Raw genomic sequence first — 230,686 nt, 5'->3', positions numbered from 1 at the left:
CCAGCCCCCGAGCGCGGTGACCGTGTCGGTCTTGCGGGCCAGCGAGCGGCCGACGGTCTCCGTCCAGTCGGTGGCCACCTGGTCGAGGAACGGCGGCCACTGGAAGGCGGGATCGACCTGGGCGCTGACGTCGGCGAAGACCTGGTTGACCTTCTGGCCGCCGTAGAAGGCGGGGGTGGCGCCGCTGAAACTCGCGTCCGCGAGCAGCGCCTTGGTGGCCGGGAAGAAGAACTGCTTCGTCGCGAACATCTTCGCGCTCTCCGGGTCGCTGTTGAGGAACTTGGCGAACTCGGCGGCGGCGATGGGATTCTTGGTGGACCGGATCACGGCGGTCGTCGAGCCGCCCCAGTTGCCCGCACTCGGCTTGGCGGCGTCCCACTGCGGCATCGGCGCCGCCCGCCACTTGCCCGCGGTGTCCTTGGCCGAGCCGGAGAGGAAGGCCGGGCCCCAGGCGCCGACGAGCCAGGTGGCGTACTTGCCCTTGTTGAGCGCCGCGTACCAGGAGTCCGTGAAGTCCGGCTCGACGCCGATGACACCCTCCTGCGCGAGCCCGCCCCAGAACGCGCCGAGCTTCTTGGAGACCGCGTCGTCGACGCTGATGGCGATGTCGCTCTTGCCGGAGGTGACGTAGGGCTTGGCGCCCGCCTGCCACAGCAGCCCGTGCCAGGCGGCCACCTGGTTCGCGGCGAGGTTGGTCAGATAGACCTCCGGGTCGGCCTTGTGCAGTTTGCGCGCGGCCTCGGCGAACTCGTCCCAGGTCTTGGGCACTTCGATGCCGTGCTTGTCGAAGATGTCCTGCCGGTACAGCATGCCCATCGGGCCGGTGTCCTGCGGGACCGCCCACACCTCGCCGTCGCTGCCGCTGACCTGGCTCCACGTCCAGTCGACGAACTGGGACTTGAGGGCGGAGGCGCCGTACGGCCGCAGGTCCAGCAGGCTGTCGGTGATCGTGAAGGTCGGGATGGCCTGGAACTCGATCTGCACCATGTCGGGGGCGCCACTGCCGGCCTTGAGGGCGGTGCGCAGCTTGGTGTACTGCGGGGTGCCCTGACCGGCGTTGACGGCCTTGACCTTGATCGCCGGGTACTTCTTCTCGAAGAGGGCGATCTCCTGGGCGATCTCCGGGACCCACGTCCAGAAGGTCAGCTCGGTCGGGGTCTTCATCGCCTTGTCGATGTCGGCCTGGCTGACCGGCTTCGACGAGGACGAGCCGCTGTCGGACCCGCCCCCGCCGCAGGCGGTGAGAGCCGCCCCGAGCGAGGCGGCGCCGGCCGCGGTGAGGAGGAGGCGACGGCTGATGGCAGAGGAGGAGACGTTGTTTCTGGGCATGGTGAACTCCGGCCGGGGCGAAAGGGAGTGGAGAGAAGGAGGCGATACGGGGGAGGGGGCCGCAGGTGGGGCTGACCGGCCTCTGATCGGTGCGGCTACCGGTGGGGCGGGGGTGCGGTGGAGGACCGTACGACGAGGTCGACCGGTGGGTCGCTCGGCGGCAGGGGCTCCGCGTCCGGGTTCTCGATGGCGTGCAGGAGCCGTTTGAGGCCTTCCTGCGCCACCGCGTCGAACGGCTGCCGCACTGTGGTGAGCGGCGGGGTGATGTACGCGGCGACCGGGATGTCGTCGAAGCCGACCACACTGACGTCGTCCGGCACGCGCCGGCCGGCCTCCGTCAGGGCCCGGATGAGCCCGATGGCCATGTCGTCGTTGGCGGCGAACACGGCGGTCACCGAGGGGTCGGCGGCCAGTTGACGGCCCGCCGCGTATCCGGAGGCGGCCGACCAGTCGCCCACGACGACGGGCGGCTCGGGCGCGCCATGGGCGGCGAGGGCGGCCCGCCAGGCGGTGAGCCGGTCCCTGGCCGCGAACCAGCGTGGCGGCCCGGAGAGGTGATGGACCGTCACATGGCCGAGATCCAGCAGGTGTTGGGTGGCGGCCCGGGTCAGCAGGTCCGCACCGCCGCCCGAGGTGACCGGGCGGGAGGTGGCGAAGGGGGACGGCGCGCCGATGACCAGGACCGGCACGTCGACGGACAGTTCCGCCAGGCCCGCACCCCCGCCCTGGCCTTCGTCGATCGGCTCGGAGACGACGATGCCGTCCACCCCTTGTTCGAGGAGCGAGCCGACGGCGCCGGCGACGCCCGAGGGGTCGCCCTCCATCGTGTTGACGACCCGCAGGGCGTATCCGGTGTCCCGGACTGCGCGCTCGATGCCCATGAGCAGCGACGCGGGCCCGTACAGGGCGGTGCCCAGCGTCACCACGCCGATGGATCTCGTCCGCCCGGAGGCGAGTGCGCGGGCGGCGTTGTTCATCCGGTAGCCGAGGTCCTCGGCGGCCTGGAGAACGCGGCGGCGTACGTCCTCGGAGACGTACGGCTCGCTGTTGAAGACCCTGGACACGGTCTTCTGCGAGACCCCCGCGAGGCGTGCCACGTCGACACTGCGCGGTGTCGACGAGGTCGCACCCCGTCCTGTCTGTCGTGTCACGGTGACTCCCGGTGGCCGGTGCCCACGGTAGCCGGAGGGTGACGCCGGCCGCCGTGGACATGACGTGGAACCGCGCTCGCCAGTTTTCTGACTGCGCTGTCATGACTGCGCAGTCATATCTACGCAGTCGGAGGGTGCGCGTCAAGGGTTCGCGCAATCCCGGCGTAACTTTCGAGGTCGGTGCGGCGGCCGGGAGGCGGCCTTGAGCGGCGGCCGGGGTGCGTGTGCGCGAGGGCTGTCCGCGGCGGCCGGTGCACGCGCCCGGCCCGTGCACCCGCCCCTGCCGAGCTCCTCTCGGGCCCGTTGACGGCCGGCCTTGAACAGCCGACGCTCACGTACGCTGGAGGAGTGGTCGGCTCAAGCGAACGGGGATTGAGATGACGTACGAAGCGAAGACCGAAGCCGCGAACGCAGCCACGATCGAAGCGACGGCTGAAGAGCGGGCCCCGGAATCCGCGGAGGCGGTGCGCCACGCCCGCTTCGGGCAGCTGCCGGAGCGGATCCGCGTGGAGGACATGGTGGCGGCGCAGCCGGCGTCGGTGCCTGACCCGGCGACGGGCGCGTACAACGAGGACGAGTGGCTGGTCCGGTACTGCCTGTGAGCTGACACCATGCTCCCGGCACACGTAGGCGGGCGGGCCGCCGGAGGAGTTCCGGTGGCCCGCCCGTGGGGATGTGCGAGGGGTCGTCAGCTGACGTCGGAGGCGTCCAGACGGTACAGACCGCTGCTGGTCGACGTCGAGGTCGAGGTGGACGTGGACGTGGTCGACGAACTGGAGCTGTACTCCGAGGAGTTGACCGCCGTGCCGTGTTCCTTCACCCAGGTTGCGATCTCCGAGTCGGTTCCCTGGCCGGTGTCGCTGCTCACGATGATGTAGTGCAACTTCCCTGATTTCACGAGGCTCTTGAGCTTGGCCAGGGTCATCGCGTTGTCGCTGCCCGACCAGCCGCCCATGGAGATCACGGGCTGGCCCGACTCCAGGATGATCGAGGACGCCGTCTGGTCGGTGGCCACCGCCAGCAGCCAGGTCGCCCCGTCCTGGTGCTTCTTGAGGTACGTGATCATGTCGGACGACACCTGGGTGCCGCCGCCCATCCCGCCACCGCCACCGGTGCCTCCGCCGTCGCCGCTCGGACGCGTGCCCGACTCGGCCGCCGCCTCCGACGAACTCCCGCTGGAGGACGAGGTGTTGCCGGACGGGGGCTGCCCCATGGACTGGCCGCCGCTGTTGCTCGTACCGCTGCTGCCGGTCGTCCCCGTGGAGCCCTGCGGAGCGCCGCCGCCGCCTCCCATGCCGCCTCCCATTCCGCCGCCCGTGCTGGGCCCGGCCGTCGGGTTCGTGCCGTTGGTGGAGCTGGTGGCCGCCGAGACGGAGTAGGCCGCCGGGCCCGCCAGGAGGGCGACGACCGCGGCCAGGGCCGCGATGCCCAGCAGGCGTCGGCGCTTCATGAACCGGCCGGTCAGCAGGCCGAGGACCGAGACGGTGCCCGCCACCGCCACCACGATCTCCGCGACCGTGTACAGCGTGCCGGAGCCCGAGACGCGCTGGAGCAGGACGACCGCCCAGACGGCGCTCGCCGCCACAGCGAGGGGGAGGACCCACGCCCACTTGGCCGCCGAGCCCTCACGGAAGGCGCGGTAGAGCATGACGCCGCCGGCGCCCGCCAGGGCCGCGATACCGGGGGCCATCGCCGTGACGTAGTACGGGTGGAAGGTGCCCTCGGCGAGGGCGAAGGTCAGGTAGTGCAGGACGAACCAGCCGCCCCACAGCATCAGCGCCGCCCGCTTGGCGTCCGTACGGGGGGCCCGGCCGCGCAGGACGAGGCCCGCGACCAGGGCGATCAGAGCGAACGGGATCAGCCAGGAGATCTGGCCGCCCATGATCTCGTTGAACATCCGGTAGAGGCCCGCCTCGCCGCCGAAGCTCGCGCCGTTGCCCTGCGAGCCCACCGACGAACTCGCCCCGAAGATACGGCCGAAGCCGTTGTAGCCGATGACCAGGTCCCACACCGTGTTGTCGGTCGAACCGCCGATGTAGGGGCGGGAGGAGGCCGGGATCAGGTCGACGACCACCATCCACCAGGCGGAGGAGACGACCAGTGCCATGGTGGCCACGGCCAGGTTCCGGACGCGCCTGCCCAGACCGGCGTTCGCCGCCCAGAGGTAGACCAGGAAGAAGACCGGCAGGACGACGTACGCCTGCATCATCTTGGTGTTGAACGCGAAGCCGATCGCGACCGCTGACCACACCAGCGGCATCAGCCGTCCGGTGCGCACGGCCTTCAGCAGGGCCGCCGCGCCCAGCAGCATCAGGAAGACCAGGATCGGGTCCGGGTTGGTGTCCCGGGTGATCGCCACCGTGATGGGCGTCAGGGTGAGCGCGAGGGCCGCGATCGTCGCCGCGACGGGACCGAAGTCACGCTTCACCATGCGGTGCAGCAACGCGACCGAGCCCGTGCCCACCGCGACCATGGGCAGCATCAACTGCCAGGTGCCGTAACCGAACACGCGGGCCGACAGGCCCATCACCCAGAGGGCGAAGGGGGGTTTGTCGACGGTGATGAAGCTGCCCGAGTCCAGCGCGCCGAAGAAGAACGCCTTCCAGCTCTTCGTGCCGCTGTACACGGCGGCGTCGTAGAAGGTGTTGCCGGTGATGGAGGAGAGGTTCCAGGCGTAGAGCGCCGTGGCCAGCAGGAGGATGCCCCAGAGAGTGGGGCGGGTCCAGCGCGGGTCTTCGGGGGCGCCGGTGAACAGACGCCGGGCGCGGCCCGCGAGACCGCCGTCGGAGGCCGGAGGTTCGGCCCGATGGCTGTGATGGGGCGCGCTGTCGCGGGTCGGCGGCGGGGCGAGGGTCGTCATGACGCGTACTCCAAGCTGGGGGCGGGGCTGCTGATGTGCTGAGGTGCGCCGATCGGACTCGATACGGGCATGCGCTGCGGGACGGCGATCCGGGAGCGGCCGGTGAGCCCGGCGCGCAGCATCCGGCGCATGCCCCTGAGGTCGTCCAGGGCGGTGCGGACGATGTCGACCCGGCTGTCGGGGTCGTCGACCCAGTCGACCGGTACTTCGTGGATGCGCAGGCGGTTGCGCTGGGCCAGGACCAGCAACTCGGTGTCGAAGAACCAGGAGTTGTCCTCGATGTGCGGGGCGAGGGCCCGGAAGACGTCGGTGCGGACCGCCTTGAAACCGCACTGGGCGTCCGAGAAGCGGGCCGCGAGGCCGAGCTTCAGCAGGGCGTTGTACGAGCGGGAGATGAACTCGCGCTTCGGGCCGCGCACCACGTCGGACTGGCGGTGCAGCCGGCTGCCGATGGCCACGTCGCTGTGGCCGGAGAGAAGGGGAGCCACGAGCGGGAGGAAACCCGCGAGGCCCGTGGACAGGTCGACGTCCATGTAGGCGACCACGTCGGCCGTCGAGCGGCTCCACACGTGCTTCAGGGCGCGGCCCCGGCCCTTGGCGTCCAGATGGACGGCGTGGACATGGGGGAGGCGGAGCGTCAGATCGGTCGCCGCCTGCCAGGTGGCATCAGTGCTGGCGTTGTCCGCGACCGTGATCCGGAACGGGAACGGGAAGGAGGCTTCGAGGTAGGCGTGGAGACGGCCGATGCTGTCGGCGAGTACGTGCGCCTCGTTGTACACCGGCACCACGATCTCGACCGAACGCTGCCGGACGCCCCTCGCGTTCGTTTCGTTCATGCAAGTGACGATCGGGGCCGTATCTGGGGCGACCCTGAGGCGACTCTGAGCGACGAATGAGAATCAGCGGACTCACAGGTTGCCCACAGAGTCGCACCGGCAGGCGCTGCCGGACCGCACCGCCACGTCCTGCCGGACCGCACCGGCACGTCGTGCCCAACCGCACTGACACGTGATACCGGGTCGTGCTGACACGTGATATCAGGCCGTGTGCGCGCTTCCGCCGCCCGAGGCCGCCGTCGCTATCAGCCGGTCGATCAGGGCTATCAGCACGTCCCGGCACGACTCCCGGTCCCGCGCGTCGCACAGCAGGACCGGCGTGTGCTCCGGCAGCGCCAGCGCCTCCCGGATCTCGTCCGGCTCGTACGGATGCTCCCCGTGGAAGCCGTTCACCCCGACGACGAACGGGATGTCCCGGCGCTCGAAGAAGTCGATCGCCGCGAAACTCGACTCCGGCCGGCGCACGTCGATGAGGACCACGGCCCCCAGCGCGCCGATCGCCAGGTCGTTCCACATGAACCAGAACCGCTGCTGACCCGGCGTACCGAAGAGGTACAGGATCAGTTCCCGGCTGAGGGTGATGCGGCCGAAGTCGAGGGCCACGGTGGTGGCCTTCTTCTGCTCGATGCCGTCGAGGTCGTCGATGCCGAGGCCGGCCGCGGTGAGCGGTTCCTCGGTGCGCAGGGGCACGATCTCGCTGACCGAGCCGACCAGCGTCGTCTTGCCGACGCCGAAGCCGCCCGCGATGAGGATCTTGACCGTGTCGGGCGCCGATGTCCCGTTCACGGTCTGGTCAGAGCCGGCCAAGGCCGTCCCTCACTTTCTGGAGCAGGTCCATGTCCGTGGTGCGCGAGATCTGGCGCGGGGACCGGGCGGTGATCCGGCCGGCCTCCAGCAGGTCGCACAGCATGATGACGACCACACTGACCGGGAGGTCCAGATGTGCCGCGAGCTCCGCCACCACGACGGGGCGTGCGCACAGCCGAAGGATCCGGGCGTGCTCGGGCTGCGGCCGTTTGCCCCCGTCCGGCTGCGGCTCCACCGCCGTCACCGACGTGATCAGTGTGAAGTCGGCGCGGCTGGGCCGGGTCCGCCCGCCGGTGAGCGTGAACGGCCGTACCAGACGGCCGGCCGCGTCGCTTCCGTTCACCTCACTCGCCGGCCGCGCCGACGACCCCGGCACGCGGCGCCGCGCTGAGGTGCTCACCGATCTTCTTCACCAGCATGTTCATCTGGTACGCCACCACGCCGACGTCCGCGCCCTGGCTGGTCAGCACCGCGAGGTGGGCGCCCGGGCCGGCCGCGGTGAGGATGAGGTACCCGTTGCGCATCTCGATCAGCGCCTGGCGCACCGGGCCGCCCCGGAAGTCCATGCTGACGCCCTTGCTGAGGCTCATCAGCCCGGACGCGGTCGCCGCGAGCCGCTCGGCGTCGTCACGCAGGAACGCCGTGGATCTGCTGACGACGAGTCCGTCCTCGGAAAGCACGACGGCGTGGTTGACCTCGGCTACCCGGTCCACGAGTCCGGTGAGCAACTGGTCGAGCTCGGTGTGCGTGGCGGGGGTGGGGCGTGTCATTTCTCTGTCCTTCATCAGCGGTCTGCGGGCGGAGTCGAGGTGACCGGAGTGCCTGCGGCGGGGAGCGGTGCGTCAGGTTCCCGAGGCGCGTCGTCCTTCCCATCGTCGTACTGCTCTTCGTCGTCGTCACGGGCCTGGAGGGTGCCTCGCTGGAAACCGGAGAGCGAGGAGGCCGCGCGCTCCGGCGAGAACTCGTCGAGCGCGTCGTCGGACGTGCCGTCGGGTCCGGTGTCGTCCAGCAGCTCGGCGGCCAGACTGGTCTGCGGCACCCGGCGCGGCAGCGGGGTGAGCCCGCCCTTGCCGGCGCCACCGCCCCGCTCGGACCTCTGCTCACCGCCCTGGCCGGCGCCCCGGTCCGCCCCGACGAGGGCGGCCGGCCGGGGAGCGGGACCGGCGTCGGCGGTCCGGGCGCGGGCCGCGGCGGGCTGCGGTTCCCGGATCCGCTCGTGGGCCGGGCGCTCCGCGGCGACCGGGCCGGGCACCCCGGCGGACGCCGACTCCGTGAACGAGGAGTCCGTGTCCGGCGCGGTGAGTTCCCGTACGACGACATCGTGCGGGATCAGTACGATCGCTGTCGTACCGCCGTACGGCGAGGAGCGCAGCGTGACCTGGATGCCGTGCCGCACGGCGAGACGCGCGATCACGAACATGCCGAGCCGCAGGTCGTCGGCGAGCGCCACCACGTCGAACTGCGGGGCCTTGGAGAGGTGTTCGTTGAAGGACGCGTAGTCCTCCTCGGACATGCCGAGTCCGCGGTCCTCGACCTCGATGGCCAGTCCCTTGGCGACCATCGCGGCCCGTACGCCCACCGGGCTGGGCGCGGGGGAGTAGGCGGTCGCGTTGTCGATCAGCTCGGCCAGCAGATGGATGACGTCGGCCACCGCGGGCGGGGCGAGGTACACGTCCTCCTCGGTCTGCACCTCCACCCGCTGGTACTCGGCGACCTCGCCGACGGCGCTGCGCAGGATGTCGATCAGCGCGACCGGCTCGGTCCAGCTGCGGCCGGGCCGCTCACCGCTGATGATGACGAGGTTCTCCTCGTAGCGGCGCAACTGGCTTGCCGTGGAGTCCAGTTCGTACAGGCCCTTGAGGATCTCCGGGTCCTGGTGGGCGCGTTCCAGCGCGTCCAGCTTGGTGAGCTGGAGGTTGACCAGGTTCTGGCTCTGCCGGGCGATGCCCAGGATGACCTTCTGGAAGCCGCGCCGGGTGTCGGCGAGTTCGACCGCGGTGTGCACGGCGGTCCGCTGGGCCGCGTTGAACGCGTGTGCCACCTGGCCGAGTTCGTCGTGGCCGTAGTCCAGCGGCGGGGTGGCCGACTCGACGTCGACCTTCTCGCCCCGGTTGAGCCGTGCGAGCACGTCCGGCAGCCGCTCCTCGGCCAGGCCCAGGGTGGCCATGCGCAGCCCGCGCAGCCGACGGGACAGGGACCGGGTGATGCGCCAGGACAGGGCGATGCACAGCAGCAGTCCGCCGAGGCCGCCGACGCTCAGGTTGGCGGCCTTGAACAGGAGCGACCGTGCCTCGTCGTGGCTGCGGCTGAGCAGCCCCTGGGTCTCGTCATGGATGAGCGAGCCGTACTGGACGCTCAGTTCGTCCATCGCCGCGATCCACTGCTTCTGCCTGTCCGGCAGGGTGATCTTCCGTTCGGCGCCGCCGCCGGGTGTGCCCGACGCGAGCACCTGGTCCTCGATGGAGGTCAGGGTCCGCCAGGCGGAACCCCGGAGAATCGCCTCGGTGCGGGCCTTCGCCGAGCCGGTCAGGGACTGGATCAGCTGGTCCTCGACGACCCAGCGCCGGGCGCTGACCAGCCGGACGTACAACTCCCACTCGTTCTGGTCGAAGTGCCCCGTGGGCCAGGCCAGCATCAGCTGCGAGTCCTCCTGGGCGACCAGTTCGGCCGCGTTCTCCAGAGTGATGAGCGGGCCGGCCTGCGAGGTGAGGTCGCCGTCGTCGACCTGGGAGAGCGCCTGGAAGGAGTGGATCTGGTTGCCGATCATCGACGAGTACTGGTCCAGCACCTGCTGGGCCGAGATGTCGGTGAGATGGTCGACCTGGCCGCGGTAGTACTCCAGGCTGCCCGTCGCCGCGATGACCGAGTACATCCGGTCCCCGATGCGGTCGGGGGCCTCCTGGATGGCCTTCGACTGGCCGACCAGTTTCGCGACCGCCGCGTCGGTCACCTTGCGCTGCTCGTCCAGGGCCTCGCGGTCGCCCCTGGGCGAGGCCAGCCACACGGCCGACAGGGTGCGTTCCTTCTGCAGTGCGAGCGTGGCGTCGGTGCCCATGGCACCGGTCGCCCTGCTGAGTTCCGTCTGGTCCCGCAGCCGCAGGCCCTCCGAGAACATCTGAATCGTCGTCACACCCCACATCGCGGCGAGGATGACGCTGGGAACCAGTGCGAGCAGGATCAGCGAGAGACGTATGGAGCCGAGACGGCGCCGGGCACCTTTGCGTGGAGGCATCGTCGTCCTAGGGCGATCAGCGGTGGGCGGGGGTGACAACTGGCATGTGACAGGCGGTGGATGACAGCGGAAACGGAACAGGTGGCGGAACACGCGTAGGTCCGCAGGATGCTATCCGTACAAGTGAGCGTACGCACCGTGAGCCCCCAAAGCTTGGTGCAGCCGTTGTACGACGGTGGTGGTGCCGGGGGATTCGGGAGCGCGCCGGAACGGGATACGGAATGTCCGCGGCAGGGGGCCGAAGAGGGACGGGAGGCGGTACGGGGTGACGCTCAGCGGGTGCCGTTCGCCGCGAACCTGGCGATGTCGGCGATGTTCTGCCTGGTGACGAAGGCCGGCCCGGTGAGCACGGGAGCCGATCCGCCGCCGCTGAAGTTGCCGTTCGTTTTGTACAGCCAGAGCGAGTCGACGGCGAGATAGCCTTGTAGGTACGGCTGCTGGTCCACGGCGAACTGCACGGCACCGCTCTTGATGGCACCGACGATGTCGTTGTCGAGGTCGAAGGTGGCGATCTTCGCCCGGCTGTTCGCCTGGTCCACCGACTTCACCGCCGAGAGCGCGAACTGCGCGCCCAGTGTGACGACTTCGTCGATGCTCGAGTCCTGGGTCAGCCGGGTCGCGACGACCTCGGTCACCGCGTCCAGGTCGGTGCCGTTCACGTACAGGTTCTCGGTCTGTCCGGTGAACGTCTTCTTCACACCGGCGCAGCGCGCCTCCAGGCCGACGTTGCCCTGCTCGTGGATGACGCAGAGCGCGTGCTTGGCCTTGAGCGCGTCCAGCTTGTCGCCGATCGCTCGGCCCGCGGTGCTCTCGTCCTGGCCGAAGAACTCCAGCAGGCCCGCCGAACGCCAGGCGTCGATACCGGAGTTGAGGCCGACCACGGGTATTCCCGCCGCCTTCGCCTGCGCGACCGCGCTCTTCATCGCGTCGGGCTTGGCGAGGGTCACGGCGATCCCGTCGACCTTGTCCCTGACCGCGTCGCGCACCAGATCGGCCTGGGCGGCGGCATCGGGATCACTCGCGTACGTCAGCTCGATGTTGTCCTTGGCGGCGGCGGCCCGCGCGCCCTTCTGCACCCGCTCCCAGAAGGTGTCGCCCTTCGCTCCGTGGGTGATCAGGACGACCCTGAGCCGTGCGGTGCCGGCGCCGGCCGAGCCCTGGCCGGAGTCCGAACCGTCGGAGCCGGAGCCGGAGCAGCCGACCGCGAGAAGACAGACGGCGGCCATGCCGGCGACAACGGCCTTGACACGGGCCGATGGTGCTGAACCGGGAAAAGCGGGGGGTGTGTTCATGGAAGTGCGGCACCTCGCTGCGCGGCCGAGGAGGAGAGGGGCATGGGACAGGAAGGGGAGGGGGGCAAGTGGGGTGTGGGTACGGCGGAATCTGCGCGATCGTCCGGTGACGTGCACCGACTGTCCGACTTTCGCTGGGGCGGAGCCAATCGGATGTGACGCCTGGTAGTCAAGTGAGCAACCATGTGGAACCAGGGTCGACGAGCCGGTACGGGGTCTGCCGCGCGCGGGTGATCCTCCTCGGTCGGTCCTGGGTAGTGTCAGAAGGATTGCCGGTGTGGAGGGGGATTGGAAGGGGAAATGGGACCTCCGGTTCCCTTTCGTGCCCTGGTGTTCGCCAACCCGTCGTACTCCGCCCCACCCGTCTCTTTCCCCGGTGATCAGGCAGCCCCGCCCGTCCTGCACCGAGGAGCGTGACGTGAACGAGTGGCTGATCTACCGAGGCACGGGACAACCGCACGACGGCGTGGACCGGCTCCCGGACCCGCCCCCCTGGCGCCGCTTCGACGGCGGCCCGCCGATCCCCCCGCCGGCGCCCGTCGACGAGGTCTCCGCCCGACGGCTCGGCCGGAGCCGTGCCTTCGCCGAGCACTACCGGCCCACCCCGGCCGAACTGGAGCTGGTCAACGCGGCGTTGTATCTGCGCCGCCCGCTGCTCGTCACCGGCGAACCGGGCAGCGGCAAGAGCACGCTCGCCCACGCCGTGGCACACGAACTGGGCCTGGGCCGGGTACTTCGCTGGCCCATCGTCAGCCGCACCCAACTCACCGACGGCCTCTACAGATACGACGCCCTGGGCCGCCTTCAGGACCTCCAGATCACGCGCCCGCGCGGGCGACCGGAGGGCACGGAGAGCCCGGCCGGGTCGCGGAGGCCCGGCCGGCAGCCGCCGGACGAGACGGACCTGCTCGCCCAGGGCATCGGCCGCTACCTCCGACTGGGCCCGCTCGGAACCGCGTTGCTCCCCACGGAACGCCCCCGGGTGCTCCTGGTGGACGAGCTCGACAAGAGCGACATCGACCTGCCCAACGACCTCCTCGGGGTCCTGGAGGAAGGCGAGTTCGGCATCCCCGAGCTGGAGCGGATCGCCGAACACCACCCGTCCGTACGGGTCCGTGACCACGACGGGCGCTCCGTGGAGGTCGACGAAGGCCGGATCCGCTGCCGCGCCTTCCCCTTCATCGTCCTCACCAGCAACGGTGAACGCGACTTCCCGGTACCGCTGTTGAGGCGTTGCGTCCATCTCCATCTGGAACCGCCGGACGAGGACCGGCTCGCCGCCATGGTCCGCGCCCACTTCGGCGAGGACGCGGCCGAGCAGCATGCCGACGTCATCGCCCGGTTCCTCGAACGCAGACCGGGCGAACAACGGGCGGCCGACCAGCTCCTCAACGCCGTCTACCTCACCCGCCACGCCCAGGACGAGGAACCGGGCACCCGCGCCCACCTGGCCGAACAGCTCATGCGGCCACTGAACCGGCCGCCGAGGTGAGCGAGGACGCGGGGTCCGCGGACCGGTCGGACCCCCTGGGCACGCTGATCCGGCGCCTCGCGGTGGCGGGCGCCCGGCCGGGCGCCACCGAACTCGCCGACGCGCTCTGGCTGGCCGGGCGGATGGCCGACGCGGAGACCGGTGCGGGGAGAGGTCCCGGCACCGAGACCGTGGACGGCCCACGGTCCGGAGAGGACGCCCTCCCGCCGGACCCGCCGGACCGTCCGAGGCCCCCGCAACTCCTCGCGGTGGTCCGGGAACAGCGGAAACAGCAGGAGCAGCAGGAGCTGCGGAATCAGCAGGCGCTGCGGGAACAGCGGGGGCAGCGGGAACAGCGGGCGGAGCCGGTCTGCGACGCGGCGGGCGCCGAGATCCTCGTACCGAGGGCGCCGGCCTTCCCGGACCTGCTGTCCCTGGGGCACGCCCTGCGCCCCCTCCAGGGCCTGCTGCCGCCGGCCGGACCGCCACGGCCCCGCGACGACGACGTGCTCGACGAGTCCCGCACGGCCCAGGCGAGTGCTGTCGCGGACTGTGCCCTGCCGGTCTTCCGGACCGACGGGCGCCGACAGGCCCGGATGCAACTGCTCGTGGACGACTCACCGTCGATGGGCGCCTGGGCGCGCACCCTGGAGGAGCTGCGCCTCGCCTGCGAACAGTCCGGCGCCTTTCGTTCGGTGACCGTCCACCGGCTTCGCCCGCACCCCGACGGCGGAGTCGGCGTGCTGTGCCGGGCGGGCGGAAGCGAATGGCTCGCCCCGGCGGACGGCCTGCGCGACCCGAGCGGCCGGACCGTCACCCTGCTGCTCAGCGACTGCTCGGGCCCGCTGTGGCGACACGGCGCCGCCCAGCGGCTGCTCCACCGGCGGCTGAGCGCGGGCCCGCTGGCCGTCGTACAGCCGCTGCCCACGCGTCTGTGGCCGCGGACCCTGCTGCCCACCGAGGCCGGCACCCTGCGGCGCGCCGCGAGCCCCGGCGGGATGCCAGGCTTCCGGCCGTTCCGTGACCCGGATCCCGGGGACGGCGGGGCGTCACCGGTCCCCGTGCTGCCGCCGACCCCCGCCGCGCTGGGCGCCTGGGCACGTTTGCTTGCGGAACGACCAGGGGGCGCGTCGGCGGCCTCAGTGGCCATGGTCGGGCCCACGGACAGCGGGACGGCCCCCGGCCGCCGCCCCGACCGCACCCCGGACCAACTGGTCGAGGACTTCCGCGCCGCCGCCTCTCCCGCCGCCCGCCGCCTCGCGGTCTGGCTCTCGGCGGCGCCGCTGTCCTACCCCGTGATGCAGCTGGTCCAGCGCGCCCTGCTGCCCGGGACCGGCCCGGTCGAACTGGCCGAGGTGCTGCTGAGCGACCTGCTGGTGGAGGTGGCGGACGAGAACGACGGTCCCGGCCCCTGGTACGAATTCGCCCCGGGGGTAAGGGACTTGCTGCTGAACGGACTGGCCCTGGACGAGGCGCTCGCGGTGCTGGAGCAGTGCTCGCGCTATCTGGAACGGGTGTGGGGAGGGCGGGCCCAGAACTTCCCGGCGGTGGTGATCGGCCACTTGTCGGGGACGGCGGTCCGGGCCGGTGCACGGACGGACGGGACCGAGGAGACATCCGGGCGGCCGGTCCCGCAGCCCTTCGCCGACGTACCCCGCAGAGTGCTGCGCAGATTCCAGCCGAGAGAGGTCGACGGCACCGCGAACCCCGCCGTCGACCCGCCGCACTCGCAATCACTGGCCCTCCGGCTGGCCCGTAGCCGCCTCGCCCGCTACGAACGGCTGGGCGGCATCCGCGACCTCTGGGACGCCGTACGCATGGTCCGCTCGACGGAGCCCTCCGCGGAGACGGCGGCCCTCCTCGCCGAATGCCTGCTCTGCCTCTGGGACATCCACCGGGATCGAGCGGTCCTGCGAGAGGCGGAGGAGACCGTCCGCGCGGCGGCGGACCCCGCGGGTGCGCCGCCGGCCCACGCGCATCTCGTCCTCGGCAAGGTGCTCCGGGCGAGGGCCACCACCGAGCCCGACGACGGGACGAGGACCCGTGCACTGGCCGAGGCCGCCGAGAGCCTGGAGCGCGCGTACGCCCTGGTGCGCTCCGAGCCGCACCCCCTGCTCGACGTACTGCTCTGCGTCGTCGAGGTGGTCCGCGCCCGCTACCGGCTCCTCGGCGACCGACGGCTGCTGTACGGGGCCCAGGTGCGGCTCGACGCCCTGCTGGAGGGCTGGCCGGGCGAACACCCTCTCCCCGGCTCGGCGTTGCTGGCCCGTGGCGGCCTGCTGATGGAACTGTGCGCCAACGCGCGCGAGCGCGACTCGGCCGACGAGGCGCGGGCCCTCGCCGTACAGGCCGCGGCGGACTTCGAGTCGGCGGCGGGGCCGGCGGAGCGGGCGGGGGAGGCGCGGGGGGTCGTCTGCCGGGCGTGGCTGGAACTTGCGGAGGCCAGAGGGGTGGTGGCGGGCGACCCGGGGGCCGAGAAGGTCGTCGCGGCGCTGGAAGAGGCGCTGCGGGCGGCCGGAACAGAGGCGAACACGGGCGAGTTGAGGCTGCGCGCCCTGTGGCGGCTGGCCGAGGCGCACACCGCCCGCTGGACGCGCACCGCCGAACCTGCCGAACTCGACACCGCGGATGCCTGCTTCGCCCGCGCGCAGGCGCAGTTGAGCACCGACGACCCGCGCCGCCCGGAACTGCTCGCGGCGCGTGGCAGCGCACTGCTCAGCAGGGCGGCCCACGACGGACACGTGGAGGTGGCCACGGAAGCCGTACGCACCCTGCGGGCCGCCCTCGCCCAGACCCCCGCCAGCGACCCACGGCTGCCGGCTCGCGGGCTCCTGTTCGGCCGGGCCCTGATCCGTCACCACGAGTCGGGCGGCTCGCTCACCGACCTCCACGAGGCCGAGTGGATCCTGGCCCGCGCGGCCAGGGGCGCCCAGAACGGGCGGGACACCCGCACGGAGGCGCTGGCCTGGCTGGCACGTGGCGACGCGCTGCTTGTCCTGGCCCGCCCGCCGAGCGCCACGACCGAGTACGAGGACCGCGCCGCCGAGTCCTACCGGCGAGCCGCGACCGCCGCCGAGGCGGCCGGTGAACTCCTCGTCCGCGCCCGCGCCCTGCACCGGCGCGGCACGGTCCTGGAACGCACGGCGGGCCCGGCCCACGCCCTCGACGCGTACCGGGCCGCATGGGCCGACTGGCAGGCCATGGGCGGGGACGCGCGGCACCCGGAGGGCCTCGCGACCCTCGGGCGGATGCGGGCGCTGACGGCCCGCGCGGGCGGCAATGGTTCGGCCTGATTCGATCGTTCTTTCGGCCAAGCTGGGCAGGAGGGCAGAAGAAAGGTTTCCGTGTGTTCCCCGCACGGGTAATTCCCGATGGCCGACGTGCCGGGGAGGAGCACAGCGTGTTGAGTCCTGCGACCGATGAGCCGACCGCGTGGGATGAACCACTTCAGGATCTCCGGGGCGTCATGTGGGGGGAACTGCCGAGGGCGGGCAGTTGTCCCGCGTTGAACGCCGTTCTCGCGGAACTGGAGCCGAGGTCCCGCGCAACCGAGTCGCCCGTGGCGTACTACGAGGACTCGCCCTGACGCGGGGCTGATTCCCGGCCGCGTCGGACGAGCGTGCGCTGCCCTGGGGAGGTGGTGCGATGTTCCCTGTTTCGTGCGAACAGAGCCATTCCGCCCTGGGCGGGTTCCTCGCTCCGTGGCCCCTGTCGGTGCTGGACGTCCAGGCACTGCGCCGTACCGGTCTGCGTTCGGTGCCGATGCGTCAGTTCACCCTCAAGGTGCACAGCAGATGCAACCTGACCTGCACGTACTGCTACATCTACCATGGTGAGGACGGCTCCTGGCGCGACCATCCGCCCAAGGTGTCCGCCGCCGTCATGCGACAGACGGCCCACCGGATCGCCGAACACGCGCGCACCCACGGACTGGGCGAGGTCCGAGTCGCTCTGCACGGGGGTGAGCCACTGCTGTCGGGCCCCGGCGTCCTGGTGGACTACGTCCGCACGGTCCGGGCCGCCCTGCCGGCCGACTGCGCACTGCGGGCGACCGTGCAGTCGAACGGCACCCTGCTCACCGAACGGGCCCTGGCCCTGCTGGCCCAGGAGGGCATCCGGGTCGGCCTGAGCCTCGACGGGGGCACCCCCGCGTTCAACAGACGCCGGGTGGACCATGCGGGGCGCCCGTCCTGGCGCCGGGCCCTGCGGGCGGCGCGCCTGCTCGCCCGCCACCCCCAGTCGTACGCCGGACTGCTCTGCACGATCGACGTCACGGCCGACCCGGGGGAGGTCTACCGCTCCCTCGCCGCCCTGCGGCCCCCGGTGCTCGACCTGCTGCTGCCGCACGGCAACTGGTCGAACCCGCCACCGGGACTGCCGGTGCGCGCTCCCGAGACGGCCCGGACCGGCAGCCGGGGCGCCACCCCCTACGGGGACTGGCTGGCCGCGGCCTTCGACCTGTGGTGGGGCAGCCGCTCGGGCGAGGGCCCGCCGCCACGGATCCGCATCTTCTCCGAGATCATCGCCCTGCTGCTGGGGCTGCCCAGCGCGCTGGAGGCCGTCGGGCTGTCGCCGACGGCGGCGATCGTGGTGGAGACCGACGGGCAGATCGAGCAATTGGATTCCCTCAAGCAAACATACGAGGGGGCTGTGGTCACTGGACTGGACGTCTTCCGCAACACCTTCGACGAGTCGCTGGACCATCCGGGCGTGGCAGCTCGGCAGATCGGCGTAGCGGCCCTGGGGGTCACCTGTCGGACCTGTCCCGTCATAGCTGTCTGCGGTGGCGGAAATTATGCCCATCGCTATCGTGAAGGAAGTGGTTTCAGGCATCCATCGGTGTACTGCCATGACCTGGAGCGGCTGATCCGGCATGTCGCGGCGGCACTGGGGCCGGCGATCGGAGGCGAACGTCCTGTTCCGGCCGTTTCGGCGCTGCCTCCCATGGCAATGCCTGACTAGCGGCGACGAGCCGACCAGATGACCGTGCCTGGTTCCGGGTGCGGCCGGACGGCACAGAGTTGGGAGACGATCTCATGGCGGACCGGGCCGGGGGAGCCGGGTCCCATGGCCATTACGTCATCAGCTACGCGGGGTTCAACCGGCCGTGGGCCACCTGGATCGCGCACCAGCTGGAGCAGTTGGGCCATCGGACGACACTGTTGCGCTGGGACCCGCCCGTCAGTGTGTCGCTGACCCGGGCGCTGCGCAGTCTGCTGGACGCGCCCGGGCGGATTCTGCTCGTTCTGGACGACTGGTACTTCAACCTGGGGCCGCGCAGCGACGAGGAGTGGATCACCGCCCTTCGCGAGGTGGTCCCGGAGAACGAGGACCGGTTCGCCGCGGTCAGTGTGGCCACCCGTGCCATCCCGCCCGGCGGCGAGCGCCTGCTCCCCGTCGACCTGCGGGACCTGGACTCCGGTGAGGCCAGGCGGCGCATTCTCGTCCGGCTGGGACTGCCGGCCGTGGAGACGCCGCTGGGCGGTGGCCCAGCCCCGCGATTCCCCAACGATCCGCCGGCCGTGGTCAACATCCCCCGGCGGAACCTTCGTTTCACCGGTCGTGACTGGGCGCTCGACGAACTGCACTCCCGGCTGAACCGGGACGGGGACGGCGTTTCCAGAGTCGCGCTGCGCGGAATCTCGGGCGTGGGCAAGAGCCAGATCGCGATCGAGTACGCACACAGGTTCGGAAACAACTACGACGTCGTCTGGTGGGTCAACGCCGGGTTCCGCGCCACCGCCCGCGAACAGTTCGCCGATCTGGCACCCCGGATGCAGCTGTGGGTGGGCTCGGAACCGGGTGAGCGGATCCGCGCCGTGCACGAGGCGCTGCGCACCGGGAAACCGCACGGACGCTGGCTGGTGATCTTCGACAGCGCGGACGACATGGCACAGGTCGAGGATCTGCTGCCGGAGGGCAACGGCCATGTTCTGGTGACGACACTGACCCAGGACTGGGCCACCTCGGGCCGCCTCTCGGAGATCCCCATCCTGCCGTTCATCCGGGAGGAGTCGATCGCGTACGTCCGCCGCCGCGCCCCCCGCCTGACCGAGCACGACGCCGACAGGCTCGCGGACGCCGTGCAGGACCTGCCGCTGCTGCTGGCCCAGACGGCCGCCTGGCTGGACGCGAACAGGATGCCCGCCAAGGACTACATCGAACTGATCAGCAAGGGCGGGGCCAACCAGATCGGCATCCGTATCTCGGACGACTACCCCATGGGGTTCCAGACCAGCTGGTCGATCACGCTCAACACCCTGGAGGCGAACTACCCGGAGGCTTCCGAGCTGCTCCGCCTGTTCGCGTTGTTCTCGCCGGACGCCATTCCGGTGCACCTCATCCAGACCGCCCACCCGTCCCACCTGCCCAGCCATCTCGCCTCTCTCGCGGCCGACCCGATCCGCTGGTACTCCGCGCTGCAGCGGTTGTCGGAGTCCACTGCGGTACAACTCGCCTACGAGAGTTCGTCGGAGGGCGAACCCCTAGTGGGAGGCGCGACCATGCACCGGCTGTACCACAGCTTCCTGACCAGCACCCTGCCGGAGGAGCGTCGGGAGACGATGTCCTTCGTGGCCTGCGAGGTGCTGGCCGGTGCCGACCCGCGGGATCCCGGCAACGCCGAGCAATGGCCCAGATACGCCGATCTGCTCGCACAGTTGGAGACCTCCGGGGCGCTCGACAGCACCAGGCCGGTAGTGCGCAGACTGGTCCTGAACTGCGTCGAGTACCTGAAATCACGTGAGGAGGGCCGGGACGGACTCGCGCTCTGCGAACAGACCCTGGCCCGCTGGCGGAGCCGTCTGGCACCGGACGACCCCGACATGCTCCAGCTGACCCACCAGCACGCCAACATGCTGCGTCGCGTCGGACGTCTCAACGAGGCCGAGGCCGTGGGGCGCGCCGTCGTGGACCGGCTGGCCGAGGTCAGGACGGCCGACGATCCCGAACTGCTCCGCGCGAAGAACGGGTTGGGCGGCACCCTGAACGTCCTGGGCCGATACCGGGAGGCACATCAGCTCTTCGAAGCAGCCGCGCAGATCGACAGCGTCGACCCCCAGAAGGACTTCCAGGAGAAGTCCAACCTCGCTCTGTCGCTGGTGCTGCTGGGCCAGTACCGGCAGGCGTCCGCACTGCACCGGAAGATCCTTGACGCGCGCCAGAAGGAACTGGGCGAGTCCCACCGCAAGACGCTGATCTCAGGGCTCTACTACGCCTGGACCCTCCGCCTCCTCGGCGACCACGCCGAGGCCACGTCCCGGCAGCGGCGCAACCACCGGCTGTTCTCCGAGGGCGTGGGCCAATGGCACCCGAACACCCTCCTCGCCGAGCACAACCTGGCACTGTGCCTTCGCCGGGGCGGGGACCTGGACAACGCCAAGCGCTCCATGCTGCGCGTCGTGGAACGCAGCCTCCGCAAGCGCGGCTCGCGCGACCCCGACACCCTGCACGCCCAGGCCGACTACGCCACCTTCCTGCGCGAACACGGAGATCTGCACGAGGCGCGAAAACTGGCCGACGTGGTGGCCAACGGCTACCACGACCTGGTCGGGCCCGAGCACCCCTTCTCGATCGGTACAACAGGCAATATCGGCCTCGTCCTGTGGAAGTACGGTGAGCGCGAGGAAGCCCTGAGGATCGCCGAGACCGCCTGGAGCGGGATGGCCGCAGGGGTCGGCGCCGACCACCCGTGGTCCCTCGGCTGCGCCCTCAACCTCTCCGGCGCCCGCAACTACGCCGGAGACGAGGAAGGTGCCGCGCAGCTCAGCGCCGCGACCCTGGAACGGGCCACAGCGGTCCTCGGCGAGAACCACCCTCTGAGCTTGTCCTGCAAGGCCGCGCTCTCCGCTGATCTGCGATCGCTGCGACGGGGTGACGAGGCGGCGAGGCTGGAACAGGAGGCCCTGCACGCCCTCACGGAGAAGTACGGTTCCGGCCATCCCCATACCAAGGCGGTGAGCCGCCGGGACCGCCCCTACTGGGACTTCGAACCGCAGCCGACATGACCGATTCACGTTACCGGTGCGTCATGTGACACACCGTCGACAGGCTGCTAGGGTCACGCCCGTCACACGCGCGATTTTCCATCTAACCTGGAGAAGGCTTGCCTGTTCCTCAGGGCGTGGCGTCTTCTCCGAGCGCCTCGTTTCGAACCAACCAGTCGTTGCCGGATTTCGACGGTCTGGATCTGGCCATCTTGGCTGCGGATACCGAGTATCCCGTCCTGGCCGAGGTGGCCGGGACTCTTCTGTGGCGGGTCGGCTCCCCGGCGCGCGGCGCGTTCTACGAGGACGCGCCCTACGTCCCGGTCGAGCGGCCGTCCCTGATCCGGTGACAGCGGCACCGGCCGTGTGGCCCGTCCAGGGGCTGGACGTCCAGGCGGTCAGGCTTGCCGTCGGCGCCGTCCCCACCCCCTTCCAGCAGTTCGTGCTGAAGGTCCACAGCCGCTGCAACCTCGCCTGCACCTACTGCTACGTCTACGAGGGCCCCGACCAGAGCTGGCGCGAGCGTCCGCGTGCCGTGCCGGCGAGGGTCATGGACGCCGCAGCCCGGCGCATCGGCGAGCATGCCGAGGCTCATCAACTGCACGACGTGCATGTCAATCTGCACGGCGGAGAACCTTTGCTGTCCGGAACCGGACTTCTCGTCCGGTACGTCGCCGCGGTGCGACGGGCCGTGGCCGAACGGGCCGGTGAGTCGTGCCGGGTGCATGTCACCATGCAGACGAACGGGACCCTGCTCACCGACGCGGTCGTCCGCGAACTCGCCGACGCGGGTATCAGGATCGGGGTCAGTCTCGACGGCGGGCTGGCCCGGCACAACAAGGGCCGTGTGGACCGCCGGGGGCGTCCCGCCTGGCCCGCCGCCACCCGCGGGTTACGCATCCTCCGGAGGCACCCGGACTCGTATGCCGGAATTCTCTGCACCATCGACCCCTCGACGGACGCCGTCGAGGTGTACGAGTCGCTGCTGACGTTCGCGCCGCCGAGCCTCGACCTGCTGCTGCCGCACGCCAACTGGACCGCGCCGCCGTCCGGCGCCGGTGACCCCGCGCTCTACGGCCGCTGGCTGGCCACCGTCTTCGACCAGTGGTTCGACGCCGGGCGGGTGCGTACGGCCATTCGGCTGTTCACCGAGATCATCGGGCTGCTCATGGGGCTGCCCAGTGCCACAGAGGCGGTCGGGACGTCGCCCGTGGTCGCGGTTGTCGTCGACACCGACGGGGCGATCGAGCAGGTCGACTCGCTCAAGACCACGTACGCGGGCGCTCCCGTCACCGGATTCGACGTCTTTCGGCACCCCTTCGACCTGGCGCTCGACCATCCCGGCATCGCCGCGCGGCAGCTCGGCCTCGCCGCGCTCTCGTCAACGTGCAGGGACTGTCCGCTTGTTGAGGTGTGCGGGGGCGGAAACTACGCCCACCGGTTCCGGGCCGACTCCGGATTCCTGAATCCGTCCGTCTACTGCCAGGACCTGGACCATCTGATCAGGCACATCGCCGGGCGGCTCAGCGCGGCCGTCGGTGACGCACGATTGCGGGAGCGCTGAGTCGCCGTCAGAATCCCCTTAGAACTGGGGGACTGGGGGCGGGGGATTGAACAAGGTGTTCATCAGCCACAGCACGCGCGGTGACTCCTACGCCACGGCGGTGCGCTCACAGGTCGTACACGGGCTGCGTGAGCGCGGATACGACGTCCTGGTCGACACCGACGGACTTCCGGCCGGGGAGAAATGGCATCCGCGGCTGTACGAGTGGCTGCTGGAGTGCCGGGCCGCTGTGGTCCTGCTCAACCGTTCGGCGCTCGGGTCGTTCTGGGTGCACCGGGAAGTCGACATCCTGATGTGGCGGCACCACTTCAACAGGTCGTTCTTCGTCCTTCCCGCTCCCGTCGGCGACGTGACCCCCGAGGACCTGGACGGAGCCGGGTTCGAGGATCTGATGTCCCTTCAGCTCGTGCAGCGGACCGGGGCGGGCGACGCCGAGAAGGAGCCGCCGGACCCGGCCGAGGCCGCGGCGGTCATCGTCCGGGCGTTCCCGCCGCTGCCGGCCATGCCCGAGGACGACGACCCCGTGCAGCGCTGGGCCGAGGACATCACCGCGCAGCTGAGCCAGGTACGTACGATGAGCCGGCTCGCGCGGATGGGACGTGCCCTCGGGATGCACGACCGGCATCTGGCCGGGGCTCCGGTCACGGATGTCAGCTGCGGCTTCCTCGCCGCGCAGATGCTCCACACGCACGACGCCGTGGCACTGCGCAACGCCATCGGGGAGGTCGCCCGGCACATGGACAGCACGGCTCTCGACCAGCTCGTCCATCTGGTGCTGCCGGTCTGGATCGACGCCACCTCCGCCCGGCACGTGCTGCCGGAGGACAACGGTTCCGGGCCCCGCACGGTCGTCCTCAGCGTGCGCAACCCGGACACCGGGGAGTACTACCTGGGCCGGGCCTTCTGCATGGACTACAGCCGCTACTGGCCCATCGTCGTGAACGCGCCGCCCCCGGGCGAGGAGGACCCGGAGGAGGAGCTCCGCTACCGGTGCGAGCGGACCATCAGGGCCCGGTTCGGGATGACCGACCGGGAACCGCTGTCGAGCGCCCCGCAGTTGCCGAACTGCGACACCTACGTCGTGATCTTCGCCGAACACTGTTCCCTGGACGAGGCGGAGCGCGTCGTCGACTGGCTGCACGGTCAGATTCCCTGGCTGCACGTCCTTCTGATTCCGCAGGACGAACTGACGGACGACGACCCCAGACCCGGACGGCTCGCGGACGCCCTGCTGCTGGTGCCGCCGTTCGGGGCCGACGACGAGCGCATCGCGATCAGGGTCGCCTCCGGGATGCTGAACGACTGGGGGCACGGCAGGGACGGCGACGACGGCAGGCCGGGGCGGTCCCGGGGGAGGGGATGAGCCCGATGGCGGAGCACCGGAGCCCGGAGGGAGCCTTCCTCAGCCCGGACCGGGGGGACGGCGAGATCTACGTGATGTCCCCGCGCATCGACGAGGCGGTGATGGTGGCCCTGGCCACCGGACGGCCATTGCTCCTGCGCGGCCGACCGGGGTCCGGCAAGTCGTCCCTGGCGCCCTTCATCGCCCGACAGCGCGGCTGGCGCTACTACGACCACGTCATCACCTACGCCACCCGGTCCACCGAACTGTTGTGGCGCTACGACAGTGTCCGCCGGCTCGCCGACGCGCAGGCACACCGGCAGGGGGCCGTCGGTCTCGACGACGCCTCGTACGTCGAACCCGGCGTGCTGTGGTGGGCCTTGGCGCCCCAGTCCGCGCGACGGCGGGGGCGGCCGGCCGGACAGGGGGTGGCCGGGACCGAGTGTCTGGACCCGGCCGCCGACGTCAACGCCGGCCGGAGTCCCGATCACGCCGTCGTCCTCATCGACGAGATCGACAAGGCCGATCCCGACGTACCCAACAGCCTTCTGGTGCCGCTGGGTTCGCACCGGTTCACCGTCATGGAGACCGGCACCGAGGTGAGGCTGGAGCGGCCCACCGGAGAGGTCGACCCGCGCTTCTCCCGGCATCTCGTCGTCATCACGACCAACGACGAGCGGGAGCTTCCGCAGGCCTTTCTCCGGCGGTGCGTCGTGGAGACACTTCCCGATCACGACGTGCCGAGTCTGGTCCGGATCGCCCAGGAGCACATGAAGACCTGGCCCGGGAGCGCCGGTGACGGTGAACTGCGGCTGGCCGAGGCGCTCGCCGTGGAACTGGGCAAGGTACGGGAACAGGCGATGACCATCGGGCTGCGCGAACCCAGCACCGCCGAGTTCCTGGACGCGCTGCGCGCCTGCCTCACCCTGGGCATCGGCCTCGGCAGCGAACGCTGGGAGTGGCTGAAGAACTGCGTCCTCATCAAGCGCCAGCAGATCGCGGGGGACGAGTGGTGAGGCCGCTGCCGCGCGAGATCTGGCTCGGCGATGTGGCCCGCGCCGCCACGACTCTCGGCATGACCGACAGGGCCGGCTGGGAACGCGTGGCCGCCCTCCTCGGCCTCGGCCCGGGCACCGGACCCGCACCGCCCGCCGAACCGCCGACGGACGTGGTGGTCCTGCCGCAGCCGGCTCCCGCGCCGGGCGGGAGCGGCCCCACCGACGGCGGGGACCCGCGGTCGTACGCCGAACCACCCGACGCCGCCAGGCCCGCGCGCGCCGACGAGGAGTCCACCCTGCTCGTCCCCGTCGGCCACCGGCCACCGCGCCGCACCGGGTGGGCCGTCGACCCGCTGCCCGCTCCCCGGTCCACCCCCATGGCCGAAGCCGCCGCGCCCCCGCACCTGCCGCTCCTCGCACCCCGCTCGACCGCGGCCGTGCTCCACGCGGCTCTCGCCCGCGTCACGTCCGAGGGCGACCTCGACGTCGAACGGGCCGCCGACCACCTGGCCCGCGGACTGCCGCTCGACGAGATCCCGCGCCGTCCCCTGCCCACCCTGCGCTACGGAGTGCAGATCCTCGCCGACATCTCCGCCTCGACGGAACCCTTCGCCCGGGACGTCGAGGACGTCATCGACCAGGTCCGCAGTCTGGTCGGTGTCGCCGGGACACGAGTACTGCGCTTCGCCGACTGCCCGTCGCGAGGCGTCGGCGCCGGCCCACGCGGCACCTGGCGGCCCTACCGGCCGCCCCAGCACGGCACCCGGGTACTGATCCTCTCCGGCCTCGGCAAGGTCGGCCCGGTGTTCGACCCGCATCGCAGCACCGAACGCGAATGGCGGGAGATCCTGCTCCGGATCAGACAGCACGGCTGCGACACGGTGGCTCTGGTGCCGCTTCCCGAACGGCTCTGGCCGTCGTGGTGGCAGTCCCTGATGCGGGTGGTGGTCTGGGACCGGGGGACCACTGTGGGACGGGTTGTCAGGGGGGCGCGATGAGGCTCCCCGCCCGGGTCCGGGCGCCGGTCCGGGCCGGTTCCCGATGAGCCCCCCGGCCCGGCAGGGTCATGAACTCGCCGTTCTGCTGAGCGTCGCGAGCCGTATCGAGCCCGATCTGATGCGCGCGGTGCGGATCACGGTGGCTCCCCTGCTCGACGTGTCCGCCGAGGTCGACCTGTGGTTCGGGAACCTCGTGGAGCGACGCGGGTACGGCTATGTCTCGCTCCGCGGCGACCTGTTGCCGTCGTTGCGTGCCGAACTCGCCGACCGGCTCGCCGGTTCACCGTCCGGGGCACCCGTGCACACCCTGTGGTCCGTGATCGAACGCCTGCACAAGGACCGCTCGCCGGCCCTGTTCGCCGAGGAGTGGGCCACCTGGCTCGCGGTCCGGGACGCCGCGGGTGCCGACCTGGCCATCGAACGCGCGTTGAAACCCGCGCTGCGGGCCCTGGTCGAGCAGGGCCGGGACGGGGTCGCCCGCTGGTTCGCCGGTGCCTGGCCAAGGCTGCCCGATCCGGTCCGCCGTACCACCACCGCCTGGCAGCTCGCCACGGTCACCAGCGCCCGGTTGTCCGGAGTGAGTCTTCGGCCCGACCTTCCGGAGCGCCTTTCGGTGACCGACATCGGGTTGATCGCGGCCCGACTGCCCCGGGTACCGCTCCGGGTGCGCCGGTACGGCCCGGATCTGCTGCTCGGCGAACGGGCCGACGGCGTGGGTGGCTTCACCATCGAGGTGCCGGACACCGACCCCAGAGTGCTGGACCTGCTCGACGAACCGTTGTCCCGGACCCTGCTGGTGAGCAGGGGAGCCACCGCCACCGAACGAGTCGGCTGGGGGCCGGTCCGACTGCTCGCGGCCGACGGCGCCGTCTACGAGTTGCCCGCCCCCAGCCCTCTGCCGGAACGCCCGGCAGGGTTGCAGCGGTCCGCCGCGCCCGACCGGCGGATCACCGTCGCCCACACCGGTGCCAGCCAGGCCTGGGGTGCCTGGGTCGCCGACCAGGCGCGGGACGCCGGGTTCGGTGTGACGGCGGTGGCGTGGCACCCGGATCCGGGTCGGGTGCTGTGGGACGAACTCGGGGAGCTGCTGCGCGGACCGGGGCGGACGCTCCTCGTCCTGGGCGACACCGACTGCCGGCTCGGCGGGCGCGGCGACGACGAGTGGAACGCAGCCCTGCCCGAGGCCGCCGCCGACTGGCCGGGGCAGCTGGCGGCGGTGCTTGTCGGCGCGGGCGAACGGCCTTCAGCCCTGCGGGCGTTGCCGCTCGCCGATCTGCGCGGAGTCGACGAACGCGAGGCCGTGCACCGCCTGTTCACCCTCCTCGGTGCTTCGCTGTCGGCCACCGGAACCGGAAACGGCGACCGTCGCACCGCCGACCTCCGGTTCCCCGGCACCGCACCCGCCGTCTCCAACGCCCCGCTTCGCAACCCTCGGTTCACCGGCCGCGAAGCCCTGCTCGCCCGGACCAGGCAGACGCTGCTCGCCCCGGGCCCGGAACCCGGTGCGGCGGACCACCACCGCTGTGTGCTGCTCGGACCGTCCGGTACGGGCAAGACCCAGACGGCCACCGAGTACGTGCACCGGTACGGCAACGTCTACGACGTGGTGTGGTGGATCAGCGCGGGATTCCAGGGCACGGCCCGGGAGCAACTCGCCGAACTGGCACCGAAGTTGGGCCTCACCGCCGGGCAGGGCATCGGTAACCGGATCCGTGCGGTCCAGGCCGCGCTGCGTATCGGGCAGCCGTACCACCGCTGGCTGCTGGTCCTGGACCGTGCCGACGACATGACCGAGATCGAGGACCTGCTGCCGGAGGGCGCCGGGCACGTCCTCATCACGTCCAACAGCCCGGCGTGGGCCGACAACGAACGCGTCCACCGCATCGACGTACCGCCCTTCTCCCGCGCGGAGTCGATCGCGTACACCAGGAGCCGTGCCTCCCGGCTGAATCTCGCCGAGGCCGATCTGCTCGCCGAAGCGGTGCAGGATCTGCCGCTGCTGTTGTCCCACACGGCGGCCTGGCTGGACGCCAACCCCATGCCGGTCGCCGAGTATCTGGACCTCGTCCACGACGCCCACCGCGGCCGGCTGGACCAACCCGTCACCGGTGGCGCGGCGGCCGGGTACCCGCGGGCGTTGGAGAGCAGTTGGTCGATCACCCTGGCCTCGCTCCAGGAACACCATCCCGCCGCCGCCGAACTCCTGAAGCTCTTCACCTGCTTCTCGCCGGACGCCGTCCCGGTGGGACTGCTGTGGAGGGAACGCCCGGCCAGTCTGCCGCCGCGCATCGCGGCACTGGCGGCCGACCGGCGGGCCTGGGACGAGGCCGTGCTGCGGCTGGCCGAGACGTCGGCCGTGCGGCTGGTCTTCGGGGAGGACGGGGTGGAGCGGGCGGAGGTGCACCGCCTCTACCACTCGCTGCTGCGGGAGGGCCTCGGCGAGGACGAGCGCGATCTGCTCTCCCGGGTCGCCTGCGACACCCTGGCGGCCGCGGACCCGGGCGACCCTCTCGACACCCGTACGTGGTCGCGCTACGGCGAGCTGATACCGCACCTGGAGATCTCCGGAGCGCTGGACAGCAGGCGCGAGCTGGTGTTCCAACTGGTGCTGAACTGCGTCAACTACCTCCGCGGCCGGGGTGAGGCACGTACCGGGTTGTGGCTGTGCGAGTTGACCATCGCACGGTGGCACAGCCGGATGGCGCCCGACAGCAGCGAGATGCTCATCCTCACCCATCAGCACGCGAACATGCTGCGCAGGACCGGACGTTACCGCGAGGCGGAAGCGGTGGGACGGGCGGTTGTCGAGCGGTTGTCCGTGCGGCGGCCGGACGACGACCCTGCTCTCCTGCGGGCCAAGAACGGGCTGGGGGGCACGCTGGTCGCGTTGGGTGTGTACCGCGAGGCGTACGAGTTGTTCCACGACGTGTACCGGTCGTCCGGCCCGGACGACGACGTGCCGAGCAGTCAGGCCCGTTCCAATCTCGCCAACGCCGCTGCCCTGCTCGGCCGGTACCAGGAGTCCTTCGACGGGTACACCGCGCTCACGTCGCGGCGGCGCGAGCAGATCGGCCGGCATCACCACCAGACGCTGTACACCGAGATGCGCTGCTGCTGGACCCTGCGGCTGCTCGGCCGCTACGCCGAGGCCCTGGACCGGCAGGTCGTCAATGTGCGGGACTACCACGCGGTCATGGGCCGGTACAGCGTCAATTCCATGATCGCCGAGCACAACCACGCACTGTGCCTGCGGCGATCGGGCCGGCTGTCCCGCGCGGACGAGCTGATGCGGGAGGTGGTGGAGCTGGCCCGTCAGCTCCACGGCCCACGTCATCCCGCGGCGCTCTTCGTGGTGGCCGACTACGCGTCCCTGCTGCGGGAGCAGAACGATGTGGAGCGCGCGTGGACCCTCGCGGACACCGTCGCGCGGGACTACGCGGACCTGCTCGGAGACGCCCATCCGTTCTCGGTGGGCACGGCCGGCAACGTCGGCCTCACCCTGTGGGAGTCGGGGGACCGGGACCAGGCGCTCCGCGTCGCCGAACAGGCACAGCGGGGCATGGTGGCCGCGATGGGCACCGATCACCCCTGGTCGTTGGGGTGTGCGTTGAACGTCTCGGGCGCCCGCAGCCTGGCCGGGGACCACGAAGGCGCCGCCCGCCGCAGCAAGGACGCCATGGAACGTACGGCGCGAGCCCTCGGCAGTACGCATCCGCTGACCCTGCTCTGCAAGGCCGCCCTCGCCGCCGACCTGCGCTCCCTGCGGCAGACCGACGCGGCCGACCGCCTGCGGCAGGAGACGCTCGGGCAGCTCGTCGAGGCGCTGGGGGCCGACAGCCCGTTCACCCTGGCGGTGCGCCAGGGTGAACGCCCGTGCTGGGACTTCGAACCGCAGCCGGAGTGACCTGTGCACTCCGGCCGCCGGGTCACCGCGCCCTACGGCTTCCGGGCCACCGCCCCGTACATGGCGATGTCCTCGTCCCTGATCCCCTCGCCGCTCGTGGCGTCCGGGTGCCACTTGTGCACCTGGACGATGCCCGGCTCGACCAGGTCGAGGCCCTCGAAGAACTCCTCCGCCTCCGGGAACGTACGCAGGCGCATCGGCATGTTGCGGGCCTTGTACTCGCGGGCGACCCGGCCCACCTCCTCCGGGGCGAACTCGGCGGTGCCGATGGTCATCGCCAGGTAGCTGCCCGAGGGGAGGGGTTCGAGGAGACGGCGGACGATGCCCACCGCGTCGTCCTCGTCCATGACGAAGTGGACGATGGCGATCACCGTGAGGGCGACCGGCTTGGTCAGGTCGAGGGTCTCGCGGAAGTCGGGGGAGTCGAGAATGGCCTCCGGGTGCTGGAAGTCGGCCTCGATGTACGCCGTCCGGCCCTCAGGCGTGCTGGCCAGCAGGCCCTGGGAGAGAGTGAGGACGATCGGGTCGTTGTCGACGTAGACCACCCGGGACTCGGGGGCCACCGACTGGGCGATCTCGTGCAGGTTGGGGGAGGTGGGGATGCCGGTGCCTATGTCGAGGAACTGGCGGATGCCCGCCTCCTTGGCGAGGTAGGCCACCGCACGGTTCATCCAGTCGCGGTTGGCCTTCATGTGGATCGGCAGGGCGGGCCACTCGTGCGACATGGCGTCGCCCGCTTCCTTGTCGGCGGGGTAGTAGTCCTTGCCGCCGAGGATGTAGTCGTAGATCCGCGCGGAGTGTGCGTTCTCCGTGTCGATTCGGTCGGCCGGCCATCCGTTGTCGGGCACGGGGCCCCTCCCATACAGGTCGTGAGTCTGAGCCGAGTCATTCAAGTCTCAGTAAAATCAAGCCAGTTCAGAGCAGAAAGTCTGCGACACCCGCCTTGACGCCGGCCAGGAAACTCGTCATCTCGTGCGGGGTGAAGACCAGGGCCGGACTGTCGGGGTCGGTCGACTGCCGGACGGCGACCCGGCCGTCGGCGAGCTTCTTCACTTCGACGCAGGCACCGCCCGCGTCGTCGCTCCACGGCTTGGACCAGCCCCGGGAACCGAGTTCACGGGCCGGCATGCCGTTGCGTACGGGGTGGGAGTGGCCGGAGTGGTTGGGGTGGGCGTGCGTGTGATGGGGGTGCGTGGGGTGGTGCATGTCAGAGCTCCTTGCGAATCGCACCGAGGAGGGCCTCGGTCTTTCTGGCGGGCGCCGACTGCGCGCCCAACCGGTCCAGAGCCTCTCGATAGACGACGACGTCGTCGCCCTTGTCGAGATACACCGCGCCGACCAGACCGCTCAGATAGACGATGTCCGGCAACTCGGGTGCCCTGAACCGGAAGAGATGGAACGCTCCGGCCCGCATCGCGGGATGCGGGCCGTTGCCGAACGGCATGATCTGCAGGGTCACATGGGGCAGCGCGTTCATCGCGATCAGATGGTCGATCTGCGCGCGCATCACCTCCGGACCGCCGACCGGCCACCGCAGCACGGTCTCGTCCATCACGATCCACACCCGCGGCGGCGCCGGGCGGGTGAGCAGTTCCTGGCGGCGCAGGCGCAGCGCCACCCGGCGGTCCGTCGCCTCCGACGAGCCGTGCGGATTGCCGGCGCCCAGCAGCGCCCGCGCGTAGTCCGCCGTCTGGAACAGACCCGGCACGAACTGCGCCTCGTACGCACGGATCTGCAACGCCGCCTGTTCCAGGCTCAGATACGCGGCGAACCAGTCGGGCAGTACGTCCCGGTAGTTGTGCCACCAGCCGCGCTTGTTGGCCTCGCGGACCGACTTCAGGAACGTGTCGATCTCCTGATGGTCCGTCACCCCGTACGTCTGCAGCAGCTTCTCGACGTCCGGCAGGCGGAGCCGGGCCACCTTGGCCGCTTCCATCCTGCGGATCGTGGAGTGGCTGACGCCGATCGCCACACCCGCGTCCTCGAACGTGAGACCGGCGCGCGTCCGCAGCTCCTCCAGCTGTCTGCCGAGGATCATGCGCAGGACGGAGGGGGCGCCGCCCCAGTCGGTCTCCGCGGTCACGCCTACCCCCTCACACCGGGCTCAGGGTTGCAGTCTGTCACGATCATCTTTCGACGGGAGCAGCATGCACCCCACAAATTGCAAATTTCAACTTGCTGGTTGCGAGCCGTTGTTGTCAGGTGTCACAGTGTTCGTACCTTCCCGGAAACGGTGAACGACGAGATTGAACGGCCCAGTTGGGGGAGAAGGGGCCGCAACCTGCGCTGTTTTGATGCGGGTTGACCTGCTCGCGGATCACATTCGGGGCGGTGTCGCACCGGCCAGGGTGCGCAGGCAACGAAAGGCGAACGGCGATGGCTCCGCCCTCCCTCCCCCAGCCACTCGGCCGAATGCCCAGCGGCCGGCTTGCCGGCCACGCGGCCCACCCCGATCACCCGGACCACCTTCCTCACTCTCCGCAGTCGGACATGTTCGGTCTGCCCGCGACTCCCGCCTCCGTGAGCGCCGCCCGCCGGAAGGTGCGCGAGCTGCTCGACACCTGGGGGGTCGACACCGACACCTCCGACAACGCCCTTCTGGTGACCTCCGAGCTCGTCACCAACGCCCTCACCCACACCGCCAGCGAGCGGATCGTGTGCCGGCTTCACCTCTCCGCCGGGCGGCTGCACCTCGAGGTCGAGGACGAGAACCGCGGCGGGACCCTGCCGGCCCAGCGCAGGCCCGGCCCCGACGAGCAGTGCGGACGCGGACTCCTGCTGGTCGGGATGCTGAGCAGCGACTGGGGCGTCCGCGACGCCCCGCACGGTTCCGGGCGTGTCGTCTGGGCCGAACTCCTCACGGAGCAGGCCAAGTCGGCCGACACCGTCCCGCCGGCGGCGCCGGCCACGGCATCGGCGCCGGCCACGGCATCGGCGCCGGCCACGGTGGCGACAACGGCCACGGCGGTGACAACGGCCGGGGCATCGGCAACGGCATCGGTACCGGTCACGGCATCGGCGCCGGCCGCAGCGACGGTTCCTGCCGAGATGCCGGCGCCGGTCGCGGGAGTGGCTCCCGCCGAGCGCGCGTCGGCCGCCGAGAGCGCCGTCGTCGAGCCGGACGCACCGGCCCCGGCCGGATCCACCGACGTCCTCCCCCCGACTCCTCCCCCCGCCCACGCCGCCGCACCCGTACCCGCCTTTCCCCCGACCGCACCCGCCCCCCACGCCATACAGGCCGCCGCACCCGCCTTCTGGCACCCGTCGGCCCTGCACCGCACCCGGCCCGTCCCCCACTCGGCCGAAGGACTCGCCTCACATGGACCGTATGGAACGCCAGCACCGCACCCCCCGTACTCCCGCTCCTGACCAGCGCCCGCACAGCACGTACAGCCCGCAGAGCCCACACACTCCGTACGGCCCGGTCGCGTATCCGTCCTGCGCGACCCACTCGTCCCACCCGCCCTACGCCTCCCTCATGCCTCGCCCCGTGCGGTCCGCCCCCCGCTTCACGTCCTCGCCGCTCGACGCGCCCCCCTCGACGAAGCCCCCGCGTGAGCACTCCGGCCGCTCCGGCCACGCCGGTCGCCCTGGCCACCTCGTCCTCCCCGCCCGGCTGACCGCCCGCCTCGGTTGCGACGCCGTGGGTACGCTCCCTGAGCACGGGCAGCGGATCATGGACGCCCTGCCCCGCGTCGGCTGCGTCTTCGCCGACGAGCAGCGCTGGTGGTGGATCGTCCCGTCCGGATCCGACCTCGGTGTCACCTGGCCGCCCGGCACCCGTTACGTCGTCGGTGCCCAGTCGGCCGACCCGTCCTGGACGCGCACCCGGCCGGCGTCCCCGTCCGCCCGGCCCCGGCTGATCCACAGCCCCGAGGGCGACTCCCCGTACACCCCGCCGATACCGCTGTACGTACTCGCCTGCCGCCTGGCCGGCCGTGTTCCCGGTTGGTCGCCCGGCGCGGGCGGCTGAGTCCGCCAACTCCCTTACGGATCCCCTGAGGCGAAAGGTCTCGGGGGATCTTGACGGCACAAATGTTACCGGTAACATTTGTGCCGTCCCCGCACCGGCGCGAGGGCGAGGGTCAGCCGCGTTCTCGACCACAGGCGACGGGAGTCCACGTGACCGATCAACCCACCGGACGACCGTCGGTCACCGGGCGACGGGCCTTCGCGGCGCCCCGTGCGACCCCGGCCGTTCCGGCCCTCGGCCCTGTCGTCCTGGCCGCCTCCCGCGTCGGCATCGTGCCGATCGGGGTCTCCCTGGCCCGGTGCGGTCCGTCGCGCCCCCGTCCGCACCTCCCGCGACCCCGGCGGGCAGGTGCTCGCCCGCAGCCCGGGCCCCCTACGCGGCGTCTTCGTCACCCTCCATGTCCTGCGCGTGTGCGTCGAGGCGGGCGTCGGCCTGACGCACACGCGCCGGTCCTCCGCACCGGGCTGCCCCGGCCGCATCGGGCCGCCCCACGGGCGAGGCGGGCCGATGCCGTGGTCGTCGGCGTGTCGATGGCCGGGGAGTGGCCGCGGGACCGGCGCTCGATGACGCCGTCGAGTGGCTCGGGGCCCGGGCCGTGCCGCTGGTGCGGTGCGGGAGTCCGGTGCCGTGCCCGGCGGCCACGCTCCGGCTCGTCCGGGCGAGGCGGGCCCGCGGAACGCCCTCCACCGAAGGCCCTCGACTGAACGCCCTCCGAACGTCTTCCACCGAACGACCGCTGCCGATCACCTCACCTCCAGCGACCCGGCTGGAGCCCGCGAACCGAAGGGAAACCCCCGCATGCCCGCTCTGACAACGACGTCCGACGGTTTCCTGCTGCACGGTGAACCGTTCCGGATCATCTCCGGCGCGATGCACTACTTCCGCGTCCACCCCGACCAGTGGGCCGACCGGCTGCGCAAGGCCCGCCTGATGGGCCTCAACACCGTCGAGACGTACGTCCCCTGGAACCTCCACCAGCCCGAGCCCGGCACCCTCGCCCTCGACGGCATCCTCGACCTGCCACGGTATCTGCGGCTGGCCAAGGCGGAGGGGCTGCACGTACTGCTGCGGCCCGGCCCCTTCATCTGCGCCGAGTGGGACGGCGGCGGGCTGCCCTCCTGGCTCACCACCGACCCCGGCATCCGGCTGCGCTCCAGCGACCCCCGGTTCACGGGCGCCATCGACCGCTACCTCGACCTGCTGCTGCCGCCCCTGCTGCCGTACCTCGCGGAGTCCGGCGGGCCCGTCATCGCCGTCCAGGTGGAGAACGAGTACGGGGCGTACGGCGACGACACCGCGTATCTCGAACACCTCGCGGAGGCCCTGCGTTCGCGTGGGATCAGGGAGTTGCTCTTCACCTGCGACCAGGCCAACCCCGAGCACCTCGCGGCGGGCAGCCTTCCCGGGGTGCTCACCACAGGCACCTTCGGCAGCAAAGTCGCCGCGTCTCTGGACCAGTTGAGGGCGCATCAGCCCGAAGGGCCCCTGATGTGCTCCGAGTTCTGGATCGGCTGGTTCGACCACTGGGGCGAGGAGCACCACACCCGGGACGCCGCCGACGCCGCCGCCGACCTGGACCGGCTGTTGGCTGCGGGCGCCTCCGTCAACATCTACATGTTCCACGGCGGAACCAACTTCGCCTTCACCAACGGCGCCAACCACGACCACGCCTACCAGCCCATGGTCACGTCCTACGACTACGACGCCGCCCTCACCGAGAACGGTGACCCCGGCCCGAAGTACCACGCCTTCCGTGACGTGATCGCCCGCCACGCCCCCGTCCCCGACGAGCCGGTCCCCGTGGCTAGCGTCAAACTGCCGCCCACCACTGTCGAGTTGGGGCAGCGGGCGCCCCTGCTGCCCAACGTGGGGCTCCTCGCCAAGCCCGTGCGCACCGAGGACCCGGTGACCATGGACGAACTGGGGCTGCGTGCCGGGTACGTGCTCTACAGCACCACCGCTCCCCTCGCGGGCGACGGGCTGCTCCACTTCGAGGGCGGTGTCGGCGACCGGGCTCAGGTCTTCGTCGATGGCGCCCCCGTCGGCGTACTCGAGCGCGAGCGGCACGACGAGTCCCTGCCGGTCCGGATTCCCTTTGCCGGGGCGGCGGTCGACGTGCTCGTGGAGAACATGGGCGGGGTCAACTACGGGCCCCGCATCGGTTCCCCCAAGGGGCTCCTCGGAGCGGTCGCCTTCAACGGCACCGCGCTGCACGGCTGGGACAGCCACCCTCTCACCCTCGACGACCTCAGCGCGCTGCCCTTCGCCCCCTCGGACGCGACCCCGGCTGCCCAACCCACCTTCTACAGAGGCACGTTCGAGGTCGTCACCGCCGCCGACACCTTCCTGTCGCTGCCCGGCTGGACCAAGGGCCAGGCCTGGATCAACGGCTTCCACCTGGGCCGCTACTGGAACCGCGGACCGCAGCGCACCCTCTACGTGCCCGCGCCCGTACTGCGCCCGGGCGCCAACGACCTGCTGCTCCTTGAGCTGACCGCGACCACCTCCGCGCAGGCCCTGCTCACCGACACCCCCGACCTCGGCCCGGTGAAGCCATGACCCGCCACTTCCTCCGGGTCCCCGCGAGCGCAGGGCCCCCGCTCACCGGCCATCTCCCCTTCTCCGACGCGCCGGGAGTCGCCGACCCGATCGGGGTGACCAGCCGCTGGTTCACCCGGGGCGGGCGTCCCTGGTTCCCCGTCTCCGGCGAGTTCCACTACACCCGCTACCCGGCGGGGGAGTGGGAGGAGGAGCTGCTGAAGATGAAGGCGGCCGGTGTGACGGCCGTCGCCAGCTACCTCATCTGGATCCACCACGAGGAGATCGAGGGCCGGGTCCGCTTCGACGGCGACCGCGACCTGCGCCGCTTCGCCGAACTCTGCGCCCGTCACGGCCTGGACTTCATCCCGCGCATCGGCCCCTGGAGCCACGCCGAGGTCCGCAACGGCGGACTGCCGGACTGGCTGCTAGCCCGCACCCGCGCACCCCGCACCGACGACCCCGCCTATCTGGAACCCGTACGCGGCTGGTTCACCGCGATCGCCGAGCAGTTGAAGGGGCTCGACCGGGCGCACGGCGGCCCGATCGTGGGCATCCAGATCGAGAACGAGCTGTACGACCAGCCGGGCCACCTCCTCACCCTGAAGCGGATGGCGCAGGAGGCCGGGCTGAGCGCCCCGCTCTGGACCTCGACGGCCTGGGGCGGGGTCCAACTCCCGCCCGACGAACTGCTTCCGCTCTACGGCGGCTACACCGAGACCTTCTGGACGGAGTGGGACGGCGGCTGGCCCGACACCTGCCGCAAGCACTTCTTCTTCACCCATCAGCGCGACGACGAGGGCATCGGCGCCGACCTGCGCCCGACACACGTACGGGGTGGTGAACCGGCGGCGACCGACCGATTCCCCTGGGCCACCTGTGAGTTGGGCGGCGGGATGGCCGTGGCCTACCATCGTCGGCCACGTGTCGACGCCGCCGACATCGGCGCCCTCGGGCTCACGAAGATCGGGTGCGGCTCGGTCTGGCAGGGCTACTACATGTTCCACGGCGGCACCAACCCGGCGGGCGAGCTGACCACCCTCCAGGAGTCCCACGCGACCGACTACCCGAACGACCTGCCCGTCCTGACGTACGACTTCCAGGCACCGCTCGGCGAGTACGGGCAGTACCGGCCCTCCTACGACGAACTGCGCCTCCAGCACCTGCTGTTGGCGGACTTCGGTGAGCGCGTCGCACCCATGGAGTCCGTGCTGCCCGCGCGGCAGCCGGCCGGGCAGGACGACCGGGAGACACTGCGGTGGGCCGTGCGGAGCGACGGCGGATCCGGTTTCCTCTTCGTCAACAACCACCAGCCGCACGAGCCGTTGCCGGACCACCCGGACACCTCGTTCACCGTGGAGTTCCCGGACGCGCCGGAACTGGCTTTTCCCAGCACACCGGTGACGGTTCCTCAGGGAGCCTATTTCTGCTGGCCGTTACGTCTCGACGTCGCCGGACTCCGGCTCGACTGGGCCACCGCCCAGCCGGTGTGCACGGTCGACGTCGGCGGACGCACCGTCCTGGTGCTGGCTGCCACGGACGGGATCCCCGTCGAACTCGCCCTGGACATCGGGACGTTGAGATACGTGCACACGCCCATGGGGCAGGTGGAGTCCGTCGACGGACGTTTCCTCGTCACCGGACTGCGGCCCGGGACGGACGCCCTCGTCGAGGTCGGGACGGTGGACGGCGGACAGGTCGGCCTGCTGGTGCTGGACGCGGCGACCGCCCGTACCGCATACCGGGGCGTGGCCTGGGGGGCCGAGCGGCTCGTCCTGTGCGGCGCCGGGGACGGCGTCGTCTTCGACGAGCCGGCCGGTGAGGTCCGGCTGCACAGCGCGGCGCCGCAGACGTCGTTCGCCGTGCTGCCCGCGCCCGAGCGGCCTCCCGGCGGGAACCCGGCGGTGGCCCCCGACGGGGTGTTCACCCGCTACACGCTCCCGGCCGGCGAAGACCGCGGCCCCGGCCGCTCCGGCACCCTCGGCGTGACCCTCGTCCGGCCCGCCGGGCCCGCGCCCGGCACCGTCACCGGTGTGCTGGACCGGGCCGGCGCCCCCGCCGACAAGTACTTCGACACGTCCGCCGCCGAGTACCTCATCGACGTACCGGAGGAACTCCCGCGCACCGGAACGCTGTTGCGCATCCACTGGACCGGGGACGTGGCCCGCGCCCATGTCGGGGACACGCTGGTCGCCGACCAGTTCTTCGCGGGGCGGGTCTGGGAGATCGGCCTCGACCGGCTGCCGGACGACGCGCTGCGCGCCGGCGGGCTGCGGGTGAGGGTGCTGCCGTTCCCCGCCGACGCACCCGTGCACCTGCCGGTGCCCCTGCCGGTGGGGGAGGCCGGGATCGCGCGGGTCGAGTGGGTCACGGTCCGGACTCACGTGCTCGGAGGGTAGGGCCTTTCCGGTGGTGACCTCCGTCCGGCGGCCTATCCTGTGGGCCAGCCGGGCGGGGCACGACCGCCACGAGACGAAGCCGAAGGATGCGACCCCCATGACCCGAAGTGCCGGTGGCGGCGCTGCCCCCAAGGGACGCAGCCGGCGCAACTTCGCGGGCGCGAGGCCGGTGATGGACGACGTGGCGCGGCTGGCCGGAGTCTCCAAGCAGACGGTGTCGCGGGTGCTCAACGACAATCCGGCCGTACGGGCCGAGACCCGCGAGTCGGTGCTGGAGGCCATGCGGTCGCTCGGGTACCGGCCGAGCCGCAGTGCGCGCTCGCTGGCCAGCGGACGGACCCGGATGCTCGGGGTGATCTCCTTCGACGCGGCCCGCTACGGGCCCGCCTCCACGCTCACCGCGATCAACACCGCCGCCCAGGACGCCGGGTACCTCGTCAGCTCCATCGCCCTCGACACCGCCGACCGGAACACCGTCGTCGAGGCCGTGGACCGGCTGTCGGCGGAGGGCGCCGACGGGGTCATCGCCATCGCCCCGCAGCGGCGCGTCGGCAGGGCGCTCGCCGAGGCCCACCTCGACATCCCTCTCGTGGTGATGGACAACGCCCTCGACGACGACACCCCCATGGTCACCGCCGACTCCCGGGGCGGGGCACGCCTGGCCACCGAACACCTCCTGGGCCTGGGCCACCGTACGGTCCGGCACATCGCCGGACCGACCGGCTGGACGTCCGCCGAGCGCCGGGCCGCGAGCTGGCGCGAGACCCTGGAGAAGGCCGGGGCACACGTGCCCGAGCCGCTCGTCGGCGACTGGAGCGCCGACTCCGGGTACGAGCTGGGCCGCCGGCTCGCCCGCGATCCGGCCGTCACCGCCGTCTTCGCCTCCAACGACCAGATGGCGCTCGGCGCGCTGCGTGCCTTCCACGAGGCCGGCCGCCGGGTCCCGCACGACGTCAGCGTCGTCGGCTACGACGACATCCCGGAAGCCGCCCATCTGCTGCCCCCGCTCACCACCATCCGTACCGACTTCCAGGAGATCGGCACCCGTTCCCTGCGGCTGCTCCTGGCGCGGATCGACGGCCGGGAGGAGACGGGCGCGGACGCCGGCGCCGTGGTCTCCGTCATCCCCGCCCACCTCATCGTGCGACGCAGCACGGGTCCCGCACCGGACCAGAACCCGCCGGGCAGGTCCTAAACTGGCGCGGTGGTGACAGGTACGGGCAACGCCGGGTTCGACGATCCGTCCGCCGAGGTGCTGGCTGAGGCCGCCGGGGCCTTCGGGCTGCTGGCCTCGCCCGCCCGGCTGCACATCGTGTGGGCGCTGGCGCAGGGCGAGAGCGATGTGACCGGGCTCGCCGAACGGGTCGGCGGCGCGCTGCCCGCCGTGAGCCAGCACCTCACCAAACTGAGACTCGCCGGGCTCGTGCGCTCGCGGCGCGAAGGGCGCCGGCAGGTGTACTTCGTCGACGACCCGGACATCGTCACCGTGGTACGGCTGCTGGTCGGGCGGCTGACCGACCGGGCCGACAGCGCCCCCGTACGGCATCTCCGTGGGGTCTGACCTCCGGACGCCGTACCGGCTCGCCGGTCTCGCGCGCGGTCTGACCGACAGCGAGGCCGAGGCGCGGCTCGCGGAGGTCGGGGAGAACGTCGTTCCGGCCGCCCGGCCGATCGGCCCGGCAGCCCGGTTCGTACGGAGCGCCCGCGACCCCTTCACCGCCGTACTGCTCTGTCTCGGGCTCGTCTGCGCGGCCGTCACGGCCTGGGGGACGGCCGCGGTGATCCTGTCCCTGGTCGCGGTCGGCTGTGTGCTGCGCGCCTCCGGCGAACATCAGGCGGAACGTTTCCTCAATGGGCTGGGCGAGCTGGTCGCCGCCACCGCTACGGTCCTGCGCCGACCGCCGGGGGGCGGGCCGCCGCTCACCCGGGAGATCCCGGTCGCCGAACTCGTCCCCGGCGATGTGATCCGGCTCGGGCCCGGCGACCTGGTCCCGGCGGACGTACGGCTGCTGCGCGCGACCGGGCTGACCGTGCACCAGGCGCCGCTGACGGGCGAGTCTGCGCCGGTCGCGAAGGACGTACGGCCGGGCACGGCGGACCGGGGCGGGTTCGAGCGGCCCGAGCTGTGCTTCCAGGGCAGTGCCGTCGCCTCCGGGAGCGCCACCGCCCTGGTGCTGGCCACGGGGGCGCGTACGCGCTTCGCGGGCGCGCACGAGGCCGTCGCACCCCGGGGCAGGAACGCCTTCGACCGGTCGCTGCACGGGATCTCCTGGGCGCTGATCCGGTTCATGCTGCTCGCCCCGCCGCTCGTGCTGGTGGTGAGCGGGGCGCTGCGCGGGCGGGGGCCCGAGACGCTCCCGTTCGCCGTCGCGGTGGCCGTCGGGCTGACGCCCGAGATGCTGCCCGTCGTCATCGCCGCATGTCTGGCGCGCGGGGCCTCGGGGCTCGCCCGGGCGCACGGAGTCGTGGTGAGGCGGCTGCCCGCCCTGCACGACCTGGGCGCGGTCGACGTCCTGTGCCTCGACAAGACCGGCACACTCACCCGGGACCGGCCCGTCGTCGAACGGTCCACCGACGCCGACGGCCGGGACGACCCCGAGGTGCTCACCCTGGCCGCCATGGCCGCCTGGTGGACCCTCCAGCTCGCCGACCCGCCCACCCCGGACGCCCTCGACGAGGCGCTGCTGACGGCGACCGGACCGGCCGACGAACGGTACGACGGCGTGGCCGCGCTGCCCTTCGACCCGGTGGGCCGGACGGCCACGGCGGTGGTTCGGGTACGGGGGATGCCGGGGACCCACCTCCTCGTCGTCAAGGGCGCCGTCGCCGACGTCGTCGAGCGGTGCGCACCGGACCCCGCCGCGCGGGCACGCCTTCTCGCGCACGCCGACGAGCAGGCGGCGAGCGGACTGCGGCTGCTCGCCGTCGCCACCGCCGAACGCGAACGGCCCGCGCGCGCCCGCGCGTGGACCCCCGCCGACGTACGCGGCCTGACCTTCCGGGGTTTCGTCGCCCTGCGGGACGACCTCGCGCCCACCGCCGCCGAGGCCCTGCGCGACCTCACCGCGCTCGGCGTGGACGTCAAGATCCTCACCGGCGACCGTCCGGGCACGGCCGCCCGCGCCTGCCACGACCTGGGCCTCGACTCGGGGGAGGTGGCGGACGGGGACACGGTGGTCGGCCTCGGTGACGCCGAACTGGCGGACCTGGTCCGGCGTACGACCGTCTTCGCGGGCTGCGCCCCCGCCCACAAGGCCCGGATCGTCGCCGCGCTGCGGGCCGCCGGACACACCGTCGGCTTCCTCGGGGACGGGGCGAACGACGTGCCCGCGCTGCTCGCCGCCGACGTCGGGATCGCGCCGCGCGCCGCCGTCGGCGCGGCCCGCGGGAGCGCGGACGTCGTCCTCGGGGAGAAGGACCTCGCCGCCGTCGCCCACGCCGTCACGGCCGGCCGGCACAGCAGCGGCAACATCGCCACGTATCTGCGCGTCACGCTCTCCTCGAACCTCGGCAACGTCGCCGCGATGCTCGCCGCCGGGCTCCTGCTGCCCTTCCTGCCGATGCTCCCGGCCCAGGTCCTCGCGCAGAACCTGTGCTTCGACACGGCCCAACTGGCGTACGCCCACGACCGTCCCGGGCCCGGCGCCCTGGCCCGGCCGACCGTTCTGCGCCCCCGGGACCTCCTGCGCCTCCTCGGCGGCTTCGGCGCGCTCAACGCCGTCGCCGACCTCGCGACCTTCGCCGTGCTCGCCCTCGTGCCGCGCGGGCCCGGCGCCCTGGACGACCGGACTGTCTTCCACTCGGCCTGGTTCACCGAGAACCTCCTCACCCAGGCCGTGGCGATGCTGCTGCTCCGCGGCGGCGGGGGCCGGGTCACGGGAGCCGTCGGGCGGGCGGCGGCCGGGCTCGCCGCCGCGGGGCTCCTGCTGCCCCTCTCCCCGCTCGGCCCGCCGCTGGGGCTGGCGGGGCTGCCGGGGCCGTACTACGCGCCTGTGGCGGTCGTGCTGGGCCTGTACGGGGGTGCCCTCGCCGTCGCCCGGCGGTGGCGGTCCTCGGCGCGGGGCGCCCCGGTCAGCCGTAGCTGAGGTTCGAGCAGAGGCTGTCGTCCGCCGAACGGGCCCCCTCGGTGACGTCCTTCGGGATGGCGGTGGGCTGCGGCGCGGCGGTGGAGCCGCCCTTGTACGACTCGCCGACGACGACGTTGACGCCCGCCGCCGTCACCGGCTGGACGGCCGCGCCCGGGAAGACGCGGGCCGCCGTCTGGGCAGCGGACTTGAGGCCGGGGCCGTACTCGATGACCGTCGTCGCGTGGTCCTGGCTGCTCGCGGTCGCCGTGCCGTTGACCGTGAAACCCTTGGAGGTCAGCTCGGCGGCGGCCTTCGCGGCCAGGCCCGTGACGGTGGTGCCGTTGTAGACGGTGACGGTGATTCCCCTGCCGGACACCGGAGTCGCGGAGGCTGTGGGACGGGCGCTCGGCGAGGCCTTCTTCTTGCCGCTCGCGTCCTTGCCGTCCAGGGTGCGGTCCGCCTTGAGAGCGGCCCAGAGGTCACTGGCGTCGGGTTCGACGATCGCGACACGCGAACCCTGGTACCGCCAGGGGATGGTGACGAACTTCGTGTTGTGCAGGTCGATGTCCTTCAGCGTCATCGCGAAGGAGATCAGCTTCTGGGCGGAGCCGAGTCCGGGGTCCACGGTCAGGGACTTGGTGGCCGCGTCGGCGAGCGGGAGCAGCTTGGTCGGGCTCAGACCGTTGCTCTTCACCTCCGTCAACAGGCTTGCCACGAAGGCCTGCTGGCGTTTGATGCGGCCGATGTCGGAGCCGTCGCCGATGCCGTGCCGGATCCGGACGTAGTCCAGCGCCTTCTGCCCCGAGACCGTCTGCTCGCCCTTGTCGAAGAGCAGCTTGCCGCGTGTGGTGCGCTTGGGGCTGAGATCACGTTCGTACAGCTTCTGGGGGAGGCACACCTTCACCCCGCCCACCACGTCGGTCAGCGCGGCGAAGCCCTTGAAGTCGACGACGACGGTGTGGTCGACGCGCAGACCCGTGATGCTCTCGACAGTGTTCTGGGTGCAGGCGGGGTTGCCCTTGGCGGTCTCGCCGACCGAGTAGGCCCTGTTGAACATGACGCCCCGCTGGGCGGTCGTCCACTTGCCGTCGGGCAGCCGGCAGGGCGGGATGGTGACCAGGGTGTCGCGGGGTATGGAGACGGCCACGGCGTTCTTGTGGTCGGCGTAGATGTGCAGCAGGAACGCGGTGTCGGAGCGGCCTATGTCGTTCACGTCGCCGCCGCCGAGCGCGGCGTTGCCGTCGTTGCGCGCGTCCGAGCCGATGACCAGGACGTTCTCGCCCTTGGACGAGCCCGCGGCCGGACGGTTGTCCGAGATGCCGCCCGCGTCGAAGGTCTTGATGTCACGGTCCAGCTTCAGATAGACCCAGCCGGCGCCGGCCGCGAGAAGCAGCAGGAGCGAGAGACAGATCGCCAGTGCCAGTCGTCCGCGCCGCCCCGGCCTGCGCCGCCGGGCGCCCGCGCCGGACCGATGTCGCGCGGGTACGGTCGGCCTGCTCGTGCTGGTGGTCATCGGCGCCCTTCTCACGTCTCACCCTGGTTGTACAGTTGCGCAAAGTGGCAACTGTTATGTGTGACGAAGGAAAGGGCTGTGAGGTTGTGCTCCGGAACGGACTGGAACCCTGGCACCTGCTCGTGGTGGCGATCGTGTTCATCGTGATGTTCGGCTCGAAGAAGCTGCCGGACACGGCACGCGCCCTGGGCCGCTCGATGCGCATCCTCAAGAGCGAGGCGCGGGCACTGAAGGAGGACGGGTCGGCGGGCGGCTCGGCGACGGAGGAATCTTCGCAGGTGAGCGGCGGTTCCTCAGCGGAACCGGTCGCCGACCGGACCGAGCCCGTTGGCGCCGGGACGACTGTCGCCGAGCCGGTTGCCGCCGAGTCGGCCGCCGGCCTGCGGGAGCCCGTCACCGATCGATAAGATCATCCGCATGGCCGCTTCCGAACCGACCATCCTCGCGACCTCCGGCGGACACCGCAGCGGCGGCCGGACCATGGTGGAGTTCGACGCCCTGGTGCACCACGCCGTCGACCTCTCCGGCGCCCACGGCCGCAGGCCGCGCGTCCTGTACGTCGGTACGGCCATCGGGGACGCCGAACACTTCACCGCCCGCATGGGCGAGGCCGCCCGGGTCGCGGGCTTCGACCTCACGCCCCTGCATCTCTTCCCCATGCCCAACCTGGACGACGTCGAGGGAACGGTGCTCGAACAGGACGTCGTCTGGGTCATGGGCGGCTCGGTGGCGAATCTGCTCGCGGTGTGGCGGGTGCACGGCCTCGACCGGATCATGCGGCGCGCCTGGGAGGCCGGCGTGGTGCTCAGCGGAGTCAGCGCGGGCTCCCTCTGCTGGTTCAGGGGCGGTACCACGGACTCCTTCGGCCCCGGACTCAGGCCGCTCACCGATGCGTTGGGCTTCCTCCCGTACGGCAACGGCGTGCACTACGACAGCGACGCGGGCCGCCGCCCGCTGGTCCACAGACTCGTCGCCGACGGCACCCTGCCCACCACGCACTGCACCGACGACGGGGTCGGTCTCGTCTACCGAGGAACCGAACTCGTCGAGGCAGTCGCGGAGTTGCCGGGCAGGGGTGCCTATGTCGTCAGATGCGAGGGTGATGTGGCGGTGGAGGAGCGGATCGAGCCGCGCAGGCTGCCGTCACCGTCTTCCTGACCGCCGTCCGCCGCCGTGGGTCCGGTGGATCCCGCAGCGTCCGGGGCCGCCATGTCGGCCTTGCCCTGTTGCTCCTTGTCCTTGCGCCGCTGGCTGCGGCTGACACGCGGTTCCTGGTCGGGAAGCCAGCCGAAGGCCATGCAGCTGCCCACGGCTCCCAGTGCGAGCCCCACGAAGAATCCGCCGAGGTTCGAGGTCACCCAGGTGCCCAGCGTCAGCATGATGCCGACGATCGAGTAGAACAGGCGTTGCGCGGGGTTGAAGAGGATCAGCAGACCGCACACGACCATCAGGGCCGGCAGCATGAAGCCCGCCAGACCCTGCATACCCAGGTGCACGACGATCTTCAGGGAGACCTTCATCGTGACGAGGATCTCCACCCCGCCCAGGGTGAGCAGCAGCCCGCCCAGGAACGGACGGTGGGCCCGCCACGTTCTGAAAGCGGGCCCCACCTCCTGTTGGCCGATGCCCAACATCAGCAACCCGACTCGCTGAAGCTGAGCTTCAGCCCGGGCAGCTTGAACACGGCTGCCGTGGTGGCGTAGTTGGTCGACCGCAGGTTGGCAATGCGGATGGTGTCCGCCTGCTGGCTGAAGACGCCGGCCGGACCCTTGACGCCCGCCTTGTCGAGCGTGCTGGCGTCGTTGCCGATCTCGATGTTGGTGAACGACGCGTCGCCCGACTGCTCGGTACCGTCGAGCGTCAGGTCGGTCGCGGACACCGGGGTGCCGTTGCCGCCCGCCTTGATCAGCAGGTTGATGCCGCCGAGGTCGACGCTCTGGCACAGCTTGGTGATCGTCGCGTTCTTGATCGCGGTGGTGATGACCAGGACCTGGCCGCCGGTGTCGCCCTCGTTCGGGCTGTTCTCGATCATGTGGTCGAGGCCGCCGAACTGCTCGAAACCGGTGCCGTTCATCTCGGTCGCGGTGACCGTGAACGGCATGCCCGAGATGGCGAACTGGACGCCGAGGGCGCCCTGTGCGGTGAGAACCGCGAGCGTGGCCGCGACCAGGGTGGCCGGCACCGCCATGACGGCGGCCCGGCGTGCGCGGACCCGCCCGCGTCGTTCGGCGCCCTTCCCGGCGCCTTCGAAGAATTCGGACACATTGTTGGATCCCGTGGCCCCGGCGCCCTCGGAAGCGATACCGCTTCCTGGCTGCTCGGGGTTGGATCCGGCGGACGACGAGGCGTCCGAGGACGAGGCCATGGCTGCTCCCAGTACATAGTCAACTGCGTCAATGCTGGTCACGCTTGTGTGGCACGTTGTCCTGGCGCGGACATCGGCTGCGGCGTACGTCTCCTCGCAACTCCCGGCGGTTGCAAGGGCTTTCACGGTTACGCCCCAGTAGCCGCCGAGGAAGTTACCCGTGGTTACTTTCGAGGGTCAAGAGAGTTGTGGAAAAAGGGTGGGGATTATGCGCCACCTGTGGCTTCACGGGGTGATCCGGGGTCGTTCGGGGGGTCCGAAGAGCCCTCGGAGGGGTGTCGCAGGAGTCGACGAGGCGCACGGAAGTCGAGGCGTCCACCGCGGGAGCAGATGACCGGAAGTTCGACGGAAGCATCAACTTCCGTCCGATGTCTTGACGTTGACGGTCCCTCAGGTCTAGAACTCGACCTGGTTTCCCCGGATCCGTGGCGCCGGATCCGCAGCGATGCGAGTCATCGCTCTTCCCGGACTCATTGTTCATTCCGTAGTCCGCCTCCGAGGCACCGGCATGGCCGTTTCCCCCCTGGGCCACCGCCGGTTCGCCCTGTCCCGCCCGGTCCGGCAGGAAGCCTCCCTCCAAGCCTTCCTGCCGGTCACCGGCCGGTTGTCGTTGCCGGTCCGTCACGTACGGAGAAGGCGTTACGGGCCGGCAAACGGCGTCATGCCCGCGTCCTTCATGCGTTCAGCACGCGAACTCTCGCGTGTCCTGACCTCTTCGACACCACCCCTCAACACCCCCAGTTCCAGAAAGAGGCACCCGCATCATGCGTACTCGTACCCGCTCCGCCCTCGCCCTCGCCGCCGCCGTCGCCGGACTCTCGGTCGCCGCGGTCACCCCCGCGTCCGCCGCCGACACCGTGCTCACCATCAACAGCGCGGCCGGCGACGCCGTCGCCGTCGGCGATGTCCTCAGCGCCTCCCTCGCCACCGGCACCGCCGCCACGCTCTACTCCAGCGCGACCGGCACCAGTGGTGTCTCGTGTGCGGCGTCGACCTTCACGGCCGAGGTCACCGACAACCCCGCGGCGCCGGGCACCGCCACCGAGTCGGTCACCGCGCACACCTTCGGCACTTGCACCAGCAATGTCCTCGGTGTCCTGGGCGTGACCAGCGTGACCGTCAACAACCTGCCCTACACCACCGTGGTGGGCTCCGACGGCACCGTCACCGTCACTCCGGCCGCCGGCTCCGTCATCCAGACGACCGTCGTGCTGCGCACCCTGCTGGGCAGCATCAACTGTGTCTACCAGGCGCCCAGCCTGACGGGTACGACCGGTACCGCCGACAACAGCATCAACTTCACCGCCCAGGCGTTCACCAAGTCGTCGGGTTCGTCGCTGTGCTTCAGCAGTGGCTACTTCACCGCCAAGTACGCTCCGGTGACGGACGTGACGCAGGGCAACGCCACGGTCTTCGTCAACTGACGAACCGTCAATGAACGTCTGCGCCCCCGGTGTTCACCGGCGGCGCAGACGCAGGGCGAGGGCGGCGACCACGGCGAGCAGTACCGCCGCGGCGCCGGCCGCGACCAGGTGCCGTGACCCGGTTCCGTCGGTGGCCGATGCCACCGGTGCGCCGGCCACGGTGCTCCCGGCCTGTGGGGCGGCGGAGTCGGCGGACTCCGCCGCCCGTCCCGTTCCCGCGGCCTGCTCCGGCTGCTCGGCCGGATCGGACGGGTCGGCCGAAGCGGTGGGCTCGGCGGCCCCGGACCGGGCGGCAGGCAGGGCGCCGGCGGTCGGCGTGGCGGAGCCGGAGCTGCCGGAGCCGCCCGTACCGCCCTTGCTGCCCTTCTCTTCCGGGAACACCACGTCCGAGCACGAGTAGTAGGTGTCCGGCGTGCTGGAGTTCTGCCAGATCGTGTACAGCACATGCCGCCCGGTCCGGTCGGACGGCAGCGTCATCCCGATGCGGTACGCGTCGCCCGTCATCGCGGGGTCCTTGACCTCGGCGAACGGCCGGTCCGGCAGGTCGGACCAGTTCAGCGGGCCGGTCGGGTCGTACCCGGGCTTCGTCAGGAACATCTTGAACGTGCCGGTGTGCGGGATCGTCGAGCGGTACGTCATCGTCAGCCGCGCGCCCGGCGTCAGTGTGGTCGACGGCCAGTCGGAGCGCGCGAGGTCGAGTCCCCGGTAGTCGCGCAGTCCGCCGCTGCACAGTCGGCCGTCGGGGATCACCGCTCGGTCCCGGCCGTTCACGTTCGCGACCCGGAGGTTGTCCCAGAAGGTGAAGGGTGCCCCGCCGTTCGCGGTGACCGCGGCCCGGCAGGCCGCCGTACCGGCCAGGCTGCCGCCGTCGGGGGAGCAGGCGTAGGCGCGGCTGACGGGCTGGGTCGGGGCGCCGTGCGCCTGGGCGGGACCCGCCGCCGACAGCATGAGCAGCAGCGGCGCCGCGAGGGCGGCGGTGCCGGCGAGCGCGGCGGCCGGGAGCGTACGGCGGTGGGTGGTCATCCGGGACGTCTCCTCGACCAGGGGGAACAGGCCTGCTTTCGGGCAGTACGGGAAGCGGGCGGGCCGCGTTCAATCGGCGGGCGGCGCCGGCAATTCCGCGCAACCCGCCCAATCCTTCCAACCCGGTCAACTGGCCTTCGCGCAAGGTCGGTTTCCGGCGCTCAAGGGTATGGATCCGGACCGATCGAGGGTTTCCCCTGTATCCGGATGACCTGCTCTTTGCCTACTGTTCCACCACAGCCGCCCCACAGGTAACCCCGGAACGGGCCGCTCGCGCTTGGCCGGCCGCCGCGCCGCTTTTCGAACCGCACCCCCCGCCGCTTCGACGAAGAAGCGATTCGCCCGCCACTCCCCGCTGCCCGCGCTGCCCGGAGTACGGCCCCGAAAGGCAAGCCCTTGCGTACTTCACCCACCCGTTCCACGGGGCGGAAGCTGATATCCGTCGCCGCGGTCTCCGCCGCCCTGGTGGCCGCGGCCACCACCTCGGTCGCCGTCGCCCAGGAGCCCGTCGCCCCCGGCGCCACTCTGGACGCAGCCGCGCAGACGGTCGCCGCCCCGGCAGAGCGGCTCATCGTCGGCTACAAGACCGGCGCCGCCGAGGCCACGTCGAACCAGGCCGCCGACGCCGACGCCGCCGCCAAGGGCAAGGAGGCCGGCGAGAGTCTGGACTTCCAGCGCCGCCTGGGTACCGGCGCCGCCCTCGTCGACCTCGGCGAGGAGCTCAGCAAGACGGACGTCGCCGACGTCATCGCCGAGTACAAGGCCGATCCGCAGGTCGCCTACGTCGTGCCGGACCGCCTCAACAAGCCGATGGCGGACCCGAACGACACCGAGTACGCCAAGCAGTGGGACCTCTTCGAGTCCACCGCGGGCATGCGTGTCCCGGGCGCCTGGACCACCGCGACCGGCACCGGTGTGACCGTCGCCGTCATCGACACCGGCTATGTCACGCACTCCGACCTCGCCGCGAACATCGTCGCCGGCTACGACTTCATCGCCGACACCGCGGTCTCCGTCGACGGCGACGGCCGCGACAGCAACCCGGCCGACCCCGGCGACTGGTACGCCGCCGGTGAGTGCGACCAGACCGAGGGCAGCAGCTCCTCCTGGCACGGCACGCACGTCGCGGGCACCATCGCCGCCGTCGCCAACAACAGCAAGGGTGTCGCGGGCATCGCGTACAACGCGAAGATCTCCCCGGTCCGCGCGCTCGGCAAGTGCGGCGGCTACGACTCCGACATCATCGACGCCATCACCTGGGCGTCGGGCGGCACCGTCTCCGGTGTCCCGGCCAACGCCAACGTCGCCAAGGTCATCAACATGAGCCTCGGCGGGGGCGGCGCCTGCTCGGCGGCGACCCAGAGCGCCATCACCGGCGCGGTGAACCGTGGCACCACGGTGGTCGTCGCGGCCGGCAACGAGAACGCGAACGCCTCCACCTCCAACCCGGCGAACTGCAACAACGTCATCACCGTCGCCGCGACCGGACGCACCGGCGCCCGGGCCTCCTACTCCAACTACGGCTCCGTCGTGGACATCTCGGCCCCCGGTGGCGAGATGAGCACCGGCACCGCCAACGGCATCCTCTCCACGCTGAACTCCGGCGCGAAGACCCCGTCCACCGAGTCGTACGCCTACTATCAGGGCACCAGCATGGCCACCCCGCACATCGCGGGCCTGGTCGCGCTGATGAAGTCGGCGAACTCCTCGCTCACCCCGGCCCAGATCGAGACGGCCATCAAGAACAACGCCCGTGCCCTGCCGGGCAGTTGCTCGGGCGGCTGCGGAGCGGGCCTCGCCGACGCGGCCAAGACCGTGCAGGCCGTGAGTGGCACCGGAGGCGGCACGACGGGGACCGTCTTCTCCTCCACCACCGCCGTCTCCGTCTCGGACAACGGCGCTGCCGTCGAGTCCTCGATCGCCGTCACCGGCCGGACCGGCAACGCCCCCTCGGCCCTCCAGGTCGGCGTCGACATCACCCACACCTACCGCGGTGACCTGGTCATCACCCTGGTCGCGCCCGACGGCACGACCTACCCGCTGAAGGCCTCCAGCACCTCGGACTCCGCGGACAACGTGAACACCACGTACACGGTGGACGCCTCCAGCGAGACGGCCAACGGCACCTGGAAGCTGCGCGTCCAGGACGTGGCGGCCTCGGACACGGGCAAGATCAACAGCTGGAAGCTCACGTTCTGATCTTGTGGCCCGGTGGCCCGGTGGCCCGGTGGCCCGGTGGTCGAGTGGTCCAGTGGACCACTGGACCACTGGGTGAGTGGCCGACTGGCCAACTGGGTGAGTGGGTGAACCACCTGTCGGTTCACATGAACCGACGGTGTGGCAGAAGCGGGCGGGTCGGTCGGCGTGGATGGACGCCGGCCGGCCCGCCGTCGTCTTCGCGAGCCGCCGCGCTCGTCACTCGGCCGCCGGGCCGCCGAACTCCGCCAGATGTTCCGCCGCCCACTCCCGGTACCCGCGCGCCGACCGGCCGAGCAGCTCCGCCACGGCCGGCTCCGCCTGCCCCTTCGATCCGTGCCGCCCCCGCGCGGCACTCTCCGCGAGGGCGTGGGCCACCGGCTCCGGATATCGCGCGATCAGCCCCCGCAGCACCTGGTCATCCGTCAGTTCCACGAACTTCAGGGGCCGTTGCAGCAACTCGCCCAGGATCTCCGTCTGTTCCACGGGGGTGACCCCCGCGGGCCCGGTGAGCGCGTACGCCCGACCCGCGTGCCCCTCCGGATCCGTGAGCGCGCGTACCGCCACATCCGCGATGTCCCGCGGGTCGATCGCCGCGGTGGCGACGGAACCGTTCGCGCTCCGCACCACGCCCTCCGCCCGGATCGAACGGGCCCAGCCCAGTGTGTTGGACATGAAGGCGCGCGGTCGCAGCAGGGTCCAGGACAGGCCCGAGGCGTGCAGCAGCCGCTCGTTCTCCCGCTGCCACTGGGTGACCAGGTCGGTGGCGTCGGGTTCGGTCACCGACAGGGTCGTCACCTTCACGGCGTGCCCGACTCCCGCCGCGCGGGCGGCTGCCAGGAAGTTCTCGTCGTGGGCGTGGGTCAGCGGATTCGCGGTGACGAGCAGCGCCGACCGTACGCCGGTCAGGGCCCGGCGCAGGCTCGCGGGATCCTCGAAGTCGCCGCCCACCACCTCGGCGTGCGCGCCCGCGAGGGCGGCGGCGCGTGCGGGATCGCGGGCCAGCAGCCGTACCGGCTCGGTGGCGGGCAGGCGCCGGGCCACCAGACGGCCGATGGTGCCGGTCGCGCCGGTCAGCAGGATCATGACGCCTTCAGGCCGAGCGAGTCCATGGAGGACAGGACCCGGGGACCGCGGTCCGCCCTGCTGTCGAGGCCGAGCAGCAGTCCCGGCACCGCGATGCTCGGCAGGATGTGCGCCCACAGCACGGACAGCCGGTGGCCGAGATCGGCCCGGTCGGTCATCGCGCGCGACATCAGCTGGATGCCGGTGAAGCCCCCGACCAGCAGGTCCACCGTCTCCGGCGGATCCACGGTGGGCAGCAACTCGCCCTGCTCCCGCGCCTGTTCCATCAGGGACGTCAGGCGTTCCGACCACTGCCGGAAGGGCTCCGCGTGGTCGATGTGGTTCGGCGTCTCCTGGTCCACCGCGAGCCGGACACTGCCCCGCAGCAGGGAGTTGGTCAGCAGCCGCTGGCCGACCACGAACGTCATGTCGATGATCTCCTGCAGCTTGCAGGGCTGCGCCGGCACACTGCCGAACGGCACCTGTTCGGAGAGCACCGCCTGCGCGAGCGACTCCTTGGAAGGGAAGTGGAAGTACAGGGCGCCCTTGGTGACCGCGGCCCGCTCCAGCACCATCGAGATGGTGGTGGAGGTGTAGCCGTGCTCGTCGAAAACCGCGCCCGCGGCTTCCAGGATCGCTCTTCGCGTCCTGATGGCGCGCTCCTGCTTCGCCATAAGAGCCCCTCCCTGGCGCCCAGTTGGCCGGTGTCCTTATCAGTGCCGATTTCGGTGCCGTGCTGTGCGTGACGGCGCGTCGTCAGGTGCGCCGGAACCGCCGATCATAGGGCCGGACCGACTGATCTCGTTGAAAACAAACCGGTCGCCTCGTACTCTATCGGTCACCGAAGCGGGCGCCTTTCTGTCTGCCACGCCACACGGGGGACCGAGGGAGAGACATTGCCTCCAGTGCCGCAGTCTGCCGAAATCCCAGTCATGACAGCCAGCGTTCCGCGTCAGCTCGTGCACCGCGCGTCGATCGCGGAGACGTTCCCCACCGGTTGGTCCCGGACGGGGGCCGACCGGTTCAGCGTCTCCGCGCAGTGGCCGCGTGTCCACTGTTTACACGTGTCGCCGGACCGGTCGGTGTACGATCCGCTGCTTGTCGTGGAGACCGTACGGCAGGCCGGAACCCTGCTCAACCACACCGAGTACAAGGTGCCGTTGGACCACCGGTTCGTGCTCCAGGAGTTCCGGATCACCACGTTCCCCGAGCACCTGGGCGTGGGGCCGACACCCGCCGAACCCACCGTCGACATCACCTTCTCCGACATCCGTCATCGGGGCAGACGCCTGGTCTCGGCCCGCTACGAGGCCGACGTACGGCTGGGCGGAGAACTGCTCGCACACGCCGACGTCGCCTTCACCTGCACCAGCGGCGCCGTCTTCAGCAGGCTGCGCGGCGGCCGTACGGCGGCCACCGTGTCCGCGCTGCCCGTTCCACCGGGTCTGCCCGCCGCTGACGTGGGCCGGGGCTCGGCGGCGGACGTGGTCCTGGCGCTGAATCAACAGGCTGAAGGTTACTGGCAGTTGCGAGTTGATACCGGTCATGCTGTTTTTTTTGACCACCCACTTGACCACATACCGGGCATGCTGCTCCTGGAGTCCGCCCAGCAGGCCGCGTGGGCGCGGACGGGCACCGGCAGAGGCCTGATGCCCGTCTCCTTCGACACGACCTTCCATCAGTTCGCCGAACTGGACCTCCCCACTTGGATCGAGTCGACGGACGAAGGCGACGGGACCCTGAAGGTGGTGGGAACGCAGGAGGGACGCACGGTTTTCGAGTGTGTGGTGGGCACTGCGGAACGGTCGGCTATCTTGTACGGGGAGTGAGAAACAAACGGCATATCCCGTTTTTCTCAGGGGAGTTCGGGGGCACCGGTACGGTGGGGAGGGGCAGCGCCGATGGCAAGGCAGTTACGCGCCGAGCAGACCCGCGCGACGATCATCACGGCCGCGGCCGACCTGTTCGACCGCCAGGGTTACGAGTCGACAAGTCTGAGCGACATAGTCGAGCACGCCCATGTCACCAAGGGCGCTCTCTACTTCCACTTCGCTGCGAAGGAGGACCTGGCCCACGCCATCCTGGAGATCCAGTCCAGAACGTCCCGGCGGATGGCCAGGGACATCGACGGCCGCGGCTACTCCTCGCTCGAAGCACTGATCCGTGTCACGTTCGGGATCACGAGGATGGCCGTCGAGGGTCCGATCGCCCGGGCGGGTCTGCGGCTGGCCGCCGGTGACGTCACCGTACGGCCGCCGTTGCGGCACCCGTTCCGCGAGTGGTCGGAAATGGCCTCGGGCAAACTCCTCGGCGCGGTCAAGGAGTCCGACGTGCATCCGGACGTCGACGTCGACGCGATGGCGCACTCCCTCGTCAGCTTCTTCGTCGGCAGCCGCGTAGTCAGCCGGGCGGTGGAACCGGTGGCACGCCAGCCCCGCCGGACGGCGGACATGTGGCGGCTCACCATCCGGGCGCTGGTGCCCACGCCGAGGCGGGCACGGTATCTGGGTCTGGTGGCGCAGCTGGAGCGGGAGATACGGGCGGTGGTGTGAGGCGGGCGGGGCGGGCGGCCCGAGCGGGTGGGAGTTCCGGGCGCCCTTCCTCCGCCCGACGGCATCCCGTGCGGGGTGTTTTCCGGACGGTACGGTGAGGCGCATGCCTGCCTCCGACTCCGCGTCCCCGCCCGTGATCCTCGGCAACGAGCCGGGCTCGTTCCCCTGGAGCGTGCTGGCCGAACGGCATCCCGCGCTCATCCAGAAGGTGCGGGACGCCTTCCCGTACGGCCCGGCGCAGCACCGCGCGCTCGACGCACTCCTCAAGAACTGCACCGAGGGCGTCGTCGAACCGCTCCCCGCCGGTGCCGAGGACCGGGAACAGTGGGAGGAGTGGGGGACCCGGGAGTACGCGGGCCGGTCCTGGTTCGAGGTGCCGTGGCTCTGGGCGGAGGGGTACTTCTACCGTCAACTCCTCGAAGCGGTCGGATACTTCGGGGGAAGTGGCGGCGCCTGGCACGGGATCGACCCCTTCCGCCCTTTCAAGCTCGCCGAACTGGACGCCCCCGAGACCGACGAGGAACTGGCCGCGCTCGACGACCTGGTGGGCGAGCCGGAGGAGGAGCAGGCGCGCGCCCTGCTCCACGGGTCGCTGTGGGGCAACCGGGCCGACCTCGGCTTCCGGCTCTCCGGCGCGGACGAGGGAGGGGAGGCGGCGGGGCTCGTCGCCGACGACAGCGAGGCCCTCTGGTCGCTGCTCCGGTCCGCCAGGTCCGGCGCCGGACCGGTGTGTCTGGTCGCGGACAACGCCGGCCGGGAACTCGTCCCCGACCTGCTGCTCCTGGACCACCTGCTGACCCGGGGGTACGCCGAACACGCGGTCCTGCACGTGAAACCGCACCCGTTCTTCGTGTCCGACGCGACCACCGCCGACGTGGTCGACGCCCTCCGCCGGTTGACCCGGGCGCCGGGGGCCGCCGCCGCGTACGGCAACCGCCTGTGGTCCGCGCTGGCCGAGGGCCGCCTCACCGTACGCGCCCACCCCTTCTCCTGCGCCCCGCTCCCGTACGCGGCGATGCCCGGCGGCCTTCGCGAGGACTTCGTCTCGGCCACGGTCACCCTGATGAAGGGCGACCTGAACTACCGCCGCCTGGTCGGTGACCGCCTCAGGCCCCCCACCACGCCGTTCGCGGACGTCACCGCCTACTTCCCCGGCCCGGTGGCGGCTCTGCGCACCCTGAAGTCGGAGGTGATCGTCGGCCTCGACGCCCGTACCGAGTCGGCGCTCGTCGCCGCGGAAGGGCAGCGCTGGCGGACGAGCGGTACGCGTGCGGTGATCCAGGTGTCGTCGACGCAGGCGCCGTCGTAGCCGTAGCCGTAGTTGTAGGCGTAAGTCGAGTCGTCGCATTCGTCGCAGTGTTCGCATGCCGAGTGAACTCACAACGCCCGTCCGGAATCCCGGAATCGGTCCTGATTCACGCGATGGTGTGATCATGTCCTGCCCCGCGGATGGCTCGTCCGGGGCACGGGTAGGGCCCCGCCCATGACACAGCCGTTCGTACTCCCGCACTTCTACATGCCGTATCCCGCGCGGCTGAACCCGCACCTGGACGAGGCGCGCGCCCATTCGACCGTCTGGGCACGGGAGATGGGAATGCTGGAGGGCTCAGGCGTCTGGGAACAGTCCGACCTCGACGCGCACGACTACGGGTTGTTGTGCGCGTACACGCACCCCGACTGCGACGGACCCGCCCTCTCGCTCATCACCGACTGGTACGTGTGGGTCTTCTTCTTCGACGACCACTTCCTGGAGGTCTTCAAACGCAGCCAGGACCGCGACGGCGGCAAGGCCTACCTGGACCGGCTGCCCCTCTTCATGCCGCTCGACCTCTCGACTCCCGTACCGGAGCCACGGAATCCGGTGGAGGCGGGCCTCGCCGACCTGTGGGCGCGCACGGTCCCGGCGATGTCCGTGGACTGGCGCAGGCGGTTCGCGGTCGCCACCGAGCATCTGCTGAACGAGTCGATGTGGGAACTGTCCAACATCAACGAGGCACGCGTCTCCAACCCCGTCGAGTACATCGAGATGCGCCGCAAGGTCGGCGGCGCGCCCTGGTCGGCCGGGCTCGTCGAGTACGCGACCGCCGAAGTGCCCGCGTCCGTCGCGGAGTCGAGGCCGCTCAGGGTGCTGATGGAGACCTTCTCGGACGGCGTCCACCTGCGCAACGACCTGTTCTCCTACCAGCGGGAGGTCGAGGACGAGGGCGAGCTCAGCAACGGCGTGCTCGTCCTGGAGACCTTCTTCGGGTGCACGACCCAGGAGGCCGCCGACACCGTCAACGACATCCTCACCTCACGGCTCCACCAGTTCGAGCACACCGCGCTCACCGAAGTGCCCGGGCTGGCCCTGGAGAAGGGCCTCACACCGGACCAGGTCGCCGCGGTGGCCGCGTACACGCGCGGGCTCCAGGACTGGCAGTCCGGCGGCCACGAGTGGCACCTGCGCTCCAGCCGGTACATGAACGAAGGAGCCCTGGAGGAGTCGAGGCCCTTCGGTGTCGGCGGTTTCGGCACGTCCGCCGCCAACATCGGCGCACTGCTCGCCTCGGCCGGCGCCGAACGTCTGCGCGCCTACACCCACGTGCCTTACCAGAAGGTCGGCCCGTCCCTGCTCCCGGACTTCTACATGCCGTTCGGGCTCACGCTGAGTCCGCACCTGGACGGTGCCCGCGCCCGCCTCGTCGACTGGTCGCACGGCATGGGCATCCTCCAGGAGGGCGTCTGGGACGAGGACAAGCTCGCGGCGGCCGACCTGCCGCTGTGCGCGGCCGGCATCCACCCGGACGCGACGGCCGACGCCCTCGACCTCAGCTCCGCCTGGCTGGCCTGGGGCACCTACGGCGACGACTACTACCCCCTCGTCTTCGGCCACCGCCGTGACCTGGCGGCGGCCCGCCTGTGCACCGAGCGGCTCTCCGCCTGCATGCCCGTCGAGGGCGACGGGTTCCCCGTTCCGGTCAACGGCATGGAACGCGGCCTGATCGACCTGTGGCGGCGCACCACGGTCGGGATGAACTCCGACCAGCGGCGCACGTTCCGTGCCGCTGTCGACGTGATGACCGAGAGCTGGGTGTGGGAGCTCGCCAACCAGATCCAGAACCGGGTCCCCGACCCGATCGACTACCTGGAGATGCGCCGCGCCACCTTCGGCGCCGACCTCACCATGAGCCTGTGCCGGATCGGTCACGGCAGGGCGGTCCCGCCGGAGGTCTACCGCAGCGGCCCCGTCCGGTCGCTGGAGAACGCGGCCGTCGACTACGCGTGCCTGATCAACGACGTGTTCTCCTACCAGAAGGAGATCGAGTACGAGGGCGAGATCCACAACGGCATCCTCGTCGTCCAGAACTTCTTCGGCTGCGACTACCCGACCGCGCTCGGCATCATCCACGACCTGATGACCCAGCGGATGCAGCAGTTCGAACATGTCGCCGCCCATGAATTCCCCGTCCTGTACGAGGACTTCAAACTCACGGAGGAGGCGCGCGAAACCATGGACGGTTATGTGGCCGAACTGCGGAACTGGCTGGCCGGCATCCTGAACTGGCACCGGGAGGTGCCCCGTTACCGGTCCGACCACCTGGCCGGCAGGGCCCACGGTTTCCTGCCGGACCGCAGCTCGCCCCTGCCCATCGGCTGAGGTCTTCCTGCCAACCGGGTCGCGGCCGGTCGGCGGCCGGCGGTGGGCAGGGAGCCGGGCCGGGTCCCGCGCGCGTGTGGCCCGGCCGCGCCCGGGGCGGGCCCCGCCGCTGTCCGTTGTTCGTCGGCCGAGATCGCGGACCCGCTCCCGTCGCCTCCGCGGCGAACTCCCGTACGCCCGTGGCGGCGTGCGCGGAGAGGTCGCCCGGAGGCCGCCGAATGTCGCGTCGGCGGAGGTCGGCAGCGCGCGGGTGTCCGCCGGGAGGTCCGCGTCGGACGGCGCGCGGGTCAGGCAGTGGTGCTCCGCGGCGACGGAACGGCCGAGGTCCACCCCGTGCCGGAGCCGCAGCGACGGGTCCGGGGGGCCGGTCGGTGTGGCGCGCGGGGTCCCTGCCGTGGGCGTGGCTCGCGGCGGCGGGCCCGGCTCACGTTCGAGGCGGGCCCGCGCCGGACGGGCAGACACCCGGCCCCGGGACGGCTTACGGCTACCCATGTCCGCCCCCGCGTCAGTCTCACTCGTTCGTGGCTCGTGGTGCGCCGGTGCGCCGGGTAGAGCACCTGGCGGAGGCGAACCATGGAACAGACTGCGCTGCGTCCCAAGCCGATGCCCGGTCGGGAACCGGTCGGCGGCACCACATCCCGCCCGGCCCGGCGCCCGCATGCCGCGCGCCGACGTGGACGACGGCTGACGACCCTCCTGTTCGGCCTGTTCATCGGGGCCGTCCTGGTTCTGGCGGGGGTCGGGCTCGGCACGCTCGGTGCCACGGTGATCGGCATGAGCAAGCTCGCGGACCTGCGGCGGCAGGCGGGGGAGGGCGAGCCGCACGGTCGGCCCGGAGAGACGCCGGGCACACGGGGCGGGGCGCCCGCCGGGGCCGGGACAGGGGCCGACTCCCGGTCCGAGTCCGAGTCCGAGTCCGAGTCCGTGTCCGGATCCGGGGCGACCCCTTCCGGGTCGTCCTCGGTCGGTGCGGGCTCGGCCCCCTCGCCCTCGGCCGTGACCGCGACGCTCGGTGTCGAGGCCGTGGACGCCGAGAGGGCGGGAGCACTCCTCGTCGGTGTCCACGTCCCGGGCCCCGGCTACACCGCGGGCCTCGTCCGGGGCGACGTACTCCTCGCGTTCGGCCGGAACCGGATCAACTCGGCGTCCGATCTCGCCCGTGCGGTCGCGCACGCCCGCCCGGGTACGGAGATCACCCTCACGGTTCTCCACCGCAGCGGCGGCTACCAGCAGCTGGTGGCGATTCCGGGCGTCGTCACCTGACCGCACCCCTCACGCGACGACCCTGAAGTGGCTGGTCAGCCGCCCGGTGTCGTCCAGCACGTGAAAGGCGAGGCCGACCGGCGCGTCCCGGTCCGCGGCCTCCGCGCCCTCCCAGGGCAGCCGGAGGGTCCAGGTCACCCCCGGGCCGACGAGCAGCGGCCGGCCGGCGAAGGTGGTGGCCGCGGGTGTGTGCGCGTGACCGGTGACGAGCCCGGCGATCCGGGGCTGTCGCTCCAGCAGGGCGGCCAGGCGGCCGGGTCGGTCCAGGCGGCAGGCGTCCGGCAGGGGATGGTGCAGGGAGACGGGCGGGTGGTGGAAGGCGAGCAGCGCCGGGACACCGTCGTCCAGTTCGTCGAGCGTCCCGTCGATCCAGTCATACGTCTCCTCGTCAAGGGCTCCTTCGTCGCTGCCGGGCACGCTGGAGTCGCACATCAGGACGGCGGCGTCGTCGAAGACGTGCGCGCTGTTCACCGGTCCCTCGGCGGCGGCCAGGCCGAGCAGGGCCTTGCGGTAGGGCGCGCGGCTGTCGTGGTTGCCCGGGCAGGTGAGCACCGGGAAGGGCGCGTCGCCCGTGCGCAGCCCGAGGATGCGTGCCGCCTCCTCGTACTCGGCCTCCGTGCCGTGGTCCGCGATGTCCCCGGTCACCAGCAGGGCGTCGACGTGCCCCGGCAGCTCCCACAGCCGGTCGCGCACCTGTTCGGCGCGTGCCGTGGACCGCGCGGTTCCGTCGAGGTGCAGATCGCTGATGTGGGCGAGTACGAGCATGGCCTTCCGCCTCCTTTAATGGTTCTAGTAGATCTAACCATTAGATCTAATGGTTGCTCAACTCCCATCCGTTAGCTGGCGGGGTCGGGGCGGGCGACGCGGACGGTGGGGCCGTCAATCGGCTCGCGCCGGCCCGCGCATCCGGGCAGGATGCTGCCCGTAGCTCCTCGCCCTTCCACGGAGGCCCGGATGACCGGCAGCACGCCCGCGCCCTTCACCGCCGACGACTACCGGGCCCGGATGCGGCGCGCCACGCGGGCGGCCGAGGACGCGGGGCTCGCCGGTCTCCTGGTGGCGCCGGGACCCGATCTCCTCTGGCTCACCGGCTACGCGCCCACCGCGGTCACCGAACGCCTCACCCTGCTGGTACTGGCCGCCGGACAGGACCCGGTCCTCGTGGTCCCCGCCCTCGAAGCCCCGGACGCGGCACAAGCGGCGGGCGCACCCGCCCTGACCCTGCGCGACTGGACCGACGGCAAGGACCCCTACGCGGCCACCGCGGCCCTTCTCGACGCGGTGGGCCGCTTCGGGGTCAGCGACAACCTGTGGGCACTGCATCTGCTGGCACTCCAGCGGGCGCTGCCCCGCAGCTCGCACGTCTCGCTCTCCGAGGGACTGCCGATGCTGCGCGCGGTGAAGGACGCGGCGGAACTGGCACGCCTGGCAGCCGCGGGCGCGGCTGCCGACGCAACGTACGAGGAGATCCGGAAGGTTCCCTTCGGCGGACGCCGGGAGAGGGACGTCGCGGGCGATCTCGCCGATCTGCTGCGGCGGTTCGGGCACTCCCAGGTCGACTTCACGATCGTCGCCTCCGGCCCCAACGGCGCCAGTCCGCACCACGAGGCCGGCGACCGCGTCATCGAGAACGGCGACATGGTCGTCCTCGACTTCGGCGGTCTTCTGCACGGCTACGGCTCCGACACCTCCCGCACGGTCCACGTCGGCGAACCGGACGACGAACAGCGCCGGGTCCACGACATCGTGCGCGAGGCCCAGGAGGCGGGCTTCCGGGCCGTGCGGCCCGGCGCCGCGTGCCAGGACGTCGACCGGGCGGCCCGCGCGGTCATCACCGGCGCCGGTTACGGCGAGTACTTCATCCACCGCACCGGCCACGGCATCGGCGTCACCACGCACGAGCCGCCGTACATGATCGAGGGCGAGGAACAGCCCCTCGTCCCCGGCATGTGCTTCTCCGTGGAGCCCGGGGTCTACCTGCCCGGACGCTTCGGCGTGCGCATCGAGGACATCGTCACGGTGACCGAGGACGGCGGTCGGCGCCTCAACAACACGACCCGCGAGATGGTCATAGTGGACTGACCGCACACCAGGAGCCCATCCCCGCCCTCACCCCCGGACGACAGCGGCGCGACCATGACCCAGGCACCGACACCCACCGCGGACACGGTCCGCCGACTGATCCGATCCCTGCTCACGGACGACACGACCGGTACCACCGGCCCCGACGTCCGGCCCGCCGACGAGGGCGGGGCGGACGTCGGGCACTCCACGTGGTGGGTAGGCTCCCGGCACGTACTGCGCCTTGCCCCCGACCGGGAGACGTCCGCGCGACTGCGCCGCGAACCGCGCCTGCGCGACCTCGTACGCCCGCACACCGGCATCGCCGTCCCCGTCGGCGTCGCGCAGGGCGAGTGGGCCGACGGACTGGCCTACACGCTGGACACCAGACTGCCCGGCGGCTCGGCCGAGGAGCACGACGTCTCCGCCGTCGGCGAGGCCGACCTGGCCGCGCTGCTCACGGGGCTGCGAGAGGTGCCCGTACGCCAGGCCGAGACACTCGGTGTGCCGAGGGTCGCGCCGCGCTCCCTGGAGGCGCTGCGCCGGGCTGCCGAAGGCGCGGCGCAACGCCTCGCCGCGGCCGACGAGTTCGACCCGGCGCGGCTCCATCAGCTGACCCCGTCCGCCACCACGCAGCTCGCCGCGCAGGCCGGTACGGCGGTCCTGGTCCATCACCGGCTCAGGGGCGAGCACCTGGTGGTGAGCGCCGACGGGCGGGTGCGCGGTGTCCTCGACTGGAGCGACGCGGTCGTCGGCGACCCGGCCGAGGACATCGCCGGCCTCGCCCTCGCGGTCGGTTCGCCCGCTGCCGTACGGGCCGCCACCCTCGCCGGCTACGGGGCCCGTCCCTGCCTGCGCGGCCTGTGGCTGGCCCGCTGCGACACGGTCGTGCGGCTGGCCGGGAGCCTCGCCGGCCGTGACGCCGGCCCGCTGCCCCTGCTGAGAGTCCAACTGCGGCGCGCCTGGGAGGCGATCCTGCTGGAGCGGGTCACGGAGCTTCGGGAAGAGGACGAGGAGGGGTGACTCCCGCCCCCGCGCTCACCCCTGCTCAAGCACCACGCAGGACTCCCCGGGAACGTGCAGCAACCCGTCCGCGCCCGGCAGTTCGACCGGTTCCCAGGCGGCCAGCACCCGCGCCCGCCGAGGGCCCAGGGGGATCGCCGCGGACTTCGGGGCGAGGTTCGCCACGACACGTACGTCGCCGCGCCGGAAGGCGAGCCAGCGGGCCTCCTCGTCGTACGCGACCTTGATGTCCGAGAGGTCCGGGTCGGTGAGGTCGGGCTGGGCGTGGCGCAGGGCGATCAGATCCCGGTACCAGGCCAGCACGCGCGCGTGCGGCCCGCGTTCGGGCTCCGACCAGTCGAGGCAGGAGCGGTCACGGGTCGCCGGGTCCTGGGGGTCCGGCACGTCCTCCTCGGCCCAGCCGTGCGACGTGAACTCCCGGCGCCGGCCCCGCCGTACGGCCTCCGCGAGGTCCGCGTCCGTGTGGTCGGTGAAGAACTGCCACGGGGTGCCCGCCGCCCACTCCTCGCCCATGAACAGCATCGGCGTGAACGGCCCGGTGAGCATCAGGGCGGCGCCGCAGGCGAGCAGCCCGGGGGAGAGGGAGGCCGAAAGGCGGTCCCCCTGGGCGCGGTTGCCGACCTGGTCGTGGGTCTGCGTGTAGCCGAGCAGCCGGTGCGCGGCGACCCCTGTGCGGTCGAGCGGGCGGCCGTGCGCGCGGCCCCGGAAGGTCGAGTACGTGCCGTCGTGGAAGTAGCCGCCCGAGAGCGTCTTGGCGAGCGCCGCGAACGGGGCCCGCGCGAAGTCCTCGTAGTAGCCCTGCGACTCACCGGTCAGTGCCGTGTGCAGGGCGTGGTGGAAGTCGTCGCTCCACTGCGCGTGCAGTCCGAGGCCGCCGCCCGTGCGCGGGGTGACGATCCGCGGGTCGTTGAGATCGGACTCGGCGATCAGCGACAGCGGACGGCCCAGGTCGGCGGCGAGGAGGTCCACCGCCTTCGACAGCTCCTCCAGGAAGTGGCACGCGCGCGTGTCCCGCAGCGCGTGCACCGCGTCCAGCCGCAGCCCGTCGATCCGGTAGTCGCGCAGCCAGGCCAGCGCGCTGCCGAGCAGATACGCGCGCACCTCGTCCGAGCCGGGCGCGTCCAGGTTCACCGCGGAGCCCCAGGGCGTCTGGTGTGTGTCCGTGAAGTACGGGCCGAAGGCGGGCAGATAGTTGCCGGACGGTCCCAGGTGGTTGTGCACGACGTCCAGGACCACACCGAGACCGACCGCGTGCGCCCGGTCGACAAAGCGCTTCAGCGCCTCGGGGCCGCCGTACGGCTCGTGCACGGCCCACAGCGAGACCCCCTCGTAGCCCCAGCCGTGCCGCCCGGGGAACGGGCACAGCGGCATCAACTCGACGTGCGTGACGCCCAGTTCCACGAGGTGGCCGAGCCGCTCGGCCGCCGCGTCCAGGGTGCCCTCCGGCGTGTATGTGCCGACGTGCAGCTCGTACAGGACCGCTCCCGGCAGCGCGCGGCCCGCCCACTCGGTGTGCCAGGTGTGGAGCCCGTGGTCGACGACGGCGCTCAGCCCGTCCGGGCCGTCCGGCTGGCGGCGCGAGCGCGGGTCGGGCAGCACGGGGCCGTCGTCCACGGCGAAGCCGTAACGCGACCCGTCCCGGGCGTCGGCCTCGCCGGACCACCAGCCCGTGCGCTCCGGATCGCGCTCCAGCGCGCGCGTGCCCGAGTCGCACTGGAGCGTCACGCGACTGGCCTGCGGTGCCCACACCTCGAAGTGCACGGACGGATCCCCTTACTCTGCCGAGCGGTGCTCACCGGGACGTAGCCCGTCCCATGGTGCTTCAAACGCCGGCGGTCCGCGCTCGAATCCCCACCTTTCCCGAGCGTGTCGTCAGGTCGGCCCGGCGGGCCGCCGTTTCAGCGTTTTGTGGACACCCCGCGCGCGCTGCCCGACAATCACGAACGTGACGTCGTCCTTCGAGTTCCACACGTACCCGCCGCGCCTCTCCGACGCGGAGCGCGACAGGGCGCTGAAGGCGCTCCGGGAAGGGGTCGCTCTGGGCCGGCTCTCGCACGACACGTTCATCCGTCGCATGGAACTGGCGCTGGCCGCCCGCCGGTCCGACGAACTGGCCGTCCTCACCGCGGATCTGCCCACCGAGAAGCGCCTCTCCCGCCTGGTGTTCGGGACGGTCGAGGCGGTCTCCGGGTTCACGGTACGGCTGCGCAGGGCCTGGCAGTCCGAGCGGCTCCCCAAGCTGCTGCTGCCCTTTCCCGGCAACGGCCACCCGCTGCGCATAGGGCGCGACCCCGCCAACGGCCTGCGGCTCACCCACGAGACGGTGTCGCGCGTCCACGCCGAACTCCGGCACCAGAGCGGTCTGTGGGTACTGCGTGACCTCGGTTCGACCAACGGCACGACGGTGAACGGGCGCCGTGTGATCGGCGCGGCCGTCGTCCGGGACGGCGACCAGATCGGCTTCGGGAACATGGCCTTCCGTCTCTCGGCGGAGTGAGACCACTGGCGGGGGGCTGCTCCCCGGGAGCAACTCTCCTCGCGTGCGGTGGTGTTGACGTAATCCCCGAGGCGTGACTGACTGTGCGTGCGCCGTGCACGCCAAGTGAACCGTAGGCCCCGCTGTGGAGGTTGTTCTGTCGCCGCTCCTCCGCTACCCGTCCGTGGACGAGCTGGCCGACCGGGCCGCCGCACTCGTCGCCCGTCACCCCGCCGACGCCCGGCTGCGCACCGTGGGCACCTCGCGCGCGGGCACGCCCCTGTGGCTGCTCTCGGTGGGCCACGGCAGCCGTCAGGCCCTCGTCGTCGCCGGCCCGCACGCCAACGAGCCGGTGGGCGGCGGGACCGCCCTGCGGCTGGCCGAACGGGTCCTCGCCGACCCGGGACCGACCGTCCGCGCGGACGCCACCTGGAACCTGCTGCTGTGCCTCGACCCCGACGGCTCCCGCCGCAACGAGGGCTGGCTCGGGGGTCCGTACAACCTCGGCCACTACTTCCGGAACTTCTTCCGGCCCGGCTTCCTGGAACAGCCCGAATGGCTGCCCGACGGCGCGGCCGGGGCCGCCCTGCCTGAGACCCGCGCGCTGCTCGCCCTCCAGGACGAACTGCGGCCGTTCTTCCAGTGCTCGCTGCACGGCGTCGACATCGGTGGCGGCTTCGTGGAACTCACCCGCGACCTCCCGGGCCTCCCGCAGCGCGTCGCCGAGACGGCGGCCCGGCTCGGCATCCCGCGCGAGCTGGGCCCGTACGACACCCTGTACTGGCCCCGTCTGGGACCCGCGGTGCACCGGATTCCGCCGCCGAGGCGTGGTGACCTGGCCGCCGCCATCAACGAGGCCGCGGTGGAGTCGACCTGGTTCCATCCGCACCGGTACGGCACGGTGACGGCGATCGTCGAGGCGCCCATGTGGGGTGTGGCCGCCGTGGAGGACGACACACCGCCCGCCGACGCCGACGCGGTGCTGCGCACGGTCAGCCACACGCTGCGGCACGACACGCGCTATCTGGAGGTGGCCCTCGGACGGCTGCGGCCCCACCTCGCCCGTGTGGCGGACGCGGACCGTCTCCTCGCCCCGGTCGACGACTACCTGCTGGTCTGCCCCGGTCTCGCCGACGCCTGGGACCCCGACACGGACGACGGCACCGCGTGCCGGCTGCCACCGCTCAGCAACGCCCACCTGGCGACTCTGCGCATCGCCGGGCGTCGGCTGGCACTGCGTACGGCGGGGCTGCTGCACCAACTGGCGCGCGGCGCGGGTCCGGTGGCCGCCGCCGTCCTGCGCGAGCTGGACCGGCTCATCGACGAGTGGTGCGCCGACTACCGCGACGGCTGCGGGGCACGCTGGATTCCGGTCGCCCGTCAGGTGGAGTACCAGTCGCGGGTGGCGTTCGCGGCGTTCGAACTGGCGGGCCGCTCCACGCGCGCGGGCTCCCGTTCGGGTGAGTCGGGCTGGGGTGCGGGGGCCGCGGTGCCGATGCACAGGGAATGACCCACACGATCAGCACCGGCAACAAGACCAGGCCCGTCCGGACCACCAGGCCCGTCGGCAGCGCGCGAGCGGTACGCGGTGCCCTGCTGGCCGTCGGCCTCCTCCTCGCGGGCTCCGGCCCGGCCGGGGCGGTCTCCCCGGAGGACGGCCGCGACAACTGGCTCTACGTCACCGTCAGCCGGGGCGAGCCGGGCACCGCTGACACCCGCGGCGCGCTGGTGCTGTGCGACCCGCCCCTGGGACACGCGCAGGCGGCCCGCGCCTGTGCGGAACTGGCCGCGGTGGACGGCGACATCGCAGGCATCCCGCCGCGGAAGACCCTCTGCCCGATGCTCTACTCGCCCGTCACCGTGCACGCGGAGGGCGAGTGGAACGGCCGCCCGCGGGAGTACGACAGGACCTTCTCCAACGGATGCGAACTCGGGGCGAGGACCGGGGCGGTGTTCGCCCTGTAAGGGCCCCGTGGCCCCTGGACGGCTGGGCGGCTGGACGAGGCAGCGGTCCCGCCTGCCTACCTCCGCGGAGCCCCCTCCCGCGCGTGCCGCGCCGCGGCCATCACCGTGCGGGCCTGGTGCTCGACCTGATGCTCCAGGGGCACCCAGCGGGCCCGGAAACGGTCCATGAAGGCCTCGCTCCAGGTCGCGACCAGGTGTTCGAGGCGCGGTGCCGCGCGGTCGTCGGTCTCCCGCAGGACCCGCAGTAGCATCGCGGCGGCCCGCAGCGGCAGCCGGCGGCCGAACGCGTCCACGCTGCCGACGTACGCCATCGTCGTGTCGGCGGGCGGCGTGTGCGTCCAGTCGGCGGCCAGCCCGGGCACCAGCTCCAGCGCCCACTGGGCGGCCCGCAGCAGGGGCCCCTCGGAGCCCGTCAGACGGGGCCGCGCGTCGGCGAGGACCTGGTCGACCTCCACCCCGTCCCGCAGCAGCCGGCCCGCCAGCCGCCGTATCGCCGCCGCCGGCGCGGGATGCGGGGCCGGGTCGTCCACCAGGTCGCTCGCCCACATCGGCACCTCGACGACCGCGGTCAGACCGCCGTACCGGTGGGCGTGGTACCAGGTGCTGTGCCGGGCGTCGTCCGGCATGCTCGGGTAGGCCACGTCCGAGCCCGGCGCCGGCATCACGTGCACGCCGGGCCCCGACGCGGGCCAGCCCGCCGCGTCCGAGGCGCCCGTCTCCACCGGGATGTGCAGCTCCGCCGCCGACTTGGCGAACGGCTCGGCGAGCCCGGGGACGTCCCTCGTCAGCTGCACCCAGCTGCCGCCCACGTCGGTGCCGTGCAGGGTGACCTGGAGATAGGGCCGCAGCTCGTCGATGACCCGGGTCAGGGCACGGGTCTCCGGTGGCAGCCGGTCGGGTGGCAGGACGGAGGGCGCCCACTCCGGCTGCTCGGGCCCGGCGGGCCGGTAGAAGCCGAGGTGGTAGTCGAGCAGGCTGCGTGGCGCCGGCGTCACGTGCAGGCTGGCACCGTCCGGGTCCGCGCACAGCAGGAAGTGCCAGGAGGTACCCGTCCGCAGCTCGCGGTCGTGCACGGCCCGTTCCGCGAGCGCGAGGAGCGTGGAGCCGCCCGTGGGTTCGTTGGCGTGGGCGCCCGCGACGACGAGCACGGCGCGCCGCGCGTGGCCCACGGACAGCAGGTGCAGGGGCCGTCCCGCGCGGGAGAGGCCGACCTGCCTGAAGGCACACAGGCCGGGCCGGTGAGCCGCCAGCGCCCGGGCGGACGAGACGAGTTCGTTCACACTGGGGTAGCGCTGCTCCGGCAGGAGACTCACCCCCGTCTGGTCCGCCCGGCGTCGCAATCCGCAGTACCCCATGGCGTCCGGGAACTGTCAAGAAGGTGGTGGGGCGGCGCCAGGGGGCGCCAGGGAGCATTCACCGCCGAGGGGGACCGTCGGCGGGGACATCCGCCGTTCCGGACGGCCGCACACCGCCCCGCCGACGGCGTGTACGCGTACCACAGGAGGGGCGCTAAGAGGCCGACGGCGCTCACCACCACGCGCCGGTTGTCCCGTACGAGCGCCAGGAGTGTGCGCCTCTGTGAGCCGGGCGCCAAGGCGCTCACAAAGGCGCACGGCGAAGTGTTCGCGCCCCCGGGTTCTCAGTCCTCGCCGACACGTTCGAGCAGCGCCACCGGCAGCCGCTCGAAAAGCTCCGCCACGCGTGCGTGCCCGGTGAACTCCCTTTCCGGAGCCAGCAGATCGGCCCACCGGCCCGGCGGCAGGGGCAACCGTGTGTCGTGCCAGCCGCCGCTGTCCGCCAGCCGCAGGGACAGCCGGGTGACCGCCGTGACCACCTCCCCGGAGCGCGCGAACGCCACACAGTGCGCCGCCCCCGGGCCCTCCGCGGCGAGTGGCGTGTACGTCGCCGTGTCGCCGAACACCGCCGGGCGCCGCGCGCGCAGCCGCAGTGCCGTCGCCGTCAGCTCGTCCTTCTCGCCGGGCGCCTCGGGCGGGAACGGGACGGGACGGCGGTTGTCCGGGTCCACCAGGGCCCGGTACTCGCTCTCCGTGCCCTGATACAGGTCGGGCACGCCAGGCATCGTCAGATGGACCAGGGCCGCGCCCAGGACGTTCGCCCGGATGTGCGGCTCCAGCGCGCTCCGCAGCGCGGCCACGTCTCCGCCGGGGGCCCCGCACGGCCCCGCCGCCACGAACGCCGCCACCGCCTCCTCGTACGCGGGCTCCTGCTCCGTCCACGCGGTGTGCAGGCCCGCCTCCCGGACGTGCTTCAGCAGGGCGCCCTGGAGACGCTCACCGTCCGCCGGGCCCAGGCCGAAGGCCGTCTGCCAGGCCGCCCACGCCAGCTGGGCGTCGGGCACCCCCGCACCGGCGCGGGTGACCTCCGCGAGGACGTCGGCCCAGCGCTGCGGGCACTCGGTGAGCACGGCCAGCGCCGCGCGTACGTCGGCGCTGCGCTTCGTGTCGTGCGTCGACAGCACCGTCCCCGTGGCCGGCCAGTCGCGCTGCACGCGCGCGCAGTAGGCGTGGAAGTCCTCCGGGGACACCGCGGGGCTCCCCGGACTGCCGCCGACCTCGGTCGCCGACAGCAGCGGCACATAGCGGTAGAACGCCGTGTCCTCCACGGACTTGGCCCGCAGCGCCGACGAGGTCTGCGCGAACCGGTCCCGGAACTCCGCCTGCTCGGGCCCGTCCCCGTGGCGCCCGAGCAGCAGGTCCCGTACGGCGTCCACGGCCCCGCCCTCCTCCGGGACGACGAACGCCTGCCGGGCCTCCGCGGCGGCCTCCTCGGTGACCACGGAGGCCGTGTCCCCGGGGGTGTAGGGGCGGTAGACCTCCATGCGGACCAGCAGCTCGCGCAGCGCGGTACGCAGGGCCCAGGGGGCGCGGTCGCGCAGCCCCGGGTCCGGTGAGGCGGCGCAGAGACGGTTCGCCACGCGGGTCAGCCGGTCCACCTCGGTGGCCAGCTCGTGCGTCACCACCTTGTACGCGGCCCGCCGTACCGTCGCCTCCCAGTGCCCGCCCCGGTCGGCCTGAGGGGCGGCGAACCGCCGGTACTGGCCGAGGAGCTCACCCGCCCCCGCCGGGTCCGTGAACAGGCCGTCCAGGTGCCGCAGGGCGTCGTAGCCGGTGGTCCCCGCGACCGGCCAGCCCGCCGGCAGGTGCTCCCCGTCGGCCAGGATCTTCTCGACCACCGTCCAGCGGCCCCCGCTCGCCCCGTGCAGCCGGCGCAGATAGCCGCCCGGGTCCGCGAGACCGTCCGGATGGTCGACCCGCAGGCCCTCCACCACCCCGTCGGCGACCAGCTCCAGCAGCTTCCCGTGCGTCGCGGCGAACACCTCGGGGTCCTCGACCCGCACCCCGATCAGCTCCGAGATGCTGAAGAAGCGCCGGTAGTTGAGCTCGGTGCGCGCCAGCCGCCACCACGCCGGCCGGTACCACTGGGCGTCGACGAGCTGCGGCAGCGGCAGCTCCTCGGTGCCCTCGCGCAGGGGGAGGACGTGGTCGTAGTAGCGCAGGACGTGGCCGTCGTACCCCAGGTGGGCGTCCTGCCACCGTTCGACCTTCAGCTGGTCCCACACCTCGCCGAGCGGCTGCCCGAGCACCGGCAGCAGCAGGCGCCCGCCCTGTGCCTCCCAGTCGATGTCGAACCAACGCGCGTACGGTGACCCGGGCCCTTCCCGGAGCACCTCCCACAGGGGGCGGTTGTGACGCGGGGACATGGCCATGTGGTTGGGCACGATGTCCGCGACCAGGCCGAGACCGTGCTCCCGCGCGGTGTGCGCCAGCGCGCGCAGCCCGTCCTCGCCGCCCAGCTCACCGCGTACGCGCGTGTGGTCCACGACGTCGTAGCCGTGCGTCGAACCCGGGACGGACTCCAGGAACGGCGACAGATGCAGATGCGAGACGCCGAGCGAGGCCAGATAGGGCACGGCCGCCGCCGCGGCGCCGAACGGGAACGCGGGCTGGAGTTGCAGCCGATAGGTCGCCGTGGGCACGGCCGGGTCAGGACGCTCAGGTGTCATGGGAACCTACGTACCCGCCCCGCCGCCTTTCGTGTCATCGACTCCCGCACACGGCCGCCAAAACGGCCCTCCACGCGCGTGGAGGGCCGCAGGACGGCCTAGGCCGGGCGTTGCAGCACCATCAGACTGTGGTCCACCAGGGTCAGGCGGTCGCCCGCCGCCACCTTCGCGCCCGTGCCCGTGGCCACGCCCTCGGGCCGGGCCGTGTCGATCACGACCTGCCACTGCCGGCCGTGGTTGACCGGCACCACGAACTCCAGAGTCTTCGGCGAGGCGTTGAACATCAGCAGGAACGAGTCGTCGGTGATGCGCTCCCCGCGGGAGTCCGGCTCCGAGATGGCGTTGCCGTTGAGGAACACGCTCAGCGCGCCCGACTGCGACGAGTCCCAGTCGCGCTGGACCATCTCCTCGCCCGCCGGGGTGAACCAGGCGATGTCCGACAGGTCGTCGTGGGTGCCCTCCACGGGGCGGCCGTGGAAGAAGCGCCGCCTGCGGAAGACCGGGTGGTCCTTGCGCAGCCACACCATCGCGCGCGTGAATTCCAGCAGTTCGGCGGAGCCGGGACCGGAAGCCGGTTCGCCGCCCTCGCCGTCGACCGGCCACGGGACCCAGGAGATCTCGTTGTCCTGGCAGTACGCGTTGTTGTTGCCGCCCTGGGTGCGCGCGAACTCGTCGCCGTGGCTGATCATCGGCACGCCCTGGGACAGCATCAGCGTCGCGATGAAGTTCCGCAGCTGGCGTGCCCGCAGAGCCAGGACGTCGGGGTCGTCGGTCTCGCCCTCCGCGCCGCAGTTCCAGGACCGGTTGTGGCTCTCGCCGTCCCGGTTGTCCTCGCCGTTGGCCTGGTTGCGTTTCTCGTGGTACGAGACCAGGTCGTTGAGCGTGAAACCGTCATGGCACGTCACGAAGTTGATCGAGGCCAGCGGACGGCGGCCGTCGTCCTGGTAGAGGTCCGAGGAGCCCGTCAGCCGGGACGCGAACTCCGCGAGCGTGCGCGGCTCGCCCCGCCACATGTCCCGCACGGTGTCGCGGTACATGCCGTTCCACTCGGTCCACAGCGGCGGGAAGTTGCCTACCTGGTAGCCGCCCTCGCCCACGTCCCACGGCTCGGCGATCAGCTTCACCTGGGACACCACCGGGTCCTGCTGGACCAGGTCGAAGAACGACGACAGCCGGTCCACCTCGTGGAACTGCCGGGCCAGCGTGGCCGCCAGGTCGAAACGGAAGCCGTCGACGTGCATCTCGGTGACCCAGTAGCGCAGCGAGTCCATGATCATCTGGAGCACGTGCGGGGACCGCATGAGCAGCGAGTTCCCGGTGCCCGTGGTGTCCATGTAGTAGCGCTGGTCCTCCATGAGCCGGTAGTACTGCGCGTTGTCGATGCCCTTGAAGGACAGCGTCGGGCCGAGGTGGTTGCCCTCCGCGGTGTGGTTGTAGACCACGTCCAGGATGACCTCGATACCGGCCTCGTGCAGCGCCCGCACCGCCGACTTGAACTCCAGGACCTGCTGGCCGCGGTCGCCCCAGGAGGCGTACGCGTTGTGCGGGGCGAAGAAGCCGATCGTGTTGTAGCCCCAGTAGTTGTTCAGGCCCATGTCCACCAGACGGTGGTCGTTCACGAACTGGTGCACCGGCATCAGTTCCAGGGCCGTGACGCCCAGCTTGGTCAGATGTTCGATGATGGCGGGGTGGGCGAGCGCCGCGTAGGTGCCGCGCAGCTCCTCGGGCAGCGCCGGGTGGCGCATCGTCAGGCCCTTCACATGGGCCTCGTAGATCACCGTGTGGTGGTACTCGGTGCGCGGGCGCCGGTCGTCGCCCCAGTCGAAGTACGGGTTGACCACCACGGACGACATGGTGTGCGGCGCCGAGTCGAGATCGTTGCGTCGATCGGGCTCGTCGAAGTGGTAGCCGTACACCTCCTCGCCCCAGGTGACCGAGCCGCTGATCGCCTTCGCGTACGGATCGAGCAGCAGCTTCGCCGAATTGGTCCGCTGACCGTGCTCGGGCGCGTACGGACCGTGCGCCCGGAATCCGTACCGCTGCCCCGGCATCACCCCTGGCAGATACGCGTGCCGGACGAACGCGTCGGTCTCCCGCAGCTCCACCGCGGTCTCCGAGCCGTCGTCGTGGAGCAGACACAGCTCGACCCGGTCGGCGGCCTCCGAGAAGACCGCGAAATTGGTGCCGGCGCCGTCGTACGTGGCACCGAGTGGGTACGCCTCTCCTGGCCAGACCTGCATGCGCTCGACTCTTTCAGTTCTGGTCCGCCGCCGGGGCGGACTCCACTGCGAGTCTGCCCGAAAGTGATGGAACCACGTACGACTTACGTCCCTCTTACCGGTCGACCAGTGCGTACCCGCGGATACGGGTACGCCAAAACTTCGCTTCTTCACGTACTCCCTGGGCTGCGAGGGGGAGTAAGGGGACAACGTGCGCAAGATCGTGCGCCGCCACCTGGGCAAGGTGGTGGCGGGTACGGGCATCGCGGTGGCCGGTACGGCCGTGATGGTCGCCGTGACACTGCCGGGGTCGGCGGGGGCCGACGAATCGGGAGGCACCGGGACCGCCGGGAGCTCGGCGGGTACGAGCGGCGGCGCGGGGCAGCAGCCCGCGCAGGAGCAGGCCGCGGTGCAGCCGGGTGTCGTCGAACAGCTGCCCGCCGAGGGCGAGAAGGGCAAGGGCCGTGATCCGCTGACCGACGGCGAGACGGCACGGGTCGAGCGGATCGTCCTGAACCGGCAGCTCCTCGACTCCAGCGAGAACGTCAAGGGCGGGCGCGGCCCGCAGCGGATAGGCATCGACCTCGCCGATCCGGAGGCCGCCGACGCGGACAACCCGAACGCGCCCCGGCGCGCGGACGTGTCGTACTACGACTACAAGGACGACACCCTGGTCACCAGGACCGTCAACCTCGACACCGGCAAGGTCGAGCGGACCGGCACCCAGCACGGCGTACAGCCGCCGCTGAGCCGCGCCGAGACGACCGAGGCGACCAGGCTCCTGATCGCCGACCCGCTGGGCGCGGGCCTCAAGGCCGACTACAAGGACGCCACCGGCACGGAACTCACCTCGCCGGACCAGCTGCTCGTCAGCAGCATGGTGTACCGGGCCACTCCGGGCGCCCAGCCCGCCGTACTCGGCACATGCGGCGACCACCGCTGTGTGCGGCTCTTCCCGAAGGTGAAGAACGGGCCGTGGATCGACGCCCGTTCACTCGTGATCGACCTGAGCGCCCGCAAGGTGGCCCAGCTCGGCTGACCCGGGTGCCCGCGGCACTCCCGCCACCCTCTTCCCCGCACCCTCTTCTCTCCTCCCAGGGAGTCACTTCGTCATGCGTGTCAACAGAAACAGCCGTGCCCGGGGACGGGCGACGGCCGGACTCGTCGGCCTCTCCGCGGTCGCGCTGTCCGCCGGCCTCACCACGGCGGCGGGACCGGCCGCCGCCCAGCCGAAGGCCGGACCCGTGCCGCCCGCCGAGTGCAGCGCGCCCTACCGCATCGAGCAGAAGCTCGCCACCGGCACCACCTGGCGCATGTGCTGGCGCTACGAGAGCGAGGCCGGACTCGTCCTGGAGAACGTCTCGTACCAGCCCCCGGGCGAGTCCCAGCCGATCAAGGTCCTCAACTCGGCGAAGCTCGGCCAGATACACGTCCCCTATGACGACGGGAAGGCCGAGTACAGCGACCTCACCCAGGCGGGCTTCGGCCAGGGCCTGATGAACCTGGCGCCCGGTGAATGTCCCGGCGGCACCATCAAGACCGTGAAGGTCCCCGAGGCCTGGGACCCGGACAACGCGAACGTCAAGGGCCTGTGCACCACGACCCGTTCGCGCGGCCACGCCTACCGCATGCAGAGCGACACCGGGAACAAGGTCTGGCAGACCCAGGGCAAGGACCTGCTCGTCTACACCGTCAACCAGGTCGGCTGGTACGAGTACATCACCGAGTGGCGCTTCCAGGACGACGGCACCGTCAACATGAACGTCGGCGCCACCGGCAGCCTCGCGCCCGACGACTACGACGCGGGGGACGGCCGCGGCTGGCCCATCGGCAAGGGCGCCAAGGCGTACGCCACCAGCCACAGCCACAACGTCTTCTGGCGGCTCGACTTCGGCCTCGACGGCTCCTCCAAGGGGAAGGTCGAGCAGTACGACTCCGTGGTCAGCCCGCCCGTGAGCGGCCAGGAGGGACCGACCAACAGGACGACCCGCACCCAGGTCAAGAAGGAACTCGCGGGCGACGCCAAGAACATGCGCTGGTGGCGTGTCGTCAGCGCCACCGGCAAGAACAAGGACGGCCACGCCCGGTCGTACGAGATCGTCCCCGCCGCCACCACCAAGTACCCGGGCCGCAGCTTCACCCGGCACGACGTCTACTTCACCGAGTACAACAAGTGCGAGCAGTTCGCCAGCGACAACCTGGGCGACTGCGGTGCCGGCGCCAAGAAGTCCGTCGACGGATGGGTCAACGGCCAGACCCTCACCCACCCGTTGGTCTGGGTGAACGTGGGCTTCCACCACATAGCCCGGGACGAGGACCAGCAGCCCATGCCCGTCCACTGGCAGGGCTTCGCCATCGCCCCGCGCGATGTCACCGCTATGAATCCGCTCACTCCCGCCGGGCTCGCCGACCAGAACGGGCATGTCGAAAGCGGTAGTTGAGAAACGACCCTGTCCATCCTGCTGCATCGCCGACCGCTCCCGGAGTACCCTTCCTTGATCGTCGGCCGGGCTCGGCCACGGGGAGAGCTCGGGGGAGCGGAAGGCGGTGCGCGGGTGGGCTCGGGAGGGTTGGAGCTGCCCCCTGGTGACGAGGGTCACGAGGGGAACTCCACAGAGGTCCCGCCCGGCGCGGTGTCCCTGGCACGGCCGATGGAGACGGGTTCCATCGGCCCGGAACTGGACTGGGACGCCGATGCCTGGCGCGAGGTGCGTACGCGCGCCCAGCGGGCCGGCCGGGCCTACATCTGGCTGAACCTGGTCGAACAGCGGCTGCGCGCGGTCGTGGCCGCCGTCCTGCGCCCCATCTACGAACCCGTCCACGGCGACGAGTGGGTGGTAGCCGCCGCCGGACCCGCCGGCCAGGAGTGGGTGCAGCGCGCGGTCGCCGTACGCGAAGTCAGCCGCCGCAAGGGCTACTTGCTCGACCCGGCCGACGACAACGTCCTCAGCTTCCTGACCCTCCCGCAGCTGCGGGAGCTGATGGTGCAGCACTGGCCGTGCTTCGAGCCGTACATCGACGAGCGCCGGGACGTCGAACTCGCCCTGGACGAGCTGGAGGTCACCCGCAACGTCGTCTCCCGCAACCGGGCCCTGTCCGAGGCGGTCCTGGGCCAGGCCGAGCGGGCCTCGGGCAAGCTCCTGGAGACCCTCGGCGCGGGCGGCGACGTGCCCTCCGCGCGCCGGCTGCCGGTGGACGCGGTCGAGGACCTGGTGGGCGAACGGTACGGGGACGTGGTCGCCGTGCACACCGACCGCGTACGGCTGATGCGCCAGTTCCCGGCCGAGGACATCTTCGGCGGCGCGCGTCGCCTCGACGCCATCGGCATCGGCCTCAACCTGCTCGTGCAGAACTTCTCCGGGCGGCGGCTGGTGCGGCTGGCGGAGTCGGGCTGCCGGGTGCGGCTGCTGTTCCTGAACCCCGCGTCCAGCGCGGTGAAGCGGCGCGAGCGGGAACTCGGCATCAAGCGGGGCGAGTTGAGCCGGGCCGTGGAGATGAACATCCTGCACATGCGCCGGGTGCGGTCCAAGCTGCGCGATCCGGGCGCCTTCGAGATCCAGGTCTTCGACGAGACGCCCCGTTTCACCGCCTACCTCGTCGACGGGGACGGCTCGGACGGGGTCGCGATCGTGCAGACCTATCTGCGCCGGACGCGGGGGATGGAGGCGCCGGTGCTGGTGCTGCGGGGCGGAACCCGGGTGGTCAAGCCGGGCGAGGTGGAGGAGAGCGGCCTTTTCCCGACATACCGCGAGGAGTTCGAGGTGGCCTGGGCGGATTCACGTCCGGTGTCCTGACTTGTTCGGCTTGTCCGCCCTGCTCGCCTTCCGTAAGCGGAACGCGGTCCTCTGGTTGTCAGTGCCTCGTGGGATCGTGGAGACCACTGGGGGAAAGCACCACCAAGAAGGCAAGAAGGGGGGTCAGGCATGGGCTGGCACCATGAGCTGCTCATCGGCTTCGACCTGGAGACGACAGGGACGGACCCGAGCGAGGCACGCATCGTCACCGGCGCGGTGATCGAGGTGAGGGACGGTGAGCCGCTCGGCCATCGGGAATGGCTGGCCGACCCGGGTGTGGAGATCCCGGCGGACGCGGTGGCGGTGCACGGCATCACCAATGAGCGCGCGACGAGCGAGGGCCGGCCGGCCGACCAGGTCGCGGACGCGATGGCGGACGTGCTGGCGACGTACTGGAAGACGGGCGTGCCGGTGGTCGCCTACAACGCGAACTTCGACCTCACGCTGCTCTCCGCCGAGTTGCGACGGCACGGCCTGCCGTCCCTGCGTGAGCGGCTCGGCGGCCTGGATCCCGCTCCGGTGATCGACCCGTACACGATCGACCGCTCCGTCGACCGCTACCGGCGCGGCAAGCGCAACCTCGAAGCGGTGTGCAGGGAGTACGGCGTCGCGCTGGAGGCGGCTCACGACGCGTCGGCGGACGCGCTGGCCGCGGCGCGGCTGGCGCGCGCGATAGCCGAGCGGCATCCCAAGGTCGCGGCGCTCGGGCCGGTGGAACTGCACCGGCGTCAGATCGAGTGGTACGCGGAGTGGGCGGCGGACTTTCAGAGCTTCCTGCGGCGCAAGGGGGAGGTCGACGCGGTGGTCGACGGGACGTGGCCCGTGCGAGAGGTTGTGGGCGAGGTGGTGTGAGGGGGAGTTCTCCCACCCGCCCGTTTCCAGACCGTTTGCAGGGCGCCCTCGAACCCAGGTCCGTTCAGCGCGTCCGGCGTCCGGCGTCCGGCGTCCGGCGTCCGGCAGGCGACGTCGCTGCGGCCCGGGCCGGGTTTCCCACCCGCTCACCCGTTTGCCGTATGTATCCAGCGTGGGCCTGCACGTCTCGGCCCGTCCGGCGTTTGAGGACGGGCGCGTTCAGCGCGCTGCGGGGTCTGCGGGCGCGGCCTCCAGGGAGAGGACGGGACGGGTCGGGGCGGCGGGGGCGAGAAACCTGGCCTGAGCCGCTCGGTGGGCGCGTTCCACGGACTGGCCCCAGTAGGTGCCCGTGACCATCAGCGTCGCACCCAGCGCCGTGAGCGGCGTCAGATGCTCGCCGCCCAGCGCGATCCCGATCGCGGCGGCCCAGATCGGCTCCGTACCCAGCAGGAGGCTGGCCCGGCTCGCCGAGGTGCGCTGCACGGCCCATGTCTGGGCGAGGAACGCGAACACGCTGCAGAACAGGGCGAGATAGAGCAACTGCAACCATGTCCCGGAGTCGGCGCGGGCCAGCTCCGGCAGCCCGGGTGCGGCGGCCGGCAGGAACAGAGCCGTGCCGATCACGGTCTGGAGTGTCGTGAGGTGGAGGGGGCGGATCGGCCGGCCCGTGGTGAGGCGTCCGACCAGGGCGACGTGGACGGCCCGTATCAGCGCCGCGCCCAGCATCAGCAGGTCACCGAGACGCGGGGCGTGGAACCCGTTGCCGGACATCAGCAGGCCGACGGCCAGGACGCAGACGCCGGCGGCGGCGTAGAAGGCCGGGGGCAGCCCGCCGGGGTGTCCGGCGCGGTCGAGGAGAGGGGTGAGCACGATGGTCAGGCTGATGATCAGGCCCGCGTTGGCGGCGGTGGTGTGGGCGACCCCGTACGTCTCCACGACGAGGACGGCGGCCTGTGTGACCCCGAGCGGCAGCCCGGCCCGCACCTCCTCCCGGGTCCACAGGCGAAAGCCGGTGCCCCGCTCACGTTCCTTGCCCCGCCCGGCGGCGACCAGGCCGAGGCAGGCGAGCGCGGAGAAGGCGTAGCGGGCGAACAGGACCACGAGAACGGGCAGGGCGGAGGTGGCCGTCTGGGCGGACAGATAACTGGAACCCCAGACGAGCGCCACCAGGAGGAGTACCGCGTCGGTACGGCGGGAGTCGGACATGCGACTACGGTGCACCGACGGCAACCATGAAGGCCAGGACCACCTTCTTAAACGATCTTTTAGTCTCGCTACATGGTCCGCCTACACTGGCCCCATGGACGAACGTCAGCTGCGGATCCTGCGCGAACTCGGTGAGCTCGGCAGCGTCACCGCGGTCGCCGACGCGCTGCTCGTCACACCCTCGGCGATCTCGCAGCAGCTCCGGCTCCTCCAGCGGGCCATCCCGGTCCCGCTCACCGAGCGACAGGGGCGCCGCCTGGTGCTGACCGACGCCGGGCAGGCGCTGGCGGGTGCGGCGATCGAGGTGGAGTCGGCGCTGGCGCGGGCCCGGCACACCGTCGAGGAGTTCCTGGACCGGCCGGACGGGGAGGTGTCGGTGGCGGCGTTCCACAGTGCGGGCGCCGCGTTCTTCCCGCTGTTGCTGCGGGCCCTCGCCGGGCCGGACGGGCCGGTGCTGGCGCTGGCCGACAAGGACGTGACGCAGGACGACTTCCCGCCGCTGACCAGGGAGTACGACATCGTCCTCGCCCACCGTCTGGACCACGCCGCGCCCTGGCCGCGCACGGTGACGGCGACCCCGCTGCTGCGCGAACCCCTCGACGTGGCCATGCCCGCCGGCCATCCGCTCGCCGCCAGAAGCCGGCTGACCCCGGGCGATGTGGCCGACCAGCCCTGGATCGCCGTGCACGACGGCTTCCCGGTGATGGCGACGATCGAGGCCATCGCCACCGCGGCGGGTCGCCGACCCCGTCTCGCCCATCGCATCAACGAGTTCTCGGTGGCGGCGGAGATGGTGGCCGCCGGGGGCGGCCTCGCGCTGATGCCGCGCTGGACCTCCCGCCCGCACCCCGCTCTCGTCCTCAGGCCCCTCAGCGGCGTCCGCGCCAGACGCCGCATCGACGCCCTCCACCGCCCGGAACGAACAGCCCGCCGGGCGGTACGAACCGTACTGACGGAACTGCGGCGAGCAGCACAGACAATCCAGGCCGAGGAGTAGCGCCCAGGTTTTTTTTGGGGGGCGGGAGGCGGGGAACTGCGCGACCAGCCACAGACAACCCGTAGACGCCCGACATCACCAAGCCCCCACTTGCCCAGCCCCCACTCACCAGGCGCTCAGAACGGATACCACCGCACAGTCGGATTCCCCTCCCGCAACGACCTCACCCGCCGCGAGAACTCCTCCGAAGCCTTCGGATTGACCGGCGCATGCTGCGCGACCCACGCACAGCTCGCCGTCTCCCGCGCTCCGCGCAGCGTCCCGCACCCCTCCCACTCCCGTACGTCCCACCCGTACGCCTCCGTGAACGCGTCGTAGGACTCGGCGGGGAGGGCGTAGCGGTCGTGGGACAGGGCCATGACCACCAGGTCGTGCTCGCGCAGGTCGGCGGAGAAGGTCTCCAGGTCGACCAGGACCGGGCCGCCGGGGCCGATGTGGACGTTGCGGGGGAGGGCGTCGCCGTGCATCGGGCCCGGCGGGAGGTGCGGGGTGAGCGCGGCGGCGGCCGTGGCGAAACCGTCGCGGCGCTCGCGGAGATAGTCCGCGTCCGCCGGGTCGATCGCGTCGCCCGCGAGCCGCAGCCAGCGTTCGACGCCGCCCAGGAGCTCGCGGGGCGGCAGCACGAAGGAGCGGGGGAGCGCCAGGGCGTGCACGATCCGCAGGAGTTCGGCCAAATCCCGGGGGCCGGCGGGGCGTACGGGATCGGGCAGCCGGTGCCACACCGTCACCGGGTGGCCCTCGACGAGGTGTGCCTTCGGGTCGGCCGCGCGTACCGCCGGGACGCCCTCCCCGGCGAGCCAGAGCGCGATGTCCAGTTCCCGCCGCGCACGGTCGAGGAGTTCGGCGTCGCGGCCCACCTTGACAACCAGGTCACCGGCGGCGAACACCGCGTTCTCGCCCAGTGCGAGGAGCCGTGCGTCCGGAGCCGCGCCGGGCAGCACGCCCGCCGTTGCCAGTACGTCCCGGGCCAGTGCCTCGTCCATTCGTCCGCCTCCCGCGCAGTCCCTCGCACCCGGCTGCTTTACAGATCCGTGTACGTCCGCGAACGGCGTCGGGTTCACGCCATCCGCCGGTCAGTGTCGCATTCGCACTGGTGGGGGCGTGTGCGCGGTCCCTTGGCCGGGTGCAGCGGCTTCACCTGATTCTCGCGAGGAGGCCCTGGCGTTCACGCCGGGGAGGAATCGCATCCGGTTCAGGCGCGGCGCGCCCGACCGTTGTCGGTATCGCGCCGAGGTGTAGCGGACGCGTGCGCCTGTGATCGCCGGTCGGGGTGACGGCTGGGGAATCGTGGGGCGCTTGTGCGGCTGTCGTACGTATGGTCCTTCGGAGGATCCGGGACGGCACGGTGTCCCGGCCGGGGCCCCTGAGGGGGTGAGGTGGCGCAGGTGAAGGCGACCGCGGCGGTAATGATCGCCGTACCGCAGGACGTCGACCAGTTCGGCAGCGCCGGCATGCCGCAGGGGCTCGGGGTCGCTCGCCATGTGCCCAGGGAGGAGGCGACCGCCAAGGCGCTGCGTGCCGCTGCCCTCGCACTCGTGGACGATCCGGATGTCGTCCGGCGGCTCACGGAGATCCGGGCCGGGACGGCGGGGGAGGGCGGCACCCGGCGGGCCGCCGACCTGATCGAGGCCGAGCTGTTGCGCCGTGTACGAACGGGAAGAGGGCCCGTCGGCTCCCCAGTGACCGACGGGCCCTCCCCGGAGGGAGACCGAGAGGGGATCAGGCCGGTCAGACCTTGATCCGCTCGTCGCCCTCCACCCTCGGCGCAATCGCCTCGGGAGCCTCGTCGTGCGTCAGGTCCGGCAGGCGGTTCAGCCACTTCGGGAAGTACCAGTTGCGCTCGCCGAGCAGTGCCATCACCGCGGGCAGCAGCACACCCCGGATGATCGTCGCGTCGATGAGCACCGCCGCCGCGAGGCCCACACCCATCTGCTTCATGGACTGCATCGACAGCGTCCCGAAGATGGCGAAGACGGCGACCATGATGACGGCGGCACTGGTGACTACCCCGGCCGTGGTGACCACCCCGTGCTGGATCGCGTCCTTCGTCGTACGGCCCCGCAGGTGCGCCTCGCGGATGCGGGAGACGACGAACACGTGGTAGTCCATCGACAGGCCGAACAGGATCACGAACAGGAACAGGGGCAGCCAGGTGATGATGGCGCCCACACCTTCAGCGCCCACCAGCGACGCGCCCCAGCCGTGCTGGAAGACGGCGACCAGGATGCCGTAGGCCGCCCCGACCGAGAGCAGGTTGAGCACGATCGAGGTGATCGCGATCGTCAGGGAGCGGAACGACAGCAGCATCAGCAGGAAGGCGAACACGACCACGAAGGCGAACACCGGGGCGACCGCGCCGCCCAGTTGGTCGTTGAAGTCCTTCGAGCCCGCGACCTGCCCGGTGATCGGCGCCTCGACGCCGTCGACCCTGCCGAGTGTGGCCGGTCGTACCTCGTCGCGCAGCTTGTCCAGGCTCTCGCCCGCCTTGTCCAGGTCGGAGCCGCCGACCAGCGGCACGTACACGAAGGCGATGTTCTCGGCGTCGTGCAGCTTGATGTCCACCGGGCCGCGCGAGGCGCCCGAACTGACCGCCAGCTGACGGAAGTCGGCGAGCGCGGACTTCACTTCGGCCGCGTTGATGTCCTTCGCCCTGACGATCACCTCGGCCGGCTCGGAGCCGCCGGGGAACGCGTCGTTGACCCGGTTGTAGGTGCCGACGATCGGCAGCGAGTCGCCGAACTCCTGGTCCAGGGTGAGGTTCTGGGTCTTCATGCCGAGCGCGGGCGCGGCCACGGCGAGCAGCGCACCGGCAGCGACCACCAGTGAGACGGCGGGCCTGGCGAGTACGACCTTCAGCACGGCCGTCCAGAAACGGCTCTCCCCGTTGCCCTTGCCGCGGTTGCCGTTCCCGCGCCGCTTGTCCGGGTGCAGGAACGGGATGCGGCCCTTCTCGACCCGCTCGCCGAGCAGCGACAGCAGCGCCGGAAGGACCGTCACCGAGCCGACCATGGCGACCGCCACGACCATCAGCGAGGCAAGTCCCATCGCCTCGAACGTGGCGAGCCCGGTGAACAGCATGCCCGCCATCGCCACGCACACCGTGACACCGGAGACGATGATCGCGCGGCCACTGGTCGCCGCGGCGATCTGCATCGCGGCCTCCGGGCTGCGGCCCGCCGCCCGCTCCTCGCGCTCCCGGCGCAGATAGAACAGGCAGTAGTCGACACCGACGGCGAGACCGACGAGCAGCATCACGGAACTCGCGGTGTCGTCCATCGGCTGGAGGTGGCTGACGATGCCCATCAGACCCATCGTCGCCATGATCGCGGTGACCGCCAGTGCCACCGGCAGCAGCGCCGCGACGAGCGCGCCGAACGCGATCAGCAGAATGCCGAGGGCCACCGGTACGGCGGACAGTTCGGCCTTCTTGAAGTCGTCACCGAAGGCGTCGTCGAACGTCTTGTTCATACTGGCGCCGCCGATCTCCTCGATCCGCAGCTCGGAGTGGTCCTTCTGGACGTCCGCGACGGCCTTCAGCACCGGCTCGACCCGGTCGCCCGCCGTCTCGGCGTCGCCCCGCATGTCGAACTGGACGAGCGCGCTGCGTCCGTCCTTCGAGACGGTGTCCGTGTCGTACGGCGACTGGACGTCCGTGACCTTGCCGGTCGCGTCGACCGCCTTCATGACGTCGGCGACGGCGGCCCGGAACGCGGCGTCCGTGGCGCTGACGCTCGCGCCCTTGGCCTGGATGAGGACGGTCTCGCTCGCGGGTTCGTCGATCCCGGCATCCTCGATGATCTTGGCGGCCGTGTGGGTCTCGCCCCCCAGCTGGTCGCTCTCCTTGACCTCGACGCTGCCGGCCGCGGAGCCGAGCCCCATCGCCAGGACGACGAACAGCACCCAGATCCCGACAGCCGCCCAGCGATGCTTGGCACTCCAGCCGCCGGCCCGGGCGGCTATGCCCCGTACCCGCGTTTCTCCGTTCCCCATGACGGGCTGCCCCCTCGTAAGCGGCGACAGCCCCTGCCATCACCTTTAGTTCGAAGGTATGGGCCGGATAAGACCATCTCCTCGTGCTCGCCGGTGAGGTGCGGTCGGCCGAAGTCCTCCCCGCGGGTACCGGCGTCTCCCCACTGGGTAGGACACCGGCCCCCTACATCTAAAAGACGATCTCGGGGTGGTTCATCAGGGGGGACTGTCGGTGGGCAGCCCTAAGGTGAGCGGATGACGACAGGCAAGCAGGCGACGACGACCTACGCGGCGCTGTTGCGCGGCATCAACGTGGGCGGCAACAAGAAGGTCCCCATGGCCGAGCTGCGCACCCTGATGGAGGGCCTCGGGTACGACGCCGTACGGACCTACCTCCAGAGCGGCAACGCCGTGTTCGCCGCCGGTCACGGGGACGAGGATTCCCTCGCCGGGGAGATCGCGAAAGCCATCGAGCAGCACTTCGGATTCACCGTGGACGTCATCGTGCGCGACCACGCCCACCTGCGGGCGATCAGGGACGACTGCCCTTTCCCCGCAGCCGAGTTGGAGGCCAAGCAACTCCACGTCACCTACTTCTCCGTCCCGGTCGACGAGACCCGCTTCGCGGACATCGACCAGGCCGCCCACCTCCCCGAGGAGTTCCGGCTCGGCGACCGTGCGCTGTACCTGTACGCACCCGACGGACTCGGCCGCTCCAAACTCGCCGAGATGCTCGCCAGGCCCCGGTACCTGAAGGGCCTGATCGCGACCAGCCGCAACTGGAACACCGTCCTGAAACTGGTGGAACTGACCGAGGACGAGACCCGGGGGAAGTGAGACCGATGCCCGACCTCCACCTCGACCCCGGCCTCAACCGTGACCGGGAGCGCGACCCCGCGGTGGAGGCCGCCATCGAGGCCGAGCTGCGGCTGCTCGACCCGGAGGTCCGTCGCTCGCCCGAGCTGACCGGCGCGCTGCTGCACCCCGGGTTCCACGAGTTCGGTGCCTCGGGTCGGCACTGGGACCGGGCGTCGATCATCGAGTCCCTCGCCGCGACCACCGAACCGGGCGCCCGCCCCATCGCCGTCTCGCGCATGAGGGGCGTACGGCTCGCACCGGACCTGGTCCACCTCACCTTCGACACGGAGAGCAACGGCCGCCGGGCCCACCGGAGTTCGCTGTGGCGGCGGAACACCGAAGGCGCCGGCTGGCTGCTGTACTTCCACCAGGCGACCCCGTTCGACGCCGACGGGTACAGCGGGGACGGGGACGGGGTCGGCTGACCTACCGGCGGTCCAGGCGTGCCAGTTCGTCCCCCGACAGTCGTACGGTGCCGGCGGCCAGGTTCTCCTCCAGGTGTACGGGGGAGCCGGTTCCCGGGGTCGGGCAGAGCACCGGGGAGCGGTGCAGCAGCCAGGCCAGCGCGACCTGGGCCGGGGTCGCTCCGTGCGCGGCGGCGATCTCCGCGCACACCGGGTCCGACGCCAACTCGCCGTTGCCCAGCGGAAACCACGGCAGGAACGCGATGCCGTGCGCCTCGCACAGCTTCAGCAGCGGCTCGGAGGAGCGGTCGAGGAGGTGGTAGCGGTTCTGGACGGACGCGATCGGTGCCAACTCCCGTGCCGCGCCCAGTTCGTCGACCGTCACCGAGTCGAGGCCGAGGTGCCGGATCTTGCCCTCCGCGCGCAACTCGTCGAGGGCGCCCAGTTGTTCGGCCATCGGGACGCGCGGGTCGAGCCGGTGCAGCTGGTACAGGTCGATCGTGTCGCGGCGCAGCCGACGCAGACTCGCCTCGCACATCGCGCGCAGCCGCTCCGGCCGGCCGTCGATGTGCCAGGCGTCGGGACCGGTGCGTACGACACCGCCCTTGGTCGCGACCAACACCCCGGCCGGGTACGGGTGCAGGGCCTCGGCGATCAGTTCCTCGGCGATCCAGGGGCCGTAGTTGTCGGCGGTGTCGACCAGTGTCACACCCCGGTCGACGGCCCGGCGCAGCACGGCCACCGCGTCGTCAGGGCCGCCGCGCGGGCCCCAGTAGCCGGGGCCGGTCAGCTGGGCCGTGCCGTAACCGAGGCGACGGACCGTGAACTCGCCGCCGATGGTGAAACTTTCCGAAGCCATGCGACGGACGCTACCTGTGCGGTGCACGCACCATGGCAGGCTGGCCGCCATGCGCTACGTCATCATCGGAGCAGGAGCGGTCGGCGGTGCCGTCGGCGGGCGGCTGGCCGGGGCGGGGCACGAGGTCGTGCTCGTCGCCCGGGGCGCCCAGTACGAGGCGCTGCGCGCGCACGGGCTGCGGCTGGTCACACCGGACGGGACGCACACGTACCGCCTGCCGACCGTCGACGGACCCGCCGGACTCGGAGAACTGCGCGCCGACGACGTACTCGTCCTCGCGGTCAAGACGCAGGACAGCGAGGCCGCTCTGGCGGCCTGGGGGCCGGTGCCCGTCGAGGGTGGCGGTACGGCGGCCGAACGGCTGCCGTTGCTGTGCGCGCAGAACGGCGTGGAGAGCCCGCGACTCGCGCTGCGCCGCTTCCGGCGGGTGTACGGCGTCTGCGTCTGGCTCCCCGCGGCCTACGAGGAACCCGGCATCGTCTCCGCCCCGGGCGCCCCCCTCACCGGCATCCTCTTCCTCGGCCGCTACCCGCACGGCACCGACGACACGGTCCGCCGGATCGGCGCCGACCTGGAGAAGGCGGAGTTCGAGGCCCCGGTCGTACCGGACGTGGCACGCTGGCAGTACGCCAAGCTGCTCACCAACCTGGGCAACGCCATCCGGGCGCTCAGCGGTGCGGCGGACAGCGAGGAGAGCGAGCGGCTGCGCCAACGGGTGTACGCCGAGGGCGAGTCGGTGCTCGCGGCGGCCGGGATCCCGTACGCGAGTGCCGCGGAGACGAAGGCCAGGCGCGGCGACAGGATCACTCTGCTGCCGCTGCCCGGCACCGAGCCCGGCGGCGGCTCCACCTGGCAGTCCCTGAGCCGGGGCACCGGCACGGTCGAGACCGACTACCTCAACGGCGAGATCGCGTTCCTGGGACGCCTGCACGGCGTACCGACACCCCTGAACGAACTGCTGCAACGACTGGCCGACACGTTCGCACGGGAACGGCGGCCGGCGGGGTCGCTGCCGTCGGCGGAACTCGTACGGCTCGCGGACGAGGCACTGTCCGACCGGCCGTCGGCGGCCGACGGGCGGGACCCGGAGGAGTGACCACCCGAACTCAGGCTGCCCGCACGGCGATTCGGGCGAGCCGGGACAACACCTACGCGCTCACCGGGGCCCGCCCCGGCAACGGCACCCGCGCCGCCGCCTCCGCGTAGCGCCGCAGCAGCAGCCGGGCCACCTCGGGTGCCGGTCCAAGGACGTCCGCGAGTACGTCCGCCCGGGCCGCGCCCCGCGCGATGCGGTCGGGGAGGAAGCCGGGGGCGAGGACGTAGGGCGCGACGGCGACCCGCTCGCAGCCCAGCTCCCGCAACTCCCGTACGGCGTCCTCGGTCCGGGGAAGGGACGCGGAGGCGAACGCAGGCCGCACGGCGCACCAACCGGTGTGCCGCCACTCCCGCGCGATGTCAGCGATCACTGCGATCGCCTCCGGGTCGGTGGACCCCGCCGAGGCCAGCACGACCCCGGTCGAGGACTTGTCGGCGGGCGTCAACCCCGCCTCGTACAGGCGCCGTTCGAGCGCCGAGAGGAGCAGCGGGGACGGGCCCAGCACATCCGCCTGACGGATGTTCAGCCGCCCCGGAGCCTCCCGCAGGACCGCCGGGATGTCCGCCTTGGCATGGAAGGCGCGGGTCAGGAGGAGGGGGAGGGCGACCACGTCACGGACGCCCTCCGCCGCCAGGGACTCCAGCACCCCTTGTACGGAAGGGATGTTGAAGTCCAGGAAGCCGGTCTCCACGCGCAGCCCCGGCCGCAGCGACCGTACGCGCCGCACGAGGGCGTGCACGGTCGCCGCGTGCCGCGGGTCGCGGCTGCCGTGGGCGACGACCACGAGGACGGGGCGGACCGGCTGCTTGTGCATGGGCTCAGCTCGCCACCAGGAGACCGCGGCTGCGCAGCACCCGTCGTTCCAGCGGGCTGAAGATGAGCAGGTCGACGGCGATACCGACGAAGAGGATCAGGAAGATCGCCTCGAAGATCATCGGCATGGAGCTGGCGTTGCGGCCGTTCTCCAGCAGCGCGCCCAGACCGATGCCCAGGTCGGGCGAGGAGGCGATGATCTCCGCCGCCATCAGCGAGCGCCAGGAGAACGCCCAGCCCTGCTTCAGACCGGCCAGATAGCCCGGCAGCGAGGCGGGCAGGACGATGTGCCAGGCGCCCTTCCAGCCGGTCGCGCCCATCGTGCGGCCCGCCCGCAGGAACAGCGGCGGCACCTGGTCGATGCCGGAGACCAGGCCGTTGGCGATGGACGGGACCGCGCCGAGCAGGATCACCGCGTACATCATCGAGTTGTTCAGACCCAGCCACAGGACCGCCGGCGGCACCCAGGCCACCGACGGCAGCGACTGGAGACCCGACAGGACCGGTCCGATCGCCGCCCGGACGAACTTCACCCGGGCCACGACCAGACCCAGCGGGGTCCCGATCGCCAGCGCCAGCAGGAAGCCGAGCAGACCGCGCTCGACACTGGTCCAGATGTAGCCGAGGAGCTTGCCCTCCAGCCAGGCGTCCTTGAACTCGGCCGCCACGTCCCCGGGCGAGGGCAGCTTGGTCGGGTCGCTGACGACGTTGAAGGTGATCAGTGCCTGCCAGACCAGCAGCACCACGCCGGTTGCGACGAGCGGCGGAAGGATCTTGGCGCGGAAGGTCACCGAGAAGGGCGTGCGCGTGGTGGCCACGTTCTCCAGGGCGTCCAGACCGGCCTCCAGGCCGCCGGTCTGCTGGTTGCTGTCGGACCGGTCCTGGGTGTCCGTCGGGCCCGACTTCGTGTCACTGCTGGCCATGACGGCGGATCTCCCCACGCAGTTGTTCGGTGATCTCGATGGACAGTTCGGCCACGGGGGCGTCCTCGATGCGGCGCGGCTGCGGGATGTCGACCGTCCACTCGTGCGCCACCCGGCCCGGCCGGGACGACAGCAGGACGACGCGCTGCGCGAGCCGTACCGCCTCCCGCACGTTGTGCGTGACGAACAGGACGGAGACGCCCGTCTCGGCCCAGATCCGGGTCAGCTCGTCGTGCAGGACGTCACGCGTGATCGCGTCGAGCGCCGCGAACGGCTCGTCCATCAGCAGGAGTCGGCTCTCCTGCGCCAGCGCCCGGGCCAGTGCGACCCGCTGGCGCATACCGCCGGACAGCTCGTGCACCCGCTTGTCGTACGAGCCCTGCAACCGGACGAGGGCGAGCAGCTCGTCGGCGCGCCCGCGCCGCTCGTTCTTCGGAACTCCCCCCAGTTTCAAGGCGAGTTCGATGTTCCTGCCCGCGGTCAGCCACGGGAAGAGGGCGTGCTCCTGGAACATCAGGGCAGGACGCCCGTCGGTCCTGATGCTGCCGGCGCTCGGGTCGTCGAGACCGGCGACGAGGTTGAGCAGTGTGGACTTGCCGCAGCCCGAGGCCCCCAGGAGGGTGACGAACTCACCCGGTGCGACATCGAGCGTGATGTCGTCGAGGACGAGTTGCTGCCCGGCGGGCCCGGCGAAGGACTTCGATACGTGCTCGATTCGGGCGGCGTACTCGACTGACTCGGCCTGTTCGGCCTTGGCGATCGCGGTGGCCATGGTCGTCACCTCCTGGGAGCTCTCGGGGATCGGGACTACTGGACGCCGAGACCGGCGTCGTCGACCGGGCTCTCGCCCGCGGCCTTCAGGACGTTGTTGAGAGGCGTGAGGTCGTAGATGCCCTTGAGCAGCGGGTCCTCCAGCAGACCGGCCTTGACCGCGTGCTCCGCCTCGGAGTTGAGGGTGGAGGCCAGCGGGTCGTTGGTGAACTGGATGGACTTCCACGCCGGGTCGATGACCTCGGGCTTCAGCGCCTTGCCGGAGTCGATCGCGAGCTGCGCGTTGGCAGCGGCCTTCGCCGCGTCGGAGTTGGCGTTGATCCACTTGTTGGTGTCGACGGAGGCCTTCAGGACCGCCTCGACGGCCTTCGGGTGCTCCTTGAGGAATTTCTGCGACACGATGATGTTCGTGATCACGAACTTCTTGTCCGGCCACAGGTCCGCCTCGTCGAGCAGCACCTTGGCGCCCTCGGCGACCAGCTTGGACGCGGTCGGCTCCGGCACCCAGGCGCCGTCGATGGAGCCGGACTTGTAGGCGTCGGGGGTGACCTTGTTGTCGGTGCGGACGACCGACACGTCGCCCTTGCCGCTCTCCGCGTCGACCTTCCAGCCCTGGTCGGCGATCCAGTTGAGGAACGCCACGTCCTGGGTGTTGCCCAGCTGCGGGGTGGCGATCTTCTTGCCCTTGACGTCCTTGACGGACTTGATCTTCTTCGGGTTGACGACGAGCTTCACACCACCGGACGCCGAACCGCCGATGATGCGGAGGTTGGTGCCCTTGGACTTGGTGTAGCCGTTGATCGCCGGGGAGGGGCCGATCCAGCCGATGTCGATGGAGCCCGAGTTGAGGGCCTCGATCTCGGAGGGGCCGGCGTTGAAGACCTGGTACTTCGCTTCCGTGGCGCCGAGCGCCTTCTGGAAGTAGCCCTTGTTCACAGCGACCAGCGCGGTGCCGTGCGTCAGGTTGCCGAAGTAACCGATCTTGACGGAGCCGAGCCCGTCGACCTTCTGGGCACCGGCGGCGACCTTCGCCTTGGAGCTGTCGTCCGTCGATTCCGACCCGTAACCGCAGGCGGCGAGCGTCAGAAGGGGGAGCACGGCCACTGCGGCGAGGCTGCGGCGGAGGAGGGCGATGGGGGTGCCCCCATTCGAGCGAAGTCGAGAAAGGGGGAGGTTGGCAGGCACGGGAGGGTTTCCTCTCGGAGGCCCGGCGGTCACGCCCTCAGGTCGTGGCCGGGAGGTCGGCAGGTCTTCGTCGATGTCGGGACGTCCGGTGGGGGGACAGGGCGCGCAGGCGGTGCGCGTACGTCAGCACGCACATCGCGCCACCCCGCCCTGCCCGCTGCCGAGGACGCCGCTGCCGACGCGGCCGCCCTCCTTCGCGAACGTGGAGTAGAAATCGGTGGATCTCATGTCAGAAGTCCCACCCGTCGTCCTCGGTGGTGTCCTTGACGGGCTCCGGGGACGCGAACGACTCGCCGACCATGCCCGCGGTGAGCGTGGTGCCGTCGTTCGGGTCGATCAGGATGAACGAACCGGTGCGCCGGGAGTCGGCGTACGAGTCGACGGGCAGCGGCTCCGCGGTGCGGATCTTCACGCGGCCGATGTCGTTGGCGACGAGCTGTCCCGGGTGCGGGTGCAGGGACAGGTCGTCGAGCGTGAGACGGGACGGGATGTCCTTGACGATCGCCTTGACCGTGCGGGTGCCGTGCTTGAGGAGCACCCGGTGGCCGACCGTCAGCGGTGCGTCGGCGACATGGCACACGGTCGCCTCGACGTCCTGCGTGGTCGGCGGCGCGTCCTTGCTGGGCACGATCAGGTCGCCGCGCGAGATGTCGATGTCGTCCTCCAGCAGGACGGTCACCGACTGCGTGGTGTACGCGATGTCGACCGGCACGCCGAGCAGGTCGATACCGGCGATCTTCGACGCGTGGCCGGACGGCAGGACCGTCACGGACTCGCCGACGCGGAAGGAACCGGCGGCGATCTGGCCCGCGTAACCCCGGTAGTCGGGGTGTTCGGCGGTCTGCGGCCGGATCACGTACTGCACGGGGAGGCGGGCGTGGCAGTGGCTCAGGTCGTGGGCGACCGGGACCGTCTCCAGGTGCTCCAGGAAGGTCGGCCCGCCGTACCAGTCCATGTTCGCGGACGGGTCCACCACGTTGTCGCCGGCCAGCGCCGAGATCGGGATCGTGGTGATCTCCGGGACGCCCAGCTCCAGCGCGTACGCCGTGAACTCCTCGGCGATGGCGGCGAACACGGACTCCTGGTAGCCGACCAGGTCCATCTTGTTGACCGCGAGGACCACGTGCGGGACACGCAGCAGCGCCGCGAGGGCGGCGTGCCGCCGGGTCTGCTCGACGACGCCGTTGCGGGCGTCGATCAGGATCACCGTCAGCTCGGCCGTGGAGGCACCCGTCACCATGTTGCGGGTGTACTGCACGTGGCCGGGCGTGTCGGCGAGGATGAACCGGCGCTTCGGGGTGGCGAAGTAGCGGTACGCCACGTCGATCGTGATGCCCTGCTCGCGCTCGGCGCGCAGGCCGTCGGTGAGCAGGGCGAGGTCGGGGGCCTCCTGGCCGCGGCTCGCCGAGGCGCGCTCGACGGCCTCCAACTGATCGGTGAGGATCGACTTGGAGTCGTGCAGCAGCCGCCCCACGAGGGTGGACTTGCCGTCGTCGACGGAACCGGCGGTGGCGAACCGCAGGAGCGTGGTCTCGGAGAGTTCCGTGGTCGTGCTCATGGCTAGAAGTACCCCTCGCGCTTGCGGTCTTCCATCGCGGCCTCGGACATCTTGTCGTCGGCGCGGGTGGCGCCCCGCTCGGTCAGCCGGGAGGCGGCGATCTCCGCGATCACGTCGGCCAGCGTGCTCGCGTCCGAGTCGACGGCTCCGGTGCAGGACATGTCGCCGACCGTGCGGTAGCGGACCTGCCGCTTCTCGACGGTCTCGTCCGCCCTGGGCCCGCCCCACTCACCGGCGGTCAGCCACATCCCGGCCCGCTGGAACACCTCACGCTCGTGCGCGAAGTAGATGTCCGGCAGCTCGATGCCCTCGCGGGCGATGTACTGCCAGACATCCAGCTCGGTCCAGTTGCTCAAGGGGAACACCCGGACGTGCTCGCCGGGCGCGTGCCGCCCGTTGTACAGATTCCACAGCTCGGGGCGCTGGCGGCGGGGGTCCCACTGGGAGAACTCGTCCCGCAGCGAGAACACGCGTTCCTTCGCCCGGGCCTTCTCCTCGTCGCGTCGGCCGCCGCCGAAGACGGCGTCGAACTTCTCCGCCTGGATCTTCTCGGTCAGCGGCAGCGTCTGGAGCGGGTTGCGGGTCCCGTCCGGACGCTCCTTCAGCACTCCGCGGTCGATGTACTCCTGCACGGAGGCGACGTGCAGCCGCAGCCCATGAGCCGCCACCGCCCGGTCGCGGTACTCCAGGACCTCGGGGAAGTTGTGCCCGGTGTCGACGTGCAGCAGCGAGAAGGGGATCGCCGCCGGCGCGAACGCCTTCAGGGCCAGGTGCAGCATGACGATGGAGTCCTTGCCACCGGAGAACAGGATCACCGGCCGCTCGAACTCACCCGCCACCTCACGGAAGATGTGCACCGCCTCGGACTCAAGGGCGTCCAGGTGGGAGAGGGTGTACGGGGCGTCGGTCGGGCCCCCGTGCACCTTGACAACGGGCGTCGTCATGCCAGTCCCCTCTCGGTGAGCAGCGCGTGGACGGCCGCCGCGGACTCCTGGACGGTCTGGTCCTGCGACTCGATCCGCAGATCCGGCGTCTCGGGCTCCTCGTAGGGGTCGTCGACCCCGGTGAGCCCGGTCAGCTCGCCCGCCGCCTGCTTGGCGTACAGACCCTTCACATCGCGTACGGAGCACACCTCGACCGGGGTCGCCACATGCACCTCGACGTACGCCGTGCCGCTCTCCTGGTGCCGCTTGCGCACGGCCTCGCGGCTGTCCGCGTACGGCGCGATCACCGGGACCAGCGTCTTCACGCCGTTACGGGCGAGCAGTTCGGCGAGGAAGCCGATGCGCTGCACGTTCGTGTGCCGGTCCTCGCGGCTGAAGCCGAGGCCCGCCGAGATGAACTCACGGATCTCGTCGCCGTCCAGCACCTCGACGAGGTGGCCCTCCTCGCGCAGCCGGCCGGCCAGTTCGTACGCGATGGTGGTCTTGCCGGCGCTCGGCAGACCCGTGAGCCATACGGTGGCTCCGGTCGTCACTGGTATCTCCTGGTCCTCGGGGGTCGCGGTCTCGGTCTGGGGCATCAGCCGTGCAGCCCGCACTCGGTCTTGCCGCGGCCCGCCCAGCGGCCGGCGCGCGCGTCCTCGCCCTCCAGCACCCGGCGGGTGCAGGGCGCGCAGCCGACGGACGCGTAGCCGTCCATCAGCAGCGGGTTGGTCAGTACGCCGTGTTCGGCGACGTACGCGTCCACGTCGTCCTGCGTCCAGCGGGCGATCGGGGAGACCTTGACCTTCTGCCGCTTCTCGTCCCAGCCGACGACCGGGGTGTTCGCCCGGGTCGGGGACTCGTCGCGGCGCAGGCCGGTCGCCCAGGCCGCGTACCCCTTGAGGCCGCGTTCCAGGGGCTCGACCTTGCGCAGCTTGCAGCACAGGTCCGGGTCGCGGTCGTGCAGCTTCGGCCCGTACTCGGCGTCCTGCTCGGCGACCGTCTGGACCGGGGTGAGGGTCAGGACGCGGACGTCCATCACGGCCTCGACCGCGTCGCGGGTGCCGATGGTCTCGGGGAAGTGGTAGCCGGTGTCGAGGAACACCACGTCGACGCCGGGCATGGCACGGGACGCGAGGTGGGCGACCACCGCGTCCTCCATGGAGGAGGTCACGCAGAATTTTTTACCAAAGGTGGCTGTGGCCCACCTGAGGATCTCCAGCGCGGAGGCGTCCTCCAGGTCACGTCCCGCCTGCTCGGCGAGTGCCTTCAGGTCGTCCGTCGTACGGTCTTGCTGAACCGTCGTCATTTGTCGTCCCCTCCGGTTTCCCGGTGCTGAAGTCCGCGGGCGAGGAGCCCAAGGAACTTCAACTGGAAGGCTCGGTTGCAGGCTCCGCATTCCCAGGCGCCGTGGCCCTGGTCGTTCGGGCGCAGGTCCTCGTCGCCGCAGTAGGGGCAGTAGAAGGGGGCGGCGCGCTCGCTCACGACAGTGCCTCCTCGGAGGCGCGGGCCGCCCATGTGGCGAACCGCTCGCCGTCCTCGCGCTCCGCCTGGAAGTTCTTCAGCACACGCTCGACGTAGTCCGGCAGCTCGTCCGAAGTCACCTTCAGACCACGGACCTTGCGGCCGAAACCGGCCTCCAGACCGAGGGCGCCGCCCAGGTGGACCTGGAAGCCCTCGACCTGCTCGCCCGCGTCGTTCAGGACCAACTGGCCCTTGAGGCCGATGTCCGCGACCTGGATACGGGCGCAGGCGTTCGGGCAGCCGTTGATGTTGATGGTGATCGGCTCGTCGAACTCCGGGATACGGCGCTCCAGTTCGTCGATCAGGGAGGCGCCGCGCGCCTTCGTCTCGACGATCGCGAGCTTGCAGTACTCGATGCCGGTGCAGGCCATCGTGCCGCGCCGGAACGGGGACGGCCTGACGGTCAGGTCGAGCGCCTCCAGGCCCTCGACGAGCGAGTCGATCCGTGACTCCTCGACATCGAGCACGATCATCTTCTGCTCGACGGTGGTGCTGAGGCGGCCCGAGCCGTGGGCCTCGGCCAGTTCGGCGATCTTCGTGAGGATCGTGCCGTCCACGCGGCCCACACGCGGGGCGAAACCGACGTAGAAGCGGCCGTCCTTCTGGCGGTGCACACCGACGTGGTCGCGCCAGCGCTCGACGGGCTGGGCCGGGGCCGGGCCGTCGGTCAGCTTGCGCTTCAGGTAGTCGTCCTCCAGGACCTGGCGGAACTTCTCCACGCCCCAGTCGGCGAGCAGGAACTTCAGGCGGGCGCGGGTGCGCAGCCGCCGGTAGCCGTGGTCGCGGAAGATCGAGATGACGCCCTCGTAGACGTCCGGGACCTCGTCCAGCGGGACCCAGGCACCCAGGCGCTGGCCGATCTTCGGGTTGGTGGACAGGCCGCCGCCGACCCACACGTCGAAACCGGGGCCGTGCTCGGGGTGCTCCACACCGACGAACGCGATGTCGTTGATCTCGTGCGCCACGTCGAGCAGCGGCGAGCCGGAGATCGCCGACTTGAACTTGCGGGGCAGGTTCGAGAAGTCCTTGTTGCCGATGATCCGGCGCTGGATCACCTCGATGGCGGGCGTGCCGTCGATGATCTCGTCCTCGGCGATCCCGGCGACCGGCGAACCGAGGATGACGCGCGGTGTGTCACCGCAGGCCTCGGTGGTGGACAGGCCGACGGCTTCGAGGCGGTTCCAGATCTCGGGGACGTCCTCGATGCGGATCCAGTGGTACTGGACGTTCTGCCGGTCCGTGAGGTCGGCCGTGCCGCGCGCGAACTCCTGCGAGATCTCGCCGATGACCCGCAGCTGGGCGGTGGTGAGCCGGCCGCCGTCGATCCGGACGCGCAGCATGAAGTACTTGTCGTCCAGCTCCTCCGGCTCCAGGATCGCGGTCTTGCCGCCGTCGATCCCGGGCTTGCGCTGGGTGTACAGGCCCCACCAGCGCATCCGGCCGCGCAGATCGTTGGGGTCGATCGAGTCGAAGCCCCGCTTGGAGTAGATCGTCTCAATGCGTGTCCGCACATTGAGACCGTCGTCGTCCTTCTTGAACTGCTCGTTCCCGTTGAGGGGGGTGAAGTGTCCGGCGGCCCACTGACCCTCACCACGGTGACGGCTCACCTTGCGGCGGGGCGCGGCGGCAGGGTTCTGCGGGGTGGCGGCCATGGTTCTACGTCCTCCGGGACAGCAGCGGGAAGGGGCCGGTGCGAAGCGCCGTCGATGAGGGGCGGCGGTCGGGTGGCGGGTGGGCGGCTCTTACCTGCGCTTACGGGCGCATGGTCAGACCCGCGCGGCTCTGCGCGGGCTGAGGCAAAGGGGAGAGGATCGGCGGTGCTGAGGGCTCTTCAGCTCGCCGGACAGATGGCGCTGGACATGCGGCCGAGGTCGACGTGCCGCCGACTCACCAAGGCAATCCCAGTTCCAGACATGACGGAAGCGTGTCACGGCGATCTGGACACAGTCCAGCATTGTCCGTCATTCGGACACCCTTGTCTCGTACAGCGAGACGAGGGTGTCATCGATCACATGGCACGCTCACGACAGGTCGAACGCCTGCCGGCAGACCGCTCCTGAGCAGGTCAGATACGGTGCGCCCCCGGCCAGGGGCCGGGTGCGGAGACCTCCGCCTCCTCCTCGACCCTGGTGTCGAAGAGGGCGAAGCCGCGACGCAGATAGTTGTCCATCGCGTGCTCCCCGTCCTTGCTGCATGTATGCAGCCAGACCCGCTTCGTCGGCGTCAGCCCCGGCCACCGTTCTCCGAGGTCCCAGGCCCGGGCGGCCCCGTACGACAGCAGGTGCCCGCCGATCCGGCGGCCCCGGAAGGCGGGGATCAGCCCGAAGTAGACGATCTCCACGGCCCCGTCGTCCTGGGGCTCGAACTCCACGTACCCGGCCGGGGTGCCCCGGTCGTAGGCGACCCAGGTTTCCACGCCCGGGCGCTCCAGATACTCCTGCCAGCGGGCGTATGTCCAGGCCAGCCGGTCGGTCCAGCGGATGTCGCCGCCGACGGAGGCGTACAGGAAGCGGCTGAACTCGGGGGAGGGTACTTCGGCGCGGACGACGACGACGTCCCCGTCGGGCCCGGCTGCGGGCAGCAGGTCGGTCGGCGCGGTCTGTTCCAGGGACCAGGTGGTCACGGCGATGTTGCTCATGACAGCCAGGGAAACACGGTCCGCCCGCCGCGGATCCGTCGGGGGCTCGTCCCACGGTTCCCCGCCGCCCTGCCGGGGCGCTCGCACGCCCCGGTTTCCCGGCGGTTTCCGGAATCTGTGGGCGCTATTTCAGGGACCCCGTGATCGACGACAGCGGTACGGCGTACAGGACCCGCTCCGGGACCGGTGCCCCGAGCCATCCGGACCGTTCGTCCGCCGCCGACTCGGTCAGTGACCAGACCTCCCCGGTGCCCTCCCAGTAGGAGAGGGACTCGGCCTGTTCGCCCCAACAGCGGCGGGACTCGCCGTCGGCGCCGCAGCGGGCGGCCTTCGCGCCCTCCGCGTCGAGCCGCCACAGGGTGCCGTGCCGGTCCTTGACGGCGGGGGCGAGACCGACGTACCAGTCCGCCTTCTCGTCGCCCGCCGACCGGTAGGACAGCACGCCCTGGATGCCGGTGGCCTTCGTCGAGTAGGCCTCCACCGCGTTCACCCGGCCCAGGGCGTTGGCGGCCAGGAGGCCGGAGCGGTCGCCCGCGCGGCTGAACGGGTAGCGCCACAGGCGGCTGCGCTGGTCGGCGCCGGCCGCGAACGACTCGCTCGCGACCAGGCTGTCGGGCGTGGAACTGCGGTCCAGCGAGAGGGAACCGAAACAGGGGGTGCGGTCGTCGGCCGCCGGGTCGCACGCGCCACCGGTCAGGCTGTACGAGGCGACCGCCGGCATGACGTAGCCGTACCCGTGCGCCGACCAGCCGCCGGGCACCCGGCCGACCGCCGGGCTGTCGACCGAGGCGCGCTGGATGCGGTTCATGTCGTAGACGTACAGGGACTTGCGGTCGGTGTCCTCGGCGGAGGCGGTGACCAGCAGTTTGTCCTGGTACCAGACCATGCCGGAGATCGAGGACTCCAGCTTGCGGTAGTCCGAGCCGTCCTCCGTCGGGACGACCAGGAGCACCCAGCGGTACGTCATGGCGGACAGGTCGTTCGCGTCGATGACGGCGATCCGCGCGAGACCCCGGGAGACCTCGGGCTCGTCCGGCTTGGCGTCGTTGTGCGTCCAGCCGGAGAGGATCACCCGGTTGGCACCCCAGCGGCCGTCCTCGTCCGCGTCGCCGGAGGTGGTCACGGACTGCGGCAGCCAGCGCTGACTGGCCGAGTCGGCCTCGTCCCAGCAGTACGCGTGGGTGGCCGTCGGGGCGACGGGCAGTGCCCCGGTCTCGGTGGGGGCACACTCGGCCGCGCCGCGCAGCGTGCGGTTGGTGTGCTCCAGCACCGTGCTCACACCCACCGTGCCGCCCATGGAGGTGGCCAGCCGGTCGAGCGAACTCTTCGAAGCCAGGTGCTCCTTGAGCTGGAAGTCCGTCAGTTCGGCGGCGGACGTGATCGACCTCAGGGGTCCCGGGTTGTCGCTGCTCACGGCCTGGGAGGCGCTGACGATGGTGGCCGCGGCGGTCAGAGCGAGGGCGGTTCCGGCGAGAACGCCGCGCAGCGCTCTGCCCCTTCTCTGCCTGCGGTGTCTGCCGCGATACGTCATTCATCCTCCCGAGGCAGGCCAACTGCGGCTCGCGTTCCGTAGGTTGAACCGGAGTCGCAGTGTGGGGGGCCGTGGGATGGATGGTACGTCAGGGGGCGCCAGGCCTGGTCGAATACGCCGGAATCCTTACCCCTGTGTTGCATCCGGGGATCGTTCGAGCACGTCTTCTCACCCCGCTGTCACGTCCGGTCACCGTGCGTCTCCCGCCGGCCGTCCCGCGGGCACCGCGCCCCGCGCCTGCGCCACGGACGCCGCCGTCGAGTGGGGCAGCAGATCGCGGAGGTCGTCCGGGAGGAGGACGGTCACCTCCGCGTCCTCGCTGAAGCGGTACGGGCGGTGGTCGAGGAACGCCCCGAGATACCGCCGTATCCGCGACATCTCCGCGCGCACGGTCACCGTGCGGACCGGGTCCCCGAACAAGTCGTCGGCCAGGGCCGCCGCGCTGCGGCCGGTGGGGTGCAGGGCCAGGAGGTAGAGCAACTCGGCGTGCCGGGGACTCAGTTCGTGGGTCCAGGATCCCGCGGGGCCCGACACCGCCACCGAACAGCGGCGCGGTCCGCGCAGGTCCAGGACGATCCGCGAGGCGCCGCGCGGCTCCGGCTCGGCGGCGACGCGGATCAGCCAGCCGCCGGCCAGCGGCTCCACCGCGCACAGTCCCAGCACCGGCAGCCAACTGCTGCCCGGCGACAACGACTTGGGCAGGGCCACACGATTCGTGTACGGCAGGCCGGTGACCGCGGCCGTCCAGCCGTCCCGGTCCACCACCAGGGCCCGCCCGCCGAGCCGCGCCAGCACCGGCGCCGCCACCGCGCGCAGCCGCTCCAGCGACTGGTGGTGCCGCTCCCGCAGCCGCGCCTCGGCGAGCTTGGCGACCGAGTCGACCCAGGCGAGCGTGGCGGGGTGCACGGTCTCCAGCGGTCCGCTGACATCCACCACGCCGATCAGCCTGCCGTCACGGGGGTCCAGGATGGGGGCGCCGGTGCACGTCCAGGTGGCGAGCGACCGGACGAAGTGCTCGGAGGCGAAGACCTGCACGGGGCGCCGGGCGACCACCGGGGTGCCCACGCCGTTGGTGCCGACGACCTCCTCGGCCCAGTCGGCGCCGGGCTCGATCCCGAACCGGTCGGCCCTGCGCAGCACGGGCGTACTGCCCTCGCGCCACAGCACCCGGCCGTCCTCGTCCGCGACGAGCATGATGTGCTGGGCGGCGTCCGCCACCGACAACAGCCCCTGCCGCAGCACCGGGAGGACATGCCGCAGCCGGGAGGTCTCGCGCCTCCGCTCCAGATCCTCGTGGGTCAGCAGCCCCGTCCGGACGCCGTGGTCGGGGTCGACGCCGCTGCGCAGCATGCGGTCCCAGGACTGGCCGATCACCGCGCGGGGCGCCTGGAGCGGTCGCTGCCCGGTGAGGCGGGCCGCGCGTACGTCACTGAGCACCCGCGCCGCCTGCGCCGCGTCCCGGGCGGCGAGTCGTGTGACGTCCATCGGCGCATTCGCCACTGTGTCCTCCCGGCCCGTATTGACTCGATGTCTCATGGTGCCGCCCCGGGGGAGCGGAGGGCCACAGTCCGTACACAGACGCCAACAAGTTGCAACCCCCTGCAACCCTGGTGAACCGCCCTGCGGTGTTTGAAACTTGGGCGACGCCGCCAGTGCGGTGTCCGTGCTCCCGATCGATGCGGGGCAAGTGGGCGGGGGTGGTGCCGTGTCGGCGCAGCACCACCCCCGCCACATGAGCGGCCGAGCGGCTAGGCGACCGGCCGGGCCCGCTCCACGACCGACGCCAGATCCAGGGTGTGCGGGAGGGTGCCGAAGGCGTTGCCCCAGTCGCCGCCCAGACGTGAGGCGCAGAACGCGTCGGCGGTCTCCGGGGGCGCGAACCGGACCAGCAGCGAGCCCTGGAGCACCAGCGCGATCCGCTCGACCAGCCGCCGCGCCCGGCCCTCGATGCCGTCCAGGTCGGCGAGTTCGGTCAGCAGGTCCTTGATGGCGCCGTCCAGCCGGTGGTCCGCTCCGCGCGCCTTCCCGACCTCCTGGAGGAACGCGTTGAGCGCGGCGGGCTCCCGCTGGATCGCCCGCAGCACATCCAGCGTCTGCACGTTCCCGGCGCCCTCCCAGATCGAGTTGAGCGGCGACTCGCGCAGCAGCCGGGGCATGCCCGACTCCTCGACATAGCCGTTGCCGCCCAGGCACTCGGACGCCTCCGTCACCAGCGGGGTGCAGCGCTTGGTCACCCAGTACTTGGCGGCCGGCAACGCGAGCCGCAGGAACGCCCGTTCCTGCTCGCCGCCGTCGTCATGGGCGGCGGCGAGCCGCAGCGCGAGCGTCGTCGCCGCCTCCGACTCCAGGGCCAGATCGGCCAGCACGTTGCGCATCAGCGGCTTGTCGACGAGCTTCCCGCCGAAGGCCTCGCGGTACGTGCAGTGGTGTACCGCCTGGGCGACCGCCTGCCGCATCAGCGCGGCGGCACCGAGCACACAGTCGAGCCGGGTCGCCGAGACCATCTCGATGATGGTGCGCACCCCGCGCCCCTCGTCCCCGACCCGGCGCACCCACGTCCCGTCGAACTCGACCTCGGCGGAGGCGTTGGACCGGTTGCCCAGCTTGTCCTTGAGCCGCTGGATCCGGAACTCGTTGCGCGTGCCGTCCGCCAGCACGCGCGGCAGCAGGAAGCAGGTCACCCCGCCGGGGGCCTGCGCCAGCACCAGGAAGCCGTCCGACATGGGCGCCGAGCAGAACCACTTGTGGCCCGTCAGCTCGTACGTCCCGTCCTCCGCGAGCGGCCTCGCGACGGTCGTGTTGGCCCGTACGTCGCTGCCGCCCTGTTTCTCCGTCATGCCCATCCCGAAGAGCACGCCGGCCTTGCGGTCCGCCGGCCCGAGCCCCTCCTCGTAGACGGTGGACGTCAGCCGGGGCTCCCACTCGGCGGCCAGCGCCGGGTCGGTGCGCAGCGCGGGCACCGCCGCGTGGGTCATCGACAGCGGGCAGCCGTGGCCCGCCTCGGCCTGCGACCACACCACGAACCCCGCGGCCCGCCGCACATGCCCGCCCGGCCGGGTCCAGGCCGCCGTCAGCCCGGCCGAGACACCCTTGCCGAGGAGCCGGTGCCAGGCCGGATGGAACTCCACCTCGTCGATCCGGTTGCCGTACCGGTCGTGCGTCCGCAGCTTCGGGGGGTTCTCGTTGGCGAGTGCTCCCCACTCCTGCACCTGCGCGGAACCGGCGGACCGGCCCAGCCCGGAGAGGTCGTCCCGGGCTTCGTCCAGAAGCCCGGGGTCCAGATGCCGCTCGACGGCCGCGACCAGCGCCTTGTCGGCGGTGAACACGTCATATCCGACCAGGGGCGGCACCTGGTTGGTCACGCTGTGGGTGCTGGCTGCCATAGAGGGAACCTACCGCCTGCAGGCGCCGGTCACCCCTGCTGCCGGAAGCCGCGGACGAACACGGCCGCCGCCGCGCGGCACCCCGTGACGTGGCCGCCGGTCAGGCCGGCCGGGAGAGTGCCGCCAGTTCGTCGGAGGCCAGGGACGCCAGGTTCTGGCCGGCGGCCTGCTCGCCCTGGAGGGCCTCCAGCCAGCCGGGGTGGTACACGGTGTCGAGGTAGCGCTCGCCGAGATCCGGCGCGATCGCCACCGCCGTGAGGTCGCGGCCGTCGTGCCGCGCCAGCCACTGGGTCGCCCCGCTGATCACCGTGCCCGTGGACCCGCCGAACAGGAAGCCCCGGGAGGCCAGCCGGCGGCAGACGCGCACCGCGTCCGGTTCCTCGACGTGGATCACCTCGTCGAGGTACGACTCGTCGAGCAGCGGCGGCCGTACGCTCGTGCCCAGGCCCGGGATCATCCGGGGTCCGGGCGGACCGCCGAAGGTGACCGAGCCGACGGCGTCCACGGCGACGATCCGCACCCGCCGGTTCCACTGCCAGAACCAGCGCGCGCAGCCCATCAGCGTGCCGGTGGTGCCGGCGCCGACGAACAGGACGTCGAGGCCCGGGAACCGGCGGGCGATGGCAGGTGCCGTCGTACGGTAGTGCGCCCGCCAATTCCCCTGGTTGGTGTACTGGTTGAGCCAGACATACCGCTCGTCGGAGGCGCACAGCGCGCGGACGTACCCGATCCGGGCGCCCAGGAAACCGCCGTGCAGGTCGGGCCGGTCGATGACGTGCACCCGGCTGCCCAGCGCCTCCATCGTGCGGATCGCCTGCGCGTTGCAGCGCGAGTCGGTCACGCACAGGAACCGGTAGCCCCGGCCCGCCGCGAGCACACTGAGCGCGACGCCCAGGTTGCCCGACGAGGACTCCACGAGCACGGATCCCGGCCGTAGCCTGCCGTCCCGTTCGGCGGCCGTCACCATCTCGTAGGCGGCCTTCATCTTGATCGAACCGGCGAAGTTGAAGCCCTCGCACTTCAGGAAGAGGGGGAGGCCCACGGTGGCCCGGAGGTCGACGTAGAGCTCATCCTCGTTGAAGTCCGACGGCTGCGAAATGACTGGCATGTTGTCCCCCTGTGTGTGGCGCGCCTGTGCTCGGCCCGCCTGATCTGTGGCACGGCACCCGGGTGGCCGGGCGCTGCGACCGACCCCCCTGAACGGGGGTCAGCCGTGCCGGCGCAGTTCGTGGAAGAAGCCGTCGACGACACGCAGTTCGCCTCGGCGGGCCACCTCGTCGTGGACGAACCTGCCGACGGCGAGGTCGAGCACTCCGAGGCCGAAGGGCGAGAACACCACCGTCCGGTCCACCGGCACCCTCGTGCGCCCGGTGAGCACGTCGTCCAGCGTGCCGTCGATGAACTCCCGGCCGCCGGTGAGCTGTTCGGCCAGGTGCGGGGAGGTCTCCGCCTTCAGGCAGTGCTCGACGTCGTCGACGAAGTTCGCCGAGGCGAGCAGGATCTCGGGCGCGAGGTCGCGCAACGAGACGTGCAGGACGAGCGGATGGTGGTCGAACCACGACACGTCGTGGATGTGCGGCTTCGCCGCCACGGTGGCGAACACCAGCAAGTCGCTCGCCCGCACGAGCTGTTCGGCGCTGTGGTGGATGGTGACCTTGCCGACGCCGTCGGACCGCTCCAGGTAGCCCCGGAAGCCGGCCGCGCTGTCGGGGGACAGGTCGAACACGCCTGTCTCGTCGAACTCCCAGCCGGTGGCGGCCAGATAGGTGTGGATGTAGCGGGCGATGAGCCCGGTGCCGACGAAGCCGACCCGCGTGGGCCTGGCGCGTCCCCGGCTCAGCCGGTCGGCGGCCAGCGCGGCCGAGGCGGCCGTACGGGAGGCGCTGATGATGGAGCTCTCCAGGCAGGCGAACGGATAGCCCGTGTCGTGGTCGTTGAGGATCAGCACGGCCGACGCCCGCGGAATCCCGGCCGCCACGTTCTCCGGGAAGCTGGAGACCCACTTCAGCCCGTCCACGCGCACGTCCCCGCCGATCGACGCGGGCAGCGCGATGATCCGGGACGACGGCCGGTCCGGGAACCGCAGGAAGTACGAGGGCGGGTTCACCGAGTCCCCGGCCCCGTGCAGCCGGTACACCGCCTCGACCAGGCCGACGACGTCCGGCTCCCGGCCCTGGAGGGCCTGTTGGACCTGCTCGCCGGAGACGACCGAGAACGGCGGGACGGTGACAGGGTTCGTGGTCATGAGGCTGTCCCTTCGGTGGAGCCGGTGGAGCCGGTGGAGCCGGTGGAGCCGGTGGAGTCGGCGGAGTCGGTGCGGCGGACCGGGTCGGCGAGGGCGGCGAGGACCTCGCGCGGCCCCTCGAAGGGCTCCCGGCTGTGCGCCGTACGGATGTTGTCGACGAGCAGCAGATCGCCGCCGCGCCACGGCTCGCGCACCGTGTGCGCCGCGTACACCTCGTTGAGGGTCTGGACGACGTCCTCGCCGATCGGATCGCCGTTGCCGTAGCGGGTGTTGAAGGGGAGACCGTCGGCGCCGTACACGTCGACCAGGTACTCGTGGACCTCCGGGTCCATCGTCCACTCGTTGAGGAACGCGATCTGGTTGAACCAGCAGCGGTGGCCGGTGACCGGGTGGCGCAGCACGGCACCGCGGCGCTGGCGGGTGCGCAGGGAGCCGTCCAGCTCCCAGACGAACTCGATGGCGTGGGCCCGGCAGTACCGCTCGACCGAGGCCCGGTCGGAGGTGCCGAAGGCCTCGGCGACCGTCGCGCCTATCTCGTCGTTGAACGTCCGGGTGAGCAACCAGCCCTCCCGCTCGAAGCGCTGGACGAGTTCGGTGGGCAGCGCGTCGAGCACGGCCGCCGAGTCGGCCACCCCGGTGGCGCCGCCCTCGGCGGGCGCCTCCAGACACGCGAACATCAGCAGGCCGGGGAAGTCCAGCGCGTAGCTCAGCTCGTGGTGCATGCACATCGGCTGGTTCGGCGGCCACTTGGAGGACGAGTACACGCCGTCGGCGTACCGCCGCCGGGGCGCGAAGGCCTCCTGGTCGCCCATCAGGCCGTCGGCCAGCCGCCGCAGGACGGCGCCGGTGCCGACCGGCTCGTGCAGGCCGAGGCCGCGCACCAGCAGCGAGCCGTGCTCCGCGACGGCCGCCCGCAGCGCGTCCCGGTGGGCGCCCGCCCACTCCGCGGGGTCGGTGACGGGCGGGGTGCGCAGGGTCGGCGGTCGGCCGGGTACCAGCTCGATGCCGGGAAGTGCGGCCCGGGACAGTGGGGTTGACGTCGATGAGGCGGACGAGAGTGTCATGGTGTCGTTCCTTTCGGTGCGGCGACGGCCGTCGTCAGGCGGTGGCGGCCGGTGCGTCGAGCAGCTCGGCCAGGTCCGCGAGGACCGGGTGGCGGATGACGTCCTTGAGGGTGATCGCCCGGTTGAGGGCGATCGCGAGCCGGACCGCGGACAGCGAGGTGCCGCCACGGTCGAAGAAGTGGTCCAGACGGCCGATCCGGTCCGCCGGGACGCCGAGCACCTCCGCCCAGGCGGCGGCCAGCCGCCGCTCACCGGCGGTCTCCGGCCCCCGGACGCCCTCCACGGCACGGTCCTCGGCGGATTCGAGTTCCTCCGCGAGCGCGGTGAGCGTCCTGCGGTCGGTCTTGCCGTTGGCGGTGAGCGGCAGCCGCTCCCGCCAGTGCACGGCCGCCGGAACCATGTACGCGGGCAGCGCCTGCGCCAACCGCTCCTGTACGCCGACGAGTTCGGCGCCGGTGCAGAACGCCGCCAGCCGCGCGCCCCGCACGACCACCACGGCGCCGTCCCGGACCCCGGGCACCCGCAGCAGCGCGTTCTCGATCTCGCCGATCTCGATCCGGAACCCGCGCAGCTTCACCTGGGTGTCCCGGCGGCCGAGGAACTCCAGCCTGCCGTCGGGCAGCCAGCGCCCGTGGTCACCACTGCGGTAGAGACGCTCACCGGGCCGGTACGGGTCCAGCGTGAAGGCCGCCGCCGTGCGCTCGGGATCGTTGACGTACCCGCGCCCGACACACACCCCGGAGAACACGATCTCGCCGGGCGCCCCGAGCGGCACGGGCGCGAGGTGCTCGTCGACGACGTACACGCGTACGTTGCGCACGGGCCGGCCGAGCGGCACCCGGGGCCCGTCCGGCACCCGGTCCATCACCTCGTGGTTGGTGTCGTCCGAAGTCTCGGTCAGGCCATAGGCGTTGGCGACCTTGATGCCGGGCTGCGCGGCGAACCAGCGCTGCACCAGCTCCCGCTTCACCGCCTCCCCGGTGACCGACACACAGTGCAGGTCCGGGAGTTCGCGTGGCCGCTGCTCCAGCTCGGCCAGCACGGCTTCGAGGTACGACGGCACGATCTGGAGCACATTGACCCCGCCGTCCACGACCGTGTCCACGAACCGGGGCACGTCCAGGATCACGTCCTGCGCGACCAGCAGGGTCCGGCCGCCGACGAGCAGCGCCGACACCAGCTGCCACAGGGAGATGTCGAAGCACTGGGGAGCGGTCTGCGCGACCACCTGGCCCTCGCCGACGCCCAGATCCTCCAGCTTGGCGAGGACGTGGTTGACGAAGCCCGCGTGCTCGCACATCGCGCCCTTGGGCTCGCCGGTCGACCCGGACGTGAAGTAGATGTAGGCCAGTCGGTCCGCGCCGACACTCACCCCCAGGTCGTGGTCCGCGTGCCCCTCCGCCCCGATCTCGTCGACATACAGCCGTGGTACGTCGGTCCCCGTCCCGTCCAGCGTGGTGGTGCTGCCGTGTTCCGTGACGACGAACGCGCACTCGGCGCGGCTGAGGGTGGCGGCGATGCGCCCGGCCGGGAAGTGCGGCTCGACCGGCAGATAGACACCGCCCGCCTTGAGCACCCCGAGCACGGCGGCCATCCAGTCGAGGTTGCGCTCGGTGACCACGGCGACGACACCCTCAGGGGCCAGGCCGCGGGCCAGCAGCGCCCGACCGAGCTGGTTCGCCCGGGAGTTGAGCTCCCGGTAGGTCCACTCCGTGCCGCCCTGCACGGCCGCGACCGCGTCCGGGTGCTGCCGTACCCGCTCCTCGAACAGCTCGTGCACCCGGCGGTCCGGGAGTTCACGGTGCGGGCCCGCCAACCCGTCCAGTTGGAAGGCGAGTTCGTCTCCCGACAGCAGGCTCTGCGATTCGTGGTCGGCGTCCGGGTCGGCGGCCATCAGGGAGAGCGCGGTCAGGTGGTAGCCGGCGATCCGGGCAGCCGCGCCGGTGTCGAGGACGTCGGTGCGGTGGCGCAGGCGCAGGGTGCGCCCGCCGACGCTCAGGTGCAGCACGATGCTGTCGGCGCCGTCGTCGGCCGGCTCGCCGCCGTGCGGGTCGAGCACGGTCTCGTACGGCGGCTCGTCGGCCTCGCCCACCTCGTCGGCGAGGTCCGTCATCGCCAGCAGTTCCCGCCAGGAACCGGGGCCGACCAGCATCCGGCGGGGCACGGGCCGTCCGCCCTTCACCGCCACGTACCCGGTGGTGACCTCCCGTTCACCGGAGAGCACGGCAAGGACCTTGGCGTGCGCGGCGAGCAGCGCGGACTCGAACGAGGCCGACCTCAACAGACTGGCGTCCAAGGGGACTTCGTACTCGGCGTACACCGAGTGGCGCGGGCGCCGCGGGTTCTCGCCCGGCACCGGGCCGGGTATCCAGCGTGGGATCGTGTTCATCGGACTGCCCCCGTCGAGATCTGTGCGGTGTCTGTGGTGTCTGTGGTGTGTGCGATCCGGTCGCTCCGGCTGTTCCGGTCGACCTGTCCGGCCGGTGGGACCTGGTCGCTGCGCAGGGCCACCGCCGGGTTGCCGCCCCAGCGGGCCAGGCACGGCACCTCCTCGCCCTTCAGCAGGAAGGAGTCCGGGGCGAGTTGGGAACCGTCGCCCATCGACACGCCGTAGTGGACGAGCGCGCCGGTGCCGAGCGTGACGCCCCGGCCGAGGACGATGTGGTCGGACTTGTAGGTGCCGTCCTCCTGCGAGTGGGCCTGGATCTTGCTGTGCGCGCCGAGCGTGCAGTCGTCGCCGATCGTGGTGAGCGTGCGCTCGGTGATGGCGGCGCCGTCGTCGAAGACCCGGCGCCCGACACGGACGCCCAGCAGCCGCCACAGCAGGTTCTTGAACGGCGTCCCGTTGAACACGACGAGAAAGTCGACCGGCACCTTCCACAGCCGTTCCTGCCACCAGAAGTGCGGGTCGTAGATGGAGACCAGCCGCGGTACCAGGCGCCGGAACCGGGTGATGAGCCGTTCGACCAGCACGTAGTACCCGGCGGTGAGCACGAGCCCGAGGACCAGGGACGCGCCGACCAGCGCGCCGGCGGCGATGCCGTGCGTGCCGTACACGGCGAAGGCGGCGAAGCCGAGCACCGTCAGGAGGAAGGAGTGCAGCCAGCGGACGAACAGGAACAGGCCGATCGTGCGCAGGTTGTAGCGGTTCTTCGCGGCGAGACGCCGCCGGAACTCGTCGCCCTCACGCAGATGGTCGAAGCTGCTGTCGCGCTCCACCGACCGTGGGATCTCGAACGAAGGTGATCCCAACAGGCCGACGTTCTCCCGGAGTTCACCGTCGAGCGGCACCATGACCTTGGTCGCGAGCAGGACGTTCTCGCCGGTGCGGCCCCCGGCGGGGTAGGCGATGTGGTTGCCGAGGAAGCTGTGCGCCCCGATCGACGTCCGCGAGACGCGGAAGGACGTACCGGAGTAGTCGGTGTTCAGGACCGACAGCCCGTCGGCGACCATCGTGCCGCGGCCGACGGAGACCAGGTACGGGTTCTCGTGCTGCATCTCGGTACCGAAGTTGGAGCCGGTCTGCTCGACGTGCGAGAGGTCGTATCCGATGGCCCGCAGATAGTGGACGATGTACGAGCTGTCGCCGCACAGCCACTTGAAGAACTTGAGGTTGGTCAGACGGGCGACGGCCCGCTGCGCCGAGTAGTGCGGGCCGTACAGCGGATAGACCTGGCCGGGCCTGATCACCAGGTTCAGCAGCCGGGGGACCAGGGTCACGGTCACGGCTCCGGCGACGATCGCGGCGGCGAAGAGCGCGAGGGAGATGCCCACGGCCTCGGCGTAGAAGCGGACCGAGATCATGTCGGCCACGTCCGGATCGATCAGTACTTCGAGCCGGGGTGCCAGGTCGAGCAGCAGAAAGCTGCCACCGACCGCCAACGGCACGTACATCAGCAGGAGTTGGAGAAGACTCGCGAGTCCGTAGGCGGCCCGGCGTGCGGTGGAGCAGTGGGCCCCGGGGATCCGCACGTGGTCCACGTCCGTGGGCTGGGCGGGTGAGCCGTGCCAGCGCAGGCCCGCCGGCACCGCCTGGCCCTCGAACAGCGCCGAGGCGTGGCCGAGTTGGGAACCGTCACCCATCGACGTACCGATGTCGAGGACGGTCTTCTCGCCGACGTGGACGTTCCTGCCGAGGGTGACCGGGCCGGTCCGGACGCGTCCGGCGACGACCCGGTAGCAGAGGAAGTAGGAGTCCTTGCGGATGATCGTGCCCGCGCCGACCGTGAGGAGGTCGGTGCAGACCGGGACGGCGGGCGAGAGGATGGTGACGCCCTTGCCGATCCGCGCGCCGAGTGCCCGCAGGTAGAGCACGTACAGCGGGTTCCCGGTGAACAGGCGCATCGGGTTGGCGTTGAGCAGTGCCCTGACCGTCCAGAAGCGCAGATAGGCGAGCCCCCAGACGGGGAACTCGGCTCGCTGCCACCGGCCGACGAGCACCCACTTGGCGGCCACCGGCAGCACACACATCCCCGCGAAGGCGGCGCCGCCGAACACGACCGACCGCAGATAGACGTCGACGGCCCCCGAACCGGCGTTGATCCACTGGTAGCCCTCGACCGTGACGAGCCCGGTGAGGAAGCAGTACGCGGCGAAGATCAGCAACTGCGCCGCCCCGCACAGGACATACCGCGAGGTACTGCCGGGCACCGGGGCCTCGGCCGGCGGTGCGGCGGGTGCCTCGGCCGGGGTGTCGGTGAGCGCCGCCGCCAGACTCCGGATCGTCGGATTGCCGTACACGTCCTTCATCGACACCGACGGCAGGTCGTCCCGCTTCCTGACCCGGGCGCAGAAGTGCGCCATGACCAGGGAGTTGGCGCCGAGATCGTCGAAGAAGTGGCTGTCCAGCGGGACCTGGTCCCGCTTCACGACGCCCGCGAGCACCTCGGCGAGGATCCGCTCGGTGCCGCCCCCGGCGCCGGCCGTGAGCCCGGCCGGGTGTTCGGTCGTGTGCTTGGTCGTGTGCTCGGTCGGATCGGTCGGCGGCATGGGTGCCAACTCGATCGGTTTTCCCCCCACTTTTCCCCCCACGATGAGCTCCTCAGCGGTGCTGGTCCTGGCTTTCGATCAGTTCGGTCGGTTCGGCTGGTTCGGCTGGTTCGGTCGGTTCGGTCGGTTCGGTCGGTTCGGTCGGTTCGGGTCCGCGGACCGGTGCCCCGGGCGGGCTCCCCTGCGCCCGTCCCCGACCCAGTCCCCGTTCCCACTCCCTGGCGAGCCGGGCCGCCTCCGCGACCAGGGACTCCAGGGGGCCCCGGCCCCTGGCGAGTCGCCAGCCGACCGCGAAGAGCAGCGAGCCCGCGACCAGTACGGCGTACTGGAGGTCGGGGGAGCCGTTCAGCGCTCCGGTGGCGAGGAACAGGACATGGGCGGTGTAGAGCGTCAGCGGCATGCTTCCGGCAGCCGCCAGCGGGAGCAGCGCACGCCGCACCGCGGTGAGCCGGCTCAGCAGCAGGACCGCGGCGAGCAGGGCGATGGACGCGCCGAGGGTGTGCAGCAGGTCGAACGGCGAGGTGGAGTGCGGGGCGCGGGAGATCATCGACCACCAGGTCGCGCCGTCCGGGCTGTCCCACAGGACCTCGTCGCGGGCGTGCGGCCCGGTTGCGTCGGGGAACTCGGCCTGCCGCAGCCGCTCCAGACCGCCCCAGCGGAAGAGCCACCACGAGCAGGCCAGCCAGGAGGCGGCGGCGAGCGTCAGCCCGCCGGTCAGCAGCCGGGTCGCGGTGCGCCGGTCGAAGAGGTCGAGGCGCCCGATGGCGAGCCCCGCGCAGAGGTACGCCATCCACGCCAGGACCGGATAGGAGCCGTGGACGAGAAGGGCGCAGAGGAGACCGGCCGGGTCGGTGACGACGTCCTGGAGCGTCGGATCACCCTCGAAGGCGGGTTCGGGCAGCACCCCCCTGAGCAGGTGGACGAGGAACGGCGCGACCACGCCCAGAGCGAGGGCGACGCAGGCCAACGTCCGTGCCCGCAGGGTCAGCAGGGGCAGGGCGAGCAGGAACAGCAGGGCGTAGAAGGCGAGGATGACGTCGACTTCGAGGCCGCCCGCGTTGGCGGCGTAGCCCAGCAGCAGCCCGATGAGACCGACGGAGAGCGCCCGGGCGGTGACCGCGGCGAGCGAGCCGCGGCCGACCCGGGGAGTGCGGCCCCCGGTGGTGAAGGCGAGGCCGACTCCGGCCACCAGCGCGAAGGTCGCCGAGGACCGGCCGCCCGCCAACTGCCAGGCCACCGTCGGTGAATTGTCAGGCTCGAACGCTCCGAATACATGCACGGAGAACATACCGAGCAGCGCGAGTCCACGGACCACGTCCACACCGGCGATGCGCGGTGTCGTTAAAGGCATGGGTCGCTCCGTAAATTGGCACGATGGATTTCGCGTCCGCTGTGCGTCCGCGGTGCAGCTGTGGACGGAAGTGACAGTTGACGCGATATGGGAATGGCGTACGGGACGAAATGAGGTATGAGACGTAAGAGCGGAAATTGTCGATGAGCGCGGCGTGCGGCACGGCGTGGACCAGCACGTTTTCGTGCGGATCGCAGACAACGCGGCTCGATCGGGCTTGGTCGGAGCCCGGATGCCCCCGTGTCGCCTCGATTCGCGCGTCCTTGGTCGGGCGTGTCTCGGCGAATGCAATCCGAATTGTTTCGACCCGGTTATGAACGGGTCAAGGTGGCCCGGCGTAATGTCGCTTTCCTGTTACAGAGTCACGACTTTTCGTACAGTTGGCGACCGCCTGTTCGCCCGTCTCACCAGGAAGCTTTCCGCGGGACAGGTGTAATTGCCCGGCGGTATTCCGGTTGAGGGCGCTCGAATATGGCCGCCAAGTGCATGACAGAAATCGTATTCGATTTATCTGCCGTATCGTTCCGCCTGGTTTCCACTGGGTTTCTCTTCGTTTTCTGCCGCGTCACGGGAACGGAGGGAAAGGAGCGGCGTACGGGCGCTGCGCCGTGACCGGGGCACCGGAGGGTGAGAGGGGTGGCGCCCGCCCGATACCGTTAGGGCGTGCAGGCAGCAAGTGAACCTCCCGAGAGCCCCAGCGGCCGACTCCACCGCGCGCGCGTCCTCTACCGGAACGTCTCCAAGCGCAGGACCGCATGGCTGTTGCTCAAGGACACCGTCAACTCGTGCATCGAGTACCGGATCCTGGGTCTGGCGGCGGAGGCGGCCTTCTTCACGCTGCTCTCCGTGCCGCCGCTGCTGCTGAGCCTGATCGGGCTGCTCGGCTACGTCGACGACTGGACCGGCACCGACACCATCACCAGCCTGGAGACCAACCTCCTGGAGGCGTCCCGCACGGTCCTGTCCGACAAGGGTGTCGCCGAGATCGCCCGGCCGATCCTGAACGACGTGATGAAGGGCGGCCGGCCCGACGTCATCTCCATAGGGTTCCTGTTCGCCCTCTGGTCCGGCTCGCGCGCGGTGAACGTCTTCATCGACACCATCACCGTGATGTACGGCCTCGACGGCGTCCGCGGCATCGTCAAGACCAGGCTCGTCGCCTTCGTGCTGTTCGTCGTGGCGCTGCTGATCGGCTCGGTCGCGCTGCCGCTGATGGTGGCCGGACCGGACGCCGTGCTCAACGTCCTGCCGTGGTCGGAGACCCTCGTACAGGTTCTGTACTGGCCCGTCGTGATCCTGTTGTCCATCGCCTTCCTGACGACGCTGTTCCATGTGTCGGTCCCGGTGCGCTCGCCGTGGATCGAGGACGTCCCGGGCGCGCTGATGGCCCTCGCGATGTGGGTGCTCGGCAGCTTCCTGCTGCGGATCTACCTGACCAAGACGATCGAGGGCGCCACGATCTACGGATCGCTCGCCGCGGCCGTCGCCGTCCTCCTGTGGGTCGGGGTGTCCGCGTTCGCGGTGCTCGTCGGGGCCGCCGTCAACGCGGCGATCGACCGCGTCTGGCCGGCCGCCGCCACCGCGGCGGCACGAGCCGCCAACGAACGGATTCGCAAGGAGGAGGCCGCCGAGTACGTCGCCCGGATGACCGTCGTCCAGGCCTACGAGCCCGACGACCCCGACGACTGCGACATGCCCTCCGAGTTCCCGGAACGCTGGTCGCGCTTCCTGCCCCCGGAGGACGTGACGTCCCGGCTGCGGGCCCACGTGAAGAGCACACCCAAGACGGGAGAGGGCCCACCCCCCGAGAAGTGACGGGTAGCGGGCTGCCGCCCGCTGCCTGCTCCGGCCGCACGCCTTCCGCACCCCGGCCGCCGCGCTCTCCCGTACGGGATACGCCACGGACCCCACCCTCGCCGCGATCGGCCGCCGGGTCCGACACGGCGGCGCGTTCGCCCTGTCCAGCGACTTCGAACGGGCGTGGGGGACCAGACCGCGGGCGCACCGGGCGCACCGGGACCCGGGTACGGATCCGGTGGACGTCGGCGCCGGGCGGCGTAGCGTGTCGTACGTGTACGAGGAACGGGTCTCCCGGCTGACGGGCGCGACGGTGTGGACGAACACCCCGGCCGGGTTCGGCGACGCGCGCCCCGTCCTGCCCGACGGCTGCATGGACCTGCTGTGGAGCGAGGGCCGGCTGCTGGTCGCGGGACCCGACACCCGCTCGTACGTCCCGGAGGGAGCCCCCGCGCACTGGGCGGGCGTCCGCTTCCACCCGGGCACGGCGCCGGCCCTGCTGGGCGTGCCCGCGTACGAACTCCGGGACCGGCGCGTCGACTTGGCCGACCTGTGGGGAGCGGCCGAGGTGCGACGCCTCGGGGCACGCTTCGACGCGGCGGCCGATCCGGCGGCGGCGCTCGAAGAGGTGGCACTGGAACGGGCGGCGCGCGCGGACCCGCCGGATCCTCTGCTTGGCGGCCTGGTCACGGCCCTTCAGGCGGGCCGCCCGGTCGCCCGCACGGCCGACGAACTGGGCCTGAGCGTCCGCCAGTTGCACCGCCGCTCCCTGACCGCCTTCGGCTACGGCCCCAAGACGCTGGCCCGTATCCTCCGCCTCCAGCGCGCCCTCGCCCTGGCCCGGAAGGGGATGCCCTCCGCGGAGACGGCCACCCGCGCGGGGTACGCCGACCAGGCCCACTTCGCCCGTGATGTAAGGGAGTTGGCGGGGATGCCGCTCGGGAGACTACTCGGGGGAGGAGGAGGCTGAGCCCAGCGGTGCGAACAGGTCGACCCCGTTGCCGTCAGGGTCGAGCACGGACGCGTACCGCTGCCCCCACACGGCGTCCCACGGCTTCAGCTCGCTCCGATACCCCGCGTCCACCAACTCCTCGTAGAGGGAGTCGACTTCGGCGGCCGAGCCGCACAGCACGGCCAGTCCGATCCGGCCGCCGCCGCTGGGGGGCCGCCACCCGGGGTGGAAGGACCGGACGGTCTCCTCGGTGTCGATCAACAGCCGCATCCCGCCAGGCAGTTCCGCCTCGACGTGCGGCTGCTGCTCGGCCCCCTCGGGGAAGTCGAGACCCAGCCGGCGGTAGAACGCGACGGAGGCGGCGAGGTCGGCGGCGACGACACCGATGGCGTCGAACCGGGGCGTGGGGCGGGGGGTCGGCTGTGAGGTGGGTTGTGAAGTCATACGGCCAGGTTAGGCGGGGCGTCCATGGCCGGTCTTGAAGGAATCGGACACGTCGGAGTCCCCGCTGTGGCGCCCGCTCCCCCCCCGGTTGCGCGCCCGGCGGAGGGCGCCGAGCGAACAACGTCGGTCCGGTGCGGTTCGGCTGCGACAGGGACCGCTCCCGCACCGTGACCCTGGACCAGGCGGGCTGTCACCGGCACACCCACCGAATGGCTCCCCCCGCGGGAATACCGGCAGGTCATGTGGTGCTCTGATCTGAACGGTTCACGAGCGGCGGCGAGGGAGCTGGTGGGCAGATGACGGACGAGTCGACGCGGCCCGTCGTGCGGACGCCCTACGGGGATGTCCGTGGCCGGTACGAGGGCTGCGAAGGGCACAGGGGACGCGCAGGACGCGACGGGCGTGACGCGCACGACGGACGCGCAGGACACGACGGCCACAGGATCGCCGTGTTCCGCGGCATCCCGTACGCCGCACCGCCCTTCGGCCCCCGCCGGTTCCGGCCGCCCGAGCCCCCCACCCCCTGGGACGGGGTGCGCGACGCGGGCGGGTTCGGCCCCACCGCGCCGAAACCGCCGTACTCCGAGGCCTTCGCCAGGCTGCTCTCGGACCCGGTGGTGCCCGGCGACGACTGCCTCAACCTCAACGTCTGGACACCCGAGCCCGGCCACGGTGCCCGGCTCCCGGTCATGGTGTGGATCCACGGCGGTGCCCTGACCCGGGGCTCCTCGGCCGTGCCCGTCTACGACGGCCGGGCCTTCGCCCGTGACGGCGTGGTTCTCGTCTCGGTCAACTACCGCCTGGGCGTGGAGGGTTACGGCCTCTTCCCGGACGCACCCCCGAACCCCGGCCTGCGCGACCAGCTCGCCGCGCTGGAGTGGGTACAGGCGTCGATCGCGGCCTTCGGCGGCGACCCCGACCGCGTCACCGTCTTCGGTCAGTCGGCCGGCGCGATCAGCGTCGGCGCCCTGCTCGCCTCCCCACGGGCCCGGGGGCTCTTCCGGCGGGCGGTGCTGCAGAGCGGGCCGCCCGAGGTGAGCGACCGCGACAAGGTACGGCGGATGGTGCGCCGGATGGCGACCCGGCTGAAGATCCCCGCGACCGCCGCGGCCTTCGCCGCCGTCGACCGGGAACTGCTGCTGCGCGTCCAGGGCGAGGTGGGGCGGCTGAGCAGCCCGGTGCTGGGCGGGCCCGCCTTCGGCATCGTCGTCGACGGGGACCTCGTACCCCGCGACCCCCTGGACGCCCTGACCGACGGAGCCGCCGCCGACGTGGACCTGCTCCTGGGCTGGACCCGGGACGAGTACCGGCTGTGGCTGGTGCCCGGCGGGCTCCTGGAACGTGTCGACCGGCTCGGCGCGGTCGCCCTGGCCGGCGCGATGGCCCGCTGCCACTGCGGCCCCGAGGTCCCGCGCGGCTACCGCACCCTGCACCCCGACGCCGGCACGGCCGACCTCGTCGGCCAGCTGGTCACCGACCACCTGCTCCGGGTACCGCTGCACCGCCTCGCGGACGCCCGGGGAGCGGGCGGCAGGGCGTATGTGTACGAGTTCGCGTGGCCGTCCGGCCGGCCAGGTCTGGGCGCCTGCCACGCCCTCGAACTGGGATTCGTGTTCGACACCCACCAGGCCCCCGAGTCGGCCAAGCTGGCGGGCCAGGGCGCCCCGGAGGAACTCGCCGAGGCCATGCACACCGCGTGGGTGCGCTTCGCCGTCGACGGTGACCCGGGCTGGCGGCCCTGGGACGCCTCGCACCCGGTGCGCGTCTTCGGCGACGGCGACCCGCACACCGTGGAAGGCCCGCGCGACCGCGAACTGGCCCTGTGGGCCGCCGACCGGGCCGCCACCCCCCTGGCGGCTCCGGAGCCCGGACCCGGGGCGGCCACTCGGCCCCGGTCGCCCCTCCGGGGTGCCGAACCGCTGTCCGTCGTACGACGGCTGCGCCGCCCCGGCGGTGTTCCCCGACGCTGATCGCCGCCACCGGGCGGGGGTCGCGGACGCGGACGTCCGGGCCTGTGACCGGCTGTATCAGTGCCATGGCGGCGGTGCGCCCTTCCGCGTCACCGCCGCGACGCCACATCGCGCATCGCGTGCCGGATACAAAATGATTTCTACGGGAGGTGCGTCGCGTACCCCGTCAGCGCAACGTGTCGGCGATCGACGTGATCGCCTGCGGCCCCACCCGGCAGCATCCGCCGACCAACCGCGCCCCCGAGTCCCGCCAGCCCGTCACCTGGCCGGCGGCGAAGGTCGAACTGCCGGTCCAGGCACGGGCGTCGGCGTCCCAGACCTCGCCGCTGTTCGGATAGACCACGACCGGCTTGCCGGACACCCGGGCCGCCAGCTCCACGGCGCCGTCCACGTCCTCGGGTACACAGCAGTTGACGCCGACCGCGACGACCTCGTCCGCCTCGGCGGCCAGCGCGAACGCCTCCGTCAGCGGCTGCCCGGCCCGCGTCCGCTCCCCGGCCACGCTGTACGACAGCCAGACCGGCACCCCGAGCCCGCGCACCGCGCGCAGCAGGGCGTCGGCCTCGTCGAGGTCGGGGACCGTCTCCAGAGCCAGGACGTCGGGTCCGGCGGCGGCCAGCACCTCCACCCGAGGCCGGTGGAAACGCTCCAGCTCCGCCACGCTCAGCCCGTACCGCCCCCGGTACTCGGACCCGTCCGCGAGCATCGCCCCGTACGGTCCGACGGACGCCGCCACCCACAACGGCCGCTCCGTCTTCGCCCGGCGGGCGGCCTCGCGGGCCAGTTCCACGCTCAGCGCGAGCAGCTCTGCGGCGCGTTCGCGGCCGATGCCCCGCTTGGCGAAGCCCTCGAAGGTGGCCTGGTAACTGGAGGTGATCGCGACGTCCGCGCCCGCCTCGTAGTAGGCGAGGTGCGCGTCGACGATCGCCTCGGGCTGCTCGACCAGCAGCCGCGCCGACCACAGCTCGTCGCTCAGATCGTGCCCGGCGGACCCCAGCTGGTTGGACATGCCACCGTCGAGGACGAGGGGCGCACCCGAGGACAGGGCGGCGGAGAAGGAGGCGGCGGCGGAGGAACTGGCGGCTTCACTGGTCTCGCTGGTCATGCCTCGACGCTAGCCGACGGCCGACCCGACGGCCGCATGTGTCCAGTACATGAACAGATGGACCACAATGTGGGATGGCGAGTTACGATCACGCCCTCCCCGCACCCGCTACTCCCCGCCTCTCCCCGTCCCTCCCCGCCCACCGGAAGTGTCATGACTGCTCCCAGCACCACCGAGGCAGACGAGCCGGAGCTGACTCCGACCGCGCCGACCGAGGCCACTCCCCGCCGCACCTTCGGCCTGGCCGCCGCCACCGCGCTCGTGATGGGCAACATCATCGGCGGCGGCATCTTCGTCCTGCCCGCCACGGTCGCCCCGTACGGCTCGGTGAGCCTGCTCGCCTTCCTGGTCCTGTCGATCGGCGCGGTACTGCTCGCCCTGCTCTTCGGCAAGCTGGCCCGCCGCAGCCCGGTCACCGGCGGCCTGTACGTGTACCCGCGCGACGCCTTCGGCCCCTTCGCGGGCTTCCTGTCGGCGTGGTCGTACTGGACGATGACCTGGGTCAGCATCGCCGCCCTGGCGGTCGCGGCGGTGGGCTACGTCGACGTACTGATCCCTCTGCACGACAGTCACGCCCTGGGCGCGCTGGTCGCGATCCTGGCCCTCTGGCTGCCGGCCGCCGCGAACTTCGCGGGCACCCGGTGGGTCGGCGGCGTACAGATCGTGTCGACGATCCTCAAGTTCGTGCCGCTGCTGGTGGTGGCCACGGTCGGCCTGTTCTTCATCGACACCGACAACTTCGGCGCGTTCAACGCGTCCGGCGACAGCGTGCCCGGCGCCCTCGCCGCCTCCGCCGCGCTGCTCCTGTACAGCTTCCTGGGCGTCGAGTCGGCGGCGATCAGCGCGGGCGAGGTGGAGAACCCCGAGCGCAACGTCGGCCGCGCGAGCGTCCTGGGCACGCTCGGCTCGGCCCTCGTCTACATCCTGGGCACGGTCGCGGTCTTCGGCCTGGTCCCGCACGACAAGCTGGTCGGCTCCGGTGCCCCCTTCGCCGACGCGGTGAACGCGATCACCGGCGGCAGCTGGGGCGGTACGGCCATCGCGCTGGTGGCGGTCGCGTCGATCGTCGGCTGCCTCAACGGCTGGATCCTGCTCGCCGCGCAGATGCCGTACGCGGCGGCTCGCGACGGTCTCTTCCCGGCACCGTTCGCGAAGGTCGGCAAGGGCGGGGTGCCCGGCTTCGGCGTCTGGGCGTGCGCGGTCCTCGGCACGATCCTCATCGCCTTCAACTACACGGCGGGCCCGGACACCACCTTCCGCGTCCTGGTCCTGATCACGACGTTCACGGGCTGCGTCCCGTACCTCCTCTCGGCGGCGGCCCAGCTGTACTGGCTGGCCAGGGGATCACGCGACCAGGTCCGCCCGGCCGGCCTGGTCCGCGACCTGATCGTCGCGGGCCTCTCCTTCGCCTTCTCCTTCTGGCTGATCGCGGGCGCGGGCTATGCGGCGGTGTACCAGGGGGTGCTGTTCCTGTTCGCGGGGATCCCGGTGTACGTGTGGATGCGGGGGCGGCAGTCGACGGGGGACCCGCAGGCGCCTGATGCGAGCGAGACGGTGGCCGCCTGATCCGGGAGCCTGCCGTCGGAGACGCCGTACCCGGAGCGCGAGGCGCGGTGAGGTGTGCGGGGCGTCCGCCGCCGGGCGGGTCCTGGCCGGAAACGCGTTGTGGGCCCCTCGGCCGAGGGGCCCACAACGGTGCAGCTCACCGCCGAACCGGCACCGGCCACACCAGTGCCTGGGCGATGATGACGTTCTCACCGTCGAAGGTGACGGCCGGGCCTTCGTGCAGTTCGTAGCCGAGGCCGATCGCCTCGCTCACACGCTGACAGAACGTGACGTCGTCCGGGCCGGTCAGGACTCGATAGACGGGCAGACCATCCGGTGGCGTACTCATACGGAGAAGGATCTCAGAACCTCCGTCGACGGAGCCTCCGGGCGGGTACGTTCCGAGCCACCCGGCGCCAAGGGCGTGTCGCGCACCGACCTTGAGCGGCGTCGCGGGGCCGTGGCCCCCGGCGCGATCGCGGCCACCGTGTTCGACCGACGCCGAAGCGCGCTCCGGACCTTCCCGCCGGTCTCGACTTCACCTCGGGGGAGCGGCGACGCCGCCAGGTCCCGCCCGCCTCGGACCGGTCCCCATCGGTCCCGCTCCGTTCCGCTCAGCCCTGCGCCGCGTGCCGTCCGCCCCGCCGTCGCCCGTTCCCGGGCCCCCGGACCTTCCGGGCGGCCGGGATCATCAGCCCCGCCAACAGCCCGACCGCCATCGCGTAGGGCCAGAAGCCGAGCCCTGTCCCGGTCGCCGCGGAAGCGGAGTCGGTGTTCGCGCCGGCCGCCGCCACCGAGCCCGCTCCTGCCCCCGCCGCTGACCCCGAGCGTGCCCCCGGACCCGCGGCCGGCGACGCACTCTTCGCGACCGCCGCCAGGACCACGTCGTTGCCGTCACCGCCCCGGTAGCTGATCCGGTACGTCGTGTCGCCGAGCTTCAGCGCGGCACCCTCCTTCAGCCCGCTGAACGCACCGGCCGTCCTCGCGCGCCCCGCGTGGTTCAGCACCGTGATCGTGCGGGCGGAGGCAGCGGCGGAGGCCGAACCCGCCGCCGACAGGTCCAGCGCCCCCGCCAGCCGCACCGCGCCGGAGACCTTCAACGGCCGCCCCCGCAGCACGAGTTCGCCCTTCGGGCCCTGCGTGTAGCTTCCGGTCACCGTCAACTCGCCGGCCACCACACCCTCGTTCGTCACCGAGCCCTTGACCGTTCCCGAGCCGGTGAGCGTGGTCCCCACGCGCAGCCCCGCCGAGCCCACGTCCAGCCTCGCGCCCGCCGAGGTCAGCCGAATCGCCTTGCTGTGGGCGAGAGTTGCGCCGCCCCTGAGTGCCAGCGTGCCCTTCGTGACCGTCGTGCTCCCGCCGTACGTGACTCCGCTGCCCGTCAGTGTCGTCGTCGCCGAGCCCGACTGGGTGAACGAGCCACCGCCGCTGATCCGCGACAGCACCAGCGCCCGGCTCGTGTTCCGCACCACCAACGAGCCGTCGTTCACGACCTTGTAGAGGGAACCCTTCGTGTACAGGCCACCGTCGCCGCCCGCCCTTCCGCTGCCCAGGCGCAGTACCGCGCCCTTCTCGACCGTCGTCGACCCGTCGTAGTACTGGACCGCGGCGAACGTGACATCGTTGCCGCGCGTCCCCTTGATGACGATGTCACCGGCGCCGGGCGCGGACAGGGTGTCGTGGAACCGGCCGCCGCCGATGGGGGCCCCCAGTGTCACCGGGCCGTCGTAGTCGAACGTCAGGAGCGAACGGGATCTCGCCGCGAGGAGGTTGATGTACACCGTCTCCGCCGTCCCCGGCATGAAGATCCTGTTCGTCGTCCCGTCGCCCCACTGGACGTTCGCGCCCTTGATGTTGGTGCCGCGCTTGTTGACGTGTCTGCGGGCGGGCGTCCAGTTGAGGGCGGGATCGCTGAGCGACGGGTCGGTGTCGCCGCCCCGGTCCGACCAGCTGTACTGACCGGTCAACACCACCTTCGACCCCGGGCGGGACTGGATGTTGATGTCGCTGCCGTACTCGCGCTGGTAGAAGTCCATCCCCATGGTGACCGTCTGGCCGAGCGGCGTGTCGACCGTCCAGGTGCCCTGGTTGAGGACCTTGCGCACGCGGGGGAGCGACGTCGCGAACTCCGGTCGGCCCGCGTTCACCTGGGTGCCGTTGTCGATCACCCCGGAGAAGGCGTGGACGCCCGAGAGGTCCCAGGTGCCCCAGAGGAAGCGGGGCTGCGTCACCAGTCCGGCGCCACTGATCGTGCCCAGGTTGTACGCGCTCTTCAGCGAGAGACGCAGGGTGCCGTCCACCCGGATGTTGTCCTGGTTCAGCCGGAACGCCGGTGTGTTGTAAGGGAAGTGGCCGATCAGGCCCGTCGTACCGCCGTCGCCGTACTGGAGGGTGGCTCCCCGCTCGACGGTCACGCCCGGTGGGTCGGGGTTCGTCACCGTGACGTACGGGTGGTTGCCGCCCGGGACGCTCACCTGCTGCCCCTGCCGGGACCTGGGCAGCGTGAAGTCGCTGTCCCTGGTCAGGATCAGGGTGCCGGTGCCGCGCACGGTGAGGGTGCCCTCGCCCCGGAAGACACCGTCGTACGTCGTCGTCCCGGCGGGCACGGTCACCACCGTGTCGCCGGTGAGCGTGACGTCCCGGCCGGCGAGCACGTCGGCGGTGGCGTCCCGGGAACCGGCCGCCGACGCGGGCGGGGCACCGAGCAGGAGGACGGTCATCGTGAGTGCCGAGGCGGACGTGACGGTCCGTCGAGAGGTCCGGTGAGCTGTCCTGGGAGCGGGGCTGGTGTTGGGGGAGTGGCTGTGCACGTGACAGGAGACGGGCCCGACCTCCGCGCGATAACAGAAAGTTGCTCAGCGGATTCATCCCCTCCGACCAGTTGACCTTCCCGTAACACGCGCTTACCTTTTCGGCACTCGGAATGGCAGATCTTGTTCGCAATTACGAACGTTTCTCGTGTCATCCCCCACACACGCACACAAATGCACACTCCGAGGCCCGCACCCACCGCCACCGACACCTCGTGCCCCACCCCCGAGAGGCAGTCCGCATGAGCCGCGCCGACGACCTGTCCGAAGACCCGCCGGGTCCGCCCGAAGACTCCGCCGCCTCCGCCCTCTCCGCCCGGAGAACCCTCCTGAAGGGTGCCCTGGCCGGCGGAGTCCTGGCAGCCGGCTCCGCCATCCCCGGTGTCTCCGGCACCGCGCACGCCGCCACCGCCCCGGCGGGTACCCGCTGCGCCACCACCCCGTACGTCAACCCCCTCGTGCGCAACCGTGCCGACCCCCACATCCACCGCCACATCGACGGCCGTTACTACTTCACGGCCACCGCCCCCGAGTACGACCGCATCATCCTGCGCCGCTCCCGCACCATCCGCGGGATCGCCACCGCCGACGAGTCCGTCATCTGGCGCAAGCACGACACCGGGGCCATGGGCGCGCACATCTGGGCGCCGGAGATCCACCACATCGACGGCAAGTGGTACGTCTACTTCGCCTCCGCGCCCGCCGAGGCCGTCTGGGACATCCGGATCTGGGTCCTGGAGAACGCCGACCGCGATCCGTTCACCGGCACCTGGGTGGAGCGCGGGCAGCTGAAGACCGCCTGGGAGACCTTCTCCCTGGACGCCACCACCTTCACCCACCGCGGCTCCCGCTATCTCGCCTGGGCGCAGCACGAGCCCGGCATGGACAACAACACCGCCGTCTGGCTGTCGAAGATGGCCGACCCACTGACCCTGACAGGACCTCAGATCCGGCTCACCACACCGGAGTTCGACTGGGAACGCATCGGCTACCGGGTCAACGAGGGGCCGTCGTTCATCAAGCGCAACGGCCGGATCTTCATGTCGTACTCGGCGAGCGCCACCGACTACCACTACTGCATGGGCCTGTTGACGATCGACGCCCGCGCCGACCTGATGGACCCGGCCAACTGGACCAAGTCCCCGACCCCCGTCTTCACCAGCAACGACACGACCAGGCAGTACGGCCCCGGCCACAACTGCTTCACCGTCGCCGAGGACGGCCGTACCGACGTCCTCGTCTACCACGCACGGCAGTACAAGGAGATCGTCGGCGACCCGCTCGACGATCCCAACCGGCACACCCGGGTGCAGACGCTCGGCTGGAACACCGACGGCACCCCGGACTTCGGCGTCCCCGTCGCCGACACGGAGACAGGTACGCAGACAGGCACGCAGGTCGGCTCACTTTTGGAGAGTGGCTCATGAGACGTGTGTACGCGGTTCTCCTCGCCCTTTGTCTGGCGCTGGCCGGCGCCCTCGCCACCGCCGGGCCCGCCCAGGCCGCGGCCGTGACGATCACCAACGGCACCCAGTTCACCGCCACCAACGGTGACCCCGTGCACGCGCACGGCGGCGGGGTCGTCAAGGTCGGGTCCTACTACTACTGGTTCGGCGAGCACCGCAACGCCGACAACACCTTCCAGTACGTGGACGCCTACCGCTCCACCGACCTGAAGAACTGGGAGTTCCGCAACCACGTCCTCACCCAGTCCAGCGCCTCCGAACTCGCCACCGCCAACATCGAGCGGCCGAAGGTCATGTACAACGCGGCCACCGGCAAGTACGTGATGTGGATGCACAAGGAGAACGGCGCCGACTACAGCGAGGCCCGGGCCGCCGTCGCCGTCTCCGACACCGTCGACGGCGACTACACCTGGCAGGGCAGCTTCCGCCCGCTGGACACCCACATGTCCCGTGACATCACGGTCTTCGTCGACACCGACGGCACCGGCTACATGATCTCGGCGGCCCGCGAGAACTACGACCTCCAGATCTACAGACTGACGGCCGACTACACCGGCATCGACAGCCTGGTCGCCGACCCCTGGCACGGCGGCCACCGCGAGGCGCCGGCCCTGTTCAAGCGCAACGGCGTCTACTTCATGCTGACTTCGGGCGCCACCGGCTGGAGCCCCAACCAGCAGCAGTACGCCACCGCGACCAGCATCACCGGCCCGTGGACCGCCATGGCGAACGTCGGCGACTCCACGACGTACGGCTCGCAGACCGCGTACGTCCTGCCCGTGCAGGGGACTTCGGGCACCTCGTACCTCTACATGGGCGACCGCTGGGGCAACGCCTTCGGCGGGACCGTCAACGACTCCCGTTACGTCTGGCTGCCGTTGAGCTTCCCGTCCTCGACCACGATGTCCATGTCCTGGTCGCCGGAGGTCACCCTCGACACCGCCACCGGGACGGTGACGGGGAACAGCGCCACGTACAACACGCTGATCGCCCGGCACTCGTCCAAGTGCGCCGATGTCACCAGCCAGTCGCTGTGGGCGGGTGCCCAGATCAAGCAGTACACCTGCAACAGCGGCAACAACCAGAAGTACTGGTTCAAGTCCGTCGCGAGCGGCTACTACCAACTGATGGTCCGCAACAGCTCGTTGTGCGTCCAGGAGAACGCCAGCACGGTCACGCAGGAGAACTGCAGCTCCTCGGCGACCAACCAGCAGTGGTCGCTCACCACCACCGGTTCCTACGTCAAGGTCGTCTCCCGCGCGAGTGGCGAGTGCCTCGACGTGAGCGGCGCGTCCACCGCCGACTCGGCCGCCATCATCACGTACACGTGCGGCAGCGGAACGAACCAGCAGTGGACACGCGGGACATGACGAACAGCCGGGCTGCTAGGCCAGCAGGTCGAGCGCGTCGATCGCCGTCCCCGCACTGAGGTAGGAGGTCGTCCCCGACCCGCTCACCACGTTGATCTTCAGCACGTTGTACTGACTGGTGTCCGTGAGCCAGGCGCTCGCCGGCACGCTGTAGGTGAACGTGTTGTTGTTCCCCCGGTAGGACCCGTTGGTCAGCGACCGGCTGGTCGGCTGGGTGGGCGGGGAGGGGATGGCCGACGTCCAGGTGTCGTTGACGACGACCTGCGGCCGGCCGTTGGCGAAGGCCGTCGTCACGCCGATGCGCAGGGTGTGCGCGGCGGCGGCCTGCGCCGCGGTCAGCTTGAAGTAGACCAGCAGGCCGCTGTTGACGTCCTTCCAGATGTAGCAGGGGAAGCCCGACGTCTCGGTGCCGCTGCCGACCACCACGTTGCCGGTCCAGGCGGCGGCCCGGACGTCCGACGGATGCGCGTACGTCATCAGGTCGGCGTTCTTGAAGCCGCTCGGGGTGCCGTTCCAGTCGTTGATCCGCCAGATCGCGCTCGCGTTGCTCGGGTCGTTCGTGGCGGGGATCGCGATCGAGTTGAGCGTGGTCGTGCCACCGGCGGTGACCGTCACCGAAGTTGTGTAGACGGCGAGTTCACCCTTGAACACCGTGAGCGTGTACGTACCCGGAAGGACGCCCGCGATGGAGAAGTAGCCGTCGGACGCGCGGGCCGAACCCCAGTACTGCGCGGCCGAGTTGGCGATCCCGACCGTGTACGCGTACGCCGTGTTGCGCCCGGTGATCCCGACGCCCGCGACCCGGCCCCGGCCGCTCGCGGCGACGTAACCGGAGATGCCGAGCGAGTCCGCCCAGGGGGTGGTGAGCGTTCCCGCGTACAGAGACGAGGAGGGCGCGCCGCCGTCCGTGAGGGCGATGACGTACGGGCCCTGGAGGCCGAAGCGCTGCTCCTCGGTCTGGTTCTGGCCGTAGTACAGGATCTCGTACAGGCCGCCGCCGTCCGCGCTCTGGTGGCGCAGGAGGGAGCGGTAGAAGGGGCCGCCGGAGGCCTTCTCGTGGTTGCTGCGCACCACGTACAGGCCGACGCTGCCGGTGCTCCAGCCGACGTAGCTGTAGTCCATGACCCGCAGCTTCGAGTAGTGCTTCGAGCGGGTCTGGCCGTCGGACTTCGCGAAGACGTCCGAGGCCTCGATCGTGCTGTTCGTGTAGGTGTACGAGTCGGGCTCGTCGTTGAGGAACAGGCCCGCCTTGACGCGCAGGATGAAGCGGGTCGCCGAGACCGACGTGTCGGCCTTGTTGGTCCACACGTAGACGTTGTTCTCGCCGCTGCGGGCCGCGTAGTAGTGCTTCAGCGTGCCGTAGGTGACGCTGACCAGGATCGTCGAACCGGACTGCTGGATCGTCACCGTGGACGAGCCGAGACCGGACTCGATGTGCGAGTTGTTGCCGCCGTAGCCCTGGTACTCGGTGCCCCGGTAGACCAGCGAGGACAGGTCGCCGTTGGACTTGCGGACCTTGAAGACGAGGTTGGCGCCGGTGTCGATGACGTAGTTCGTGCCGTCGTCGGTGTAGCCGAAGGTCGCCGCCTGCGCGGTACCGGGAAGGGCGAGTCCGGCCGCGGTCGCCGTGGCGCCGAGGACGAGCGCGCGGCGGCCGAGGTGGAGCCCGGAGCGCCCGGGGATCCCGGGGGTTGTGTCGTTGGCTGCGGACATGTGGGGGTGCCTCCTTCGGAGGTCGGGTGTGGGGGTGTGGGGGGTGTGCGGTGTTCGGAAGACTGACAGTTGAATCGATTTCGCGAAAGGGCTTTCGTTGTAAGGAAGTTGGCAGTTGTGTGAAATCGTGCAGCACTCTAGAAAGCGCTTGCCAGACGATGTACGGTCCTGCCGCTGGGCCTTGTCGAGCGTCGGAGGACTGTTGTGGGAACCGCGATGAGACGTTTCAACCGAGCCGTGCTGGCGGCCGTGACCCTGAGCACCGCGACCACCCTGGCCGCCGTACCCGCCGCCGCTCACGAACGGCCCTCGCACGGCCCGCGTGCCCTGGGCATCGAGAACTGCGCCGCCACCGGCTGCCACTTCGACGTCGCGCCGGGCACGTACGACGTACGGGTGGTGCTGGGCGGTGACGCCGCCGCCAGTACCGCCGTCACCGGCGAGACCCGGCGCGCGCTCCTCCCCGAGACCGCCACGGCGGCCGGCGAACACGTGGCCCGCAGCTTCACCGTCAACGTCCGCACACCCGAGGGCGAACCGACCGGCGCCGAGGGCACCCCAGGCCTCGACCTGGTGCTCGGCGGCTCGGCGCCGGCCCTGGCGGACATCCGGGTCACCCCCGCCGGCCGCCACACCCGGCAGATCTTCCTGATCGGCGACTCGACCGTCTGCGACCAGCCGGGCGACCCGTACACCGGCTGGGGCCAGGAACTCCCGCAGTACCTGCGCAAGGGTCTGTCCGTCGCCAACTACGCGGATTCCGGAGAGAGTACGGTCACCTACCTCGCCAACTCCGCGCTCTTCCCGACCGTCCAGCCGCTGATCCGCCCCGGCGACCTGGTCCTCGTCCAGCTCGCGCACAACGACAAGCAGACGGACGAGCCCACGTACCGCGTGAACCTGGAGACGCTCGTCGCGGGTATCCGCGAGCGAGGGGGGAAACCGGTACTGGTGACTCCGATCGTGCGCCGCTGGTTCAACTCCGACGGCACCCTGAACAACGGCACCGCCCTGCTGGTCAACGGCCTCGGCGTCGACCACCCGGCGGTGATCCGCGCGGTCGCGGCGGCACAGGACGTACCGCTGATCGACCTGACGGCGAAGACGAAGGCGCTGGTGGAGTCCCTCGGCGTCGAGGGCTCCAAGGCGCTGTACCTCTACAACGAGAAGCGCGACAACACGCACACGTCCGTCCGCGGGGCCACGGCGTACGCCGGGCTGGTGCGCGACGAACTGGTCGCGCAGCGGCTGGTTCCGCGGGGCGGGGTCCGATAGGGCCACGACAAGAACCCCTGGAGCGTCCCGACCGGAACCGGGGCGCTCCAGGCTCGACAGCGGCCCGCCTCGGCCGGCCCGGACTACTTCGGACCCGCCTACTTCGGCGCCGCGACCAGCCGTACGGCGAGGCCCGTGAAGACCGTGCCGCTGAAGATGTCGAGGCCGCGGGCGACCCGGCGGCTGCCGCGCAGCGCCGACGAGAGGCGGCCGGAGAGCAGGCCGATGGTGGTATCGACGCTGAGGCCCATCAGGACGAGCGTCAGCCCCAGCAGCAGTAGCTGCCAACTCACGTGCCCCAGCGCCGGGTTCACGAACTGCGGCAGGAACGCCACGTTGAACAGGATCATCTTGGGGTTGAGGAGATTGGTGACGGCACCCTGCCAGAAGGCGCGCCGCCGCCCCGGACCGGACGGTCCCGATGCCGATGCCGCTGTCACGTCCTCCTCGGCCGTCAGCGGCGAGCGGTCGCGGAACGCCTTCACCGCGAGGTACAGGAGATAGGCCGCGCCCAGCCAGCGCAGTACGTGGTACAGCACCGGCAGGGTCGTGAAGAGCGCCGACAGGCCGAGCGCCGCCGACACCGCGTGCACCAGGGCACCGGCCGCCACCCCCAGCGCGGCCAGCACGCCGGTGATCGGGCCGCCACGTCCGCCCATGGCCACGATGAACATCATGTCGGGCCCGGGAGCGACGCACAGGGCGAAGGCGGCGGCCAGGAAGGCCGCGTACAGAGAGGTGTCCACCATGGCGGTCATGCTCTGCGGTACGCGGCGAACCGTCGATCGAATTTCGCGGGCCGAGACGCACGAGGTCCTGCCGGTGCGGCCGGTGCTGCCGGTTCAGAGCGCCAGGCGGGCGATCCGCAGCGTCGCCGTGGTCGGGGACGCGCCCGTCAGCGGGGTCGCGTACGACGGGGTCACCGGTGCGTAAGCCCAGGTCAGGGAGCCGTCCTTCAGGGCCGCTATGTCACCGGTGATACGCGCCTGCACGACCTTGTCCGGCGTCCTGAACGCGCCGTTCCAGTCGATCAGCCGCAGGTGGGTGCCGGTGAACGTGCCGGTGCAGGTGCCGCTCGCACACTTGGCGTTCTTCAGGGACTCCCAGGACACCAGCAGCCGGTCCTTGCCGTACGGGGCGACGCGCACGTCGACGTGTTCGGTGCCCGGCGAGTTCGTCAGGTAAATGGCCTTGCCCGCAGGCGAGTTGCGGTTCTTGAGGAACGACACCGCCACCTGGTGCGTGCTCCACCTCGGCTTCACCGTCCAGCCCCGGCCGCTGGAGTCGTCCGGGTTCTTCGCGGCGGAGGCCGAACCGCGCGAGCCGTATGCGGTGGCGTAGCGGCCCGTGGACGACTTCACCAGGTCACCGGTGCGGCCGGCGTACGTCCCACCGCAGTAGCCCGCCCAGCACTGCTCGCGCTGCACGGCCGGCGCGTTGTCCGGGGCGCCGATGCCCGTGGACACGAACAGGCCGGAACGCCAGTCGTCGAAGCAGAGGGAGGTGAAGTCGCCGGTGGTCTCGGCGTGCAGGGCGATGCCCTCGTTGTGGGAGCAGCCCCAGCCCCAACCGCCGCCCAGCTTCGCGCCCTTGGCGCTGAGGTAGGAGAGCTTGTCGCCGAAGTGGCCGTCGGCGAAGCCGCCCGCGCCGTGCACCACGAAGTAGGCGCCGTACTTGGTGCCGTTCCAGGTGAGTTGACCGTCGAGGGTCGGGGACGTGTCGTGGGACGCGGTGCCGGTGAGCTTGGTGCGCCAGGCCTCCTTGCCCTGCGAGAAGCGGACGAGGGCCGCCGCCGTCTCCTTCCACTTGTTGGTGTCCGCGACCCTGGTGAGCAGCGCGAAGCCGTCGTTGTGCGCGACCAGTCCGCCGACCTCCTTGGCGCCCTTGACGATCGCGTCGCCGCCCGCGCGCTTTCCGGCCGAGGTCAGCGGGGTCACGTGCACACCGTCGGCCGCCGGCCAGGCGACCCGCAGCGTGCCGTTGGGCGCGACCGCTGTCGCCGTGCGCGTCCACTCCCTCGTGTTGTTGTAACCGGCGGACAGGTAGGGGAACTTGGCCGGCAGCGTCACGGAGGTGTTCGTCACGGCGAGAGTGGGTGTGGCGGGCGTCGTCGCCGCCCCGGCCGTCGCGTACCAGGCACCGGCGAGCAGACCGGCCGCCGCGAGGCCACCGATCAGGGGCTTGCGGGCCGCGTGGGTGCGACGGTGGGCAGAGGTGCGGGGGAGTGGTGCTGATGTCATACCTGGCTGTTGCCGTGGTGCGGGGAAAGGTTGCCGCCGATCGCACCGGTGCCGGCCGGAACGCCGGGCGGGCCGGGACGGTTCGGCGGGCGCCGAACGACTGGTCCCCTACCGTGGCCGTATGACCGAGCCCATGTCCGCCTTCGCCGCCCTCCACCACCGCGACGAGCCCCTTCTGCTCCCCAACGCCTGGGACCACGCCTCGGCCGTGCTCCTCGCCGAGCAGGGCTTCGCGGCGATCGGCACCACGAGCCTCGGCGTCGCAGCGGCCGTCGGACTGCCCGACGGTACGGGGGCCACCCGCGACCACACTCTCCAACTCGCCCTGAACCTCGGTACGGAGGACTTCCTGCTGTCCGTCGACGCCGAGGGCGGATTCAGCGAAGACCCCGTCCAGGTGGGGGAGTTCGCGCGGGAACTGTCCGTCGTCGGCGCCGTCGGCATCAACCTTGAGGACGGCCTCGGACCGGCAGCCCCGCACGCCGAGAAGATCGCCGCCGTCAAGGCCGCCGCCCCCGGACTCTTCGTCAACGCCCGGACGGACACGCACTGGCTCGGCGACCGCCGGTCCCCCACCCTGGCCCGGGACACCATGGCCCGCCTCGACGCCTACCAACAGGCGGGCGCCGACGGGGTGTTCGTGCCCGGCCTGACCGACCCGGACCGGATCGCCGCCCTGGTGAAGAGCCTCGACGTCCCGCTCAACATCCTCTACTCACCCACCGGCCCCACGGTCGCCCGACTCGGCGACCTCGGTGTACGCCGTGTCAGCCTCGGCTCGCTCCTCTACCGGCGGGCACTCGGCGCGGCCGTGGAGGCGCTCGGCGACATCCGGGCGGGGCGGGCACCCCGGGGCGGGGCACCCTCGTACGACGAAGTGGTGGCACTCGGTCACCAGCACCACGGCGCCAGGATCACCACCCCGAACCCGACCCCGGCTCCGGTCCCGACCGCGACCCCGGCCCCGACCGGAATCAGCCGACCGGAACCAACGTCTCCCGGAGCCGGGCCGCGAACTCCACCGGGTGCGTGAGCAGACCGAGATGCCCTCCCGGGAACTGGCGCGCGGCGCTTCCTGTCCGTCGGGCGAGGACCGTGGCGGTGCGGTGCAGGAGCTGCCCGGCGGAGTCGATGCCCATGGCGACGGTGAGCCGGGGAGAGGAGGCGGAGAGGGCGGTGAGGTCCGGGGTGTAGGAGGTGAACGGGACCAGCACGCGGGTGAGGGAGATGGCCATGGGAGTCGCCGACTCGTCGCTGGGGGAGGGGGGTTGGTCTGTCGCGCCCGACTCCTTGTCGAGGTCCCGCTGGGGGAGGGCCCGTTCCTCCAGCCCGGCCGTCATCCGAGCCGACGCGGCCTCCACGCCCCGGGCGCGGTAGGTGTCGCGCACCTCGGTGAACATCGCCCGCTGCCGCTCGGCGTCCGGCAGGACGGTGACGACCGGCGGTTCGTGCGCGACCACGTGCCGCAGCCGGCCCGGGTGCCGGGACGCCAGGTCGAGGGCGGCGACGGCCCCCGCGCTGGTGCCGAAGACGTACGCGGACTCGTCCTCGGGGAGCACCGCGTCCAGCACGCGGGCGGCGCCGTCGCTCCACCACTCGACGCGCTGTTCCTCGACGGGCTCGCCGAGCCGGCCGTGGGCGAGGCCGAGGGGGTCGTAGGTCACGACCGTGAAGTGTTCGGAGAGAAGGGTGGTGGGGTTCTCCAGGCCCATGGGGTGTCCGGCGCCGCCGGGGACGATGAGGAGGACGGGGCCGGAACCGCGCACGTCGTAGTGATCACACATCCTCCCGAAGCTACCGGCTGAGAGGGTCCGGCGCGGAATGATTTTCCCGGCCTTCGGACCTCCGGGCAGGTGCGCGGACGGGCGGACACGGGAAAGGTGTCCGCCCATCCAACAGCAGTCCTCTCAAAGAGGGTTGGGCTGGTCAGACGATCGGTGCGTACACCACGCCCAGCTTGTCGATCTCGGTGCCCGAGCGGCCCGTGAAGCCCACGATCTGCCACCCCGACGGTGCCGTGAACGTCGCCGCGTCCGTGGTGGCCGTGCCGGAGGTCAATGTGCGGGCTCTGTCCGTCGTGAACGCCGCCGAGAAGACCCTTGTCCGGCCGTCCTTCTGACCCTGTGTCAGCTTCACCGAGGTGAGGTGCTCGCCGGACGCCAGGGTGAGGGAGGAAGCGGTGCCGCCCGTGCCGCCGTGGGTCAGGGCCGTGCCGCCGTCGAGTGTCAGGGACACCGCGTCCAGGCGGGAGCTGCCGCGCAGGGTGAGCGTGCGGGGCGAGGGCGTCGCCGGGAGGTCGTCGGCGTCGGTGAACGCCGTGCCGTGCGCGCCGCCGAGGAAGTCGCTCGCGCGCAGCTTCGAGGGCAGCGTCCAGGAGAAGTCGACCGTGTGCGGGAAGTGGTCGGAGAGGTTGCCGCCCTTGGAGTCCAGGAAGGAAGCCCACTCGTTGTGGTAGCGGGTCGCGGAGAGGTTCACGAGCCTGCTGCCGCGGTAGAGGACCTTGTCGACGACCTCGCAGCTGTTCGTCGGCGCGGTCGTCGGGCAGACCAGCGCGTCACTGCCCTGCACCGGCGGCGTACCGCCCTTGACCAGCTGGACCCACGCGTCCGTCAGGCCGTTCTCGGACGCGAGCGTGCGGATGTTGTCGCCCGAGCGCGTGTACCGCGTGTTGGTGTCACCCATGACGATCACCGCGTTGCCCGCGGAGTTGGCCCGGATGAACGCGGAGAGCTGCGAGACGTTGGCCCGGCGGGCGGCGTGCGCCTCGTCGGTGTCGTCGGCGTTGGTGTGGACGTTGTACAGGTCCACGTAGACGCCCTCGGAGATCCGCACCCGGGCCAGCGAGAAGCCCTTCGGGGTGAGGCAGTTGGTGCCGGTGCAGTTGTTCCACTTCACCCGCTCGAAGTCCTGGAACGCGTAGTCCGAGAGGGTGTTGAGCCCGTCACCGAAGGGCACTCCGCCACTCGTCGCCGTGCGGTACGCGTGGTTGTCGTTCGCGTACAGCGCCGCGTGGTAGTTGAAGTCCTCCTGCACGTTGACGATGTCGTACGCGCCCAGCCGCGGCGATATCAGCGGGGTGTTCACCTCGGGGTTGCCCGAGCTCAGGAGGTCCGGGAGGCCCGCGACGTTGTACGTGAGGACGTTGAAGGAGCCCGAGGCGGCAGCGGCGGCGGCCGGGGCCGAGCCGGCCGTGGCGAGCCCGGCCAGCGCCAGGGCGCCGGCGACGAGGGTGCCGATGAGTCTTCTCATGGTGGGGGTGTCTCCGTGGGGGGTAGGTGAACTCTGCTCAGGTTCACGGCCAACAGTGTGCTGGACAAGGGCTGTTGGGGGAACAGTGAGTGGAGTGTCGATCCGCCGCGTCCGGGTCGTTCGGCGATCACCCGCTGGTTGGGCAAGGTTCATGTCTCCCGTCGATTCTCCTCGGGCGGCGAACTGCCACGGGTGCCGCGCGACGGGGGAGACACGGCCACGGGGCACGGGGCCGGGCACGCGCACGGTGCCGTGCCCTCCGCGAGGCCGATCACCTCGTCCTCCGCCGCCGCACCCACTGTCCGCGCGGCGACGGCGCAGGGCGGCCCTGTCGTTCACCCTGGCGTCGGAGTCGCTCCTGCGCACCGCCGAGGAGCGGCTCCGAGCCCATGGGCACGAGGCGCGAGCCCATGGGTGCGGGTCCATGGGTACGAGGTGACGCCGCGGTCCCCGACGCAGACCCCGTGGGGAGCTGCCGGCCCGGAGCGCGATCGACCGGGTGACGGTGCCCGGAGCTCCGGGTCGACCGTCCCCGGGACGACCGACGGCGACGCGTGATCATGATCATGCGCGTCCGCATCGGCATGGCGGCGAACCCGTCCTCGCCGCCATGCCCGGCATCGGGGTCACCCTGGTTCGGTTCGAGGTGCCCGACCCGACACCGTGCCGCGCGGATCACCGAACCGGACGGCGGAGGGATCACCGCACGGGCGTCACCCGTTGACCCCCGTGTAGTGCCCGAGGCTCCACCGCCACAGCAGCCGCGCCCCCAGGAACGCCGCCAGGCCCAGCAGCGGGGATGCCGCCGCCAGCCAGTACGGCACGCCCGTGTCGTGGCCGTGGCCGGTCAGTACCGCCGCCGGGAAGTACGCGACGAACGCGAGCGGCAGCCCGAAGGTGAGGAAGCCGCTCACCGCCCTCGGCAGCACGTTGAGCGGATAGCTGCCGAACGTGCCGAGCAGCTCCTCCAGCCAGCGCCCCCAGTAGTCGGCGGCCGGGAAGCGCAGCGACGCGCAGGCCACCGCCGTGAACAGGGCCGCCTCCAGGAGCATCCCGCCGAGGACACAGACCACGAGGTACGTGATGCGGCCGGCCGTCCAGTCCAGGTCGCTGCGGGAGAGCGCGCCCACCATCAGGCCCACGGCCACCGTCAGGTCGCCGATGGCGTTGGTGGGGAACACGGACAGCTGGACCTGTCGGAAGACCGGCATGGGGCGGACCAGATAGGTGTCGATCATCCCCTCCTGGATGATCCTGCCGATGCCGTGCATCCGCCCGAGGAACAGCACGAAGATGCCGTGTGCCAGCATCCGGGTCGCCGGGATCAGCAGTACCTCCGAGCTGTCCCAGCCGCCCATCCCGGTGAACCGGGTCAGCAGCACCGTGGCGAACACGATCACCGACACCTGCCAGATGGCGCCGATCCCGATCATCAGCAGGAACTCGGAGCGGTACTCCAGCTGGGCACGGAAGTTGAGGCGCGTGATGCGCCACGCGATACGTACGGCGTTCACGGGTCTCAGCCTCCCTGGGAGACGACTCGGAGGGCGGCCCGCCGCCACAGGAACCGGGTGAACAGGGCCAGCAGGAGAATCCAGCCGGCCTGCACGGAGAGCTGGAAGGCTGCGTCCGAGAGCGGGATGCGCCCCACGTACAGCGACAGCGGCACGCTCAGCGTGGCCTGGAAGGGCAGGAAGGAGCTGAGGGTGATGAACCAGTCAGGGAAGAACCACAGCGGTGCGTACACCCCGGACAGCAGGTTCTGCGCGAAGATCAGGATGAGCATCGCGGCGCCGTTGCGCAGCGTCCAGAAGCAGAACTGGTCGATGACGAGCATGACGTAGTAGAGGACCAGCTGCCCGAGCAGCAGACTGAGCGCGAACACCCCGGCCACAGCGGCTGATTCGGGCGGTTGGACCACCCCGGCGGCCAGGCAGAGGGCGAAGCCGGCCAGTGCCCACGCGAACCCGTACAACTGCTCGCCGAGCGCCCGCAGCGCGTAGTAGCGCTGGGGTGCCAGCGGGCGCAGGTACCAGTACACGATCGTGCCGAAGTGCATGTGCTGGAGCACGGTGTCACGGCCCGCGTACTGGTCCAACTCCCGCAGCCGGGAGGCGAGTACGGCCATGACGGCGTACGTCACCGCCTGCTCGCGGTCGATCCCGGCCGTCGTGCCGGTCTGTTGGTAGAGGCCGTTCCACAGGGACGCGACCAGGACCACCTGGACGGTCAGCCGGATCAGGGCGGCGGTCATCCGGGGCGGGGCGTACAGCTCACCGAGAGGGGTGACCCTGGCGGCCCGCCAGGCGTGCAGGACGGCCATGTCAGCCGCCTCCGCGCGGTTCGGGTGCCTCGGCCTGGACGTACGCGGCGCGCATCACGTCCTCCAGGTCGGCCTCGTCGAGGGCGATGTCCGTCACCTCGTACCGCTCGATGACCCGCTTGAGCGCCTGGTGGACCGTCGGGGTGTCCGGACCGTCCTGAGCGTCCGGGCCGAAGACGACCTGCGGGCCCTCGCGGCGGAGCAGCGCGATGCCCGGGAGCGCCTCGACCTCGGCGTGCGGGTCGGCCAGTGTCGCCCTGACCTGCCAGGTCGAGCCGAACCGCTTCCTGATCTCGTCCAGCGTGCCGTCCAGCACGAGGCGGCCGTGGTTGACGAGGACGACCCGCTCGGCGAGCCGCTCGACCTCCGTCATGTCGTGGGTGGTGAGCAGCACGGTCCGGCCGCGCTCCTCGACCTGGTGGCGCAGGAACTCGCGCACCTGCTCCTTGACCACCACGTCCATCCCGATGGTGGGTTCGTCGAGGAACACCACCGGCGGGTCGTGCAGCAGCGCCGCCGCCAGGTCGCAGCGCACCCGCTGGCCCAGCGACAGATGCCGTACGCGGGTGTCCCAGAACGTGGACAGTTCCAGCAGGTCGTCGAACTCCTGGAGGCGTACGGCGTGTTCGGGCTTCGGTATCTCGTAGATGTCCCGGAGGATCGAGAACGACTCGCGCACCGGCAGGTCCCACCAGAGCTGGGTGCGCTGGCCGAACACCGCCCCGATGTTGCGGGCGTTGCGCTCACGCTCCTGGTACGGCACCACACCGGCGACGCGTGCCTCGCCGGACGTGGGAGTCAGGATGCCGGTGAGCATCTTGATGGTCGTCGACTTGCCGGCGCCGTTCGGCCCGAGCAGGGCCAGGAGTTCACCCGGCGCCACGTCGAAGGTGATGTCGGAGACGGCGTCCTTCGCGACCCGTTCCGGCTGGACGAGGGAGCGCAGCGCCCCGGTGAAACCGGGTCGCCGCACGGTGGTGTGGAAGGTCCGGGAGAGCCCGCGGACCTCTATGGAACCACTCACTCAGGGAACCTCCGAGAGCTCTTGCGACGCACGAACACGGCCGTCCGGCTGGGGAGCCGGACGGCCGTGTGACCGGTAACATCCTCAGCCATCGACTGCCGAGAAGACAACGGAGAATTCAGCGGGCTGAACCCGCAGCAGGTACTGCGGAAGCGCGCCCGGCCCGCAGGACTGCGAGCCGATGCCCTGCTGCCCGTGGTCGAGGTTGACCCAGACCGTGTCGCCCGGGGTCAGGTCGGTGAGGTGGTCGGCCGCGTCGAGCTGTTCGCTCGTCCAGCGGCGGGCCGTGAACCAGAACTCCGGGTCCCCGTCGATCCGCAGCCCGCCGAGCTCCGCCCAGCGGACGTCGGCACGGGCGCCGTTCTCCTGCGGGCGGAGATAGGGGGTCTGGAGGCCGTCGACCGTCGACTCCCAACGGCCCAGCGAGGAGGCCGATTTGGTGTCCGGGTACCCTTCGCCGGGGCCGCCGCCGAACCAGGTGACCCGGTCCGCGTCCGACAGTCCCAGCCGGATTCCCAGCTTCGGCAGGGGCAGCGTCCAGTCGCCCTCCGGGTCGACCGACACGGTCAGCTTCAGCTTGTCGCCGTCGGACGTCCAGCGGTACACCGTGTTGAGGCCCACCTCGGCCGCCGCGGGCGCCACCCGGGTCCGTACCGTCAGCGCGTTGTCGCCCGACTCGACGGAGTCCAGGCGGTGTTGCATCCGGTGCAGGCCCAGCTTGCGCCAGAGCACGCCGTAGCGGATGTCGGGCTGCCAGGCCGCGCCGAAGTCGTTGTCGGTGGGCGCCCGCCACACGTCCAGCCGCAGCTCCCGCACTTCACGGTCGCCGATGGACCGCAGCGCGCCCGTGCGCGCGTCGAAGGAGGCCGGGCCCAGGGTGATGACCCCGTCGGCGGAGACGGGTGCGGCCGAGGGGGCGACCGTCGGCAGCGGGCGTGCGGACGCCGGGAACTGGCCCCAGGCCACCGGGTGTCCCTCGGCGCCCCAGGACGACTCCTCGGCCAGCAGCGCCCGTACGGTCCACAGCGCCTCCGCGTCGCCGCGCGCGTCGGCGGGCGGCTCGGGGAGCTTCACGTCCGCCGACTCGCCGGGGGCCAGGGACGCGGGCACCGCCAGGGTGCCGGTCCCGACCGAGGTGCCGTCGACGTCGTACGACCAGGTGAAGGTGAGCGCGGACAGGTCGGCGAAGTCGTACGCGTTCGTCACGCGCACGGTCCCGTCCCCGGCGTCGCCCTCGATGCGGACCGGCTCGATCACCTTCTTGTACTCGACGAGCCCCGGTGACGGCGTCCGGTCCGGGAAGATCAGCCCGTCGCAGACGAAGTTGCCGTCGTGCAGCTCCTCGCCGAAGTCGCCGCCGTACGCGTAGCCGAACCGCTCGTCCTTGATGCCGTGGTCGATCCACTCCCAGATGAAGCCGCCCTGGATGCGGTCGTGGGCCTCGAAGATCCGCTGGTAGTCGGCGATGCCGCCGGGGCCGTTGCCCATGGCGTGCCCGTACTCGCACAGGATGAAGGGGAGCCCGCGCCGCTTCTGCGTGCCGCCGTCCAGTCCCTGGCCGATGCGCTCGGTCTCCGCGTGGTCGGCGTACATGCGGGAGTACATGTCGGTGTCGCGGCAGTCCCAGTCGCCCTCGTAGTGCACGAGCCGGGAGCTGTCGCGGCTGTGGATCCACTGGGCCATGGCGGTCAGCCCGCGTCCGGTGCCGGCCTCGTTGCCCAGCGACCAGATGACGACCGACGGATGGTTCTTGTCGCGCTCGACCATCCGGGACGCGCGGTCCAGGAGAGCTGGGGTCCAGCGGTCGTCGTCGACGGGGTTGTCGCGCCAGTTCTGCTCGGTGAAGCCGTGGGTCTCCAGGTCGCACTCGTCGATGACCCACAGGCCGTACTCGTCGCACAGGTCGAGGAAGGCGGGGTGCGGCGGGTAGTGCGAGGTGCGCACCGCGTTCAGGTTGTGCCGCTTCATCAGCAGCACGTCGGCCCGCATGGTCTCCAGGTCGAGGGTGCGTCCCTTCTCGGGGTGCCACTCGTGCCGGTTGACGCCCTTGAAGAGGATGGCCCTGCCGTTGACCTTGATGAGCCCGTCCGCCAGTTCGACGGTCCGGAAGCCGATGCGCAACGGCACCCGCTCGCCCGCGGTGACCAGCTCGCCGTCGTACAGGCGGGGCGTCTCGGCGGTCCACGGCTCGACCGCGACCGTCACCGGATCACCGGTCCTGACATCGATGTCCAACTCGGGGACGGTGACTCGCCCCTCGACGTCGGACTCGACGCGGAGCGTGCCCTCGCCGGTCGTGTGGTCGTACGAGGAGTGCACGAAGAAGTCGAGAACACTGGCCGGCGGCCGGTGCAGCAGGGTGACGTCGCGGAAGATGCCCGGCAGCCACCACTGGTCCTGGTCCTCCAGGTAGGAGCCCGCCGACCACTGGTGGACCCGGACGGCGAGGACGTTGCCGCTGGGCTTCAGCAGCTGTCCGACGGCGAACTCGTGCGCCAGCCGGGACCCCTTGAACTCACCGATGTCCGTGCCGTTCAGCCACACCCGGGCGCACGACTCGACGCCGTCGAAGCGCAGCACAGCCCCGCCGTCCGACAGGTCGGGCCAGTCGGACGGCAGGTCGAAGACGTGCAGGTGGTCGCCGGTCGGGTTCTGGGTCGGCACCCGCGGCGGGTCCACCGGGAAGGGGTAGAGGTGGTTGGTGTAGATCGGCGAACCGAACGCCCCGTCCCCCTGGAGGACCCAGTGACCGGGGACCGTCACCTCGGTCCAGTCCCCGGCGTCGAACCCCGGCTCGGCGAACGAGTCGTCCGCCCCGTCGGCGGTCGGCGACAGCCGGAAACGCCAACTGCCGTTCAGGGACAGCGAACCGGCGTCCGAGGACGCGTACCAGGCGCGGGGCGGAAGGGCCCCGCGGCCGGGTGAGACGTCTTCGACGTAGTCGGTCGCCGCGATGGACGCTGCCGTGGTGCGGAAGGACATCGGTCTCCAGGTATTGAGGGAAGGGTCAGCCCTTGATGCCTGTCTGTGCGATCCCCTGCACCAGCCAGCGCTGGAGGAAGAGGAACACGAACACCAGGGGCAGGATGGAAATAGCGGTCGCCATGAAGATCAGGTGGAAGTTGACCGTCTGGTTCGTCATGTACGAAGACAGTGCCACCTGCACCGTCCAGGCGCTGGGGTCCTGGCCGATGACCAGCGGCCACAGGAAGGCGTTCCAGCCGTTGATGAAGGTGATCGTGGCGATCGCCGCGAAGAAGTTCAGCGAGTTGGGTACGACGACACGCCAGTACGCACCCCAATAGCCGAGCCCGTCCACGCGCGCCGCCTCCTCCAGCTCCTTCGGGAACCCCAGGAAGTACTGCCGAAAGAGGAAGCAGGTGAAACCGCTGAAGAGGCCCGGGATGATGAGACCTCGGTAACTGTCCACCCAGCCGAGGGACGAGACCAGGACGAAGCTGGGCACGAAGGTCACGGCGGTCGGGACCATCAGGGTGGTCAGGACCAGGTAGAACACCTTGTTGGCGTGCTTGTAGGGGATGCGGGCGAGCCCGTACCCGGCGAGCGAGCACACCAGGAGGATGCCCGTGGTGTGCAGGACGGCGACGACCACGGAGTTCCACATGGACTGGGCGAAGTCCACGGTGACGTCGTTGAACGGCTCGGTGATGTTGCCCCACTGGATGTCGGTGGGGAACCACTTCCAGTTCTCGCCGGTGATCTCCGGGTCCGTCATCAGGGAGTTGCGGACGATCAGATAGAAGGGGAGCAGGAAGAGGAGGCCGGCGACTCCGGTCGCGATGTACAGACCGGTGTTGACCATGACGCCGCCGCGCTTGGACCTGCCCGGCTTCTTCTGCCCGATCTCGGGTGCTGTGGTGGTCACTTGCCCTCCTCACCCCTTCCGAAGCCCATGATCTTGCCCTGCAACAGGGTGACGACGCAGATCAGCATCGTCAGCACGACAGCGCCCGCGCTGCCCGCGCCGTAGTTCTGGTTCTCACCGAGGGCCATCTTGTAGAGCTCGACCAGCGGTGGCTGTCCCCAGGTGGCCTTGGAGAGCAGGTTGAAGAACTCGTCGAAGGCCTGGTAGGCCGCGACCAGCAGGAGCAGGATCACCGCGGTCGACGTCGCCCGCAGCTGGGGCAGCGTGATGTAGCGGAAGGTCTGCCAGCCCGGCTTGGCGCCGTCGATGGAGGCGGCCTCGTACAGCTCGCGCGGGATGTTCTGCAGCGCCGCGATGAACAGGATCATGTAGAAGCCCGACTGGAGCCACAGTCGCACGGTCACGATGACCAGCCAGTACCAGGGCGGATCCGGGGACGCGAGCCAGGCGATGTTGTCGACGCCGAACCAGCCGATGACGGTGTTGGCGAGGCCGAACCGCACCCCGTTGAAGATGGACATCTTCCAGATCAGCGAGGCGGCGACGTAACTGACCGCCGTGGGCAGGAAGAAGACCGACCGGAAGAAGGCGCGCATGAACCGCAGCCGGTTCACCAGCAGCGCCAGGCCCAGCGAGAGGGCCCAGGTGGCGGGGACGATGAACGCCGCGAACACGGTGAACGTGACGAGCGAGTTCAGGAAGTCGACGTCGGTCAGGACCTGCTTGTAGTTCTCGAAGCCGACGAAGTCGCTGGGTGTGACGGTGAAGCGTGCCTCGAAGAAGCTGAGATAGATGCTCCAGCCGATGGGCACGAAGACGAAGACGATCAGGCCGATGAGGAACGGCCCGGTGAAGAGCCAGAAGTTGAAGGTGCTGCTCGCCCGCAGGGCCCGCCTCGGCCGGTCGTTGGAGACCTTGGCCGGGGCGGGCTGGGCGACCCCGCGCGTGGTGGTGGTCGACATGTCGCAGTCCGTCCGGTGGGCTATCCGAAGAGCTTCTTGAGCTCGGTGTCGACCTTCTTCTCGCAGGCGTCGAGCTGGGCCTTCGGGTCGTCGTCCTTGCGCACGGAGTTGGCCATCACGTCGTTGACCGAGGCGATCATGGCCTGGGTCCAGCCGATGTTGTCGAAGTGGCCGAACTCGTTGAACAGCTTGACACCCTCGGCCGGCAGACCGGTCTTGAGCTTGGTGGCGCTCTGGGCGATCGACGTGCGCGGCGGGATGTGGAAGCCGTAGGAGGTGGCCCAGTCCTCCTGGTACTGCTTCTGGTCGATCCACAGCCACTTCACGTATTCCTTGGCCGCCTCGACGTTCTTGCCCTTGGCGTTGACGAACATCGACCAGCCGCCGTTGGTGACCGACTGCCTGCCGGCCGATCCGACCTTCGGGAAGGGGAAGATGCCGATGTCGTCGCCGAGCGCCTCGATCATGGCGGGCATGGCCCACATGCCGCACCACTGGATCGCCGTCAGGCCCTGGGTGAAGGCCGAGGGGTCCCACCAGTCGGTGGGGGCGCCGAGCAGCAGGTTGCCGCTGGTGAACAGGGTCCGCAGCTGCTTCAGTCCCGCCGCGACCTCGTCCGTGTTGAAGGCGGGCTTGTTGTCGGCGGTGAGCGTGTCGGCGCCGGCCGACCAGATCAGGTTGTTCTGGATCGGGGTGAGGTCGTTGCCGAGGTAGGCGCCCTTGATCTTGCCGGTCTTGAGCTTGGCGGCGGCCTCGATCAGCTCCTCCAGCGTGGTCGGCACCTCGACCTTGGCCTTCGCGAAGAGCGAGGGGCGGTAGAAGAAGAACTGCGGGTCGTCGATCATCCGGACGCCGTAGATCTTGCCGTCGACCGTGTGCGACGTGATGTCCGCCTGGTTGAAGTCGTCCTTGACCGGGTTGATGATGTCGGACAGGTCCGCGACCTGGCCGCTCTTGATGAGCTGGATCTGCGGGTGGAACTCGAAGACGTCGGGTGCGTTCTTGGTGAGCAGCGCGGCGAACAGCTTCTGTTCGAAGTTGGAGCCGGTGATCCACTGCGTGGTCACGTTGGCGCCCTTGTAGGCCTTCGCGTACTTCTTGATGGCCTGCTCGGTGCCCGCCTCGCCGTACGCGTGGAAGTACTGGACGAGCGCGTCGCCCGACCCGCCGCTGCTGCGGCCGGTGTTCCCGCCGCACGCGGTCAGTCCGCCGGCGGCTGCCAGACCCATGGCGGCCCGCAGAACGTTCCGGCGGTCCCAGTTGCTGTTGCTCAATGCCGACATGTGACGTCCTTGTCTCGAGTACGGCCGCGGCTCTGTCGCTTCAGCGCCAGATGGCTCAAATGAGGTTGCGGAGCGGGACGTTAACCTTCGGCTAAGGCTTCGGCAAGGGGTTGGACGAAGCCCGTTCGAAACGTTGCCGAGTGTTCGGCATGTCGGACGCGGCGGGGTCGCGGACCGCTGCGACGGCGGTTCGCGTGAGGCGGATCGAGGGTTGGCCCAGACCTATTTCAGTGGCACCGGACCGCCCCGCCGGGCTGCCGACGACCGCTGGGTCACCGCCGACAGGGCGCCTTCGAGGGCGAAGGTCGCCGCGCCCAGGCACACCGGGTCCCCCGGGATGGGGGAGAGGACGATCTCGGTGGCCGCCAGGGGCCGTTTCAGCGCGTGCCGGGCCACGGCCTCACGCACCTCGGCGACCAGCGGCTCGCCCAGTGTGGCCGCGACCCAGCTGCTCAGCACGACGATCTCGGGATTGAGCAGGTTCACCAGGTCGGAGATGCTCGCGCCCAGATACCGGGCCATGTCCCGGATCACCCTGACGGCCACCGGATCACCGGCGGCGACCCCACGGGCCAGCGCGTCGACGGTCGCCGTCTGGTCGTCGGGATGCAGCAGTGTGCCGCCCGGGTCCAGCTCCGCCAGGTTCAGCATGATCCCGGGCGCGCCGACATACGTCTCGACGCATCCGTGGTTGCCGCAGTGGCAGGGCCGCCCGTCCAGGACGAGGGTCGTGTGCCCCCACTCCCCGGCGCTGTTGCTCACCCCGCGGTGCACCGCGCCGCCGATCACGAGGCCGGCGCCGACGCCCGTCCCGAGGTTCACCACGACCGCGTTGGCGTGGCCGCGTACGGCCCCGAACCACAGCTCCGCCACGGCGCAGGCGCGCAGCGGGTTGTCGAGGTGCAGCGGATAGGCGATGTGCTCGGTGAGCAGGTCGAGGAGGGGCACGTCGTGCCAGTCCCAGTTCGGCGCGTACTCGGCGACACCGGTGACCCGGTCCACCTGCCCCGGCACGCTCACGCCGACGCCGAGGACGCGGGCGCCCTCGATCCCGGCCTGCGCGACCACCGAACCGACGGCCGTGATGACATGCCCGACCACCTGCTCGGGGCGGCTCTCGCCGGGGCGCATGTGCTCGGCGGCGCGGGCCAGGACGTTCAGCCCCAGGTCGAACAGCTCGACCCGGACGTACGTCTCCGCGATGTCGACGCCGATCAGCGCGCCGCCCGCCGTGTTGACGGCCACCAGTCCCCTCGGGCGCCCGCCCGCCGAGTCCTCGAAGCCGACCTCGGTCAGCATCCGCAGGTCGATGAGCTCCCCGACGAGGGTGGCGACCGTGGCGAGACTGAGCCCGGTGGCGGCGGCCAGCTCCTGCCGGGACGTCGGCGACTCGGCGATGATCTGGCGCAGCACCTCGTAGCGGTTCGCGGTGCGGATGTCACGTGATGTGCGCTTCACCACCGGGCTTGCCCCCTCGCCGTGCAGACCTCAGTGCAGACAGGCCGGAGCGCGACGGCACCGGCGCGGCGCAAGGCTATGGGCAGTGGGGGAGGTTCGACAAGGGGTTAGGAAAGGGGCTGAAGAAAGTCTCCGCGCACGTGGCGCCGTATCCGGCCCGGGGTCAGTCGCCGAGCGCCTCCCGTACGAACGCGTTCGTGAACTTCTTCGAGGGGTCCAGGAACGCCGCCAGCGCGACGAAGTCCGCCAGCTTCGGATACCGGCCGCGCACCACCTCCGCCGGCACGGTGAACACCTTGCCCCAGTGCGGACGAGCGCCGTACGGGTTCAGCGCCGCCTCGACCCGCCGCACCACCGGCAGCACCGCGTCGGTGTCCGCCACCCAGGTGAAGTGGAACGCCACACTGTCCCGCCCGTGCGCGGGGCTCAGCCACTGTGTGTCGGCGGCGATCGTCCGGACCTCGCACACCTGGAGCACCGGCGCGACGACGTCCCGGATCGCGTCGAGCGACCGCAGGGCGTCCAGGGCGTACGGGCGCGGCAGCAGATACTCCGACTGGAGCTCCTCGCCGCTGCTCGGCGTGAACTCCGCGCGGAAGTGCGGGAGCCGCTCGTGCCAGGGCCCCGGCACCCCGAACTGCTCGGTGCAGTTCACGGCCGGCATTCCCGGCACCGGGTGCATCGCCTCGGTGGCGGGCGCGGCCCACGGGAAGTCCGGCCGCGCCTGGTCGGTACGCCGCTTCAGCCACACCTGCCGGAAGCCCGGCGCACGCCAGTCCGTGAACAGGCTCACGCTGTACGCGGCGCCCGCCACGGCCTCGAAGTCCAGCCCGTCCAGAGGCAGTTCGGTGAACACGTACTGCTCGACCTCGTAGTCCGCCTCCAGGTCCAAGGTGAGGGCCGTGACGACGCCCAGGGCGCCCAGCGCGGTGACCGCGCCCTCGAACCGGTCCTCGCCCCGGGTGATCGTCACCGTCGAGCCGTCCGCCGTGACCAGCTCGACCTCGCGCACCGGGGCGGCCAGCGGACCGTTGCCCACGCCCGAACCGTGCGTACCGGTCGCCACCGAGCCCGCCACCGAGATGTGCGGCAGGGACGCCATGTTCGGCAGCGCGAGCCCGCGCCCGTGGACGGCCCGCGCCAGCTCCGCGTACCGGACCCCGCCCCCGACCCGTACCGTGCGGGCCGCCGTGTCGACGTCGACCTCCTGCTCCAGCCCGGCCAGCGAGAGCAGGACACCGCCGTCGCCCGGCTCGGCGATCTCGTTGAACGAGTGCCCGCTGCCCAGCACCCGCACCCGCGCGCTCCCGGCCACCAGCGTCCGCAGGGCGTCCAGGGAGCGCGGACGGTGCAGCTCCGTGGGCGTGTAGATGATGTTGCCCGCCCAGTTGGTCAGCGTCTCGGCCATGGGGTTCGTCCCTCCGCTCAGATGCGTCGACCCTCTCACGCAGTGGCGTGTGACATGCCCGAGGGGCCCCGCGGCCACGGACGCGCAGGCGGGGGCATACCGTGAGGAGTCGAACGCCGGATTACCGCCGGAGCTGGAGGAGACACGGGATGGGCAGCCGCACCGCGCTGGTCGAGGATCTGATGGAGCGCTTTCCGCACGTACCGCGGGAGGCCGTCTTCAAAGAGGACCTGCTCAGGGGTGGTGTGGCCTTCGACGCGTCGGCGCTCAGCGATACCGCCAACGAGGCGGCCGGCGACGTCAAACCGAAGTCGTACTTCATCTTCTCCTTCGACCACGGCACCCTCCCCGAGCTGGGCGAGGCCGCGCTGCGCCGCCCGCCGGAGGAGATCATCCTCACCGGCGGCCCCTACGACCTGCGCCGGACCGTCGTCTCGGTACGCGTGAACCCCGCCTCGCCCTACCGGGTGGCGGCCGACGAGCACGGCGTCCTCGGCCTCTACCTGGACGGCAAGCGGATCTCCGACGTCGGCGTGCCGCCGATGCCCGAGTACTACAAGCACAAGCTCTCCAACGGGAAGTCCGTGATGGAGGTCGCCCCCACCATCCAGTGGGGCTACCTCATCTACCTGACCGTCTTCCGGGTCTGCCAGTACTTCGGCGCCAAGGAGGAGTGCCAGTACTGCGACATCAACCACAACTGGCGCCAGCACAAGGCGGCCGGGCGGCCCTACACGGGCGTGAAGGACGTCGACGAGGTCCTGGAGGCCCTGGAGATCATCGACCGGTACGACACGGCGAAGGCCTCCACCGCCTACACCCTCACCGGCGGCGCGATCACCTCGAAGCTCCAGGGCCGTGACGAGGCGGACTTCTACGGCATGTACGCCAAGGCCATCGAGGAGCACTTCCCGGGCCGCTGGATCGGCAAGGTCGTCGCCCAGGCACTGCCGAAGGACGACGTACAGCGCTTCAAGGACTACGGCGTGCAGATCTACCACCCCAACTACGAGGTGTGGGACCGCAAGCTCTTCGAGCTGTACTGCCCCGGCAAGGAGCGCTACGTGGGCCGCGACGAGTGGCACAAGCGCATCCTCGACTCGGCCGACGTCTTCGGCGCGCGCAACGTCATCCCCAACTTCGTGGCGGGCGTGGAGATGGCCGAGCCCTCCGGCTTCACCACGGTCGACGAGGCCATCGCCTCCACCACCGAGGGCCTGCGTTTCTTCATGTCGCACGGCATCACGCCCCGCTTCACCACATGGTGCCCCGAGCCCACCACCCCGCTCGGCAAGGCCAACCCCCAGGGCGCGCCGCTGGAGTACCACATCCGTCTGCTCCAGGCCTACCGCGCCACGATGGACGAGTTCGGCCTCGACTCGCCCCCCGGCTACGGCGAACCCGGCCCCGGCCGCGCCGTCTTCTCCGTCAGCTCCTTCATGGACAGCCTGCCGGCCCGCGACCCGGCGCCGAGCGTCTGAAAGGACCGGAGGGACGGGAGGGTCTGAAGCGAAGGAGGGGAAGGAGGGGAAGAAAGGGGCCCAAGGTCTGAACGGAACGCCGCCGCGATCCGTATGGGGGGACGGTGGACATCCCTCCGGGGAACGAATCCGGTCGTTTTTCTCACCTCGGACCACCGTACGGCGAGCCCGCGTTGACATGTTGCGACATGTGGATACGTCGCTTGTCAGTTGTGCGGGAAACGTGAAAAGCTCGGGCTCCGTTTTGCAAAACGGTTCCCAACTCCCCTGTTCTGGGGGTCAGTTGACCTTGACGTTGGCGTGTGCAAGCCGTTGATGCTGGAGTCCCCCCATATGCCAGATCTGCCGACCCCTCAGGACGCCGCCGAAGCAGCGCTGTTCTCCGAGTGCTGGGACGCGGTCCTCTCGTACGCCGACCTGTGCACGTCCGGCGCGTCCGCCGGCACCGAACTGGCCGCCGAAGCGTTCACCCACGGTATCCACGCCGCCCGGGCCGCCGACTTCGGGGCCCGCAACACCGGGCGCCGCATACCCCGCCTGCCCTGGATACCCCTGCTGCTGGCGGCAGTTCGCAGTACTGCCGCGTCCTGGGAGGAGACCGGGCACGGCAACCATCTCGACCCCGACCTGCGGCTGTGGCTCAACTCCGACAAGGCCGCCCGGTACGTGGGGCCGCCGCTGCGCCGCCCGCTCGCCCTGCGCGCCCTGCGCGACATGCAGGAACCGGACGCCGCCCTGCTCTGGCTGGCGGAGGTGGAGGCGCTGCCGCTGCCCCAGGTGGCCCGTCGGCTCGGCCTCGATCCGGCCAGCGCCGCCGAGGAACTCGCCCAGGTACGCGTCCTGTTCAGGGACCGCTGCCAGCGCAACCTGCTCGACACCCCGCTGAGCCCCGACTGCCGCCGCTTCGCCCGGCTGCTCGACGCGGTCACCCGCTCACAGGGCGCCGAGGTGCCCGAGGACCTCTCCCGGCACCTCGCGACCTGCGTGGAGTGCGCCGAGGCCGCCGCCTGTCTGCGGCTGTACGGCGGGATCAGCGGGCTGTCCGCCGCGCTCGCCGGCGGTGTCATCGGCTGGGGCGGGCTCGCCTACCTGGAACGACGCCGCCGCGCGGCCGAGGCCGGTCTGCTCGGCGGGCGCTCCGAAGCGGGCATCAACACCGGTCTCACCATCGGGGAGTACCGCCCGCGCATCGGCCGTACGGCGATCCTGGTCGCCGCCGTCATCGTCTCCGGGCTGGCGCTCACGGTCTCGCTGATGCCCTTCGACGGTTCCACGAACGCCCCCTCCGCGAAGGGCGGCGTCACCGACGGGAAGCCCGTGATGGACCCGTCGCCCGTCCTGCCGTCCGGGCTGACCGTCCCCGCGGGCTCCACCCCGTCCCCGGCCCCCCGGCAGTCGGACGACCCGGACCCGAAGTCGTCCACGACACCCGCCGGCAAGCCCGACCCGGAGCCCCAGGGCACCTCTGTCGCCACCGCGCGCGGCGAGACGCCGAAGCCGAGCCCCGACGAGAGCGCACCGGCGTCCTGCGAGGTCGACTACGACCTCGTCAACGAGTGGCCCGACGGCTTCCAGGCCACCATCAGCGTCACCTCCGCGAAGGCCATCGACGGCTGGAACATCGCCTGGAGCTTCCGCGACGGCCAGCAGGTCGGCCAGATGTGGGACGCGAGCTTCTCCCAGGACGGCGCCCGCGTCACGGCCACGGCCGCCGACTACAACAGGTCGGTCGCGGCCGACGGCACGGTCTCCTTCGGGTTCCTCGCCAGCTGGCAGGGCAAGAACCAGGCCCCGTTCGACTTCACGCTGAACGGCAGCAGCTGCACCGGCTGAGCCCCCCCGCACCTGGGCCGGCCTGGTCCGTGGCGACACCGCCACGGACCAGGCCGGCCCGTTTCGTGCTGCGGGCGGCCCGGGGGCCCCAGGTCAGATCACCTCGGTCTCGCTCCGGTCGGCCCGCTCCCAGAGCGTGTGGAAACGGCCCTCGCGGTCGGTACGCCGGTAGGTGTGGGCGCCGAAGTAGTCGCGCTGGCCCTGGGTGAGGGCGGCCGGCAGGCGCTCGGCGCGCAGGGTGTCGTAGTACGACAGGGCGGCGGAGAACGCCGGGACCGGGACACCGTGCCGGGCGGCCGTGGCGACGACCTCGCGCCAGGGAACCTGGGCGTCGGCGATCTCGGCCGCGAATCCCTTCTCGGTGAGCAGGGTGACCCGGCGGGGATCGGCCTCGTACGCGGCCCGGACCCGGTCGAGGAAGGCGGCCCGCACGATGCAGCCGCCGCGCCAGATCCTCGCTATCGCGCCGAGGTCGATGTCCCAGCCGTACTCCGCCGACGCGTCCAGGATCATCTTCCAGCCCTGTTCGTAGGCGATGAGCTTCGACGCGTACAGGGCGTGCTCGACCAGGCAGGCGAACCGCTCCGCCTCGTACGCGGTGAGGTCCCAGCTGGAGCCGCCGGGCAGCTCCCGGTACGCGGCGCGCAGAGCCCGCTGGCCCGAGGCGGCGCGCGCGAAGGTGGCCTGGGCGATGGCGGTGACCGGCGAACCCAGCTCCAGGGCGGTCCGTACGGTCCAGCGGCCGGTGCCCTTCTGCCCGGCCGAGTCGGCCACCACGTCCACGAAGGGTCTGCCGGTGGCGGCGTCCGTGTGGGCGAGGACCTCGGCGGTGATCTCCATCAGGTACGAGTCGAGACGGCCCTTGTTCCACTGGCGGAAGACCTCGGCGATCCGCGCGGGTTCATAGCCGCCGACCTGGCGCAGCAGGTGGTACGCCTCGCCGATCAGCTGCATGTCGGCGTACTCGATGCCGTTGTGCACCATCTTCACGAAGTGCCCGGCACCGTCCGTGCCGACATGGGTGACACAGGGCTCGCCGTCCACCTTGGCACTGATCGTCTCGAACATCGGTCCGAGCGCGGCATACGACGCCACGGAGCCCCCGGGCATGATGCTCGGCCCGTGCAGCGCGCCCTCCTCACCACCCGAGACACCCACACCCACGAAGTGGATCCCGAGCCCGCGCAGCGCCTGTTCCCGGCGCCGGGTGTCGGTGAAGTGGGCGTTGCCGCCGTCGATGATCATGTCGCCGGGTTCCAGGAGCGCGGCGAACTCGTCGATCACCGCATCGGTGGCCGCCCCGGCCTGCACCATGATCATGAGCCGCCGGGGGCGTTCCAGGGCCGCCACGAACTGCTCGGCCGTCTCGGCCGGCACGAAGTCGCCCTCGTGCCCGAAGTCCTCGACCAGCGCCTTCGTCCTGGCGGGGGTCCGATTGTGGAGGGCCACGGTGTAACCGTGCCGGGCGAAGTTCCGGGCCAGGTTCCGGCCCATCACCGCCAGGCCGGTGACGCCGATCTGCGCGGTCGCCTTCATGGTGTGCTCCTTCGCTCGGTGCGGTCCCAACCGCCACACGATCAGTTACGGCTGGTGGGGCCCCAGTTGTTCAGCCGGATGCCGGGTGGTGTCGGGAGGGGGGCGCGCCGGGGGCGAAAGTGCTTTCTGCGACAGCAGTCGCGGGCCGGGTAGACCGCTGCAGGCGCGACGTCGCCACCGCCGGCGCAGGGGTGCGCGCCGACACGGGGTTCGTCACCCTGCCGGCCCATGCGCCGACGGCCCGGCGGTACGAGCCGCACGGCCGTGACCGCCCTGCCGGGCCCTGCCCCCGGCCGCCGTAGCATGGGCGGGCGCTTGCGCGAACCGGGTCGGAACTGGAGGCGGCACGCATGGGTATCGGGGACGGCACGGACTCCCTCGACGAAGCGGCGAACGTGTTCATGGCGGCGCGTCCCCAGCTCTTCGGCATCGCCTACCGCGTGCTCGGCAGCGCCACGGAGGCCGAGGACGTGCTCCAGGAGGCGTGGCTGCGGTGGCAGCACACCGACCGTGGCGTCGTCCGCGAGCCCAAGGCGTTCCTCGCCACCGTGACCGCCCGTCTGGCGCTCAACGTGGCCCAGTCCGCCAGGGTGCGGCGAGAGTCGTACATCGGCCCCTGGCTGCCGGAGCCGGTCGACACGCGCGCTGATCCGCAGCTGGGCGCCGAACGGGCCGAGGCGCTCGACACGGCGGTGCTCTTCCTGCTGGAGCGGCTCAACCCCGTGGAACGGGCCGCCTATGTGCTGCGGGAAGCCTTCGACTACCCCTACCGGCAGATCGCGGACATGCTGGAGACCAGCGAGACGAACACGCGCCAGCTGGTGAGCCGCGCGCGCAGGCACCTCTCGTCGGAGCGCCGCAAGCCTGTCGACACCACCGAGCACCGACGGCTGATGGAGGTGTTCCTCACCGCGGCACAGACCGGTGATCTGGCCGTGCTCGAAGACATCCTCTCCGAGGACGTGGTCAGCTACACCGACGGCAACGGACTGCGCGGGGCTTCAAGGTTCCCGGTCGTCGGCCCGGTGCACGTCTCCCGGTACCTTGCCGCCTTCGCCCCGCGTTTCTGGCCGCAGAAGGAGATCCACTGGGTGGAGGCCAACGGCGGGCCGGCCGTCCTCGTCACGGCCGACGGGACGGCCGTGGTCCTGCTGACCCTCGACATCTCGGATCGCGGCATCGAGCGGGCCATGTGGGTCATGAACCCGGCGAAGCTGGCACGTTACGCGGCTTCCCCGGACGGCGGCACCACGTCCTCCTCCTGAACGCCGCCGCACGCGTCACAGGAACGGCTGCTCGTCGGCATCCAGCCGTCCGCTGTCCGGGGCGCGTCGACGAGAGCGTGCGCTCACCTCGCATGCGGCACAGTCGCTGCGGCAGGTCGCAGCACGACAGAGGCACGCGGTGACCGGGCCGGTCCAGCGCCGTCGGCGAGGCGCCGAGCGGGCTGCACGGCGCCGACCGGCTCGGCGTCGGCCCTCGCGGAGGCGTGCACGGAGGTCGACGGACTCCTCGCCGCCGACGGCCCCGAGAACGTGCGCGTCCTGCAACGCGCCATCCGCGGCACCATGACCGAACACGCGGGCGTCGTACGCGACGAGGACGGCCTGCGGACCGGACCGGCGGAACTCGCGGCGATCGAGAAACGCATGGAGGCCGTCGGCGTCCACCCGGACACCGCGGGCCATCAGGACCTGGCGCACGCCTTCGATCTCAGGTCGGCCGCGCTCGCGGCCCGGGCCGTCCTCGAATCGGCGCTGGAGCGCCGCGAGACGCGTGGCTGTCACAACCGCAGCGACTATCAGGCCCGGATTCCGCTCCGCGAGTGAATCTCGTGTGGTCCCCGACGACGGGCGTCACCCGCGAGAGCATTCCGGCCGTTCCCGACGATGCATCCGCCCTGACGGAGGAAGTTCCGACCGCGGGGAAACTCGTCGAACGGGCGGTGTCACAAACAGAGCCCGTGCCCGGTCTCCACTGGTACAGGCAATCAAAGGAAACCCGAAAGGAATCCCGTCATGAAGGTCGTAGTGATCGGTGGAACCGGACTCATCGGCTCGAAGGTGGTCGCCGGGCTCGGCGCGCACGGGCACGAGGCGGTCGTGGCGGCGCCCAGCACCGGCGTCAACACGCTGACGGGCGAAGGGCTGGCCGAGGTCCTTCAGGGTGCGTCGGTCGTGGTCGACGTGTCGAACTCGCCCTCGTTCGAGGACCAGGCGGTCATGGACTTCTTCCGCACCTCGACGGCCAACCTGCTGAAGGCGGAGACCGAGGCGGGCGTCGCGCATCACGTGGCACTGTCCGTGGTCGGCACCGACCGCCTCCTGGGCAGCGGGTACTTCCGCGCCAAGCAGGCCCAGGAAGACCTGATCACGGCGTCCGGAAACCCCTACTCCATCGTCCACGCCACCCAGTTCTTCGAGTTCGCCAAGGGACTCGCCGACGGGGTCACCGAGGGCGACACCGTGCGCCTGCCCGACGCCAGGATCCAGCCGATCGTCTCCTACGACGTGGCCGTGGCCGTCAGCCGCACCGCGGTCGGGGCCCCGGTTGGCGGCGTGGTGGAGGTCGCCGGTCCCGAGGCGTTCCAGCTGGAGGAGTTCATCCGCATGGGGCTCAGCGCCCAGAACGATCCCCGCAAGATCGTCACAGACCCGAAGGCGACGTACTGGGGCGCCGAACTGGAGGAGAACACGCTCCTGCCGGGTCCGGACGCGCACATCGCCGGGACGAAGTTCGCCGACTGGCTCACGCGGCAGAAGTAGAGATCCTTTCGGGTGGCCCTTCCGGGTAAGGGCCACCCGAACCCTTTCTGAAACAGCTCGCCGGATTCCCTCGCAGGGCAATCGGAAATGTGTTGTCGGCCGCCCACGAGAATGCGGCGACAGCACATGGAGCACGATGACCAGAACCCATGAGCGACGCACCGACATCGCGGCGACCGTCATGGCACTGTTGGCGGAGCCCCATCAGCGTGGCGGTCCGGTGGGCACCGGGTGCGACTCCAAGAACCCTGCGGCCGACACGCCTCGGAAGAGCATGGGCTCGTCCGAGGGCGACAGGGCCTCCGCGACACACCTGCGGAACTTCGCCCAGGAGATCGTGGCCGGGGACCCACCGACGACGAGGAACATCGACAGATACGTTCCGACAGATACGTTCCGACGGCCGCCACCTGCGGCAGGAAGGGCTGACAGGTCGTGTACGGCGCGGGTCGGCGACCGGGACCCGCGCCTCGCCCGGACGCAGTTCCCTCCGCAGGCCCCGTGCGGTGCAGAGGCCCGCGCAGCCGCCGCCGACGATCAGAACCTTGCGCATGGGGTTCCCCTGCTTTGTTGTCCGTCGTCACGTAGACCGCGCGGGCCGCGCCCATGTGACATGCGCGCCGGGAAGGCCGCCGGATCCGGATGCCGCGGAGGGAACGCGGTGTGATGCGTCGTGCGCCCGATCGTGTGATGCGGTGACATCACGATTCTGCGAGGCACTTGCCCGCACCACGGTCGCTCGGCGAACTGGCGGACGCCCGGTGTCACCTGCGCGACGACGAACGTGTCTTCGCCCTCTCCCGGAGTCAGGGCGTCCTGCCCGCGTAGCCCCGGGCCATGGCCGGAGCACCTCCCGGCGTTCACGGACCCATGGTCGACGAGGCGTCCGCGGATCGCCGGTCAGGGACCTCCGGGGCTTCCTGGCGGGTCTGCCAGGTGGCCTGGACCAGAACCCGTTCGGTGCTCGCCAGGTGGACCGCCGTGGCAAGCCAGGCCGACGCGTAGTGGTCGGGGTCGGCTTCGTCGAGCCGGCCGAAGACGTCACGGGTGCGGCGGTCGGCCGCCGCGGTGAGGGCCGTGGCCAGGTCGGCTGCCGTGCGGAATCCCGTACGGCGCAGGGAAGCCGTGTCGCTGCCGAGATCGCCGCTGCGGGCGGGCTCGGCCACCGCACGGCGGCCTCCGGCGACGGACAGCTCGACCAGGCGCCGTACCCGCCACAGAGGCGAGTCTGCCAGGGGGTCGGGCGGGGGCCGGGTGAGCGCTTCGGCGGGCGGACCGGCGTCGGCGGGCCGGCCGGTGTCGGGGGGCGGGAGATGCGCGCCCTGGATGCGGTCGTAGCCGAGATCGGCGCGGTCCAGCCATTCCGGGGGCAGCCGGAGTGTCGCTTCGGTCCCCGGTACGGGGCCGACGGCGAGCGGGCGCAGGGTGGCCGCCCGGTCGGGGTCGAGCCGGCCGATCACGCGTATGCGGAGCCCGGGACGGGAGGCGAGCCGGCGGAGGTTGGCGGTGTGGGCGAGGTCGGGGTGGGCGTTGGCGGGGGCCAGCCGGATGAGGGGGCCGGTGGCGGCCGGCAGTTCGCGGGCCAGGAGGTGGTCACCGGAGGCGCCGACGACGACCAGGTCGCAGCCGATCGGCTCGCCGGTCGGTCCGTCCTGGCTGTCCTGGCCGTTCTGGCCCGGGCTCGTGGCGAGCCGTTCGGCGACGGTCTCGGCGAGCGGACGGGCGAACAGGGCGGCCAGCGGCCCCGAGGACCAGGGGAGGCCGGTCAGGGGAGTGGCCCGGACGCCCTTGCCGGAGCCGAGGCGGCCGTCCGGGGAGACGGTGGCCCCGGCGATCAGCAGTCCGCCGCGCGCGAGTCGGGCGTGGTTCAGCGTGGCCGGGCCGAGGGAGACGGGAGCCGTGGCGGCACCCCTGGCGCGGGCCGGGCCGCCGGGCCTGACGTCGGCGACGGAGAACCAGCGGCCGTCGTCGGTGACGAGGTGGGTGACCACGCCGCCGTAGCCCGTGGCGCTGATGACCGGTTCGCGGCAGACCCCGTGGACGCGCAGGCCGCCGTCGCCCGGCCGGTAGCCGCGGCGGACGGTGCCGATGAGGGCCGGATCGGGGTTGCCTGCCGCCAACAGGCGGGTGGTGAGCAGGAGTTCGCGCAGGGCGGCGACCAGGTCGGCCAGGCGATGGCCGTCGTGCCGGGCGCGGGCGGCGCGCAGGCCGCGTACGACGCGCAGGGCGGCGGCCTCGGCCCGGTACAGGCCGGCCAGGCGGGCCGTGTGGGCGGCCCGCAGCAGCTCGGCCTGGGGCACCGCCCCGGCGCCGGGCACCCCGGCGGCGAGGACCGCCGCGGCGGCCGACCACAGGCCGGAGGCCGCCGCGGTCTGGGCCGCGGTGAGGGCTGCGGTCACCGGCTGGGGGAGCGCCCGGGCCGCGACGGGCTCGGACGAGGACAAGGGCGGGGGCGCGGGTGTGGCCGCGCTCCCCGCCGCTGTGGCCTCTGCCGCCGTGGCCTTCGCCGCTGTGGCTTCCTCCGTCGTGACCTCCGCGTCCGCCACCGGGCAGGCGCCGAGGACGGCGGCCCGGTGCAGGCAGCGGGGTGCGAGCAGGCATGTGCAGCGGGCCTGGTCGGCGGCGGTGACCGTACCGGAGGGGCCGGGCGTCAGGGTGACCACGGCGTCCTCGCCGCAGTTGACGGACACGGTGTCGCCGTCGACAGCGGCGTGCACGGCGGCGTACTGCTCGATCGCCGCGTCCAGCTTCCTGCGCAGCCGGGAGGTCAGGCTCTCCACGGCGGCGGCCATCACATCCGGGGCGACGGGCGGGAGTTGCTCGTTCATCGGGGTTCTCCGCGGAGGCGGTCGCCCACCCAGCGGGCGAGGGCGAGTGGGCTGAGGGCGGCCACGGGCATTCCGGCCGCGACGAGTTGCTGGGCGACGGGCACCGAGTAGCGCGGGGCCCCGGTGTCGTCCAGGGCGGCGCAGCCCATCAGGTGGACACCGGACGCGGCCAGGGAACGCACCTCTCCGAGCAGCCCGCCCAGCGGATACCCCTCCTCGAAGTCGCTGACGACGACCACGAGGGTGCGGCTGGGCACCGTCACCAGCGAGCGGGCGTGCGCGAGCCCGGCCGCGATGTGGGTGCCGCCGCCGACCCGTACCTCCAGGAGGAGGGACAGGGGGTCGGTGACCCGGTCCGACAGGTCGATCACCTGGGTGGAGAAGGTGAGGAAGTGGGTGGAGAGGGTGGGTACACCGCCCAGTACGGCGGCGGTCAGCGCCGACCAGATGACGGACGCCTCCATCGAGCCGGACACGTCGACCACGAGAATCAGCCGCCAGTCCGCCTCGCGCCGGGACCGGGTGCTGAAGACCGGCTGTTCGGGAACGACGACGGTCCGGCCGTCGTCGAGCCGGCGGGTGTGGGCGAGGTTGGCCCGCAGGGTGCGGGGCAGATCGATTCGGCCGCCGCGGCGGCGGGTCGGGCGCGGGGTGGCGAGTCCGGTCAGGGCGGGGCGCAGCCGGGTGGCCAGCTCGCGGGCGAGTTCGTCGACCAGACGGCGTACGAGCGGCCGGAGCCGGGCGAGTTGCTGCTCGGGCATCCCTCCGGCGAGGGAGAGGACGGAGGCCAGCAGTTCGACGGAGGGGCGCACGGAGTCCGGGTCGAGCTGGGCGAGTACGTCGGTGCGGCCCGTGCCGGCGGCCCTGCCGAGGACCTCCTCCCGGACCTCGGCCCCGAACAGGGCGTCGAGTTCCCCGGCCCATTCGCGGGCGGTGGGGAAGGCCCCCTCCTGGCCGCCGCCGGTTGAGTCGCCGACGTCGGTGGCACCCTCGCCGCGCCCGGCCCCGTACAGCTCGTCGAGGGCGCGCGCGTAACGGCGGGCTCCGGCGGGGAGGCGGTCGGTCTCCCGGCCTAGCAGCAGCCGCCACCGGTCGACGGGACCGAGGCGCGGCTCCGCCGCGCCGACCGGTGGCGTCACGGGTGCCGTCACGGGGCCGGCCGGTACCGCGGGCCGCGTGAAGGCAGGCCCGGCGTCGGCCGGTGTTCCGCTCACGGTCGCCGGCTCAGTGTGCTCAGGCGGTGTCGCGGCCTCGCGCGGCTGCGCCGGTCCGGGTGCTCCTCCGGACGTGTCCGGGGCTCCCTGAGCCTCCCGTTGGGCTGAGCCGTCGGCACCGGGCACGCCGTCCGCCGGGAACGGCAGGCCCAGGGCGGTGAGGGCGGCCAGTCCGGCGGTGTCGGCGGCGGTCCACAGGGCGATGAGTTCGGGCGGGGCGGCCAGCGTGAGGTCGAGGCGGTCGCCCAGGCGTTCGGTGATGGTGTGCAGGAGGCGGTCGCGGGCCGCGGGGGAGAGGCTGTCGAAGCCGCCGCGAAGCGCGGGCAGGCGGTCCAGGAAGGCCTGGTCGGTGAGCCCGTCGATGCGGTCCAGCAGGGAGGTGAGGGTGGCGGGGGCCGCCTGGAGCAGCGGTCCGGCGGCGGCGAGCAGGCCGGTGAGCAGGCGTGCCAGGCGGTGGCGGCCGTCCGGGCCGGTCGCGGTGTCGATCCAGCCCGCGGCCCGGGCGCCGAGCGCGTCGGGGCTGTCGAGGTCGAGCAGGACCCTGGCCGCGAGCGCGGCCCCCTGGACGAGCGGGGAGCCGGTGCGCGCGAGTGCGCCCAGCGCGTCGTCCAGCCGCAGCCCGAGGCGGTGTTCACCGGCCCTGGCCGCCAGGGCGACCAGCGCGGCGGCGTCCTGCGGATCGTCGCTGCCGGCCAGTCCGGGCAGTGCCCGTACGGCGGCTTCGAGCAGGGTGACGGCCAGTTCGGCGGCCTGCCCGCGCCCCTCCGGCGTGGTGCCGGGCAGGTGGCCCCGGCGCAGCGCCTCCAACAGGTCGAGGGCGTCCAGCAGTTCGGGGAGGGTGGCGGCGGACGGGAGGACGACGGAGGCCTCGGCAAGGCGGTCGGCGACCAGATCCGGCAGGTCGCACCGGGCCGCGTCGCGCAGCCCGCTCAGGAGCTGTGCGCAGGTGGCGCCGCCGTCGGCCGTCTCGCGGCGGTACGTCTCGCGCAGCGTTCCGGCGGCGGCCTGGGCGGCGTTGACGCCGCGTACGCCCGCCAGGTCGAGCCGCGCGGGCACGGACGGGGTCCAGGCCAGCCGCCATCGTGTGGTGAGGGCGGACGCGTCCCCGGTGCCGGTCACCGCGACCGGCTCGCCGTATCCGATGCCGCACACCTGGAGTCGCTGGAGCAGGATCTCCCGTCCGCCGTCGAGTTCGGACCGCAAGGGGTCCAGGCGCATCTCACGGGGTTCCGCGCTGTCCGGGCCCGGCAGCCGCAGTGTGGCCAACTCCGCCTCCACCGACGGGCCGAGACCCGACCGGGGCGTGCCGGGCGCGATGCGTCCCCGCTCGGCACCGACCAGTACCGTTTCGAGCGCGCGGGCCAGCGCCCGGCCCCGGCCCAGCGGTTCGCCCTGGCCGAGCACGGTGGTCACCGCCTCCAGCAGTTCCCCCCGGCCGGGTGCGGGCAGGCCGCGCAGCCTGGCGAGGTCGCAGGCCAGTCGCAGGGTCTCGGTCGCCTCGCCCGTGCCCGCGGTGTGCCCGGCGGCCCGCATCTCCCGGCACAGCCCGGTGATCGCGCGGGCGGCGGCCTCGCGCACCCGGCCGGGGTCGCCGCCGGCCGTGAGAACCGCCTGCTGCCAGCGGGGGTCGCGGATTCCGGCGGGGTATCCGGAGCGCGAGTCCAGCAGATCGAAGGAGTACGGGACCAGCGAGGTGACCGGCGCCCGGCGCTCGGCCCCACTCGGCGTTCCAGGCGTTCGCGCCGTTCCCGTCGGGGCCGGCCGGGTCTCACCGGGCTCGTGGGGCGGGGTGTCGGCATCCCGCCCGGCGGGGAACGCGTCCGCCCCGGTCAGGGCCGGGGCGTGGAAGGCACCGACCACGGCTGCGACGCGACGGCCACCGGCGGCGGCCTCGGTGAGGACGCGGCGCATACGGGCCTCGCGGGCGAGGTCGGTGGCGGGGATGCCGCCGGTGGCCGCCGCGTCCTGGCGCAGGGCCCAGCCGACGCCTAGAGCGGCACGGCGGACGGCCTCGGGTGTGCAGCCGGGGGCGAGGACTTCGACGGCGCGGTCCCAGAGGTCGTCGCCGTCGCGCCCGGTACCGGCGGCGCTGAGACCATCGGCGTAGACGCTCCCGGTGTCGGCCGCCGGGGTGGGTGTGCCGGTGCCCGGATCGCTGCCCGTACCGCTGTTGCCACTGTCCCCACCGGGCGTCGCACCGCTCGCCGCCGGGACCGGCCCGGCCGGTGCTGACCAGCCCGCGTCGGCCAGTGGAAGATCGCAGCACAGCACGGTGGCACCGCGCTCGCGGGCCCAGCGGATCGCGGCGAGTTCCGGCGAGAAGTCGGCGAAGGGGTAGAAGGCGAGCCCGCCGTCCTCTCCGGCGCCCGCCACGGCCAGCGGGGCGACGGCGCGCGGGTCGGCGAGATGCGGCAGCCACCGCTGGAAGTCGGCCGGCAACTCGACGCACACCACCTCGGCCCCGGCGGCGTCCAGCAGCGCGGGCACGGCGGACGCCAGCGCGGGACTGTGGTGGCGTACGCCGAGAAGGTACGGCCGTACGGAGGCCGCGAGGGCCGCCACCGCCTCCCGGGGGTCGGCGTCGGGTGTCCTCGGCGGTGCGGCGGTCAACGCCGCCCGGTCGACGGTCAACGCAGGTTCTCCCGCAGGTCCCAGAGGCGGCGCCACATGGCGGAGCCGTCCTCGGCGCGGCGGCGGACCGGGCCGTCCCAGTAGCCGAGCAGGCGTCCGTGGTCGGCGGGGTCGTCCTTGCGTACGACGCCCAGGAGGTGCCCGGGTACCAGGTCGAGGAGATCCCCGGCGGGGAGGTAGGCGGCGGCCAGGCCCAGGGAGGCGGCGACCTGTACGGCCTCGGCGGTGGACATCACCGTGCCGGGCCGCTCGACGTCCCAGCCTTCGGCCGAGCGGCCGGAGCGCAGGTCGCGGAAGACGGTGACCAGCGCGTCCAGTACGGCGTCGTCCACGGCGAAGGCTGCACCGGCCCGCTGCACGGCGGCGGTGGCCTGGCCGCGCACGAGAGCGGTTTCGGCGTCCGCGTCGGCGATGGGATGGACGGTCTCGAAGTTGAAGCGCCGCTTGAGGGCGGCGGACATCTCGGAGACGCCCCGGTCCCGGAGGTTGGCGGTGGCGATGACGCTGAAGCCGGGTGCGGCGGGGACCAACGCGTCGGCGGTGCCCGCGAGTTCGGGCACGCTCAGGCGCCGGTCGGACAGGATCGACACCAGGGCGTCCTGCACCTCGGGCAGGCAGCGGGTGATCTCCTCGATCCGGGCGACCTGCCCGCCGCGCATCGCGGTCAGCACCGGGGACGCCACCAGGGCCTGCGGGGTGGGCCCCTGGGCGAGCAGCAGGGCGTAGTTCCAGCCGTAGCGGAACGCGTCCTCCGTCGTGCCCGCGGTGCCCTGCACGGTGAGGGCGCTGGTGCCGCTGACGGCGGCGGCCAGCAGCTCGGAGAGCATCGACTTGGCGGTGCCCGGTTCGCCGACCAGCAGCAGGCCGCGCTCACCGGCGAGGGTGACCACGCAGCGTTCCACCAGGGCGCGTTCGCCGACGAACTTGGGGGCGATGGCCAGCCGCGCGGGCAGCGTCTCGTGCGGTTTCGGCAGGTGCAGGGTCTCGCCGCCGCTGCCGCAGACGAAGGTGACCACGGCGCGCGGGGTCAGCGCCCAGCAGGGCGGGCGCGGACCGTCGTCGTGGGCGGCGAGGAAGGCGAGTTCGGTGGCGTGGCGCTCCTCGGCCGGCAGCGTCTGCCGGGCGGGGAGCGCTGTCGCCTGTTCCATCAGGGTCATGAGGTTCCTTGTGCTTCACGGATCACTGGGGTGCCGTACTGGGGTGCCGTACGGAAGTCGGGGTCTGGGGCGGGACGGGGTGCGGAGCCGGGCGGTCGGGCGCCGCACCCCGTCCCGCCGGGCTCAGCGACGCCGGCCGCGCCGGACCTTGAGCTCCTGGAAACGCGGGCCGTCGCCTTCCCGGACCCGCTGCCAGGCCCTGCGGTAGAGGTCGGCGACGGGTTCGGCCGGCACGATCACCCCGAGCACCGGGTGGTCGCCGTTGACCAGGTCGTACAGCGGCAGCTTCCACTGCTCCAGCGGAAGGCGCGGGGACCTGGGGTCCACCCAGCCGCCGGGCAGGAAGAGCGACCGCCCGGCCCGGGCACGGCTGGCCTCCACGACCAGGCCGGAGGCGGCCAGTTCGGCGCGGGCGGCCTTGAGCCGGGCAGCCCCGCCCCGGTGTTGCGGCCAGCCCGTCCAGCGCGCGGTGTTGCGGTCGGTCGGGTCGGGCATCGCCAGCAGCATCAGGTGGAGCACGGCGGCGTCCTCCCCGATGCCGTACTCCTTCGCCGCCTCGCCGACCAGGTCCGGCACCGACCGGGCGGGGTCCTGCGGCCACCAGGTGCCGTCCTTGTCCCGTGCCCCCGCCTGCGGGTCACCGGGATCGGCCAGCAGGGCGGTGAAGCGCGGGTCGCCGGCGGTGCGCAGCGCCACCTCGGCCGGGAAGGGCCGCTGGTCGCGGGTGCGCAGGACGGACAGGAACGGGTCGGTCCCGGCCTCGTCCAGCAGTGCCGTACGGATGCCGGGCGCGGGCTGGTCGTCCGCCGTGGCCATGACGACGGCGCCGTAGCGCTCGTAGCCCTCGCCGGTCTCGGTGGGGGCGCCGGCCACCTTGCGGAAGTCGGGCAGGCTGACGTACTCGTCGAGGTCGAGCATCAGCCCGGGGTTGGCCAGCCGGTCCCGTACGGCGGTCAGCGCGGCCGGGAGGGCGGCCCGGATCGGGTCGCCCGCCGGGAGCCGGTGGGCCAGCCAGGCGGCCAGGGTGACGGTACCGACCAGGGTGCGGGAGGTGAAGCCGGTGGTGTCCGAGTCGACCGGGTGGACCCGGTCCCCACTGACGTGCCAGGCCAGATCGCGGCTCAACTGCGGTTCGGCGGCCGGGTCGAGGAGCGCGGGCAGCGCCCGGCTCGGCTCCCACGATGTCCGCACCGCGCGGACGGCCTCCGCGAGCAGCGCTTCGGGAACCGCGGCCCGTCGGCCCAGCTCGGCGTTCCAGACCTGCGCGGCGGCGGCCACGTCGGGGCCCTCCGTCCACAGCCGTGCGGGGTCGGCGGGCAGCAGCGCCCGGACGACGGCCCGCCGGAAGCCCGCGTCCAGGCCGCGCAGCTCGTCCTTGGCCAGGGCGGCGTCGGCGACCTTCACCCCGAGCGTCTTACGGGCCTCGGGGCTGAGGAAGTTCCGCTCGTACGTGTCCACCTGCGGCAGGCCGGCCACGACCAGCCCGGCCGTGGTCGGTGTGACCCCGGTCAGACGGGCGAACTCCTCGGCGGCCTCGGGGAACCAGGGCGCCGCGCCCCGCGCGGCCAGCTCGGTCAGGAACGCCCCGAGCCACCCTGCCTCCCTGGGCCCGCCCACCGGGGACGAGGACGCCACCGTGTAGGGGGCGGGGACCTCGAACAGCCCGGCCGGGTCGTGGAAGAGCGCCGTGAACTCGTAGCTGCCGGTGTCCGGGCGTTCCACGTCGACGAAGGCCAGGAACGCGCCGCCGGTCAGCCGGAGCAGACCCTGCCAGGACCCGGACCGCACACTGCCGTCGGCCATGGTGAACTCGGCGCGGTCCAGACGCAGCTCGAAACGGCGCCAGTGGGCCGGCTCGACGACCGCAAGGCCCTGGGCGTCCAGTTCGCGCAGGAGTTCCCCCAACGCCTCCCGGTGCTCCGGCCCGGTGGTCGCGGCAGCGGCCCGGAAGGCCGCCGTGACGGACAGGTCGGGCAGGGACTCCCAGTCCAGCCGTGCCGACGGCAGTTCCGGCCCGTCGAGATGCAGGCGGACCGCCGGCACCGGCTCGGAGGCGTCCCGCAGTGCCTCGCCGATGAACCGCACCTGGCGGCAGACCTGGTCGGTGTCGTCGGAGCCGTGCCCGTACCCGTACCAGGAGTGGACGAGGCCGAGGCCGCCCAGCGCGGCGTCGAGCAACCGGTCGGCCGGACCGGTGGGCCCCTCCTCCGGCCGGCCGCCCGCGAGTTCCAGGGCGAGCCGGGCAGCCGCCGCGTCCAGCGCGGCCTGCTGGGTGGCCGCGAACCGCACCACGGCGGCGATGCCCGTCACCAGGGCGTCATGCCCGACCTGCGGCAGCAGCGTACGGACCAGCGCGGGCAGCTCGTCCGGGTCCCCGGCCGCGCGCTCCCGGGCGGCGGCGGTCAGCAGCGCCGCCGCCGTGTCGCGGTCGACGCGGCGCAGCGCCTCGGAGCCCTGCGGGTCGCGGGGCCGGAGGAGGTGCCAGAAGCGCAGCGGGGGCAGCACCAGGGTGCCGGCCGCGAACGTCCCGGGCCGGTTGTCCGTCTTGGCCCTGGCGGTGACGACGCCCTCCTCGTCGATCAGGGTGAGGCTGTAGGAGCCCGTGACGACGGCCACCGGCCGGTCGGCGCCGGGGAAGAGCAGCGCCCGCACCGGCCGTCTGGCGTCGGCGGGCAGGGCGACGGCGTTCCCGGCCGGGTCCTCGCCGCGCAGCGAGCCGTCGGGCAGCTTCACCACGCGCCAGCCCAGCAGCCCGCCGTCCGGGGCGGGCAGTACCCAGCCGGACTCGAAGATGCTTCCCGCCGGAGCGGTGCGGGTGGCGTCGGCGAGGAACCCGGGCAGGCTCTGCCGGCCGCGCTCACCGGTGGCCGGCGCGTACTCGTACCAACCGGCGGTCGCGCGGTCCTGGCCGTCCTGGTCCCAGATCCAGTACGAGGTGCCGTCGCTGATCACCGACCGTTCCTCGGGCACGGCGGTGTCGCCCCGGTGCACCACACCGGTGCCCGTGGTCCGGCCGCCGCCGGACAGCGGGAGGGTGACGGCGCCGAGGTTGCCGAGATAGTTGACCTGCGTGCCCCGGGGGCCGGCGCCCTGCACGGGCTGCCGACGGTCGGCGGACCCGTGCCAGTAACCGCGCAGTTCGCCGTTCGCCTCGCGGGACCGCCAGTAGACGAGCAGTTCGCCGTCCACGTAGTGGCAGCCCGGCTCGCCGTAGCAGTCCTTGTCCGGTATCCGCAGGTCGTGGGTGAGCACGGTGCCCTCGGCGCCGAGCACCCGTACCTGCGAGGAGCCGGAGGCGATCAGATGCGGCCAGGCGTCCGCGACGACCAGGTCGTCGATGTCCTTGGCGGGTACGAGGGCGGCGGCGGCCTCCTCCCAGGCGGGCCAGCCCAGCTCGTCGAGGAGCCCGGACCGCAGGCTCCGTACGAGGACCGGGGCGAGGTCGGTGCCGACCGCGGCGCGCACCTCGGCCTCGGCGAGCGCCAGGGTCTCGCCCGGCAACCAGGTCAACCGGCCCAGGGCGTCGGGCAGTTCCGGCAGACCGACGGCGGTGAACCGCCCGGCGACCTCGCGCACCCACTCCGTCAGCATCGGCCGCCCGCCGGAGGACCGGGCAAGGACCCGCAGGGCCCGCCGACCGTCCTTGTCGTTGCCGAACCGGTCGGCCCCGCGCCGGAAGGCGGGCCGGAAACGGGCGTCGGCCTCCAGCGCGACCAGATCGCGCCTGTCCTCACCCTCCGCCCACTGCTCCAGGTCCAGCCGGGCGCGCTCCTCGGGGCCGGCGACCGGAAGCTCCAGCGACAGCAGCAGGTCCAGCAGGTCCACGTCATCGGTCGTGACCGGCAACGTCCCACCGGAGTCGGCGAGTTCGGCCCGCAGCCGGTTGGCCATCCGCTCCACCAGCGGGTACAGCCCCGGCAGCCGGCCGCGCCGCCGCCACCCGGAGTCACGGAACGTCAGGAACCGCCCGAGCCAGCCCGTGGCCCCGTCCACCGGGCGCTCGGCCTCCGGCAGCGAGTCGTCGCACAGCCCCGCCGTGGCGCCGGACTCCTCCAGCAACTCCAGCCACAGTCCCGGCAGTTCCCTGTCGTCTCCCGAAGGCATCAGCGCCAGCAGCGTCCCGCGCACCTCCGGTTCCCGCCGGGCCAGCGCCGCCAGCGCCGGACGGTGTGCCTTCCACCAGCCCGCCGCCGCCCGCAACGTGGCGGGCAGCGCCAGCAGTTCGGTCAGATACGCGCCCTCCTCCACCACCGGGTCCAGGCCTGCGGCCCGGGCCAGCCTGCGCAGGTCACCCGCCATCTGGGCGGACGGCGCCAGCCCGCCCGCCGTACGGCGCACGCACAGCCGGCGGAACCGGTCGAACGCCTCCTGCGCCGGGACCCGCGCGACCAGCTCCTTCGCGTACCCCGACAGCACCTTCACCGGCAGCGCCCCGGCGAGCGCGAACTCCAGGAACACCGCGTCCAGCCGCTCCTCGTCGACCGTCAGACCGTGCTCGGCCTCGGACCTGCGGGCCCGGGTGAACATCTGCGCCGCGTACGTGGCGTTCTCCACGCTCAGGAAGACCCGCCCGGCCTGCTCGTAGAAGGTCGGCAGGAAGTGCGGCACGGACGCCGCCAGCTGACCGGCGAGCACCTGGTAGGCGTCCAGCGCGGCCTTCGGCTTGGACTTCGCCGTCCGCGCCACCCGGTCCAGCTCCGGTACGACGCCCAGCGCGTGATGGCCGTCCGCCGGGTGGTGCACCAGCACCCACTCCGGGAAGCCCAGCGCCTGGCGCAGACCGAGTCCGACCTCGGCCGGTTCGCCGTCCGGCTCCAGGCCGAGGAAACCGGCGGCCAGGTCCTCCGCCGTGCCCAGCTCGGCCGCGACCAGCCGCACCACCACCCGGCCGTCCAGCCCGGGATGCCGGTACGCGCGCGCGGTCAGCGGCACCGCCCGCTCACCGGCCCCCTCCGTACCCGGCGGCAGCACCGCCCCGGCCGCCAGCAGTCCGGCGGCCTCGGCCTGCGAGATGGTCCCCGTGTCGCTCATGCGTCCTCGCCCTTCTCGATCCTGCGGCCGGCGTACAGCGCCGCCGCCATGCGCATCCCCTCGGACCAGGCGACCGGGCCGACCCGGGACGGCCGCACCGCCCGGCCCTCCTCGTCGCTCCAGGTCAGGCCGCCGGTCTCGGTGTCCCCGTCCCAGTACGGCTCCCCGATCCACACCGCCGCCTCGACGCCGCGCCCCGCGTCCCGCACCCGGCAGGTCGCGTAGCCGCCGGACACCCGGTAGCCCAGTGCGGTGGCCCGCGCGGCCAGACCGAACCGCGAGTCGTACCTACCGCCCGCGAACTCCCGTATCTCGGTGACCGTTTCGGCGAGGCCGGCCGGCCTGAGCCAGGTGGCCCGGTGGATCTGCTCCACCCGCTGCGTCACGCCCAGCTCCGCCGCGAACTCCCGCAGATCCTCCAGGTCGGGCAGCAGCACCGGGTGCGGCAGCGTCACCGTACGAGGCGACAGCCGGACCGTCTCGCCGTCCAGGTTCACCACCCGCAGCTCACCGGCGTCCGTCGCGTCCCGCAGGAAGCCCACCTCGTCCGGGTCGTCCCCGACGACCGCGAGGTCACGCAGCGCCGACTGCCACGCCTCGTCCGGCCACAGCCGGGCCAACAGCCCGGTGGGCACCGGCAGCGACGACACCATCCAGGCGTCCACCTGCGCCACGCACGCCACCGCGTGCCGGTCCAGCCACTCGCCGAACCGCCGCAGCCGGTCCGTCTCCGGGTGCTCCCGCACCGCCTTCGGCAGCGACTTCAACTGCCGCCCCGCCGCCCGTCCGGACGTGGCCCGCGCGGCCACCCGGCCCTCCACCAGGGCGACTTCGTACCCGTCGCCCGCCGACAACCAACCCATGTGGTCCCACCCCTGACACCGTCCGGAAAACAGCACGCTTGAGCCGGTGCGTCCCGGTCCTGCTCTGACGATGCGCCGAACGCTATCGGCAGCCACTGACAAGCGGCCGGGCGGAGCCGTCGGCGCGCGACGGCGAGGCCGCCACCCGCGGGAATCCGGCGGCAGACGCGCCGTAATTCGGTGGCGCCGCGGCCCCGGGTACCTCTAGGGTCGGGGCTGTTCGCGCGGCGACTCGCAGTCGCCGCGGGTGATCTGACCTGGGAGGTGTGACCGATGGCTGTCGTCGAGATGGGCGCTGCCCGCATCCGGAAGTTCATCAAGTCCACTCCCGTGGCCTCCGGCTGACCTCTTTTCTCTTCCGCGTCAGTGAGCGCGGTGCCGGGGCCACCCTTGTGAAGGGTCACCCCTTGTCTTTCTCCTCTCTCCTGGGTTCGTCCTCGTCTCTCTCGCATCCGCTCGTGCCGTACGGCTGGGATGCGGGCTGGGAGGCCGAGTTCGCCCCGTTCGCCGAGCAGGGTCTCCTGCCCGGTCGTGTCGTGCGGGTCGACCGGGGCCTGTGCGATGTCGTCACCCCCGTCGGCACCGTCCGTGCCGACACCGAGTTCGTCGTCCCCCGCGACCCGATGAAGGTCGTCTGCACGGGGGACTGGGTGGCCGTCGACCCCGAAGGCGGCGACCCGCGCTACGTGCGGACACTCCTCCCGCGCCGTACCGCGTTCGTGCGCTCGACCTCGTCGAAGCGTTCCGAGGGCCAGGTGCTGGCCACCAACATCGACCACGTCGTCATCTGTGTGTCGCTCGCGGTCGAATTCGACCTCGGGCGCATCGAGCGGTTCCTGGCGCTCGCCATGTCCAGTTCGAGTGGTGACGCCCTGCTGCGCACGTCGGAGCTCTCCTGGGAACCGGGTGCGCAGCCCGTCGTGGTGCTCACCAAGGCCGACCTCGTACCGGACGCCACGACGCTCGCGTATCTCGTCCAGGACGTGGAGGCCGCGGCCCCCGGGGTGCCGGTGCTCACCGTCAGCTCCACCAACGGCGACGGCGTCGACGTCCTCGCTGCCGTTGTCGCCGGCGGCACGGCAGTGCTGCTCGGCCAGTCCGGTGCGGGCAAGTCGACCCTCGCGAACGCGCTCCTCGGTGTGGACGTCATGGACGTTCAGGCCACCCGTGACGCCGACGGCAAGGGCCGGCACACCACGACCACCCGCAATCTGCTCGTCCTGCCCGGCGGGGGCGTCCTCATCGACACCCCGGGGCTGCGGGGCGTCGGCCTCTGGGACGCCGGAACCGGCGTCGGGCAGGTCTTCGCCGAGATCGAGGAGCTGGCCGCCGGATGCCGTTTCCAGGACTGCGCCCACACGGCGGAGCCCGGATGCGCGGTGCTGGAGGCGCTCGACTCGGGTGCGCTGCCGCAGCGGCGGCTCGACAGCTACCGCAAGCTGCTGCGGGAGAACCAGTACATCGTCGCCAAGACCGATGCGCGGTTGCGGGCGGAGATCCGCAAGGACTGGAAGAAGAAGGGGGCGGAGGGGAAGGCCGCGATGGAGGCGAAGCGGGGGCGGCAGCGGTAAGGGTGGTTGGGCGTGGGTCCGGGGGCTGCGCTCCCGGACCCCTCTTCGCGCTGAACGCGCTCGTCCTCAAGCGCCGGACGGGCTGAGATGCCGAGCGGTCCTGAGGCGCGCCGCCTGCGGTTCGAGGGTGCCCGGCAAACGGACCGGGACGGGCGGTCGGGTGGGAATCGTCATGTCCGACAGCCGCCGGCGGCGCCCTCCCCCCCCCGTACCGCAGACTGGGCAGCGTGACCGACCAGGACACCAGGTACGCCGCCGTGCGCAGCAGGGATCCGGGCCCGCGCCCTCGGCGACCCCGACGTCGCGCCGTCCGGCGTGGACGTGCCCGACACCTGGCGCCCCTGGCGCTCGTACGCCCTCCATCACCTCATCGCCGCAGGCGAGTGGGAGCCCGCATCATGACGACACACCCCGCTGTTTCCGCGACCGCCGCCGAGACCGTCCACTGGACCGTCCTCGACAGCCCGCTCGGCCAACTCCTCCTCACCGCCGACGGGTCGGGCGCGCTGACGTCCCTCTCCGTACCCGGTCAGAAGGGCGGCCGGAGCGTGCGGGGTGCCGAGGAGGGATGGCGGCGGGACCCCGGGCCCTTCCGGGCGGCGGAAGCACAGCTCGCCGCCTACTTCGCCGGTGAACTCACCCGGTTCCGGCTGGAGTTGCGAAGCACCGGGACGGAATTCCGGCAGCGCGTCTGGGACGCCCTCGACTCGGTGCCGTACGGGGAGACCGCCACCTACGGGTGGATCGCCGCGCGGATCGGGGCCCCGAGGGCCGCCGTACGGGCCGTCGGCGGGGCGATCGGCGCCAATCCGCTGCTCGTCCTGCGGCCCTGCCACCGGGTGATCGGCGCGGACGGTTCCCTCACGGGATACGCGGGCGGCCTCGACCGCAAGCGTCACCTGCTCGGTCTGGAAGGTGTTCCGCTGCCCCCGTGACGGTGACCGGTCCTCAGTTCTCCTCCAGGCCCCAGCTGTGGATGCGCCTCGGGTGGACGCGGATCACTTCCTCGCTGAAGCGGGGGCCCAACCCGTGCGGTCCGGTGAGGAGTTCGGCCTCGCCCCGGATGTCGACGCCGCGCACCTTCCAGGGGCTCACGCTCACCACGTCGTCGACGACCAGCGCGACCTTCGGGTTCTTCTCCAGGTTGCGCCACTTCTTGGTGCTGCCCATCGCGTGACCGCCGATGAGGATGGTCCCGTCGTCCTGCGGGAAGAAGCCGACGGGGTTCGCCTGCGGCTGCCCGTTGGGGTCGACGGTGGCCAGCCGTCCCAGGCGCTGGGTCCTGAGATAGGCACGCTCGGCCGCGCTGAATTCGGTCATGCCGGAAGCCAAACACGGCGGCCCCGGCAGGCGCAGCGGAAACGCGGGTGTAAGTGCGAACATACGTGCGTGCCGCCATGGGTGTGACATTGCGTTGGCGCTGCTCACCGCTCGGGGAACCATGCGCACATGACCCGCGCGATCATGGTTCGGCACAGCCTCGCGGCCCTGGTGACCGCCCTGGCCCTCGCCCCGCCCGCAGCGAGAGCCGACACGGGGAGCACCCCCGCACCATCCCCGGCCCCCCTCCCGTCTCCCATGCGGGAAACCCCGGTTCCCCGCGTCTGGACCGGGACCTGGGAGGCCGCCGCCTCCGGCACCGTCGCCGCCAGGCCCGGCGCCACCTACCGCAACGTCCTGCACGTCAGCGTCGGCGGCAGCGCACTGCGCGTCCGCCTCACCAACCGGCTCGGCACCCGGCCGCTCCGCCTCGGCGCGGTCACCGTCGCCCTCCAGGAACCCGGCGAACCGAAGAGCCCGGACGCCGTGCCCGGCTCGATGCGTACGGCCACCTTCGCGGGCGCCTCCACGGTGACGATCCCGGCGGGCGAGGACCGGGTCACCGACGCCGTCAAGCTCGCCGTACCGGCCGACACCAACCTGCTCGTCACGGTCCACACCCCCGGGGACTCCGGTCCGGCGACCTACCACCGGACGGCCAAGCAGACCAACTTCCTTGCCCCGAGCGGCGACTGGGCCGCCGCGGAGGACGGCGACGCCTACACCAAGACCCTCAGCTCCTGGTACTACGTCACCGGCGTGGACGTCCTCGACGCACCCGCCGCCGGCAGCGTGGTCGCACTCGGCGACTCCCTCACCGACGGCGGCGGCACGACCACCGACACCGACCGCCGCTGGCCCGACCGCCTCGCCGACCGGCTCGCCGCGCTGCCCCCGAACCGCCGCCTCGGCGTTCTCAACGCGGGCATCTCCGGCAACCGCGTCCTCCTCGACGGCGTCGGCCCGCGCGCCCTGACCCGCTTCGACGCCGACGTCCTCTCGCGGACCGGGGTGCGCGCGCTGATCGTGTTCGAGGGCATCAACGACATCAACGGCACCCCCGAGCAGACCGTCCCGCGCGCCTTCGCGGAGGCGTACAAGTCGCTCGTGAGCCGCGCGCACGCCCGCGGCATCCGCGTCATCGGCGCCACCATCACGCCGTACGGCGGCCACGGGAGGTGGAGCGAGGCCCGTGAGTCCGTACGCCGGGAGGTGAACACCCTCATCCGCACCGGCGGCATCTTCGACGCGGTCGTCGACTTCGACGCCGCCGTTCGCGACCCGGCGTTCCCGCACCGCATGCGGGCCGCCTACGACCCGGGTGACCACCTCCACTTCAACGACGCCGGCATGCGGGCCATGGCCGACACGATCAAACTGGCCGACCTCAGGAGACTGTGAGCGATCGCCGAACTCGCCCCATCGCGGGGCGGGTTCGGCCGTCCCCTCGCCGGGGTCCCGGCAACGCGGCGCGCGGCCCCGTCCCTCCCGTCGCGCGAGCACCTCCCGCCGTGTCAGCCCCAGAGCGTGGCACCCAGCCACGCGCCCGTGATCAGCAGGCAGGTGAAGAGCTCGATGAAGACGCTGGTGCCACCCGCCCGCATCACCCGCCGTACCGCCGCCACAGCCTCGCGGTGCCGGCCGAGCCGGAGCCGCTCGTGGAGGTAGGCGCCGCCCACGAACCCGGGGAACGCGCCGAGCACGGGCAGCAGGAAGAAGCCGAGAAGGGCGCCGACCCCGGCGTACACCGCCATTCGAGGGGTGGCGCCGCCCGCGCGCAGCCGGCGTGGGGGCAGCTGCCAGCGGACCACCTGGGACAGGAACAGGACGCCCGTCGTGCCCACGAGCACCCACCAGGAGACCGCCTGCGGTTCCTTCAGCGCCCACCACAGGACCGCGGCCCACACGAGCCACGACCCCGGCACCCCGGGCACCAGCACTCCGCACAGCCCGAACACCATGACCAGGCCGATCAGCAGGAGATCCGACGCGCCCATCTGCCCAGAGTGCCGGAGGACTGGCGAAAGCGCAGGTCAGGGGGAGCGGTGGGGAGTGCGGGGAGCGGCCTGGTCCGGCGTACCGGGCGAGCCCGCCGGTCCCGTCCCACTGCCGGGGTGTCGCCACGGCGAACCACAGCGGAACCCAAGGAAGACCCGTCACACTCGGGTCGGAGCGGACCGGCCCAGGTCCCCCCGGCGTCGCCGGGCGGTTCTCCCGTGGGGGGTGGGACCGCCCGGCGACTTGTTTCGTACGGGTGTTCGTCATGTCATCCGACACGCCGTCGAACACGCCGTTCAGGACGGAACACCCCACCGGATTTTCCGGATGCCCCGTTTTCAACCGGGCCATCCGGTGGACAATTGAGGTCATGAGCCAGCAGGGGGAGAGGTCCACCGGTCACGAGGACGACTGGTGGGGGCAGTTGTACGACGACTCCACCGAGGACACCGGGCCCACGGCCGCGGGCGACTCCCTGGACGACCGGTTCGCCTCGGCGTCGGGCACCGTGGACGCCGCGAAGGCCGACGCGCATCCCGAACGGGACGGGAGAGGCGCGGTGTTCGGGCGCGAGCCCGTGGCGGGGGATGCCTTCGGCACCTCCGGCGCGTTCGAGGAGTGGTACGAGACGGCGCCGCCCGCGTCCCCTGCGCCGCCCGTATCCTCTCCGGCGCCCGCGTTCCCGCCGGTTTCCGCACTTCCGCCGCAGCGCGGCGGGGAACCCCGGGGTGCGTGGGACGCGGCCCGGAACAGCGGGCCCGGACAGCCCCGCGCCCCCTGGGAGCCGCCGCCCGCCATGCCCCGGAGCCCCGCGTCCTTCCCGCCCGGCCCCAAGCCGCCGGGCTTCCAGGACCGTACGGGGCCGTCCGCGCCCGGCGCCGCCTTCGCGGACGGGGCCGCCGGTCCGCCCGGCGGGAGCGCCCAGGAGACAGGCGCCGACATGACGGAGGCCACGGACGCCGTGTGGGACGCACCGCCGCGTCCGCCCGCCGCGACCGACCCTGTCTCCGCCTCCGCGCCCGTGTCCGCCCGGGAGGACACCCCGGACAGGCCCCCCTCGGGGTCACCGCCCCACCACTCCGACCCACGCGACGACATCCCCGCCGATCCCGCCCAGGACGGATCCCCGGCCGACTTCTCCGTCCTCCGCGCCCCGGTCCTCCGTACCCCCACCCGCCGGGACGTGCCCGCGCTGCCGTCCGAGGCACCGCGGGCGCAGGGGGCACCGGCGAGCCCGGCAACGCCCGGGTCGTCCTCCTCCGCCCTCGCCGTCGACGGGCCTCCCGCCACCGTCGGCCACGTCGGCTCAGGTCCCCCCACCTACGCCCCCGAACCCACCGCCCTCCCGCCCGCCGACCCCGACGACCTGGGGGACCTCGTCGCGGACACCGTGCTCGACGGGGCGCACTACGGTGTCTGCGCGCTCCGGGCCGTCTCGCTGCGCGGGGACTCCGCGCGGTTCAGGGGCGAGCCCCGCCGCGACTCCCTCCTCACCGCCCGCTTCGGAGCGGGCGACAACGCGCTCGTCCTCATCGCGATGGCGACCGGCGCCCGTGCCACGCCCGGCGCGCACCGGGCCGCCGCCGAGGCCTGCCAGTGGATCGGGCGCGCGGTGGGGCGCAGCCACGCACGGCTCGCCGAGGATCTCCGCGCCGCCCGGCGTGGTGACCTCAAGTCGGGGCTGCAACGGCTCACCGACCGCAGCCTCGGCAGGCTCCGGGCGAGCGCCGCCGAGCAGGGCATCGAGCCCGAGGAGTACACCGCGGGCCTGCGCTGCCTGCTGCTGCCCGCCGACCCCGACTGCCGTACGCGCGTCTTCTTCGGCGTGGGCGCGGGCGGACTGTTCCGGCTCCGGGACGGCGAGTGGCAGGACATCGAGCCGCGGGTCGCCGACATCCCGGCCGGTGAGCCCGTCGTCGGATTCGGCTCGCCGCCGCACGAGACCCCGGACGGGGACCGGCTCACCATGGACCTCGGGATCACGACACCGCCGAGCCCGTACGAGCCCGCCCCCGAACCGCGCCGCGAACCCTTCCGTTTCCGTGCCTCCGTCGCCCGCCCCGGCGACACGCTCCTGCTGTGCACCGGCGGCCTCGCCGAGCCGTTGCGCGGTGAGCCCGAGCTGTGCGAGTACCTCACGGGACGGTGGTCCGGCGGCACTCCGCCCGGCCTCGCCGCGTTCCTCGCGGACACCCAGGTACGGGTCAAGGGATACGCGGACGACCGTACGGCCGCCGCCGTCTGGGACATGTGACGGGGCGGCGACGGGACGCGGGGGAAAGGGCTGCTCAGTCCTTGCGCGGGACCCACTCGCGCATCGAGTACCAGTAGCGGGGCAGCCCCTTGATGCCGCTGGTCCGGAACGGCCGGCCGGCGTCGTCGATGCGGACCGTGCCGGCGCTGCCCCGGGAGGACCAGTCGAGCTCCAGGTACCAGCGGCAGTCGCAGGTCACGGTCCGGGCGGTGACCAGCAGCACCTCCGGGTCCTGGGCGGAGACGCGGTAGGGGAAGCGCACCGCCGGGATCGGCGTCCCCACGTCGTCTCCGGCCGTCGGGCGGGCGACGGGCCGGTCCCTGTCGAGGTCGACGGAGAAGTACCGGGGAGTGATCGAGCCGCCGCAGCCCTGGTCCATCGAGTACGCGGTACCCCCGGCCGGGTCGCTCCGCCCGACCACCCGGACGCGCAGCGCCTCCAGGACGACCGCTGCCGAGGTCCGTCCCTGCACCGAGATCTCGACGTTGGTGTCGCCTCCGTGCACCGCCTGCTGCGTCGCCGCCCAAGGACCGGCGTCCTGCGCGGCCGGCGGCGGAGGGACCTGCCCCGGCGGCTTGGCGATGACGTAGTCGTGGCCGCAGCCGAGAGACCAGGCCTGGGAGTTCGCGGTCCAGGCGATCGGCGCGGAGGATTCCTTGGTGGGGGTGGGGGAGGGTTCCGGGGAGCCCTTCGGCGGGGAGTGGCCGGTGGACAGGGCCGACAGACTGCCCAGCGTGCCCAGTGTGGCGAGGAGCGTGCCGGCCATGGCCGTGGTGACCGCGATCCGCCGGTGGCGGTACCAGGGGCGCCGGACGGCGGGACGGGCGGCGGGAGCGGACACGTCGGGGGCGGCCGGCTCCGCGGGAGCGTCCCCCGCGCCGGACGTACGCGCTTCGGCGGACGTGTCCGGTGCCGTGGGCGCAGTTGGTTCCGCGGATGTCCCCGGCTCGGCGGGCGTACGTGCCCGTTGCCGTGCCGTCGCTCTCGCCCTCGGGATCGTGACCGTCCGGGCGCCCCGGACGGTGACCGGCAGCCAGTCCGACTCCGTGACGCGCGTCGCCGACTTCTACGGCGCCTGCATCGACGCCCGGAGCGGCCCCGGTGACGGCGGAAGGCTCGCGGCGGAACTCCGCAAGTACGACATCCACGCCGACTGTCTGAAGAAGCTGGTCGCCTGGGAGGCGAAGAACCACGCGGACGGCGTCCTGCGCGCCCAGGACGTCCCCGTCCGCTGGACGGTCACCGACAACGGCACCGCCGATCACGCGGAGGCCGGCATCACGCTGACCTGGGGCTCGAGAAGCCCCGGCAGCACCACCGGGCTGGTCGTCGACCTGACCCGAGACCACCGGATCATCGGCATCGGCACGAAGGGCGTCGGCGGCAAGTGACCTACGGCGGGATCGGCAGCCCGCACTGGACGGTTCGGCCGATCCACCGCCCTCACGCGCCCGTCCCCGGCTGGACGGGCGCGTGAACTGCCGCAGCGCCCGCTCCAAACGCCCCTCCAGCAGCGCCCGACGGGTGCCGCCGGGGTCCTGATCCGGCCAGGAACGGTCCAACCATCCCCGTACATCCGGTCGTTGAGGATTCGACATGACTGCCGTGTTCAGGTCGGGGGCATGGATCCCGTGAACGCGTTCGATCAGGAGGGGACAGTTCACCGGAGCCCGGGCGGGGGTCATGAAGAGGCAGGCGCGAGGAGGCGGTCCCGTAACCATCGGGGCCTTCTCGGCGAAAACGGCGGAGGAAACGGCCGAGAACGACGACAACCACGACGACGGCGACTACGAAGGCTACGACGACTACGACGACGGCAACGCCATCGGCGACGACGGTGGCGCGCACCGGGGGGAGGCGCCGCAATTGAGGCGCAGGCTGGGCTGTTCGGATCTGCGGGAGGTACCGGAGGCCCGCAGGGCACTGCGTGAGCTGTTGCGGCACTGGGGGAGGCCCGGCAGCTCGGAGATAGCGGAGCTGCTCACCAGCGAGCTGGTCACCAACGCGCTGGTCCACACCGACCGCGACGCGGTACTGACGGCCACCGTCTCGCCGCGCGGACTGCGCGTGGAGGTACGGGACTTCGTGGGACGCAGGCCGCGGCTGCGCGCACCGGTCGCCGACGACGGGACGCATGGCAGAGGCCTGGTCCTGGTGGAGTCCCTCGCCGACGCGTGGGGAGTGCGGGCGCACGGCGTGGGCAAGGCGGTGTGGTTCGAACTGAACGGGGGCGCGGCCTGAACAGGCCACGCCCCCATGTGGGCAGCGCTCGCTTCGCGCTCACCCCGTGTTCAGCCGTGCTGCTCAGCCGTACTGCTGCTCAAGGTCCCGGAGCTTGCGCTCCAGGGAGTCCAGGCGGGGCAGAGCCATCGTGTCGTCCTCCGCCGTGAGGTCGACAGTGATCGGGTCACTGCTGCCACGGACGGGCTGGAGGGAGGGACGGGCGCGCAGAGGCAGCTGCTCCGCGGAGGTGGATATGGCAGGCTCCGAGGTGACCTGGGCGGGCGCCCGCTCCACCTCGACCTGCTGACCGCCACCGCCGCCACCGCCGCCGAACGGGCCGCGGTGGCCCCGGCTGATCGCCTTGAGGTGCGCGCGCTCGGCCCGCTCCTGCTCACGCCGGCGCAGACGCGTCTGCTCCTTCTGGCGCTTGTCCTCGCGCACCTCGTCGACTGCTTCGTCCAGGCTGCGCACACCCTCCAGGAGCATCAGCGACCAGGCCTTGTACGTCTCACGGGGTGCCCGCGCCCAGCGGACCATACGGATCTGCGGCAGCGGACGCGGCACCAGGCCCTGCTCGCGCAGTGCGGCCCGGCGGGTCTGCTTCAGCGCGCGGTCGAAGAGCACCGCGGCGGACAGGGACATGCCGGCGAAGAACTGCGGGGCACCCGCGTTGTCGAGCCCCCGGGGCGCGTGCACCCAGTTGAACCAGGCAGCCGCGGCCGCGAACAGCCAGACGAGTATCCGGGAGCCGAGGGCCGCGTCACCGTGGCTGGCCTCGCGCACCGCGAGCACGGAGCAGAACATGGCCGCTCCGTCCAGACCGAACGGGACGAGGTACTGCCAGCCGTCGGTGAGGTTCAGGTTCTGCTCGCCGAAGCCGACGAGGCCGCGGAAGGAGAGCGCCGCGGCGACCGCCGCGCTGCAGAAGAGGAGCAGGTAGGACGCCGAGGCGAAAATGGCCTCCTTGCGCCTGCGGCGCTCTTCGGTGCGCTCCCACGAGTCGTCCTGGCTCGCTTTCGCCCCCGAGGAGCGCTTGCCGCGCGCCAGCACCGCCACCGCCGCCAGCACGCCCAGGAGCAGTACGGCGCCCGGAAGCAGCCAGTTAAGCGATATGTCGGTCAGTCTCATCTGGGGTCCCTTGCATTGGGATAGGGCGTAACGCCCGCCATAGTGGCCCAATCCCCTCAGCCCTCAGGGGGTTTCGGGGCAAGAGGCCGCCTAAGGAGGTGCAAGGGGATGCTCAGGGCGACATTCTGCTCGAACTGCCGCTTGAGGGGCGGGAGTTGAGTTCGAATAAGACTACCCGTACGGGTGGTTCCACGGAAAGTTCCTGCGACAAGTGAGGAACTTGTGAAGTGCCCGTAACCAAGGGAGCCCCAGTCGAACGCGATCTTACGGCGGTGATCCTACGGCACGCCGTGCCGTGGCCCGGGGGGAGGGGGCAATTGCTGAGGATGCCTCAACTTGCCGCGGTGGGCGTCGGCTTGGTCGTCGGCCCGGCCGCGCGGGTGTTGTCGCAGGTGCGAGGGCAGTTGTCGCACATCTCGGCCGGGCGGATCGTGTAGAAGAAGCAGCAGCTCGCCCGGTCGCGGGTGGGCGGGGCCGCGCTGTCCGGCCCGGTCGTCTTCCGGAAACCCGCCGACCCGACGAACGGCCGGGTGGAACCCGGCAGCAGCAGTTCCAGCTCGCGCCGTGCGCGGTCCGCCTCGCCGACGACCTGTCCTATGTAGTGCAGGCCCTCCACGACGTCGTCGGTCACCACACCCCACAGGGCCCGGCCGCGCCGCCGCATCCGCGGCCCGAAACCGCCGAGCACGGGCTCCAGGTGCTCGGTGAGCGCCGCCCGGACCTCTCCGCGCAACGCCTCCTCGTCGGCGACGACCCGGGCGCCGGGCAGGGCGGCGGCCGGGTCGCCGGGCAGGCAGGCGAAGGCGCCGGTGCGGACACCGAAGCGGCCGTCGGTGCGGTGGTAGGAGACGTCCTCGACGGGCAGCCGGGGCACCCGGCGGTGCAGGAACCACGGCACGGTGATCAGCAGGCAGGCGGTCCACGCGTACCGGTGCAGCCCGAAACTCGCGACGACGTCCGGGCGGCCCCGCTCGCCGTAGTCCCGCAGTACCTGCTCGTCGTCCCAGGCGAGGAAGGCGTCGAGGTCGGCGTCGCCGGCCGCGAGCCCGGCGGCCCGGACCCACCCGGCGCCGCGCGGATGCGCCTGTCCGGGATCCAGCTCGGTGACGGCCGCGTCCGGATAGGCCTCGGCGAGCCGGTCGTACGAGTCCGCGACGGCGGACCGGGTCTGTACGGGAGCGGACATGTCGGGACCACCGCATCTCGATAGGGCACTCGAAAGATCAAAGGTAAGCCTTACCTTACTCATCATGCCTGTGATGTGATCGGGATTTAACACCGGATCCGGCCCGGAATCCGCCTGGATCCGGCCTCTGTTCGAAGCTGGACTCGAATCGGGATTTGAACTGACGGAATGTGCGCCTATGGTGCTTGACGGGCGAGTAACAACCCGCCGCAATGACCCCATGTGCCGTCAAGGTGCCATCTGGCCCGAAGGAGGCCCCCGTGCAGCACGCCGGCCCACAGGGCGCGCACGGCTCGCCCGAGACGAGGGTCCCGGCCCCGCACCCGGGCGCCGTGCGCGTTCCACCGCAGGCCACGGCCGCGGACGTGGACCGCGGGTGGGGCCCGGGGGCGAGCGGTCCGACGGCTCGCGGAACCGCGGGTGCGGGTGCGCCGGTCGACGGCGCCAGGGGAGAGCACACGCACAGTGAGCAGCCGATCCCGGGGCCTCGTACCGCGCAGTCCCGCCCGGCGCGGGCGCGTCCCGTCGTCCAGCGGTCCTCCGTGCGCGGCCAGATCCTCGACGCGCTGCGTGCCGCGCTCGTCGGGGGCGAGCTGGCACCCGGCGAGGTGTACTCGGCCCCCGCGCTGGGAGACCGCTTCGGGGTGTCCGCGACGCCCGTCCGCGAGGCGATGCAGCAGCTCGCGATGGAGGGTGCCGTCGAGGTCGTCCCCAACCGGGGCTTCCGCGTCGTGGAACGCGGCGCCCGCGAGCTGGCGGAGCTGGCCGAGATCCGCGCCCTGATCGAACTCCCGGTACTGCTCCGCCTGGCCCGCACGGTGCCCGCCGAACGCTGGACGGAACTGCGCCCCCTCGCCGAGGCGACGGCCCACGCGGCGTCCACCGGCTGCCGGGCCACCTACGCGGAGACCGACCGGGCCTTCCACCGGGCGGTCCTGTCCCTCGCCGGCAACAGCCAGCTGGTCCAGCTCGCCGACGACCTCCACCGCCGCGCCCAGTGGCCGCTGGTGGACACGAAGGCCGACACGAGCCGGTCGGCCCTCATGGCGGACGCGGCGGACCACGGCACTCTGCTGGACGCCCTGGCGGCAGGTGACGTGTCAGTCGTCCAGTCGCTGGTGCGCAACCATGTGACAGGGGCTCACTGATCCGACGCCCGAGGGGCGCGGGGCCGTATCCGATCTGCGGCTCCGCCGCCTGGGCGCGCCCAGCCCCAGTGGACCCGCACCCGCCGCACGGCCGAACCGCCCCACCCCGCCCGCGCGAGGCCCTACGCGGAAGCCGCCGGCCGGGCCAACTGCCGCGCCAGCCAGGTCGGCACACCCCCGAGCAGCCGGAACAACCGCCCCGCCTCCGCCCGCAGCCGCGAGGCCTCCGGCTCGGACTCCGCGTCGGCGAGCGACGCCAACGCGGGCGCCGTCCCCACCAGGTACCCCAACTCCTCCCGGATCCGCAGCGATTCGCTGAACCCGTGCCGCGCTTCCGCCAACTCCCCGTCACGCAGGGCGAGTCCGGCCAGATGACGCCAGGTGAACGACAGCAGCAGCGGATCGGCGTGCGCGGTGGCGCCCGCGTGCGCGCGCCGGTACGCGGCCCGCGCCGCCTGCGGAGAGCGCGCCAGGTTCTCGGCCAGCAGCCCCCGCCGGAAGTCCAGCACCGCCCGCCCCGGAGCCCCCGGCGGGATCAGCGCCGCCGCCCGCCCCAGCGCGGCCCGCGCCTCGTCGGCACGGTCCCGTACCCCGAGCAGGGTCGCCGCGTACGCGAGCTGCCCGCGCTCACAGGCCGCCGCGCCCCGCTCGTCGTCGCTCTGGGCCACCGCCTCCGCCGTACGGAGCGCGTCCTCGGCCTCTCCCCAGCCCTGTTCGGTGTAGAGACACCGTTCCACGAGCAGCGCGGCCCGCTGGAGCGAGGCGTCGGCCGTGCCGGGGTCCAGCAGTGCCGCCGCGTCCGCCCAGCAGGCGCGTGAGCGCAGCCGCCATACCGCGGTCTGGAGCGGATCGTCACCAGAGGTCGTTCCGGAACCAGACATGGCGGTGTACGCCACGTTGCCCTCCCCGAGCACGCCATCGAGCCTGTTGAGTGGTGGCGGCATCTCAGCACGAATCCCGGTGCCGGGCCAAGGGGGTAGGTGAAAGAATTCACAAAGTCGAGGAAGAATGAGTGCCCGGGTTGCCGTGCGACCGGTCCCGCCCGGCGTGCGCCGGAGCCGCACGCCCCGGGCCCCTGGCGCCGGACGCCTCCGCGGGCTCAGCTCATCCGCAACGCGAGGAAGAAGTCCAGCTTGTCCTCCAGCCGCGACAGATCACGGCCCGTCAACTGCTCGATCCGCCCCACCCGGTAGCGCAGCGTGTTGACGTGCAGATGCAGCCGCGCGGCGCACCGCGTCCACGAGCCGTCGGACTCCAGGAACGCCTCCAGCGTCGGGATCAGCTCCGCCCGGTGACGGCGGTCGTAGTCCCGCAGGGGGTCGAGCAGCCGGGCTGTGAAGGCGCGGCGGACGTCGTCCGGGACGAACGGGAGCAGCAGCACGTGCGAGGCCAGTTCCTGGTGGCCCGCCGCGCACACCCGGCCGGGGCGCGCCCCGGCTACCCGGCGGGCGTGCCGCGCCTCCTCCAGGGCCCCGCGCAGCCCCTCCGCCGAGTGCACGGCCGCGCTGACGCCGATCGTGAGCCGCCCGTCGTCGTCCAGGCCCGCCGACAGCGGGTCCCGTACGGCCGCGAGCAGTTCCTCGGCCAGGATCCCCGCCTCCGAACCGTCGTCCTCCGACGACATCGCCGGCAGCGGTACGAGGGCGATCGCCTCGTCCTCCGTATGGGCCACGGCGATCCGGTCGGAGTGCTCCGGGCCCGTCAGGAGCGGGTCGACGAGGATTTCCTCCAGCAACGCCTGGGCCACCGGGCCGCCCTCGATCTCGCCCCCGGCCCAGTCCACGCGGGCCACGACGACCTGCCAGTGCGGGGCAGCGCCGAGGCCGGGCAGCAGGACCGGCGCGGTGACCCGCAGCCGGGCCGCGATCTCGGCGGGCGCGGCGCCCGTCTGCACCAGCTCCAGGACCTCCTGGGCGAGCCGACGCCGTACCGTGCGTGCCGCGTCGCGCCGGTCGCGCTCGACCGCGATCAGCTGCGTCACGCCCTGGAGCAGATCGAGCCGCTCCGCCGGCCAGTCCCCGGCGTCCGCCTCGACGGCGAGCAGCCAGTCGGACAGCAGGGTCTCGCGTACGTCCCGGGAGCCGCCCGGCGCGGTGGTGCGGCTGCTGCCGCGGACGGTGAAGAGGGAGTACGTCGTGCCGCCCACCGCCACCCGGTGGGGTCCGCGTCTGCCGGTGCGGGCCGCCGCCAGCTGCTCGGCCGCCAGCACCGCGCACACCTCGGGCGCCGGGGCCGGGCCGGAGACCTTCGAGCCCGCGATGAGCCGTCCGGCGGGGGACAGGACCCAGGCGCGCAGGTCGAGGTCCGAGCCGAGCAGGTCCAGGACCACGTCGGGGCCGCCGCCCGCCGGGCCAGAGGTCATCATCCGCCGGTGCCGCTCCACGACCGCCGCCAGATCCCCGGCGCGCTCGCCGGACACCTGCCGGACGACATGCTCGGTGATCGACGCGAACGCCACCGACTCGTGCACCGCGAACAGCGGGAGGCGATGTCTGGCGCAGGCGTCGATCAGGTCGTCCGGGACGTTTCCCAGCTCGGCCTCACCGGCGGCCAGGGCCGCGACCCCGGCCCCCGCCACGAGCCGTACGAACGCCTCGGAGTCCGCGGGGTCCCGCCGCCAGGCCAGGCCGGTGAGCACCAGTTCGCCGCCCGAGAGGTAACGGCTGGGGTCCCTGAGGTCGGTGGTCATCACCCCGCGCACGGTGCGGTCCAGCTCGTCCTCGCCGCCGAGCAGCGTGAGGCCCAGCGCGTCGGTGTCCAGCAGTGCGCGCAGCCGCATTCTCGTCGCCGCCGTTCTGTCTGCGAGCCGCGCTTTTCCGCCTGCGCGGCGATCACTGTTTCCAGGGAAAATCGGAGAGGTTACTGATGGCCTCTGTTCATACGAATCTACAAGACGATCGCCCTGGCCAGCCAACTCCTTCATGGTTTCCGTGACTGACCCGGGCGGAGCACAGCCCTGTGTACTGGCTCCACCGCACGTGAACAGCGCATGAACGAGCCATTCGCACGACCCGCGGTCGGCTCACCGGACGACCGGGACCACCGGCGGGACCACCGACAAGACGACCGACGAGACGACCGATACGAAGAGGAAAAGAGCCGGTCATGGACTTCCTTCGCCCCGCCAGCTGGGAGGAGGCGCTCGCCGCGAAGGCCGAGCACCCCACCGCTGTGCCGATCGCGGGCGGCACCGACGTGATGGTCGAGATCAACTTCGACCACCGCCGGCCCGAGTACCTGCTCGACCTGACCCGCATCGGAGATCTCTACGAGTGGGAGACCGGCGAACGGAGCGTGCGGCTCGGCGCCTCGGTCCCGTACACCACGATCATGGAGAACCTGCGCGGCGAGCTGCCGGGCCTGGCCCTCGCCTCCCACACGGTCGCCTCCCCGCAGATCCGCAACCGGGGCGGCGTCGGCGGCAACCTCGGCACCGCCTCCCCGGCCGGTGACGCCCACCCGGCGCTCCTCGCCGCGGGCGCGCAGGTCGAGGCCGAGTCCGTCCGCGGGACCCGGCTGATCCCGATCGACGACTTCTACACCGGCGTCAAGCGCAACGCGCTCGCCCCCGACGAGCTCATCCGCGCCGTCCACGTCGACAGGGCGGACGGGCCCCAGCAGTACTCCAAGGTCGGCACCCGCAACGCCATGGTCATCGCGGTGTGCGCCTTCGGGCTCGCGCTGCACCCGGAGTCCCGGACCGTGCGTACGGGGATCGGTTCGGCGGCGCCCACACCCGTCCGGGCGAAGGCCGCCGAGGAGTTCCTGAACGCGGCGCTCGAAGAGGGCGGCTTCTGGGACAACGGGAAGATCATCACCCCGTCGGTCGCCAAGCAGTTCGCCGACCTGTGCGCGGGTGCCTGCAACCCCATCGACGACGTCCGGGGCACCGCGAGCTACCGCCGCCACGCGGTCGGCGTGATGGCCCGGCGCACGCTGACATGGACCTGGGAGTCGTACCGCGGCACTGACGGCCGGACCCACCAGAAGGGGAGTGTCGCGTAATGCGCGTCAATTTCACGGTCAACGGACGGCCGCAGGAGGCCGACGACGTGTGGGAGGGCGAGTCCCTGCTCTACGTCCTGCGGGAGCGGCTCGGCCTGCCGGGCTCCAAGAACGCCTGCGAACAGGGCGAGTGCGGTTCGTGCACCGTCCGCCTCGACGGCGTACCGGTGTGCTCGTGTCTCGTCGCGGCGGGACAGGCGGAAGGGCGCGAGGTCGTCACGGTCGAAGGGCTCGCCGACTACGCCAGACAGCGTACGGAGCAACCCGGTTGCGGAACGGGCGCCTGCGGTACGTCACTTGACGCCGCCAAGCGGTGGCAGCCCAAGGGCTCCACCGACTCCCAGACCGGTGAGGGCACCGAACTGGCCCCCATCCAGCAGGCGTTCATCGATGCCGGCGCCGTCCAGTGCGGCTTCTGCACGCCCGGACTGCTGGTCGCCGCCGACGAGATGCTGGAGCGGACCCCCAACCCGACCGACGCGGACATCCGCGAGGCGCTGTCGGGCAACCTGTGCCGTTGCACGGGCTACGAGAAGATCATGGACGCGGTCCGGCTGGCCGCGGCCCGACAGGGAGAGGCGGTCTGACATGCCCGGCAGGAACGCTCCCCTCGGGACCCCCACCAAGGTCACCCAGGGCTCGAAGACCAAGGGCGGCGTCGGCGAGTCCACGCTTCGCCCCGACGGCACCCTCAAGGTCACCGGCGAGTTCGCGTACTCGTCCGACATGTGGCACGAGGACATGCTCTGGGGCCAGATCCTGCGCTCCCCGGTCGCCCACGCCGAGATCGTGTCCATCGACACGGCCGAGGCCCTCGCGCTGCCCGGCGTGTACGCCGTCATGACGTACGACGACCTGCCGACCGACGTGCGGAACTACGGCCTGGAGATCCAGGACACCCCGGTCCTCGCCCACGGCAGGGTCCGCCACCACGGCGAACCGGTCGCCGTCGTCGCCGCCGACCACCCGGAGACCGCGCGCCGCGCAGCCGCAAAGATCAAGGTCGAGTACCGCGACCTGCCGATCGTCACCGACGAGGCCTCCGCGACCGCGCCGGACGCCGTCCTCATCCACGACAACCGCACCGACCACCACGTCGGCCACGTCGACCACCCGAACATCGTCCACCGCCAGCCGATCGTCCGCGGCGACGTCGAGGCCGCCCGAGCGCGCGCCGACTTCATCGTCACCGGCGAGTACACCTTCGGCATGCAGGACCAGGCGTTCCTCGGCCCGGAGTCCGGCCTCGCCGTCCCCGCCGAGGACGGCGGCGTCGACCTGTACATCGCCACCCAGTGGCTGCACTCCGACCTGCGCCAGATCGCGCCCGTGCTCGGCCTGCCCGAGGACAAGGTCCGGATGACGCTCTCCGGTGTCGGCGGCGCGTTCGGCGGGCGCGAGGACCTGTCGATGCAGATCCACGCCTGCCTCCTCGCCCTGCGCACCGGCAAACCGGTGAAGATCGTCTACAACCGCTTCGAGTCCTTCTTCGGCCACGTCCACCGGCACCCCGCGAAGCTCACCTACGAGCACGGGGCCACCAAGGACGGCAAGCTGACCCACCTGAAGGCGCGGATCGTCCTCGACGGCGGCGCGTACGCCTCCGCCTCCCCGGCGGTCGTCGGCAACGCGGCCTCGCTCGGCGCCGGCCCGTACGTCGTCGACGACGTCGACATCGACTGCATCGCCCTGTACACCAACAACCCGCCCTGCGGCGCGATGCGCGGCTTCGGCGCGGTCCAGGCGTGCTTCGCCTACGAGGCGCAGATGGACAAGCTCGCCGACGCGGTGGGCATGGACCGGGTCGAGTTCCGCCGCCTCAACGCCATGGAACAGGGCTCGCTGCTGCCGACCGGCCAGGCCGTCGACTCCCCGGCCCCGGTCGCCGAACTCCTGCGCCGCGTCAAGGCGATGCCCCTCCCGCCGGAGCAGCAGTGGCTGGCGGCGGGCGAGGCGGCGGACGTACGTCAGCTGCCGGGCGGCCTCTCCAACACCACCCACGGCGAGGGCGTCGTCCGGGGCATCGGCTACGCGGTCGGCATCAAGAACGTCGGCTTCTCCGAGGGTTTCGACGACTACTCGACGGCCCGGGTGCGGATGGAGGTGGTCGGCGGCGAGCCGGTGGCCACCGTCCACACGGCGATGGCCGAGGTCGGCCAGGGCGGCGTCACCGTCCACGCCCAGATCGCCCGTACCGAGCTGGGCGTCACCCAGGTGACGATCCACCCGGCCGACACCCAGGTCGGCTCGGCCGGTTCGACCTCGGCCTCCCGGCAGACGTACGTCACGGGTGGCGCCGTCAAGAACTCCTGCGAGCTGGTCCGCGAGAAGGTCCTTGAGGTCGGGCGGCGCAAGTTCGGCTCCTACCACCCTGCTTGGGCCACGGCCGAGCTGCTGCTGGAGGGTGGCAAGGTCGTCACGGACGCCGGTGAGGTCCTCGCCGACCTGGTGGACGTCCTGGGCGAGGAGTCCGTCGAGGTCGAGGCGGAGTGGCGGCACCGGCCGACCGAACCCTTCGACCTGCGCACCGGCCAGGGCTTCGGACACGTCCAGTACTCGTTCGCCGCGCACCGGGCCGTCGTCGAGGTCGACACCGAACTGGGCCTGGTGAAGGTCATCGAACTGGCCTGCGCACAGGACGTCGGCAAGGCGCTCAACCCGCTGTCGGTCGTCGGCCAGATCCAGGGCGGCACGACCCAGGGCCTGGGCATCGCGGTGATGGAGGAGATCGTCGTCGACCCCAGGACGGCCAAGGTGCGGAACCCGTCCTTCACGGACTACCTGATCCCCACCATCCTCGACACCCCGACCATCCCGGTCGACGTCCTCGAACTCGCCGACGAGCATGCCCCGTACGGCCTGCGCGGCGTCGGTGAGGCGCCCACCCTGTCGTCGACCCCGGCCGTCCTGGCGGCGATCCGGAACGCGACGGGCCTGGAGCTCACGAAGACTCCGGTACGTCCGGAGCACCTCACGGGTACGGCGTAGGCGGTTCGTTGTCGGGTGCGGGTCCGGTGGGGGCTGGTCGCGCAGTTCCCCGCGCCCCTGAAAAGCAGGGGCTGCGCCCGTGCTTTTCAGCCCGCAGGGCCGGGTCTTTGTCTTTTGGGGGCGCGGGGAACTGCGCGAGAAGCCCCACGCACCCGCACCCGGCAACGAACCCCACAAGTACCCCCCTCGCCTCGGGCCGTCCCCCGGGTCGTGCACCTTCCCAGTCCCCTATGAACCTTGGGAGACGGCACACATGACCCAGCAGTCACTGGAGTCGAAAAGCGTCACACGGGACCCGGCGGCCCCCACCCGCTCCGCACTCGACCGCTACTTCCACATCACCGCCCGCGACTCCACCCTCGCCCGAGAGGTCCGTGGCGGCGTCACCACCTTCATGGCGATGGCGTACATCCTCCTCCTCAACCCGCTGATCCTCTCCGGCAAGGACGCCGCCGGAGACACCCTCGGCCGGCACGCGCTGATCACCGCGACGGCGCTCGCCGCGGCCCTCACCACACTCCTCATGGGCTTCCTCGGCAAGGTCCCGCTGGCCCTGGCCGCCGGTCTGTCCGTGTCCGGGGTGCTGTCCTCGCAGGTGGCGCCGGTCATGACCTGGCCGCAGGCGATGGGCATGTGCGTGCTGTACGGCGTGGTCATCATGCTGCTGGTCGTCACCGGCCTGCGCGAGATGATCATGAACGCGATCCCGCTGGCGCTGAAGCACGCGATCACCATGGGTATCGGCCTGTTCGTCGCGCTTATCGGCTTGGTGAAGGCCGGCTTCGTCCACCAGGGCACGGCAACCCCCCTCTCCCTGGGCCCGAACGGCGAACTCGTCGGCTGGCCCGTGCTGTTGTTCGCCGCGACCCTCCTCCTCATCGTCATGCTCCAGGCGCGCGGCACCCCCGGCGCGATCCTCGTCGGCATCGTCAGCGGTACCGTGCTGGCCGTCGTGCTCAACGCGACGGGCATGATCGACCCGAAGCAATGGGCCAGCGGCGCACCGGAGTTGCACGGCAGCGCGGTGTCGATGCCGGACTTCTCCCTTCTCGGGGACGTCGGGTTCGGCGGCTGGGGGGAGGTCGGTGCGATGACGGTCGGGATGATCGTGTTCACCCTCGTCCTCGCCGGCTTCTTCGATGCGATGGCGACGATCATCGGCGTCGGCACGGAGGCCGGGCTCGCCGACAGCGAGGGCCGGATGCCGGGCCTGTCCAGGGCGCTGTTCATCGACGGCGCGGGCGGCGCGATCGGCGGCGTCGCCGGCGCGTCGGGCCAGACGGTGTTCGTGGAGTCGGCGACGGGCGTGGGGGAGGGTGCCCGTACGGGCCTGTCCGCCGTCGTCACCGGACTGTTCTTCGCGGCCTGTCTGTTCTTCACCCCGCTGACGGCGATCGTGCCCGGGGAGGTCGCGGCGGCTGCCCTGGTGGTGATCGGCGCGATGATGATGTCGAACGCCCGGCACGTCGACTGGGCGGACCGCGCCACCGCCGTCCCCGTCTTCCTGACTGTCGTGATCATGCCGTTCACGTACTCGATCACGGCGGGCGTCGCCGCCGGCGTGATCTCCTACGTCGCCATCAAGGTCGCGCAGCGCAGGGCGCGGGAGACCAGTGCGTTCATGTGGGCCCTGACAGGCATCTTCGTCGTCTATTTCGCCCTCAGTCCTATTGAGAGCTGGCTCGGCGCGCACTAGCCGGGCAGCCGAGCCCCGCAAGCCGTTCCGTACGACCGTTGTTGAGGAGACCGAGATGCTGGACATCGCCGAAGAACTGCACCGGTGGGTCGAGCAGGGCCGCGACTTCGCCGTGGCCACCGTGGTGGCCGTGAGCGGCAGCGGCCCGCGCCAGCCCGGGGCCGCCCTCGCGGTGGACACCGACGGCACGGCGATCGGCTCGGTCTCCGGCGGCTGTGTGGAGGGCGCGGTGTACGAGCTGTGCCAACAGGCCCTGGCGGACGGCGAGTCGGTCCTCGAACGCTTCGGCTACAGCGACGACGACGCCTTCGCCGTGGGCCTGACCTGCGGCGGCGTCATCGACATCCTGGTGACGCCGGTACGGGGGTCCGATCCCGTCCGCGAGGTGTTCGCCTCGGCCCTGGCCGCCGCCGCGCGCGGGGAGGCGGCGGCCGTCGCGCGGATCGTCTCCGGCCCGGGAGAACTGCTGGGCCGCGCCCTGCTCGTCGGCCCGGAGGGTTCGTACGAGGGCGGCTCGTACGAGGGCGGCTTCGGCGCCCATCCAGAGCTGGACCGCACGGTGGCCGCCGAGGCGCGCGCGTATCTCGACGCGGGCCGCACCGGCACCCTGGAGATCGGAGAGCAGGGCTCTCGTTGCGGAGCACCGCTCACGGTCCTGGTCGAGTCGTCGGTGCCGCCGCCCCGCATGATCGTGTTCGGCGCGATCGACTTCGCGTCGGCGCTGGCCCGCATGGGCAAGTTCCTCGGCTACCACGTGACGGTGTGCGACGCCCGCCCGGTCTTCGCGACGCCCGCCCGTTTCCCCGAGGCCGACGAGATCGTCGTCGAGTGGCCGCACCGGTACCTGGAACGGACGGCCGTGGACGCACGTACGGTCCTGTGCGTCCTCACCCACGACGCCAAGTTCGACGTACCCCTGCTCCGGCTCGCCCTGCGGCTGCCGGTGGCGTTCGTCGGCGCGATGGGCTCCCGCCGGACCCACCTGGACCGGAACGAGCGGCTGCGCGAGGTCGGCGTCACCGAGCTGGAGCTGGCCCGGCTCAGGTCACCGATCGGACTGGACCTCGGGGCCCGTACGCCCGAGGAGACCGCGTTGTCCATCGCGTCGGAGATCGTCGCCAACCGGCGGGGCGGGAGCGGGGTGTCGCTGACCGGGGCGCACACGCCGATCCACCACGACGTCACCTCGGCGTCCGCACCGGCGGGGCGCATCGGGTCGGTCGCCTGACGTCAGTCGAACTCCGGGCTCAGATGACCGAGTTGAACCCCACGAGTGGACTTACGGGTCACCAGGGTGCCGCGTCCGGGCGGCTGATGGGCAGGTTTGACGGTGCCCAGGAGAAAACCCTCGGTGGGGTCGCCCGAGAGCACGAGCCCCTGCGCGCCGAGCTCCTTCAAGCGGGTCACGAACGGCTCGTACAGAGACCTTGAGGCCCCGGCCGAACTGCGCGCCAGCACGATGCGCAGGCCCAGATCGCGGGCGAACGGCAGGTATTCCATGAGCGGGGCGAGGGGGTTGCCGCTGCTGGTGGCGACCAGGTCGTAGTCGTCGACCAGCAGATACACGTCCGGGCCCTCGTACCAGCCGCGGGCGCGCAACTGCTGGGCCGTCACATCGGGACCGGGCATCCGGGCGTCCAGAAGGACGGCCAGCCGCTTGACGGCCTCGGCGACCGGGGGTCCCGAAGGGCAGTAACCCAGCAGGTACTCCTCGGGTACCTCGCCGAGCAGCGACCGCCGGTAGTCGACGACGAGCAGTTGGGCCTCGCCGTGCGAGAGCCGGGCACGCAGCTGCCGTACCAGCAAGCGCAGAAACGAACTCTTGCCGGACTCGGACTCGCCGTAGACGAGGAAGAACGGATCGCTGGAGAAGTCGAGGTACACCGGGGCCAGACTGGCGTCGTCGATGCCGACGGCGATGCCCTGGCCGGGGGCCTCGTCGGGGCCGGGCAGCTCGTCGAGGGTGACCAGCTCCGGGAGCGTGCGCACCGGGGGAGCCGCCGGGCCCGACCAGTTGTCGCGCACGTGCGCGACCAGCCGGGCGGTCGCCTCGCCGGCGGGCAGCCCCTCCACGTCGCGCTCCAGCCTCGGCAGGGCGGTCAGGAAGTGCAGCCCGGTACGGGACAGACCGCTGCCGGGTATGCCCAGAGGGACGTGCAGTGCCTGACGCCTGTCGATCTCGGACTCCGAGTGGTCGCTGAGGCGCAGTTCGATCCTGCTGAGCAGACGGTCGCGCATCGCCACGCGGACCTCTCCGTAGCGGGCGGCGCTGATCAGCAGATGCACACCGTGGCCCAGGCCGCGCAGGGCGATGTCGTTGACGACAGGTTCGAGTGCCTCGAAGTCCGTCCGGAAGGTCGCCCAGCCGTCGATGACGAGGAAGACGTCCGCCCAGGGCTGGTCCGGCCACTCACCGCTCCCGCGCCGACGGCGGTACGCGGCCATCGAGTCGACCCCGTGGGCGTGCCAGAACTCCTCGCGCTCCTCCAGTGTCCTCGCCACCTCGGCGACCGTACGCCGGACCCGGTCCGCGGCCAGCCGGGAGGAGACGCCGCCCACATGGGGCAGCCCGGCCAGCGGCTCCAGTTTGCCGCCGCCGAAGTCCAGGCAGTAGAACTGCGCGTCGGACGGCTCGTGGGTCAGGGCGAGCGACGCGATGAGCGTGGCCACGGCGGTCGACTTGCCGGACTGCGGCCCGCCGACGACGAGAACGTGCCCCTCGGTCCCGGAGAGATCCAGGCCGAGCACACCGCGCCGGTGGTGGAACGGCTCGTCGACCACCGCGAAGGGGACACTCCGCAGGGGCTGGAACGGCGGGGCGGGCGGGCCGGTTCTCCGCCCGGATCGTCTGCCGGCCGCCTTCGCCGGCAGCAACGACTCCAGCGAGGGCGACGCGTCCAGCGGCGGCAGCCAGATCCGGTGCGCGCCCGGTTCCGTGCCCGACAACCGGCCGACGACGGCGTCCACCAGCGAGCCGGAGTCGTCGGCCCCGGCCGCGCCCGGCAGCGCGGCGGACACGTAGGAGGCCTTGAAGCGGATCAGTACGTCCGTGGTGTCGGCCTTGAGGAACCCGGCGCCCGGGTCCGGCGGCAGATGGTAGGCGTCGGGATAGCCCAGCACCGCACGGGATTCGGAGGCCGAGAAGGTGCGCAGCCCGACGCGGTACGACAGATAGGTGTCCAGCCCGCGCATGCGGCTCTCGTCCAGCCGCTGCGAGGCCAGCAGCAGATGCACACCCAGAGCCCGGCCGACCCGGCCGATCTGCGCGAACAGGTCGATGAGATCAGGCTCGGTGGCGAGGAGTTCGGAGAACTCGTCGATCACCAGCACCAGCGTCGGCAGGGGTTCGAGATCGTCCCGGGAGGCGCGGGCCTGTGCGTACTCGTGGACGCTCGACAGACCGCCCGCGGCCCGCAACAGCGCCTGGCGCCGGTTCAGTTCACCACTGATCGCCTCACGCATCCGCGCCACGAGCCGCGGATCGCCCTCCAGGCCCGTGACGAGCCCCGAGACGTGGGGCAGCCCCGCGAGCGGCGCGAACGTCGCGGTGCCCTTGAAGTCGGCCAGGACGAAGGCCACTTCCTGCGCCGAGTGGCGGACGGCCAGCCCCAGGACGATCGACCGGAGCAGCTCCGACTTGCCGGAGCCGGTCGCACCCACGCACAGACCGTGCGGGCCCATCCCGTGGTGCGCGCTCTCCTTGAGGTCGAGGAACACCGGCCGGCCGTCCTCGCCGACCCCGATCGGCACCCTCAGCCGGTCCTCGGGATCCGACCGGGCACGCAGGGCAGGCAGATTCGGCGAAGCCGGGTTGTCGACGCCCAACAGGCCGGTGACGACGCCTCCTTGGCGGCCGGCGGGAGACTTGACGGGCGCACCGGTGTCCGCCCGGGTCCGCAGCGCCGCCCACCCCGCCCGGACCAGTTCCGTCGTCTCCGCCAACGACTCCCGCGCCGCCGCCGGTCCCGCCCCGTCGTCGAAGCGCGGCACCGCGACCCGGAACCGACGGCGCCGGGACAGTGCCCAGCCGACCGCGACCCCCGACGCCAGCGCGGGATCGAAGAAGGACTCCTCCGGGTCGTCCAGGGCGAGTTCGAGCCGAGTGCCCAGCAACCCCCGCAGATCCGTGCTGAAGTCGCTCCAGCGGCGGGCCGTGACCAGCAGATGGACACCGTAGTTCAGGCCGGTGTTGGCCAGCTTGTGGACCGTGTCCTCGAACCCCGGGTGCTCCCAGGCGAAGTCGAGCCAGCCGTCGATGACGAGGAAGACGTCGCTCGCCGCCCCCTCCTCGATCCGGCCCGTGGTGCGCAGCGCGCGGAACGCCTCGATGGAGTCGATGTCGAGGTCGCGGAACAGGGTGCGCCGGGTGGAGATCACGGCCTTGACCGCCGTGAGGGCGTTCTCGACCGCGCTGTGCTCGTGCGGCGCCGCGAACGTCCGTACGTGCGGCAGCGAGCGCAGCACCCCGAGCCGGTTGACCGCCCCCTCCAGCAGATAGAACTCGGCCTCGTGCGGGGTGTGGGTCAGCGCCAGGGACATGATCATGGAGCGCAGCAGGGTGGTCTTGCCGCTGCCCAGCCTGCCGACGACGGCCGCGTTGCCCTCCCGGCTGGAGAAGTCGACGCACACGGGATCGCTGCCGGTGATGTTCTCCAGCCGGCCGACGGGCACGAGCAGCCGGGACGCGCCCTCCCACGCGTCGCAGCCGAAACCCCGGTCGACGGTCTCCACGGGCGGCGGCAGCAGGGAGCCCAGCGTGAGTTCCTCGGCCATCGCGGCCCGGGTGGCGGGCCCGGCGGACGCGTCGACCCAGGGCGCGTAGGCGAGGGCGACGTTCCCCTCGCACTGGCCCGACTTGGTCGGCGTCTGCTCGGGCCCCGCCTGGTTGACCACCGTGTCGTGGACGTACGTGTACAGCTCCTCCGGGGTGATCACCCCGTCCCGGTTCCGGTCGGCGAGGCCGGTGCTCAGCCCCTCGATCACGGCCGCCGTGAACCGCGGGGCCGTCAGGCTGTTGTCGACGGTGAGGTGTTCACCCTCGTACGCGTACTCCAGGGCCGTCGACGCCGTGATGACGAACGTGCCGCGCCCGCCGAGCGCCGCCTCGACGTTCACGGGCGCGGGGGACATGGGGGAGCCCCGGTGGAAGAGCCCGCTGTAACAGCAGTCCAGCAGCACGATCTTGGTGCGGGCCTCGCACTCGTCGAGGAGCTGGTGCAGGAACGCGGCCGGGATGGCGGTGGTGTGCGGACGCTTCAGCTGTGTGCCCAGCGTGGCGAAGAACAGCCGGTCGGCGTCGTTGCGGATGCCGTGGCAGGCGAAGTAGAGCAGGACGAGATCGTCGGGGTCGCGGTTGCTGAGCACCTCCTCGACCGCGGTCTCGATCTCCTCCTTCGGCCGGTTCGGCAGCTCGCGTACGAAGTCGAAGCGGCCGATCGCCGGGTCCCTCAGCAGGTCCTTCAGCTCGGCGGCGCCCCGGGCCGGTGCCCTGAGCCGGTTGAGTCCGGGATCCTGATAGCCGTCAGTCGCGACGAGCAGTGCGATCCGGCGTCCCGCCATCGCCAACTCCCGGATCGCTGTTGGTGTTCGCGCCGGTCGCGACGGCGGTGCCCGGATCGGCCGGGCCGCCCGCCACCGCGGCCGTCCCCGCCTCGATCCGTGCCGTCACCGCCTCGACCAGTGCCTGCTGGTCCTTGGCGGACAGGGCTCCGAACGACCCCTTGTGCCCGTCGATCTCCCACTCCACCGACCGCGCCTTCGAGCGCTGCACGAAGGCGACGACGACATTGCTCACGGCCTTGAGCGCGGCGGCGGAGAAGGCGCCGCTGACCACCAGCACCGCGAGGTCGTGCCCGACCCCGGCCATCGACTCCTCGGGCGCGGCCACTGTCCTGCGCTCGACCCGCAGGAGGCCGAGCGTGCGCAGATCGCCGTACAGACTGCGGACCTGACGGTCCGTCCGCTCCGCGGTGGCGTCCGGACCCGAGTCGATCCGAAGCTCCAGCCGCACGCTCTCCTCGTGCACGCTCTCCCCTTCCCCCGACCGGCCCGTGGTGCCGACACGTGGAGTTGATCGTAGCGTCCGTCAGCCCATCCTCAGGAGCCGGTTGACCGCCCGCCCGAACACATACCGTGCCGCCCCCGCCAGCAGAGGGTCGAACAGGGACGGCAGAAGTCGTACGCGCAACTCCTCGTGCCAGACCACCCGTGAGCGGCCTCCCGGGCCCGGGCGCACCTCGATCTCCGCCCAGCCCAGGACGACCCGGCCGCGCTTCTCCAGGCGGCACAGACCGGGGACGCCGTCCGTCGGGGGCCGCCAGACGGTGACCTCCATACGGTCGTCGAAGGCGAGGGGGCCGATCCCCGAGCGGGCGACGAACACCGTGCCCTCGTGGGTCGGCGGGGCGGTGAGCACCGTGACGCGGGTCAGGGGGACCACGGAGGCGTGGCGGGGCCACTCCGTGAGCCGGCCCCAGGCCTCGTCGAGGGGGAGCGGCACCGTACGTTCGAGGAGGAAGTTGACCACGGCACGATCGTAGGGAACCCGACGGGCGACACGGCGCGTTCCCGGTGTTCGGGGCGCGTGTTCACAGTGGACTCTCAGGCCGGGCCGTGGCGGGAGCGACGGGACCGGGGCGTGGATGTGCCCTGCCGACCGCTTCCGCCTCCGCACGGGGTACGGCAGCATGGGCGCGATCTCGTGACCCGTGACCCGCACCCCCGGCCGGAGGGCACCGCGTGGAACGTCAACCGCACGACAGACTCGACGAGTTGCAGAGAGACCCCTATCCGCTCTACGCCCGTGCCCGCGACGCCGAAGGGCTGACCTTCGTCGCCGAACTCGATGCCTGGCTGGTCGCCAGGGACGCCGACGTACGTGAAGTGCTGCGCCGCGCCGACGACTTCTCCTCGGCCGGTGCGCTGCGCCCCGACGTCATGCCGGCGCCCGCCGCCCTCGCCGTGCTGGGCGGCGGCTTCGGCGGGCGGCCCGTGGTCGTCGGCGCGGACGGCACCCGGCACCAGGAGCTGCGGGCCCCGATCGTCAGAGGCCTGTCGCCCGCGCGGGTCGCCGCCGTCGTGCCGTACGCCGCCGAGCGGGCCGCCGCCCTGGTCGACGCGTTCATGGACGGTGAACACAAGGAAGGGCACGTGGAGTTGATGTCCGCGTACGCCCGCCGCCTGCCCGGAGAGGTCATCGGCAGGATCGTCGGACTGGACCCCGCCGACGTTCCGGCCGTCGTGCACGGCGGGTACCGCGCCGAGGAACTCCTCTTCCGGCCCCTGCCCGAGGACGAGCAGATCGCCGTCGCCCAGGACGTGGTGGCGACTCAGCACATCCTCGACCGGTACGCCCGCGACCGGCACGCCGAACCCCGCGAGGACCTCTGCACGGACATCGTGGCGTCCGTCACCGCCCCCGACAGCGGTGAGGGCGGCGCCGAACTCACCCTCGACCAGCGCCACGAGGTCGCCTCCCACCTCCAGAACCTGCTGATCGCCGGACACCTCACCACCACCGCGCTCATCGGCACGACGGTCCTTCATCTGCTCCGGCACCCGGACCAGTGGCAGCTGCTGTGCGCGGAACCGGACCGTATCCCGGCCGCCGTGGAGGAGGCCGCCCGGTACGACACGGCGCTCCAGGGGTTCCGCCGCGTCACCACCCGGCCCGTCGTCCTCGCGGGCACCGAACTCCCCGCCGGGGCAACCCTGTTCGTCGCCTTCGGGGCCGCCAACCGGGACGGTGCGCGGCACCCGGGACCGGACGGGTTCGACATCACCCGCACCCCGGTCCGTCACCTCGCCTTCGGTCTCGGCGCCCACGCCTGCCCCGGCTCCCAGCTCGCCCGTGAACAACTCCGGCTGACCCTGGAGGAGTTGACCAGCCGGCTGCCGGGCCTGCGGCTGTCGCGGGAGCACCCGGTCACGATGCGGCCGACGATGATCCACCGCTCTCCGCAGAGCCTGCATCTGACCTGGTGACCGGTACACGCGCCCGGTTCCGGTGCTCGGACCCTCCCCGGGGCCGACGGCCGAGGGAGTGGAGCGCCTTAGGGCCTGTCCGGCGGATCATGCCGGAGACGCGGGGCTTGGCACGCCCGTCTGCGGCGTTGTCGTCACTCGCCGACGCTCCGCGTCGACTCCCTCCTCCGCCTTGCAGCCAGACGCACCAAGCCCCGCTCACCTGCGTCTTCTCGGCACCGCGGCTGTCCTCCGACCTGACCGCCGGACAGGCCCTAGCCCGCTCGGCCTAGCTCGACCGGCCCCGCCCCGCCGAAGTGACGTATCTCTGGGAGGAGAACGCATGCCGGCCCGCTGAGGAGGCGCTGTGGCGAGTTCCCGAGTGACGACGTCGGCGGTGGCGTTCCTTCTGGGGGCGCTCGTGCCGACCGGAATCGCCACGGCCGCCGCCGCGCCCACGCCCGAGGCCTGCACCGCCGGCACCGGCCCCTACCAGCAAGAGCTGGAGGAGCATCTGAGGCTGCCCGTGGACGGCCGGCAGACGCCCGCCGACTGCGAGGCGATCCGCACCTTCCAGAACCGCAACGGGGTGCGGCCCGCCGACGGTTACGCGGGCCTCACGACCTACCGCACGATGCTCGTCGTCGAGGCCCGCGCCAACCCCAACGCCGCCGGGAAGTGCCCGGTGCGCACGTACCGCGTCGCCTGTGTCGATCTGGCCCGGCAGCTGATGTGGGTGCAGACCGGGAGCCGGGTCGTGTACCCGCCCGTGCCCGTCCGCTCGGGGCGGGACGGCTACGAGACCCGCACCGGCTGGTTCACCGTCTACTGGCGGGACCTCGACCACTACTCGGACCTGTACGACAACGCGCCCATGCCGTACTCCCAGTTCTTCAGCGAGGGCCAGGCCTTCCACGGCACCCCCGGCGACCTGTTCAGCGGCGGCTCCCACGGCTGCGTCAACCTGCGCCTCGACGACGCCCAGCGGCTGTGGAACACCCTCGCCGAGGACGACGCCGTGTACGTGTGGGGCGTGAAGCCGGGTACGGAACGCGGGCTGAGGGCCCGGCCCGCAGAGTCCGCGGACGCGCTCACGCCAGCAGACGTGCCCCCAGGTCCTCGCCCGGAAGGGCACCCGGAAGGACGTACGCCACCGCCGAACCCCGGTGCTCGGTGAAGCGGCTCAGCTCGTCCGTCGCCGTCATCCGGTGCTGGACGCGCGAGAACAGCGCGGGATCCCGCATGAAGGCGAGGAACAGCAGGCCCCGGTCGTCCGGCCCGTCGTCGTAGCTGTAGCCCCGGCGCAACATCCGCGCGCCCGCGTCCAGCCGGGGACTGGCCGCCCGCACGTGCGCCCCCAGCGGGATCACGTACCGGCCCTGCGGCGTCTTCGCGAAGATGTCCACGTCGTCGTGCTCGTGCCGCCGCCCCAGCGGCGCCCCGCTCGCCCGGTGCCGCCCGATGATCCGCTCCTGCTGCTTCGTGCCGAGCCGCGCGAACCCGGCCACGTCGATGTGCACCCGCCGTACGACGAGGAACGTCGCGTCGTCCGACCACACCCAGCGCTCGCACTCCTCGGGCGTCGGGTTCTCCGTGCCGTCCTTGAAGCCGAGCAGGTTGCGCGGTGTCTCCCCGGCCGGGGCCGACGGCAGGAACCCGGTCTGCCGTCGGCGCGGGCGCAGTATGTCGCCCGCCAGCCGGGTCAGCGCGCTCGCGGCGGCCGACGTGACGCGCGGGTCGTCGGCGCAGAGCTTGACCAGCAGATCGCCGCCGCCGTACACGGGGTCGAGCCGGTCGTCGGGGAACGGCGGCAGCTCACGCAGCGCGGGCGGCGCGGCGACGCACAGCAGCCGGGGGAGCCGGGGACCGATCGCCACGGTCGCGGTGAGCCGGGACCTCCCGGCGCCCCCGGCCTCCTTGAGCTCCTTCGCCTGTGCGGGACCCGGGGGCGGAAGCTCGCCGTCCAGGACCTCCGCCAGTGCCCGCGTCCACCGCCCGAACACCTCCCGCAGGGCACGTACGCCGCCCGCTCCCCGTACCGCCGGGGCGAGGTCGTACGCCATGACGAGCGCGGCGGACTGCTGGGGGGTCGTCACGCCTGCCTGGCGCGGGCCCCGGAAGCGGAACGCCGGGGGGCCCGCGGCGGCGGGACGGGAGCGTGCGCCGTCGGCACACGCGGAGGTGGTCGCGGCGAGGGTGCCGAGGACTGCGGCGCGGGTCAGGACGTCCCGGCGTGCGGGGGCCGACGCGCCGTCGGGCGTGGGAAAAGCGGCATGTGCTGTCATAGGAGTGAAAGGGACGATACATCTGCGATCGTGCCAAAAATTATCTTTCCGCGCATCGGACGATCCGTGTCCCGCCGAACCGCCTCCCGCCGAACCGCCTTCCGGGGCCTGCTCGTCGCCGTCTGCCTCCTCACCGGCGCCACCGCCTGTACGGGTTCCTCGCCCCGGGGGTCCGCCGGGGCCGCGCCGGCCCCGGTCGTCCGGGTGCCGCAGGACACCGACTCCCTTCAGGAGGCGGTCGACCGGGTCGGCGAGGGCGGTCTCGTCCTGGTGTCGCCCGGCGTCTACCGGGAGAGCGTGACCGTCACCAAGGCGCGGGTCGTGCTGCGTGGCCTCGACCGCTCCCGGGTTGTCGTCGACGGGGAGTTCGAGCGCGCCAACGGCATCACCGTGACCGGCGCGGGCTCCGTCGTGGAGAACCTGACCGTCCGCAACCACCTCGCCAACGGCCTCCTGTTCACCGGCGTGACCGACGAGTCCGCCCTGCGGGCGGGCCGCGCCGGCGGCTCGGCCTACGACCCGCTGGACACCGTGAGGTTCCCCCCGCTGAAGGGCTTCCGGGCCTCCTACGTCACCGCGTACAACAACGCGCTGTACGGCATCTACGCCTTCGACGCCCGCAGCGGGATCATCGAGCACTCCTACGCCTCCGGACACGCCGACTCCGGGATCTACGTCGGCCAGTGCCGCCCCTGCGACACGGTCGTCCGGCACAACACCGTCGAGCACAACGCGGTGGGCCTGGAGGTCACCAACGCCTCCGAACGGCTCTACCTGCTGGGCAACCGGGCCGACCGCAACCGGGTCGGCCTGACCCTCAACTCCAACGACCTGGAGGCGCTCGGCCCGCAGCACGGCGCGATCGTCGCGGGCAACGCGCTCACCGACAACAACGACGACGCCGGTCCCGAGCAGGCCGACGGCGGCTTCGGCATCGGGATCGGGGCGGGCGGCGGACGCGCCAACGTCATCGAGCGCAACCTGATCAGCGGCAACAGGGCGGCCGGGGTGCTGCTCAGCGACGTACAGGGCTATCCGGCGCGGGCCAACACCGTGCGCGCCAACCGGGTCACCGGCAACGGCACCGACCTGGTCCTGGCCACCGGCACCCCGGCCGGCAACTGCTTCACCGGCAACGGCGAGTCACTCACGAGCCCGGCGCCACTCCCGCGCGAGACGCGTTGCGGGAAGGGCACGCGGGGGGCCGCACCGACCCGGCCGGACACGGGGCTGGTGCGGGATCCGCTGGGGCACGCGTCCCCCGTCCAGGCACCGCCGGGTGTCTCGTTCCAGGACGTCCCGGCGCCGCCCGGCCAACGGCAGATGCCCGCAGCCGCCACGGCTCCGGCGCGAGCGGCGGTGGGCCTGCCGGGCAAGGTGAACCCGCAGGAGTTCTCGTTGCCGGGTGCGGACTAAGGGGCGCGGGGCTGTATCGCTGGGCGGCTCCGCCGCGTGGGCGCGACAAGCCACAGCGCACCCGCAGCCGCCACACGACACTCATCGCTCCCCCCAGGGCGCACCTGGGAGAACAACCCCCCGCACTCGAACTCCACCCAGATCCAGTGTGACCGTCCGACCCTCGCCGAGATCCACCCGGACGCGCCGCATTCCCCCCTTGTCGTCGATCCAGTACGACAGGGGAGACCGGTCCCCCCGAGTACCGGCCGGGGACGCGGACGCGTTCGGACGGGGCCGAGGCCCCGAGAAGACGTCGTAGCGCCGACCGTCCACGCGCTCGTCGCGCAACCGCAACGGCCCCGACCGCGCGAGCAGTTGCGCGTTGTCGGGCCGGTCGGCGCCCAGCGACAGGGCCAGCCGCAGGGCCGTGTCGAGCGGGGCGGCGCCGAACGCGCGGCGCTTCCACGCGGTGTCCTTCAGCCGCCCCGCAGCGCGCAGCGCATCCTCGGCGGCACCCGTGGGGGATGCGTCGGCGACCGCCAGCCCGCTCCGGTCCCAGGCGAGCAGGCCGTCGTCGGGACGTCCGGCGCCCGTCACCTCGTACCACCCGACGGCGCGGTGGCGGCGGTGGTCGACGACGGCGCGTACCACGGCCGTGCCGTCGCCCGACGCGGTGCGGACGGTGATCTCCGAGGGGCTGATCCGGTACGTGCGGAAGCGGGCCAGGGCCAGTCGCTGGGCCTCGTCGGCGGAGAGGGGGCGGGGTCTGGAATCGCCGCCACCGGTGAGGAGGAGGAGACCGGCGCAGGCCGCCGCGGTGAGGACCCCCGCCGCCCACCGGGCCCGCCGTACCCTTCGCGCTCCTGGCGTTCTCGGTGCCTTCGCGGCCGTGCCGCTCCTGATGCGTCGCATGGGACGTCTCTACATGCGGGCGGGCCGCGTACCGGTCGACACCGGTACGCGGCCCGCCCCGCGTCACCCTTCCGGGTGCGCGGCCGTCACCCCACTGGGCAGGGTGTCAGCACTTCTTGCCCTTGCAGGGCTCACCCCGCTTGTTGGCGATCTTCACGATCAGCCCCTCGGTGCCCGTGGCGTTCGCCAGGGTCAGCCGGTAGGGGCCGAACACCGGGTTGTCCGGCAGGACGTACCCCTCGGGTACGTCCTTCTCCACGAGGTAGTACGTGGCGATCCGGTTGCCGTCGAAGGAGCACTTGCCCGTCCGGCCGGTGACACAGTCGCCGACCATCCGGTCCCTGTCGGCGCCGGTCCGCTGGAGTCCGGTCCTGCCGTTGCTGTCGAGCCACAGCTGGAAGACCGCGCCGCGCAGCGGCTTGCCGGTCTTCTTGTCGGTCTTGACGACCGTCAGCGCCAGCTCCTTGACCAGGCCCGCGTCGAGGGTGAGGTCCTGACGGTTGCCCGGCCCGAGGGTGACCACCGGGGAGCAGCCGCCGGTCGGGTCGACGACCGAGTCGTCACCGACCGCGCCCGCGTTCTGCCGGGTCCACAGGTAGCCGCGCGGACCGCGGAAGCAGACCTTGTAGCGCCCGTCGGGCAGGTCCGTGAACAGGTACTTCCCGGCCGTGTCCGTCCTGGTCGTCCTGATCACGTCACCGGTGGCGGGGTCGATCAGCTCGACCGGAACATCCTTCGCACCGGGCTCACCCGGGTCCTGGACGCCGTTGCCGTCGGTGTCGTACCAGACGAGGTCGCCCAGCCTGTTGAGCTCGACGAGACCCGCGTCGAGGGTGAGGTCCTGGCGGTTGCCCGGGCCGAGGGTGACGACCGGGGAGCATCCGGTGGCCGCGTCGACGACCGAGTCGTCACCGTCCGCGCCCGCGTTGCGCCTGGTCCAGGCATAGCCGGCCGGCTTCACGAAGCAGACCTTGTACCTGCCGTCGGCCAGCTTGTCGAAGAGGTACTTGCCGTTGGCGTCGGTCTTGGCGGTGTTCAGCAGGTCGCCGTTGCCGTTGTACAGGTTGACGGTGACGTCCGGCGCCGGTGGCTCGCCCCGGTCCTGGATGCCGTTGCCGTCGGTGTCGTACCAGACGAAGTCGCCCAGCTTGTCGACCGGACCGACCAGACCCGCGTCGATCGTGTGGTTGACCTGTCCGGGGTCGCCCACGGTCACCGTGGTCCGGCCGGCCGGGTCGACGTTCGAGTCGAGCGCGCGGTCGGAACCGGCACCCTGCTGGGTCCACTTCAGCTGGGCGAGGGTCGGGGAGCCGGGCAGCTTCGACGGGTTGACGCCGGTGTAGTCGAAGGCGGTCGCGTACTCCGTGTTCGGCGTCAGGCCGTCCTTCGTGCCCAGGTAGTACTCGCCGTTGGCGTCGGTCGTGGCGGTCAGCTCACGGCCGTCCGTCGACGTCAGCTTGACGACGACGCCCGGGACGGGTGGCTCGGACGGGTCCTGGACGCCGTCGCCGTTCGAGTCGTACCAGACCCGGTTGCCGATCTGGACGGGCGCCTGGTCGCAGACGAGTTCCAGGTCGGCGAGGCCGTTGGCCTTGCCGAAGAGGTTCTGCTGCAGTTCGAGCGTGTTCGCCATGGTCGGCTGGACGAGCAGGTTGCCCTCGACCGCCCCGTTGTCGGCGGTCCAGCGGCGGACGCCCTGCTGGAAGGGGGAGTACGGGTCGAAGACCGTGCTCCACACCTTGTTGCGGTACGGCTGGAGCACCGTGCCGCCTTCACCGATCTGCTCGTGGACCGCGTCGGAGAGGGTCGTGGAGTCGTCGTAGAACTCGCCGCCGCCCGGACCCTCGCCGTTGGTGGGGAGGGGCGGCGCGCTGGTCAGCCCGCCACAGGCGCCGGCGCTTTCCAGCGTGTACGTCGTCCCGGACTTGCAGGCGCGCAGTACGTCACCGGCGGCGATGCCGGTGACCAGCGGACCCTGTGTCGCGTTGTAGGCGAACGTGGCGGTGCCCGTCATGTCGCCGAAGCGGTCGCGGTAGCCCAGCACCAGGTCGCCGTTGTCGGCGATCTCGATGTTGGACAGGATGGGCTGCGGGGCGGAGATGAAGGAGTGCGTGTCCGTGCCCGGGACCCGCTCGTTCCAGGCCTCCCACTCGGCGCTCATCACCTGGCCGACCGTGGACGGCTTGGTGCAGCGGTAGGCGTTGGCCGGCAGACCGGTGAACCGGTAGGCGCAGCCGCGCGGGTAGTTCAGCGCGTGCGTGAAGATCTCGCTGAACGCGCCGTCCTTGAACTCGTAGACGTGGGCGCTCAGTTGCGTCGGGTCGCCCCACGGGAAGTCCGAGGTGACGGTCCCCTCGGCGCCGCACACCCCGCCGACCAGTACGCGCTTGCCGCGCACGCCGATGCCGTACGGGTGCCACTGGCCGGTACAGGCCTGCGGCCTCGGGATGTCGTACGGCGTCTGCGTGCCGGGCCTGACGGTCTCGCCGGAGCCGAGGAGGGCCACGCTGTACAGCTTGGAGTCGTTCAGGTTGACCGCGTACAGCGTCCTGCCGTCGCCGGAGACGTCGACGTCTCCGATGCCCTCGCGGCCGACCTTGCTGTAGACGGCGTTGTCGTGCAGCCAGTTGTCGGTGGTCTCGTGCGCGGTGAGTGTGCCGGGCAGCGTGACGAAGGTGTCGACGGTGGTGCCGGCGCCGAACTGGCGGTAGATCGTGTTGGTGTTGCCCGCCGGGCCGTAGGCCGTGTGCCGCTTGACCAGCGTGCCCATGTACTTGTTGCCGGTGCGGTCCACGCCGATGCCGAACACGGCCTGCTGCTTCGTGTTGTCGGTCAGCTGCGTGACGGTCCCGCCGGGGGCGGTGTTCGTGAAGTTCCCGGCGAAGGACACCAGGCCCTTGTAGGTGCCGGGGGCGTCGCCCTTGGTGAGGTTGCAGGTGACCAGGTCCGGGTTCTCCTGGCAGTAGACGCCGGGCTCCCAGAAACCGGTGGTGTACGTGACGTCCGTACCGCCGGAGACGTCGACGAAGCCGACGTTGCTGCGCATGACGTCGGCGCCCGAGCCCAGGCCCGCGACGGCGGGGGAGAGGGTGCCGGGGTCGGGGTTGGTGACCTGGACGCGGTACTTGCCGCCGGTGAGCTGGGTCGTGGCCGCGAAGACGGCGGTGCCGTCGGTGCCGGTCGTCACGGTCCGGACCTGGCCGGCGTCGTCCGTCAGGGTGACCTTGACGCCGGCGAGGCCCGGCTCCAGGACGCTGTCGTACGCGCCGTCCGCGTCCACCTCGGTGACGACCCGCACGGTCACGGTGCCGTCGCCGGTGGCGGCGGCCCGTGTGTTCACGGCGAGCGGGCCGAGCCCGGTGGCCGCGAGAGCCGGTGAACCGGTCGCGACCAGCGCGAGACTCAGACCGGTCAGACCGGCCAGCCGTCTCCGCCGTCCCGGTGGAGCGTCGTGCAGGCGCCGGCGCGAGGCGCCGGTGCCGGGTTCTGCTCTGAACACTGTGTCCTCGTCTCGTGGAGCGAACACCCCCATCACGCTATGTATGGGATCGGTGAAGAAGATCAAATCGGCCCGTTCGGAGGAACTGGACGATTATCGGACCGGCAAGGTGGGGCCATCGGGGGTGCGGCGGACGTCCCGGCGGTGATCTCGCGGGTGCGTATGGGTTCCGTCAAGAGCGGCTGGGCGGCCGTATGGGAGCCGTCAACGGGGGCCGGATCCGGTCACGGAGGCGCTTTGCTCTGACTGTCCGAACCGATCCACTCCCCACGTCTAGCTAGGAGCTCGCGATGGCCGATCTGGCCTTCGTCGTCACCACGATCGCGGTGTTCGCGCTGGTGGCTCTCGCCGCCAAGGGGGTGACGAAGCTGTGACCGCCGAGAACGTCGTCGGCCTCGTCGTGGCCGTCGCCCTGCTGGGCTATCTCGTCCTCGCCCTGATCTTCCCGGAGAGGTTCTGAGTCACGTCATGGGTCCCGTACTCGCCGGCGTGCTCCAGTTGCTCGCCCTCATAGGGGCACTGGCACTCGCCTACATCCCGCTCGGCAACTACATGGCCAGGGTCTACTCCTCCGACCGGCACTGGCGTGTCGAGAAGTGGATCTACAAGGGCATCGGCGCCGACCCGGACACGGAGATGCGCTGGCCCGCCTACCTGCGCGGAGTCCTCGCGTTCTCGGCCGTGAGCGTCCTGTTCCTCTACCTGCTCCAGCGGCTCCAGGGCGTCCTGCCCGGCTCGCTGGGCTTCTCCTCGATCGACCCGGACCAGGCGTTCAACACCGCCGTGTCCTTCGTGACCAACACCAACTGGCAGTCCTACTACGGCGAGCAGGCCATGGGCCACGTCGTGCAGACCGCCGGTCTGGCCGTGCAGAACTTCGTCTCCGCGGCCGTCGGCATCGCCGTCGCGGTGGCCCTCGTGCGCGGGTTCGCCCGTTCGCGTACCGGTGAGCTGGGCAACTTCTGGTCGGACCTGGTGCGTGGTGTCGTACGCATCCTGCTGCCGTTCTCCCTCGTCGTCGCGGTCGTGCTGGTCGCGTGCGGCGTGATCCAGAACTTCTCCGGCATTCACGAGGTCGGCCAGTTCATGGGCGGCTCGCAGCAGTGGAACGGGGGCGCGGTCGCCTCGCAGGAGGCCATCAAGGAGATCGGCACCAACGGCGGCGGCTACTTCAACGCCAACTCCGCGCATCCCTTCGAGAACCCGACGCCGTTCACCAACCTGCTGGAGATCTTCCTGCTGCTGGTGATCCCGTTCTCGCTGACCCGCACCTTCGGGGTCATGGTCGGCTCGGTCCGGCAGGGTTACGCGATCCTCGCGACCATGGCCACCATCTGGGTCGGCTTCGTCGCCCTGATGATGTGGAGCGAGTTCGCCCACCACGGGCCGGCGCTGCAGATCGCCGGGGGCGCGATGGAGGGCAAGGAGACCCGGTTCGGGGTCGGTGCCTCGTCCATCTTCGCGGTGTCGACGACGCTGACGTCCACGGGGGCGGTGGACTCCTTCCACTCCTCGTTCACCGGGCTCGGCGGCGGCATCACCATGCTCGGCATGATGCTGGGCGAGATCGCGCCCGGCGGCACCGGCTCCGGCCTCTACGGCATGCTGGTCATGGCGGTCATCGCGGTGTTCATCGCCGGGCTCATGGTCGGCCGTACGCCCGAGTACCTCGGCAAGAAGATCGGCACCCGTGAGATCAAGTTCGCGGCCTGCTACATCCTGATCACCCCGGCCCTGGTGCTCGTCTTCACGGCGGCGGCGATGGCGTTGCCGACGCCCGGCAACTCGATGACCAACAGCGGGGCGCACGGCTTCTCCGAGATCCTGTACGCCTACACCTCCGCGTCGAACAACAACGGCTCGGCCTTCGCCGGGCTGAACGCGGACACCCAGTGGTTCAACACCACACTGGGGCTGGCCATGCTCCTGGGCCGCTTCCTGCCGATGGTGTTCGTCCTCGCGCTGGCCGGATCGCTGGCCGAGCAGCAGCCGGTGCCGGTCACCGCGGGCACCCTGCGGACCGAGAAACCCCTGTTCACGGGTCTGCTGGTGGGCGCGATCCTCATCATCACCGGTCTGACCTACTTCCCGGCGCTGGCGCTGGGGCCGCTGGCCGAGGGGCTGGCGTCATGACCACCCGCACAGAGAAGCACGAGGACACGATGTCCACAGCCACCCCGACCCGGGCGCCGCACAGCGATGTGCCGACCGGCCACAAGGACGAAGGCAAGGTCGGCGCGGGTGTCTTCGACCCCGGGCAGTTGCTCAAGTCGCTGCCGGACGCCTGCCGCAAGCTCGACCCGCGGGTGATGGTCAAGTCGCCCGTGATGTTCGTGGTCCTCGTCGGGTCCGTGCTGACGACGGTGTTCTCCTTCAAGGACCCGGGGGACTGGTTCGGCTGGACCATCAGCGCCTGGCTCTGGCTGACCGTGATCTTCGCCAACCTGGCGGAGGCGGTCGCCGAGGGACGCGGCAAGGCCCAGGCGGACACGCTGCGCAAGGCCAAGACCGACACGATCGCGCGGCGGCTCGTCAAGGACGGCGAGGAGCAGGTGCCCGGCACCGAGCTGCGCATCGGTGACCGTGTCGTCTGCGAGGCCGGTGACATCATCCCCGGGGACGGCGACGTCGTCGAGGGTGTGGCGTCCGTCGACGAGTCGGCCATCACCGGGGAGTCGGCGCCGGTCATCCGGGAGTCGGGCGGCGACCGCTCGGCCGTGACCGGCGGGACGAAGGTGCTGTCCGACCGGATCGTCGTCAAGATCACGACGAAGCCCGGTGAGACCTTCATCGACCGCATGATCAGCCTGGTCGAGGGCGCGGCCCGGCAGAAGACGCCGAACGAGATCGCGCTGAACATCCTGCTCGCCTCGCTGACCATCGTCTTCCTGCTCGCGGTGGCCACTCTGCCGCCGCTCGCGGACTACGCGGGCACCCATCTGACGATGGTCGTGCTGGTGGCGCTGCTGGTCTGCCTCATCCCGACCACCATCGGCGCGCTGCTCTCCGCGATCGGCATCGCGGGCATGGACCGGCTGGTGCAGCGCAACGTGCTGGCCATGTCGGGCCGGGCGGTCGAGGCCGCCGGTGACGTCTCCACCCTGCTGCTGGACAAGACGGGCACCATCACGCTCGGCAACCGGCAGGCGTCGCAGTTCGTGCCGGTGGCGGGGACGACGGAGGCCGAGGTCGCGGACGCCGCCCAGCTGTCCTCGCTGGCCGACGAGACGCCCGAGGGGCGGTCCATCGTCGTGCTGGCGAAGGAGAGGTACGGGCTGCGCGAACGCCACCAGGGTGAGCTGGCCGGTGCCGAGTGGATCGCCTTCACCGCCCAGACCCGGATGTCGGGCGTGGACGTCGAGGGACGGAGGATCCGCAAGGGCGCGGCCGGTTCGGTCGTGGCCTGGGTGAAGGAGCAGGGGGGTGCGGTGTCCGAGGACGCCGGCGCGCTCACCGACCGGATCTCCGAGGCGGGCGGCACGCCGCTGCTCGTGGCCGTCGAGGACACCGCCGGAGCACGGGTGCTGGGCGTCATCCACCTCAAGGACGTCGTCAAGGAGGGCATGCGGGAGCGGTTCGACGAGCTGCGCCGCATGGGCATCAAGACCGTCATGATCACGGGCGACAACCCGCTGACCGCCAAGGCCATCGCCGAGGAGGCGGGCGTCGACGACTTCCTCGCCGAGGCCACCCCCGAGGACAAGATGGCCCTCATCAAGCGCGAGCAGGCGGGCGGCAAGCTGGTCGCGATGACGGGTGACGGGACGAACGACGCGCCCGCGCTCGCCCAGGCGGACGTCGGCGTGGCCATGAACACGGGTACGTCGGCGGCGAAGGAGGCCGGCAACATGGTCGACCTCGACTCGAACCCGACGAAGCTGATCGAGATCGTCGAGATCGGCAAGCAACTCCTCATCACCCGGGGTGCGTTGACGACGTTCTCCATCGCCAACGACGTCGCGAAGTACTTCGCGATCATCCCGGCGCTGTTCGCGGCCGTCTACCCGGGCCTGGACAGGCTCAACATCATGCACCTGTCCTCGCCCGACTCCGCGATCCTCTCCGCGGTGGTCTTCAACGCGCTGATCATCATCGCGCTGGTGCCGCTCGCGCTGCGGGGTGTGCGGTACAAGCCGATGAGCGCGGACCGGATGCTCCGCCGCAACCTCGGGATCTACGGCATCGGCGGCCTGATCGCCCCCTTCATCGGCATCAAGATCATCGACCTGCTGATCTCCCTCATCCCCGGAATCGGCTGATCCCATGAACAACTCGGTTACGAACACGGCCCGGTTGCTGGGAGCGGGACTGCGCGCCCTGCTGGTGTTGACCGTGCTCACAGGTGTGATCTACCCGCTGGCCGTCACAGGTGTTGCCCAGGCGGTCTTCCCGGGCAGGGCGAACGGCTCGGAGGTCAAGTCCGACGGGAAGGTGGTGGGTTCCTCGCTGATCGGTCAACAGGGCTACGACCTGGACTACTTCCAGTCCCGCCCGGCAGGCGGCCTGGGTGTGAACTCGGTCAACACGCAGTACAAGCTGATCCTGTCCGGCGCGACGAACCGCTCGGCCGACAACCCCGACCTGATCAAGTGGGTCGAAGAGGCCAAGGCCAAGGTCGTCAAGGACAACTCGACCGCCGACTACCGGGTCAGCCCGTCCGACGTACCCGCCGACGCGGTCACGTCCTCCGGCTCCGGCCTGGACCCGGACATCTCCCCGGCCTACGCCGACCTCCAGGTCCACCGGATCGCCGAGCGCGACGGCCTGTCCGTCGCCCGGGTACGGAAGCTGGTCGACGACCACACGGAGGGCCGCACCCTCGGGTTCATCGGTGAGCCCCGGGTCAACGTCCTGGAGCTCAACATCGCGCTCAGGGAACTGATCAGGGGTCAGTGATTCGGTGATGACCCGGGTGCTGGTCGTGGAAGACGACCCCCAGCTCGTACGAGCACTCGTGATCAACATGCGCGCACGCCAGTACGGAGTGGACGCGGCGCCCGACGGCACCACGGCCCTCCGGCTGGCGGCGGCCCGCCGGCCGGACGTCGTGCTGCTGGACCTGGGGCTGCCCGACATGGACGGCGTCGATGTCATCAGGGCGCTGCGCGGCTGGAGCCGCGTACCGATCCTCGTCCTGTCCGCGCGCCGGTCGTCCGACGAGAAGGCGGCGGCGCTGGACGCGGGCGCCGACGACTACCTCACCAAGCCGTTCGGCATGGACGAACTCCTGGCCAGGCTGCGCGCCGCCGTCCGCCGCACGGAGGAGGGCCCGCTCGCACCCGGCACGACGGTCGTCACGACCGACGACTTCGTCATCGACCTGCGCGCCAGGAGGGCCACCCGGGCGGGCCGGGACATCAGCCTCACCCCCACCGAATGGCATCTGCTGGAGATCCTGGTGACCAACCCGGGGCGTCTCGTCAGCCGCAGTCGCCTGCTCCAGGAGGTGTGGGGCGCCGCCCGGCCCAGCAGGTCCAACCACCTGCGCGTCCACATGGCCCGGCTCCGCCGCAAACTGGAGTCGGACCCCGCACACCCGCGCCACCTGATCACCGAGCCGGGGACGGGCTACCGGTTCGAGGGATGACGGGGCGGCCGATCACCCCCGGGCACTCCGCGCGACAGCCACCCCCGCCCGGAGTGCCGCCACGGGGTCCGGGGCCTCGTCCAGCTCGATGAGTACCGTGCCGGCGCCGGGTGTGCGGGACATCGCGTCGGCCCAGCCCCGCCAGTCCACGATGCCCGTGCCCAGTTCGGTCATGTAGGGCTGCTGCTGGGCGAACACCGTGTCGTCAATGGTGAGTTCGACGTCGATCGGCCCGACCGCGTCCTTCCAGTGCGCCAGCGCGATCCGCTGTGCGTGGCGTCGCGCGACGGCCACCGGGTCCCCGCCGCCGAGCGCGATGTGGCACGAGTCCGGGCACAGCCACACATAGCGGGGGTCGGTCAGCGCCATGAACAGGTCGATGTCCCGCTCGTACCAGAGCGTGCTGTTGGACTCCGTGTGGAAGGCGAGCCGTACGCCGTGTGCGGCGACCGCGTCACCGACCGCGTGGGCGATGTCGGCCATCCGGGACATGTACGCGGCGTCGACGAAGAAGGGCGGACGCGTCCCGAACGTCGTCCGCATGGGCAGCCCGGTGACCAGGAGGTCCGCTCCGGCATCGGCGAGGAAGGCCGCGCGTCGCTCGGCGTCGGCGACGATCGTGGACAGGTTGTCGCCCTGTCGCCAGTCCGGGGCGTCGCTCCCGGCGACGAAGGCGCTCACGACGCTCAGCCCCCGGGCCTCCAGCGCGCGCCGGAACGAGGACGCGCTGCCGAAGGCGCGCAGGGCCGACTCGATGTCCCCGGGCGCGAAGGTCAGCTCGACACCGGTGACACCGGCCTCGGCCAGCGCGTCCAGTGTCCGTCCCCAGAAAGCCCCGGCATCGACGAAGGCCAACTCTCTTACCGCGTCAGCGGATTCGAGGCCCCAGAAGGCCGGGTGGTAGAAGGTGATGACATCGGTGGCGAAGCGCGGTTCGGCGGCGGTGCCGGGCGGCGGAGTCACTCCCCACCCCCGCGGGCGTTGTAGACGACGACGTTGTCGGCGTCCACCGCGGCCCGGTAGTTCCGGAACACGGCGAGCGCCTCCTCCCGCAGCACGTCCTGTACGACCTTGATACCGCGCGACTCGAACTGCTCGGCCCAGTCCGCGCCGAGCGGGCCCTCGTCGAACGTGGTGATCTCCTCCAGCTCCGGTCCCTCGCCCGCGACCACCAGACCACGCACCCCGGACCACATGGTCGCTCCGTAACACTGCACGCACGGACGCCAGTTGACGACCAGCTCGTGCGCCGCCAGCCCCTCGGCGCCCAGGTCCCAGCCGCCGACGGCCGTCTGGGCCAGCCCGAGCGCGACGACCTCGGCATGCGCGCTGGAGACACCGGAGGCGAGGACGACGTTCACCCCGACCGAGACGATCCGGCCGGTGTCCTGCTCGGCGACGAGCGCCGCGAACGGACCGCCGTTGCCCTCACGCCAGTTGCGGTCCGCGAGACGGTGCACGAGGCGCATCCGGTCGTCGCGGTCCGGGACGACGGACGGCACGTCGGCCAACTCGTCGTCGATCCAGGCCGGCAGGGCCACCCGGTATTCCTTCGCGATCTCGATCATGTTCCAACTCCCTTGCAGGCCAAAACGTTCGGCGGAGGTTCAGTGTGCGGCGAGCGCGGCGCGGTGCGCGGTGACGGCTCGGGCCGCCCGTACGGCCGTCACCGCGCCCGTGAGCGTGACGTTGGCGGCCATCGAGGTGGGTATCACGCCGTTGCCGGCGAGGTACAGGTTGTCGAAACCCCACACCCTGCCGTCCGGGCCGCACACACTGGTGCCGTCGTCGGCGGCGCCGGAGCGGACCGTCCCGGTCAGGTGCAGTGACGAGCCCGGCGGGAGCAGCGCCGACTCGGTCTCCGGATCGAACGGGCCGAACTCCGCCGCGATCGACCGGACTTCGGACAGCGCACGCCCGATGAGTGCCCGGTCGGCGTCGGAGTAGGCGAACTCGACGCCGATCCGGGGCAGTCCGGCGAGGTCGGTGGCCGACTCCGAGAACACGAGCCGGTTCTCGGGCCGAGACTCCACGGGCGTGTACAGCGCGAGGCCCACGGAGTGTGCGAGAGGGCGGCCTTCGTCGTCCACGTACGTCCTGTCCATGATCTGGCCGTGGAACGGCTGGGCCGGCCCGTTCTGGGGCAGCCAGAGCGAGTCCGTGCAGAACTCGCCGACGCGGGGGAGCGGCAGGGCGTCGAGGCCGATGCCGAACCGGTCGAGGTCGAGCAGCACCCGGGCGGTGACGAAGGCGTGCTCGTTGAGATACCGGCCCAGGGCGTCCGGGCGGATGCCCGAGGCGAACAGCAACTGGGGGGTGCGCAGCGCGTCGGCGCACACCACCACGCTGTCGGCGCGCAGTTCGGACTCGGTGCCGTCGGCGACACGCCGCAGCCGGGCGCCGCCGACCCGGCCGTCCGACGACACGATGAGCGAGGTCACGAGGGTGCCGGTGACCAGGGTGAACGCGGGGTCGCCGCCCGTCGCGAGCACGGGGAGGATCGTCCCCGGGGCGGTGCGCGGGAGCGGGCCCGAGGCCGGCACGCCGACCGCCATGGGCATGGGCTGCGGGCGCCGGTCGTACGGTCCGGTGCCCTCGTAGCGTCGGCGCAGTACGTCGAGGACCAGTTCGCCGACCTCCGTGGGGCCGATCGGGGCGGGTTCGACCGCGAGTATCCGGTGGGCGGTGGCCAGATCGGCCGCCCAGCCGGCCGGGTCGCCGAAGTCGAACACCTCGTCACCGCCGGGCCACGGCGTCGCGGCGGTCCAGTGCACCCCCATGCCGCCCGCGTTCCACGCGAGCGCCGTCGCGGGCATCGCCTCGGCGTCCTCGCCGAACGCCAGCGCGTGGAACATGCCGGGCATCAGCTCGCCGAGGCCGCCGGCGACCTCCCGCACCACCTCGGCACCCGTGTACATGCCCTGGATGCCGGTGGTGACCCGGTCGTTGTAGCGCTCCCACAGGACGGGGTCGTCGACGTCGTGCAGGTGCACACCGGGGGCCGTGCCGATCGCCTCGCCGCCGTCGACCATCGTGATGCGCAGCGTCGGGTCGGTGTCCCGCAGCAGCCGGGCCACGACGGCTCCCATGATGCCGCTGCCGACGACGAGGACATCGGTGTGGGGGGTGTCGGTCACAGTGAAACTCCATGTCTTGTACCGCTGTCGGTGCCGGGAGGGGGAGGCGCGCGGGGTCACGCGCTGGGGACGAGGGGGCCGAACAGCTCGGTGTCCACACGGTCCAGAGCCAGCTTGACGGCGCCGACGAGAGGCGCGTCGCGGCCCAGGATCGTGGCACGCAGTTCGACGGCCGGGGTGCGGGCGCGGCGCAGTGCGGCGCGAACCCGGGGCAGCAGCACGTCGGCCGCGTCCTCCAGACCGCCGCCGAGCACGATGAGGGACGGCGCGACCGTCCACGACAGGGTCGTGAGGATCGACGCGATGTTCTCCACGAGCTCGTCGACCTCGGCGAGCGCGGTGGCGTCCCCCTCACGGGCCGCCTCGAACCGGCCGAGTGCGACCGCGCGTTGGGCGGGCTCCGGTGAGGTGAGCCAGGCCACCGGGCGGTTCTCGACCGAGCCGACCGGGATCGAGGCCACCTCGATGATCTCCCCCGCGGCGCCGTCGAGACCCCGGTGCACGTCACCCCGGATGAGAATGCCGAGACCGGTCCGGTTCCCGAGCACCGCCCACACGACGTTGTCGTGGTCGCTGGCCACACCGCGCCAACGCTCCGCGAGCGCACCGAGGTTGGAGTCGTTGTCCGCGAACCACGGCACCCGGATGCGTCGCCCGAGCTCTTCGGGCAGGTTCACGCCTTCCCAGCGCGTCGTGTGGACGAGCCGGCGTACGACTCCGTCGTCGTCGATGGCACCGAGGCCCGCGACCGCACCGGCGCGCAGACGGTCCGCGGACCCGCCCGCGTCGTCGAGCGCCTCCAGCACCAGCGCGGCGACGTCGTCGAGCGTGACCTGCGGATCCAGGTAGGCGCGCAGCGGCCCGTGGGCCCGGCCGAGGATGCGTCCGCGCACATCGGCGACGACCGCCGAGGCACCCGAGGTGGTGATCTGCGCAGCCGCCAACAGGGCGTGTTCGGCCCGCAGTTCGTACCGCCGGGCGGGACGGCCCGCACCCCCGCTGGTCGGCACGCGCTCCAGCTCCGTCACCCAGCCCGCCTCGACGAGCGAGTCCAGGATGAGTTCGATGGTGCGGCGCGAGAGACCGGCCCGTTCGGCGAGCGCCGTCAACGTCATCGGTTCGGCCGACACCGCCAACGCCCGCAGGATCACAGAGGTGTTGACGCGCCGGACGGCGCTCTGGTTCAGGCCGTTCATTCCGTTCGCCCCGGACATCAGCACCCTTCCACCACCCCGGACCCGGCCCGTGCGGAGGGTGCGGTGCGTACGACGGGGTCGAACACGCCCGTGGTGTCGGCGACGAGGGGTGCGTCCGGCCGACCGTACTCGCGCGCCGGATCACCGGCCCCACCGGTCGCCCGCGCCCACTCCGGCTCCCGGCCGTGGACGAAGCCGACCAGATCGGCGTGCATCGCGGCGGCCAACTCCGCGGGCGGGCACGGGCCGAGCGCCCGCGCGCTGCCCGGCGCGTCCAGCAGGCCGAAGAAGAACGGGATGTCCACACAGTGCCCGGCCCCGCCGAGCACGGGGGAGGGCCACTCGAAGGAGTACAGCCAGGTCCCCGCACCGGCGTCACGGCGCGAGGCCGCCACGCGCGGGCAGGCGGCCCGGAACAGGGTGTCCGTCACCCGGGTGCCCGCCGCGCGGGCGGCGGCGAGTTCGGCCGGGCCGTACGGGCTCGGGTGCGGGTTCTCCGGCGCGGCACCGCAGTCGAACTCGTCGCCCGTCGCCCCGAGCAGCAGAGGTACGTCGTGCCCGTGCCCGGCGAGTCCTTCGGCAATCGGCACGGGCAGGATGTCGTCGCCGATGACCGGGCCCAACGGGATTGTGCCGTCGTCGAGTTCGTCCCGCAGGCCGATGACGGCCCGCTGGAGCCGCTCCACTGTGCGGCTGCCGAATCCGGCCCGCGAGAGCGGCACCCCGACCCGCTCACCGAGCCGTTGGACGAACCGCCGGGCCGGTTCCCGCTCCCCTTCGACAAGGACGCCGGACAGGCTGACCGCACGCCGGAAAAGGCCGTCGGCAGCAGGCGACGAGAGCAGCGCGAGCACCGCCGCGCCCCCGGCCGACTGGCCGGCGAGGGTGACCCGGCCCGGATCACCGCCGAACGCGGCGATGTTCTCCTGGACCCAGTCCAGCGCGAGCAGCAGGTCGCGCAGCCCGAGGTTCGTCGGTACGCCGTCCAGCGGGGCGAATCCGTCGACGCCGAGCCGGTAGCCGACGGTGACGCAGACGACTCCGGCCCGGGCGAAGGAACGGCCGTCGTACCACGGACTCGCCGGGCTGCCCCCGAGGAAGCCGCCGCCGTGGACCCACACCAGGACCGGGCAGGGTGTCGCGGGCCCGGCGGCCGGTGCGGGAGCGACGACGGACAGGTTCAGGATGTCGTCGCCAGGCACCGACGGCTCGGGCACCGTGGTCGTGGCGAACAGCGGCACGCGTTGCGAGGTGGGCCCGTGCCGGGACGCGTCGAACGGCTCCGGGAACCGGCCGCGCCGGACCGGCACCGCGAACCGCCGTGCACCGGTGGGTGGTTGGGCGTACGGGATGCCCAGGAAGCGCCGCACGGAGCCGGTGCGGCGGCCGACGACCGGGCCGGCGGGGGCGTGGACGGTGACCGGGATGCCGGTGGTGCCGGCGGTGCGGTCCATGGGGGTCACCGCATTCCCGATCCGGAGATGCCCTGAACGAAGTAGCGCTGGAGGAACAGGAAGAGCACCAGCACCGGCAGCATGACGACGATCGCGCCGGCGAGCAGCAGCCCGTAGTCGGTGACGTGGGCGGCTGCCTGGCTGGTCGCGGCGAGGCCGACCGGGAGCGTGTAGGTGTCCATGCTCTGGGCGACGATGAGCGGCCAGATGAAGTTGTTCCACGACGAGAGGAACGACATGATCGTGATCGTCGCGACGGCTGGTCCGGCCAGCGGCAGGAAGATCCGGAAGAAGATCCGGAACTCGCCCGCGCCGTCGATGCGTGCCGCCTCCAGCAACTCGTCGGGGATGGACATCGCGTACTGCCGCATGATGAACACCGACAGCGGCAGCGCAACACCCGGCAGGGCGATACCGGTCAGGGTGTCGGCGAGTCCCATGTCCACGGTGAGTACGAACTGGGTGACGAACACCGTGCTGAACGGGACCATCATCGCCGCCATGACCGCGCCGAACGCGACCCGCCGGCCCGCGAAGTCGAGCTTGGCCAGCGCGTACCCGGCCGCCGACGCGGCCACGATGTTGCCGGCGACCACGAGGGCCGCGACCACCACGCTGTTGACGAGGAACCGCCCGAAACCGGCGGTCCGGAACAGCCGGGTGAAGTTGTCGAGGGTGACGTGGTGCGGGACCCAGGCACCGGGGTCGGAGCGGATCTCGGCGAGGCTGCGCAGCGAACCGCCGACCACCCACACGAACGGGAGCAGGGTCAGCAGGGCGCACAGCACCAGAGCGCCGTAGAGCAGCGGCCGGGAGAGGGAGCGGCGGGGCGCGGTGGCCCGGTCGGTGGCCGGGTCGGCGGTGGGCCGGGTGGTGGCGGGCGTGGCCAGGACGGTCATGAGCGGGACCTCAGCAGTCGGAACTGGACGGCGCTCACCAGGGCCACGAGCAGCAGCATCACGAAGGACGCGGCCGAGGAGACCCCGAACTCGCCCGAGCCGAACTGGTGGTAGGTGTACAGCGCCATCGACTCGGTGGATCCCAACGGGCCGCCGTCGGTGAGCAGATACGGCTCGTCGAACACCTGGAGGTAGAAGACGGTCAGCAGCACCGACACCATGAGGGTGGTCGGCAGCAGCAGGGGCAGGGTGATGTGCCTCAACTGCCGCCAGCGGCCCGCCCCGTCGAGGGCGGCGGCCTCGTACATGTCCTCCGGGATCGCCTGCAGGCCCGCCAGGAACAGCACCATCGCGGTGCCGAAGTTGCGCCACACGCCGAGCAGGATGACGACGGGCATGGCCAGGTTCGGGTCGTCCAGCCAGTTCGGTCCGGCGAGGCCGACGGCGCCGAGCACCTTGTTGACGGTGCCGTCGGAGTTGAAGGCGTACTGCCAGATCAGCGCGACCGCCACCACGTTGGTGACGACCGGCGCGAAGAAGACCGTACGGAACACCCCGCGCAGCCGCCGGATGCCGGAGTTCAGCGCGACGGCCAGCGCGAATCCCAGCCCCATGGTCAGCGGTACCCCGACGACCACGAAGAGCCCGGTGTTCAGGATGTCCCGCAGGAAGCTCTGGTCCTGGAACAGCCGGAGGTAGTTCTCCAGGCCGGTGAAGTCGACGGCGAACGGGTGTCGCAGGTCCGCGCCCCGGAGATCGGTGAGGCTGAAGCCGAGCGCTGCGACGGTGGGGATCGCCGTGTAGAGCAGGAACACGACGGCGAACGGGGCGAGGAACACCCAGGCGACGGCCGTCCGGCGGGTGCCCCGAGCACTCCGGGCGCCCCGAGAACTCCGGGAACTCCGGAGGCGGCGCATCCGGTGCGGCGCCCCCGGGTCGACGGTGGTGGTCATCGGCGGCTCACTTCGCGCCCGTGCCGAGGCTGTCGGCGTACGCCTGGACGTTCGCCGCGGCCTTCGCCGCGGTCTCCGTGCCCTTGGCCACGGCCTCCATCTCCTTGCCCAGCCTGGTCGCGACCTGCTGCCAGGTGTTCACCTGGGGGAACGCCCGGGTGTTCTTCAACTGGGTGAGGAAGGCGTCCAGGAGCGGCTGGTCCGCGATGGCGGGGTCGTCCCAGGCGGAGATGACGGCCGGCAGCGAGCTGTACGCCCTGTACTGGGCGACCTGGGTGCTCGGCTTCGCGAGGTACCGGACGAGCTTCCACGAGGCGTCCGCGTTCCCGGCCCCCGCGAGTACGCCCCAACTGCCTCCGGCAGAGAAGGAGTTGCTCCCCGAGGCCCCGGCGGGCAGCGGTGCGGTGGCGACATGGGCGGCAGTCCAGCCGTCCTTCTTCGCGGCGGTGTCCAGCTGTCCGATCACCCACGGCCCCGTGATCATCATGGCGGTCTTCCCGGACACGAAGTACGGCTGCGCGTCGAGGAAGGTGGGCCCCGCGGTGTCGGCCGTGCCGGAGGTGAAGAACGACGCGTTGTACTGGAGCGCGTCGACCATCGCCGGAGTGTCGAGGGTCCACTTCCCGCCGGACGAGAGCAGGGAACCGCCGGCCTGCCAGGCGTACATCGCGACGTCCTGGCCGTTGAAGATGTCCCACCCGATGTCGGCCCCGAGGCCGCGCCGGGCTCCCGCGCCCTGGAGCGCCTTGAGGAACGGCACCGTCTCGTCCCATGTCGCCGGAGCCTTCACGCCCGCCTTCTTCGCGAGGTCGGCGCGGTAGACGAGCGCGTAGGTGTAGGCGTACCAGGGCACCGTGTAGGCGACGTTTCCGGCCACCCCGGCGGCCCAGAGGCTCCGAAGAAGCCTGCCTTGTCGACGAGGCCGTCCGGGACGGGACGCAGGATCGACGGGTCGAGGAACTGCGCCTGCGACTCGGGGAAGAACTGGGCGAGATCGGGCCCCTTGCCCGCCGCGATCGCCGACTGGAGCTTGGTGTAGTACTCGCCGTTCGGGATCAGCGTCACCTTCACGGTGACGTCGGGGTTCGCGGCCTTGAAGGGCTTGATGACCTTGTCGAGCACATCAGCATCGCCCTGGGCGGCCCAGACGGTGACGGTGCCGGTGGCCGGGGAGGCGTCGACGGGGGCGGCGGTGGCTGTCGCGGCGGCGGTGTCGTCGCTGCGTCCACAGCCCGTGAGGGCGAAGGCGCCGGTGAGGGCTATGCCTGCGGTCAGCTTGAGGGCGCCGCGTCGGGAGGGGTTGGACACTCGGGGCTCCTGTGCAGGGATTTCAGGGGAAAGCAGCATTTTTGGTCCGATGGACCCCATGGGTGCGATGTCGCCTGTGAGGCTGATGGGGAGAAAGCTATGAGTGCGGTATTTCGGCCGAGTGGCGGACCCGTCACGAATAATTTCGGAACTTGTAGCGAAATCGATTCGACACGATCTGCCGCATTTGCGTACTACGGATCACGGTTGGGCTCGCACCGAAAACAGGTGGCGGGTGGGGGAGGGGAGCGTTACCGTCTCGGACGATGACTACCGACTCCGTTCACAGATCGGGGGTCCCGTCCGCGCAAGGTGAGTGCTGATGCTCACTGAGAACGGGTACGGGGACACCCACCTCTCCTTCTGGCCGCGCGTACGGGAGTTCGCCGTGCCGCCCGCCATGATCGAGACCGCCACTGCCCGCCGCCTCGCCGGGGACTGGGCGGGCGCGTGTGCCGCCGCAGGCATCGACGTCGATCTGAACCTACGGTCCGTGGCACGCACCCACGGCCGCGAACTCGCCGCCCGGGTCCGCGCCGATCTACGCCACTTGGTGCCCGACCTGCTGCGCTGGCACCTGCCGAGGATCGCCCCCGACGGGCTGCTGCGCCCGGGACTGACGATCGGCCTGGCCCGGTACGACGACCCCGGGCGGACCGGCGCCCACCCGGTGCACCTCGTGGCCCGCACCCCGCCGGCCTGGGCGGACGCCGGCCAGCGGATCAGCCTCACGCTGTGGGACGGATCCCGCACGGATGCGGGCGCCCGCCGCTCGGCGCACCCGCACCCCCACCCCCACCGGCGGTTCCGTCTCGATCTGCACCGCCACCTGTGGGACGCGCGCAGAACCGCCGAGCTGCGGGCACGGTCCGGCGCGGACCGGCCCCCGGGCGGCAGCCCTTCCGCGCCGCCGGTCCCGGATCTCCTGGCGTGGGTGCCCCAGGGGCTTCGCTGTGCCGTGGACCGGTGGGCGGCCGAGGCACGGTTGCTGCTCGACGCCGACGGACGGTCCACCGGTGCCGGTGCCGGTGCCGGTGCCGGTGCCGGTGCCTGTGCCTGTGCCTGTGTCGGCGTGAGATCCGGGCCAGGCTCCGGTTCCTGCACGGGCGGGGGCAGGGGCACGGGTGATGCTCTCGGCCCCGGAGTCGCTACTGGAATGGGCATCGGTCCCGACGCGGTCCAGGGCACCTGCACCGGTACGGGCACAGGGACCTGCACCGGTCCCGGAACCAGCACCGGAATCACCACCGGTTCCTGTTCCGGTTCCGGGACCAGCACCGGCCCCGGAACCGGTGCGGGCACCGTCACCGTGCGGCTCGGGGACCGGCAGTGGCTGCTCCTGGATCTCGGCGCGGCCCCGGACGGCGGCGGGCCGCCCGCGTTGCGGATCAGGCGGGCGGCCACCGGCGGCGGCATCTCCGCGCTGCCGGTCCTGCCCGACGCGGCGACCTGGGTGCTGCCCGACCTGGAACTCGTCCGTACCGGCGCGATCGAGGCGGACCGGCTGCACCCGCTGGTCGCCTCGGCACTCCTGCCGGACCGTCCGCCGACCGGTCCGCCCCGGAACCCGGCCCGGGCTGGGGAGCCACGCCTCGTGGAGTGCCGGGGCGCCCGGCACCGGATCGGACTGGTGGACGGGGTGCTGGCCCCGCTGGACCACGACCCGGCCGAGACCCGCCGGGAAGAACTCCTGGCCGAGCTGACCGGTACGCCGCTGCCCTGCCTGCAAGCCATCGACGAGGCCCACCGACACCCGGACTGCCTCACCGGCGTACGCGAACGCCTGGACCACGGAGACATCGCCGGTGCGCTGGCCGTCGTGGAAGGCCTGCTCGGCCCCGACGCGGTGCTGCGCGGCGGCGCCCTGCGCGACGAACTGGAAAGTGCCGCCGAGCGGCGCATCACCCACGGCCTGTACCGGGCGGGCCTGATCGGACCGGCCCCCGCCCCCGGTCCCGGCCTCGACGGCTACGCCCGGTACGGCGGCCGTACCCGCGACCACCGGTCCCGCCCGCGCCGGGCGACGCTCCGCTGACCCGGGGGACGCCCGTCCCCCGCACCCACTTCTCACGAACCCAAGGTGATCGACCATGTCCACAGGTACCTCCTTCGCCGCCCCCGAGACCCGCACACCGAAGGCCCCCACGGCCCAGCCCCAGATCCCCCGACTCGACGTGGCCGCCCAGTTGTTGACCCTGCTGCGCGACACCACCACCGAACCGCGCCCGGATCCCCAGCTGGAGGCCCTGACACTGGCCGTGGCCGCCGACCTGCCCGTCCTCCTGTGGGGTGAGCCGGGGATCGGCAAGACCGCGGCCCTGACACAGCTGGCCGCGGCCCTGGATCTGCCCCTCACCACGGTGATCGCCAGTGTCCACGAGCCGTCCGACTTCTCCGGGCTGCCCGTCATCGGCGACGACCCCGCGACACACGGCGTCCCGATGGCCCCGCCGGACTGGGCGGTACGACTCGTACGGGCCGGCCGGGGGCTGCTGTTCCTCGACGAACTGTCCACCGCGCCGCCGGCCGTTCAGGCCGCGCTCCTCCGGCTGGTCCTGGAGCGACGGATCGGCGCCCTCCAACTGCCGCCCGGCGTAAGGATCGTGGCCGCCGCCAACCCCCGGTCCTCGGCCGCCGACGGCTGGGAGCTGAGCCCGCCGCTGGCCAACCGCTTCGTCCACCTCCAGTGGACCCACGACCACGAGGTCGTCGTACGCGGTCTGGGCGGCACCTGGCCCCGGGCCGCCCTGCCACGGCTCGCGCCCGAGAAGCTGCCGGACGCCGTGGACTTCGCCCGCCGCGCGGTGTGCGGGCTCCTCGCCGCCCGTCCCAGGCTCGTGCACCGACTGCCGAGCAGCGAGACGCGCCGGGGCGGCGCCTGGCCGTCGCCCCGGAGCTGGGACATGACCCTGAGCCTGATCGCCTTCGCGACCGCCGCCGGGTCCTCCCGGGAGGTCCTCTCCCTGCTGGTGAGGGGCGCCGTCGGGGACGGCCCGGGGCTGGAACTGCTCGCGAGCCTGGACCGGATGGACCTCCCGGACCCCGAGACACTGCTCGCCGACCCGGCGAGCGCCGCCCTGCCGGAACGGGGCGACCTGCGCCAGGCCGTGCTGGACGGCGTGGTGGCGGCGGTCCGGGGGCGCCCGGAGAAGGCCCGCTGGGACGCGGCATGGGCGCTGCTGGTCCGGGCGCTGGAGACCGGGGCGCCGGACCTGGTGGTCGTCCCGGCGACCACCCTGGCCTCGCTGCGCCAGGAGGACTGGGACGTGCCGGCGGAGATCGAGAAACTCGCCGGAGTCGTGTCCCTGTCCCGGCGGGCGGACCGGGCGGCGGGCCGCGCGGCGGCTCGGACAGGGACAGGGACAGGTTCCGGTTCCGGTTCCGGGGCGGGAACGAGGGGCGGCCGATGAACACCGGCGCGCCAGGGACCCTGGATCTCGACAAGCTCTTCACCGCCCGGCTGCACGCCGTCCGGGTCCGCCCGTACCTGGCCACGGCGCTGTTCGCCCTGCACCCCGTCGAGTCACGGCAGGTGCCGACGATGGCCGTCGACCGGCACTGGCGGTGCTACGTCTCACCGGCGTTCGTGGACCGGACCCCGGTCGAGGAGCTGGCCGGAGTATGGGTGCACGAGGTGTCGCACCTGCTGCGCGACCACCACGGGCGCAGCGACCGTTTCGCCCGGGAGCGCGACCTGAGCGGCCCCGGGGAACGGCTGCGGATGAACATCGCCGCGGACTGCGAGATCAACGACGACGTGTTCGGCGACGGCCTGGTGCGCCCCGAAGGCGCTGTCGAACCAGAGGCGTTGGGACTTCCGACAGGCCTCCTCATGGAGGAGTACCTGGGCCGCTTCCGGCTCGGGCCGAACACGCTGAGCCTGTCCTGGCTGGACTGCGGCAGCGGCGCCGACGGACTGGGACGGCCATGGGACCTGGGACCTGACGGCGCGCACGGCCTGAGCGAGCAGGAACGGGACGCGGTCCGGTTCAGGGTGGCGCAGGGCATCAACGGCCGCCCCGGACATGCCCCGAAGGGGTGGCGGCGATGGGCGGAGGAGGCCTTCCACCCGCCGCTGCCCTGGCGGGAGTTGCTGGGAGCGGCGGTCCGTTCGGCGGCCTCCGGCAGCGGCGTGGGCGAGGACTACACCTACGGCCGGCCGGCGCGCCGTTCGGCGGCCCTGCCCGGCGTCGTCCTGCTGAGCCTGCGGCGCAGGCCACCCCGGGTCTGCGTGGTCATCGACACCTCCGGGTCGGTCAGCGACGCCGAACTGGGCAGCGCCCTCCTGGAGGTCGCGGCGATCTCCCGCGCGGTGGGCGGCCGACGCGACCTCGTCACCGTACTGCCGTGCGACGCGGCGGCCCACATGGTGCACACGCTGTGCCGCGCCGAGGGGATTCCCCTGACGGGCGGCGGGGGTACGGACCTGCGCACCGGCTTCGCGAGGGCGCTGCGGGCGACCCCGCGCCCCGACGTCGTCGTGGTCCTGACCGACGGCCAGACGCCCTGGCCGGACACCCGGCCACCCTGCCGGACCGTGGTGGGTCTGTTTCCCCGGCGGCACACGGGCCGGCCACGGGGCGACAGCGAAGGCGACGACTACGTGCCGGACTCGCCGCCCGACTGGGCGCGCGTGGTACGCATCGGGTCGGCGTCCACGGTGTGACGCCCGGTGCTCTCCGGCCCAACAGGACTGACAGGATGGGCCGATGAGCACCCCTTCCTCACTTCTGTCGGCCTTTCGTCCCAAGGTCCAAGAGCGGCTCTACGACTTCTACGAAGAACTCCGGAGCGCCGACGACCTCTTCTGGGACCGCCGCACGGGAGCCTGGATCGCCACCGGGCACGCGGTGGTCAGCGGTGCGGCGGGCCACCCGGGGCTGTCCTCGGTGCGCTACCCCGACATCGAGGCCGTCCCGGACGAACTGCAGCCCCTGGCGCGGGTACTGAGCCGGCAGATGCTCTACAACGACGCCCCGGAGCACCCCCGGCTCCGCGCCCTGATCAGCAGGGCGTTCGCTCCGCGCGCGGTGGCCCTACTCCGTGCCCGGGTCGTCGAAGCCGTCGACCGGATCATCACCGGGGTGGCGCCGACCGGCCGGATGGACATCGTCGCGGACCTCGCGCGCCCCCTCCCGCTCACCATCATCTGCGACCTCCTCGACGTACCCGAGGCGGACCGTGCCGCCGTCGCCTCCTGGTCCGAGCCGGTCGCCGAGGCCATCGGCAACTCCCGGCTCGACGCGGACCGCAACCGCGAGGCCTCGCAGAACATGGCGGACATGCTCGCGTACCTCCGCGGACTCCTCACCCGCCAGGACACCCCGCCGGCCCCCGGCACCCTGCGCGCGACGGTGACCGCACAGGCGGGCAACACCGACCAGGACCTCGACGAACTCCTCGCCAACTGCGCCCTGTTGCTGATCGCCGGCCACGAGACCACCACCCACTTCATCGGCAACGCCACCCTCGCCCTGCTCCGCCACCCGGACGCGGCCGACCAACTGCGCCGCAGGCCCGAGCTGATGCCCGCCGCGGTCGAGGAACTCCTGCGCTACGACGCCCCGGTACAGCTGATGCTGCGCCGCGCGCGGCACGATCTGGACCTGGCGGGCCGCAAGATCGCCGAGGGGCAGACGGTGCTCCTGGTGGGCGGCGCCGCCAACCGTGATCCGGCCGTCTTCCCCGATCCCCATGTGCTGGACTTCGAGCGGTCCGGTTCCGGCGGACGGCACATGGCGTTCGGCCACGGTCCGCACTTCTGCCTCGGCGCGGCGCTGGCCCGGCTGGAGGGCGAGATCGTCCTGGAGGCGCTCCTGACCCGCCTTCCCGGTCTGCGGTTCGACGGCACCGAGCCACCGCGATGGCAGCGCAGCCTCAACTTCCGCGGCCTCACCCGGCTGGACGTCGCCTTCACCCCGTCCTCGGACGCCCGCACCGGCGCCACCCGGACCACGCCTGCCGACGCCGCCGCCGCCGTCGCCTCCGGACCCGCCTCCGCGCCACAGGCCGACGGCTGCCCGGTCCGGCGGCCCGGGGACGGCGAGTTCGCGGGCGCCTGACCGCTGGGGAACGCTGCCCTGTCCTGGCTCGGCACACGGCGCACGGTGATTGGTGAGCCGTTCCTCCGTCGGCATGATCGCGCCACCATGCCGCTGACCGGCCGGAACGCCCGCCGCGTCCCGGGGGCCGGGGCCCCGCTCCACTGTCCGACCGGGAACCCGGGTGTGTGGAAGGGGTGTGACGGGGGACTTGGTCCACAGGTCAGGTTCGGCGTCCCATGGGGCTGAGCCTGCTCAGGTTCCTCTGGTTCGGACGTTGTGCCGGGGGAGCCGCCTGCCGGGGGTCACGGAAGGCCGCCCTGTTCGCAGACCCGTCGGGCGACCTCGTGGAGCTTGGTGTTGTTCCGCTGCGAGTAGCGGCGCAGTACGTCGAAGGCCTGCTCTTCGGTGATGTGATGGCGGCCCATGAGAATGCCCATCGCCTCGCCGATGACATGGCGGGTGGCCACGGCCCGTTCCATCTGCGCATGGGTGCGGGCGCTGGAGAAGGCGACAGCGGCGTGGGAGGCCAGCAGCCACCCCGCCAGCTCGCTGGCCTCGGTGAACGCACCGGGTTTCCGTGAGTACAGGTTCAGCGCGCCGAGGTCTTCGTCGTCGGTGAACAGCAGGAAGCCCATCATGCTGCCCACTCCGAGCGCCTGGGCCTGCGGGGCGTAACCGGGCCAGCGCGAATGCTCGTCGGTGACGTCGGCGATGCGGAAGACCCGCTCTCCCTGGGAGGTGCGGGCCGCGTCGAAGCACGGCCCTTCGCTCAGGCGCTCCTGAAGTTGATCGCTGTCGATGACCAACTGGTCGGTCGGGGCGAGCGTCTCGACCGTGTTGCCCTGGAGCACCAGGATGCCGGCCGCGTCGCAGCCCTCCACCAGCTCGGTGGCCGACTTGGTGATCCGCTGGAGTGTGGCGTTGACCGACTCCTGCGCCAGGAGATCCCGCGCCATCGACGCCATCTGCTGCGCGAAGCGTCCCCAGTCCACTTCGGCCTCCGCTTCTCGTCCGGTCCGGACAAGCCTCATACCCAGTTTTCCACGCCCTCCTCAGGACGGCGTCCCAGCCGTGCAAACTACCGCTCACTCTCCGTGTCGGCCAATGTCCACGCCAACGTCGACGTCCATGCCGACCGGGCCGGCCCGGCCCGGACCGAACCGGTGGGGAGGCCGGTCCGGCCCGGGCCGGAACTGACAGAGCTCGTCGACGCGGTCGACGCAGGCGGTCACCCCGCCCGTCTTCGTCCTGAACCGGAGACGCCCGCCGCGGGTGAGCCACCGCGGTGGAGCCGCCTGCTGTGGTGTGTCAGGAGATCACCGGGCCGAGGTCGGGGGTGTCGGTGAGCAGGGCACGGACCGAGGTGGTGGCGTGCAGCTCCAGCAGGACCAGCTCGTTGGTGCCCTGCCGCAGTACGGGAGCGGGCACGTAGAGGGTGTGCTGCGGTCCGCGGTTCCAGTAGCGGCCGAGGTTGAAGCCGTTGATCCAGGCCTGGCCCTTGGTCCAGCCGGGCACGGTGAGGAAGGCGTCGGCGGGCGTGGCCACCTCGAAGGTGCCCGAGTGGAAGGCGGGCGCGGCGGCCGTCGGCTCGTCGGTGGGGGCGAACGGCACCGCGCTCAGGTCGTCCAGGGGCAGCGGGTGGCAGTCCCAGCCGCGCAGGGCGGTGCCGTTGAACGAGACGGGGCCGAGCAGGCCCTTGGGGGCGCCGATGCGGGGGCCGTAGTTGACGCCGCCCATGTTCTCGACCAGGACCTCCAGCGTGGCGCCGGGGTGCGGGACGCGCACGGCCAGGGTCTCGTCGTGACGCTCGCGCTCCAGCGTGCCGGCACAGACGCCGTCGACGAAGACCTGTGCACGGTCGCCGACCCCGCCCTCGAAGTGCAGCAGGCCGTCACCCGAGCCGGGAACGGTGGTTCGGTAGATCGCGTACCCGGTCTGCTGCCCGAGCTCCAGCATGGTGACCGGGTTCTCGGCGTGCACCGGTGCGGCCAGCTTCCCGGCGTTCGGCAGCAGTGCCGCCCGGTGACCCAGCTCCACGGTGACGGGCGCCAGTTTGGGGCCGGGCGCGGGCACGGGCTCGTCGGGGACGGGGGCGTGGCGGGCGATCACGTCACGGAAGGCGTGGTACTTGGGGCCTGGGTCGCCGCACTCGGTGAGGGCGGCGTCGTAGTCGTAGGACGTGACGGTGGGCTGGTAGGCGTGTTTGTGGTTGGCGCCGTTGGTGAAGGCGAAGTTGGTGCCGCCGTGGAACATGTAGATGTTGACGGAGGCGCCCGCCGTCAGCAGCCGGTCGAGGTCGGCGGCGGCGTCGGCCGCGTCCCGCACGTGGTGCGGTCCGCCCCAGTGGTCGAACCAGCCGATCCAGAACTCCGCGCACATCAGCGGGCCCTGCGGCTGGTGCTCGCGCAGCCGCTGGAGGGACTGCTCGACCCGGCTGCCGAAGGTACTCGTGGCGAGCGTGCCGGGCAGCCCGCCCGCGGCCAGGTGCGCGGGGTCGGCCTGGTCGCAGGTGAACAGCAGTTCCTCCACGCCTCGGTCGCGGAAGGCCTGGGCGAGCCGTTCGAGGTAGGCGGTGTCGTCGCCGTAGGCGCCGTACTCGTTCTCCACCTGTACGGCGATCACGGGACCGCCGGACGAGGCCATGTACGGCATGAGCGGGGGCAGCAGCACGTCGAGGTAACGCTCGACCGCGTCCGTGAAGCGCGGGTCGCCGGTGCGCAGCCTGATGTCCGGGTCGGAGGTGAGCCACGAGGGCAGACCGCCACCGTCCCACTCCGCACAGATGTACGGACCCGGGCGCAGCAGTACGTGCAGCCCCTCCGCCTGGGCCTGGGCGAGGTAGCCGGGCAGGTCGAGGAAACCGTCGAGGACGACCGGGCCGTCCGGCTCGGGCTGGTGGAGGTTCCAGGGGACGTACGTCTCGACGGTGTTGAGGCCCATCAGGCGGGCCTTGCGCAGCCGGTCGGCCCACTGGTCGGGGTGGACGCGGAAGTAGTGCATCGCGCCGGAGATGATCCGGAACGGTTCACCGTGCAGCAGGAAACCGTCGGACGTCGTTGTCAGAGCGGACATGCGAGAAGTTCTCCTTCGGGTGGGCGGGGAATGGCGGGTCGTCTCAGCTCGCCCCGGTGTCGCGGGCCGGCGTGGTGCGCGTGGCTCGGATCAGCCACAGGGTGGTGGCCAGGCACAGTGCGGAGACCCCGCACAGCAGCAGCGGCACCGCGCGGATTCCGGACCACTCGATGGCCTTGCCCAGCGTCGGACCCGCCAGGACTCCGCCGACCATCGACGCGGCGATGACCAGGGCACCGGCCCGGCGGGCCTGCGGAGCGGCCTTGTTGAGCCACGGCAGTCCGGTGGGGAAGATCGGCGCGATGAACAGACCGACACCCGCGTACGCGTACGGGGCGAATCCCGGCACGGTGGCCAGCAGCAGCGACACCGTCATGCCCGCGCAGGACACGGTGATGATCGACTGGGCGGAGAAGCGCAGCGCGATCGGGGCGACCAGGAAGCGGCCCACGGTCATCATCAGCCAGTACACGGAGGTGGCGGTCGCGGCGAAGCCCGCGCCGTAGCCGACGGTCTCCAGGTGGGTGGGTTCCCAGCCGCCGACACCGGCCTCGATCCCGATGTGCAGCACGTAGAGCGCGACGAAGGCGGTGAGGACCGAGCCCAGACTGCGGCCGAGGACCGACCCGCCGCCACCGGCCTCCGTCTCGGCCGCGGTGCCCGACGGGGGCGTCCGGTCGCGGACCCCCTTCAGGCACAGCAGCAGGGGCAGGTTGGCGAGGGCGAAACCGAGGAAGACCGCCGGATAGTGCTCGGAGCCGATCACACCGATGAGGGCGGGGCCGAGGATCGCGCCGACGCCGAAGTGGGCGTTGAGGATGTTGAGCATGGCGGTCGAGCGGTTGCCGAACCCGACGGCGAACAGCTGGTTGAGGCCGTAGTCGATGCCTCCGAAGCCGAGCCCGGCGAGCAGGGCCGTGGCCAGGGCGGCAGGCCAGTTCGGCGCCAGCGCGAAGCCCGCCGCGCCCGCTGCCATGAGCAGGTACGAGACGCCGAGGATCTGCCGGTTGCCGAGCCGGCCGTACAGCCGGTCGAAGAGCAGCACGCCGGTGACACCGCCGATGAAGTGGGCGCTCAGCCCCAGCCCGGCGGCCGACGGGGAGAGCCCGAACTCGTCACGGAAGGCCGGGATCGCGGGCCCGTACAGAGCCTGGAGCGCGCCGATGAGGACGAAGCCCACGCAGGAGGCGACCACGGCGGCGGTACTGAACACCGGGGTGTCCGGTGCCGCCTGCGACGTCGTGGCACGCGGTGCGGTCGGTAAGTCGGTCACGGGTTCTCCTGAGGACGGCCCACGGTCTCGGTGGGCGGGGACGAGAGGGGATGTTACCGGTAACACCCTGCCGTCAGGAAGGGATT

At 71.7% G+C, this 230,686-nt stretch carries 171 protein-coding genes and 4 pseudogenes (1 of these 175 running past the window's edge); 78 read left to right on the top strand and 97 right to left on the bottom strand.

The window, feature by feature from the left end; all coding sequences use genetic code 11:
• Both OG595_RS08540 and OG595_RS08535 read right to left on the bottom strand, forming a co-directional pair.
• Positions 1-1,329: the 5' portion of an ABC transporter substrate-binding protein gene (locus OG595_RS08540; RefSeq protein ID WP_329269618.1), read on the bottom strand. 60 nt of this gene lie to the left of the window's left edge; the window shows 1,329 of its 1,389 coding nt (coding positions 1-1,329); it begins with the start codon at positions 1,327-1,329; its stop codon lies beyond the left edge, outside the window.
• A 95-nt stretch (positions 1,330-1,424) separates the two neighbouring features.
• Positions 1,425-2,480: a LacI family DNA-binding transcriptional regulator gene (locus tag OG595_RS08535; RefSeq protein WP_329269616.1), complete on the bottom strand. Its 1,056-nt coding sequence runs from the start codon at positions 2,478-2,480 to the stop codon at positions 1,425-1,427.
• Between the two features lie 377 nt (positions 2,481-2,857).
• Here OG595_RS08535 and OG595_RS08530 point away from each other — a divergent pair, with 377 nt between their 5' ends.
• Complete coding sequence (locus OG595_RS08530) at positions 2,858-3,082, top strand: hypothetical protein (protein WP_329269614.1); 225 nt, start codon at positions 2,858-2,860, stop codon at positions 3,080-3,082.
• Positions 3,083-3,168: 86 nt separating this feature from the next.
• On the opposite strand, the gene OG595_RS08525 is transcribed toward OG595_RS08530, so the two are convergent.
• The 7 genes from OG595_RS08525 to OG595_RS08495 form a co-directional block, all read right to left on the bottom strand.
• Positions 3,169-5,340 (bottom strand): ArnT family glycosyltransferase, encoded by a 2,172-nt coding sequence (locus OG595_RS08525; protein ID WP_329269612.1) that lies wholly within the window; start codon positions 5,338-5,340, stop codon positions 3,169-3,171.
• Entirely contained in the window at positions 5,337-6,176 is an 840-nt protein-coding gene (locus OG595_RS08520; protein ID WP_329269611.1) for a dolichyl-phosphate beta-glucosyltransferase, read from the bottom strand. Before OG595_RS08520 ends, OG595_RS08525 begins: the two co-directional genes overlap by 4 nt.
• 201 nt (positions 6,177-6,377) lie before the next feature.
• On the bottom strand, positions 6,378-6,983 hold the full coding sequence (locus tag OG595_RS08515; RefSeq protein WP_329269609.1) for a GTP-binding protein: 606 nt from the start codon (positions 6,981-6,983) through the stop codon (positions 6,378-6,380).
• On the bottom strand, positions 6,970-7,326 hold the full coding sequence (locus OG595_RS08510; RefSeq protein WP_189147243.1) for a DUF742 domain-containing protein: 357 nt from the start codon (positions 7,324-7,326) through the stop codon (positions 6,970-6,972). The genes OG595_RS08515 and OG595_RS08510 overlap by 14 nt, the downstream gene beginning before the upstream one ends.
• A 1-nt stretch (position 7,327) precedes the next feature.
• On the bottom strand, positions 7,328-7,753 hold the full coding sequence (locus tag OG595_RS08505; RefSeq protein WP_006377390.1) for a roadblock/LC7 domain-containing protein: 426 nt from the start codon (positions 7,751-7,753) through the stop codon (positions 7,328-7,330).
• 14 nt (positions 7,754-7,767) lie between these two features.
• On the bottom strand, positions 7,768-10,215 hold the full coding sequence (locus OG595_RS08500; RefSeq protein ID WP_329269605.1) for a sensor histidine kinase: 2,448 nt from the start codon (positions 10,213-10,215) through the stop codon (positions 7,768-7,770).
• A gap of 272 nt (positions 10,216-10,487) precedes the next feature.
• A complete protein-coding gene (locus OG595_RS08495) occupies positions 10,488-11,507 on the bottom strand; it encodes a substrate-binding domain-containing protein (protein WP_329269603.1) in 1,020 nt (339 codons plus the stop codon).
• A gap of 418 nt (positions 11,508-11,925) precedes the next feature.
• On the opposite strand from OG595_RS08495, the gene OG595_RS08490 reads away from it, so the two are divergent.
• From OG595_RS08490 to fxsT (OG595_RS08445), 10 genes are all read left to right on the top strand, one after another.
• Complete coding sequence (locus OG595_RS08490) at positions 11,926-12,999, top strand: AAA family ATPase (protein ID WP_329269601.1); 1,074 nt, start codon at positions 11,926-11,928, stop codon at positions 12,997-12,999.
• A complete protein-coding gene (locus OG595_RS08485) occupies positions 12,996-16,271 on the top strand; it encodes an SAV_2336 N-terminal domain-related protein (protein WP_329269599.1) in 3,276 nt (1,091 codons plus the stop codon). The genes OG595_RS08490 and OG595_RS08485 overlap by 4 nt, the downstream gene beginning before the upstream one ends.
• A 352-nt stretch (positions 16,272-16,623) precedes the next feature.
• Positions 16,624-17,940 carry an FxsB family cyclophane-forming radical SAM/SPASM peptide maturase gene (locus OG595_RS08480; protein WP_329269597.1) on the top strand — a complete coding sequence of 439 codons (1,317 nt, stop codon included), beginning with the start codon at positions 16,624-16,626 and terminating at the stop codon, positions 17,938-17,940.
• A gap of 74 nt (positions 17,941-18,014) precedes the next feature.
• Positions 18,015-20,984 (top strand): FxSxx-COOH system tetratricopeptide repeat protein, encoded by a 2,970-nt coding sequence (gene fxsT, locus OG595_RS08475; RefSeq protein WP_329269595.1) that lies wholly within the window; start codon positions 18,015-18,017, stop codon positions 20,982-20,984.
• A 191-nt stretch (positions 20,985-21,175) separates the two neighbouring features.
• Positions 21,176-21,313: a hypothetical protein gene (locus tag OG595_RS08470; protein WP_329269593.1), complete on the top strand. Its 138-nt coding sequence runs from the start codon at positions 21,176-21,178 to the stop codon at positions 21,311-21,313.
• A complete protein-coding gene (locus OG595_RS08465) occupies positions 21,310-22,527 on the top strand; it encodes an FxsB family cyclophane-forming radical SAM/SPASM peptide maturase (RefSeq protein ID WP_329269591.1) in 1,218 nt (405 codons plus the stop codon). Before OG595_RS08470 ends, OG595_RS08465 begins: the two co-directional genes overlap by 4 nt.
• A 55-nt stretch (positions 22,528-22,582) precedes the next feature.
• A complete protein-coding gene (locus OG595_RS08460; protein WP_329282729.1) occupies positions 22,583-23,890 on the top strand; it encodes a toll/interleukin-1 receptor domain-containing protein in 1,308 nt (435 codons plus the stop codon).
• A 5-nt stretch (positions 23,891-23,895) separates the two neighbouring features.
• A complete protein-coding gene (locus OG595_RS08455) occupies positions 23,896-24,885 on the top strand; it encodes a MoxR family ATPase (RefSeq protein WP_329269589.1) in 990 nt (329 codons plus the stop codon).
• Complete coding sequence (locus OG595_RS08450) at positions 24,882-25,865, top strand: hypothetical protein (RefSeq protein ID WP_329269587.1); 984 nt, start codon at positions 24,882-24,884, stop codon at positions 25,863-25,865. Before OG595_RS08455 ends, OG595_RS08450 begins: the two co-directional genes overlap by 4 nt.
• A 43-nt stretch (positions 25,866-25,908) precedes the next feature.
• On the top strand, positions 25,909-29,769 hold the full coding sequence (fxsT, locus tag OG595_RS08445; RefSeq protein WP_329269586.1) for an FxSxx-COOH system tetratricopeptide repeat protein: 3,861 nt from the start codon (positions 25,909-25,911) through the stop codon (positions 29,767-29,769).
• A 32-nt stretch (positions 29,770-29,801) separates the two neighbouring features.
• On the opposite strand, the gene OG595_RS08440 is transcribed toward fxsT (OG595_RS08445), so the two are convergent.
• From OG595_RS08440 to OG595_RS08430, 3 genes are all read right to left on the bottom strand, one after another.
• Positions 29,802-30,617: an SAM-dependent methyltransferase gene (locus tag OG595_RS08440; RefSeq protein WP_189147246.1), complete on the bottom strand. Its 816-nt coding sequence runs from the start codon at positions 30,615-30,617 to the stop codon at positions 29,802-29,804.
• Between the two features lie 67 nt (positions 30,618-30,684).
• Entirely contained in the window at positions 30,685-30,975 is a 291-nt protein-coding gene (locus OG595_RS08435) for a DUF397 domain-containing protein (RefSeq protein ID WP_443072980.1), read from the bottom strand.
• A gap of 1 nt (position 30,976) precedes the next feature.
• Entirely contained in the window at positions 30,977-31,852 is an 876-nt protein-coding gene (locus OG595_RS08430; protein WP_329269582.1) for a helix-turn-helix domain-containing protein, read from the bottom strand.
• Positions 31,853-32,259: 407 nt separating this feature from the next.
• Here OG595_RS08430 and OG595_RS08425 point away from each other — a divergent pair, with 407 nt between their 5' ends.
• From OG595_RS08425 to OG595_RS08395, 7 genes are all read left to right on the top strand, one after another.
• Positions 32,260-33,138 carry an ATP-binding protein gene (locus tag OG595_RS08425; RefSeq protein ID WP_329269581.1) on the top strand — a complete coding sequence of 293 codons (879 nt, stop codon included), beginning with the start codon at positions 32,260-32,262 and terminating at the stop codon, positions 33,136-33,138.
• Positions 33,139-33,247: 109 nt separating this feature from the next.
• Positions 33,248-33,742: a hypothetical protein gene (locus OG595_RS08420; protein WP_329269577.1), complete on the top strand. Its 495-nt coding sequence runs from the start codon at positions 33,248-33,250 to the stop codon at positions 33,740-33,742.
• 798 nt (positions 33,743-34,540) lie between these two features.
• A complete protein-coding gene (locus OG595_RS08415) occupies positions 34,541-36,301 on the top strand; it encodes a glycoside hydrolase family 35 protein (protein WP_329269575.1) in 1,761 nt (586 codons plus the stop codon).
• On the top strand, positions 36,298-38,679 hold the full coding sequence (locus tag OG595_RS08410; protein ID WP_329269574.1) for a beta-galactosidase: 2,382 nt from the start codon (positions 36,298-36,300) through the stop codon (positions 38,677-38,679). The genes OG595_RS08415 and OG595_RS08410 overlap by 4 nt, the downstream gene beginning before the upstream one ends.
• Positions 38,680-38,776: 97 nt before the next feature.
• Complete coding sequence (locus OG595_RS08405) at positions 38,777-39,874, top strand: LacI family DNA-binding transcriptional regulator (RefSeq protein ID WP_329269572.1); 1,098 nt, start codon at positions 38,777-38,779, stop codon at positions 39,872-39,874.
• A gap of 9 nt (positions 39,875-39,883) precedes the next feature.
• Positions 39,884-40,240 carry an ArsR/SmtB family transcription factor gene (locus OG595_RS08400; RefSeq protein ID WP_329269570.1) on the top strand — a complete coding sequence of 119 codons (357 nt, stop codon included), beginning with the start codon at positions 39,884-39,886 and terminating at the stop codon, positions 40,238-40,240.
• Complete coding sequence (locus OG595_RS08395; protein ID WP_443073327.1) at positions 40,224-42,764, top strand: HAD-IC family P-type ATPase; 2,541 nt, start codon at positions 40,224-40,226, stop codon at positions 42,762-42,764. Before OG595_RS08400 ends, OG595_RS08395 begins: the two co-directional genes overlap by 17 nt.
• Here the strand turns inward: OG595_RS08395 and OG595_RS08390 are convergent.
• Positions 42,751-44,259 carry an LCP family protein gene (locus tag OG595_RS08390; protein WP_329269565.1) on the bottom strand — a complete coding sequence of 503 codons (1,509 nt, stop codon included), beginning with the start codon at positions 44,257-44,259 and terminating at the stop codon, positions 42,751-42,753. The genes OG595_RS08395 and OG595_RS08390 overlap by 14 nt on opposite strands.
• A gap of 86 nt (positions 44,260-44,345) precedes the next feature.
• Here OG595_RS08390 and tatA point away from each other — a divergent pair, with 86 nt between their 5' ends.
• Both tatA and OG595_RS08380 read left to right on the top strand, forming a co-directional pair.
• Positions 44,346-44,666 (top strand): Sec-independent protein translocase subunit TatA, encoded by a 321-nt coding sequence (tatA, locus tag OG595_RS08385; RefSeq protein WP_329269563.1) that lies wholly within the window; start codon positions 44,346-44,348, stop codon positions 44,664-44,666.
• 10 nt (positions 44,667-44,676) lie between these two features.
• Entirely contained in the window at positions 44,677-45,417 is a 741-nt protein-coding gene (locus tag OG595_RS08380; protein WP_329269561.1) for a peptidase E, read from the top strand.
• On the opposite strand, the gene OG595_RS08375 is transcribed toward OG595_RS08380, so the two are convergent.
• On the bottom strand, positions 45,339-45,893 hold the full coding sequence (locus OG595_RS08375) for a DUF6114 domain-containing protein (RefSeq protein ID WP_329269559.1): 555 nt from the start codon (positions 45,891-45,893) through the stop codon (positions 45,339-45,341). The genes OG595_RS08380 and OG595_RS08375 overlap by 79 nt on opposite strands.
• Positions 45,893-46,624, bottom strand: a complete 732-nt coding sequence (locus tag OG595_RS08370) for a DUF6230 family protein (protein ID WP_329269557.1) — start codon at positions 46,622-46,624, stop codon at positions 45,893-45,895. The genes OG595_RS08375 and OG595_RS08370 overlap by 1 nt, the downstream gene beginning before the upstream one ends.
• A gap of 764 nt (positions 46,625-47,388) precedes the next feature.
• Between OG595_RS08370 and OG595_RS08365 the strand changes: the two genes are divergently transcribed.
• A complete protein-coding gene (locus tag OG595_RS08365; protein WP_329269555.1) occupies positions 47,389-48,048 on the top strand; it encodes a Tat pathway signal sequence domain protein in 660 nt (219 codons plus the stop codon).
• A gap of 33 nt (positions 48,049-48,081) precedes the next feature.
• On the opposite strand, the gene OG595_RS08360 is transcribed toward OG595_RS08365, so the two are convergent.
• Positions 48,082-49,071 (bottom strand): lytic polysaccharide monooxygenase, encoded by a 990-nt coding sequence (locus OG595_RS08360; protein WP_329269553.1) that lies wholly within the window; start codon positions 49,069-49,071, stop codon positions 48,082-48,084.
• A 396-nt stretch (positions 49,072-49,467) separates the two neighbouring features.
• On the opposite strand from OG595_RS08360, the gene OG595_RS08355 reads away from it, so the two are divergent.
• Positions 49,468-51,270 carry a S8 family peptidase gene (locus OG595_RS08355; protein ID WP_329269552.1) on the top strand — a complete coding sequence of 601 codons (1,803 nt, stop codon included), beginning with the start codon at positions 49,468-49,470 and terminating at the stop codon, positions 51,268-51,270.
• Positions 51,271-51,486: 216 nt separating this feature from the next.
• Here OG595_RS08355 and OG595_RS08350 read toward each other — a convergent pair whose 3' ends face one another.
• Entirely contained in the window at positions 51,487-52,353 is an 867-nt protein-coding gene (locus tag OG595_RS08350) for an NAD(P)H-binding protein (protein ID WP_329269551.1), read from the bottom strand.
• Entirely contained in the window at positions 52,350-53,006 is a 657-nt protein-coding gene (locus OG595_RS08345; protein WP_329269549.1) for a ScbR family autoregulator-binding transcription factor, read from the bottom strand. The genes OG595_RS08350 and OG595_RS08345 overlap by 4 nt, the downstream gene beginning before the upstream one ends.
• Positions 53,007-53,264: 258 nt before the next feature.
• On the opposite strand from OG595_RS08345, the gene OG595_RS08340 reads away from it, so the two are divergent.
• The 5 genes from OG595_RS08340 (at position 53,265) to OG595_RS08320 (ending at position 59,784) form a co-directional block, all read left to right on the top strand.
• A complete protein-coding gene (locus OG595_RS08340) occupies positions 53,265-54,161 on the top strand; it encodes a ScbA/BarX family gamma-butyrolactone biosynthesis protein (RefSeq protein ID WP_329269547.1) in 897 nt (298 codons plus the stop codon).
• Between the two features lie 72 nt (positions 54,162-54,233).
• Positions 54,234-54,884 (top strand): ScbR family autoregulator-binding transcription factor, encoded by a 651-nt coding sequence (locus tag OG595_RS08335; protein WP_329269545.1) that lies wholly within the window; start codon positions 54,234-54,236, stop codon positions 54,882-54,884.
• 103 nt (positions 54,885-54,987) lie between these two features.
• Positions 54,988-56,193 carry a damage-control phosphatase ARMT1 family protein gene (locus OG595_RS08330; RefSeq protein ID WP_329269543.1) on the top strand — a complete coding sequence of 402 codons (1,206 nt, stop codon included), beginning with the start codon at positions 54,988-54,990 and terminating at the stop codon, positions 56,191-56,193.
• 174 nt (positions 56,194-56,367) lie between these two features.
• Positions 56,368-58,521 (top strand): germacradienol/geosmin synthase Cyc2, encoded by a 2,154-nt coding sequence (cyc2, locus tag OG595_RS08325; RefSeq protein WP_329269541.1) that lies wholly within the window; start codon positions 56,368-56,370, stop codon positions 58,519-58,521.
• 573 nt (positions 58,522-59,094) lie between these two features.
• Positions 59,095-59,784 carry a PDZ domain-containing protein gene (locus tag OG595_RS08320; RefSeq protein ID WP_329269539.1) on the top strand — a complete coding sequence of 230 codons (690 nt, stop codon included), beginning with the start codon at positions 59,095-59,097 and terminating at the stop codon, positions 59,782-59,784.
• 9 nt (positions 59,785-59,793) lie between these two features.
• On the opposite strand, the gene OG595_RS08315 is transcribed toward OG595_RS08320, so the two are convergent.
• Entirely contained in the window at positions 59,794-60,549 is a 756-nt protein-coding gene (locus OG595_RS08315) for a metallophosphoesterase (RefSeq protein ID WP_329269537.1), read from the bottom strand.
• A 189-nt stretch (positions 60,550-60,738) separates the two neighbouring features.
• Here OG595_RS08315 and OG595_RS08310 point away from each other — a divergent pair, with 189 nt between their 5' ends.
• Both OG595_RS08310 and OG595_RS08305 read left to right on the top strand, forming a co-directional pair.
• The gene (locus OG595_RS08310; protein ID WP_329269535.1) at positions 60,739-61,866 is read left to right on the top strand and encodes an aminopeptidase P family protein; all 1,128 of its coding nucleotides are present in this window, start codon (positions 60,739-60,741) and stop codon (positions 61,864-61,866) included.
• Positions 61,867-61,920: 54 nt separating this feature from the next.
• A complete protein-coding gene (locus tag OG595_RS08305; protein ID WP_329269533.1) occupies positions 61,921-62,868 on the top strand; it encodes an aminoglycoside phosphotransferase family protein in 948 nt (315 codons plus the stop codon).
• Positions 62,869-62,883: 15 nt separating this feature from the next.
• Here OG595_RS08305 and treZ read toward each other — a convergent pair whose 3' ends face one another.
• Positions 62,884-64,629: a malto-oligosyltrehalose trehalohydrolase gene (gene treZ, locus OG595_RS08300; protein WP_329269531.1), complete on the bottom strand. Its 1,746-nt coding sequence runs from the start codon at positions 64,627-64,629 to the stop codon at positions 62,884-62,886.
• 184 nt (positions 64,630-64,813) lie between these two features.
• Between treZ and OG595_RS08295 the strand changes: the two genes are divergently transcribed.
• From OG595_RS08295 to OG595_RS08285, 3 genes are all read left to right on the top strand, one after another.
• Positions 64,814-65,365, top strand: coding sequence for a DUF1707 and FHA domain-containing protein (locus tag OG595_RS08295; protein ID WP_329269529.1), 552 nt, complete (start codon positions 64,814-64,816; stop codon positions 65,363-65,365).
• Between the two features lie 124 nt (positions 65,366-65,489).
• Positions 65,490-66,854 carry a M14 family zinc carboxypeptidase gene (locus OG595_RS08290; RefSeq protein ID WP_329269527.1) on the top strand — a complete coding sequence of 455 codons (1,365 nt, stop codon included), beginning with the start codon at positions 65,490-65,492 and terminating at the stop codon, positions 66,852-66,854.
• On the top strand, positions 66,851-67,309 hold the full coding sequence (locus tag OG595_RS08285) for an SSI family serine proteinase inhibitor (RefSeq protein WP_329269526.1): 459 nt from the start codon (positions 66,851-66,853) through the stop codon (positions 67,307-67,309). Before OG595_RS08290 ends, OG595_RS08285 begins: the two co-directional genes overlap by 4 nt.
• 56 nt (positions 67,310-67,365) lie before the next feature.
• Here OG595_RS08285 and OG595_RS08280 read toward each other — a convergent pair whose 3' ends face one another.
• The 3 genes from OG595_RS08280 to glgX all read right to left on the bottom strand — a co-directional run bounded on the left by OG595_RS08280 (position 67,366) and on the right by glgX (position 73,573).
• On the bottom strand, positions 67,366-68,622 hold the full coding sequence (locus tag OG595_RS08280; protein ID WP_329269525.1) for a M14 family zinc carboxypeptidase: 1,257 nt from the start codon (positions 68,620-68,622) through the stop codon (positions 67,366-67,368).
• Between the two features lie 326 nt (positions 68,623-68,948).
• Positions 68,949-71,333 carry a malto-oligosyltrehalose synthase gene (gene treY, locus OG595_RS08275; RefSeq protein ID WP_329269523.1) on the bottom strand — a complete coding sequence of 795 codons (2,385 nt, stop codon included), beginning with the start codon at positions 71,331-71,333 and terminating at the stop codon, positions 68,949-68,951.
• Between the two features lie 98 nt (positions 71,334-71,431).
• Positions 71,432-73,573 carry a glycogen debranching protein GlgX gene (gene glgX, locus OG595_RS08270; protein WP_329269522.1) on the bottom strand — a complete coding sequence of 714 codons (2,142 nt, stop codon included), beginning with the start codon at positions 73,571-73,573 and terminating at the stop codon, positions 71,432-71,434.
• 190 nt (positions 73,574-73,763) lie between these two features.
• Here glgX and OG595_RS08265 point away from each other — a divergent pair, with 190 nt between their 5' ends.
• From OG595_RS08265 to OG595_RS08250, 4 genes are all read left to right on the top strand, one after another.
• Positions 73,764-74,591: a Tat pathway signal sequence domain protein gene (locus OG595_RS08265; RefSeq protein WP_329269521.1), complete on the top strand. Its 828-nt coding sequence runs from the start codon at positions 73,764-73,766 to the stop codon at positions 74,589-74,591.
• A gap of 73 nt (positions 74,592-74,664) precedes the next feature.
• Complete coding sequence (locus OG595_RS08260) at positions 74,665-75,993, top strand: copper amine oxidase (RefSeq protein WP_329269520.1); 1,329 nt, start codon at positions 74,665-74,667, stop codon at positions 75,991-75,993.
• 114 nt (positions 75,994-76,107) lie between these two features.
• Positions 76,108-77,346, top strand: coding sequence for an SAV2148 family HEPN domain-containing protein (locus OG595_RS08255; protein ID WP_329269518.1), 1,239 nt, complete (start codon positions 76,108-76,110; stop codon positions 77,344-77,346).
• Between the two features lie 129 nt (positions 77,347-77,475).
• On the top strand, positions 77,476-78,198 hold the full coding sequence (locus OG595_RS08250; RefSeq protein ID WP_329269516.1) for a 3'-5' exonuclease: 723 nt from the start codon (positions 77,476-77,478) through the stop codon (positions 78,196-78,198).
• A 219-nt stretch (positions 78,199-78,417) separates the two neighbouring features.
• On the opposite strand, the gene OG595_RS08245 is transcribed toward OG595_RS08250, so the two are convergent.
• Positions 78,418-79,404, bottom strand: coding sequence for a DMT family transporter (locus OG595_RS08245; protein ID WP_329269514.1), 987 nt, complete (start codon positions 79,402-79,404; stop codon positions 78,418-78,420).
• Between the two features lie 94 nt (positions 79,405-79,498).
• Here OG595_RS08245 and OG595_RS08240 point away from each other — a divergent pair, with 94 nt between their 5' ends.
• Complete coding sequence (locus OG595_RS08240) at positions 79,499-80,401, top strand: LysR family transcriptional regulator (protein WP_329269511.1); 903 nt, start codon at positions 79,499-79,501, stop codon at positions 80,399-80,401.
• 116 nt (positions 80,402-80,517) lie between these two features.
• On the opposite strand, the gene OG595_RS08235 is transcribed toward OG595_RS08240, so the two are convergent.
• Positions 80,518-81,384, bottom strand: a complete 867-nt coding sequence (locus OG595_RS08235; protein WP_329269509.1) for a phosphotransferase enzyme family protein — start codon at positions 81,382-81,384, stop codon at positions 80,518-80,520.
• 408 nt (positions 81,385-81,792) lie between these two features.
• Between OG595_RS08235 and OG595_RS08230 the strand changes: the two are divergent.
• A pseudogene (locus tag OG595_RS08230) lies at positions 81,793-82,038 on the top strand (glycosyl transferase); the annotation flags it as partial.
• Positions 82,039-82,129: 91 nt separating this feature from the next.
• Here the strand turns inward: OG595_RS08230 and OG595_RS08225 are convergent.
• Positions 82,130-84,391, bottom strand: a complete 2,262-nt coding sequence (locus tag OG595_RS08225; RefSeq protein ID WP_329269506.1) for an MMPL family transporter — start codon at positions 84,389-84,391, stop codon at positions 82,130-82,132.
• Positions 84,392-84,625: 234 nt separating this feature from the next.
• On the opposite strand from OG595_RS08225, the gene OG595_RS08220 reads away from it, so the two are divergent.
• Entirely contained in the window at positions 84,626-85,207 is a 582-nt protein-coding gene (locus OG595_RS08220; RefSeq protein WP_329269503.1) for a DUF1697 domain-containing protein, read from the top strand.
• Between the two features lie 5 nt (positions 85,208-85,212).
• The gene (locus OG595_RS08215; protein WP_329269501.1) at positions 85,213-85,653 is read left to right on the top strand and encodes a nuclear transport factor 2 family protein; all 441 of its coding nucleotides are present in this window, start codon (positions 85,213-85,215) and stop codon (positions 85,651-85,653) included.
• A gap of 1 nt (position 85,654) precedes the next feature.
• On the opposite strand, the gene OG595_RS08210 is transcribed toward OG595_RS08215, so the two are convergent.
• Positions 85,655-86,491 carry an aldo/keto reductase gene (locus OG595_RS08210; protein WP_329269497.1) on the bottom strand — a complete coding sequence of 279 codons (837 nt, stop codon included), beginning with the start codon at positions 86,489-86,491 and terminating at the stop codon, positions 85,655-85,657.
• Positions 86,492-86,540: 49 nt separating this feature from the next.
• Between OG595_RS08210 and OG595_RS08205 the strand changes: the two genes are divergently transcribed.
• Complete coding sequence (locus OG595_RS08205; RefSeq protein WP_329269495.1) at positions 86,541-87,587, top strand: ketopantoate reductase family protein; 1,047 nt, start codon at positions 86,541-86,543, stop codon at positions 87,585-87,587.
• Positions 87,588-87,639: 52 nt separating this feature from the next.
• Here OG595_RS08205 and OG595_RS08200 read toward each other — a convergent pair whose 3' ends face one another.
• The 21 genes from OG595_RS08200 to OG595_RS08100 form a co-directional block, all read right to left on the bottom strand.
• Positions 87,640-88,401, bottom strand: coding sequence for a sirohydrochlorin chelatase (locus tag OG595_RS08200; RefSeq protein ID WP_329269492.1), 762 nt, complete (start codon positions 88,399-88,401; stop codon positions 87,640-87,642).
• Positions 88,402-88,405: 4 nt separating this feature from the next.
• Positions 88,406-89,323 (bottom strand): ABC transporter permease, encoded by a 918-nt coding sequence (locus tag OG595_RS08195; protein WP_329269490.1) that lies wholly within the window; start codon positions 89,321-89,323, stop codon positions 88,406-88,408.
• A complete protein-coding gene (locus OG595_RS08190; protein ID WP_329269487.1) occupies positions 89,310-90,095 on the bottom strand; it encodes an ABC transporter ATP-binding protein in 786 nt (261 codons plus the stop codon). The genes OG595_RS08195 and OG595_RS08190 overlap by 14 nt, the downstream gene beginning before the upstream one ends.
• Before the next feature lie 35 nt (positions 90,096-90,130).
• On the bottom strand, positions 90,131-91,228 hold the full coding sequence (locus tag OG595_RS08185; protein ID WP_329282726.1) for an ABC transporter substrate-binding protein: 1,098 nt from the start codon (positions 91,226-91,228) through the stop codon (positions 90,131-90,133).
• Positions 91,229-91,508: 280 nt separating this feature from the next.
• The gene (locus OG595_RS08180) at positions 91,509-92,837 is read right to left on the bottom strand and encodes a sulfate adenylyltransferase subunit 1 (RefSeq protein WP_329269484.1); all 1,329 of its coding nucleotides are present in this window, start codon (positions 92,835-92,837) and stop codon (positions 91,509-91,511) included.
• Between the two features lie 2 nt (positions 92,838-92,839).
• Complete coding sequence (gene cysD, locus OG595_RS08175) at positions 92,840-93,781, bottom strand: sulfate adenylyltransferase subunit CysD (protein ID WP_329269482.1); 942 nt, start codon at positions 93,779-93,781, stop codon at positions 92,840-92,842.
• Positions 93,778-94,359: an adenylyl-sulfate kinase gene (gene cysC / locus OG595_RS08170; protein ID WP_329269480.1), complete on the bottom strand. Its 582-nt coding sequence runs from the start codon at positions 94,357-94,359 to the stop codon at positions 93,778-93,780. Before cysC ends, cysD begins: the two co-directional genes overlap by 4 nt.
• The gene (locus OG595_RS08165) at positions 94,359-95,069 is read right to left on the bottom strand and encodes a phosphoadenylyl-sulfate reductase (RefSeq protein ID WP_329269478.1); all 711 of its coding nucleotides are present in this window, start codon (positions 95,067-95,069) and stop codon (positions 94,359-94,361) included. The genes cysC and OG595_RS08165 overlap by 1 nt, the downstream gene beginning before the upstream one ends.
• Positions 95,066-95,245, bottom strand: a complete 180-nt coding sequence (locus OG595_RS08160; protein ID WP_329269475.1) for a hypothetical protein — start codon at positions 95,243-95,245, stop codon at positions 95,066-95,068. The genes OG595_RS08165 and OG595_RS08160 overlap by 4 nt, the downstream gene beginning before the upstream one ends.
• Positions 95,242-96,936, bottom strand: a complete 1,695-nt coding sequence (locus OG595_RS08155; protein WP_329269473.1) for a nitrite/sulfite reductase — start codon at positions 96,934-96,936, stop codon at positions 95,242-95,244. The genes OG595_RS08160 and OG595_RS08155 overlap by 4 nt, the downstream gene beginning before the upstream one ends.
• 179 nt (positions 96,937-97,115) lie before the next feature.
• A complete protein-coding gene (locus OG595_RS08150; protein ID WP_309486338.1) occupies positions 97,116-97,199 on the bottom strand; it encodes a putative leader peptide in 84 nt (27 codons plus the stop codon).
• A gap of 150 nt (positions 97,200-97,349) precedes the next feature.
• A complete protein-coding gene (locus tag OG595_RS08145; protein ID WP_329269471.1) occupies positions 97,350-97,922 on the bottom strand; it encodes a GNAT family N-acetyltransferase in 573 nt (190 codons plus the stop codon).
• 124 nt (positions 97,923-98,046) lie between these two features.
• Positions 98,047-99,453, bottom strand: coding sequence for a hypothetical protein (locus OG595_RS08140; RefSeq protein WP_329269470.1), 1,407 nt, complete (start codon positions 99,451-99,453; stop codon positions 98,047-98,049).
• 189 nt (positions 99,454-99,642) lie between these two features.
• Positions 99,643-100,938 (bottom strand): GAF domain-containing protein, encoded by a 1,296-nt coding sequence (locus OG595_RS08135; RefSeq protein ID WP_329269467.1) that lies wholly within the window; start codon positions 100,936-100,938, stop codon positions 99,643-99,645.
• A gap of 263 nt (positions 100,939-101,201) precedes the next feature.
• Positions 101,202-102,836, bottom strand: coding sequence for an acyl-CoA dehydrogenase family protein (locus OG595_RS08130; RefSeq protein WP_329269464.1), 1,635 nt, complete (start codon positions 102,834-102,836; stop codon positions 101,202-101,204).
• Positions 102,837-102,936: 100 nt separating this feature from the next.
• A complete protein-coding gene (gene sbnA, locus OG595_RS08125) occupies positions 102,937-103,944 on the bottom strand; it encodes a 2,3-diaminopropionate biosynthesis protein SbnA (RefSeq protein WP_329269463.1) in 1,008 nt (335 codons plus the stop codon).
• A gap of 99 nt (positions 103,945-104,043) precedes the next feature.
• Complete coding sequence (sbnB, locus tag OG595_RS08120) at positions 104,044-105,081, bottom strand: 2,3-diaminopropionate biosynthesis protein SbnB (RefSeq protein WP_329269461.1); 1,038 nt, start codon at positions 105,079-105,081, stop codon at positions 104,044-104,046.
• Entirely contained in the window at positions 105,078-106,145 is a 1,068-nt protein-coding gene (locus tag OG595_RS08115; RefSeq protein WP_329269458.1) for a TauD/TfdA family dioxygenase, read from the bottom strand. Before OG595_RS08115 ends, sbnB begins: the two co-directional genes overlap by 4 nt.
• Positions 106,146-106,179: 34 nt before the next feature.
• On the bottom strand, positions 106,180-108,534 hold the full coding sequence (locus OG595_RS08110) for an amino acid adenylation domain-containing protein (protein WP_329269456.1): 2,355 nt from the start codon (positions 108,532-108,534) through the stop codon (positions 106,180-106,182).
• Positions 108,531-111,134 (bottom strand): Pls/PosA family non-ribosomal peptide synthetase, encoded by a 2,604-nt coding sequence (locus OG595_RS08105; protein ID WP_329269454.1) that lies wholly within the window; start codon positions 111,132-111,134, stop codon positions 108,531-108,533. The genes OG595_RS08110 and OG595_RS08105 overlap by 4 nt, the downstream gene beginning before the upstream one ends.
• A gap of 52 nt (positions 111,135-111,186) precedes the next feature.
• Positions 111,187-112,485 (bottom strand): heparan-alpha-glucosaminide N-acetyltransferase domain-containing protein, encoded by a 1,299-nt coding sequence (locus OG595_RS08100; protein ID WP_329269451.1) that lies wholly within the window; start codon positions 112,483-112,485, stop codon positions 111,187-111,189.
• Positions 112,486-113,148: 663 nt separating this feature from the next.
• Between OG595_RS08100 and OG595_RS08095 the strand changes: the two genes are divergently transcribed.
• Together OG595_RS08095 and OG595_RS08090 are read left to right on the top strand one after the other, a co-directional pair.
• Entirely contained in the window at positions 113,149-114,300 is a 1,152-nt protein-coding gene (locus OG595_RS08095) for a YihY/virulence factor BrkB family protein (RefSeq protein WP_329269449.1), read from the top strand.
• 256 nt (positions 114,301-114,556) lie between these two features.
• Positions 114,557-115,252 (top strand): helix-turn-helix transcriptional regulator, encoded by a 696-nt coding sequence (locus tag OG595_RS08090; protein WP_329269448.1) that lies wholly within the window; start codon positions 114,557-114,559, stop codon positions 115,250-115,252.
• On the opposite strand, the gene OG595_RS08085 is transcribed toward OG595_RS08090, so the two are convergent.
• Positions 115,229-115,678: a VOC family protein gene (locus tag OG595_RS08085; RefSeq protein ID WP_329269446.1), complete on the bottom strand. Its 450-nt coding sequence runs from the start codon at positions 115,676-115,678 to the stop codon at positions 115,229-115,231. The genes OG595_RS08090 and OG595_RS08085 overlap by 24 nt on opposite strands.
• A 296-nt stretch (positions 115,679-115,974) precedes the next feature.
• On the opposite strand from OG595_RS08085, the gene OG595_RS08080 reads away from it, so the two are divergent.
• Complete coding sequence (locus OG595_RS08080; protein WP_329269443.1) at positions 115,975-117,648, top strand: carboxylesterase/lipase family protein; 1,674 nt, start codon at positions 115,975-115,977, stop codon at positions 117,646-117,648.
• 166 nt (positions 117,649-117,814) lie between these two features.
• On the opposite strand, the gene mmuM is transcribed toward OG595_RS08080, so the two are convergent.
• Positions 117,815-118,753, bottom strand: a complete 939-nt coding sequence (mmuM, locus tag OG595_RS08075; RefSeq protein WP_329269441.1) for a homocysteine S-methyltransferase — start codon at positions 118,751-118,753, stop codon at positions 117,815-117,817.
• 153 nt (positions 118,754-118,906) lie between these two features.
• On the opposite strand from mmuM, the gene OG595_RS08070 reads away from it, so the two are divergent.
• Complete coding sequence (locus OG595_RS08070; RefSeq protein ID WP_329269439.1) at positions 118,907-120,319, top strand: amino acid permease; 1,413 nt, start codon at positions 118,907-118,909, stop codon at positions 120,317-120,319.
• Between the two features lie 136 nt (positions 120,320-120,455).
• Here the strand turns inward: OG595_RS08070 and OG595_RS08065 are convergent, their stop codons facing one another.
• Together OG595_RS08065 and OG595_RS08060 are read right to left on the bottom strand one after the other, a co-directional pair.
• Entirely contained in the window at positions 120,456-120,647 is a 192-nt protein-coding gene (locus tag OG595_RS08065; protein ID WP_329269437.1) for a DUF1737 domain-containing protein, read from the bottom strand.
• A gap of 265 nt (positions 120,648-120,912) precedes the next feature.
• A complete protein-coding gene (locus tag OG595_RS08060) occupies positions 120,913-123,018 on the bottom strand; it encodes an autotransporter (RefSeq protein WP_329269436.1) in 2,106 nt (701 codons plus the stop codon).
• A 332-nt stretch (positions 123,019-123,350) separates the two neighbouring features.
• Here OG595_RS08060 and OG595_RS08055 point away from each other — a divergent pair, with 332 nt between their 5' ends.
• Both OG595_RS08055 and OG595_RS08050 read left to right on the top strand, forming a co-directional pair.
• Complete coding sequence (locus OG595_RS08055; RefSeq protein WP_329269434.1) at positions 123,351-124,535, top strand: glycoside hydrolase family 43 protein; 1,185 nt, start codon at positions 123,351-123,353, stop codon at positions 124,533-124,535.
• Positions 124,532-125,944, top strand: a complete 1,413-nt coding sequence (locus tag OG595_RS08050) for an RICIN domain-containing protein (RefSeq protein ID WP_329269432.1) — start codon at positions 124,532-124,534, stop codon at positions 125,942-125,944. The genes OG595_RS08055 and OG595_RS08050 overlap by 4 nt, the downstream gene beginning before the upstream one ends.
• A 15-nt stretch (positions 125,945-125,959) precedes the next feature.
• On the opposite strand, the gene OG595_RS08045 is transcribed toward OG595_RS08050, so the two are convergent.
• On the bottom strand, positions 125,960-127,657 hold the full coding sequence (locus OG595_RS08045; protein ID WP_329269431.1) for a rhamnogalacturonan lyase B N-terminal domain-containing protein: 1,698 nt from the start codon (positions 127,655-127,657) through the stop codon (positions 125,960-125,962).
• A gap of 216 nt (positions 127,658-127,873) precedes the next feature.
• Here OG595_RS08045 and OG595_RS08040 point away from each other — a divergent pair, with 216 nt between their 5' ends.
• Positions 127,874-128,932, top strand: a complete 1,059-nt coding sequence (locus tag OG595_RS08040; protein WP_329269428.1) for a rhamnogalacturonan acetylesterase — start codon at positions 127,874-127,876, stop codon at positions 128,930-128,932.
• 98 nt (positions 128,933-129,030) lie between these two features.
• On the opposite strand, the gene OG595_RS08035 is transcribed toward OG595_RS08040, so the two are convergent.
• A complete protein-coding gene (locus OG595_RS08035) occupies positions 129,031-129,681 on the bottom strand; it encodes a LysE family translocator (protein ID WP_329269426.1) in 651 nt (216 codons plus the stop codon).
• A gap of 93 nt (positions 129,682-129,774) precedes the next feature.
• Positions 129,775-131,172: a hypothetical protein gene (locus OG595_RS08030; protein WP_329269423.1), complete on the bottom strand. Its 1,398-nt coding sequence runs from the start codon at positions 131,170-131,172 to the stop codon at positions 129,775-129,777.
• Positions 131,173-131,305: 133 nt separating this feature from the next.
• Between OG595_RS08030 and OG595_RS08025 the strand changes: the two genes are divergently transcribed.
• Complete coding sequence (locus tag OG595_RS08025; RefSeq protein WP_443073326.1) at positions 131,306-132,205, top strand: isocitrate lyase/PEP mutase family protein; 900 nt, start codon at positions 131,306-131,308, stop codon at positions 132,203-132,205.
• Here OG595_RS08025 and OG595_RS08020 read toward each other — a convergent pair.
• The 11 genes from OG595_RS08020 to OG595_RS07970 form a co-directional block, all read right to left on the bottom strand.
• Positions 132,147-132,956 (bottom strand): alpha/beta hydrolase, encoded by an 810-nt coding sequence (locus OG595_RS08020; protein ID WP_329269418.1) that lies wholly within the window; start codon positions 132,954-132,956, stop codon positions 132,147-132,149. The genes OG595_RS08025 and OG595_RS08020 overlap by 59 nt on opposite strands.
• Positions 132,957-133,098: 142 nt before the next feature.
• A complete protein-coding gene (locus OG595_RS08015) occupies positions 133,099-134,421 on the bottom strand; it encodes a jacalin-like lectin (protein WP_329269416.1) in 1,323 nt (440 codons plus the stop codon).
• A 713-nt stretch (positions 134,422-135,134) separates the two neighbouring features.
• The gene (locus OG595_RS08010) at positions 135,135-135,935 is read right to left on the bottom strand and encodes an ABC transporter permease (protein WP_329269415.1); all 801 of its coding nucleotides are present in this window, start codon (positions 135,933-135,935) and stop codon (positions 135,135-135,137) included.
• Between the two features lie 5 nt (positions 135,936-135,940).
• Complete coding sequence (locus OG595_RS08005) at positions 135,941-136,744, bottom strand: ABC-2 family transporter protein (protein WP_329269414.1); 804 nt, start codon at positions 136,742-136,744, stop codon at positions 135,941-135,943.
• A gap of 1 nt (position 136,745) precedes the next feature.
• A complete protein-coding gene (locus OG595_RS08000; protein WP_329269412.1) occupies positions 136,746-137,768 on the bottom strand; it encodes an ABC transporter ATP-binding protein in 1,023 nt (340 codons plus the stop codon).
• Between the two features lie 84 nt (positions 137,769-137,852).
• Complete coding sequence (locus OG595_RS07995) at positions 137,853-140,750, bottom strand: glycoside hydrolase family 2 TIM barrel-domain containing protein (protein ID WP_329269410.1); 2,898 nt, start codon at positions 140,748-140,750, stop codon at positions 137,853-137,855.
• Positions 140,751-140,775: 25 nt separating this feature from the next.
• Positions 140,776-141,654 carry a carbohydrate ABC transporter permease gene (locus OG595_RS07990; protein ID WP_329269406.1) on the bottom strand — a complete coding sequence of 293 codons (879 nt, stop codon included), beginning with the start codon at positions 141,652-141,654 and terminating at the stop codon, positions 140,776-140,778.
• On the bottom strand, positions 141,651-142,616 hold the full coding sequence (locus OG595_RS07985) for a carbohydrate ABC transporter permease (RefSeq protein WP_329269404.1): 966 nt from the start codon (positions 142,614-142,616) through the stop codon (positions 141,651-141,653). Before OG595_RS07985 ends, OG595_RS07990 begins: the two co-directional genes overlap by 4 nt.
• 20 nt (positions 142,617-142,636) lie before the next feature.
• Positions 142,637-143,899: an ABC transporter substrate-binding protein gene (locus tag OG595_RS07980; protein WP_329269402.1), complete on the bottom strand. Its 1,263-nt coding sequence runs from the start codon at positions 143,897-143,899 to the stop codon at positions 142,637-142,639.
• A 222-nt stretch (positions 143,900-144,121) separates the two neighbouring features.
• A complete protein-coding gene (locus tag OG595_RS07975; protein WP_329269399.1) occupies positions 144,122-145,357 on the bottom strand; it encodes an ROK family transcriptional regulator in 1,236 nt (411 codons plus the stop codon).
• A 163-nt stretch (positions 145,358-145,520) separates the two neighbouring features.
• Entirely contained in the window at positions 145,521-146,765 is a 1,245-nt protein-coding gene (locus tag OG595_RS07970; RefSeq protein ID WP_329269398.1) for an FAD-binding protein, read from the bottom strand.
• A 149-nt stretch (positions 146,766-146,914) separates the two neighbouring features.
• On the opposite strand from OG595_RS07970, the gene OG595_RS07965 reads away from it, so the two are divergent.
• Together OG595_RS07965 and OG595_RS07960 are read left to right on the top strand one after the other, a co-directional pair.
• Entirely contained in the window at positions 146,915-148,246 is a 1,332-nt protein-coding gene (locus OG595_RS07965; RefSeq protein ID WP_329269396.1) for a radical SAM protein, read from the top strand.
• 333 nt (positions 148,247-148,579) lie between these two features.
• Positions 148,580-150,079 (top strand): cellulose binding domain-containing protein, encoded by a 1,500-nt coding sequence (locus OG595_RS07960; RefSeq protein WP_329269394.1) that lies wholly within the window; start codon positions 148,580-148,582, stop codon positions 150,077-150,079.
• A 93-nt stretch (positions 150,080-150,172) separates the two neighbouring features.
• Here OG595_RS07960 and gndA read toward each other — a convergent pair whose 3' ends face one another.
• Positions 150,173-151,615, bottom strand: a complete 1,443-nt coding sequence (gene gndA / locus OG595_RS07955; RefSeq protein ID WP_329269391.1) for an NADP-dependent phosphogluconate dehydrogenase — start codon at positions 151,613-151,615, stop codon at positions 150,173-150,175.
• 350 nt (positions 151,616-151,965) lie between these two features.
• Here gndA and OG595_RS07950 point away from each other — a divergent pair, with 350 nt between their 5' ends.
• From OG595_RS07950 to OG595_RS07940, 3 genes and pseudogenes are all read left to right on the top strand, one after another.
• Positions 151,966-152,880 carry an RNA polymerase sigma-70 factor gene (locus tag OG595_RS07950; RefSeq protein ID WP_329269388.1) on the top strand — a complete coding sequence of 305 codons (915 nt, stop codon included), beginning with the start codon at positions 151,966-151,968 and terminating at the stop codon, positions 152,878-152,880.
• Between the two features lie 186 nt (positions 152,881-153,066).
• Positions 153,067-153,554: pseudogene (locus tag OG595_RS07945) on the top strand (succinate dehydrogenase); the annotation flags it as partial.
• Between the two features lie 79 nt (positions 153,555-153,633).
• Positions 153,634-154,380: an SDR family oxidoreductase gene (locus tag OG595_RS07940; RefSeq protein WP_329269386.1), complete on the top strand. Its 747-nt coding sequence runs from the start codon at positions 153,634-153,636 to the stop codon at positions 154,378-154,380.
• Between the two features lie 860 nt (positions 154,381-155,240).
• Here OG595_RS07940 and OG595_RS07935 read toward each other — a convergent pair.
• From OG595_RS07935 to OG595_RS07915, 5 genes are all read right to left on the bottom strand, one after another.
• Entirely contained in the window at positions 155,241-157,208 is a 1,968-nt protein-coding gene (locus OG595_RS07935; RefSeq protein ID WP_329269384.1) for a hypothetical protein, read from the bottom strand.
• The gene (locus OG595_RS07930) at positions 157,205-161,053 is read right to left on the bottom strand and encodes a DUF5682 family protein (protein ID WP_329269383.1); all 3,849 of its coding nucleotides are present in this window, start codon (positions 161,051-161,053) and stop codon (positions 157,205-157,207) included. Before OG595_RS07930 ends, OG595_RS07935 begins: the two co-directional genes overlap by 4 nt.
• Positions 161,050-162,210 (bottom strand): ATP-binding protein, encoded by a 1,161-nt coding sequence (locus tag OG595_RS07925; RefSeq protein ID WP_329269381.1) that lies wholly within the window; start codon positions 162,208-162,210, stop codon positions 161,050-161,052. Before OG595_RS07925 ends, OG595_RS07930 begins: the two co-directional genes overlap by 4 nt.
• Before the next feature lie 123 nt (positions 162,211-162,333).
• Entirely contained in the window at positions 162,334-167,241 is a 4,908-nt protein-coding gene (locus OG595_RS07920) for a DNA-binding protein (RefSeq protein ID WP_329269379.1), read from the bottom strand.
• The gene (locus tag OG595_RS07915) at positions 167,238-168,104 is read right to left on the bottom strand and encodes a DUF4132 domain-containing protein (RefSeq protein WP_329269377.1); all 867 of its coding nucleotides are present in this window, start codon (positions 168,102-168,104) and stop codon (positions 167,238-167,240) included. Before OG595_RS07915 ends, OG595_RS07920 begins: the two co-directional genes overlap by 4 nt.
• 407 nt (positions 168,105-168,511) lie before the next feature.
• On the opposite strand from OG595_RS07915, the gene rsgA reads away from it, so the two are divergent.
• Together rsgA and OG595_RS07905 are read left to right on the top strand one after the other, a co-directional pair.
• On the top strand, positions 168,512-169,675 hold the full coding sequence (rsgA, locus tag OG595_RS07910; RefSeq protein WP_329269375.1) for a ribosome small subunit-dependent GTPase A: 1,164 nt from the start codon (positions 168,512-168,514) through the stop codon (positions 169,673-169,675).
• A gap of 398 nt (positions 169,676-170,073) precedes the next feature.
• Positions 170,074-170,610 (top strand): methylated-DNA--[protein]-cysteine S-methyltransferase, encoded by a 537-nt coding sequence (locus OG595_RS07905; RefSeq protein WP_329269373.1) that lies wholly within the window; start codon positions 170,074-170,076, stop codon positions 170,608-170,610.
• 13 nt (positions 170,611-170,623) lie between these two features.
• Here OG595_RS07905 and OG595_RS07900 read toward each other — a convergent pair whose 3' ends face one another.
• Positions 170,624-170,995: a PPOX class F420-dependent oxidoreductase gene (locus tag OG595_RS07900; RefSeq protein WP_329269372.1), complete on the bottom strand. Its 372-nt coding sequence runs from the start codon at positions 170,993-170,995 to the stop codon at positions 170,624-170,626.
• Between the two features lie 129 nt (positions 170,996-171,124).
• Here OG595_RS07900 and OG595_RS07895 point away from each other — a divergent pair, with 129 nt between their 5' ends.
• A complete protein-coding gene (locus OG595_RS07895; RefSeq protein WP_329269370.1) occupies positions 171,125-172,396 on the top strand; it encodes an SGNH/GDSL hydrolase family protein in 1,272 nt (423 codons plus the stop codon).
• Between the two features lie 113 nt (positions 172,397-172,509).
• Here OG595_RS07895 and OG595_RS07890 read toward each other — a convergent pair whose 3' ends face one another.
• The gene (locus tag OG595_RS07890) at positions 172,510-172,992 is read right to left on the bottom strand and encodes a DUF456 domain-containing protein (RefSeq protein ID WP_329269368.1); all 483 of its coding nucleotides are present in this window, start codon (positions 172,990-172,992) and stop codon (positions 172,510-172,512) included.
• 371 nt (positions 172,993-173,363) lie between these two features.
• On the opposite strand from OG595_RS07890, the gene OG595_RS07885 reads away from it, so the two are divergent.
• Positions 173,364-175,247 (top strand): protein phosphatase 2C domain-containing protein, encoded by a 1,884-nt coding sequence (locus tag OG595_RS07885; protein WP_329269366.1) that lies wholly within the window; start codon positions 173,364-173,366, stop codon positions 175,245-175,247.
• 34 nt (positions 175,248-175,281) lie between these two features.
• Here the strand turns inward: OG595_RS07885 and OG595_RS07880 are convergent.
• A pseudogene (locus OG595_RS07880) lies at positions 175,282-176,223 on the bottom strand (transcriptional regulator); the annotation flags it as partial.
• Here OG595_RS07880 and OG595_RS07875 point away from each other — a divergent pair.
• Together OG595_RS07875 and OG595_RS07870 are read left to right on the top strand one after the other, a co-directional pair.
• Entirely contained in the window at positions 176,150-176,638 is a 489-nt protein-coding gene (locus OG595_RS07875) for a hypothetical protein (protein WP_443073325.1), read from the top strand. The pseudogene OG595_RS07880 and the gene OG595_RS07875 overlap by 74 nt on opposite strands.
• Before the next feature lie 433 nt (positions 176,639-177,071).
• Complete coding sequence (locus tag OG595_RS07870) at positions 177,072-177,488, top strand: ATP-binding protein (RefSeq protein WP_329282724.1); 417 nt, start codon at positions 177,072-177,074, stop codon at positions 177,486-177,488.
• Positions 177,489-177,551: 63 nt separating this feature from the next.
• Here the strand turns inward: OG595_RS07870 and OG595_RS07865 are convergent, their stop codons facing one another.
• On the bottom strand, positions 177,552-178,598 hold the full coding sequence (locus OG595_RS07865) for a DUF2637 domain-containing protein (protein WP_329269363.1): 1,047 nt from the start codon (positions 178,596-178,598) through the stop codon (positions 177,552-177,554).
• Positions 178,599-178,929: 331 nt separating this feature from the next.
• The gene (locus OG595_RS07860; protein WP_329269361.1) at positions 178,930-179,784 is read right to left on the bottom strand and encodes a (2Fe-2S)-binding protein; all 855 of its coding nucleotides are present in this window, start codon (positions 179,782-179,784) and stop codon (positions 178,930-178,932) included.
• Between the two features lie 260 nt (positions 179,785-180,044).
• On the opposite strand from OG595_RS07860, the gene OG595_RS07855 reads away from it, so the two are divergent.
• Complete coding sequence (locus OG595_RS07855) at positions 180,045-180,932, top strand: GntR family transcriptional regulator (protein WP_329269359.1); 888 nt, start codon at positions 180,045-180,047, stop codon at positions 180,930-180,932.
• Between the two features lie 122 nt (positions 180,933-181,054).
• Here OG595_RS07855 and OG595_RS07850 read toward each other — a convergent pair whose 3' ends face one another.
• Both OG595_RS07850 and OG595_RS07845 read right to left on the bottom strand, forming a co-directional pair.
• A complete protein-coding gene (locus tag OG595_RS07850; protein WP_329269357.1) occupies positions 181,055-181,828 on the bottom strand; it encodes a hypothetical protein in 774 nt (257 codons plus the stop codon).
• 203 nt (positions 181,829-182,031) lie between these two features.
• Positions 182,032-183,711: a PucR family transcriptional regulator gene (locus tag OG595_RS07845; RefSeq protein WP_329269356.1), complete on the bottom strand. Its 1,680-nt coding sequence runs from the start codon at positions 183,709-183,711 to the stop codon at positions 182,032-182,034.
• A gap of 326 nt (positions 183,712-184,037) precedes the next feature.
• Here OG595_RS07845 and OG595_RS07840 point away from each other — a divergent pair, with 326 nt between their 5' ends.
• From OG595_RS07840 to OG595_RS07820, 5 genes are all read left to right on the top strand, one after another.
• Entirely contained in the window at positions 184,038-184,937 is a 900-nt protein-coding gene (locus OG595_RS07840; protein ID WP_329269354.1) for an FAD binding domain-containing protein, read from the top strand.
• Positions 184,937-185,524: a (2Fe-2S)-binding protein gene (locus OG595_RS07835; RefSeq protein ID WP_329269352.1), complete on the top strand. Its 588-nt coding sequence runs from the start codon at positions 184,937-184,939 to the stop codon at positions 185,522-185,524. The genes OG595_RS07840 and OG595_RS07835 overlap by 1 nt, the downstream gene beginning before the upstream one ends.
• Position 185,525: 1 nt before the next feature.
• Entirely contained in the window at positions 185,526-187,925 is a 2,400-nt protein-coding gene (locus OG595_RS07830) for a xanthine dehydrogenase family protein molybdopterin-binding subunit (RefSeq protein ID WP_329269350.1), read from the top strand.
• Positions 187,926-188,178: 253 nt separating this feature from the next.
• Positions 188,179-189,621 carry an NCS2 family permease gene (locus OG595_RS07825; protein WP_329269348.1) on the top strand — a complete coding sequence of 481 codons (1,443 nt, stop codon included), beginning with the start codon at positions 188,179-188,181 and terminating at the stop codon, positions 189,619-189,621.
• A 55-nt stretch (positions 189,622-189,676) separates the two neighbouring features.
• Positions 189,677-190,849 (top strand): XdhC family protein, encoded by a 1,173-nt coding sequence (locus OG595_RS07820; protein ID WP_329269346.1) that lies wholly within the window; start codon positions 189,677-189,679, stop codon positions 190,847-190,849.
• 2 nt (positions 190,850-190,851) lie between these two features.
• Here OG595_RS07820 and eccCb read toward each other — a convergent pair whose 3' ends face one another.
• Genes eccCb through OG595_RS07805 form a run of 3 tightly spaced genes read right to left on the bottom strand, consistent with a single transcriptional unit; the run spans position 190,852 to position 196,147 of the window.
• Positions 190,852-195,180 carry a type VII secretion protein EccCb gene (eccCb, locus tag OG595_RS07815; protein WP_329269344.1) on the bottom strand — a complete coding sequence of 1,443 codons (4,329 nt, stop codon included), beginning with the start codon at positions 195,178-195,180 and terminating at the stop codon, positions 190,852-190,854.
• Positions 195,143-195,646 (bottom strand): hypothetical protein, encoded by a 504-nt coding sequence (locus tag OG595_RS07810; RefSeq protein ID WP_329269342.1) that lies wholly within the window; start codon positions 195,644-195,646, stop codon positions 195,143-195,145. Before OG595_RS07810 ends, eccCb begins: the two co-directional genes overlap by 38 nt.
• 60 nt (positions 195,647-195,706) lie before the next feature.
• Complete coding sequence (locus OG595_RS07805; protein WP_329269340.1) at positions 195,707-196,147, bottom strand: SRPBCC family protein; 441 nt, start codon at positions 196,145-196,147, stop codon at positions 195,707-195,709.
• A 212-nt stretch (positions 196,148-196,359) separates the two neighbouring features.
• Between OG595_RS07805 and OG595_RS07800 the strand changes: the two genes are divergently transcribed.
• Both OG595_RS07800 and OG595_RS07795 read left to right on the top strand, forming a co-directional pair.
• Positions 196,360-197,604: a cytochrome P450 gene (locus OG595_RS07800; protein WP_329269338.1), complete on the top strand. Its 1,245-nt coding sequence runs from the start codon at positions 196,360-196,362 to the stop codon at positions 197,602-197,604.
• Positions 197,605-197,965: 361 nt separating this feature from the next.
• Positions 197,966-198,631, top strand: a pseudogene (locus OG595_RS07795) (L,D-transpeptidase family protein); the annotation flags it as partial.
• Between the two features lie 43 nt (positions 198,632-198,674).
• On the opposite strand, the gene OG595_RS07790 reads toward OG595_RS07795, so the two are convergent.
• Positions 198,675-199,868, bottom strand: a complete 1,194-nt coding sequence (locus OG595_RS07790) for a Dyp-type peroxidase (protein WP_329269336.1) — start codon at positions 199,866-199,868, stop codon at positions 198,675-198,677.
• Positions 199,869-199,934: 66 nt separating this feature from the next.
• On the opposite strand from OG595_RS07790, the gene OG595_RS07785 reads away from it, so the two are divergent.
• Positions 199,935-201,284 (top strand): right-handed parallel beta-helix repeat-containing protein, encoded by a 1,350-nt coding sequence (locus OG595_RS07785; protein ID WP_329269334.1) that lies wholly within the window; start codon positions 199,935-199,937, stop codon positions 201,282-201,284.
• An 81-nt stretch (positions 201,285-201,365) separates the two neighbouring features.
• On the opposite strand, the gene OG595_RS07780 is transcribed toward OG595_RS07785, so the two are convergent.
• Both OG595_RS07780 and OG595_RS07775 read right to left on the bottom strand, forming a co-directional pair.
• A complete protein-coding gene (locus OG595_RS07780) occupies positions 201,366-202,178 on the bottom strand; it encodes a hypothetical protein (RefSeq protein WP_329269332.1) in 813 nt (270 codons plus the stop codon).
• 106 nt (positions 202,179-202,284) lie between these two features.
• Positions 202,285-205,704 carry an SdrD B-like domain-containing protein gene (locus OG595_RS07775; RefSeq protein ID WP_329269330.1) on the bottom strand — a complete coding sequence of 1,140 codons (3,420 nt, stop codon included), beginning with the start codon at positions 205,702-205,704 and terminating at the stop codon, positions 202,285-202,287.
• 343 nt (positions 205,705-206,047) lie between these two features.
• Between OG595_RS07775 and kdpF the strand changes: the two genes are divergently transcribed.
• The 5 genes from kdpF to OG595_RS07750 are packed head-to-tail and all read left to right on the top strand — an operon-like array spanning position 206,048 to position 211,264.
• Positions 206,048-206,137 (top strand): K(+)-transporting ATPase subunit F, encoded by a 90-nt coding sequence (gene kdpF, locus OG595_RS07770; protein ID WP_009326374.1) that lies wholly within the window; start codon positions 206,048-206,050, stop codon positions 206,135-206,137.
• 8 nt (positions 206,138-206,145) lie between these two features.
• Positions 206,146-207,810, top strand: a complete 1,665-nt coding sequence (gene kdpA, locus OG595_RS07765) for a potassium-transporting ATPase subunit KdpA (protein ID WP_329269327.1) — start codon at positions 206,146-206,148, stop codon at positions 207,808-207,810.
• Positions 207,807-209,936 carry a potassium-transporting ATPase subunit KdpB gene (gene kdpB / locus OG595_RS07760; RefSeq protein ID WP_329267022.1) on the top strand — a complete coding sequence of 710 codons (2,130 nt, stop codon included), beginning with the start codon at positions 207,807-207,809 and terminating at the stop codon, positions 209,934-209,936. The genes kdpA and kdpB overlap by 4 nt, the downstream gene beginning before the upstream one ends.
• Before the next feature lie 4 nt (positions 209,937-209,940).
• A complete protein-coding gene (locus OG595_RS07755) occupies positions 209,941-210,573 on the top strand; it encodes a potassium-transporting ATPase subunit C (protein ID WP_329269325.1) in 633 nt (210 codons plus the stop codon).
• Positions 210,574-210,580: 7 nt separating this feature from the next.
• Positions 210,581-211,264, top strand: coding sequence for a response regulator transcription factor (locus OG595_RS07750; protein ID WP_329269323.1), 684 nt, complete (start codon positions 210,581-210,583; stop codon positions 211,262-211,264).
• A 12-nt stretch (positions 211,265-211,276) separates the two neighbouring features.
• Here OG595_RS07750 and OG595_RS07745 read toward each other — a convergent pair whose 3' ends face one another.
• From OG595_RS07745 to OG595_RS07705, 9 genes are read right to left on the bottom strand one after another with little or no spacing between them, the layout of a single operon-like run.
• Positions 211,277-212,227, bottom strand: a complete 951-nt coding sequence (locus OG595_RS07745; RefSeq protein ID WP_329269321.1) for a sugar phosphate isomerase/epimerase family protein — start codon at positions 212,225-212,227, stop codon at positions 211,277-211,279.
• Positions 212,224-212,832 (bottom strand): nucleoside deaminase, encoded by a 609-nt coding sequence (locus tag OG595_RS07740; RefSeq protein WP_329269318.1) that lies wholly within the window; start codon positions 212,830-212,832, stop codon positions 212,224-212,226. The genes OG595_RS07745 and OG595_RS07740 overlap by 4 nt, the downstream gene beginning before the upstream one ends.
• A gap of 39 nt (positions 212,833-212,871) precedes the next feature.
• The gene (locus OG595_RS07735; RefSeq protein ID WP_329269316.1) at positions 212,872-214,401 is read right to left on the bottom strand and encodes a GMC oxidoreductase; all 1,530 of its coding nucleotides are present in this window, start codon (positions 214,399-214,401) and stop codon (positions 212,872-212,874) included.
• A gap of 56 nt (positions 214,402-214,457) precedes the next feature.
• Positions 214,458-215,615: an ROK family transcriptional regulator gene (locus OG595_RS07730; protein ID WP_329269314.1), complete on the bottom strand. Its 1,158-nt coding sequence runs from the start codon at positions 215,613-215,615 to the stop codon at positions 214,458-214,460.
• Positions 215,615-217,051: a carboxylesterase family protein gene (locus tag OG595_RS07725; protein WP_329269311.1), complete on the bottom strand. Its 1,437-nt coding sequence runs from the start codon at positions 217,049-217,051 to the stop codon at positions 215,615-215,617. The genes OG595_RS07730 and OG595_RS07725 overlap by 1 nt, the downstream gene beginning before the upstream one ends.
• Before the next feature lie 5 nt (positions 217,052-217,056).
• The gene (locus tag OG595_RS07720; RefSeq protein WP_329269309.1) at positions 217,057-217,950 is read right to left on the bottom strand and encodes a carbohydrate ABC transporter permease; all 894 of its coding nucleotides are present in this window, start codon (positions 217,948-217,950) and stop codon (positions 217,057-217,059) included.
• Positions 217,947-218,903, bottom strand: a complete 957-nt coding sequence (locus OG595_RS07715; protein ID WP_329269306.1) for a carbohydrate ABC transporter permease — start codon at positions 218,901-218,903, stop codon at positions 217,947-217,949. The genes OG595_RS07720 and OG595_RS07715 overlap by 4 nt, the downstream gene beginning before the upstream one ends.
• 7 nt (positions 218,904-218,910) lie before the next feature.
• Complete coding sequence (locus OG595_RS07710) at positions 218,911-219,780, bottom strand: extracellular solute-binding protein (RefSeq protein WP_329269303.1); 870 nt, start codon at positions 219,778-219,780, stop codon at positions 218,911-218,913.
• Positions 219,690-220,211, bottom strand: coding sequence for an ABC transporter substrate-binding protein (locus OG595_RS07705; protein WP_329269300.1), 522 nt, complete (start codon positions 220,209-220,211; stop codon positions 219,690-219,692). Before OG595_RS07705 ends, OG595_RS07710 begins: the two co-directional genes overlap by 91 nt.
• 322 nt (positions 220,212-220,533) lie before the next feature.
• On the opposite strand from OG595_RS07705, the gene OG595_RS07700 reads away from it, so the two are divergent.
• From OG595_RS07700 to OG595_RS07685, 4 genes are read left to right on the top strand one after another with little or no spacing between them, the layout of a single operon-like run.
• Positions 220,534-222,246 carry a hypothetical protein gene (locus tag OG595_RS07700; protein WP_329269297.1) on the top strand — a complete coding sequence of 571 codons (1,713 nt, stop codon included), beginning with the start codon at positions 220,534-220,536 and terminating at the stop codon, positions 222,244-222,246.
• Between the two features lie 55 nt (positions 222,247-222,301).
• Positions 222,302-223,621 (top strand): MoxR family ATPase, encoded by a 1,320-nt coding sequence (locus tag OG595_RS07695; RefSeq protein ID WP_329269295.1) that lies wholly within the window; start codon positions 222,302-222,304, stop codon positions 223,619-223,621.
• Positions 223,618-224,877 (top strand): vWA domain-containing protein, encoded by a 1,260-nt coding sequence (locus OG595_RS07690; RefSeq protein ID WP_329269294.1) that lies wholly within the window; start codon positions 223,618-223,620, stop codon positions 224,875-224,877. Before OG595_RS07695 ends, OG595_RS07690 begins: the two co-directional genes overlap by 4 nt.
• Before the next feature lie 43 nt (positions 224,878-224,920).
• Positions 224,921-226,273: a cytochrome P450 gene (locus OG595_RS07685; RefSeq protein WP_329269292.1), complete on the top strand. Its 1,353-nt coding sequence runs from the start codon at positions 224,921-224,923 to the stop codon at positions 226,271-226,273.
• A gap of 284 nt (positions 226,274-226,557) precedes the next feature.
• Here OG595_RS07685 and OG595_RS07680 read toward each other — a convergent pair whose 3' ends face one another.
• From OG595_RS07680 to OG595_RS07670, 3 genes are all read right to left on the bottom strand, one after another.
• Positions 226,558-227,286: a GAF and ANTAR domain-containing protein gene (locus OG595_RS07680; RefSeq protein WP_329269290.1), complete on the bottom strand. Its 729-nt coding sequence runs from the start codon at positions 227,284-227,286 to the stop codon at positions 226,558-226,560.
• 277 nt (positions 227,287-227,563) lie between these two features.
• Positions 227,564-229,327: a glycoside hydrolase family 35 protein gene (locus OG595_RS07675; RefSeq protein ID WP_329269288.1), complete on the bottom strand. Its 1,764-nt coding sequence runs from the start codon at positions 229,325-229,327 to the stop codon at positions 227,564-227,566.
• Between the two features lie 43 nt (positions 229,328-229,370).
• On the bottom strand, positions 229,371-230,600 hold the full coding sequence (locus tag OG595_RS07670; protein WP_329269286.1) for an MFS transporter: 1,230 nt from the start codon (positions 230,598-230,600) through the stop codon (positions 229,371-229,373).
• Between the last annotated feature and the right edge of the window lie 86 nt (positions 230,601-230,686).

Origin of the sequence: Streptomyces sp. NBC_01451 (genome assembly GCF_036227485.1) — a bacterium.
Taxonomy (GTDB): domain Bacteria; phylum Actinomycetota; class Actinomycetes; order Streptomycetales; family Streptomycetaceae; genus Streptomyces.
Note: the sequence above shows the minus strand (reverse complement) of the source record. Positions and strands in the feature narration are given on the sequence as shown.

Excerpts from the sequence above, each read along its gene's own strand:
- OG595_RS08040 (WP_329269428.1), top strand. The coding sequence starts at position 127,874 with ATGAGACGTTTCAACCGAGCCGTGCTGGCGGCCGTGACCCTGAGCACC.
- OG595_RS08190 (WP_329269487.1), bottom strand. The coding sequence starts at position 90,095 with ATGGCCACCGCGATCGCCAAGGCCGAACAGGCCGAGTCAGTCGAGTAC.
- OG595_RS07755 (WP_329269325.1), top strand. The coding sequence starts at position 209,941 with ATGAACAACTCGGTTACGAACACGGCCCGGTTGCTGGGAGCGGGACTG.
- OG595_RS08250 (WP_329269516.1), top strand. The coding sequence starts at position 77,476 with ATGGGCTGGCACCATGAGCTGCTCATCGGCTTCGACCTGGAGACGACA.
- OG595_RS08310 (WP_329269535.1), top strand. The coding sequence starts at position 60,739 with ATGACCGGCAGCACGCCCGCGCCCTTCACCGCCGACGACTACCGGGCC.
- OG595_RS07825 (WP_329269348.1), top strand. The coding sequence starts at position 188,179 with ATGACCCAGCAGTCACTGGAGTCGAAAAGCGTCACACGGGACCCGGCG.
- OG595_RS07840 (WP_329269354.1), top strand. The coding sequence starts at position 184,038 with ATGGACTTCCTTCGCCCCGCCAGCTGGGAGGAGGCGCTCGCCGCGAAG.
- OG595_RS08365 (WP_329269555.1), top strand. The coding sequence starts at position 47,389 with ATGCGTACTCGTACCCGCTCCGCCCTCGCCCTCGCCGCCGCCGTCGCC.
- OG595_RS07925 (WP_329269381.1), bottom strand. The coding sequence starts at position 162,210 with ATGACCCTGATGGAACAGGCGACAGCGCTCCCCGCCCGGCAGACGCTG.
- OG595_RS07680 (WP_329269290.1), bottom strand. The coding sequence starts at position 227,286 with ATGAGGCTTGTCCGGACCGGACGAGAAGCGGAGGCCGAAGTGGACTGG.
- OG595_RS07985 (WP_329269404.1), bottom strand. The coding sequence starts at position 142,616 with ATGTCGACCACCACCACGCGCGGGGTCGCCCAGCCCGCCCCGGCCAAG.
- OG595_RS08240 (WP_329269511.1), top strand. The coding sequence starts at position 79,499 with ATGGACGAACGTCAGCTGCGGATCCTGCGCGAACTCGGTGAGCTCGGC.
- OG595_RS08005 (WP_329269414.1), bottom strand. The coding sequence starts at position 136,744 with ATGGCCGTCCTGCACGCCTGGCGGGCCGCCAGGGTCACCCCTCTCGGT.
- OG595_RS08420 (WP_329269577.1), top strand. The coding sequence starts at position 33,248 with ATGCCTCGCCCCGTGCGGTCCGCCCCCCGCTTCACGTCCTCGCCGCTC.
- OG595_RS08375 (WP_329269559.1), bottom strand. The coding sequence starts at position 45,893 with ATGTTGGGCATCGGCCAACAGGAGGTGGGGCCCGCTTTCAGAACGTGG.
- OG595_RS08155 (WP_329269473.1), bottom strand. The coding sequence starts at position 96,936 with ATGGCCGCCACCCCGCAGAACCCTGCCGCCGCGCCCCGCCGCAAGGTG.
- OG595_RS08115 (WP_329269458.1), bottom strand. The coding sequence starts at position 106,145 with ATGACACTCTCGTCCGCCTCATCGACGTCAACCCCACTGTCCCGGGCC.
- eccCb (WP_329269344.1), bottom strand. The coding sequence starts at position 195,180 with ATGGCGGGACGCCGGATCGCACTGCTCGTCGCGACTGACGGCTATCAG.
- cyc2 (WP_329269541.1), top strand. The coding sequence starts at position 56,368 with ATGACACAGCCGTTCGTACTCCCGCACTTCTACATGCCGTATCCCGCG.
- OG595_RS07890 (WP_329269368.1), bottom strand. The coding sequence starts at position 172,992 with ATGGGCGCGTCGGATCTCCTGCTGATCGGCCTGGTCATGGTGTTCGGG.
- cysD (WP_329269482.1), bottom strand. The coding sequence starts at position 93,781 with ATGACGACGCCCGTTGTCAAGGTGCACGGGGGCCCGACCGACGCCCCG.
- OG595_RS08455 (WP_329269589.1), top strand. The coding sequence starts at position 23,896 with ATGGCGGAGCACCGGAGCCCGGAGGGAGCCTTCCTCAGCCCGGACCGG.
- OG595_RS07740 (WP_329269318.1), bottom strand. The coding sequence starts at position 212,832 with ATGATCGAGATCGCGAAGGAATACCGGGTGGCCCTGCCGGCCTGGATC.
- OG595_RS08235 (WP_329269509.1), bottom strand. The coding sequence starts at position 81,384 with ATGGACGAGGCACTGGCCCGGGACGTACTGGCAACGGCGGGCGTGCTG.
- OG595_RS08180 (WP_329269484.1), bottom strand. The coding sequence starts at position 92,837 with ATGAGCACGACCACGGAACTCTCCGAGACCACGCTCCTGCGGTTCGCC.
- OG595_RS07715 (WP_329269306.1), bottom strand. The coding sequence starts at position 218,903 with ATGACCACCACCGTCGACCCGGGGGCGCCGCACCGGATGCGCCGCCTC.
- OG595_RS08015 (WP_329269416.1), bottom strand. The coding sequence starts at position 134,421 with ATGAGAAGACTCATCGGCACCCTCGTCGCCGGCGCCCTGGCGCTGGCC.
- OG595_RS07900 (WP_329269372.1), bottom strand. The coding sequence starts at position 170,995 with ATGACCGAATTCAGCGCGGCCGAGCGTGCCTATCTCAGGACCCAGCGC.
- OG595_RS07695 (WP_329269295.1), top strand. The coding sequence starts at position 222,302 with ATGTCCACAGGTACCTCCTTCGCCGCCCCCGAGACCCGCACACCGAAG.
- OG595_RS08100 (WP_329269451.1), bottom strand. The coding sequence starts at position 112,485 with ATGCCTTTAACGACACCGCGCATCGCCGGTGTGGACGTGGTCCGTGGA.
- OG595_RS08315 (WP_329269537.1), bottom strand. The coding sequence starts at position 60,549 with ATGCTCGTACTCGCCCACATCAGCGATCTGCACCTCGACGGAACCGCG.
- OG595_RS08335 (WP_329269545.1), top strand. The coding sequence starts at position 54,234 with ATGGCAAGGCAGTTACGCGCCGAGCAGACCCGCGCGACGATCATCACG.
- OG595_RS08050 (WP_329269432.1), top strand. The coding sequence starts at position 124,532 with ATGAGACGTGTGTACGCGGTTCTCCTCGCCCTTTGTCTGGCGCTGGCC.
- OG595_RS08025 (WP_443073326.1), top strand. The coding sequence starts at position 131,306 with ATGTCCGCCTTCGCCGCCCTCCACCACCGCGACGAGCCCCTTCTGCTC.
- OG595_RS07980 (WP_329269402.1), bottom strand. The coding sequence starts at position 143,899 with ATGTCGGCATTGAGCAACAGCAACTGGGACCGCCGGAACGTTCTGCGG.
- OG595_RS07995 (WP_329269410.1), bottom strand. The coding sequence starts at position 140,750 with ATGTCCTTCCGCACCACGGCAGCGTCCATCGCGGCGACCGACTACGTC.
- OG595_RS07790 (WP_329269336.1), bottom strand. The coding sequence starts at position 199,868 with ATGACAGCACATGCCGCTTTTCCCACGCCCGACGGCGCGTCGGCCCCC.
- OG595_RS07835 (WP_329269352.1), top strand. The coding sequence starts at position 184,937 with ATGCGCGTCAATTTCACGGTCAACGGACGGCCGCAGGAGGCCGACGAC.
- OG595_RS08200 (WP_329269492.1), bottom strand. The coding sequence starts at position 88,401 with ATGCACAAGCAGCCGGTCCGCCCCGTCCTCGTGGTCGTCGCCCACGGC.
- fxsT (WP_329269586.1), top strand. The coding sequence starts at position 25,909 with ATGAGCCCCCCGGCCCGGCAGGGTCATGAACTCGCCGTTCTGCTGAGC.
- OG595_RS08320 (WP_329269539.1), top strand. The coding sequence starts at position 59,095 with ATGGAACAGACTGCGCTGCGTCCCAAGCCGATGCCCGGTCGGGAACCG.
- OG595_RS08480 (WP_329269597.1), top strand. The coding sequence starts at position 16,624 with ATGTTCCCTGTTTCGTGCGAACAGAGCCATTCCGCCCTGGGCGGGTTC.
- OG595_RS07820 (WP_329269346.1), top strand. The coding sequence starts at position 189,677 with ATGCTGGACATCGCCGAAGAACTGCACCGGTGGGTCGAGCAGGGCCGC.
- OG595_RS08260 (WP_329269520.1), top strand. The coding sequence starts at position 74,665 with ATGCGTGTCAACAGAAACAGCCGTGCCCGGGGACGGGCGACGGCCGGA.
- OG595_RS07905 (WP_329269373.1), top strand. The coding sequence starts at position 170,074 with ATGACGACACACCCCGCTGTTTCCGCGACCGCCGCCGAGACCGTCCAC.
- OG595_RS07895 (WP_329269370.1), top strand. The coding sequence starts at position 171,125 with ATGACCCGCGCGATCATGGTTCGGCACAGCCTCGCGGCCCTGGTGACC.
- OG595_RS08020 (WP_329269418.1), bottom strand. The coding sequence starts at position 132,956 with ATGTGTGATCACTACGACGTGCGCGGTTCCGGCCCCGTCCTCCTCATC.
- OG595_RS08285 (WP_329269526.1), top strand. The coding sequence starts at position 66,851 with ATGACCCACACGATCAGCACCGGCAACAAGACCAGGCCCGTCCGGACC.
- OG595_RS08135 (WP_329269467.1), bottom strand. The coding sequence starts at position 100,938 with ATGGACGTCACACGACTCGCCGCCCGGGACGCGGCGCAGGCGGCGCGG.
- OG595_RS07960 (WP_329269394.1), top strand. The coding sequence starts at position 148,580 with ATGCCAGATCTGCCGACCCCTCAGGACGCCGCCGAAGCAGCGCTGTTC.
- OG595_RS08210 (WP_329269497.1), bottom strand. The coding sequence starts at position 86,491 with ATGGCTTCGGAAAGTTTCACCATCGGCGGCGAGTTCACGGTCCGTCGC.
- OG595_RS07940 (WP_329269386.1), top strand. The coding sequence starts at position 153,634 with ATGAAGGTCGTAGTGATCGGTGGAACCGGACTCATCGGCTCGAAGGTG.
- OG595_RS07780 (WP_329269332.1), bottom strand. The coding sequence starts at position 202,178 with ATGCGACGCATCAGGAGCGGCACGGCCGCGAAGGCACCGAGAACGCCA.
- OG595_RS08130 (WP_329269464.1), bottom strand. The coding sequence starts at position 102,836 with ATGGCAGCCAGCACCCACAGCGTGACCAACCAGGTGCCGCCCCTGGTC.
- sbnA (WP_329269463.1), bottom strand. The coding sequence starts at position 103,944 with ATGCCAGTCATTTCGCAGCCGTCGGACTTCAACGAGGATGAGCTCTAC.
- OG595_RS08030 (WP_329269423.1), bottom strand. The coding sequence starts at position 131,172 with ATGACATCAGCACCACTCCCCCGCACCTCTGCCCACCGTCGCACCCAC.
- OG595_RS08390 (WP_329269565.1), bottom strand. The coding sequence starts at position 44,259 with ATGACCACCAGCACGAGCAGGCCGACCGTACCCGCGCGACATCGGTCC.
- gndA (WP_329269391.1), bottom strand. The coding sequence starts at position 151,615 with ATGAAGGCGACCGCGCAGATCGGCGTCACCGGCCTGGCGGTGATGGGC.
- OG595_RS08495 (WP_329269603.1), bottom strand. The coding sequence starts at position 11,507 with ATGAACACACCCCCCGCTTTTCCCGGTTCAGCACCATCGGCCCGTGTC.
- OG595_RS08070 (WP_329269439.1), top strand. The coding sequence starts at position 118,907 with ATGACTGCTCCCAGCACCACCGAGGCAGACGAGCCGGAGCTGACTCCG.
- OG595_RS08035 (WP_329269426.1), bottom strand. The coding sequence starts at position 129,681 with ATGGTGGACACCTCTCTGTACGCGGCCTTCCTGGCCGCCGCCTTCGCC.
- cysC (WP_329269480.1), bottom strand. The coding sequence starts at position 94,359 with ATGCCCCAGACCGAGACCGCGACCCCCGAGGACCAGGAGATACCAGTG.
- OG595_RS08345 (WP_329269549.1), bottom strand. The coding sequence starts at position 53,006 with ATGGCGAAGCAGGAGCGCGCCATCAGGACGCGAAGAGCGATCCTGGAA.
- OG595_RS08500 (WP_329269605.1), bottom strand. The coding sequence starts at position 10,215 with ATGCCTCCACGCAAAGGTGCCCGGCGCCGTCTCGGCTCCATACGTCTC.
- OG595_RS08380 (WP_329269561.1), top strand. The coding sequence starts at position 44,677 with ATGGCCGCTTCCGAACCGACCATCCTCGCGACCTCCGGCGGACACCGC.
- OG595_RS08245 (WP_329269514.1), bottom strand. The coding sequence starts at position 79,404 with ATGTCCGACTCCCGCCGTACCGACGCGGTACTCCTCCTGGTGGCGCTC.
- OG595_RS07915 (WP_329269377.1), bottom strand. The coding sequence starts at position 168,104 with ATGGGTTGGTTGTCGGCGGGCGACGGGTACGAAGTCGCCCTGGTGGAG.
- OG595_RS08060 (WP_329269436.1), bottom strand. The coding sequence starts at position 123,018 with ATGACCGTCCTCCTGCTCGGTGCCCCGCCCGCGTCGGCGGCCGGTTCC.
- OG595_RS08330 (WP_329269543.1), top strand. The coding sequence starts at position 54,988 with ATGCCTGCCTCCGACTCCGCGTCCCCGCCCGTGATCCTCGGCAACGAG.
- OG595_RS08350 (WP_329269551.1), bottom strand. The coding sequence starts at position 52,353 with ATGATCCTGCTGACCGGCGCGACCGGCACCATCGGCCGTCTGGTGGCC.
- OG595_RS07970 (WP_329269398.1), bottom strand. The coding sequence starts at position 146,765 with ATGGCCGAGACGCTGACCAACTGGGCGGGCAACATCATCTACACGCCC.
- OG595_RS08165 (WP_329269478.1), bottom strand. The coding sequence starts at position 95,069 with ATGACGACGGTTCAGCAAGACCGTACGACGGACGACCTGAAGGCACTC.
- OG595_RS08205 (WP_329269495.1), top strand. The coding sequence starts at position 86,541 with ATGCGCTACGTCATCATCGGAGCAGGAGCGGTCGGCGGTGCCGTCGGC.
- OG595_RS08520 (WP_329269611.1), bottom strand. The coding sequence starts at position 6,176 with ATGAACGAAACGAACGCGAGGGGCGTCCGGCAGCGTTCGGTCGAGATC.
- OG595_RS07720 (WP_329269309.1), bottom strand. The coding sequence starts at position 217,950 with ATGACCGTCCTGGCCACGCCCGCCACCACCCGGCCCACCGCCGACCCG.
- OG595_RS08150 (WP_309486338.1), bottom strand. The coding sequence starts at position 97,199 with ATGTCTGGAACTGGGATTGCCTTGGTGAGTCGGCGGCACGTCGACCTC.
- OG595_RS08045 (WP_329269431.1), bottom strand. The coding sequence starts at position 127,657 with ATGTCCGCAGCCAACGACACAACCCCCGGGATCCCCGGGCGCTCCGGG.
- OG595_RS07750 (WP_329269323.1), top strand. The coding sequence starts at position 210,581 with ATGACCCGGGTGCTGGTCGTGGAAGACGACCCCCAGCTCGTACGAGCA.
- OG595_RS08110 (WP_329269456.1), bottom strand. The coding sequence starts at position 108,534 with ATGAACACGATCCCACGCTGGATACCCGGCCCGGTGCCGGGCGAGAAC.
- OG595_RS07690 (WP_329269294.1), top strand. The coding sequence starts at position 223,618 with ATGAACACCGGCGCGCCAGGGACCCTGGATCTCGACAAGCTCTTCACC.
- fxsT (WP_329269595.1), top strand. The coding sequence starts at position 18,015 with ATGGCGGACCGGGCCGGGGGAGCCGGGTCCCATGGCCATTACGTCATC.
- OG595_RS08065 (WP_329269437.1), bottom strand. The coding sequence starts at position 120,647 with ATGAGTACGCCACCGGATGGTCTGCCCGTCTATCGAGTCCTGACCGGC.
- kdpA (WP_329269327.1), top strand. The coding sequence starts at position 206,146 with ATGGGTCCCGTACTCGCCGGCGTGCTCCAGTTGCTCGCCCTCATAGGG.
- OG595_RS07730 (WP_329269314.1), bottom strand. The coding sequence starts at position 215,615 with ATGTCCGGGGCGAACGGAATGAACGGCCTGAACCAGAGCGCCGTCCGG.
- OG595_RS08505 (WP_006377390.1), bottom strand. The coding sequence starts at position 7,753 with ATGACACGCCCCACCCCCGCCACGCACACCGAGCTCGACCAGTTGCTC.
- OG595_RS08525 (WP_329269612.1), bottom strand. The coding sequence starts at position 5,340 with ATGACGACCCTCGCCCCGCCGCCGACCCGCGACAGCGCGCCCCATCAC.
- OG595_RS07845 (WP_329269356.1), bottom strand. The coding sequence starts at position 183,711 with ATGCGGCTGCGCGCACTGCTGGACACCGACGCGCTGGGCCTCACGCTG.
- OG595_RS08415 (WP_329269575.1), top strand. The coding sequence starts at position 34,541 with ATGCCCGCTCTGACAACGACGTCCGACGGTTTCCTGCTGCACGGTGAA.
- OG595_RS08340 (WP_329269547.1), top strand. The coding sequence starts at position 53,265 with ATGACAGCCAGCGTTCCGCGTCAGCTCGTGCACCGCGCGTCGATCGCG.
- OG595_RS07725 (WP_329269311.1), bottom strand. The coding sequence starts at position 217,051 with ATGGACCGCACCGCCGGCACCACCGGCATCCCGGTCACCGTCCACGCC.
- OG595_RS08140 (WP_329269470.1), bottom strand. The coding sequence starts at position 99,453 with ATGACGTATCGCGGCAGACACCGCAGGCAGAGAAGGGGCAGAGCGCTG.
- OG595_RS08085 (WP_329269446.1), bottom strand. The coding sequence starts at position 115,678 with ATGACTTCACAACCCACCTCACAGCCGACCCCCCGCCCCACGCCCCGG.
- OG595_RS08360 (WP_329269553.1), bottom strand. The coding sequence starts at position 49,071 with ATGACCACCCACCGCCGTACGCTCCCGGCCGCCGCGCTCGCCGGCACC.
- OG595_RS08405 (WP_329269572.1), top strand. The coding sequence starts at position 38,777 with ATGACCCGAAGTGCCGGTGGCGGCGCTGCCCCCAAGGGACGCAGCCGG.
- OG595_RS08215 (WP_329269501.1), top strand. The coding sequence starts at position 85,213 with ATGCCCGACCTCCACCTCGACCCCGGCCTCAACCGTGACCGGGAGCGC.
- OG595_RS08305 (WP_329269533.1), top strand. The coding sequence starts at position 61,921 with ATGACCCAGGCACCGACACCCACCGCGGACACGGTCCGCCGACTGATC.
- treY (WP_329269523.1), bottom strand. The coding sequence starts at position 71,333 with ATGACACCTGAGCGTCCTGACCCGGCCGTGCCCACGGCGACCTATCGG.
- OG595_RS07865 (WP_329269363.1), bottom strand. The coding sequence starts at position 178,598 with ATGAGACTGACCGACATATCGCTTAACTGGCTGCTTCCGGGCGCCGTA.
- kdpB (WP_329267022.1), top strand. The coding sequence starts at position 207,807 with ATGACCACCCGCACAGAGAAGCACGAGGACACGATGTCCACAGCCACC.
- OG595_RS08055 (WP_329269434.1), top strand. The coding sequence starts at position 123,351 with ATGAGCCGCGCCGACGACCTGTCCGAAGACCCGCCGGGTCCGCCCGAA.
- OG595_RS07685 (WP_329269292.1), top strand. The coding sequence starts at position 224,921 with ATGAGCACCCCTTCCTCACTTCTGTCGGCCTTTCGTCCCAAGGTCCAA.
- OG595_RS08530 (WP_329269614.1), top strand. The coding sequence starts at position 2,858 with ATGACGTACGAAGCGAAGACCGAAGCCGCGAACGCAGCCACGATCGAA.
- OG595_RS07935 (WP_329269384.1), bottom strand. The coding sequence starts at position 157,208 with ATGAACGAGCAACTCCCGCCCGTCGCCCCGGATGTGATGGCCGCCGCC.
- OG595_RS08080 (WP_329269443.1), top strand. The coding sequence starts at position 115,975 with ATGACGGACGAGTCGACGCGGCCCGTCGTGCGGACGCCCTACGGGGAT.
- OG595_RS08435 (WP_443072980.1), bottom strand. The coding sequence starts at position 30,975 with ATGCACCACCCCACGCACCCCCATCACACGCACGCCCACCCCAACCAC.
- OG595_RS07860 (WP_329269361.1), bottom strand. The coding sequence starts at position 179,784 with ATGTCCGCTCCCGTACAGACCCGGTCCGCCGTCGCGGACTCGTACGAC.
- OG595_RS07675 (WP_329269288.1), bottom strand. The coding sequence starts at position 229,327 with ATGTCCGCTCTGACAACGACGTCCGACGGTTTCCTGCTGCACGGTGAA.
- OG595_RS07965 (WP_329269396.1), top strand. The coding sequence starts at position 146,915 with ATGGGCAGCCGCACCGCGCTGGTCGAGGATCTGATGGAGCGCTTTCCG.
- OG595_RS08410 (WP_329269574.1), top strand. The coding sequence starts at position 36,298 with ATGACCCGCCACTTCCTCCGGGTCCCCGCGAGCGCAGGGCCCCCGCTC.
- OG595_RS07830 (WP_329269350.1), top strand. The coding sequence starts at position 185,526 with ATGCCCGGCAGGAACGCTCCCCTCGGGACCCCCACCAAGGTCACCCAG.
- OG595_RS07950 (WP_329269388.1), top strand. The coding sequence starts at position 151,966 with ATGGGTATCGGGGACGGCACGGACTCCCTCGACGAAGCGGCGAACGTG.
- sbnB (WP_329269461.1), bottom strand. The coding sequence starts at position 105,081 with ATGACCACGAACCCTGTCACCGTCCCGCCGTTCTCGGTCGTCTCCGGC.
- OG595_RS08220 (WP_329269503.1), top strand. The coding sequence starts at position 84,626 with ATGACGACAGGCAAGCAGGCGACGACGACCTACGCGGCGCTGTTGCGC.
- OG595_RS08145 (WP_329269471.1), bottom strand. The coding sequence starts at position 97,922 with ATGAGCAACATCGCCGTGACCACCTGGTCCCTGGAACAGACCGCGCCG.
- OG595_RS08370 (WP_329269557.1), bottom strand. The coding sequence starts at position 46,624 with ATGGCCTCGTCCTCGGACGCCTCGTCGTCCGCCGGATCCAACCCCGAG.
- mmuM (WP_329269441.1), bottom strand. The coding sequence starts at position 118,753 with ATGACCAGCGAGACCAGTGAAGCCGCCAGTTCCTCCGCCGCCGCCTCC.
- OG595_RS08105 (WP_329269454.1), bottom strand. The coding sequence starts at position 111,134 with ATGCCGCCGACCGATCCGACCGAGCACACGACCAAGCACACGACCGAA.
- OG595_RS07700 (WP_329269297.1), top strand. The coding sequence starts at position 220,534 with ATGCTCACTGAGAACGGGTACGGGGACACCCACCTCTCCTTCTGGCCG.
- glgX (WP_329269522.1), bottom strand. The coding sequence starts at position 73,573 with ATGCAGGTCTGGCCAGGAGAGGCGTACCCACTCGGTGCCACGTACGAC.
- OG595_RS07920 (WP_329269379.1), bottom strand. The coding sequence starts at position 167,241 with ATGAGCGACACGGGGACCATCTCGCAGGCCGAGGCCGCCGGACTGCTG.
- OG595_RS07885 (WP_329269366.1), top strand. The coding sequence starts at position 173,364 with ATGAGCCAGCAGGGGGAGAGGTCCACCGGTCACGAGGACGACTGGTGG.
- OG595_RS08425 (WP_329269581.1), top strand. The coding sequence starts at position 32,260 with ATGTTCGGTCTGCCCGCGACTCCCGCCTCCGTGAGCGCCGCCCGCCGG.
- OG595_RS08225 (WP_329269506.1), bottom strand. The coding sequence starts at position 84,391 with ATGGGGAACGGAGAAACGCGGGTACGGGGCATAGCCGCCCGGGCCGGC.
- OG595_RS08195 (WP_329269490.1), bottom strand. The coding sequence starts at position 89,323 with ATGGCCAGCAGTGACACGAAGTCGGGCCCGACGGACACCCAGGACCGG.